This is a genomic window from Adhaeribacter terreus (genome assembly GCF_042657365.1).
Taxonomy (GTDB): domain Bacteria; phylum Bacteroidota; class Bacteroidia; order Cytophagales; family Hymenobacteraceae; genus Adhaeribacter_A; species Adhaeribacter_A terreus.
The window spans coordinates 288,358-519,043 of record NZ_JBHSKT010000002.1; the positions used below are offsets into that span (position 1 = coordinate 288,358).

The 230,686-nt window shown below is 44.9% G+C and carries 199 protein-coding genes, 2 tRNA genes, 2 pseudogenes and 2 riboswitches; of the genes and pseudogenes, 105 read left to right on the plus strand and 98 right to left on the minus strand.

The annotated features are described in order from the left end of the window. Window positions 1-343 precede the first annotated feature (343 nt). From ACFPIB_RS04165 to ACFPIB_RS04185, 5 genes are all read left to right on the plus strand, one after another. The gene (locus tag ACFPIB_RS04165) at window positions 344-1,570 is read left to right on the plus strand and encodes an ATP-binding protein (RefSeq protein ID WP_378016173.1); all 1,227 of its coding nucleotides are present in this window, start codon (window positions 344-346) and stop codon (window positions 1,568-1,570) included. Window positions 1,571-1,573: 3 nt separating this feature from the next. Continuing rightward, window positions 1,574-2,635: a response regulator gene (locus ACFPIB_RS04170; RefSeq protein WP_378016174.1), complete on the plus strand. Its 1,062-nt coding sequence runs from the start codon at window positions 1,574-1,576 to the stop codon at window positions 2,633-2,635. A gap of 573 nt (window positions 2,636-3,208) precedes the next feature. Further along, window positions 3,209-4,801, plus strand: a complete 1,593-nt coding sequence (locus ACFPIB_RS04175) for a serine hydrolase (RefSeq protein ID WP_378016175.1) — start codon at window positions 3,209-3,211, stop codon at window positions 4,799-4,801. Window positions 4,802-5,308: 507 nt separating this feature from the next. Further along, window positions 5,309-6,571 carry a glutamyl-tRNA reductase gene (gene hemA, locus ACFPIB_RS04180; RefSeq protein WP_378016176.1) on the plus strand — a complete coding sequence of 421 codons (1,263 nt, stop codon included), beginning with the start codon at window positions 5,309-5,311 and terminating at the stop codon, window positions 6,569-6,571. A gap of 111 nt (window positions 6,572-6,682) precedes the next feature. Continuing rightward, window positions 6,683-7,417: a Mut7-C RNAse domain-containing protein gene (locus ACFPIB_RS04185; protein ID WP_378016177.1), complete on the plus strand. Its 735-nt coding sequence runs from the start codon at window positions 6,683-6,685 to the stop codon at window positions 7,415-7,417. A 129-nt stretch (window positions 7,418-7,546) separates the two neighbouring features. Here ACFPIB_RS04185 and ACFPIB_RS04190 read toward each other — a convergent pair whose 3' ends face one another. Together ACFPIB_RS04190 and ACFPIB_RS04195 are read right to left on the minus strand one after the other, a co-directional pair. Next, window positions 7,547-8,200: an OmpH/Skp family outer membrane protein gene (locus ACFPIB_RS04190; protein WP_378016178.1), complete on the minus strand. Its 654-nt coding sequence runs from the start codon at window positions 8,198-8,200 to the stop codon at window positions 7,547-7,549. A 241-nt stretch (window positions 8,201-8,441) separates the two neighbouring features. Beyond that, window positions 8,442-9,167 (minus strand): hypothetical protein, encoded by a 726-nt coding sequence (locus tag ACFPIB_RS04195; protein ID WP_378016179.1) that lies wholly within the window; start codon window positions 9,165-9,167, stop codon window positions 8,442-8,444. A 229-nt stretch (window positions 9,168-9,396) separates the two neighbouring features. Between ACFPIB_RS04195 and ACFPIB_RS04200 the strand changes: the two genes are divergently transcribed. The 5 genes from ACFPIB_RS04200 to ACFPIB_RS04220 all read left to right on the plus strand — a co-directional run bounded on the left by ACFPIB_RS04200 (window position 9,397) and on the right by ACFPIB_RS04220 (window position 14,152). Then, complete coding sequence (locus tag ACFPIB_RS04200; protein WP_378016180.1) at window positions 9,397-9,774, plus strand: DUF1801 domain-containing protein; 378 nt, start codon at window positions 9,397-9,399, stop codon at window positions 9,772-9,774. After that, entirely contained in the window at window positions 9,771-10,448 is a 678-nt protein-coding gene (locus tag ACFPIB_RS04205; protein ID WP_378016181.1) for a response regulator transcription factor, read from the plus strand. The genes ACFPIB_RS04200 and ACFPIB_RS04205 overlap by 4 nt, the downstream gene beginning before the upstream one ends. Continuing rightward, window positions 10,449-11,825 (plus strand): HAMP domain-containing sensor histidine kinase, encoded by a 1,377-nt coding sequence (locus ACFPIB_RS04210; protein WP_378016182.1) that lies wholly within the window; start codon window positions 10,449-10,451, stop codon window positions 11,823-11,825. It abuts the gene before it with no gap. A gap of 104 nt (window positions 11,826-11,929) precedes the next feature. Further along, complete coding sequence (locus tag ACFPIB_RS04215; protein ID WP_378016183.1) at window positions 11,930-13,492, plus strand: SulP family inorganic anion transporter; 1,563 nt, start codon at window positions 11,930-11,932, stop codon at window positions 13,490-13,492. 18 nt (window positions 13,493-13,510) lie between these two features. Further along, entirely contained in the window at window positions 13,511-14,152 is a 642-nt protein-coding gene (locus ACFPIB_RS04220; RefSeq protein ID WP_378016184.1) for a carbonic anhydrase, read from the plus strand. Between the two features lie 137 nt (window positions 14,153-14,289). On the opposite strand, the gene ACFPIB_RS04225 is transcribed toward ACFPIB_RS04220, so the two are convergent. Continuing rightward, window positions 14,290-15,153: a hypothetical protein gene (locus ACFPIB_RS04225; protein WP_378016185.1), complete on the minus strand. Its 864-nt coding sequence runs from the start codon at window positions 15,151-15,153 to the stop codon at window positions 14,290-14,292. 473 nt (window positions 15,154-15,626) lie between these two features. Here ACFPIB_RS04225 and ACFPIB_RS04230 point away from each other — a divergent pair, with 473 nt between their 5' ends. The 9 genes and pseudogenes from ACFPIB_RS04230 (at window position 15,627) to ACFPIB_RS04270 (ending at window position 24,529) form a co-directional block, all read left to right on the plus strand. Continuing rightward, entirely contained in the window at window positions 15,627-16,094 is a 468-nt protein-coding gene (locus ACFPIB_RS04230) for a hypothetical protein (RefSeq protein WP_378016186.1), read from the plus strand. 177 nt (window positions 16,095-16,271) lie between these two features. Beyond that, on the plus strand, window positions 16,272-18,737 hold the full coding sequence (locus ACFPIB_RS04235) for a type IA DNA topoisomerase (RefSeq protein WP_378016187.1): 2,466 nt from the start codon (window positions 16,272-16,274) through the stop codon (window positions 18,735-18,737). A gap of 158 nt (window positions 18,738-18,895) precedes the next feature. After that, a complete protein-coding gene (locus tag ACFPIB_RS04240) occupies window positions 18,896-19,294 on the plus strand; it encodes a nuclease A inhibitor family protein (protein WP_378016188.1) in 399 nt (132 codons plus the stop codon). A 277-nt stretch (window positions 19,295-19,571) separates the two neighbouring features. Further along, window positions 19,572-20,390, plus strand: a complete 819-nt coding sequence (locus ACFPIB_RS04245) for a metallophosphoesterase family protein (protein WP_378016189.1) — start codon at window positions 19,572-19,574, stop codon at window positions 20,388-20,390. A 13-nt stretch (window positions 20,391-20,403) separates the two neighbouring features. Continuing rightward, window positions 20,404-21,012 (plus strand): hypothetical protein, encoded by a 609-nt coding sequence (locus ACFPIB_RS04250; RefSeq protein WP_378016190.1) that lies wholly within the window; start codon window positions 20,404-20,406, stop codon window positions 21,010-21,012. 36 nt (window positions 21,013-21,048) lie between these two features. Then, on the plus strand, window positions 21,049-21,411 hold the full coding sequence (locus ACFPIB_RS04255) for a hypothetical protein (RefSeq protein ID WP_378016191.1): 363 nt from the start codon (window positions 21,049-21,051) through the stop codon (window positions 21,409-21,411). 105 nt (window positions 21,412-21,516) lie between these two features. Further along, window positions 21,517-21,719: pseudogene (locus ACFPIB_RS04260) on the plus strand (DUF2905 domain-containing protein). A gap of 172 nt (window positions 21,720-21,891) precedes the next feature. Next, window positions 21,892-23,664, plus strand: a complete 1,773-nt coding sequence (locus tag ACFPIB_RS04265; RefSeq protein ID WP_378016192.1) for a DUF885 domain-containing protein — start codon at window positions 21,892-21,894, stop codon at window positions 23,662-23,664. Between the two features lie 100 nt (window positions 23,665-23,764). Continuing rightward, window positions 23,765-24,529 carry a YdcF family protein gene (locus ACFPIB_RS04270; RefSeq protein ID WP_378016193.1) on the plus strand — a complete coding sequence of 255 codons (765 nt, stop codon included), beginning with the start codon at window positions 23,765-23,767 and terminating at the stop codon, window positions 24,527-24,529. A 62-nt stretch (window positions 24,530-24,591) separates the two neighbouring features. Here ACFPIB_RS04270 and ACFPIB_RS04275 read toward each other — a convergent pair whose 3' ends face one another. Further along, window positions 24,592-25,956, minus strand: a complete 1,365-nt coding sequence (locus tag ACFPIB_RS04275; RefSeq protein WP_378016194.1) for an NAD-dependent succinate-semialdehyde dehydrogenase — start codon at window positions 25,954-25,956, stop codon at window positions 24,592-24,594. A gap of 271 nt (window positions 25,957-26,227) precedes the next feature. Here ACFPIB_RS04275 and ACFPIB_RS04280 point away from each other — a divergent pair, with 271 nt between their 5' ends. The 5 genes from ACFPIB_RS04280 (at window position 26,228) to ACFPIB_RS04300 (ending at window position 29,561) form a co-directional block, all read left to right on the plus strand. Next, window positions 26,228-26,563: an arsenosugar biosynthesis-associated peroxidase-like protein gene (locus tag ACFPIB_RS04280; protein ID WP_378016195.1), complete on the plus strand. Its 336-nt coding sequence runs from the start codon at window positions 26,228-26,230 to the stop codon at window positions 26,561-26,563. After that, window positions 26,563-27,618, plus strand: coding sequence for an arsenosugar biosynthesis radical SAM (seleno)protein ArsS (gene arsS, locus ACFPIB_RS04285; protein WP_378016196.1), 1,056 nt, complete (start codon window positions 26,563-26,565; stop codon window positions 27,616-27,618). The genes ACFPIB_RS04280 and arsS overlap by 1 nt, the downstream gene beginning before the upstream one ends. A gap of 45 nt (window positions 27,619-27,663) precedes the next feature. Next, window positions 27,664-28,278, plus strand: a complete 615-nt coding sequence (locus tag ACFPIB_RS04290; protein WP_378016197.1) for a TIGR04282 family arsenosugar biosynthesis glycosyltransferase — start codon at window positions 27,664-27,666, stop codon at window positions 28,276-28,278. Continuing rightward, entirely contained in the window at window positions 28,278-28,802 is a 525-nt protein-coding gene (locus ACFPIB_RS04295) for a GNAT family N-acetyltransferase (RefSeq protein ID WP_378016198.1), read from the plus strand. The genes ACFPIB_RS04290 and ACFPIB_RS04295 overlap by 1 nt, the downstream gene beginning before the upstream one ends. A 63-nt stretch (window positions 28,803-28,865) precedes the next feature. Then, the gene (locus ACFPIB_RS04300) at window positions 28,866-29,561 is read left to right on the plus strand and encodes a DUF2461 domain-containing protein (RefSeq protein WP_378016199.1); all 696 of its coding nucleotides are present in this window, start codon (window positions 28,866-28,868) and stop codon (window positions 29,559-29,561) included. Between the two features lie 28 nt (window positions 29,562-29,589). Here ACFPIB_RS04300 and ACFPIB_RS04305 read toward each other — a convergent pair whose 3' ends face one another. The 3 genes from ACFPIB_RS04305 to ACFPIB_RS04315 all read right to left on the minus strand — a co-directional run bounded on the left by ACFPIB_RS04305 (window position 29,590) and on the right by ACFPIB_RS04315 (window position 33,164). Further along, the gene (locus ACFPIB_RS04305) at window positions 29,590-30,936 is read right to left on the minus strand and encodes an MptA/MptB family glycosyltransferase (RefSeq protein WP_378016200.1); all 1,347 of its coding nucleotides are present in this window, start codon (window positions 30,934-30,936) and stop codon (window positions 29,590-29,592) included. After that, on the minus strand, window positions 30,933-32,405 hold the full coding sequence (locus ACFPIB_RS04310) for a cellulose synthase family protein (protein WP_378016201.1): 1,473 nt from the start codon (window positions 32,403-32,405) through the stop codon (window positions 30,933-30,935). The genes ACFPIB_RS04305 and ACFPIB_RS04310 overlap by 4 nt, the downstream gene beginning before the upstream one ends. Before the next feature lie 66 nt (window positions 32,406-32,471). Further along, complete coding sequence (locus ACFPIB_RS04315) at window positions 32,472-33,164, minus strand: glycosyltransferase family 2 protein (protein WP_378016202.1); 693 nt, start codon at window positions 33,162-33,164, stop codon at window positions 32,472-32,474. Between the two features lie 126 nt (window positions 33,165-33,290). Between ACFPIB_RS04315 and ACFPIB_RS04320 the strand changes: the two genes are divergently transcribed. Continuing rightward, window positions 33,291-33,755 carry a peroxiredoxin gene (locus ACFPIB_RS04320; protein ID WP_378016203.1) on the plus strand — a complete coding sequence of 155 codons (465 nt, stop codon included), beginning with the start codon at window positions 33,291-33,293 and terminating at the stop codon, window positions 33,753-33,755. Window positions 33,756-33,937: 182 nt separating this feature from the next. After that, on the plus strand, window positions 33,938-34,951 hold the full coding sequence (locus ACFPIB_RS04325; protein ID WP_378016204.1) for an alpha/beta fold hydrolase: 1,014 nt from the start codon (window positions 33,938-33,940) through the stop codon (window positions 34,949-34,951). A 46-nt stretch (window positions 34,952-34,997) separates the two neighbouring features. On the opposite strand, the gene ACFPIB_RS04330 is transcribed toward ACFPIB_RS04325, so the two are convergent. The 4 genes from ACFPIB_RS04330 to ACFPIB_RS04345 all read right to left on the minus strand — a co-directional run bounded on the left by ACFPIB_RS04330 (window position 34,998) and on the right by ACFPIB_RS04345 (window position 38,416). Next, a complete protein-coding gene (locus ACFPIB_RS04330; protein WP_378016205.1) occupies window positions 34,998-36,374 on the minus strand; it encodes a 4Fe-4S binding protein in 1,377 nt (458 codons plus the stop codon). After that, entirely contained in the window at window positions 36,331-36,555 is a 225-nt protein-coding gene (locus tag ACFPIB_RS04335) for a hypothetical protein (RefSeq protein WP_378016206.1), read from the minus strand. Before ACFPIB_RS04335 ends, ACFPIB_RS04330 begins: the two co-directional genes overlap by 44 nt. Before the next feature lie 26 nt (window positions 36,556-36,581). Beyond that, window positions 36,582-37,895, minus strand: a complete 1,314-nt coding sequence (locus ACFPIB_RS04340; RefSeq protein WP_378016207.1) for an NAD(P)/FAD-dependent oxidoreductase — start codon at window positions 37,893-37,895, stop codon at window positions 36,582-36,584. A gap of 137 nt (window positions 37,896-38,032) precedes the next feature. Beyond that, the gene (locus ACFPIB_RS04345; protein ID WP_378016208.1) at window positions 38,033-38,416 is read right to left on the minus strand and encodes a hypothetical protein; all 384 of its coding nucleotides are present in this window, start codon (window positions 38,414-38,416) and stop codon (window positions 38,033-38,035) included. Window positions 38,417-38,711: 295 nt separating this feature from the next. Between ACFPIB_RS04345 and ACFPIB_RS04350 the strand changes: the two genes are divergently transcribed. Beyond that, a complete protein-coding gene (locus ACFPIB_RS04350; RefSeq protein ID WP_378016209.1) occupies window positions 38,712-39,026 on the plus strand; it encodes a hypothetical protein in 315 nt (104 codons plus the stop codon). A gap of 56 nt (window positions 39,027-39,082) precedes the next feature. Here ACFPIB_RS04350 and ACFPIB_RS04355 read toward each other — a convergent pair whose 3' ends face one another. Together ACFPIB_RS04355 and ACFPIB_RS04360 are read right to left on the minus strand one after the other, a co-directional pair. Continuing rightward, a complete protein-coding gene (locus tag ACFPIB_RS04355; protein ID WP_378016210.1) occupies window positions 39,083-39,454 on the minus strand; it encodes a hypothetical protein in 372 nt (123 codons plus the stop codon). Between the two features lie 330 nt (window positions 39,455-39,784). Beyond that, entirely contained in the window at window positions 39,785-40,150 is a 366-nt protein-coding gene (locus tag ACFPIB_RS04360; RefSeq protein ID WP_378016211.1) for a hypothetical protein, read from the minus strand. Window positions 40,151-40,646: 496 nt separating this feature from the next. Here ACFPIB_RS04360 and ACFPIB_RS04365 point away from each other — a divergent pair, with 496 nt between their 5' ends. Then, on the plus strand, window positions 40,647-41,666 hold the full coding sequence (locus ACFPIB_RS04365; protein ID WP_378016212.1) for an SDR family NAD(P)-dependent oxidoreductase: 1,020 nt from the start codon (window positions 40,647-40,649) through the stop codon (window positions 41,664-41,666). A 112-nt stretch (window positions 41,667-41,778) separates the two neighbouring features. On the opposite strand, the gene ACFPIB_RS04370 is transcribed toward ACFPIB_RS04365, so the two are convergent. The 4 genes from ACFPIB_RS04370 to ACFPIB_RS04385 all read right to left on the minus strand — a co-directional run bounded on the left by ACFPIB_RS04370 (window position 41,779) and on the right by ACFPIB_RS04385 (window position 50,343). Next, the gene (locus ACFPIB_RS04370) at window positions 41,779-42,504 is read right to left on the minus strand and encodes a TonB family protein (protein ID WP_378016213.1); all 726 of its coding nucleotides are present in this window, start codon (window positions 42,502-42,504) and stop codon (window positions 41,779-41,781) included. Between the two features lie 100 nt (window positions 42,505-42,604). Further along, window positions 42,605-45,139 (minus strand): ATP-dependent helicase HrpB, encoded by a 2,535-nt coding sequence (gene hrpB / locus ACFPIB_RS04375; RefSeq protein ID WP_378016214.1) that lies wholly within the window; start codon window positions 45,137-45,139, stop codon window positions 42,605-42,607. Between the two features lie 477 nt (window positions 45,140-45,616). Further along, the gene (locus tag ACFPIB_RS04380) at window positions 45,617-48,424 is read right to left on the minus strand and encodes an Ig-like domain-containing protein (protein WP_378016215.1); all 2,808 of its coding nucleotides are present in this window, start codon (window positions 48,422-48,424) and stop codon (window positions 45,617-45,619) included. Between the two features lie 461 nt (window positions 48,425-48,885). Then, window positions 48,886-50,343, minus strand: a complete 1,458-nt coding sequence (locus ACFPIB_RS04385; RefSeq protein ID WP_378016216.1) for an aminoacyl-histidine dipeptidase — start codon at window positions 50,341-50,343, stop codon at window positions 48,886-48,888. A 399-nt stretch (window positions 50,344-50,742) separates the two neighbouring features. Between ACFPIB_RS04385 and ACFPIB_RS04390 the strand changes: the two genes are divergently transcribed. Further along, entirely contained in the window at window positions 50,743-51,642 is a 900-nt protein-coding gene (locus tag ACFPIB_RS04390; protein ID WP_378016217.1) for a hypothetical protein, read from the plus strand. A 12-nt stretch (window positions 51,643-51,654) separates the two neighbouring features. After that, the gene (arsC, locus tag ACFPIB_RS04395) at window positions 51,655-51,996 is read left to right on the plus strand and encodes an arsenate reductase (glutaredoxin) (protein WP_378016218.1); all 342 of its coding nucleotides are present in this window, start codon (window positions 51,655-51,657) and stop codon (window positions 51,994-51,996) included. On the opposite strand, the gene ACFPIB_RS04400 is transcribed toward arsC, so the two are convergent. The 4 genes from ACFPIB_RS04400 to ACFPIB_RS04415 form a co-directional block, all read right to left on the minus strand. After that, entirely contained in the window at window positions 51,956-52,171 is a 216-nt protein-coding gene (locus tag ACFPIB_RS04400; RefSeq protein ID WP_378016219.1) for a hypothetical protein, read from the minus strand. The genes arsC and ACFPIB_RS04400 overlap by 41 nt on opposite strands. Before the next feature lie 293 nt (window positions 52,172-52,464). Further along, window positions 52,465-53,547: a 2Fe-2S iron-sulfur cluster-binding protein gene (locus ACFPIB_RS04405; RefSeq protein ID WP_378016220.1), complete on the minus strand. Its 1,083-nt coding sequence runs from the start codon at window positions 53,545-53,547 to the stop codon at window positions 52,465-52,467. Between the two features lie 47 nt (window positions 53,548-53,594). Continuing rightward, window positions 53,595-54,026 carry an SRPBCC family protein gene (locus tag ACFPIB_RS04410; protein WP_378016221.1) on the minus strand — a complete coding sequence of 144 codons (432 nt, stop codon included), beginning with the start codon at window positions 54,024-54,026 and terminating at the stop codon, window positions 53,595-53,597. 130 nt (window positions 54,027-54,156) lie between these two features. Beyond that, window positions 54,157-54,522 (minus strand): winged helix-turn-helix transcriptional regulator, encoded by a 366-nt coding sequence (locus ACFPIB_RS04415; RefSeq protein WP_378016222.1) that lies wholly within the window; start codon window positions 54,520-54,522, stop codon window positions 54,157-54,159. Between the two features lie 115 nt (window positions 54,523-54,637). Between ACFPIB_RS04415 and ACFPIB_RS04420 the strand changes: the two genes are divergently transcribed. From ACFPIB_RS04420 to ACFPIB_RS04435, 4 genes are all read left to right on the plus strand, one after another. After that, window positions 54,638-55,270, plus strand: a complete 633-nt coding sequence (locus ACFPIB_RS04420; protein ID WP_378016223.1) for a nitroreductase family protein — start codon at window positions 54,638-54,640, stop codon at window positions 55,268-55,270. A gap of 171 nt (window positions 55,271-55,441) precedes the next feature. Continuing rightward, the gene (locus ACFPIB_RS04425) at window positions 55,442-56,389 is read left to right on the plus strand and encodes an aldo/keto reductase (protein ID WP_378016224.1); all 948 of its coding nucleotides are present in this window, start codon (window positions 55,442-55,444) and stop codon (window positions 56,387-56,389) included. A gap of 95 nt (window positions 56,390-56,484) precedes the next feature. Next, entirely contained in the window at window positions 56,485-57,339 is an 855-nt protein-coding gene (locus ACFPIB_RS04430; protein WP_378016225.1) for a pirin family protein, read from the plus strand. 169 nt (window positions 57,340-57,508) lie between these two features. Continuing rightward, window positions 57,509-58,525 (plus strand): LLM class flavin-dependent oxidoreductase, encoded by a 1,017-nt coding sequence (locus tag ACFPIB_RS04435; RefSeq protein WP_378016226.1) that lies wholly within the window; start codon window positions 57,509-57,511, stop codon window positions 58,523-58,525. A 250-nt stretch (window positions 58,526-58,775) separates the two neighbouring features. Here the strand turns inward: ACFPIB_RS04435 and ACFPIB_RS04440 are convergent, their stop codons facing one another. The 6 genes from ACFPIB_RS04440 to ACFPIB_RS04465 form a co-directional block, all read right to left on the minus strand. Next, window positions 58,776-60,923, minus strand: coding sequence for an FUSC family membrane protein (locus tag ACFPIB_RS04440; RefSeq protein ID WP_378016227.1), 2,148 nt, complete (start codon window positions 60,921-60,923; stop codon window positions 58,776-58,778). Between the two features lie 72 nt (window positions 60,924-60,995). Next, complete coding sequence (locus ACFPIB_RS04445) at window positions 60,996-62,117, minus strand: mechanosensitive ion channel family protein (RefSeq protein ID WP_378016228.1); 1,122 nt, start codon at window positions 62,115-62,117, stop codon at window positions 60,996-60,998. A gap of 220 nt (window positions 62,118-62,337) precedes the next feature. After that, window positions 62,338-62,895 (minus strand): GNAT family N-acetyltransferase, encoded by a 558-nt coding sequence (locus ACFPIB_RS04450; protein WP_378016229.1) that lies wholly within the window; start codon window positions 62,893-62,895, stop codon window positions 62,338-62,340. A gap of 15 nt (window positions 62,896-62,910) precedes the next feature. Continuing rightward, complete coding sequence (locus tag ACFPIB_RS04455) at window positions 62,911-63,387, minus strand: GNAT family N-acetyltransferase (RefSeq protein WP_378016230.1); 477 nt, start codon at window positions 63,385-63,387, stop codon at window positions 62,911-62,913. 38 nt (window positions 63,388-63,425) lie between these two features. After that, window positions 63,426-64,262 (minus strand): GNAT family N-acetyltransferase, encoded by an 837-nt coding sequence (locus ACFPIB_RS04460; protein ID WP_378016231.1) that lies wholly within the window; start codon window positions 64,260-64,262, stop codon window positions 63,426-63,428. Window positions 64,263-64,340: 78 nt separating this feature from the next. Next, window positions 64,341-65,261 carry an NAD-dependent epimerase/dehydratase family protein gene (locus ACFPIB_RS04465; protein ID WP_378016232.1) on the minus strand — a complete coding sequence of 307 codons (921 nt, stop codon included), beginning with the start codon at window positions 65,259-65,261 and terminating at the stop codon, window positions 64,341-64,343. 333 nt (window positions 65,262-65,594) lie between these two features. Between ACFPIB_RS04465 and ACFPIB_RS04470 the strand changes: the two genes are divergently transcribed. Continuing rightward, complete coding sequence (locus tag ACFPIB_RS04470) at window positions 65,595-67,106, plus strand: DUF5723 family protein (RefSeq protein WP_378016233.1); 1,512 nt, start codon at window positions 65,595-65,597, stop codon at window positions 67,104-67,106. A gap of 254 nt (window positions 67,107-67,360) precedes the next feature. On the opposite strand, the gene ACFPIB_RS04475 is transcribed toward ACFPIB_RS04470, so the two are convergent. The 3 genes from ACFPIB_RS04475 to ACFPIB_RS04485 all read right to left on the minus strand — a co-directional run bounded on the left by ACFPIB_RS04475 (window position 67,361) and on the right by ACFPIB_RS04485 (window position 70,447). After that, window positions 67,361-68,491 carry an NAD(P)/FAD-dependent oxidoreductase gene (locus ACFPIB_RS04475; protein WP_378016234.1) on the minus strand — a complete coding sequence of 377 codons (1,131 nt, stop codon included), beginning with the start codon at window positions 68,489-68,491 and terminating at the stop codon, window positions 67,361-67,363. 124 nt (window positions 68,492-68,615) lie between these two features. Further along, the gene (locus ACFPIB_RS04480) at window positions 68,616-69,824 is read right to left on the minus strand and encodes a Bcr/CflA family multidrug efflux MFS transporter (RefSeq protein WP_378016235.1); all 1,209 of its coding nucleotides are present in this window, start codon (window positions 69,822-69,824) and stop codon (window positions 68,616-68,618) included. Between the two features lie 38 nt (window positions 69,825-69,862). After that, the gene (locus ACFPIB_RS04485) at window positions 69,863-70,447 is read right to left on the minus strand and encodes a nitroreductase family protein (protein WP_378016236.1); all 585 of its coding nucleotides are present in this window, start codon (window positions 70,445-70,447) and stop codon (window positions 69,863-69,865) included. 408 nt (window positions 70,448-70,855) lie between these two features. Here ACFPIB_RS04485 and ACFPIB_RS04490 point away from each other — a divergent pair, with 408 nt between their 5' ends. Continuing rightward, the gene (locus tag ACFPIB_RS04490) at window positions 70,856-71,926 is read left to right on the plus strand and encodes a fatty acid desaturase family protein (RefSeq protein WP_378016237.1); all 1,071 of its coding nucleotides are present in this window, start codon (window positions 70,856-70,858) and stop codon (window positions 71,924-71,926) included. A gap of 159 nt (window positions 71,927-72,085) precedes the next feature. Further along, window positions 72,086-72,844: a DUF3108 domain-containing protein gene (locus ACFPIB_RS04495; protein ID WP_378016238.1), complete on the plus strand. Its 759-nt coding sequence runs from the start codon at window positions 72,086-72,088 to the stop codon at window positions 72,842-72,844. A gap of 221 nt (window positions 72,845-73,065) precedes the next feature. Here the strand turns inward: ACFPIB_RS04495 and ACFPIB_RS04500 are convergent, their stop codons facing one another. Further along, window positions 73,066-73,299 (minus strand): hypothetical protein, encoded by a 234-nt coding sequence (locus tag ACFPIB_RS04500; protein ID WP_378016239.1) that lies wholly within the window; start codon window positions 73,297-73,299, stop codon window positions 73,066-73,068. A gap of 192 nt (window positions 73,300-73,491) precedes the next feature. Beyond that, window positions 73,492-73,947 carry a hypothetical protein gene (locus tag ACFPIB_RS04505; protein ID WP_378016240.1) on the minus strand — a complete coding sequence of 152 codons (456 nt, stop codon included), beginning with the start codon at window positions 73,945-73,947 and terminating at the stop codon, window positions 73,492-73,494. Window positions 73,948-74,016: 69 nt separating this feature from the next. Here ACFPIB_RS04505 and ACFPIB_RS04510 point away from each other — a divergent pair, with 69 nt between their 5' ends. From ACFPIB_RS04510 to ACFPIB_RS04520, 3 genes are all read left to right on the plus strand, one after another. Next, a complete protein-coding gene (locus ACFPIB_RS04510) occupies window positions 74,017-76,509 on the plus strand; it encodes a PIG-L family deacetylase (RefSeq protein ID WP_378016241.1) in 2,493 nt (830 codons plus the stop codon). A 129-nt stretch (window positions 76,510-76,638) separates the two neighbouring features. Further along, on the plus strand, window positions 76,639-76,773 hold the full coding sequence (locus tag ACFPIB_RS04515; RefSeq protein WP_378016242.1) for a hypothetical protein: 135 nt from the start codon (window positions 76,639-76,641) through the stop codon (window positions 76,771-76,773). Then, window positions 76,770-78,479 (plus strand): sodium:solute symporter family protein, encoded by a 1,710-nt coding sequence (locus ACFPIB_RS04520; RefSeq protein ID WP_378016243.1) that lies wholly within the window; start codon window positions 76,770-76,772, stop codon window positions 78,477-78,479. Before ACFPIB_RS04515 ends, ACFPIB_RS04520 begins: the two co-directional genes overlap by 4 nt. 643 nt (window positions 78,480-79,122) lie before the next feature. Here ACFPIB_RS04520 and ACFPIB_RS04525 read toward each other — a convergent pair. After that, entirely contained in the window at window positions 79,123-79,989 is an 867-nt protein-coding gene (locus ACFPIB_RS04525) for a DUF2911 domain-containing protein (RefSeq protein ID WP_378016244.1), read from the minus strand. Between the two features lie 193 nt (window positions 79,990-80,182). Between ACFPIB_RS04525 and glgX the strand changes: the two genes are divergently transcribed. Then, window positions 80,183-82,363, plus strand: a complete 2,181-nt coding sequence (gene glgX / locus ACFPIB_RS04530; protein WP_378016245.1) for a glycogen debranching protein GlgX — start codon at window positions 80,183-80,185, stop codon at window positions 82,361-82,363. Between the two features lie 108 nt (window positions 82,364-82,471). On the opposite strand, the gene ACFPIB_RS04535 is transcribed toward glgX, so the two are convergent. After that, complete coding sequence (locus ACFPIB_RS04535) at window positions 82,472-82,663, minus strand: cold-shock protein (protein ID WP_378016246.1); 192 nt, start codon at window positions 82,661-82,663, stop codon at window positions 82,472-82,474. Between the two features lie 142 nt (window positions 82,664-82,805). On the opposite strand from ACFPIB_RS04535, the gene ACFPIB_RS04540 reads away from it, so the two are divergent. Next, a complete protein-coding gene (locus ACFPIB_RS04540; protein WP_378016247.1) occupies window positions 82,806-82,949 on the plus strand; it encodes a hypothetical protein in 144 nt (47 codons plus the stop codon). A gap of 228 nt (window positions 82,950-83,177) precedes the next feature. Then, window positions 83,178-84,056, plus strand: coding sequence for an MBL fold metallo-hydrolase (locus ACFPIB_RS04545; RefSeq protein ID WP_378016248.1), 879 nt, complete (start codon window positions 83,178-83,180; stop codon window positions 84,054-84,056). 478 nt (window positions 84,057-84,534) lie between these two features. Here ACFPIB_RS04545 and ACFPIB_RS04550 read toward each other — a convergent pair whose 3' ends face one another. Then, entirely contained in the window at window positions 84,535-85,764 is a 1,230-nt protein-coding gene (locus ACFPIB_RS04550) for an epoxide hydrolase family protein (protein ID WP_378016249.1), read from the minus strand. Between the two features lie 676 nt (window positions 85,765-86,440). On the opposite strand from ACFPIB_RS04550, the gene ACFPIB_RS04555 reads away from it, so the two are divergent. The 5 genes from ACFPIB_RS04555 to ACFPIB_RS04575 all read left to right on the plus strand — a co-directional run bounded on the left by ACFPIB_RS04555 (window position 86,441) and on the right by ACFPIB_RS04575 (window position 90,187). Next, a complete protein-coding gene (locus ACFPIB_RS04555) occupies window positions 86,441-87,205 on the plus strand; it encodes an SDR family oxidoreductase (protein ID WP_378016250.1) in 765 nt (254 codons plus the stop codon). A 245-nt stretch (window positions 87,206-87,450) separates the two neighbouring features. After that, window positions 87,451-87,693: a DUF2798 domain-containing protein gene (locus ACFPIB_RS04560; RefSeq protein ID WP_465251494.1), complete on the plus strand. Its 243-nt coding sequence runs from the start codon at window positions 87,451-87,453 to the stop codon at window positions 87,691-87,693. Beyond that, on the plus strand, window positions 87,674-88,144 hold the full coding sequence (locus tag ACFPIB_RS04565) for a cupin domain-containing protein (RefSeq protein WP_378016252.1): 471 nt from the start codon (window positions 87,674-87,676) through the stop codon (window positions 88,142-88,144). Before ACFPIB_RS04560 ends, ACFPIB_RS04565 begins: the two co-directional genes overlap by 20 nt. A 153-nt stretch (window positions 88,145-88,297) precedes the next feature. Further along, window positions 88,298-89,269: a bifunctional methionine sulfoxide reductase B/A protein gene (locus tag ACFPIB_RS04570; protein ID WP_378016253.1), complete on the plus strand. Its 972-nt coding sequence runs from the start codon at window positions 88,298-88,300 to the stop codon at window positions 89,267-89,269. A gap of 147 nt (window positions 89,270-89,416) precedes the next feature. Next, entirely contained in the window at window positions 89,417-90,187 is a 771-nt protein-coding gene (locus tag ACFPIB_RS04575; RefSeq protein WP_378016254.1) for a ZIP family metal transporter, read from the plus strand. Window positions 90,188-90,457: 270 nt separating this feature from the next. Here the strand turns inward: ACFPIB_RS04575 and ACFPIB_RS04580 are convergent. Beyond that, a tRNA-Glu gene (locus tag ACFPIB_RS04580) sits at window positions 90,458-90,532 on the minus strand. A 203-nt stretch (window positions 90,533-90,735) separates the two neighbouring features. Between ACFPIB_RS04580 and gap the strand changes: the two genes are divergently transcribed. From gap to ACFPIB_RS04600, 4 genes are all read left to right on the plus strand, one after another. Beyond that, window positions 90,736-91,731 (plus strand): type I glyceraldehyde-3-phosphate dehydrogenase, encoded by a 996-nt coding sequence (gene gap / locus ACFPIB_RS04585; RefSeq protein ID WP_378016255.1) that lies wholly within the window; start codon window positions 90,736-90,738, stop codon window positions 91,729-91,731. A gap of 920 nt (window positions 91,732-92,651) precedes the next feature. After that, complete coding sequence (locus tag ACFPIB_RS04590; RefSeq protein ID WP_378016256.1) at window positions 92,652-93,494, plus strand: universal stress protein; 843 nt, start codon at window positions 92,652-92,654, stop codon at window positions 93,492-93,494. A 238-nt stretch (window positions 93,495-93,732) separates the two neighbouring features. Then, window positions 93,733-94,611 (plus strand): diacylglycerol/lipid kinase family protein, encoded by an 879-nt coding sequence (locus ACFPIB_RS04595; protein WP_378016257.1) that lies wholly within the window; start codon window positions 93,733-93,735, stop codon window positions 94,609-94,611. 2 nt (window positions 94,612-94,613) lie between these two features. Then, entirely contained in the window at window positions 94,614-94,961 is a 348-nt protein-coding gene (locus ACFPIB_RS04600) for a translation initiation factor (protein ID WP_378016258.1), read from the plus strand. 68 nt (window positions 94,962-95,029) lie between these two features. Here the strand turns inward: ACFPIB_RS04600 and ACFPIB_RS04605 are convergent, their stop codons facing one another. The 3 genes from ACFPIB_RS04605 to kdsB all read right to left on the minus strand — a co-directional run bounded on the left by ACFPIB_RS04605 (window position 95,030) and on the right by kdsB (window position 97,167). Then, window positions 95,030-95,860, minus strand: coding sequence for a copper resistance protein NlpE N-terminal domain-containing protein (locus ACFPIB_RS04605; RefSeq protein ID WP_378016259.1), 831 nt, complete (start codon window positions 95,858-95,860; stop codon window positions 95,030-95,032). Window positions 95,861-96,014: 154 nt separating this feature from the next. After that, complete coding sequence (locus ACFPIB_RS04610; protein WP_378016260.1) at window positions 96,015-96,293, minus strand: hypothetical protein; 279 nt, start codon at window positions 96,291-96,293, stop codon at window positions 96,015-96,017. Window positions 96,294-96,432: 139 nt separating this feature from the next. Then, a complete protein-coding gene (kdsB, locus tag ACFPIB_RS04615) occupies window positions 96,433-97,167 on the minus strand; it encodes a 3-deoxy-manno-octulosonate cytidylyltransferase (RefSeq protein ID WP_378016261.1) in 735 nt (244 codons plus the stop codon). Window positions 97,168-97,333: 166 nt separating this feature from the next. On the opposite strand from kdsB, the gene ACFPIB_RS04620 reads away from it, so the two are divergent. The 3 genes from ACFPIB_RS04620 to ACFPIB_RS04630 all read left to right on the plus strand — a co-directional run bounded on the left by ACFPIB_RS04620 (window position 97,334) and on the right by ACFPIB_RS04630 (window position 100,007). Next, window positions 97,334-98,137, plus strand: coding sequence for a DUF4905 domain-containing protein (locus ACFPIB_RS04620; RefSeq protein WP_378016262.1), 804 nt, complete (start codon window positions 97,334-97,336; stop codon window positions 98,135-98,137). Between the two features lie 16 nt (window positions 98,138-98,153). Continuing rightward, complete coding sequence (locus ACFPIB_RS04625) at window positions 98,154-99,113, plus strand: LysM peptidoglycan-binding domain-containing protein (RefSeq protein ID WP_378016263.1); 960 nt, start codon at window positions 98,154-98,156, stop codon at window positions 99,111-99,113. Between the two features lie 102 nt (window positions 99,114-99,215). Then, window positions 99,216-100,007 carry a TIGR02757 family protein gene (locus ACFPIB_RS04630; protein WP_378016264.1) on the plus strand — a complete coding sequence of 264 codons (792 nt, stop codon included), beginning with the start codon at window positions 99,216-99,218 and terminating at the stop codon, window positions 100,005-100,007. Between the two features lie 122 nt (window positions 100,008-100,129). On the opposite strand, the gene ACFPIB_RS04635 is transcribed toward ACFPIB_RS04630, so the two are convergent. Beyond that, complete coding sequence (locus ACFPIB_RS04635; RefSeq protein WP_378016265.1) at window positions 100,130-100,576, minus strand: NanQ anomerase/TabA/YiaL family protein; 447 nt, start codon at window positions 100,574-100,576, stop codon at window positions 100,130-100,132. A gap of 167 nt (window positions 100,577-100,743) precedes the next feature. On the opposite strand from ACFPIB_RS04635, the gene ACFPIB_RS04640 reads away from it, so the two are divergent. Beyond that, window positions 100,744-103,140, plus strand: coding sequence for an endonuclease MutS2 (locus ACFPIB_RS04640; protein ID WP_378016266.1), 2,397 nt, complete (start codon window positions 100,744-100,746; stop codon window positions 103,138-103,140). A gap of 155 nt (window positions 103,141-103,295) precedes the next feature. On the opposite strand, the gene ACFPIB_RS04645 is transcribed toward ACFPIB_RS04640, so the two are convergent. The 8 genes from ACFPIB_RS04645 to ACFPIB_RS04680 all read right to left on the minus strand — a co-directional run bounded on the left by ACFPIB_RS04645 (window position 103,296) and on the right by ACFPIB_RS04680 (window position 111,570). Next, window positions 103,296-105,581 carry a phospholipase D-like domain-containing protein gene (locus tag ACFPIB_RS04645; RefSeq protein ID WP_378016267.1) on the minus strand — a complete coding sequence of 762 codons (2,286 nt, stop codon included), beginning with the start codon at window positions 105,579-105,581 and terminating at the stop codon, window positions 103,296-103,298. Window positions 105,582-105,861: 280 nt separating this feature from the next. Beyond that, entirely contained in the window at window positions 105,862-106,878 is a 1,017-nt protein-coding gene (gene murB, locus ACFPIB_RS04650; protein WP_378016268.1) for a UDP-N-acetylmuramate dehydrogenase, read from the minus strand. Between the two features lie 208 nt (window positions 106,879-107,086). After that, entirely contained in the window at window positions 107,087-108,292 is a 1,206-nt protein-coding gene (locus ACFPIB_RS04655; protein WP_378016269.1) for a BaiN/RdsA family NAD(P)/FAD-dependent oxidoreductase, read from the minus strand. Between the two features lie 136 nt (window positions 108,293-108,428). Continuing rightward, entirely contained in the window at window positions 108,429-108,950 is a 522-nt protein-coding gene (locus ACFPIB_RS04660; protein ID WP_378016270.1) for an SRPBCC family protein, read from the minus strand. Next, on the minus strand, window positions 108,940-109,266 hold the full coding sequence (locus tag ACFPIB_RS04665) for an ArsR/SmtB family transcription factor (protein ID WP_378016271.1): 327 nt from the start codon (window positions 109,264-109,266) through the stop codon (window positions 108,940-108,942). Before ACFPIB_RS04665 ends, ACFPIB_RS04660 begins: the two co-directional genes overlap by 11 nt. 123 nt (window positions 109,267-109,389) lie before the next feature. Continuing rightward, window positions 109,390-109,776: a hypothetical protein gene (locus ACFPIB_RS04670; RefSeq protein ID WP_378016272.1), complete on the minus strand. Its 387-nt coding sequence runs from the start codon at window positions 109,774-109,776 to the stop codon at window positions 109,390-109,392. A gap of 56 nt (window positions 109,777-109,832) precedes the next feature. Further along, window positions 109,833-110,213 carry a DUF2750 domain-containing protein gene (locus tag ACFPIB_RS04675; RefSeq protein ID WP_378016273.1) on the minus strand — a complete coding sequence of 127 codons (381 nt, stop codon included), beginning with the start codon at window positions 110,211-110,213 and terminating at the stop codon, window positions 109,833-109,835. A gap of 1 nt (window position 110,214) precedes the next feature. Beyond that, window positions 110,215-111,570 (minus strand): sugar MFS transporter, encoded by a 1,356-nt coding sequence (locus ACFPIB_RS04680; RefSeq protein ID WP_378016274.1) that lies wholly within the window; start codon window positions 111,568-111,570, stop codon window positions 110,215-110,217. Between the two features lie 648 nt (window positions 111,571-112,218). Between ACFPIB_RS04680 and ACFPIB_RS04685 the strand changes: the two genes are divergently transcribed. Beyond that, window positions 112,219-113,391, plus strand: coding sequence for a THUMP domain-containing class I SAM-dependent RNA methyltransferase (locus ACFPIB_RS04685; protein ID WP_378016275.1), 1,173 nt, complete (start codon window positions 112,219-112,221; stop codon window positions 113,389-113,391). Window positions 113,392-113,453: 62 nt separating this feature from the next. Here ACFPIB_RS04685 and ACFPIB_RS04690 read toward each other — a convergent pair whose 3' ends face one another. Next, entirely contained in the window at window positions 113,454-113,687 is a 234-nt protein-coding gene (locus ACFPIB_RS04690) for a transcriptional regulator (protein WP_378016276.1), read from the minus strand. Window positions 113,688-113,884: 197 nt separating this feature from the next. On the opposite strand from ACFPIB_RS04690, the gene ACFPIB_RS04695 reads away from it, so the two are divergent. Both ACFPIB_RS04695 and ACFPIB_RS04700 read left to right on the plus strand, forming a co-directional pair. Then, window positions 113,885-114,097, plus strand: a complete 213-nt coding sequence (locus tag ACFPIB_RS04695; protein WP_378016277.1) for a helix-turn-helix domain-containing protein — start codon at window positions 113,885-113,887, stop codon at window positions 114,095-114,097. Window positions 114,098-114,102: 5 nt separating this feature from the next. Continuing rightward, window positions 114,103-114,744 carry a ScaI family restriction endonuclease gene (locus tag ACFPIB_RS04700; RefSeq protein WP_378016278.1) on the plus strand — a complete coding sequence of 214 codons (642 nt, stop codon included), beginning with the start codon at window positions 114,103-114,105 and terminating at the stop codon, window positions 114,742-114,744. Here the strand turns inward: ACFPIB_RS04700 and ACFPIB_RS04705 are convergent. After that, window positions 114,731-115,588, minus strand: a complete 858-nt coding sequence (locus ACFPIB_RS04705; RefSeq protein ID WP_378016279.1) for a DNA-methyltransferase — start codon at window positions 115,586-115,588, stop codon at window positions 114,731-114,733. The genes ACFPIB_RS04700 and ACFPIB_RS04705 overlap by 14 nt on opposite strands. A 440-nt stretch (window positions 115,589-116,028) precedes the next feature. Between ACFPIB_RS04705 and ACFPIB_RS04710 the strand changes: the two genes are divergently transcribed. Then, on the plus strand, window positions 116,029-116,775 hold the full coding sequence (locus tag ACFPIB_RS04710; protein ID WP_378016280.1) for a 3D domain-containing protein: 747 nt from the start codon (window positions 116,029-116,031) through the stop codon (window positions 116,773-116,775). A gap of 357 nt (window positions 116,776-117,132) precedes the next feature. Here the strand turns inward: ACFPIB_RS04710 and ACFPIB_RS04715 are convergent, their stop codons facing one another. The 7 genes from ACFPIB_RS04715 to pbpC form a co-directional block, all read right to left on the minus strand. Further along, complete coding sequence (locus tag ACFPIB_RS04715; protein WP_378016281.1) at window positions 117,133-117,411, minus strand: hypothetical protein; 279 nt, start codon at window positions 117,409-117,411, stop codon at window positions 117,133-117,135. An 11-nt stretch (window positions 117,412-117,422) separates the two neighbouring features. Then, the gene (locus tag ACFPIB_RS04720; protein ID WP_378016282.1) at window positions 117,423-117,713 is read right to left on the minus strand and encodes a hypothetical protein; all 291 of its coding nucleotides are present in this window, start codon (window positions 117,711-117,713) and stop codon (window positions 117,423-117,425) included. Between the two features lie 110 nt (window positions 117,714-117,823). Then, the gene (locus ACFPIB_RS04725; protein ID WP_378016283.1) at window positions 117,824-118,069 is read right to left on the minus strand and encodes a hypothetical protein; all 246 of its coding nucleotides are present in this window, start codon (window positions 118,067-118,069) and stop codon (window positions 117,824-117,826) included. Window positions 118,070-118,129: 60 nt separating this feature from the next. Then, window positions 118,130-118,453 carry a potassium transporter KefB gene (locus tag ACFPIB_RS04730; protein WP_378016284.1) on the minus strand — a complete coding sequence of 108 codons (324 nt, stop codon included), beginning with the start codon at window positions 118,451-118,453 and terminating at the stop codon, window positions 118,130-118,132. Between the two features lie 109 nt (window positions 118,454-118,562). Beyond that, entirely contained in the window at window positions 118,563-118,871 is a 309-nt protein-coding gene (locus ACFPIB_RS04735) for a winged helix-turn-helix domain-containing protein (protein ID WP_378016285.1), read from the minus strand. Between the two features lie 3 nt (window positions 118,872-118,874). Further along, a complete protein-coding gene (locus ACFPIB_RS04740; protein ID WP_378016286.1) occupies window positions 118,875-119,501 on the minus strand; it encodes a hypothetical protein in 627 nt (208 codons plus the stop codon). An 805-nt stretch (window positions 119,502-120,306) separates the two neighbouring features. After that, a complete protein-coding gene (gene pbpC / locus ACFPIB_RS04745; RefSeq protein ID WP_378016287.1) occupies window positions 120,307-122,655 on the minus strand; it encodes a penicillin-binding protein 1C in 2,349 nt (782 codons plus the stop codon). A 223-nt stretch (window positions 122,656-122,878) separates the two neighbouring features. On the opposite strand from pbpC, the gene ACFPIB_RS04750 reads away from it, so the two are divergent. Both ACFPIB_RS04750 and ACFPIB_RS04755 read left to right on the plus strand, forming a co-directional pair. Beyond that, on the plus strand, window positions 122,879-123,346 hold the full coding sequence (locus ACFPIB_RS04750) for a LexA family protein (protein WP_378016288.1): 468 nt from the start codon (window positions 122,879-122,881) through the stop codon (window positions 123,344-123,346). Between the two features lie 2 nt (window positions 123,347-123,348). After that, the gene (locus ACFPIB_RS04755) at window positions 123,349-124,620 is read left to right on the plus strand and encodes a Y-family DNA polymerase (protein WP_378016289.1); all 1,272 of its coding nucleotides are present in this window, start codon (window positions 123,349-123,351) and stop codon (window positions 124,618-124,620) included. Between the two features lie 79 nt (window positions 124,621-124,699). Here ACFPIB_RS04755 and ACFPIB_RS04760 read toward each other — a convergent pair whose 3' ends face one another. From ACFPIB_RS04760 to ACFPIB_RS04795, 8 genes are all read right to left on the minus strand, one after another. Continuing rightward, window positions 124,700-125,086 carry an endonuclease domain-containing protein gene (locus ACFPIB_RS04760; RefSeq protein ID WP_378016290.1) on the minus strand — a complete coding sequence of 129 codons (387 nt, stop codon included), beginning with the start codon at window positions 125,084-125,086 and terminating at the stop codon, window positions 124,700-124,702. Between the two features lie 163 nt (window positions 125,087-125,249). Then, the gene (locus ACFPIB_RS04765) at window positions 125,250-126,107 is read right to left on the minus strand and encodes a hypothetical protein (RefSeq protein ID WP_378016291.1); all 858 of its coding nucleotides are present in this window, start codon (window positions 126,105-126,107) and stop codon (window positions 125,250-125,252) included. A 19-nt stretch (window positions 126,108-126,126) separates the two neighbouring features. Then, on the minus strand, window positions 126,127-131,589 hold the full coding sequence (locus tag ACFPIB_RS04770; RefSeq protein WP_378016292.1) for an alpha-2-macroglobulin family protein: 5,463 nt from the start codon (window positions 131,587-131,589) through the stop codon (window positions 126,127-126,129). A gap of 161 nt (window positions 131,590-131,750) precedes the next feature. After that, window positions 131,751-132,845, minus strand: a complete 1,095-nt coding sequence (locus ACFPIB_RS04775; RefSeq protein ID WP_378016293.1) for an AI-2E family transporter — start codon at window positions 132,843-132,845, stop codon at window positions 131,751-131,753. Window positions 132,846-132,955: 110 nt separating this feature from the next. Further along, window positions 132,956-133,822 (minus strand): DUF4349 domain-containing protein, encoded by an 867-nt coding sequence (locus ACFPIB_RS04780; RefSeq protein WP_378016294.1) that lies wholly within the window; start codon window positions 133,820-133,822, stop codon window positions 132,956-132,958. Between the two features lie 448 nt (window positions 133,823-134,270). Then, entirely contained in the window at window positions 134,271-135,692 is a 1,422-nt protein-coding gene (locus tag ACFPIB_RS04785) for a Glu/Leu/Phe/Val family dehydrogenase (protein WP_378016295.1), read from the minus strand. 558 nt (window positions 135,693-136,250) lie between these two features. Next, window positions 136,251-137,558 carry a UDP-N-acetylglucosamine 1-carboxyvinyltransferase gene (gene murA, locus ACFPIB_RS04790; RefSeq protein ID WP_378016296.1) on the minus strand — a complete coding sequence of 436 codons (1,308 nt, stop codon included), beginning with the start codon at window positions 137,556-137,558 and terminating at the stop codon, window positions 136,251-136,253. Beyond that, the gene (locus tag ACFPIB_RS04795; RefSeq protein WP_378016297.1) at window positions 137,559-138,218 is read right to left on the minus strand and encodes a DUF4290 domain-containing protein; all 660 of its coding nucleotides are present in this window, start codon (window positions 138,216-138,218) and stop codon (window positions 137,559-137,561) included. Between the two features lie 463 nt (window positions 138,219-138,681). Between ACFPIB_RS04795 and ACFPIB_RS04800 the strand changes: the two genes are divergently transcribed. Then, window positions 138,682-139,392, plus strand: a complete 711-nt coding sequence (locus ACFPIB_RS04800) for an endonuclease III domain-containing protein (RefSeq protein ID WP_378016298.1) — start codon at window positions 138,682-138,684, stop codon at window positions 139,390-139,392. Window positions 139,393-139,481: 89 nt separating this feature from the next. Here ACFPIB_RS04800 and ACFPIB_RS04805 read toward each other — a convergent pair whose 3' ends face one another. The 4 genes from ACFPIB_RS04805 to ACFPIB_RS04820 form a co-directional block, all read right to left on the minus strand. Further along, a complete protein-coding gene (locus tag ACFPIB_RS04805; RefSeq protein WP_378016299.1) occupies window positions 139,482-139,880 on the minus strand; it encodes a type II toxin-antitoxin system VapC family toxin in 399 nt (132 codons plus the stop codon). Continuing rightward, a complete protein-coding gene (locus ACFPIB_RS04810; protein ID WP_378016300.1) occupies window positions 139,877-140,116 on the minus strand; it encodes a hypothetical protein in 240 nt (79 codons plus the stop codon). The genes ACFPIB_RS04805 and ACFPIB_RS04810 overlap by 4 nt, the downstream gene beginning before the upstream one ends. A gap of 37 nt (window positions 140,117-140,153) precedes the next feature. Continuing rightward, window positions 140,154-140,711 (minus strand): hypothetical protein, encoded by a 558-nt coding sequence (locus ACFPIB_RS04815; protein ID WP_378016301.1) that lies wholly within the window; start codon window positions 140,709-140,711, stop codon window positions 140,154-140,156. Window positions 140,712-140,794: 83 nt separating this feature from the next. Beyond that, window positions 140,795-143,026, minus strand: coding sequence for an ATP-dependent helicase (locus ACFPIB_RS04820; protein WP_378016302.1), 2,232 nt, complete (start codon window positions 143,024-143,026; stop codon window positions 140,795-140,797). Window positions 143,027-143,570: 544 nt separating this feature from the next. Here ACFPIB_RS04820 and ACFPIB_RS04825 point away from each other — a divergent pair. From ACFPIB_RS04825 to ACFPIB_RS04840, 4 genes are all read left to right on the plus strand, one after another. Then, entirely contained in the window at window positions 143,571-143,888 is a 318-nt protein-coding gene (locus tag ACFPIB_RS04825) for a hypothetical protein (protein ID WP_378016303.1), read from the plus strand. Window positions 143,889-143,892: 4 nt separating this feature from the next. Next, window positions 143,893-147,897 carry a T9SS type A sorting domain-containing protein gene (locus ACFPIB_RS04830; protein ID WP_378016304.1) on the plus strand — a complete coding sequence of 1,335 codons (4,005 nt, stop codon included), beginning with the start codon at window positions 143,893-143,895 and terminating at the stop codon, window positions 147,895-147,897. A 300-nt stretch (window positions 147,898-148,197) separates the two neighbouring features. Continuing rightward, window positions 148,198-148,860 (plus strand): carboxypeptidase-like regulatory domain-containing protein, encoded by a 663-nt coding sequence (locus ACFPIB_RS04835; protein WP_378016305.1) that lies wholly within the window; start codon window positions 148,198-148,200, stop codon window positions 148,858-148,860. A 133-nt stretch (window positions 148,861-148,993) separates the two neighbouring features. Then, a complete protein-coding gene (locus tag ACFPIB_RS04840; protein ID WP_378016306.1) occupies window positions 148,994-151,525 on the plus strand; it encodes a hybrid sensor histidine kinase/response regulator in 2,532 nt (843 codons plus the stop codon). Between the two features lie 23 nt (window positions 151,526-151,548). On the opposite strand, the gene ACFPIB_RS04845 is transcribed toward ACFPIB_RS04840, so the two are convergent. From ACFPIB_RS04845 to ACFPIB_RS04855, 3 genes are all read right to left on the minus strand, one after another. After that, entirely contained in the window at window positions 151,549-151,725 is a 177-nt protein-coding gene (locus tag ACFPIB_RS04845; RefSeq protein ID WP_378016307.1) for a hypothetical protein, read from the minus strand. 342 nt (window positions 151,726-152,067) lie between these two features. Then, window positions 152,068-153,399 (minus strand): sigma-54-dependent transcriptional regulator, encoded by a 1,332-nt coding sequence (locus ACFPIB_RS04850; protein WP_378016308.1) that lies wholly within the window; start codon window positions 153,397-153,399, stop codon window positions 152,068-152,070. A 110-nt stretch (window positions 153,400-153,509) separates the two neighbouring features. Next, window positions 153,510-153,830, minus strand: coding sequence for a hypothetical protein (locus tag ACFPIB_RS04855; RefSeq protein ID WP_378016309.1), 321 nt, complete (start codon window positions 153,828-153,830; stop codon window positions 153,510-153,512). 368 nt (window positions 153,831-154,198) lie between these two features. On the opposite strand from ACFPIB_RS04855, the gene ACFPIB_RS04860 reads away from it, so the two are divergent. Next, window positions 154,199-154,780, plus strand: a complete 582-nt coding sequence (locus ACFPIB_RS04860; protein ID WP_378016310.1) for a DUF3109 family protein — start codon at window positions 154,199-154,201, stop codon at window positions 154,778-154,780. Between the two features lie 60 nt (window positions 154,781-154,840). Here ACFPIB_RS04860 and ACFPIB_RS04865 read toward each other — a convergent pair whose 3' ends face one another. The 10 genes from ACFPIB_RS04865 to ACFPIB_RS04910 all read right to left on the minus strand — a co-directional run bounded on the left by ACFPIB_RS04865 (window position 154,841) and on the right by ACFPIB_RS04910 (window position 164,667). Beyond that, window positions 154,841-156,280 carry a hypothetical protein gene (locus ACFPIB_RS04865; protein ID WP_378016311.1) on the minus strand — a complete coding sequence of 480 codons (1,440 nt, stop codon included), beginning with the start codon at window positions 156,278-156,280 and terminating at the stop codon, window positions 154,841-154,843. Window positions 156,281-156,412: 132 nt separating this feature from the next. Next, the gene (gene accC, locus ACFPIB_RS04870) at window positions 156,413-157,762 is read right to left on the minus strand and encodes an acetyl-CoA carboxylase biotin carboxylase subunit (protein ID WP_378016312.1); all 1,350 of its coding nucleotides are present in this window, start codon (window positions 157,760-157,762) and stop codon (window positions 156,413-156,415) included. A 121-nt stretch (window positions 157,763-157,883) separates the two neighbouring features. Then, on the minus strand, window positions 157,884-158,372 hold the full coding sequence (accB, locus tag ACFPIB_RS04875) for an acetyl-CoA carboxylase biotin carboxyl carrier protein (protein WP_378016393.1): 489 nt from the start codon (window positions 158,370-158,372) through the stop codon (window positions 157,884-157,886). 16 nt (window positions 158,373-158,388) lie between these two features. Then, window positions 158,389-158,952: an elongation factor P gene (gene efp, locus ACFPIB_RS04880; protein WP_378016313.1), complete on the minus strand. Its 564-nt coding sequence runs from the start codon at window positions 158,950-158,952 to the stop codon at window positions 158,389-158,391. Between the two features lie 144 nt (window positions 158,953-159,096). Further along, complete coding sequence (locus ACFPIB_RS04885) at window positions 159,097-160,095, minus strand: beta-ketoacyl-ACP synthase III (RefSeq protein ID WP_378016314.1); 999 nt, start codon at window positions 160,093-160,095, stop codon at window positions 159,097-159,099. A 35-nt stretch (window positions 160,096-160,130) separates the two neighbouring features. Next, the gene (gene plsX / locus ACFPIB_RS04890; protein ID WP_378016315.1) at window positions 160,131-161,072 is read right to left on the minus strand and encodes a phosphate acyltransferase PlsX; all 942 of its coding nucleotides are present in this window, start codon (window positions 161,070-161,072) and stop codon (window positions 160,131-160,133) included. Window positions 161,073-161,138: 66 nt separating this feature from the next. Continuing rightward, window positions 161,139-161,333 (minus strand): 50S ribosomal protein L32, encoded by a 195-nt coding sequence (gene rpmF, locus ACFPIB_RS04895; RefSeq protein ID WP_200505314.1) that lies wholly within the window; start codon window positions 161,331-161,333, stop codon window positions 161,139-161,141. A gap of 41 nt (window positions 161,334-161,374) precedes the next feature. Next, window positions 161,375-161,917: a YceD family protein gene (locus tag ACFPIB_RS04900; protein WP_378016316.1), complete on the minus strand. Its 543-nt coding sequence runs from the start codon at window positions 161,915-161,917 to the stop codon at window positions 161,375-161,377. A gap of 69 nt (window positions 161,918-161,986) precedes the next feature. Further along, window positions 161,987-163,009 (minus strand): 4-hydroxythreonine-4-phosphate dehydrogenase PdxA, encoded by a 1,023-nt coding sequence (gene pdxA, locus ACFPIB_RS04905; RefSeq protein WP_378016317.1) that lies wholly within the window; start codon window positions 163,007-163,009, stop codon window positions 161,987-161,989. 215 nt (window positions 163,010-163,224) lie between these two features. Beyond that, window positions 163,225-164,667 carry a leucyl aminopeptidase family protein gene (locus ACFPIB_RS04910; protein WP_378016318.1) on the minus strand — a complete coding sequence of 481 codons (1,443 nt, stop codon included), beginning with the start codon at window positions 164,665-164,667 and terminating at the stop codon, window positions 163,225-163,227. A gap of 404 nt (window positions 164,668-165,071) precedes the next feature. Between ACFPIB_RS04910 and rsmA the strand changes: the two genes are divergently transcribed. From rsmA to ACFPIB_RS04945, 7 genes are all read left to right on the plus strand, one after another. Then, the gene (gene rsmA, locus ACFPIB_RS04915; protein ID WP_378016319.1) at window positions 165,072-165,869 is read left to right on the plus strand and encodes a 16S rRNA (adenine(1518)-N(6)/adenine(1519)-N(6))-dimethyltransferase RsmA; all 798 of its coding nucleotides are present in this window, start codon (window positions 165,072-165,074) and stop codon (window positions 165,867-165,869) included. 176 nt (window positions 165,870-166,045) lie between these two features. Next, window positions 166,046-166,999, plus strand: a complete 954-nt coding sequence (locus tag ACFPIB_RS04920) for an NAD(P)-dependent oxidoreductase (RefSeq protein ID WP_378016320.1) — start codon at window positions 166,046-166,048, stop codon at window positions 166,997-166,999. 106 nt (window positions 167,000-167,105) lie between these two features. Next, complete coding sequence (locus ACFPIB_RS04925; RefSeq protein WP_378016321.1) at window positions 167,106-170,822, plus strand: TonB-dependent receptor; 3,717 nt, start codon at window positions 167,106-167,108, stop codon at window positions 170,820-170,822. 50 nt (window positions 170,823-170,872) lie between these two features. Further along, window positions 170,873-175,036: a T9SS type A sorting domain-containing protein gene (locus ACFPIB_RS04930; protein WP_378016322.1), complete on the plus strand. Its 4,164-nt coding sequence runs from the start codon at window positions 170,873-170,875 to the stop codon at window positions 175,034-175,036. A 40-nt stretch (window positions 175,037-175,076) separates the two neighbouring features. Continuing rightward, complete coding sequence (locus tag ACFPIB_RS04935; RefSeq protein ID WP_378016323.1) at window positions 175,077-176,111, plus strand: PorV/PorQ family protein; 1,035 nt, start codon at window positions 175,077-175,079, stop codon at window positions 176,109-176,111. An 89-nt stretch (window positions 176,112-176,200) separates the two neighbouring features. Next, entirely contained in the window at window positions 176,201-176,674 is a 474-nt protein-coding gene (greA, locus tag ACFPIB_RS04940) for a transcription elongation factor GreA (protein WP_200505323.1), read from the plus strand. A gap of 18 nt (window positions 176,675-176,692) precedes the next feature. Then, window positions 176,693-177,085, plus strand: coding sequence for an HIT family protein (locus ACFPIB_RS04945; protein ID WP_378016324.1), 393 nt, complete (start codon window positions 176,693-176,695; stop codon window positions 177,083-177,085). A gap of 124 nt (window positions 177,086-177,209) precedes the next feature. On the opposite strand, the gene ruvC is transcribed toward ACFPIB_RS04945, so the two are convergent. Then, window positions 177,210-177,785: a crossover junction endodeoxyribonuclease RuvC gene (gene ruvC, locus ACFPIB_RS04950; RefSeq protein ID WP_378016325.1), complete on the minus strand. Its 576-nt coding sequence runs from the start codon at window positions 177,783-177,785 to the stop codon at window positions 177,210-177,212. Between the two features lie 26 nt (window positions 177,786-177,811). Between ruvC and ACFPIB_RS04955 the strand changes: the two genes are divergently transcribed. Genes ACFPIB_RS04955 through ACFPIB_RS04980 form a run of 6 tightly spaced genes read left to right on the plus strand, consistent with a single transcriptional unit; the run spans window position 177,812 to window position 183,044 of the window. Beyond that, a complete protein-coding gene (locus ACFPIB_RS04955) occupies window positions 177,812-178,780 on the plus strand; it encodes a lysylphosphatidylglycerol synthase domain-containing protein (protein ID WP_378016326.1) in 969 nt (322 codons plus the stop codon). Further along, window positions 178,777-179,922: a glycosyltransferase family 2 protein gene (locus ACFPIB_RS04960; RefSeq protein WP_378016327.1), complete on the plus strand. Its 1,146-nt coding sequence runs from the start codon at window positions 178,777-178,779 to the stop codon at window positions 179,920-179,922. Before ACFPIB_RS04955 ends, ACFPIB_RS04960 begins: the two co-directional genes overlap by 4 nt. Next, complete coding sequence (locus ACFPIB_RS04965; RefSeq protein WP_378016328.1) at window positions 179,903-180,160, plus strand: hypothetical protein; 258 nt, start codon at window positions 179,903-179,905, stop codon at window positions 180,158-180,160. Before ACFPIB_RS04960 ends, ACFPIB_RS04965 begins: the two co-directional genes overlap by 20 nt. Further along, window positions 180,161-181,345, plus strand: a complete 1,185-nt coding sequence (locus tag ACFPIB_RS04970) for an ABC transporter permease (RefSeq protein WP_378016329.1) — start codon at window positions 180,161-180,163, stop codon at window positions 181,343-181,345. Next, window positions 181,338-182,561, plus strand: coding sequence for a SpoIIE family protein phosphatase (locus ACFPIB_RS04975; protein WP_378016330.1), 1,224 nt, complete (start codon window positions 181,338-181,340; stop codon window positions 182,559-182,561). The genes ACFPIB_RS04970 and ACFPIB_RS04975 overlap by 8 nt, the downstream gene beginning before the upstream one ends. A gap of 51 nt (window positions 182,562-182,612) precedes the next feature. After that, window positions 182,613-183,044, plus strand: a complete 432-nt coding sequence (locus ACFPIB_RS04980) for an energy transducer TonB (RefSeq protein ID WP_378016331.1) — start codon at window positions 182,613-182,615, stop codon at window positions 183,042-183,044. Between the two features lie 71 nt (window positions 183,045-183,115). On the opposite strand, the gene ACFPIB_RS04985 is transcribed toward ACFPIB_RS04980, so the two are convergent. Then, window positions 183,116-184,582, minus strand: coding sequence for an O-antigen ligase family protein (locus tag ACFPIB_RS04985; RefSeq protein WP_378016332.1), 1,467 nt, complete (start codon window positions 184,580-184,582; stop codon window positions 183,116-183,118). Next, window positions 184,582-185,694, minus strand: a complete 1,113-nt coding sequence (locus tag ACFPIB_RS04990; RefSeq protein WP_378016333.1) for a GumC domain-containing protein — start codon at window positions 185,692-185,694, stop codon at window positions 184,582-184,584. Before ACFPIB_RS04990 ends, ACFPIB_RS04985 begins: the two co-directional genes overlap by 1 nt. Window positions 185,695-185,848: 154 nt before the next feature. Between ACFPIB_RS04990 and ACFPIB_RS04995 the strand changes: the two genes are divergently transcribed. The 7 genes from ACFPIB_RS04995 to ACFPIB_RS05025 all read left to right on the plus strand — a co-directional run bounded on the left by ACFPIB_RS04995 (window position 185,849) and on the right by ACFPIB_RS05025 (window position 192,258). Further along, a complete protein-coding gene (locus ACFPIB_RS04995; RefSeq protein WP_378016394.1) occupies window positions 185,849-187,252 on the plus strand; it encodes an oligosaccharide flippase family protein in 1,404 nt (467 codons plus the stop codon). A 12-nt stretch (window positions 187,253-187,264) separates the two neighbouring features. Beyond that, entirely contained in the window at window positions 187,265-188,407 is a 1,143-nt protein-coding gene (locus tag ACFPIB_RS05000) for a glycosyltransferase family 4 protein (protein ID WP_378016334.1), read from the plus strand. Beyond that, window positions 188,407-189,036 (plus strand): polysaccharide deacetylase family protein, encoded by a 630-nt coding sequence (locus ACFPIB_RS05005; protein ID WP_378016335.1) that lies wholly within the window; start codon window positions 188,407-188,409, stop codon window positions 189,034-189,036. The genes ACFPIB_RS05000 and ACFPIB_RS05005 overlap by 1 nt, the downstream gene beginning before the upstream one ends. Next, entirely contained in the window at window positions 189,033-190,133 is a 1,101-nt protein-coding gene (locus ACFPIB_RS05010) for a glycosyltransferase (RefSeq protein WP_378016336.1), read from the plus strand. The genes ACFPIB_RS05005 and ACFPIB_RS05010 overlap by 4 nt, the downstream gene beginning before the upstream one ends. A gap of 117 nt (window positions 190,134-190,250) precedes the next feature. Continuing rightward, window positions 190,251-191,024: a TatD family hydrolase gene (locus ACFPIB_RS05015; protein ID WP_378016337.1), complete on the plus strand. Its 774-nt coding sequence runs from the start codon at window positions 190,251-190,253 to the stop codon at window positions 191,022-191,024. Next, window positions 191,024-192,094: an asparaginase gene (locus ACFPIB_RS05020; RefSeq protein WP_378016395.1), complete on the plus strand. Its 1,071-nt coding sequence runs from the start codon at window positions 191,024-191,026 to the stop codon at window positions 192,092-192,094. Before ACFPIB_RS05015 ends, ACFPIB_RS05020 begins: the two co-directional genes overlap by 1 nt. Before the next feature lie 76 nt (window positions 192,095-192,170). Next, window positions 192,171-192,258, plus strand: a tRNA-Ser gene (locus ACFPIB_RS05025). A 158-nt stretch (window positions 192,259-192,416) separates the two neighbouring features. On the opposite strand, the gene ACFPIB_RS05030 is transcribed toward ACFPIB_RS05025, so the two are convergent. Further along, complete coding sequence (locus ACFPIB_RS05030; protein ID WP_378016338.1) at window positions 192,417-192,896, minus strand: phospholipase D-like domain-containing protein; 480 nt, start codon at window positions 192,894-192,896, stop codon at window positions 192,417-192,419. Window positions 192,897-192,898: 2 nt separating this feature from the next. Then, complete coding sequence (locus tag ACFPIB_RS05035; RefSeq protein ID WP_378016339.1) at window positions 192,899-193,690, minus strand: XRE family transcriptional regulator; 792 nt, start codon at window positions 193,688-193,690, stop codon at window positions 192,899-192,901. A 394-nt stretch (window positions 193,691-194,084) separates the two neighbouring features. Between ACFPIB_RS05035 and ACFPIB_RS05040 the strand changes: the two genes are divergently transcribed. The 10 genes and pseudogenes from ACFPIB_RS05040 to ACFPIB_RS05085 form a co-directional block, all read left to right on the plus strand. Then, window positions 194,085-194,519, plus strand: a complete 435-nt coding sequence (locus ACFPIB_RS05040) for a type III secretion system chaperone family protein (RefSeq protein ID WP_378016340.1) — start codon at window positions 194,085-194,087, stop codon at window positions 194,517-194,519. Further along, a complete protein-coding gene (locus ACFPIB_RS05045; RefSeq protein WP_378016341.1) occupies window positions 194,494-195,210 on the plus strand; it encodes a PspA/IM30 family protein in 717 nt (238 codons plus the stop codon). The genes ACFPIB_RS05040 and ACFPIB_RS05045 overlap by 26 nt, the downstream gene beginning before the upstream one ends. 205 nt (window positions 195,211-195,415) lie before the next feature. After that, window positions 195,416-195,844, plus strand: a complete 429-nt coding sequence (locus tag ACFPIB_RS05050; protein ID WP_378016342.1) for an endonuclease domain-containing protein — start codon at window positions 195,416-195,418, stop codon at window positions 195,842-195,844. Between the two features lie 98 nt (window positions 195,845-195,942). Beyond that, the gene (locus ACFPIB_RS05055) at window positions 195,943-196,587 is read left to right on the plus strand and encodes a hypothetical protein (protein ID WP_378016343.1); all 645 of its coding nucleotides are present in this window, start codon (window positions 195,943-195,945) and stop codon (window positions 196,585-196,587) included. Between the two features lie 3 nt (window positions 196,588-196,590). Then, window positions 196,591-198,762, plus strand: coding sequence for a flotillin family protein (locus ACFPIB_RS05060; RefSeq protein ID WP_378016344.1), 2,172 nt, complete (start codon window positions 196,591-196,593; stop codon window positions 198,760-198,762). A gap of 268 nt (window positions 198,763-199,030) precedes the next feature. Then, a complete protein-coding gene (locus ACFPIB_RS05065; RefSeq protein ID WP_378016345.1) occupies window positions 199,031-199,456 on the plus strand; it encodes a hypothetical protein in 426 nt (141 codons plus the stop codon). A gap of 59 nt (window positions 199,457-199,515) precedes the next feature. Then, window positions 199,516-204,459, plus strand: coding sequence for a DNA repair ATPase (locus ACFPIB_RS05070; RefSeq protein ID WP_378016346.1), 4,944 nt, complete (start codon window positions 199,516-199,518; stop codon window positions 204,457-204,459). Window positions 204,460-204,713: 254 nt separating this feature from the next. Next, window positions 204,714-205,238, plus strand: a complete 525-nt coding sequence (locus ACFPIB_RS05075; RefSeq protein ID WP_378016347.1) for a TlpA family protein disulfide reductase — start codon at window positions 204,714-204,716, stop codon at window positions 205,236-205,238. An 8-nt stretch (window positions 205,239-205,246) separates the two neighbouring features. After that, window positions 205,247-205,876 (plus strand): thioredoxin family protein, encoded by a 630-nt coding sequence (locus ACFPIB_RS05080; protein ID WP_378016348.1) that lies wholly within the window; start codon window positions 205,247-205,249, stop codon window positions 205,874-205,876. Between the two features lie 116 nt (window positions 205,877-205,992). After that, window positions 205,993-206,265 (plus strand): annotated as a pseudogene (locus ACFPIB_RS05085) (hypothetical protein); the annotation flags it as partial. Here the strand turns inward: ACFPIB_RS05085 and ACFPIB_RS05090 are convergent. The 4 genes from ACFPIB_RS05090 to metH form a co-directional block, all read right to left on the minus strand. Beyond that, window positions 206,208-206,681, minus strand: coding sequence for a PD-(D/E)XK nuclease family protein (locus tag ACFPIB_RS05090; protein ID WP_378016396.1), 474 nt, complete (start codon window positions 206,679-206,681; stop codon window positions 206,208-206,210). The pseudogene ACFPIB_RS05085 and the gene ACFPIB_RS05090 overlap by 58 nt on opposite strands. 28 nt (window positions 206,682-206,709) lie before the next feature. After that, window positions 206,710-206,895 (minus strand): type I restriction endonuclease subunit M, encoded by a 186-nt coding sequence (locus ACFPIB_RS05095; RefSeq protein ID WP_378016349.1) that lies wholly within the window; start codon window positions 206,893-206,895, stop codon window positions 206,710-206,712. Between the two features lie 181 nt (window positions 206,896-207,076). After that, complete coding sequence (metF, locus tag ACFPIB_RS05100; RefSeq protein ID WP_378016350.1) at window positions 207,077-208,030, minus strand: methylenetetrahydrofolate reductase [NAD(P)H]; 954 nt, start codon at window positions 208,028-208,030, stop codon at window positions 207,077-207,079. A 283-nt stretch (window positions 208,031-208,313) separates the two neighbouring features. Beyond that, entirely contained in the window at window positions 208,314-212,015 is a 3,702-nt protein-coding gene (metH, locus tag ACFPIB_RS05105; protein ID WP_378016351.1) for a methionine synthase, read from the minus strand. A gap of 66 nt (window positions 212,016-212,081) precedes the next feature. After that, window positions 212,082-212,188: riboswitch (SAM riboswitch) on the minus strand. Between the two features lie 325 nt (window positions 212,189-212,513). Then, a riboswitch (SAM riboswitch) is annotated at window positions 212,514-212,620 on the plus strand. A gap of 140 nt (window positions 212,621-212,760) precedes the next feature. Between metH and ACFPIB_RS05110 the strand changes: the two genes are divergently transcribed. The 3 genes from ACFPIB_RS05110 to ACFPIB_RS05120 all read left to right on the plus strand — a co-directional run bounded on the left by ACFPIB_RS05110 (window position 212,761) and on the right by ACFPIB_RS05120 (window position 216,137). Continuing rightward, window positions 212,761-213,945 (plus strand): trans-sulfuration enzyme family protein, encoded by a 1,185-nt coding sequence (locus ACFPIB_RS05110; protein WP_378016352.1) that lies wholly within the window; start codon window positions 212,761-212,763, stop codon window positions 213,943-213,945. Between the two features lie 7 nt (window positions 213,946-213,952). After that, entirely contained in the window at window positions 213,953-215,218 is a 1,266-nt protein-coding gene (locus ACFPIB_RS05115; RefSeq protein ID WP_378016353.1) for a homoserine dehydrogenase, read from the plus strand. 568 nt (window positions 215,219-215,786) lie between these two features. Beyond that, window positions 215,787-216,137, plus strand: coding sequence for a hypothetical protein (locus tag ACFPIB_RS05120; protein WP_378016354.1), 351 nt, complete (start codon window positions 215,787-215,789; stop codon window positions 216,135-216,137). 320 nt (window positions 216,138-216,457) lie between these two features. Here the strand turns inward: ACFPIB_RS05120 and ACFPIB_RS05125 are convergent, their stop codons facing one another. From ACFPIB_RS05125 to ACFPIB_RS05135, 3 genes are all read right to left on the minus strand, one after another. Further along, on the minus strand, window positions 216,458-217,093 hold the full coding sequence (locus ACFPIB_RS05125; RefSeq protein ID WP_378016355.1) for a TlpA family protein disulfide reductase: 636 nt from the start codon (window positions 217,091-217,093) through the stop codon (window positions 216,458-216,460). A 70-nt stretch (window positions 217,094-217,163) separates the two neighbouring features. Continuing rightward, window positions 217,164-218,126 (minus strand): sterol desaturase family protein, encoded by a 963-nt coding sequence (locus tag ACFPIB_RS05130; protein ID WP_378016356.1) that lies wholly within the window; start codon window positions 218,124-218,126, stop codon window positions 217,164-217,166. A gap of 42 nt (window positions 218,127-218,168) precedes the next feature. Continuing rightward, window positions 218,169-218,609 (minus strand): rhodanese-like domain-containing protein, encoded by a 441-nt coding sequence (locus tag ACFPIB_RS05135; protein ID WP_378016357.1) that lies wholly within the window; start codon window positions 218,607-218,609, stop codon window positions 218,169-218,171. 434 nt (window positions 218,610-219,043) lie between these two features. On the opposite strand from ACFPIB_RS05135, the gene ACFPIB_RS05140 reads away from it, so the two are divergent. Further along, window positions 219,044-219,526, plus strand: a complete 483-nt coding sequence (locus ACFPIB_RS05140) for a YqhA family protein (RefSeq protein ID WP_378016358.1) — start codon at window positions 219,044-219,046, stop codon at window positions 219,524-219,526. A gap of 213 nt (window positions 219,527-219,739) precedes the next feature. Here the strand turns inward: ACFPIB_RS05140 and ACFPIB_RS05145 are convergent, their stop codons facing one another. Beyond that, window positions 219,740-220,540 carry a sulfite exporter TauE/SafE family protein gene (locus ACFPIB_RS05145; protein ID WP_378016359.1) on the minus strand — a complete coding sequence of 267 codons (801 nt, stop codon included), beginning with the start codon at window positions 220,538-220,540 and terminating at the stop codon, window positions 219,740-219,742. Between the two features lie 412 nt (window positions 220,541-220,952). Here ACFPIB_RS05145 and ppsA point away from each other — a divergent pair, with 412 nt between their 5' ends. Further along, window positions 220,953-223,394 (plus strand): phosphoenolpyruvate synthase, encoded by a 2,442-nt coding sequence (gene ppsA / locus ACFPIB_RS05150; protein WP_378016360.1) that lies wholly within the window; start codon window positions 220,953-220,955, stop codon window positions 223,392-223,394. Between the two features lie 98 nt (window positions 223,395-223,492). On the opposite strand, the gene ACFPIB_RS05155 is transcribed toward ppsA, so the two are convergent. Both ACFPIB_RS05155 and mgtA read right to left on the minus strand, forming a co-directional pair. Further along, entirely contained in the window at window positions 223,493-225,337 is a 1,845-nt protein-coding gene (locus ACFPIB_RS05155) for an ABC transporter ATP-binding protein (RefSeq protein WP_378016361.1), read from the minus strand. A gap of 235 nt (window positions 225,338-225,572) precedes the next feature. Further along, complete coding sequence (gene mgtA / locus ACFPIB_RS05160; RefSeq protein WP_378016362.1) at window positions 225,573-228,077, minus strand: magnesium-translocating P-type ATPase; 2,505 nt, start codon at window positions 228,075-228,077, stop codon at window positions 225,573-225,575. 274 nt (window positions 228,078-228,351) lie between these two features. On the opposite strand from mgtA, the gene ACFPIB_RS05165 reads away from it, so the two are divergent. After that, window positions 228,352-229,161, plus strand: a complete 810-nt coding sequence (locus ACFPIB_RS05165) for a zinc-binding alcohol dehydrogenase family protein (protein WP_378016363.1) — start codon at window positions 228,352-228,354, stop codon at window positions 229,159-229,161. Window positions 229,162-229,221: 60 nt separating this feature from the next. Next, window positions 229,222-229,359, plus strand: coding sequence for a hypothetical protein (locus ACFPIB_RS05170; protein WP_378016364.1), 138 nt, complete (start codon window positions 229,222-229,224; stop codon window positions 229,357-229,359). Between the two features lie 91 nt (window positions 229,360-229,450). Here ACFPIB_RS05170 and ACFPIB_RS05175 read toward each other — a convergent pair whose 3' ends face one another. Next, entirely contained in the window at window positions 229,451-230,590 is a 1,140-nt protein-coding gene (locus tag ACFPIB_RS05175; RefSeq protein ID WP_378016365.1) for a CapA family protein, read from the minus strand. Window positions 230,591-230,686: the final 96 nt, after the last annotated feature.

Here is a 230,686-nt window from a genome sequence, read left to right on the forward strand (position 1 = left end):
GAAAACGCTAGCGGTTTGGGCGGAAAAAGTCAACCGCCCCCGAACCCCTCCTTGAAAAGGAGGGGAGTTTTTGGTCTCTGCTTCTTTTTGACTTATTGAACCTGAAAGCATATCGTTTTCTATTCGCACTCAAATTAAATAAAGCAATGCAGCAGCTCCCCTCCTAACAAAGGAGGGGCAGGGGTGGTTGATACAATAGCCGATCAAAAGTCCTCCCCTGTTTTTAGGGGAGGATTTAGGTGGGGTAAAAACGCTAAACCTTCAGTCTCAGAAACTCGACACCAAAACAAAAAAACTATTCCCGTCTGCTTTAGCTGACGAATTTCCAGAAAATAAAACGCGAATGTCCGATAAAATAAAGATCCTGCTGATCGACGACGACGAAGATGATTTCATCATTACCCGCGAGATCATCGACGATATTCCGGCGCGCAATTACCGCCTGGACTGGACACCTTCTTTTACCGAAGCGCTGGAACTGATCGCGCAGAAAAAACACGACATTTACCTGGTAGATTACCGCCTCGGCGCGCACGATGGGCTGGAGCTGATCACCAAAGCATTGGAAATGGGTTGCACCGCGCCGCTCATTTTACTTACCGGGCAAAGCGACCGTGAAACGGATGAAAAAGCGATGCGTTTGGGAGCTTCAGATTATTTGGTAAAAGGTGCGATCAGCCCGAATGAATTGGAGCGGTCTATCCGGTACAGCATTGAGCACGGCAAAACATTGCAGGAAATTCAGACGCTGAATACCGAGCTGGAAGAACGCGTAGAAAAACGCACAAACCAGCTGGCCGAAGCCATTAAAAAGCTCGAAAAAACGAACCGCAGTTTGCAGGAAGCGCAGCTCGAAATCCGGAAAGCGTTGCAGAAAGAAAAGGAACTGAACGAACTGAAAAGCCGCTTTGTAACCATCGCTTCGCATGAATTTCGCACGCCCCTGGCAACGGTACTTTCTTCGGCCAGTTTGATAGGCAAATACAAGAATACTGAAGACGACGACAAGCGCCAGAAACACGTAGACAGGATCAAATCGGCGGTGAGCAATTTAACCAGCATTCTGAACGATTTTCTGAGCATCAGTCGCATTGAGGAAGGCAAGATCTACAATGTGCCGTGCAGCTTTAACCTGGAAGTTTTTTGCCTCGAAATTACTGAGGAATTGCAGGGTTTCGTGAAAGACGGGCAGCAAATCCAGTATCAGCATTTCGGGGCGCAGAAAACCGTGAATCTGGACAAGCAATTGCTGAAAAATATTCTATTGAATCTGCTTTCCAACGCCAGTAAATATTCAGCCGAGGGCAAGCTTATTTATTTCACCACCGAAACCAAAAACGGCGCGCTCACCATTACGGTAAAAGACGAAGGCATTGGCATTCCGGAAGCCGATAAAGTGCATTTGTTCGATCCGTTTTTCCGGGCGCAGAACGTAACCAATATTCAGGGCACCGGCCTCGGGCTGAACATTGTAAAAAAATATGTCGATATTATGGGCGGAACCTTGGGCTACGAAAGCGAACTTGACCACGGAACCACCTTTATTGTAAATTTTCCCGCACAAACCTAACCTATGAAAAAGATCCTCCTGATAGAAGACAGCCAGGAAATCCGCGAAAATATTGCCGAAATCCTGACGCTGGCCAATTACGAAGTTGCCGAAGCTGAGAACGGAAAAGTGGGCGTAGAGAAAGCCAAAAAAGAGCACCCCGACCTGATCATCTGCGACATTATGATGCCGCAACTGGATGGTTACGGCGTTCTGCACATGCTCAGCAAAGATCCGCAAACATCCAGCATTCCGTTCATTTTCCTCACCGCCAAATCCGAGAAAGACGATTTCCGGAAAGGCATGAACCTGGGCGCGGACGATTATCTGGTAAAGCCTTTCGACGATCTGGAATTGCTGGATGCGGTGGAAATGCGTTTAAAAAAGAACGAGATTCTGAAAGCCGAATTCCAGAAAAATGCCGAAGGTCTGAACACGTTCATTGAAGAAGCGCGCGGACTGGAAGAACTAAACAAACATCTCACCACCGACCGCAAACTGACCGTTTTCAAAAAGAAACAACTTCTTTTTTCGGAAGGAAATTACCCGAATGCGGTTTATTTTCTAAACAAAGGCAAGATCAAAACTTTTAAAACCAACGAAGACGGCCGCGAACTGATAACGGACCTCTACAAAGACGGCGATTTTATTGGTTATTTAGATTTGCTGGAAGACAAAACCTACCGCGAATCTGCCATGGCGCTGGAAGATTCCGAAGTGATCATTATTCAAAAAGACGACTTCAACGCCCTGCTGCACAACAACCGCGACGTAGCCAATAAATTCATTAAAATATTAAGCGGAAACCTCGCCGACCGGGAAGAACGCTTGCTGAAACTGGCTTATAATTCCGTGCGCAAACGCGTATCTGAAGCCCTGCTTTTAGTGGTAAAACAATTTCAGGAACAGCACGGAAAAGCCACCGAGATCACCATTTCGCGCGAGAATTTAGCCAGCATTGTAGGGGCTTCCAAAGAAGCAGTAATTCGCACGCTTTCTGATTTTAAAGATGAAAAACTCATTGATCTGAAAGGCGGGAAAATTACGATACTAAACTTGGAGAAACTGCAGAAAATGCGGAATTAAGTTGTGAGTTTTTCAGGCTGAAACGATAGCGTTTTTAGCTGGAAAAATCAGTGGAACTTAGTTTTGAAATGGAAGCGCCGTAGCACAAGGTTTAAACCCTGCGCTACGGTTTTTTTAATATTCTTAAACGCTCTTCCGGATTTGTAATCCGGAAGTTCTGAGTTTTCGGATTTGCAATACGACTTTTTCGCAGAAAAAGCCTATTGTTTTTCGATTTAAGTATTTCATTTTTAGCGGCAGTGTAAGGCGGATTGCAAATCCAAAAGAGCAGTTTGTTTTTTTGCGTCATCCCGAACGAAGTTGAGGGAACTATCGCATACCGAACCTGTAGAGTTTTCGGCTTATACCTCTAGCGTTCCACCCCACCTAAATCCTCCCCTAAGAGCAGGGGGGGATTTTTTCTTTACTTCGTAGTTAACTTTTCTGCTGCAAGCCAACTAGGTCTTTCACTCGCGTTCAGGATGACAGAATTTTTAGATTTCACCCCATCAAACACAATAAAATCCCCGATTCCGAGTAGCTATTCCTGAAACCAATCCTTAACTTCGGGAAAATTTTAGTAAATACTTTTATATGAATAAGTTGAAAATAAAGCAGTTGGCGGTTGCTTTTCTGTTCGTGGCTAGTAGCAGCTCGCTGAAAGTGCAGGCGCAGATGTCGGCCAAAAAGATTGACCAATTGGTAGAAAATACCATGAAAACGTTTGATGTGCCGGGCATTGCAGTTTCGGTGGTGAAAGATGGTAAAGTGGTTTATGCCAAAGGGCACGGCGTGCGGTCATTGAACTCGAAGCAGCCCGTCGATGAAAATACGTTGTTTGCAATTGCCTCGAATTCCAAAGCGTTTCTCACGGCTTCCATTGCCATGCTGGTGGACGAAAAGAAAATGAAATGGGACGATAAAGTAACTGATTATATTCCTGAATTCCGGATGTATAATCCGTATGTGACTGAAGAATTTACTGTGCGCGATCTGGTTACGCACCGCAGCGGTCTGGGCCTGGGTGCCGGCGATCTGATGGCATTTCCGGATTCGAATTCCTTTACCATGCCCGAAATTATTCACAACCTGCGCTACTTAAAGCCGGTTTCCGCGTTCCGCACTAAATACGATTACGACAACCTGCTTTACATGGTAGCCGGCGAAGTTGTGGCCAAAGTGAGTGGTCAGCCGTGGGAGGTTTTCGTGGAAGAACGCATCATGAAACCGCTGCAAATGAACGCCAGCGCGGCCACGCATAAACGCCTGAAAGACAAAAGCAACGTGATCGATCCGCACGCGCCGGTAAACGGAAAAGTGCAGGTGGTAGATCGTTTCAACAGCCAGATCGGGCCGGCGGCCTGGGGCTTGTATTCAAACCTTACCGATATGAATAAGTGGGTTTTGATGCAGCTAAATGAAGGCAATTATGGCGAAGGCGGCAAGAACTGCTTGTTTTCTGAAGCTTCACAAAACGAAATGTGGAGCCCGCAGACCTTGCTGCCGCTGAGTTCTTATAACCCGTACAACAGTCATTTCCGAGCGTATGGTTTGGGCTGGTTTGTAACCGATGTGAAGGGAACCAAAGAAGTTTCGCACACAGGTGGTATGCCGGGCATAGTTACGCAGGTAACGCTGCTGCCAGAAAAAGAACTGGCCATTATTGTGCTTACCAACCAACAGTCGGGCTCGGCGTTTACGGCCATTACGAACCAGATCAAAGACAGCTACTTGGGCATTAAAAACACCGACCGGGTTAAAGAATACAACGACCGTCGTCTGGCTGGCGAAGCACATGCGGCTAAAATTGTAGCCAAAGTGGAGAACGATGTGAAAGAAGCGCTGGCGAAAAAATTGGGAACCTTGGAAACGGCGGCCATTTTAGGAACTTTTAAAGACAACTGGTTTGGCGAAGTGGAGATATTCGAAAAGGATGGCAAAACCTGGTTCAGATCGGCCCGTTCGCCGAAGTTGATTGGAGAAATGCTGCCTTACAAAGCTAACACCTACATCGTAAAATGGCGCGACCGCAGCCAGGATGCCGATGCCTTCGTAATGTTCAGCCTGGATCAGGATGGCAAAGCGACAAGCATGAAAATGAAACCGATTTCCCCGCTTACCGATTTCAGTTTCGATTTTCAGGATCTGGACCTGCACCGGATTGAGCCGGCTAAGAAAGCATCTTAAAAACGCTAGGGGTTTGGGCCTCGAAAGTCATTTATTTGAATTTCTTGTAGAGACGCAATACTTTGCGTCTCTTTTTTTTTAGCCATGTCGCAAGTTTAGGCGCAGCCGTAACTTATGACTGCATTGAATAGCCAGTTTATAATTGGCGGAAGCATTGCGACTTTTTTTGCTGCAAAACCTATCGTTTCAGGATAAAACTTTGTAAAGCATAATGGTTTTCAATTGCGACTTTTTTGCATTAAAAGCATAGCGTTTTCATAGCTGGCTTAATTTTTTGCCTTGCAGGCAAGGTCAGTTACAAACTGACCAAAAGAGAATCCATAAGTTGCGCTGTGCTAAACTTGCGGAATGAAACATGCTGAGAAACAAAGTTTTGCGTTTTTGCTTTTTTGCTTCAAAACCCTATCGTTTTCACCACCACAGTGATAACAATCTGACCGGAAACTGACTTTTGTCATCTTTTTGCGGCGGTATTCTTCGGAAATTTGTAGTGTATTTTAAAGCACTATGAAAGACCAGTTTAAAGCAATTACCTTATCGTATAAAAACGCACCAATCGCCATTCGCGAAGCCGTGGCTTTGAATGAGGGCGGGTGCCGGAATTTGCTGCAGAAAATAAAGGAATTTACCGGTTTGCAGGATGCTATGGTGCTTTCTACCTGCAACCGCACCGAGGTTTATTATGCCGCCGAGAAGGATCTTTCCCTCGAAATTATCAAGCTGATAGCCATTGAAAAAGGCTTTATTGCTACTAAAAATATTCAGCCATTTTTCCGGGTTTTAAATAATTCCGAAGAGGCTTACAAGCATTTATTTCACGTTGCGCTGGGTTTGGAAAGCCAGGTTACCGGCGATGTACAGATCCTGAACCAAGTGAAAAATGCTTACCGCTGGACTTGCGAAGAAAACATGGCTGGTCCGGTTTTGCACCGACTTTTGCATACCATTTTTGCGACGAACAAACGCGTGGTAAACGAAACGGCTTTCCACGATGGGGCGGCTTCGGTTTCGTATGCGGCCATGGAACTGGTGGAAGAACTTACGCGCCAACTCGAAAATCCACGCATTCTCATGATCGGGGTAGGAGAGATCGGAGCGGATGTTTGCCGGCATTTCAAGAAATCGAAACTTAACAATATTTTTATTACGAACCGTACTGCTTATAAAGCCGAAGCGCTGGCCGAAGAATGTCTGGCTACTGCCGTTCCTTACCAAAACCTGTGGCAGGAAATTGAAAAAGCTGACGTGGTAATTTCTTCGGTACCCGGCGATGCGCTATTTGTAAGCAAAGCCGAGATCGAGAAAATGGGCCAGCCGGTTTACAAATTTTTCATCGATCTGAGCATGCCGCGCAGCATCGATCCGGCGCTGGAAACCATGCCCGGGGTATTTGTTTACAACATCGATGGCATCCGCAACAAAGCTACCGAAGCGCTGGAACGCCGCATGGCCGCCATTCCGGAAGTGAAAAACCTGGTGTTCGAAGCCATTGCCGAATTTCAGGCCTGGACCCAGGAAATGGCTATTTCACCGGCCATTCAGCAGTTCAAGCAGAAACTGGAAGACATCCGGAACCAGGAACTGGCGCGTTTCATGAAAAAAATGAACGAGCAGGAAAAGGAACTGGTAGAAATCGTAACGAAAAACATGCTGCAGAAAATCTTAAAAGCACCGGTGTTGGAACTGAAAGCCGCTTGTCTGCGCGGTGAATCGGAAACGCTGCTGGAAAGTCTTAGCGCGTTATTCAATCTGGAAAAAGAAACAGCATAACCTAACTTAAAAAGTAATAGTTTGGTAAAAAGCTTCAGGCGTTTCGGCTGAAGCTTTTTTGTTTTTAGGAGTTTTTAAGCCGAAAACCATACCGTTTTTTTATCTGATTTTATGACTTTCACAGCTACGTTTCTTTTTCACGATTCCCTGAACGATTTTCTACGGAAATTCCAGAAACAGCAGCGTTTGGAATATAAATTCGAAGGAAAACCAAGCGTGAAAGATGCCATAGAAGCGCAGGGCGTGCCTCATCCGGAAATTGCGCAGATACTGGTGGATGGCGAGCCAGTTTCCTTTCAATATCTTCTAAAACCAAACGATTTTGTGGAAGTTTTTCCGGCTACCAAAAATCAGATTCCGGAAGCCAAATTGCTGCAACCCAAGCTTCCGGAAACGATAAGATTTGTGCTGGATGTGCATTTGGGAAAATTGGCCAAAGCGCTGCGCATGCTAGGTTTCGATACGGTTTACCGGAACGATCTGGATGATAAAACCATTGCCGAACTGGCGCAAAACGAAAACCGCATTGTACTTACCCGCGACGTGAATCTGCTGAAAATGAAAGCGATAAATTGGGGTTACTGGCTGCGGTCGCAATTTCTGGAAGAGCAATTAGCGGAAGTAATTCAGTATTTTAAGCTACAAAATAAGTTTGCGCCGTTTACGCGTTGCCTGGAATGTAACGGCCTGATCCACGAAGTTCGGAAAGAAGATGTTCTGGGAGTGCTGCCGCCCAATACCCGAAAGTACTTTAGCGAATTTTACCAGTGTGAAAGCTGCCGGAAAGTTTACTGGAAAGGTTCACATTATGAGCGGATGCAGCAGTTTATCGATAATTTTCAGTGAACATCAGAATCTTGAATAGAGCTTTGATCGGGAATGAAAACGCTATGGTTTTGGCACTAAAAAGTCAGATGCTGATAAATAAAAAAGCCTGCGAATGTTCTTCTCAGGCTTTTTCTTTAGGTTTTGAAATTACTTTAAACCTAATTTCTTTTTAACTAGTGGCGTAACGTCATGGCTTTCTTTAGAATAAATAAAGGCGCCGGAATTGGTGTCGAAAATGTAGTCGTAACCGTTTTCTTTGCCCACAGCTTTAACTGCTTTTTCGGCTTTATCCAGAATTGGTTTGAAGAGCGAAGCGCGTTTTTCGGCCACTTTCTGCTGACCGGCCATTTGTGATTCCTGCATTTTCAGTTCCAGCTCCTGAATTGCCTGAATCTTGGTTTGTTTCACCACATCGGCCATGCTTCTTTCCTGGGCCTGGAATTCGGTAACTTTTTTCTGATAATCAGATTGCATCCCACCTAGGTCTTTTTCCAGCGTTTTTACGTAGGCTTTCAGGCTGGCTTCCGCGCGTTTGGTTTCCGGCATAATTTCGATCAGGTCGGCGCTGTTTATATAACCGAATTTCTGACCCGAAGTAGCTTCCGGAGCAGGAGCAGTTTCGGTGGTGGTTACGGTGGTATCGGTTTCAATAAGCGCAGTAGTATCGGCGGTAATTACAGTCGGTTTTTCCGGTTCTTCAGTTTTGGCCGGCGTTTTCTCTACTGTTTTTGGTTTGTTGTCGCATGCCGAAAAAAGGCCAACGGCGAAAGGAAACGCGGCTAATAAAATAAGCTTCTTCATAATGCGGAAGGGTTTTTGATTTTTCCAGTTACAAAGAAGCTATATTTCAACGCGAAATCCTATTGGTTTTTTTGGGTTTCCGGCACAATTACTTTTTCAACTCCAAACCCTACCGTTTTTGCGCACGAAAGAAACAGATCTCAGAACCAAGCAGTTTTTAAGGTAAAAAGCATACCGTTTCGCCACAGAAAAATGAATTTCTAATGTCCTGAAAATCCTTAAATCCTGAAAATCCTGATCCTTAGTTCTGCGCGTTCAGGTTACTTACATATTTCAGTAAAATGCGTTTAGCCACCGGTAGCAGCGATTGTTCGAACGGGCAGGGCACTTTGGCAATAACCGCAAAAGTAGCCGGGTTAGGCAGCAGTTTATCTTTTTTAACCAGTTCCAGTTTCAGGTTTTCATATGTATCGGTCAGGCGGCGGTGTTTGCTTTCCAGAAAATCTAAATGCAGGCCGCGGTATTTTTCAAAGGAATTCTGAAAAACGGAAAGCTGGTAACGGTAAAGCCGCGTTTCTTTCTGCGGAAAAGTTTCCAGGAAAAGATAGCCGGCATCGTGGTAAATAGGCGTAATGCCAACCGGCGAAATTTCCAGGTTGTTCTCTATAAATTCATAGATCTCTTTTCCTTCCGAAAGGGCATTGGTGAACCGAGGCGCGGCAAATTCCATAATCTCTTCTATCTGTTGCATGGTTTCGTCGTCCTGCACAATTTTCTCGTACATCAGCTCCAGTTTTTCAAAATCGGCGCGGGTTATGCGTTGCGGAAATTGTTCGTAAACCAGTTTTTTATGTTCGCGCACCTGTTGCAGGTTGTGGTAATGCAAAATAAGATCGGAGAAAGCCGGGTAAAGCCGCTGGCCATCAAATTCCCTTTTTACGTTGGTCAGGTAATCGAGCAATAAATATTTTTTGTACTCAAAATCGATCAGGCCGTTAGTAAGCCAGTTTTCGGGTAAATTTTTCATAATAAAGGAAGTTCAACAGTTTTAAGTATTAAAACCCTACCGTTTGCAAGTAGTTTCGGGGTTTTTTACGGGAAATGCCCTTTAAAAAGATTCAATCGGGTTAACAATACGGCTGTTTAAAGAACGCTGCCGGAAACCCAAACGGTATGCTTTTCGGCACAAAAACTAAATGCGTTTCGGAAAGCCGCAGCTTTGTGTATTTTTACAAACCAAATTAAAGTCCGATCGCATGACCACTATAGAAGAATATATTGACGCCCAGCCCGAAAATTTGCAGCCGATCCTACACGAATTGCGCCAGCTGATTTTAATAACGGCTCCGGAATTTCAGGAAAGTCTGAAGTGGGGCATGCCGAATTATGGCTTGAAAAAGAACATTTGCTACCTCGCGGCCCAGAAAGATAAATACGTGAATTTCGGTTTCCACGAAGCCAATTTGCTGCACGATGCAGAAAACCTGCTGGAAGGAACCGGTGCCAAAATGCGCCATATTAAAGTTTATTCTTTAGCCGATATTAAAACCGAAGCTTTTCAAAACCTGATTCTGCAATCGCTTGAACAAGGCAAGGCGAAACCCGTTAAGAAAGCTCAGAAAACTGTTTCATGAAGATCCTGCTGGTAGAAGATGAGCCCAAAGTGGCCGCCTTTATTAAAAAAGGGCTGGAAGAACAAGCGTATGAAGTTGACCAGGCGTTCGATGGTTTATTCGGGAAAAAGCTGGCTTTGCAAAACGAGTACGACCTGATCATTCTGGACGTAATTCTGCCGCACGCCAGCGGGCTGGAAGTTTGCCGCGAGATCCGGAAACACAATACCAGCGTTTCTATTATGATGCTCACCGCGCTTGGCGCCACCGACGATAAAATTCTGGGCCTCGATTCCGGCGCCGACGATTATTTAGTAAAACCGTTCGAATTTAAAGAGCTTCTGGCTAGGATCAGAGCGTTAACCCGCCGCGCAACCGATGCCCCAACCGGCGAAGTGCTGAAAATGGCGGATCTGGAAATGGACCTTGCCAAGAAAACCGTTACCCGGGCCGGCCAACCCATAAACCTGACTGCCCGCGAATTTGCACTTTTGCATTACTTAATGCGCAACCGCGAACGTGTGGTTTCAAGAGTAGATATTATTGAGCAGGTCTGGGAAACTTCTTTCGATACCGGCAGCAATGTAATAGATGTGTACATCAATTTCCTGCGAAAAAAGATCGATAAAGATTATTCGCCCAAACTTATTCATACGTTGGTGGGCATGGGTTATGTAATGAAAGAGAACGAATAAATGAGCATCCGCAATAAATTAACCCTTCGCTTTGCCGGTATTTTTGCCCTTTTGCTGATCCTTTTTTCGCTCACGGTCTATTATTTTACTTCCGATTACCGGCAGCGCGAATTTTTTGACAGCACCCGCGAACGGGCGTTAGTTGCCGCCCATTTAATGCTCGAAGCCGATGAAGTTTCGGAAGCCCGGCACGAACAGGACCTGCGCTTGTTTTACCGCACTCTGCCCGAAGAAATTGTGCGCATTTATACCGAAGACGGCAAACTTTTTTTCGATGAAGGAAAAGGCGATTTACTCATTACTCCGGAATTCATTGAAAAAGTTAAACGCGAGAAACAGGTTGAAGAAGAACAGGATAACCGGCAGGTAGTTGGTATTTATTATCCCGATAATCAGGGAAATTTTATTGTTGTAGCTTCTGATATAGACCGTTTTAGTTTACGAAAGCTCCGCAATCTGAAAAACATCATGATCGTGGGTTTTTTTGCATCTATGCTGGTTGTGTTGGTCGCGGGTTGGTTCTTTTCCAAATCGGTATTGCAGCCCATTACCAAAATTGTTTCGGAAGTAGAGAAGATCAGTGCCCTGGATCTGCATTTACGCCTTACGGGCGCCGAAGGCCACGATGAACTTTCGCAACTGGCCAATACCTTCAATAAAATGCTCGACCGCCTGGAAACTTCATTCGAAATGCAAAGCACCTTTGTTTCCAGCGCTTCGCATGAATTACGCACCCCCCTCACGGCCATGATTGGTGAACTGGAAGTAGCATTAATGCAGAAACGCGAACCGGAAGAATACCAGCGCGTACTGGCCAGTACCTTAGACGATGCCCGGATGCTGGCCCGCCTTTCTAACGGTTTGCTGCAGATTGCCCAGGCCAGTACCGATGTTTCTACCATAAAATTAAAACCGCTGCGCTTCGATGAATTGATACTTTCTGCCCAACAGGAAGCCAAGAAACGCCAGCCGGAAATTAAATTTGAAGTAAATTTTGAAGCCTATCCCGAAGATGAAGAAGCTCTGATTCTGAACGGAAATGAATCGTTGTTAATGGTTGCTTTTCTGAACGTATTTGAGAATGCCGGCAAATTTTCCCGGAAAGGTCAAACGGTTTCTGCTTCTATTGGCATTGCAAAAAAAGGATTCACGGTTTTGGTTAAAGACCGAGGCATTGGCATTCAGCCAAACGACCTGGTAAATGTTTTTGTGCCTTTTTTCCGGGCGCAGAACGTACGCGATATTTCCGGCCATGGTATCGGGTTGCCGCTGGCCGAACGGATTATTAAACTACACCAGGGTACCATTCAGGTTAACTCTAAAATAGGGGAGGGAACGGAAGTTTTTGTTTATTTACCGGCCCGCCGCACATTTTAATCTCATTTTAATTTCGTTTTAACGCCAGCTTAATTCCGCCCTTTTAAGTTTGCATTGTGATTGAGGGAAATGTTCTCTTTTAAACAATTTAGCAAATTTAAATTATGGGTTCACGCCTGGCAAAATACAGAAGTTCATTTAAAAAAGATCTGCCGGCTGGTTTAGTGGTTTTCCTGGTGGCATTGCCGCTTTGCCTCGGAATAGCACTGGCCTCCGGTGCTCCTGCTTTCTCCGGCATTATTACCGGTATAATAGGGGGCTTAATCGTCGCTCTGCTTAGTGGTTCGGCGCTTAGTGTAAGTGGTCCGGCCGCGGGTCTTACCATTATTGTGCTGAATGGTATTACTACTTTAGGCAGTTTCGAAGCATTTTTACTGGCCGTTGTATTGGCTGGCGTTTTTCAGATCATTCTGGGGTTTGCCAAAGCCGGTATCATTGGTCTGTTCTTTCCATCTTCGGTGATCCGGGGTATGTTGGCCGCCATTGGTTTAACGCTTATTCTGAAACAGATCCCCCATTTCCTGGGTGCCGATAAAGATTTTTTCGGCGATATGAATTTCTTACAGGCCGATGGTGAAACCACTTTTACCGAACTATTTAATGCCTTTGGTAATATTCAGTTAGGTTCTCTGATCATCGGGGTTATTTCGCTGGCTATTATCATTATCTGGGATAGTGCCAGACTGAAGCGTTATACTTTTTTCCGGTTGGTGCCGTCGGCGTTAATTGCGGTTATTGTGGCAATTGTGTTAGGTTCATTCTTTGCCAATACCCCAATCTTGAGCATCAGCCCGGAGCATCTGGTTAATTTGCCGCAAATTCAGTCGGTAAATGATCTGATGCGCGAACTTACGTTTCCGGATTTCAGCCAGTTCACCAATATTAACCTGTACATTGTAGCCATTACAATTGCTATAGTTGCCAGCCTCGAAACCCTGCTAAGCGTAGAAGCGGTAGATAAACTGGATCCGCACAAACGGGTAAGCCCTACCAACCGCGAACTAAAAGCCCAGGGCGTAGGTAATATTCTGAGTGGTTTGCTGGGTGGTTTGCCCATGACGGCGGTAATTGTAAGAAGCTCTGCCAATGTAAATGCCGGTGGCCAAACCCGGGTTTCGGCTATGGTGCATAGTGTTTTTCTGTTGCTAAGTATTCTTTTTCTTGCAAATATTTTAAATCAGATACCTTTGTCGGCGCTGGCGGCAGTATTGCTGGTTGTAGGTTTTAAACTGACCAAGCCTGCACTTTATAAAGGCCAGTTCCGTTTAGGCAAAGAACAGTTCATTCCTTTCTTTGTAACCATTATTGCGATCTTGTTCTCCGATCTGCTGAAAGGCATTGGTATAGGAATGGTTATCGCGGTGTTTTATATTCTGCGGGCTAATTACCGTTCACCTTATTTCTTTAAAAAAGAAACCTATGCCGAAAGAGAAGTTATCCGCCTTAAACTGAGCGAGCACGTTTCGTTCCTGAATAAAGCCAGCATTGTACTTACCCTCGATCAGATACCGGCTAACAGTCATGTAATTATAGATGGTACGACTTCGGAAATAATAGACCACGATGTATTGGAAGCGATCCAGGAATTCAGAACCAAGGCCTACGAGAAAAATATTAAACTAGAGTTGCTCAACGTACCGGAAGTAGCAGTAGTAGCAGCTCACTAAAATTAAAATTTATAGAATATGTCATTAGATAAGCTTTTAGAAAGAAACCGCCAGTGGGTTGCGGAAAAAACTGCTGAAAACCCGACTTTTTTCGAACAATTCGCCGATGGTCAGAGCCCAAATTATCTGTTCATTGGTTGCTCCGACAGCCGCGTTTCAGCTAACGTGATCTGCAATACCGGTCCGGGTGAAATGTTTGTGCACCGTAATATTGCTAACCTGGTTGTGCATACCGATATCAATTTGCTTTCGGTGTTGCAGTATGCGGTAGAAGTATTAAAGGTGAAGCATGTAATTGTTTGCGGGCATTATGGTTGCGGCGGCGTGGCTGCAGCTATGAGCGATAAACAATTTGGTTTGATCGATAACTGGCTCACCAATATTAAAGACGTGATCCGTTTGCACGAAAGCGAATTTACCTACATCAAAGACGATGAGCAGCGCTTCAAACGAATGGTGGAACTGAACGTGATCGAGCAGGTTCACAACTTAGCTAAAACTTCTATCATTCAGAATGCCATGCGTACTAATAATCCGCCGCAATTGCACGGCCTGGTTTACGATATCCGGGAAGGTTTGCTGCGCGATCTGAAAGTTGATATCGGCGATTTCAAGCGTTTTAGTCACATTTACAATTCCAGCCCGGCTGTAGAAAAATAACGGCTCTCCTGATTCTTGCCGCAATATCCTGCCGTAATAGGGTGATGATTAAAAAAACGGTAGGTTTATAAGCAAAAAAAGTCCCGAAACATTTCGGGACTTTTTTTTATGCTAAGTAATTATGTTTTCAGCGGTTCCTACCACTCATAATCATCGCGGCGGGGAGAACCATATTGTCCTGGCCGGTTTCCGGAAGACTGATTGCCGGAATTACCATAGCGGCTGCGCTGCTGATAGCGTCTTTCTTCATCGCTGTCGTCTCCAACCCAACGGTCCCAGGCATTACTGATGCGGTTACCGATGTGTCCGAAAAAGCCTTCGTCTTCGTCGCGGTTGCGGCGGTATTCACCGCGGTTTTCGTAGCGGTTGCCATACGAAGAATTATCGTAGTTTTCTGAATAGCGATTCGCATTAGCATTGCCGTGGCTATAAGTCGGGTAGTGTTCCGGATGGTTCATCCAGTTTTGACGCACTCTGTTGTCTTCGTCGCCAGACCAACGATCCCAGGCATTGTTAATTTTATCGCCCCAGCGTTCTATGCGGTCTTCTGCGCGGTCTGCCCAGTTCTCCATACGGTTACCGGCACGATCTGCCCAGTTTTCGGTACGATCCTGCCACGAGCGGTTTTCGCCGCGGTACATATTTGAAGGGGAATTATAGGAATCGCGGTTGCCGTATTGTTCTCTTGAACTTTGCTGGCTCCAGCTTCCACCCTGGTTTTGCGGACGGATCTGGCTGTAACGGTTACTTTCGTAGCTGCCTGAATTCTGATTAGAAGGCTGCTGCGATTGGCTCCGGGATGAATAACCGCTGCCATAGAAACCTGGCTCGGTAGAAAAATTATGATCTGAAGCATCTGTGTCGCGGCTTGAACGGCCATAAACGCTACGACCGCCGCGCGCATTACTTTCGTTACTTCCGTAATCGCTTCTTCTTGAACTTTCATCGCCTGAACGATACGTATTGAACGCATCGTAACCAATATTCTCGTGTCTTCTCATTTTGTGATGATTTTTAAAGTGAATGATAAATTGGCTGCCTGATGTTGAAAAAAGCAGTGAGAAGTTTTACGGCTCTACCAGACTTTAAGTTTAAGATTTTAACCCTTACCCTTTTATTTTCAGCAAATTATTAAACTGCTTAAATAATATTTATAAATATTAAACAGATACGCTTAAACGTGAAACTTGTGAGTGATCAATAAAAGAAAGTATTAAACGGTCAGATTCCGGAATGAAATTGTAGCGATTTTGGTTAAGAATAGCTGAAACCTGGGTTTTATGATTTTCTAATGAAGAACCAGGTTATATTTCGCTGATAAAGATCCGGGATTTCAGACAGGTTATTTAGCCAGAAAAATGTTGAAAGGGTTTCGAAAAATTCAACATTTTACGTGAGTAGCCCCAGAAATGTTGTAAAAAGGCCATTTTTGTTGGCAAAAACCTAAACTTACTTCATATAATACTAAACTATTTTGCAAAAGAAGTATGTTATAAGGGTGCAATTAGCAATTAAACATTCATCACAAGAAATTATGAAATTTTCAAGCATAGCGATCTCATTTGCAATTTTAACTTTAACAGGTTGTAAAAATATATTTGATAAGGAAGAAGTTGCAGTTGATGGATCAACACCATTTACTAAAGTAGCTGCACCGGCAGCTGAAAACGTTTATAATGCATCAGAACCGTTTAAATTACAGGGTAATTTCTCGGATAAAGATAATATTAAAGAATTAGACGTTAACTTGGTTCGTCTGGATGGTAAAACCGGTAGCGAAAGCGTGGTATCATTCCAGCGTAAGCCAGATGTTCACTTTTATCAGTTAGATACCTTGTTGGCTCCGAATACGTTAGCTCCAGGTAACTATCAGCTGAGCTTCCGTTCAGTCGACGGTCGTAAGAACGAAGGTACTACAGCAATTAAATTCTCGGTAAATTAATTCCGATTGGAATTCACAACATATAATTAGTAAAAAGCGGCCTGCGTAAAGCGGGTCGCTTTTTTTGCTTTAAACCCTACCGTTTTTATTGCGGTTTTCAGGCTTTAGGGAAAAGGAAATGCCAGCTGAAAAGCGTATATTTGTTAGTTTTTTGAGGTATAATTTAAAAGGTTCGAGTTGAAAGTCTGCATTGCCGAAAAGCCTAGTGTGGCCCGCGAAATTGCTACGGTTTTGGGCGCCAAAACTAAAATGAATGGCTATTTTGAAGGAAATGGCTACCAGGTAACCTGGACGTTCGGGCACTTTTGCCAGCTCCGCGAACCGGAAGATTACCGGCCGGAATGGAAACGCTGGACATTGACAGAATTGCCGATGGTTCCGGAACGTTTCGGGATAAAGCTTATTAATAATTCTGGCGTTGCGCAGCAATTTGGTGTAATTAAGAAGCTGCTCGAAACGGCTACGGAAGTAATAAACTGCGGTGATGCCGGGCAGGAAGGGGAAGTAATTCAGCGCTGGGTTTTAACCGAAGCCAAATTTAACAAGCCTTTCAAACGACTCTGGATCTCGTCGTTAACCGAAGAAGCGATCCGCCAGGGGTTTGCCAAACTGAAAGATGGCAGCGAATTCGATCTGTTGTACCAGGCCGGGAAAAGCCGCGCCATTGGCGACTGGCTGCTAGGTATTAATGCAACGCGTTTATTCACAATTAAATACGGCCAGAACCGGCAATTGCTTTCTTTGGGGCGGGTGCAAACACCAACTCTGGCCATGATCGTGAACCGCTGGCACGAGATCCGGAATTTTAAACCGGAACCTTTCTGGGAACTTAAAACCCGCTACCGCGATACGAATTTTAGCTATGTGAAAGGCAAATTTCAGCAGGAAGAAAAGGCGCTGGTGATTCTGGAAGCTATAAAAACGGCTGAACTGGTGATCACGAATGTGGAAATTAAAAAAGGCATTGAAAGCCCGCCGCGTTTATTCGACCTTACTTCTTTGCAGATCGAGTGCAACAACAAATTCGGGCTTTCGGCTGATGAAACGCTGAAAACCGTGCAGAGCCTTTATGAGAAAAAAGCTGTAACCTATCCACGCGTTGATACCACGTACCTGCCGGATGATATGTACCCGAAAATTCCCGGAGTTTTAGGAGGTTTGCCGGGGCAATATCAGCAACTGGCGGCGCCGCTTTTGGCAAATAAGATCCGGAAATCGACGAAAGTTTTCAATAATAATAAAGTTACCGACCACCACGCTATTATTCCTACCGGCGATGGCGCTCCCAATTTATATGGCGCGGAAGGCAACGTTTACGATGTGATCACCAAACGTTTTTTGGCCGCTTTTTATCCTGATTGCCAGGTAAGTAACACGACCGTTGAAGCCGAAGTGGCCACGCATCCGTTCCGGGTGAAAGGCAAGCAGATTCTGGAGCCGGGCTGGCGTGTGGTTTACGATAAAGAAGATCCGAAAAAAGAAGCAACTTCAGAAAAAGAAGGGGAAGAAGAACTGGCAATTTTGCCGGCCTTTACACAAGGCGAAAGCGGTGCGCACGAACCGTGGCTCGATAGAAAAATGACCAGTCCGCCGAAAGATTTTACCGAAGCTACTTTGCTGCGCGCCATGGAAACGGCGGGTAAACAAGTGGAAGACGATGAACTGAAAGAAGCGCTGAAAGAAAACGGGATTGGCCGCCCTTCTACGCGCGCTGCCATTATCGAAACGCTTTACAAACGGCAGTACATTAAAAAAGACAAAAAGAAAATTATTCCCACGCAGGTTGGCATCGATCTGATAGGCGTAATTCAAAACCCCACGCTTACTTCGGTGGAACTTACCGGGCAATGGGAGAAAAAGCTGCGGCAGATAGAAAGTGGTGCTTTTAAGCCTGAAGAATTTATGGCTGAATTGCAGCAACTGGTTTTTGAGGTGGCAAGTGAAGTGAAATATGACAACCGCAACCTGAAAATTGAAGCGCCGGCCGAAACATCTGCCAAGCCTGCTGCAAAAGCCCAGCCCGCCACTAAAAACGCTACGGAAAAGGCCGAAAAAACTGCCAAACCGAAAGCGGAAAAAGCAGAAAAACCTTCTAACGGCGAATTAGGAACCTGCCTAGCTTGTAAAACCGGTAAAATTCTGAAAGGGAAATCGGCGTTCGGTTGTTCGCGTTGGAAGGAAGGCTGTACGTTCAGAATTCCGATGGAATGGCACGAAAAAACGCTGACGGAAAAGCAGGTGATTGCCCTTTTAAAGAACAAAAAACCGGTGCTGAAAGGTTTGCTGGCGCAGAATAACGAAAAATTTGATGCCGCCTTATTTCTGGACGAAAAATTCGAATTGCAGTTCGAGAAAGTAGCTGCCGGGCCAAAAGCAGACCCGTTTGAAAAATGCCCGGCCTGTAAACAAGGCAAGGTTCTAAAAGGAAATGCCGCTTATGGTTGCAGCCGGTTCCGGGATGGATGTACGTTACGGTTGCCGTTTGAACTGGCCGGAAAAACGCTGAGTGAAAAGCAAATTACGGAGCTGCTTCTAAAAGGGAAAACGGCTAAAATAAAAGGCTTTACATCGCCAAAAACCGGCAATAAATTCGATGCGCAACTGGTGCTGAACGAAGAAGGGAAAGTTACTTTTTTGTTCTGAAATCCTAGCGTTTTACCGGTATAAAACCGCAATTCAAAACCTTGAAGGTGTTTTTACTTTTGAGGTTTTTTTGTTACAAAACGCTATCTTTCCAGAGACAAAAACTGTTTATAGATTTTACGTAAGCAGTATTTCAGCTTGATTAAACCGCTATTGATATGGAAAACACGCTTGATAAATTAAAAAAGGCTTCGGAAGATTTGATGTTCCTGAGCGAATCAGATTATCCCTTCGAAACGGTATCGTTTCCGGCCGAAAAACTCAGAAATCTGGAAGAAGAAAACCTGAAGCAGGCGCTCAATTTACCGGCGGAAACCACAATTGAGAAGCAGGATCTTACGTATTTCTTGCGCAACCAAACCCGTGATCTGCCGGAATATTCGGATGAAGAAAAAGCGCTCGCGCAGCGTTTTCAGGAACTGGAAAAGGTATTGATGCAGGAACTGCAAAATGTAACAGTTTTTCGGGTTGGCCAAACCCAGGTAGATGCTTATATATTAGGAAAAATGGTTGATGGCAACATTGGTGGGCTTAAAACAAGGCTGATAGAAACCTGATATTTTCATTGCAAATTTTTTAAAACCCGGACTGAATAAGCCCGGGTTTTTGCGTTTAAAATGGTACCGTTTTTTTTAATATTTTCTGGAATCAAGGTTTAAAGAATTATGTGAAACGTTGAAACATTTTAGTGAATATCTTCCTGTTTTTGAACCTTGGTTAATAAATAAATTGCTGAAAATTAGGGTGTAATAATATTGTTTTAGTCGGTCTGTAACTACATGGAAGGAGTACCGGTATAGTGAATATCATAGAATTCCTATTATGCTAAAAGCAATGTATTTTTCTTGTTTCCGTAGGCTGGCTGTTATGGTTTGCCTGCCTTTATTAATTGGTTTTTCCGCTTGCAACAAATTTGAATACAGCCCTAACGAAGTACGGCTGGATGAGGAGGAAAAAGATCTGACCCGCAAAAATCTCGATAAAATTCAGGCATTGGGCCTCGACAAAAAAAGCACTTTCCGGTTTGCAGTTATTTCCGATACGCAGCGTTTTTACGATGAGCTTGAAGATGCAGTAAAAGCACTGAACCAACGCAACGATCTCGATTTTGTGATCATTAACGGCGATATCAGCGATTTTGGTGAGATAAAAGAATACCGTTGGGTAAATGACCGGATGCAAAAACTAAAAACCCCGTACCTGACCGTGATCGGGAACCACGATTGTCAGGGCAACGGCAAGAAAATATACCAGGCTATGTACGGCGTTTATAATTATACCATGAATATTGGCCGCAACCGCTTTGTATTCATTAACACTAACTCTCTTGAATTTGACGAACCGGTGCCTGATCTTAATTTTTTCCGTAGTGCTTTACAAGATACCGCCAATTTTGACCAGGCATTTGTTCTCGCGCATATTGCTCCGGATGATCCTGATTTTGACCGTAATCTGGAAAAAGAATTTACCCGTATTTCCGGGGAGCATAAAGTAAAAGTTTCAATTCATGGCCACCGGCACCTTTACGAAGCACCCGCTAAAAACTATGGCGATGGCGTAGATTACCTGATCGTGGGTAGCGTGCAAAAGCGTGGTTACGAAGAAGTTACTGTAACAGGCAGCCAGGTAGATCTGAAACGAATTTTATTTTAAGCTTAAATTCCGAATGAAAAATATTATTAAATACTGCTTGTTGCTTTGCATTTTATGCGGTTCATTTAACCTTCTGGCTCAGGATTCGCATACTTCCGATACTGACCGCAGATGGTATATTCCGGATCACGCAGTTGCTCAGTTTGCCGGTAATATCGGTTTGGTTTCTGTGGGGGTTGGGTATAGTTATCTGAACGACAAAGTGCAGACCGATATTCTTTACGGCTTTGTACCTGCATTTGAGTCGAAGACCAGCATTCATATAGTAACTGCCAAAAATGCATATCATCCGTTTGCCATTGATTTAGCCAATGATTATGTTTTTGAACCGCTCCGGATCGGTGCCGGAGTAAGTTATTCGGCGGGGCCGCAGTTTTTTACCAGATTACCTAAACGTTACCCAAACAGGTATTACTGGTGGGCTTCCAGTTTACGTTTAACGCCATTTTTAGGAATGAGCATCAGTAAAAAGGTAGGGCACGAGGCCACGATTGTTAAACGCGTACAGCTTTACGCTGAGCTGGGATCTACCGACCTGGATATTGTAAGTAAATTTGATAATGAAACAATTCCTGTCTGGGATATTCTGAATCTGGCAATTGGTACCAAAATCGTATTTTAATCGTATGGAGGAATTAACAATTTAAACCTGAAAAAGATGGAAATACATCACTTACAATGGTCTCTAATTTTTTTCGGTTTAGCCGCGAGCATTGGCTTGTACATGTTTAGCAGGGTGCTCCAGGGCAAGCCCCGCCAGAACGGCGCCATGCTGATACATGGCTTATTTGCCGCTGTTGCCATTGGTATTTTATTCTATTTCAGTGCGCAGGAGGTTAATTCGGAAATACCGTATGCCAGCATTTTCTTTTTCATTATTGCCATATTCGGCGGAGCATTTATGGCCATGTGGGATAAGATCATGAACCGTAAAATGCCGCGTTATTTTCCCCTGATGCACGCCGGAGCAGCTGTAACCGGCATTATTCTGCTCATAATATTTATGGTGCAGCACAGCTAAAAACCGATATTAATTTCGAAAAGGCGGTTCTGTTATTTAAAAATTTCCTGATTAAATTCGTGTAATTCATTTAAAGAACTGACGTAAATGCCTGGTCTCGGAAAAATGTTGGTGCTGGCCGGAATCGGTTTGGCGGTGCTTGGTCTTATTATCTGGCTGCTCGGCGATAAACTGCATTGGTTTGGGAATCTGCCCGCGATGTGCGCTACGAAAGCAAAAAAGTACGTGTTTATTTCCCGTGGGTAACCATGTTACTGCTCAGTATTTTGTTCAGCGTAATTATGTGGCTGGTGCGCCGCTTTTTCTGATTTAATATTCTTTGAAAACGGTAGGGTTTTAGGCTGAAAAAGTCTGAAAAACGCTATTGTTTTAGTGGTAAAAACTACCTGAAATTTCCGGCCGGAAAACGAATTTGCTTGCCAGTATTTTACCGCTTATCTTCCAAAATTCATTCGTGCCGTTTAGCCAAACCCGTTTACTATGAAAACCCGGTTTTTGAATTTCCTGCTCTGCCTGCTTGTTTTTGGCAGCTTGTTCTCTTGTACTTCAGAAACAAAAAAAGAAGAAAAAATTGAAGAAACGCCCGATCATAAATTCGACCAATATAAGAAGAACTGGGTAGAAAAACTCTGGCGCATGAACCCCGAATGGGCCAGTTCCATGGGCTATCATAAATACGACAGTGTACTGGCAATACCAACTCCAAAACGCCGCTCCGGTGTGGTAAGAACGTATAAAACCCGGCTTGCTGAAATGGCAAAAATGGATATGAAAGCGCTTTCGGTGCATAACCAGACCGATTTCCGGATGATGGAAAATTTTATGCAATACGCCATCTGGCAAGACAGCGTATTACGTCCGCACGAATGGGATCCTTCAGTTTACAACATCGGGAATGGCGTGGCAGAAATTCTGAATGGTCGTTACGATAGCCTTACCACGCGCTTGCGGGCCATTTCGCTTAAACTCGATAAAGCCCCGCTGTATTACGAAACTGCCATTGCCAACCTGAAAAACCCAACCGTAGAGCATACACAGCTGGCTATTTTGCAGAATAAAGGCGCGGCCGGGATTTTTGGAAAAACGATGCTTGATTCGGTTGAAATTTCTGGATTAAAACCTGCCGAAAAAGACCTGCTCCGCCAAAGGATTGCCACTGCAAAAATGGCCGTAAATGGCTATGCCCGTTACCTCGAAAATTCTTTATTACCCAAGCTGAAGAAAAGTAAAAACACCCGCAGTTTCCGGATCGGCAAAGAAATGTTCGCACAGAAGTTCAGGTACGAAATTCAGGCCGGCAATACTTCGGAAGAAATTTACCAGAAAGCCCTGGCGCGGAAAAAAATGCTGCACAGCCAGATGGTGAAATTAAGCCGCCAGCTTTGGCCGAAATACTTTATCGAACCTGCGCCGCAGGATAGCCTGGAAATGGTAGGGGAAATGATCTCAAAACTCTCAGAAAAACACGTTAGCCGCGATGAATTTGTGAATTCTGTGCGGAACCAAATCCCTGAACTCGTAAAGTTTGTGAACGCAAAGAAATTGCTGACCCAAGACCCGAGCCGGCCTTTGGTAGTGCGTGAAACGCCACTTTATATGCGCGGCGGTGGGGCAGGGGCTTCCGTTTCGGCTCCCGGACCTTACGATCAGAAAGCCGATACCTATTACAACGTTACGCCTTTGAACGATTATTCTGATAAAGAAGCCGAAAGTTACCTGCGGGAATACAACAATTATACGCTGCAGATCCTGAATATTCACGAAGCCATTCCCGGCCACTACACGCAATTGGTTTACAGCAATAAAGCACCTTCCATAATAAAAGCTATTTTAGGGAACGGCGCTATGGTGGAAGGCTGGGCTGTTTACGCTGAAATTATGATGCTGGAAAACGGGTATCAAAACAGTCCGGAAATGTGGCTGATGTATTACAAATGGAACCTGCGCGTAACCCTGAATGCGATCTTGGATTACCGCGTGCACGTTTCCGGAATTTCTGAAAAAGAAGCGATGCACATGTTGCAGAAAGAAGGTTTTCAGGAAGAAGCTGAAGCCAAAGGCAAATGGACGCGGGCCAAACTCAGCCAGGTGCAGTTAAGCAGCTATTTTACCGGTTTTACCGAAATTTATGATCTGCGCGAAGAACTGAAAAAGAAACAAGGCAAGTCATTCGATCTGAAGAAATTTCACGAGCAGTTCCTGAGCTATGGCAGTGCCCCGGTAAAATATATTCGGGAACTGATGTTGCAGTAATTTAGCGGTAGAAATATATTATGACTTTTTGCTGCCAAAACCATAGCGTTTTCGCAGCCCGACGGGAATTATTACCTTCGCAGGTCAAGAATCTTAACGCATGTTTTTCTACCTTTCCAAGCTGCTCGATTTTTTGCTGCTGCCTATTGTCTGGATATTTATTTTGCTGCTATTGGGGCTTATTCTAAAGAACCCGCTGCACCGCAAACGTTTCCTGATCGCTGCAATCGGTCTTTTACTGTTTTTATCGAATCCATTTCTGATAAACGAAGCTTTGCTGGCCTGGGAAAAACCGCCCGTACCTATTAAAGAACTCTCGGTTTATGATGCAGGCATTGTGCTTACAGGCATCACCTCCGGCGATAGATCACCGCACGACCGGGTTTATTTCAACAAAGGCGCCGACCGGATCATGCATGCGTTACAACTTTACCGGGAAGGTAAGATCCGGAAAATTATTATTAGCGGTGGTTCCGGAGCTATTTTAGAACGATACGCCACCGAAGCCGATGAACTCCGCAAAGTGCTGCAAATGGCCAATGTACCGGAAAGCGATATTCTGGTAGAGAACCGCAGCCGCAATACCCGCGAAAATGCGCTTTACACCAAAGAATTGCTCATTAAAAATCCGGAGCTGAAAACAACTTTACTCATTACTTCTGCTTTTCACATGCGCCGCTCCGAAGGTTGCTTCCGGAAAGCTGGTTTGAAGCCCGATATTTTTCCGGCCGATTTTTACACTATAGACCGCAGTTTTACTCCCGACGATCTTTTGCTTCCGCAGGAATATTGCCTGCATTACTGGTCAGTTTTGGTGCACGAAATGGTAGGGTTTTGCATGTATAAAGTGCTTGGTTATATTTAAGATCTTTCCAATAAAAAAGTCCCGCTTTAAAACGGGACTTTTTCTTTTACTGAATATTTAGCTTAAGCGAGCCAGATCGTTTTCTGGTTCACAAATTCCCGGATTCCGATATAAGAAAGCTCGCGGCCGTAGCCCGATTTTTTTATTCCGCCGAAAGGCATTTCCGGGTGCGAAGCTACGAGTGCATTGATAAAAACTGCGCCCGATTCCATTTGCCGCGCCAGTTTCTGGCCTTTTAAATGGTCTTGGGTCCAGATAGAACCGCCCAAACCAAACCGCGAATTATTGGCTAAAAGTATTGCTTCTTCTTCGTCGTTAACGGTAATAATTGCAGCTACCGGTCCAAATAATTCTTCATCGAAAGCAGGCATGCCGGGTTTTACATTATTGAGGATCATCGGCTGAAAAAATGCGGTTTCTTTATCTTTATGCCCGCCATCCAAAACAATTTTAGCCCCCGCATCTACTGATCTTTTTACCTGATCTGCCAGGGTTTCCGCCAGGTCTTTCCGAGCTAGCGGGCCGTATTGTGTATCTTCAGAAGTCAGTTCGCCGGTTTTCAGGGCTTCCATTTTCGTTTTCATTTTCTGCACAAATTCCTCTGCAACCGTTTTCTCAACAATAAAGCGTTTGGCTGCAATACAACTTTGGCCCGTATTAATCATCCGCGATCTTACTGCTGTTTCGGCGGCCAGTTCCAGGTTGGCATCTTGCAGCACAATAAAAGCATCGGAGCCACCTAATTCCAGCACCGTTTTTTTGATCTCTTTGCCGGCTACACTGGCCACGTGCGCACCCGCGCCTTCGCTGCCGGTCAGCGTTACAGCTTTCACCCGGTCATCTTTAATGAGTGTATCTACGGCGTCAGATTCTACCAGCACCGTCTGGAAAACTCCTTTTGGGAAACCGGCTTTCAGGAAAATCTCCTCTATGGCTAACGCGCATTGCGGAACGTTGGAAGCATGTTTCAGAATACCCACATTGCCGGCCATAATTGCGGGCGCCGCAAACCGGAAAACCTGCCAGAACGGGAAATTCCAGGGCATTACCGCCAGCACAATTCCAAGGGGTTCGTAAGCAATGTAACTGCGCGTGGCACCGGTTTTTATTTGTTTGTCGGCCAAAAAAGTTTCGGCATGGGCGGCGTAATATTCGCAAACCGTAGCGCATTTTTTTACTTCCGCCAGGGCTTCCTGAATGGGTTTGCCCATTTCCATGGTAATGATCTGCGCATATTTTTCAGTGTTGCCGCTTAATTCGCCCTCGCAGAAACGCATGAGTTCGGCGCGGTGCGTAAAGTTCGTTTTCCGCCAGTTTTGATATGCTTTTTCGCCTTGTTTTAGCATATTTTCTATATCGGCGGCTCCATGTGGTTCAAACGTTCTTTCAATTTTGCCGGTAGCAGGGTTTAAAGATTGTATTGCCATAGTTTTATTTCCAGTTTTAGAATGAATGCTTGGATCAGGGTATGATCAGATGAGTTTTTAAGCTTCAAACCATACCGTTTTTAAGCTAAATATAATTGCTTCAGCTTTTATTCAATTCTCTAATTTACGAATTTTCAGTTTTTGCACTTCCTGATTTTCAATATTCTCTAATGCACGCATTCAATAAATCAATAATTATAAAAGGAGTACCGTTTCGGGCACAAAAAGTTTATGCTTATATTTAAGACGTACTTCAATCTGATGCACAAGCATGGAAAACAACTATTATAACCCCGCCGACTTGCCGAAATTTGGCAGCATTACCGATCTGCAACCGGAAATGGGCAAGAAATTCTTCAGCTATTACGGCGAAGTTTTTAAGGAAGGTGCGCTTACGGAACGGGAAAAATCGTTGATCGCGCTGGCAGTAGCGCACGCGGTACAGTGCCCTTATTGCATCGACGCCTATACAACAGATTCGCTTGAAAAAGGTGCCGACGAAAACCAGATGATGGAAGCGATTCACGTAGCGGCAGCTATAAAAGGCGGCGCAACCTTGGTGCACGGTGTGCAGATGATGAATAAATTGAAAGAAGTGAGCATGTAATGCAACAAAAATCGCTTCAAGCCCAGGCCTTACCGTTGGCTACGCCCGAATTTCAGCTGGCTGTATTAAATCAACGCGCGGTTTCCGGGAAAGAATTTGCCATGTTCAGTGAAAGACTGGCGCAACACGAACTTTTTCCGCTGAAACCAACCGGTATAAAAATTTTCCAGGTGAACGTGGGCAAAATGTGCAACCAGGTTTGCCGTCATTGTCACGTAGATGCCGGTCCGGATCGCAAGGAGATCATGACTCGCGAAACGATGCTGGAGTGCCTGGCAATTCTGGCAACTACCGATATCGAAACCGTAGATATTACAGGTGGCGCGCCCGAAATGAATTCGAATTTTCGCTGGTTTGTGGAAGAAATTTCGAAGCTCGGCAAGAAAATTATGGTGCGTTGTAACCTCACCATTTTGCGGGCCAATCCGAAATATTACGACCTACCGGAATTCTACAAAGCGCATCAGGCACAGGTGGTTTCATCGTTGCCCTATTTTGCAGCTTCGCGCACAGATGCGCAGCGCGGCGACGGCGTTTTCGAGAAGTCGATTGAGGCTTTGCAAATGCTGAATGCAGTGGGTTACGGACAGGAAAATTCTGGTTTGCAACTCGATCTGGTTTATAATCCGGCGGGCGCTTTTTTACCGGGCAGCCAGCGTGGTCTGGAAAATGAATTCAAGCGTCGTTTAAAATCCGGTTACAATATAGATTTTAATAACCTGTTTGCGATCACCAATTTACCTATTAGTCGTTTTCTGGATTATCTGTTGGAAAGCCGGAATTACGAAGTTTATATGGAAAAACTGGTAAATGCTTTTAACCCGGCTGCCGCCGCAAATGTGATGTGCAGAAATACGATTTCGGTGGGATGGGATGGCTTTTTGTATGACTGCGATTTTAACCAAATGCTCGACTTAAAAGTTGCGGCCAGAAATTCGCAGCACATCAGTAATTTCGATCAGGAAAACCTGAACGCCCGCAACATTGTGCTGAACCAACATTGCTACGGCTGCACGGCCGGCGCGGGCTCGAGTTGCGGTGGCGAAACGGTATAGAAAAGTCCTGTAAAAGTGAGGTCAGAACAAAAATAAAATACAGAAATGCAGGCAAAAAAAGCATTGATCATATTTATCCGGAATCCGGAATTAGGCAAAGTGAAAACGCGGCTGGCAGCAACTGTTGGTGATGAAAATGCACTGCTGATTTACGAAGAATTACTGCGTTACACCATGCAGATCACGGAAAATTTACCGGTGCGAAAAATGCTTTTTTACGCCGATAAAATTGCGGAAAATGATTGCTGGCCTACTACTGCATTCGATAAGTTTTTGCAACAACCCGGTGACCTAGGCATGCGAATGCAGGCAGCTTTTGAAAAGGCTTATGCTGAAGGTGCTTCCCAAATTATGATCATCGGAAGTGATTGCTATGAACTTTCGGAAGCACTTGTGAACAAGGCGTTTACTAAACTGGAAACGCACGATGCCGTAATAGGGCCGGCGGCGGATGGCGGCTATTATTTGCTGGGTTTTTCACGCCCAAACCATAGCGTTTTTCAGAATAAGAACTGGAGCACTGATTCTGTTTTTCAGACTACGATACAAGATCTGGAACGGGAAAATTTCAGCTACTTTGTTTTGCCGGTTTTAAACGACGTGGACGAAGAAAAAGATCTGGGCGAACTGCGGAAGTTATTGCTTTTAAAATCGAACTGATGGGGAAATTTATTTTAGAAACCGACCGGCTTTTGCTGCGCGAGATCGGCCCGGAAGACGCCCGGAAAATGTATGAACTGAACCTTGACCCGGAGGTAATAAAATATACCGGCGATCCGCCTTTTGAAAGCGAACTGGCGGCCGAAAATTTCATTCGAAATTATCCGGATTACAGCAAAAATGGCTATGGTCGCTGGCTGGTTGTTCGCAAAACCGATGATGAAATTTTGGGCTGGTGCGGCCTGAAATTTTTGCCCGAAACGCAGGAAACCGACGTGGGCTACCGGTTCTTTAAGAAATTCTGGGGAATGGGTTATGCCACCGAAGCTGCGGAAGCCTGCCTGGAATATGGTTTCAAAAACCTGGGTTTACAAACAATAGTAGCCCGCGCAATGCACGAAAATCCGGCTTCGATACAGGTGATGAAAAAGATAGGGATGGCGTACTGGAAAGAAACCGATTGCGCGCATGAACCTGCGGTTTGTTACAAAATTACGAAAGCTGAATTTGCCGGGAAGAAGTAAAATTTCAAGAACTTTAACGGTGCGAAATCGTGTTTAATTCCTGTTAGAACGCAACGATATATAATGAAAAAAAAATTAACGCAAGCTACGCTTGATTTTATAAAAGACCTTCAAAAAAATAACCAGCGCGATTGGTTTCAGGAGAATAAAGCCCGTTACGAAGCCGCCAAAGACGATTTCCTGGAATTTGTGCAGCATTTGATAGAGGGTGCTTCGGAATTTGAGCCGGCTTTAAAAGACCAGCAAGCCAAAGATACCATGTTCCGGATTTACCGCGATGTGCGTTTTTCTAACGACAAGCGACCTTACAAAGATCATCTCTGCGCGTACATGGCCGAAGGCGGGCGCAAAACCATTAATCCGGGCTATTACCTGCACATCAATCCGAATAACCAATCGTTTCTGGCTTGCGGGCTCTGGATGCCTCCTGCAGCTGAATTAAAAGCTGTTCGCCAGGAAATTGATTATAACCTGGATGAGTTCAAAAATATTATTGAAACGCCGGATTTTAAAAATAAATTTGGAGAAATTCAGGGTGAAAAACTGAAAACTAACCCCAAAGGGTACGATGCTGAAAATCCGGCAATTGATTTATTGCGCCACAAAAGCTGGAATGCCAGCTACCAGATCCCGGACGAATTATTGCTCAGCGATAAACTCTATGATACAGTTCTGGACCTGATGAAAACCGTAAAGCCCATGCTCGATTTCCTGATTAGGCCGCTACATGATCTGGCCATAACGGAGAAAGAAAAATAAAAATCAAAACCGGTAAAGCTTGTAAACTTTACCGGTTTTTTTGTGCTGCAAACTCTGGGTTTTTCAGGCCAAAAGCATAGCGTTTTTCGAGTAAAATTGCCGTAAACAAGCCACCGTATTCAAACATTAACAGCCATGGATTTTCAGTGTACGCTTTGGTTTGATAGGCAGAATAGGAGAGAATTGCCAGGGCCGACCAAACGATAGCATAGCGCGAATTGGCGAGTACGGAAAGGGCCACGAGCGTAGTAATATACCACGGATGCACAATAGTTGCCAGCAGAAAATGCACCGTTAAGGCAAGTAAAAACAGCTTCGGAAGTTCAGTAAATACAGGTTTGTTTTCGCGGAAAGCCAGACCAATAACGGTGCAGAAAGTAATGAAAGAAAGCAGCGGGCCGAGGTTTGCAATCTGGTTATATCCGTAAAAATACCAGCCTATTTCGCGAAGCAAATAATACACGCTCGCATTAAATTCGAACTTCTGAAAATAAAGGTTCAGGCTGTTGGAAAAGTGTGCAATAAGCTCGGAATTTACAAACGGCAGGAATAAAAGTACGCAGGTGAAACCCGTAATTGCGCAGAAAATAATCCACTGTTTCAGGCCTAAGCGTTTAAATAAAAAAGGCAAAATAATAAGCGGCAAAAGTTTGGAACAGACCGCCAACGCCAATGAAATAGCAGAAAAATGGTAGCGTTTCTGATCGTAAAAGTAAAAGGCCAGCAACGAAAAAAAGATCATCAGCGCTTCGAAGTGCAGGTTGCCGGTCAGTTCCATAATTACGAGCGGATTCAATGCATACCACAATACTTTCTTTGCTTCCAGCTCTACCGTTTTCAGTAGCTTTAAAAGCAACCAGACCGAACCCGCTTCTGCCAGTAAAATGAAGCCGCGCATGAGCATAATTCCGAGTAAATTGTTTCCCGGATCTATGATAGTAGGCAGCGCAAAAATGAACTGGCAAACCGGGGGATAAACGGAAAAATAATGCGGTGAATTCAGTCCGTTAAAAAGTATTTCGTCCAGGCCGGGAATTTGCCGGAAACTACCGGCAGCGTAAAAATCGGGAAGGTGCAGAAACGGATTTTCACCAGCTGCAATTAAGCGACCATCCCAAAGAAAACGGAAATAATCGTCGGAAAGTGCTGGAACGGAAAAAAGCAGAAGCAACCGGAAAAGGAAGGCAAATGTTAAACCTGTTTTCAGCGAAATTTCACTGCGTAAAGTATAAAAATAGATGCCAAAAAGTAAACCGAATAAACCGGTTAAAACCAGAAAATTTTCGCGCGGAACTGTGTAGCCCAATGCCAGATAAGCCAGCGCAGAAACCAGCAATGACAGCAATGAAAGTGGTTTTTGAACGGGATTTTTCATTTGGCCAAACTATGTTTCAGGCTGTAGAAAAACACCAGACTGTAACCCAGCGCAAGCATGAAATGGAAGTACAACAGCCGGAAATCCTGCAGTTTAAATGCCGCAAAAATGGCAAACCAGAAAAACAACGCGAGTAAACCTTCCGCTATGTTTATGCCGGAAATTCCGGAGAGCGAATAAGCTGTTTTTTGCCAGCTATTTTGTTCATTCGTCAGGTTAAATTTGGGCGTGCGGATGAAAGGCGTTTTGCGGCCCAAGTAACCTTCTGTAACAGCTATGGCGTTATAAAAAGCCAGCCCCATAGAAAAGGTTAGAAACAGGAAGAACTGAGGCAAAAAATTCCACCATTTTGCCTGCATATTTGTTGCGAGATAAGCCAGCCAATAAAAAAATGCCAGCACCAAGAAACCGCTCAGAAATACCGCCGATAACCTGAAGAAATCTTCGGAAAACGGTATGGAATTGCCGGCAAAAAGTAACGCCACACTAATTAACGAAGCCAGAAAAATGCACAGATAAACGCTGCTATTCAGTAAATGGAACCAGGCATGCAGTTTGGTTTCGCGGCCGGTTTTGGTTTTCCAAAGCAGGTTCCGGTGTTTTTTGGCAGTCTCGGCGGCACCTTTGGTCCAGCGGTATTGCTGTTGTTTCAGGGCGGGCATGGAAGCAGGTAATTCGGCCGGAACAACTACGTTTTGTAAATATCTGAATTGCCAGCCTTTTAATTGCGCCCGGTAACTCAGGTCCAGGTCTTCGGTGAGGGTATCGGCTTCCCAGCCACCGGCGGCTTCTATGCAGGTTTCGCGCCACACGCCGGCCGTGCCATTAAAATTAATGAAGTGTTTGCCGAAATTTCGTCCGCTTTGTTCTACCGTAAAATGTGCGTTCAACCCGAAAGCCTGGAGTCTGGTAAGCATGGAATTATGCTCGTTCAAATGGCCCCAACGGGTTTGTACTACGCCAATTTCCGGTGAAGTAAAGGCCGGTATGGTCTGGCGAAGAAAATCGGGCTCAGGAACAAAATCAGCATCGAAAACAGCAATGAATTCGCCGGTAGCTTGTTGTAAACCATATTGCAAAGCGCCCGCTTTAAAACCGGTTCTGGCCGGCCGGCGAACGTGTTCAATATTGATTCCCTGTTCTTTAAAAGCCGCGACTTTTTGGGCAATAATTCCTACCGTTTCATCGGTAGAATCGTCGAGAACCTGGATCTGTAGTTTTTCGTTTGGGTAATTGAATTTGCAAACCGCTTCCAGAAGGCGTTCTACCACGTAGCGTTCGTTGTAAATGGGTAATTGTACCGTTACGTCAGGCCAGGTTTCAGGAATTGGAAAAACGGGTTTGGCTTGCTTCTGCGATTTTCGGAACAGGAAAGTGAGATGCAGTTGCATGAGGCTGTAGCAGAAAATGAACAGCAAACAGGCAAAATATACCCCCAACAAAAACACCTGAAAAACTTGCAAAGCCATGAAACAAATATCGGAAGAATGGGGCAGATTAGGGGCAAAAAACGCTATGGTTTAGAGCGGAAAAACTCAGCGGTAGCGGAAAAGTGTGTACAGGATTTTGTAACCGGCCAGCACGGCACCTTTTATAGTTCCGGAAATTTTAGATTTGCCAATGCGGCGGCGATACGGAACAGCAACTTCGGTGCAGCGGAAGCGGTTTTTAGCGGCTTTCAGTTGCATTTCTACCGTCCAGCCATACGTTTTGTCCTGCATGTTCAGCTTTTCCAGGCAATCGTAACGAATAGCACGGAAGGGGCCAAGATCGGTGAATTTTACTTTATAGAAACGTTTCAGGAGCCTGGTTGCCAGCCAGTTGCCGAATATTTGCGGAATGGTCATGGAGCCTCTTTCCGATTCACCTAGCGTGCGGGAGCCAATCACCAGATCAGCATCGTTGTTCAGGATCGGGTAAAGGAGTTCAGGCATTCTTTCCGGGTAATCGGAATAATCGCCATCCAGGAAAACCACGATATTGGGTTTTTGTTCCGAAGTTTTTTTGCGGAGATACGCCAAACCTGCTAAACAGGCATTTCCGTACCCTTTTTCCGGCTGAAACAATACTGTGGCACCGTTGGTTTTTGCAATACTGGCTGTTTCGTCCGAAGAATTATTATCGACCACAATAATTTCCGTAACCAGCCCGCCAGGAATATCTTTCAGCACGTGGCCGATAGAGCTGGCTTCGTTGTATGCGGGAATGATAACGGCGATCCTGGGCATTTAATGATGTTTCTGTTAAACAAATATGCTATTTTTTTTTAATATATTCGGCCGGAAAGCAAACCAAATTTGCCCGGAACAGTTTAGCTTTGATAAAAAACTGTACTCTTTCAGACTTAAAAACTTATGTTGCAACCCGGAGAAAAAGCCCCCGATTTTAAATTATTGACCACTACCGGCGAACTGTTTCAGCTTTCTGATAAGCTGCGCGAAAACAATGTAGTGCTTTATTTTTACCCCAAAGACGAAACCCGGGGCTGTACTGCGCAAGCCTGTTCGTTCCGCGATCAATACGAAATTTTTAAGGAACAAGGTGCGGAAGTAGTAGGCATCAGTTCCGATAATATGGCTTCTCATCAGGAGTTTACGAACAAACATCAGCTTCCGTTCATTCTGCTCAGCGATAACGATGGGCAGGTTCGCAAACAATACAAAGTGCCGCGCACGCTCGGCCTTATTCCCGGTCGTGTAACTTACGTGATAGATCAGCAGGGCGTGATCCGTTATGCTTTCAATTCGCTTATGAAACCGCTGGAACACGTAAACGGTGCGCTGAACTGTATAAAAGAATTGCAGCAGAAACAAGCTTAGTTTTCTGCTCATAAGGTTATAAGCTAGTTTTTAAGGTTTGCTTTTATAAGCCCGGATATCTGTATCAAAACGGTTTCCGGGCTTTTGCTTTCGTAGTAAATTCTCTGCGAATAGAAAAGTATTGCAGGCAACTATTTGAAAACTAATAAAGTAAATGCTGGTAGCTTTATCATAACCGAACCATGCAGCTACGTATATTTCTTCTTTTATTTTTTGCCGGAAGCCTATTCTCAACCGGTGCATTTGCGCAGATCAAGCACAATATAAACCCGAGTTACGACGCCGAACTGAGCAATTACACGTATCCTTTTCCGGTGAAGTTCATGCCGCTTCAGCAGGAAAACCAGCACCTGAAAATGGCTTATATGGATGTGGCGCCAGCCGGAACGAATTCTCTACCGCATGTAATTTTGCTGTTGCATGGCAAGAACTTTTTCGGAGATTACTGGAAACAAACCATTCAGTTTTTAACCGAAAAAGGGTACCGGGTTATTGTTCCGGACCAGATCGGTTTCGGAAAGTCGAGTAAGGCCGATCTGCATTACAGTTTTCACCAGTTAGCCGCGAATACTAAAAAACTGCTCGATACTTTAGAGATAAAAAAGGTAGTGGTGGTGGGGCATTCTATGGGTGGCATGCTGGCAACCCGTTTTGCGTTAATGTATCCGGAAGCAACCGAAAAACTGATCCTGGAAAACCCGATCGGGCTGGAAGATTACCGGCGCGGCGTACCTTTTCAAAGTGTGGATGTGGCGTATCAAAATGAATTGAAAAATTCGGAAAACGCTATCCGGAATTACCATAAAACTTATTACCCAACCTGGAAACCGGAATTTGACGAGTGGGTGCGGGTTCCGGCGGCGCAAATTCCCCATCCCGATTTTCCGAAGGTTGCCCGTGCTTCTGCCTTAACGTACCAGATGATCTACCAGCAGCCCGTTTCGTATGAATTTCCGGATATAAAAGTACCGACTTTGCTCATAATTGGCCAGGAAGACCGCACCATTGTTGGCAAGGGCCTGATAAAAGATCCGAAGAAATTAAAGCAAATGGGGCAATACCCGCAGTTAGGTAAGAAAGTGGCAAAAGCAATTCCCAAAGCCAGCCTGGTTGAATTAAAAGGTATCGGTCATATCCCACATTTGCAGGCACCTGATCAGTTTCATGAGGCGTTGCTGAAATTTCTGAAGGATTGATTTTTGGAATGGGAAATGATAGAAAACGGATCAGAAATATTATTCTTTAATCTAAGATCCGCAGGTTTTCGGCGTGAAAAAAAGGGGTAGGAGCATAGCGGTTTTTCGGGCTTTTATTTTCCAGTTTTAAAACGCCCCGCGGGCAAACGGTAGCACACATGCCGCACCCCACGCAAGCCGCCCGGATTATTGGTTTTCCTTTCTGCGCGTATTGTTTCACATCGATTCCCATTTCGCAATAAGTGGAACAGTTGCCGCAGGAAATGCACTGACCGCCGTTGGTAGTAATGCGGAAGCGCGAAAAATGCTTTTGCAGTAAGCCTAAATAAGCGGCCATGGGGCAACCAAAACGGCACCAAACCCTGGAACCAAAAATGGGATAAAATCCTACGCCAATTACGCCAGAAAAAATAATGCCAATAAAGAAACCGTACGAACTTGCAAATCCGGCGGAAAGCGAACCCAATAAACTGCCTTGCAGGTAAGAATTAAGCCAGAGCAAAGCGGTAGTTACGATCACAAAGCCCAGGATCGGGTATAGGATAGCTACTTCCAGTTGCCAGGCCTTGCGGCTTTTATCGGATAAATGGCGGAACGGATCGCCGGCGGTTTCGGCCAGCGCGCCGCAGCCGCAAACCCAACTGCAATACCAGCGTTTTCCCCAGAAATAGGTAAACACCGGAGTGGCCAGAAAAGATAGTATAACGCTCCAGAAAACCATGAAAACCGGTAACCCGCCAGGCTGCGCCAGTAAATTATGAACTGTATCGGGGAAAAGATATTCGAATTTGAGCGGCCAGAAATAAGAGAAATAAAATTCGGGCTGGTTGAAAAGCACTAAAATATGCGGGAGCAGAAAGGCAAAAACCAGTTGAATGAAAATATTGACTGCTGTACGAAGTAAATGGTACTTGCTATGCCGGTACTTCAGCAGCGCGCGGATGCCCATGATGATTACGGCCAGCGTATAAAAAGCCCCGTACAAAAACCATTGATCCGCATTTTTGTTCCGCATCATCTGGCTCAGGCCATCGAATTCCCGGATCAGAAATTCCAGTTTCTCCGGAAACCAGTAAAGTATGAAGTAAAATCCGGTTAAGATCACGCCTAAAAGCCAAGCTGAAATCCCCCGGATTGTCAGGTTTCGAAACCAGGTATCGTGTTGCAGATTTGCTGAATTCGTTTTTCTGAAACGCTGAAAAATAAGCCAGAAACTGCTGCAGATGAATAAAAGAATGCCTGTTTCAGTTAAAAACGGTATCCTTTCCGGGGTAAAAACTCCATAACCAAGTAAACCCAAACTTAATAAGATGAGTAACGTTGCCGGCCGGGCATTCGGTTTGGCTAATTGGGTTTTTGGTCCGGAAAACATACCGTTTTTAATGATGGTGATGATGATCGTTGTGGGGTTTGGCGTAAACATTCCGGAATAAACCAAAAATGTAAAGCGCGAGCCAGCAAACATAAAGCCATTCAAAATTCGGAATATCCCTTTTTACCAGCATTAAAACCAGTTGCGCTAAAGCCGTCATGATAAGGCCGGTAACGGCAATTACCTGGAATGTGTGCATGTGGCGCGGGCTGTAAATTTTTTTCAGGTCCATAAGTTTCTTTTCCGGCAAAGCAGTTTTTACAACCAGCGCAATTTCTTTTTGAGTGCGGTCAATTCTATTTCCGGGTTTTGGGTTTTAAAGGCCAGCAAGATATCGTTTTCGTTGCGCCGCTGAAACTCCGGATCAAAATTCGCTTCTTTTAAATGTTGCAGCACATACATTAAAGGACGTTTTTCTCCGATCCATTTTTCGCAAACTTCCTGTCGCAATCTTATTCCCAACGCTATAAACCCGGTTATGCTTTTTACTTCATCGTTTACGTAATTCAAGCGCAAACTGGCGTTGCCTGCTTCATTTTGCCAGTAAAAGCTGTTTTCGTTTTGGTCGGAATCAGGAACTACATTGCCATACGTTTGTAATTCCAGGTCGAAGAATTTAGCGGAATTGTACGGAATGCCGCGTTCGTAAGGAATTTTTTTTCCGCAGATATTATGCGCTGCAATTTCGCCCTGCATCCGGCCGGTGTACCAGAGTTGTTCAATTCGTGCGTTGGCAAAACTTAATTCCGCGCAATCGCCGGCGGCGAAAACATCCGGCTGACTGGTTTCCAGAAACGGATTCACTAAAATGCCTTTGTTCGTTTCAATGCCAAAGGTCTTTGCCAGATCTGTATTCGGAATTACGCCGGTGGCAATGCCTGCAAAGCTGCAAAGTATGCGTTCATCCTGATCGGTAATGGCTGCACCAACATTTCCGTTTTCATCGCTTTCCAAATGCTTTAAAGTAGTTTTCAACCGAATTTCGATACCGTTTTCAGCTAAGCGGTTCTCGATCAGTTTTGCTTCCTGCGGTGGTAAATTCTTCCCCCAGTAATGATTGTCGCGGACCAGCATGGTAACTTTTATATTGCTTGCGTGCAGCATTTCGGCCAGTTCTACGCCAACCAGACCACCACCTACAATTACGGCAGCGGTGCAATTTTTAGTAGCTGTTTCAATGTTTTGCAGATCCTGTAAGTGGTAAAAACCGTGTACGCCTTTTAAATGCTGACCGGGCCAGTTCTGAAAGTTAGTTTTGGAGCCGGTTGCCAGCAAAAGTTTATCGTAGCTTATTTTTTCACCGGAAGCCAGCAAGGCAGTTTTTTGCCTGAAATTGATAGCGTTTACCCAGTCGTGTTTTAAAGAAATGTTGTTTTCGTGCCAGAACCAGTCTTCGTAAGGTTTAATATCGGCGTACCGCATCTGCCCTAAATATAAATACATAAGAGCGGTACGGGCATAAAAATGCGGATTCTCGCCGGAGACGATCGTGATCTGGAAACCGGAAAGTTTACGAATTGTGAGTGCTGCCGTAACGCCGGCAATGCCGTTGCCGATAATTAAAATGTGCATGCAGATGCTGAAAACTAAACACGGTGAAGTTACTGAAAATTAGTTTCCGGCGAGGTTTAATGTAAAAAATAAACGCCCTGAAGCTTTACAGAACTTCAGGGCGTTTTGGGTAAAATATATATATATGAAGGAAGGATTTACTCTTTCGTTTGGGCTACCGTATTATTTTTCATAGTCAGTCCGGCATACGTATAAGGTTGTTCTTTACGGTATTCTACGAAAGCACTGTATTGTTTGGTATTCAGGGTGTTAAACATGTTTGCTGCATATTGCTCTTCTATCTGGTCTAAGCGCAGATCAAGATAGCGGTTGTCTTGTTCACGCAATTGAGCGAGGGCTGCAATTTTTTCAAGACGTTCAAGGTTTAATTTTTTGAGTTTCAGGTATTCGCCTTCGTTCAGGTTTAAGCGGCTTGCCATATCCCGGGTTTCTTTTTCAGCCTGAACTTGCAGGTTTTGGGCCATAAGCGGTGTAAGGGAAACGAGGGAAAAACTGAGGAATAATGTAAGCAATGTTTTCATAGCCAGATGTTTTAAGCGTTAGATTTGTTTATCGGAACTGAGGTTTTTTACGCCTGAACCTAGCTCTTGTTCCTTTAAATAAAGCCGTTTTAAGCCATTTTAACTCGTTTTGGAGGTGTTGTTGGCAGAGTGCTATACTCAAGTAAATTAAGTGCAATCTTGTTGAGCCGCTCTTGAAATTGTGGGTGAAGAAACGCTTAAACAATAGAGCAGAATGCCAGCGCACGCATTAACTTATAAGCATAACGGCCAACCTGCAAATGCGTATAAAGGACTTTACTTTAGAAAAAACCGTATGAAAAACGAAGAAAAATCTCCAGGGCACGAAAACAGAACGAACAGATCGGATATGGCTTTTAAACGCGACCAGGCTAACGGAAACATTGGCGATCCTTCTTCTAAACGCAACATCGGTTTGGGAGGCGAAACGCAACGCGATAATCAGAAAGATGAGCTTGAAAACCTTTGTATTGCCGGAGACGAAGTGAGTGGTTACGGCGCTAACAATCATACCGATATCGGCGAAAATGCTGCTGGTCCGGGTTTTGAAGCCGAAGGCAGTGAATTTAGCAATGACAATCCGGTAAGAGACGAAGACGAGATTAAATAAAAAACAGAAAAGCCCCGTTTTAACGGGGCTTTTCTGTTTCCTTTCTGCAATCTGAATTATTTCAATTCTTCGGCGGAAAACGCGGTATAATTTTGCTTATTCTCTTTATAGGCAATATAAGCTTCCATTTGTTTCGGGCTTAAGAAAGCGCGCAGCTGATTTTCATAATCCGCCTGCAATTCGCTGATCTTCATTTCCCGCAAAGTAGCATCATTCAGGTATTGAGAATTGATCTCCGATGCTTTTACCATGTTGTCATGGTTGAGTGTTTTTAGTTTGATGTAATCCATTTCATTCAGACCCAAATTGGCCGACATGCTGCGGGTTACGGTTGCAACCCGGGCATCCAGATTACCACCAGCCTGTGCAAAACTGATTCCGGTTGTACACAAAAGGATAAACGCCAGAAATATGGTTAGATTTTTCATAATAGGAAGTTTTTTTAAGGTGTGTAGTTGAGATCGAAGGTAAAATAACAATTTTTATAATTAATTGTATTTAATTGGCTTAACGACACAAGTTAAAAGAAGTTTCATGTTTTTCCAAAATATTAATAAAAATATTAAATTTTGAAATTTATTAATGAAAATAACAATATTTACTGGAATAGTAACAACATAGATTTATATTGTACAATAAGTTCAAAATATGTTAAAATTGAATTATTCAAGTTTTGTTGCAGAAGCAGTTGTGAAGAATTTCCTTTATGCAATAATAAAAAAGGCGGGAGACTGAGTTTTTACTGCACAAACGGATTTTTATTCGCTGATAGCAATAATGGTCAGGTTCGTTTTAAAGCTGTTATATAGGGCTGCGTAGGTTTCGAACTGTTTGGCCGTTAAAAGATTCTGAATGCGATGCGTATAAGCCGATTCTTCTTCCATGATCTTTTTATTCATCATGTCGCGGTCGTTGCTATACATGTCTTTTATCTGAGCTACCCGAATAAGTTTTTCGGTAGTATATTTTTTAACCTGAATATATTCCATCTCATTCAGTTCAACCTGATTGGCCATGCGACGAGCAATATCGGAGGCTTGGCTGTTAATTTCGGATAGATCGTTAGAAGCGCTGGCGGTTAAAACTGCAAAAGCAAAGAAGGCGGAAGTAATAAGTTTTTTCATATCGGAAGTTTTTTAAAGATGCAAAAGCGAATATTGGATAGTTTTTAAATTTAGATATTTTGTTTTGTAGCTTTAACGCACCAAAATGCCCTTCCGTTGTTGTAAATAAGCTTTTAAATATAATTATTTTGTTTTAGTGCTTGCATTTAATCAGGTTTGTATTGCAAGCTAACTCAGGGTGATGGTGATTTTTGCGATTTGAGCAGAATTTATAATATAGATTTTGTGCTATTTTCAGAGGCATGCCGAGCTAGGTTTTCATTTTCGCTTCTATATTAATTGAATGCTCACTATGGTTTCTTCAGAGTTTACTTTGGAACAATTAAATACCAATAAACCAACCTGAAACCAATGTGGAAGCAGTTTTCAGGTTAAAAAGCATACCGTTTTGAGCAATAAATAACAGTGTTATTGTGTGATATTGGCTTAAACCCTGAGGAAGGCTTACTTCGTAAACGGTAATTCCGTAATGCTGCGGGCTTTAAGTTTAATATATATGAAGAAACAATACCGTTCTTTATTTTGGCTGGGAGCCAGTGCCGGAGCCTTGTTTGCGCTTCGGGCAGTTTCAAAAAGAATAAACGCCTATTCCTTTCAGGGCAAAGTGGTGGTAATTACCGGAGGTTCGCGGGGCTTGGGTTTAGCCATAGCCCGGATCTTAGCCGAACAAGGTGCCCGCCTTGCCATCTGCGCGCGTACCGAACACCAGCTCAAAACTGCAGAAGAAGAATTAACAGCGTTGGGTGCGGAAGTGTTGGCTGTTCCCTGCGATCTGACAAACCGGCAACAAGCAGAAGCCTTTATGCAAAAAGTAAAAACGCATTACGGCCAGGTAGATGTGCTGATAAATAATGCCGGTATCATTCAGGCCGGACCGCTGGAAGCCATGACGGTGCAGGATTTCGAAAATGCTATGAATACGCATTTCTGGGCGCCTTTATTTACCATGCTCAGCGTTATTCCGGAAATGAAAGTCCGAGGCGAAGGCCGCATCGTAAATATTGCATCGGTTGGAGGAAAGGTGAGTGTGCCTCACATTGTACCTTACAGCGCCAGCAAATTTGCGTTGGTTGGTTTATCAACCGGTTTCCGGCATGAACTTAAGAAAGACGGCATTAAAATTATTACTATCAATCCGGGTTTAACGCGCTCGGGCAGCAATGTAAATATTTCGGTGAAAGGGCAGGCGGAAAAGGAATATGCCTGGTTTACGGCCATGGGGAATAGTTTACTCACTTCTTCCAGTGTAGAAAATACAGCCCGCCAGATCGTGGAAGCTTGCCGCTACGGCGAAGCGGAGGTGCTGACTAATTTACCCGCCCGCGTGCTGGCCCTTGCCAACGATATTTTTCCGGAACTTACCTCCGATATTTTAAGCCTTTCCAGCCAATATATTTTGCCCGGTCCTACCACTGATAAAACAGAGAAAACTGGCCTGGAAAGCGATTCGGAGTTGGTGCCGAAACATTTAAGAACCCGTGCCACCAAAGCTGCGCTCGATAATAACGAATTCTGATCTGCGACTTTTTGAGCGTGAAACCCTACCATTTTACAAATAAAAAGCCCAGTTAAGCTAACCGGGCTTTTTTATAAGATATTTTCTTCTAACAGCTTTTGCTTAAGATCAATTAATTAAAGCGGATCGGTAAGGTGAACAGCACTTTTACGGCTACTCCCTCTTGCTTGCCGGGTTCCCAGCGAGGCATTTGCTTTACGATCTTCAGAACTTCATTGTCTAAGCGTTTATTTACACTTTTAATGATTTTGGCATCGGAAACGCTGCCATCCCTTTCAACCATAAACTTGACAACCGTACGCCCGGAGGCTTTTTTCATGATATACGCTTCTTTTTTAGCCAGCTTTTTTAAGTTGGTTTTCAGATATGTAAAAAACTCCTGGTTCCCGCCCGGAAAAACCGGCGGCGTTTCAAAAGCATAATAAGTGGTGTCTTTGCCGGTTTTGGTAAAGCATTTGCCGGAAATCAGTTTGCCTCTTTTATAAAGGTCTTCTCTGCGTACTTTGCCGTTTTTAAAGTACGTTCTGAAGCTACCATTCAATTTCCCGGATTTGTAATTGGCTTCTAGGCGGCGTTTACCAGTTGCTTCATTCCACTCATTCCAGATGCCATTCCTGGTATTGTTTCTCGGGTTTAAAGCTTCTTCAGAAATGAGCCGGCCACTCCGGAGAAACATTTGTTTGATAACCTGATCTTCGTTTACGGGTTTGGTTACCAGATAATACCGGGCTGTTAAAGAATCGGCAGTGGGGTTAAGCTTTTTGTCGAGGTAAGTGCGTTTTTGAGCATGAGCGGTAAAAAGAATGCAGGAAAGTATAAGAAGCAGGAAGTATTTCATTGAGTTGTAAAATCCTTTGCTCCATTCATAAACTATGCCGTTTTTGTTTTTGCAAAATTCCTAAAACGCTATGTTTTTAGCGTTAAAAAGTGACGGATGCTTATTTGGGTTTTCGTTTTACGCCCCGCACCGGTTCTGCTTTTAGCGGATCTTCGGGCCAGTGGTGCTTGGGGTAGCGGCCACGCAGATCTTTCCTGACTTCGAAATAACCGCTGTTCCAGAAGCTGCGCAGATCCTTGGTAACCTGTACGGGCCGGTGCGCCGGCGAAAGCAAATGCATGAGCAACGGCACTTTTCCACCGCCAATTTTGGGTGTTTCCAGCATCCCGAAAACTTCCTGCAACCGAACTGCTAAAACTGGCGCTTCAGGTTTGGTATAATCCAGTGGAATTCGGGAGCCCGTCGGAACTTCAAAATGGGAGGGAGCGAGGCGGTCCATTTCGGTGCGTTGTTCCCAGCTCAGGTCTGCCAGCAGCAATTCTTTAAAATCTAAGCGGGAGATATCATTCCAGCTGCGTAAACCCACCAGATGCGGTAACAGCCAGTTTTCCAATTCAGCTGTTAAATAAGCATCTGAAACGTCGGACCATTTCTGCGGATCGAGTTGATGTAAAAAAGTCAATCGCAGCCGGGTTTTTGCGGCTTCCTCGTTCCAGGGCAACCGCGAAATTCCTTTTTCCCGGATCGCTTCCAGCAACACTTCGGCTATTTTATCGGCATCGGGTTTGGCTAACGCGCTTTCTTCCAGGATCAACGCGCCGAGTTTAGTGATTTGCCGGGCTACAATTCGTTCCGTATTCGCATCCCATTTTATTTCCTGTACTTTTTCGGTTTGGGAAGCAAAATGCTCTAACAATTCTGCTTTGCTTAAAGGCGCAGCCAGCAACACACGCGGATTATTGCCAGTTTCCAGATGCGCGATGCCGTAAAATTCTGCTTCGGAAAAAAGTTCGGTGGCCAGTTTAGCTCTTTGCCCGGTAATCAAACGCACCATGCCCGAGTTTTCGCGCTGTGCAATGCGTTCCGGATAAGCCAAAGCAGTTAACAAACCAGCAGCATCGGGATGAAGCTGTTGCTGCTTTTCTCCGAGCCGCTGTTTCAGTTGGCTGGCTTGTTCCCGGATTCTGCGCAGGGCATTTTCATCGGTTTGAAAACCGGGCGTGTGCGGCCTTTTACCGGAAAGGAACTCGAGCCGCAAATGCAGGTCCGGATTGGGCTCGGTTCGTTCGGCAGAAACTGGTTTCAGGATGTCGCGTTCAGCGAGTAAAGAAGCTAATGCGCAGGCTGTGGCGCCGAAATTCAATTCATGTCCGCGCATTACCAAATGACCTAATCTTGGATTTAGCCCAAGTTTTGCCAGCGCACGTCCATGATTGGTTGGCTGGCCATTTTCCGAAACAGCATCGAGGCGGAAAAGCAAGTCGCGGGCCTGCGCCAAAGCAGCCGCCGGCGGTACATCGAGCCATTTCAACGAACTGATATCTTTCACACCCCAAACCGAAAGTTCCAACGCCAGATTACTCAGATCGGCTTCACAAATTTCCGGGGAAAGGTGCGCCGGAAGTTGCAACTGATCAGCCGCCGACCACAAGCGGTAGCAAATACCCGGACCCAAACGACCGGCCCGCCCTCTGCGCTGATCGGCGGCTGCCTGCGAAACCGGAACTGTTACTAAAGTAGTTAAGCCGGTACGTGGCATGAATTTCGGAACGCGGGCAAAACCACCATCAATTACCATGCGCACGCCTTCTATGGTTAAACTGGTTTCGGCAATGCTTGTGGCTAAAACTACTTTTCTCTTTCCGGCTGGTGCAGGTTTTATAGCGGCTTGTTGTTGCTGTAAGGTCAGTTCGCCGTGCAATAAATGCAGATCGGTGTTTTCCGGCAGGTTGTTTTGCAGCATTTCCGCAACGCGCCGCATTTCACCTAAGCCTGGCAGGAAAACCAGAATATCACCTTCGGCATGTTCTTTTAAGGCTTTGCGAATGGTTTTCGGAACGAGTTCGGTCAGGCGTTTGGCAGGTTGATTTCCGGCAGCGGCAATTTCAGCGGGAAGCAGGTATTGCGTTTCGATGGGGAATTGCCGGCCCTGGCTGGTGATTACGGGCGCTTCGAGCCAATCACCGATAAAAGTGACATCCAAGGTAGCACTCATCAGCACCAAACGCAGGTCTGAGCGAAGTACGTTTTGGGCATCCAAAGCCAGCGCCAAACCCAGATCAGCCTGTAAACTTCGCTCGTGAAATTCATCGAAAAGAATGGCCGAAACATTTTCCAAAGTCGGGTCATCCTGCAACATGCGCGTCAAAATGCCTTCGGTAACCACTTCAATTTTAGTTTGTTCCGATACGGCTTTTTCCATGCGCACGCGGTAGCCCACGGTCTGGCCGGGTTTCTCGCCCAGCAGATCGGCCATGCGTTGCGCGGCAGCTTTGGCAGCTAAACGGCGCGGCTCGAGCATAATAATTTTGCCGGTGCCCAACCAGGAACTTTGCAGCAAAGCCAGCGGCACAAGCGTGGTTTTACCGGCACCGGGCGGCGCTTCCAGCACTAAACGCGGGTGGTTTTCCAGGCTTTTCAGCAGTTCGGGCAGGACGTTTTTTACAGGCAATTCGGGCAGCGCATCGAAATTCATAAGGCAAAGATACGTAGGAGGGAGGTGGCATTTCGGGTTTTTTGGTCGAAAAGGATAGCGTTTTTAGGTGGAAAGTAGGTGGCTTCGGTTTAGGCTGCGGAATTTGTAAAGAAGGTTATTGTTTTTCATAGCACACAAGTCAACCACCCCCGGCCCCTCCTGTCCAGGCGGGGAGCTTGTTCGTAGCCAGATTGTACTTCTAAAAGTCTTTCATAACCTTTGATTTTCATAAATTGTAAATTGGTAAAACGCTATACTAAAAGCCTCTAAAACTCAAAAGTAGCAGCAAAGCAAAGCTCCCCGCCTGGACAGGAGGGGTTGGGGGTGGTTGATTTCAGGGTAGCAGCATTTATTTGTAGCTCAGTCGGTTGCTATTTTTACCAAAGCCACATTTCCCCTAACAAAAAAGCCGCAACCCTCAGGCTGCGGCTTTTGCAAAAACGCTATCGTTTCGGGCTGAAAAAGTAAGTTTAAAGTTTACTCCACCACAATTTTCTTCACTACAACCTGCTTCTCGGTTTGCACTTGTACCAGGTAAATGCCTTTGGCAACTTTGCTTAGATCAAACTGCACTTTTTCTTCGGTTTTGGCTACCGTTTTGTGCAATATTTGCTGACTTAAAGCATTGAAGATGGTTACTTCGGCCGACTGGGCGGTTGAAAGTTCTAAAGTCAGGAAGCCGGAAGTTGGGTTTGGATAGAGGCTAAAGCTGTTTTGCAGTTCTTCTTTCAGGCCGGAAACAGTATAGATGTAATCTGCTGAGAAAAGGGAAGCGCAGTTAGCGGCATCTTTCACGCGAACGGCGTAGGTTCCGGAAGTGGTTACTTTCAGTTTCTGCGTGGTAGTTGGTAAAACGGTATTGTTGTATTTCCATTCGTAGCTGCTGCCGGTGGTGGAAGCAATTAGCGTATCGGCGGAGTGCAGGGAAATAACCGGCTGAACGGGTGGCGTTGGAATAACTACCAGTTTATAATCGAAAGTAAGGCAACCGTTCTGGGTTACCGAATACATTAAGTTTTGTGTTCCTGCTAAAGCTGTAGTTGGCGTGAACAAGCCCGTTGCATTTACGCCCGGGCCTGACCAGGTTCCGCCAGCCGGACTAAAACCAGTCAGTTGGAATGGGGCGGCATCAGCGCAAACAGTATCGTTTTGGCCGGCATTAATAACCGGTACCGGAGTTACAATAATTGTTTGCGTTGTCGAATCAGTGCAGCCGTTTTGGGTAACAGTATAAGTTAAGGTATGCGTGCCAACTGTAGTGCTGGGAGGTGTGAATAAGCCCGAAACTGATACACCCGGGCCGGCCCAGGTGCCACCTGATGGGTTTCCGGTTAACTGTACCGGCGGCGCTCCTTCGCAAAGGGTTTGAGCGGGACCAGTAGTAACGGTTAAATTAGTGATGGTAGCCGTTACCGGGGTGCGCGGACTTTCGCAGCCGGCATTATTGGTTAAAGCTACGTAGTACGTGGCGCTGGCCGTTAAGCTTGGCGTAGTGAAAGTATCGGTAGTGTTGGTTTGCAATACATTTCCGGCAGTGGCAGCATCGTACCAAATGTAATTGCCGCCGGCTGGTGCGCCGGAAGCCGATAAAGTAACGGTGCCGGTGCCGCAGCTGTTACCAGGCGTAACCGTTGGAGCCGATGGAACAGCCTGAACCGTGAAAGAGCCGGTTAAATTATTGGTACAAGTGCCGGAAATGATGCTTACCAAAGAATAAACCGTACCTACGGCTGCATTGGTTGCCAGAGAGAAGGTATTGGTAGTGCCGGTAGCAGTTTGGGTAACGCCGTTTACAGTATAAGTTAAAGTCCAGGAAGGCGTGCCGGTAGTAACTGGCTGAATGCCGGTAACATTAATGTTAACATTGGTGCCGGATGTGCCGCAAGTTGGTGTTAATGTAGCTGTCAGGTCCGCACAGGTTGGGTTTAGTTTTACTACCCAATAATCATAACTTCCTTGAGATGCTTGAGTTTTGGTACCGTTTGCGTTTGAATTGGAATAACCGCCTACTGCTAAGCCATTATCAATTGTTCGAATAAGAGTATTAAGATTCTCATTTACACTTGCTCCCAAAGTTTTATCCCACACTTTGTTTCCTAAAGCATCGACTTTAACCAGCCAATAATCATATTCTAATGTGCTTCCGAAATTTGCTTGTGTTTTATCCCCTGAAATACCAGATTGGGCACTTCCGCCTATAACAAATCCTCCATCAACAGTAAGCTCAACGGAGTTACCATAATCGTGATACAAACCTCCAAATGTTCTGTCCCAAATTTTGCTTCCTAATGCATCAGTTTTAATAACCCAATAATCAGCACCACCTTTTGATGCCTGGCTTTTATCTCCACTTATCCCTGAGTTTGACCAACCATTCACAACATAGCCACCATCGGGTGACTGTTGAATTCCGAACGGTCTGTCATCTGAACTTCCTCCAAAAGTTTTATCCCATTGCTTATTACCTAATGCATCGATTTTAACTATCCAATAATCTGAATTGCCCCCGCGATGTGCTTCGCTTTTATGTCCTCCTATAGGAGAATCAGATATTCCTGTTAAAATATATCCGCCATCAGTAGTTTGAACTATATCATACAGGTCATCACCAGCAGTTCCACCGAAAGTTTTATCCCAAATCTTATTTCCAGTTGCATCAATTTTAACGATCCAAAAATCACTTACTCCAGATAGTGGGGAACTTTTATCACCTGAAATAGATGAAGTTGAAGTCCCAGCCAAAATATACCCTCCGTCAGAAGAATTAATTATGTTTACTAATTGGTCTCCATTACTTCCTCCAAAAGTTTTATCCCATTGTTTATTACCTAAAGCATCAATCTTTACAATCCAAAAATCTTCGGAACCTGTAGAGCTTTTGTTCGGCTGACTTTTATCCCCGGTTTGACCAGATGATGACCACCCTCCTAAAATATAGCCTCCGTCAGCAGTCTGTAAAACAGATTGTAGCAGATCAATATTATCACCGCCAAAGGTTTTATCCCATTGCTTTACTCCGTTGGCATCTGTTTTTACAATCCAATAGTCATGAGTAGTATTTGGACCTCTATTCACTTGTGACTTGTCGCCCGTAATTCCTGATTTTGACCAGCCCCCCAGAATATAACCGCCATCAGAAGTTGGCTTCATATCATATAATCTATCATCTAAACTTCCGCCAAAAGTTTTATCCCAGGCAATAGTCGGGGCAGTCTGAGCTAGCAAGGTTGTTTCGGTGACAAAAAAAGAAGCAGCAAGAAATGCGAGTCGTATCATTTTTTTCATAAGGTTTCAGGAAAGGCATTATTGGTTAAGTGTGTGCAAGTTAAGAAAGATCTGTAAAATAACATAGCCTTAAAAATGTTAGTGGTAATATTGTACATATCTAAGTTTGCTGGCATAAGGGTAGGTTCGGAGATCCTTTATAGTGCCTTTATACTTCCTTGCTACTGCCGATATCCTGCGCTGCTTCTGAGTTATTGTACAAAATTAAGAATTCGGCCTTCCGGTTTTTCTCATTTTTCCTCCGCGAATGGATATCCTGAATGGTTTGAATTTTACAGTCCCCCTTTGGAGGGGGTAGGGGGAGGATTTTTGTTTATTGAAATTCTTTATTTACCAGATAATTCTTCTGTCCTCCCCCTACCCCCTCCAAAGGGGACTTTTCACCATAAAGGCAACAAAAAAGCCGCAACCCTTAGGCTGCGGCTTTTGCAAAAACGCTATCGTTTCGGGCTTAAAAAGGCTTAAGCCGGAATGCGTTTCAGGGTTTCCAGCAGGAAATTCCAGTATTTCTGCACCGAGCTGATCTGCACTTTTTCGTCGGGAGAGTGGGCGCCGGTAATGTTGGGGCCGAAGGAGATCATTTCCATTTCCGGGTAGTTGCCGCCCACAATGCCGCATTCCAGACCGGCGTGGCAGGCGTTTACGTGCGGCTCTTCTTTATACATTTCGCGGTAAAGTTCGCTCATCAGTTTCACAATAGAAGAACCCGGACGCGGCGTCCAGCCCGGATAAGATCCTTTGAAATCTACTTTGGCACCGGCCAGTTCGAATGCACTTTGAATAGCTTGCGCCAGGTCCATTTTCTCGGAATCTACGGAGCTGCGGGTAAGGCATTGCAACGAATACGTACCATCTTTCACTAGCACGCGGGCCAGGTTGTTAGACGTTTGCACCAGGCCGGCAATGTTGGAATCCATGCGGTAAATGCCGTTGGCGCAAGCGTAAATGGCGCGCAATAATTTGCTCTGAAAATCTAAAGGAAGTACCTGGGCCGGCGCTTCGGTTTCTTCCAGCGTTACAGCAAGGTTGGGATCGGTGGTGGCATATTCGTTTTTCAGGATTTCCGCCATTTCTACAATAAATTCGTGGAAATCGGCGGCCATATTTTCCGGAACCGAAAGCAGGGCAAAAGATTCGCGCGGAATGGCATTTCTGAGACTGCCGCCGTCTATAGCGCCAATGCGCAAACCAAATTCCTCCGAACCTTCAAATAACAGGCGGTTCATGAGTTTATTGGCGTTGCCGCGTCCCAAATGAATATCCATACCAGAATGTCCGCCGGTTAAACCTTTTACGCTGAGCTTGTAGCCTTTCGCGTTGCCGGAAACGGCTTCGGATTGGTAAGAACCGATAGCGGTAATATCCACACCGCCGGCGCATCCAATGGTTAATTCGCGATCGTCTTCGGTATCCAGGTTCAGCATGATGTCAGCTTTCAATAAACCGCCTTTCAAACCCAATGCGCCGGTCATGCCGGTTTCTTCGTCAATCGTAAAAAGCGCTTCAATGGCCGGATGCTCAATATCTTTCGATTCCAGAATAGCCATGATCGAAGCTACACCAATGCCGTTATCAGCTCCCAGCGTGGTGCCTTTGGCGCGTACAAAATCGCCTTCCACGAACATGTCAATGCCCTGGGAGTTGAAATCGAAATCGGTATCGGCGTTTTTCTGGTGCACCATATCCAGGTGGCTTTGCAGCAGCACGGTTTTACGGTTTTCCATGCCCGGCGTGGCCGGTTTTTTAATGATCACGTTTCCGATTTCGTCTTTGATCGTTTCCAAACCCAGTTTCTTTCCGAAATCTAGCATGAACTGGATCACACGTTCTTCTTTTTTGCTTGGGCGTGGCACGGCGTTTAGATCGGCGAAGTTGCGCCACATGGCTTGCGGCTCGAGGTTTTTTATTTCTGTACTCATAGTTTTATTTTTTTTTCTAGTAATCAGTGATTAATGCATATTGATTAGTTCTCAGTTATTCAATAAAATGCTGTCATGTTGAGTGCTAGCGAAACAACTTATCGGCGTTTAGTAAGACCGTTGTTCCTGGCTTTTCTGCTGCCCGCCGGCGAGGTCCTTCGCTAACGCTTAGGATGACATCAACGAATTACTATTCATTAATCAAGGCTAAAGGTAAGGAGCTTGGCAGATTAATGGAAATACCGAAGCAAATAAGTGGTTATAAGTTTAATTTTGAAGCGCAAAATAGTTTTCAGCCCGAAACTGATAGCGTTTTGGCAAACAACGCTTTTCAAAATTAAACCTATCTTTGCTTTGGCGTAAGCGGTTTTGGTTTGCGCTTTTTTTACCTGAAACGCTATGTACTTTCTGCCAAAATACCGCCGGGGAATTAAGAACAAATACCGCAAAGGCATGCCGGTTTTCGAAATGCTGACCAAAGACCTGGGTTATGCATTTACCGAATCTGTCAATTTTCTGAAGAACGGTTTTAAGGAAAAGACGATCATAGCGTTTCCGCATTACCCGAGCCGGGGCGCCACGCTTTATAAAATTGCCAAACACCTGAATTACAACCTCACCAACCGGCTCGATGCAAATGCTGAAGCAGCTGTTTATTGGGAATATGCAACGCACCGGCAGGAATTCGGGCCGCTGGAAGAACTGGCTAACCAACAGAAAGTAGTAAATCTATACAGCCGCGACATCAGTAAATTGTACGTAGATGAAGCTTTTACCAGCGTTTTTGGCTACGGTACGCGCATCGACCCAACTACTTTTCAGGGAAAATATGTGCAAAAGAACGATACCAATGCGCTGCACGATGGCAAAGTTTTAACGCAGCCGCTGAAACAAGCAGAGCCGGGATTTATTTACCAGATCCTGATCAATAACCAGCACAACGAAACGCAGGTAGAAGATATCAGAGTGCCGGTGGTAAAAGAAGTGGTGCCGTTCGTTTACCTGAAATACCGCGATATAAGCGAACGTTTCAAAAATACGACCGTGAAAACGGTAGTCATTTCGACTGAAAAAGTGTTTAGCCAGGAGGAAATTGCGAAGATCAATGCCTTTTGCCGGAAAGTGAACCTGGAATTTGGCGAGCTGGATGTTTTAAGAAACAAAGACGACGGCAAAATTTACATTGTAGATGTGAACAATACGCCGCAGGGCCCGCCGGCCAATACCAGCAAACCGGACCAGGAATACGCCATTTCGGTGCTGGCCGAACAATTTAAAAAAGCCTTTTTACAAGCTTAAAATTTACAGAATATGATCAAGATCTACCACAATAACATGTGCAGCAAAAGTCGTTGTTCGCTCGATCTTTTAAAGGAAAGCGGGCAGCCTTACGAACTGGTGGAATACCTGAAAAATGCACCTATGGAAACGGAACTGAAGGAAATTCTGCAGAAACTGAACCTGAAACCGGAACAATTGCTGCGCAAAGGGGAGGAGTTGTTTAAAGAAAAATTTGCCGGCAAAACCTATTCCGACGAAGAATGGATCAGGATCATGGCCGAAAACCCGGTGCTTATTGAGCGCCCCATCGTGATAAACGGCGACAAAGCGGTTATCGGACGGCCACCTGAGCGTATTCTTTCGATATTGTAAGCGTTTTGGCTACAGTGTGTCCGGTTAAAAACGCATTTTTAGCTTTGGGTTTGCTTATTTGCTGATGTTGCACAAAGGCCATAATGCCGGCCAGGCAAAGTGCCAGCACAAACATCAGTAAATGAGAAGCCGGCGGAATCGGGAGTATGAGCTGGGTTTTAGAAGCGTTTAGCATAGCGTTTTTTTTAGCGTTTACGGGAAGCAGGGGTTCCTGAGTTTCAGTTAGTATTCTAATTTAACCAAACTTTAACAAACCCGCTGAACCTCAGTTGTGAACGGCCGGAAATTCTACGTAAGTTGCTGCACTTTGAAAGGGAAATGATCTTAATATCCGGTGAAAGTTCAAAAATTGCCTGCCTTTCAGATTTTAAAGCATCGCATTTTTATTGCACTGAATTTTATGCTATAGGAAAATACCCGGAAGTAAAACCTGTTAATGACTTTTGAGGCCGAAATTCATACCGTTTTTTATAAAGTGAGGGCAGGCAACGCTATTTCTAAAGTTACATTGCCACCAACAGGATAAGCAGTACAGGTAAGCGTTAACCCGTTGGCAACTTCTTTTTCGGTCAGCACTTCGTTGTAGCTCATCCAGGTTTTTCCGCTGGTGCAGCGCGCGGCGCAACTGCCGCATTTTCCGGCTTCACAACTGTAAGGCATGGTGAGGCCGGCTTTTTTTGCTGCCTGCAAGATCGTATCCGGAAAGCGGCTTTGGAACGTGAATTCCTGGTGATTGAGCTTTAAGGTTACCAGGTGCGGAGTGGTATCGGGCGGCGTTATTTTTAGTTGTACTTTCTGGGTGCTGAAATTTTCTTTCCGGATATTTTCGAGTTTCACGCCGGCCATATGCAGCCCGTAGGTACACATGCGCATGTAATTTTCGGGGCCGCAAACGTACGCTAAAATTTCTGAAGGCGGAGCTTTGGCCAATACTTTTACGAAGGTTTCCAGCAGCCCTTTATAAAGTCTTGCTTTGGTCAGATCGGCGGCATCGCTGAACAGGAATTCTACTTTAAACCGTTGCGGAAACTGATCGGCAAGCTGAATTAGTTCTTCCCGGAAAATGGCGTGATCGTGGGTTTTGTTGCTGTAAATTAATACCACCGGCAGTTTTGGGTGAGAAAACAATACCGTTTTTATCAGCGAAAAGATGGGCGTAATGCCGCTTCCGGCCGCCAGGAAAAATAATTGTTTGTACAGCGCTAAGTTTTCGGGAAGGGTAAAAAAGCCGGCGGCGCCCGTGGTTATCAACTTATCGCCAACTTTGGCGTGGTCTATTAAATAGCGCGAAAAAATGCCGTTCTCCATCCGTTTCACCCCAATTGCCAAAGGTTCGTTCAAAACCGGTGACGCTACTATGGAATACGAACGGCGGACTTCCGGTTGGTGATGCGGTAAAAGAAAAGTTAAATATTGTCCGGACTGGTAAGCAATTTCCCTGGCCTCCGCACCTTCAAAGTAAAACGTTTTTACATTGGGCGCTTCGTCTTTTATACCCGTAATAGTGAGCGTTTTAAAAAGATCGGTGTGCGGCGGCGCGGAAGCATTCATGGGTTAAAGCCGTTTGGTTTCAGCTTTGCATACGCATTTTCCGTTTTTTAGCTTTCGGCAAAAGCCTTGAACTGCTCCAGGTATTTCTGGCTCTGTTTCTTAAAAGCGCCCGGCATAAGCCAACCCATCAGCTTCATAAAACCGCTGAACCGGAATTCATTTTCTGCAACCCATTTGGTTTTGTTCGGGCCCAGCGGAATAAACTTATTGGAAACGATGTTGTAAACCCCTTTGGCTTCGTAGGTTCCATCGAAAGCGTGTGGCAGATCGCGTTTCAGAATGGTTTCGATCATTTCAATTTCCCGGTTCCCCATTTTGTATTTCAGCCGCGATTTTGCTCCAACCTGTCCCGGAGTACCGCTTATATGTTCAAAGCTCTGCAAACCCGGCTGCCAATGTTTCAGGTTTTCCGGATCATCAAAAAGCTCGATCACGCGATTCAAAGGGAGGTTCAGTTCAATTTCGTTGGTGTATTTCATTTCTGAAAGAGTTTTGCGGTTTATTTTAGCTACTGTAAGAACCGAAAAATAAGGCGGATTGCCAATACTTTTTTTGCCTGTTTCCCTACCATTTTTTGTGGCCTGAACCGAATTTCAGGAAAAGAAAAATTTAAGCCGCCGACGTTTTTTCTTCGTTGTGCAGCATGCGCTCCCGGTGTTTCAGGCCCCAGTCGCGCAACGCAAAAATTACCGGGTTCAGGCTGTGCCCGTATTCGGTAACCGCATATTCTACGCTTACCGGTGTGGTATCATAAACTGTGCGTTTCACCAAACCATTCACTTCCAGGTCTTTCAATTCTTTCGAAAGCATTTTTGCGGTAATTCCCGGCACATCACGATGCAATTCTTTAAATCTACGTTTATGAATGCATAAAGCGCTGATGATCGGGATCTTCCATTTGCCGCTGATAATATCGAGAGCGTCGCGGATGGGTAAAATATGATTGATGCAGAGGTCGCTTTTGTGGTTTTTCATGGCAATGGTTTACTAAAGGTAACCGGTATACTTTGGTATAGTGGTTACTAATGTATACCAAATATAGGTAATTTTGCGCTACTAAAAAACAATTTTTAATCCGACTCTCACCATTATGAATATTATAGAAAGCCTGAACTGGCGTTACGCTACCAAACGCATGACGGGCGCAAGCGTGCCGCCGGAAAAAATAGATACCATTCTGGAAGCCATTCGTTTATCTGCTTCTTCTATGGGTTTGCAGCCTTATACCGTTTTGGTTGTAAGTTCTGAAAAACTGAAGCAAGAGTTATTCGAAAAAGCAATTAAGCAACCACAGATAAAAGAAGCTTCGCATGTGTTGATCTTTGCGGCCTGGGCTAAAATAACAGAAGCGCAGATTTCCGAATACATAAACCATGTAGCCGAAGAACGCGGCGTAGATCCGGAAACGCTGGCTGGTTTTAAAAACAATATTGTGAACCTGGTGAATAACCGCACCGACGAAGTGAATTTTAACTGGGCTGCGCGGCAGGCTTACATTGCTTTGGGTACCGGTTTAATTGCCGCTGCCGCTGAAGAAGTAGATGCAACGCCCATGGAAGGTTTTAACCCGCAGGATGTTGATGCCGTTTTAGGCTTAGCGGAAATGAATCTGCGCACCGTGGTTGCAATGCCTTTGGGTTACCGCGACGAAGCCAACGATTTTCTGGCCACTGCTAAAAAGGTACGCCGCGAAAAAGAAAAACTGTTTATTCAATTCGATTAAGACGATTACGTAATTAGAGAAAAAGTCCCCCTTTGGAGGGGGTAGGGGGAGGATTTTCCATTATCTGGTAATTAAAAAAAAAGAAATGTGTGATCCTCCCCCTACCCCCTCCAAAGGGGGACCAAAAAAGACCGAAACTACGAACTACGAAAATTCAAACCTACGATAACTATGGAGAGAAGAAAACTAGGAAATACCGGACTTGAAATTGCGCCTTTGGTTTTTGGCGGAAACGTTTTCGGCTGGACAATTGATGAACCGACTTCTTTCGAAATTTTAGATGCCTTTACCAATGCGGGTTTTAACTGCATCGATACGGCTGATGTATATTCGAACTGGAAACCAGGAAATAAGGGCGGCGAATCGGAAACGGTCATTGGAAACTGGCTGAAAAAACGCGGCAACCGGGAGCAGGTAATTATTGCTACCAAAGTTGGCGCCGATATGGGCAGCGGTAAAAACCTGAAAAAGCAATACATTTTAAAAGCAGCCGAGGCTTCGCTGAAACGTTTGCAAACCGATTACATAGATCTGTACCAATCGCATTACGACGACCCGGAAACGCCTCTTGATGAAACCCTGGAAGCTTACGAAACCCTGATAAAAGCCGGAAAAGTACGCGCCATCGGGGCATCTAATTTTACAGCGGAGCGCCTGGAAGCAGCTTTGAAAACAAGCGAAGAAAAGAACCTGCCACGTTACCAGACTTTGCAACCAGAGTATAATCTTTACGCCCGCGAAGGATTTGAAAAAGCCTTGGAAACTGTCTGCCTGAAAAATAACCTTGGCGTAATTCCCTATTTTTCACTGGCCAGCGGTTTTCTTACCGGCAAATACCGCTCCGAGGCCGATCTGGGTAAAAGCCAGCGGGGCGGAGGAATTCAGAAATACCTGAACGAACGCGGTTTCCGGATCCTGAAAGCGTTGGATGAAGTTGCTGCGGAATTGAACGCTACACCGGCGCAGGTTGCTTTGAGCTGGCTTATGCACCGCCCGGCTGTAACCGCACCCATTGCCAGCGCAACGAACCGGAACCAGTTGAACGAACTTATAAAAGCGGCTGAACTGAAACTAAATAAAGCAGCCATGGAAAAACTTGATCTGGCCAGTGTATATTAATTTCCGGGAAAATAAAAGCTGGCATAATTTTCCCGGGTTTTCTGCCCGATAATCCTAGCGTTTTGCAGTGCGCAAATCTTTAAAAACTTCAGGTAATGAGAAAAATTAAAAAGATCCATAAAGCTATTTCAGCTCCAATTGCCGATTTAACAACTTTTCGCGCTTTACCCACCGGTTCGGTAGATCACATCGATCCTTTTTTGTTTCTGAACCACCACGGCCCGCAACAATATGAGCCGGAAAACCGGGGTTTACCATTTGGCCCGCATCCGCACCGGGGTTTCGAAACGCTGACGTTTATTCTGCAAGGCGACATTGTGCATAAAGATTCCGGCGGCGGCAAAGACACCATTCAGGCCGGCGGGGTACAATGGATGACGGCGGGCCGGGGCGTGATTCATACCGAAATTTCTTCGGATGAATTCAAGGAAAAAGGCGGCATGGAAGAAGTGATCCAGATCTGGCTAAACCTGCCTGCTAAACTAAAAATGACGCAGCCTGCTTACACCGGTTTGCAAAAAGATAAAATTCCGGAAGTTCCGGCCGATAATGGCAATGTGTTGATCTACCCGGTTTCGGGAAATTGGGGAAATAAGCAAGGCCCGATAAAATCGTTGACCGGGATAGAAATGGCGCGCATGCTGCTGAAAAAAGATGCGCATTACACCTTAAGAATTCCGACGGAAAGAAACATTTTATTTTATGTGGTAAACGGCGAAGTGCGGGTAAACGGCAGCCCGGCGGCTACGCATAGCCTGGTGGAGTTCAGCAACGAAGGCGAAGAAATTCAGCTTGTTGCCATGCAGAATTCTGAACTGATAATAGGCCACGGCGAGCCTTATAACGAGCCAATTGTAGCCCATGGGCCTTTCGTGATGAACTCTGAAAAAGAAATTATGGAAGCTATGCGCGATTACCAGATGGGGAAAATGGGCGTCTGGACGGAATGATTGTATATGGCTTAATGGTTAATTGCTAAATGGTTAAATTGTTGAAAATCAAAAAAAATATATGAAAATATGACCGTAGATTTTAACATTTTAACCGTTAGATATCAACCATTTAAGCCATTAGCAGATCAAACAATTTAACCATTAAACAATTTAACCATTTAAGAGAATGTCCGGAATAAAACTCAGCGTATTAGATCAGTCGCCGGTGCGCAAAGGGGGAACGGCAGCGCAAGCTTTGCTGGAGACTACGGAACTGGCAAAATTCACCGAGAAATTGGGTTATACGCGTTTCTGGGTTTCGGAACACCATAACACCGCCAGCTTAGCCGGATCTTCGCCAGAGGTTTTAATTGCGCATTTAGCCAACCAGACCAACCGCATTAAATTGGGTTCCGGCGGCGTAATGCTGCCAAACCACAGTGCGCTGAAAGTGGCCGAAAATTTCCGTTTGCTCGAAACGCTTTTTCCAGGCCGCATTGATCTGGGCATGGGCCGCGCGCCAGGCACCGATCGTTACACCGCTTCGTTGCTGAACCCGAGCAATACTTTCAACGAAAATGATTTTACGCAGCAACTGGTAGATCTTACGCATTACCTGAACGATGGCATTACCGGCCCGAATCTTACCAAAATAAAAGCTGCGCCGCTGGCTCAAACCGTTCCTGAACTCTGGCTGCTTAGTTCCAGCGGACAAAGCGGCGTTTTTGCAGCGCATTTTGGAATGGGCTTTTCGTTTGCGCATTTTATAAACCCCAACGGCGGTGCGAAAATGATGAAACTCTACCGCGAGCACTTTCAGCCTTCGGAACATTTAAAAGAGCCAAAAGCCAACGTAGCCATTTTTGTAATGGTAGCCGATACCGAAGAAAAAGCGCAGCAATTGCAGGCCGTAATGGATGTGCAGATGCTGAAAATAGAAAAAGGTGTGCGGGAAGGAATTTTGCCTTATGAAGAAATCAAGGATCAGCAGTTTACCGAAGAAGAAAAGGAGCGCATCGATTACAACCGCAAGCGCATGATTTCGGGTACGCCTGCACAGGTAAAACCACGGCTCGAAAAGCTGGCGCAGGAATACGGCATAGACGAAATAATTGCCGTAACCATCACCCACGATTTTGCCGACCGCCTGCGTTCTTATGAATTACTGGCCGAAATGTTTGAATTGCAGCCGCAAGAAGTTTAAAAACGGTATCGTTTCAGTCAGAAAAAGTCATGCACGAAGCATATTGCGAAGGGAGACTCTTGTAGTCGCCCTTTTACATTTTTGTATTCGTTCAGAAGTTGGAAATGCTATGGTTTGAAGCTGATAAAGTCAGTGTTATTTGCCGCAGATAAGTTCATTCGCTAAGGTTCAGGATCACAAATTTACTCACTAATCATTATTCACTAATCATTATCAAAACGCTATGCTTTTCAGGTTAAAAACCCAACGATCAGCTTAAAATTGAATCTGATATTTTCCGGATATCGGCACTGACTTTCTGAATAAAGTCGAGTTGGGATTTAAGCAAATGCTCATCGAAATCGGCGGGCATGGTGGTAGTCAGTTCAGAGTCGTCGGCTGGTTTGGAAGGTTGATTGGTAATGACACTGGCATCCATTTTTTTAGCCGTTTCAGTTAGCATCGCGCAGGAACGTTTTACGGGTTTTACGTATTCCGGCGGGTAAACTTGCGCCGGGCGATTTAGCAAACCTGATGCAGCCGTAGCAATGAATGAAGACAGGATATGGTTCAGTACCACAAATTTATGCACTTCCTTGCTTTTTATCTGCTTTCGTTTAGGTTCCGACATCATGCGCTGAAACGCTGCCGATAAGTTAGCCGAATGCACATACACATTTTTCCGGGCCAGTTTATAATCTTCAATTTTTACTTTTTTACCAGCCAGAATATCCGATAGTTTCTGCAGGTAATTTACGTTCGCGGTCAGCATTTCGCGCAGGAATTTCTTGAGTTGTTCAGATTCCCAGCTTGGAAATAAAAAGTAACTCGCCGAAAACGCAATGGCCGCACCAATAAGCGTATCGATGATTCGTTCCTGGGCAATATTCAGGTTACCATCGCCCAGAAAATTAAATAATATCAGCACGAAAGGCGTCATGAAAATTACGCTTACTACGTAATTCCGGCGCTGAAAACTATACGTACCTACCATGCAAAAAAGTAGGAATAGAAATTGTACGGTCCGGTTTGGGAAAAAAACCAGGATCAAAATACCAATTGCTGAACCCGCAATCGTACCAATTATCCTTTCGTAATTCCGTTGTTTGGTCAGGCTGAAAGCCGGTTTCAGAATTACGATAATGGTGAGCAAAACCCAGTAACTGTGGTGGCCATATGGCGCTATTTTCGTTACGATATAACCGAACAAACACACCAAGGCTACGCGGACCGAATGTTTGAAAATGGCAGAGTTAAAGTTCAGATTGTTGCGGATCAGTTTCAGGTCGTATTCCTGCTGCGATACAAAACGGGAATATTCAAGCGGACCGGTTTTCTTCTCCAGATCGGAGGGGGTAGCATTAAAATATTGCTGCATATCGTGCAGGCGGTGCGTTAAATTCCGGAGATTTACCAGAATCTTTTTCAGGGCCAGGTTACTCGTTTCTTTTTCGTCTTCGCCTACTTTATCTATGTGCAGTTTAAGCTGTTCCATTTGCGGATTCAGGTTGGATGGCAGGCGCAAACGGATGTTCGATTCAAAAGCAAAAGCAATATCGTCGAGCTGATCGGCGATCTGTAAAATGAGGCGGGCAATTTCGCTCAGCACGCCGGTTTTTCCGAACTTTTCGCGCAGCGCGGCATAATCGTAATGCGTGGCCATGATCTGCTCGTAAAGGTCCACCAGGTCTACAAACGTAAGCAACAGAATGCGGCCCGGGGTTGTAGAAGCTTTTATGTACTGGCGGCTTTTAAAAAGCACTTCGCGCACGGCATCCTGCTTTTCGCTTACCACAATTTGCTGGGCTACAATTTTGCGGTAATCTTCGTCAAGGTTGGTATATGCGCGGTAAAATTCGGCTTTGTAACGCAGAAAACGAGCCACCTCATGAATACATTCGCCTAAGGTTTGCTGGGCCTGACGGTAAGGTAATATCTGAAAAAAGAATAAGCTCATAAGCATGTACCAGACGCCACCGGCAGTAATTAAGGCGCTGTAACCCAATACTTCCAACGGTTTTAAGGCATTGTCCATGGTCAGGATCATAACCACCAGGCCGGCTGTTCCGAGCGCGGCTGCCCGGGGGCCGTAAACCATCAGCATCGAAAATCCGAAACAGAAAAGCATAATTTCAGCGCCGAGCAAATAAGGGTTTAAGCGCACGAAACCGGTAATGAGCGCTACCAGGAAAATGGTAGCATTACAAAGCAGCATGGCATTGCGCTTATGCACCACCGGCCCCGGAGAATCGGTGATGCTTACGCACAGTGCACCGAGCGATAAAATAAGACCAAGTTCTAAACGACCGAACTGTACAAAAATAAGCGAAGGTAATAATACCCCCAACGTAATGCGAAGTCCATCGGAAAAATACTGGCTGAATAAAAAGTATTGAATTTCCCGGGCCTGTTTTTTCATAGATTTATTAATTGCGAAGCGGCGAGCATGGCAGCAAACCTGCTGCAAAGTTAAAAACTCTGCAACCGGAATTTAGTTAGGCTGAATGATGGGATTTGCTTTTTTTTCTTCGTTCTGCTCCGGAATTGCCGTTACCGGTTCCATAAATAAGGTGCGGGTTGGGTAAGCAAAATCGATCTTACGGCGGCTGAATTCTTCAAAAAGATCCAGAAAAATTTCCTGCCTGATGTTGAGGTGTTTTACCATATCGGCATTTTCTACGTAATAGATCGTTTCAAAATCGAGGCTGGAATCATTATAAGCCACAAAATGCGACCGGTCAAAAGTAGTATCTTCCTGCTTGTTGATAAGGTTTTTCATAATGGCCGGGATCTGGCGCAGGTTTTGGGGGCTGGTCTGGTACGTAACGCCAATGGTAAAACTTACGCGGCGGCGGTGCAAACGCTTGTAATTATGAATGCGCGAATTGGTCAGGTCGGAGTTAGCCACAATCAGCTGTTCGCCGGAAAGGCTGGTAATACGGGTGGTTTTTATGCCAATATAATCTACGGTTCCGTTCTTTTCATCTATGGTAATAAAATCGCCGGTTTCAAAAGGGCGGTCGAAGAAAATAACGAAGTAATTGAAAAGGTCGCCCAGAATGTTCTGAGCCGCTAACGCAATAGCAATACCACCAATTCCCAATCCGGTTATTACTGTGGTTACATCAAAACCCATGTTGTCGAACAGGAAAATAAGCCCGATCGCCCAGATAAAGAAATTGATAATGAGCATGATACCACCTAATTGTTTCACTTTCTCTTCGCCGCGTTCTTGGTGGCGCACGTAATTTTGAAGCAGTGCCAGAATTACCGTACTGATCACCCTGATCAATATAAAAGTAAAAGCTACGGTAAAACCGATCTTGAGAAAGTTTTCAGTTTTCTGCGGAAAAGAAAGGTAGTGAAAGCCGAAAAACACCACAATCAGATACAGGAATGGAATACCGAAACGCTCCAGGCTGTTGGCAATAAAATCATCGAAGCGGTTGGTGGTTTTTTCGGCCCAGGTGCGAATGCGGGTAACAAATTTGCGTTTCAGCAATTTAACCAGCGAAATACCTAAAAAGATAATGCCGAATGCAATAATATAATCGAGAACGGTATTGTGGTAAAACGTGTAATTGAAAAATTCCTTATCGAAAAATTCTTTCATGTTTAGGGGTTTGGTACAGACAATGCTTAAACCATACGAACGTTTCGGGCTCGAAGGTTATTTTCTGAATTTACAAAAACCAAAGTCCGAAACCAAAGATCTTTCAAAACGCTATACTTTTCAGCTCAAAAACTCAGTGCGTTTTCGCTGCAATTTTACCGGCCTTAACCAAACTTCTGCTAGAAAAAACGGTATGGTTTCAAGGTAAAAAACTCCTTATTTAGCGCGCATCCGGATCGATGAGGGAGAAAATTACAGAATCCAGAAATTCGCCCTGAAAATAATAATCGCCCCGGAAATAAGCTTCCTGCACAAAGCCATGTTTTTCGAGCAGTTTCCTGGAAGCATCGTTTTTGGGGTTAATATTCGCTTCTATACTATGCAGTTTCAGGGTTTGGAAACCGTAATCTAAAACCACTTTCATCGCTTCACTCATCAGGCCTTTATTCCAGTAATCAGGGTGCAGGCTGTAGCCAATTTCGGCGCGGTGGTTGGCTTTAATGAACCGCCATAAACCAATTGTACCAATCAGCTTTTCCGAACCTTTCAGGCAGATTCCCCAGTTTATGCCTTCGTTTTCGAGCACCGCTTTCCGGGTATTCGCAATATATTCCAGCGCCTCATCTTCCGACTTTAGTTTCTCCCGATCCAGAAATCGCATAATGGTGTCGTCGGAACGGAAAAACAGGATTTCAGGGGCGTCGGTTTCCCGGACTTCGCGCAAGATCAGCCTTTCGGTTTCCAGATTGGTAAACGGATTTAATTCTATATCAAGCATGGCCTAAATGTAAGATTACCTGTGAATTATAAATTTTTTATAGATCGTTAGATCCGAAACTGTTTCCTGAAAACCGGTATGCTGCAATACTTTTATGGAAGCCGGATTATTTTCTTTGGTATAGGCAATTATCTGGTCAAGGTTTAAGCTGGTAAATCCATAATTTATAATGGCAGTAACAGCTTCGCGCATAAATCCCTGTTTTTCAAAGTCCGGATTCATTGCATAACCAATTTCGCCGGTCTTGTTGGGGAAACCGCGGTAAAAGCCGGCCGCTCCAATCAGTTTTTTGCTGCTTTTCAGCTCCATTCCCCAATGTAAAGCGTTTCCGGCCGCAATTTCTGCTGCAATTCGGGTTAGCTTTTCTGTAATACCTTCTCGGGTAGTAATGGGTTTTCCGTCGAAATATGAAAATGGCAGAAGATCGTCCAGATCCTGCGAAACAATTGGTCGTAACGTTAAGCGCTCCGTTTCAAGAATGGGTACCTGCATGGGTTTTTACTCAGTAATTATAAAGTTCTGTCTCCTGGTTAATTCAAAAGCATCCGCATTTCAAACTGCGAAATGTAATTTACCATGCCGGCGGTTTCAAACAAAGCCAACGTTTCTACTGCATTTGCATCTACGTTGTTTAACCGAAGGGAAGGGTGCGTTTTGGCAACTTCCCGCAGCAAATTAAGTCCATAAATTTCTGGCGCCGAACGATCAAAACCAAACTGACCAATGTAACCGGTGGCCGGATTCAGAAACAAATAAGCTTTCAGGTTTTGGTTCTCGAAAAGTTGCCAATACTGGTAAGCAGGGCCGGCGGCTTTTATTCCTTCGTTCATATTATCCCAGGCAAACGTGTAAGCCTGCAACGGCGCAATTGCTTCGAAATCTATTGCCGTGCTGGTCTTTATTTCGAAAGGACTTGGAGTTGAAGCCGGTTGAAGTTCGCCTTTAAAACAATGCAAGGTGCGGTCAATTTCAAAACCTATGTTTCGGTAAGCTTTTATTGCTTTTTCATTCTGCGTGATCACTTCCAGGGTGCATTGCGAAATGCCGGCCCCTTTAAAAACAGGCAACGCATAAGCATAAAGTTTAGCAACCAGCTTCTGACCACGAAAAGCCGGAATTACGCCAGTGCCAGCATTATAAGCCGTTTTGTGCCCGTGCAGGTTACCCACGCCGGTAATAATAAAAGCTACCAGTTTATTGTTTTCAAACGCCCCGAAAGATAAGCTGAAATCTACGCGGCTTGCGCGCCAGCGGCTTTGCATGGCTTCTTCGGTTGCGGAAATGGGCACAAAATAATCGGAAAAAGCTTCGTTGAAACAGGTTACAATTTCGGACGTCGGGGTATTTTCAAGGGTTTTAATTTCCATTTGAGGTATGGCAGCAGTTAGTTTTTTAGTGACTTTTCCTACCGTTTTTCCGGTTTGCTTTTAAGTGGCGTTCCGGATTTAGTTTTCCATCATTTTAATTAATTGCTGTACACTTTCCTGCGGCGAAGTTGCTTTAAAGTTAAAACGTTTTTCAAACTTGCTGCTGTCAAAAACATAATCGCGGTCGTATTGGTAAAGCATTTCTTTCGATTCTTTTACCACTGGCATAAACAATCCCAGCAGGCTGGTCATCCAGCGGGGCAACACCATCATTTTGGCTTCCGTGTTCAGGGTTTTTGCAAAAATGGCAGCCCATTGGTTTATTGTGAGCGCGGGGCTGCTGGTAGGTAAATGCCAAACCTGGTTAAAAGCTTCCGGAGTGTTGCCTAGTAAAGCGGTAGCTTTGGCCGCATCGGGCGTGAAAATGAAAGAATGTACTTTATTGGCATCGAGGAACCAGTTCGCTTTTTTACCTTGCTTCAGATTTTTGTACACCATTTCGGTAAGCATGCTGTTTTTCGGGCCAATAAAATCTGGGGCGCGGGCTATTAAAGCGGTCAGGTTTCCTGAGCGGGTTTCTTCCAGCAGCATTTCAGCAATTTGGGCGCGGATCTTTCCTTTTTCGCTAACGGGTTTTACGGGCGTTTCTTCGGTCATGTGGCCCAGGTGAGCAGCGTCGTACATATACATATTATCGAAGAAAACGAGTTTGGCTCCGTGTTTTTTGCAGGCTGCAATTACATTTTGCATCAGGGCTGGCCAGTTTTTCTGCCACACGTTAAGCTTGTATTCAAAACCTACTACCAAATACACAATTTCGGAACCGGCCACGGCTTTTTCTACTTCTTCGGCTTTGGTCAGGTCGGCAGGAAAAAGCTGATCTGTGACATTTGCTTTTTGGGGGTTGCGGCTTACCAATCTGATGTCAGTCGTATATTGTTTCAGGGCTCTTGCCAGTTCAGTTCCGATTGCGCCGCCGGCATCTAAAATTGTTTGCATAGTGAAAGAGGAAAATTGAATTGATGTTGCAAATATAGGGCATTTGAAATGTTTAAACGTGAAGGCTGTTTTCAGAGTATTTCCGAAAGTGGAGATTTAAGAGGTTAACAAAGTTTTTGGTCGCTGAATGATACCATTTTTCAGGTCGAAAATTTCTGTGTAATCGGTTGAACTTTATGGCCTGAGATTGGTTGAGTAGCTATGTTAAAAAATGTGCCGCAGAATACCCGGAAGTAGGTATGCGGATAATTGATTGAATGTTAGTAACTTTGTGCGTTTGAAAATCAGCCGGACCTGCCATCCGGCACCATAAGCCAACCCAAACTTCCTTAAATGCAAAAATATTTACCGCTATCTTTAGTGTTTGCCGCTTTGTTTGCTTTTGAAAGTAAAGCCCAGCAAATGCTCGGCCTGAGTGCAAGCAATTATTCGGGTATAAACCGGATGCACGTAAGCCCGGCTTCCATTGCCGATTCCCGTTCCAAATTTTCGCTGTTCATTTCGAGCATCGATGTGAATGTTTCCAATAATTATGTGGGCTACTACGGGAATGAATCTATTTATAAGGTGATAAAAGAAGACCTGGATGTGCAGGAAAGCAACCTGCAGGTTATTCAGAACGATCGCCCTAAATTGCTTACGGCTTCAATAGATTACCGCGGACCTTCTTTTATGGTTATGCTCAGCCCGAAACACAGCGTGGCGTTGAGCACCCGCGTGCGCGGCGGCCTGAATTTTAATAATGTTTCGGAACCGATCGCAGAAATTTTGCGGGCCGGTGCTCCCAACGAAGCCATGCTCGATAGAGTGTACGACAACAATCAGTTCAGCATGAACGCCAACGTGAACGCTGAAATTGGTGTTACGTATGCCCGGGTTCTGTTTAATAAAGGTTCACAATTTCTGAAAGCGGGCGCCACGCTTAAAAAAGTAACCGGGGTTTATTCCGCGCACTTTATTAATAAGAATATGAACTTCATAATATCTACCCGCGATTATCCCGCTCCCTCTACCGACGAATATCACAACGTAGAGATCCAGGACATGGAAGCGCAGTTTGGTTACATGAGTGAAGATTTTATGGATGGCGTTTCGTTTTCGAAAGCAATGAGCTGGATTGCAGCCAGCGACGCGCCCGGAAATGGCTGGGGTGCTGATCTGGGTTTTACCTACGAATTCCGTCCGGATGTTGAGCAATATAATTATATCGTAGACGGCAAAACGTACCTGAACGACCGCAAAAATAAATACAAATTGCGGGTGAGTGCCAGTTTGTTAGATATTGGGGGCGTAAAATACAGCCATATCGATAATATCCGGAGCTATACTATAAACGCGAAAAATGAAAATGTGAACCTGGATGCTTTTGAAAATGCCGAAGATCCGGATGATTATGCACAGGTAATAAATCAGGAATTAAGCGATGAGGCTTTTGATATCAGAACGGAATTTACTTCCGGCCTGCCAACCGCACTTCACCTGGACGTGGATTACCAGCTAGCCAATAAAGTTTACGTGAATGGTACTGTTTTTCATAACCTGAGAGATAAATATGCCATTTCGATGCGCCAGAATTCGTTGGTAGCTGTAACGCCGCGTTTCGAAACCAAGATCGTGGAAGTAGCATTGCCTGTTTCGCTTTACAACAATTACCAAATCTTTGGTATGGGCGCTATGGTGCGATTGGGTGGCTTTTTTGTAGGTTCCGATAATATTGGTGGTTTATTCAATATTGGCCGTCCGTATGGCGCCAACGTGTATGCGGGTTTATCGGTATTGAATTTATCGCGGGGGAAAGTGAAACCGGCAAAAGTGAAAAAAGTGAAACCGGTGAAGCAATCCTAAGCTTTCTTTCAAGTTTTTAAATATAAAAAAGCAGCGCAGAATGTACTTTGCGCTGCTTTTCTATATTAAACTAATACCGTTTTTCTGAGATGCATGAGCTTTGTTTGTCTCTTTTGGAGGGGGTAGGAGGAGGACAGAAGAATTATCAGATAAATTAAAAATCAGATAATCAAAAAATCCTCCCCCAACCCCCTCCAAAGGGAGAATTTCTCTTAAAAGTATAAAAAGCTGAAACAGCTCGTGAAATCAGAAGGTTATTCTAGCAACAAATCCGCAATTTCGTCGCCGGCGGTGCTGGAAAGAGATACGCCAATGCCGTTGCAGGCAAAACCAGCAACAAGTCGGTCAGAGATTTTGCGTATTACGGGTTGTTTGTCTTCGGTAAAGCCCATGATGCCGGACCACTTTTGTTCGATCTCAAATTTCTGGTTTGGTAAGATCACTTCCGCCAGCAGCTTGTCGAGTTCTTTTAATATCGTTTCGTTGTAGGCAATTTCAGTGGTTGCTTCCTGTTCAAATGCCAGATTCCGGCCGCCGCCAAAAAGTATGCGCTGGCCTACATTCCGGAAATAGAAATAACCTTCGTCGAAATGGAAAGCGCCTTTAAATTTGAGATCGGGAATAGGTTTGGTGATGATGACCTGGCCACGACCGGGCTTTACACAAACATCCGGAAGTAAGCGCTGACTGAAGGCATTGGTGCAAACCGCTACTTTTTCGGCCTGAAACGCTACCGTTTTCCGTACCGGATCGTGCACGTAAACGCATACCCCAGAACCAGTTTCTTTTAAGTCAATTACTTCGGCGCCGGTCCTTATTTCCACGCCTTTTTCTTGGGCGAGTTGCAGCAACGCTTTCATCATTTTACCGGTGTGCACATGGCCTTCGTAAGGGTTGTGAATTACGGTTTTTACTTTTTCGGGGTTAAACCCTAGCGTTTTTACAAGCTCAGGACGGTTGGTGTATGTGCCTTCCGGAAAAAGCGGTTTCAGGACTTCGTTTACTTTTCCGATACTTTCTAAGGCCGGCAGTTCTTTTTCAGAAAGCAGTTCGAAGCCGCCGGTGTGCTGGTAATCCATCACGGAATCGGGGAGTCGTTCGCGCAAACGGGCCAGGCCGCGCCAGCGCTTTTCGGTGAGGGCTAATACTGTTTCCGGCGGGGTGTGCTGGAGATCGGAGAGGAGCTCGGTAAGAGAGCCGAAAGAAGCAAATCCGGCGTTGCGGGTACTGGCACCGGAAGGAAATAAACCGCGTTCCAAAAGTAAAGCGGATCTTTCCGGGGCTTTTTCTTTCAGAGAGATAGCCGTAGATAACCCGACAATACCGCTGCCGATGATGATAACGTCGTAGTGAAGGAAGGATTCGGTTTCCCAGAAAGAGAGCATGGTGCTGATAGTTTAGTTTTCAGGAATGAGTGCGAAGCTATGTATAATATTGGAAATTAAGGTTAGTCTGAAAATTGAAAGCTGTTTTCCCAACTGACTTTTTCAGCCTCAAACCCTACCGTTTTTATGCTTCATTAATTTTAATCTTGCGGTGAACCAGCAAACCAAAAAACAGGAACGCTAACAAACTGCAAGTGAAAATAACGGCGGCCATGGGAATAGCGGTTTTATTGGCAAATACGCTCACGGCTACGGCTGCCAGGGCTCCACAACTAAACTGCAACGTACCTACCAAAGCGGAGGCACTTCCGGCGTGGGCGGCATGTTTTTCCAGAGCGCCTGCCGTAGCGTTGGGCATGGCCAGACCTACGGTGCTGAGCGTGAAGAAAAGCGGCACTACAATGCCATAAATTCCGAACCAGCCGGTATAAGCCATCAGCAATAAAGTGCCGGCCGCCATGAGGTACAGAAAAGTAACTTTGCGCAGGATCTGGCTGAAAGAATAATGCAATAAAAGTTTATGATTTAGCTGGGAAGCGCCAATGATTCCTACCGCGTTCAGGCCGAACAGCATGCTGTACTGGCGCCCGGAAAGATGAAAGATCTGCGTGAAAATATAAGCTGAACCCGTAATGTAAGCAAACATACCCGACTGAATACAGCCTGCCGTAAGCGAGTAACCAACAAATTGCTGGTCGCGGAGCAACTGGCCATAGGTACGGAAAGAATTGCGCAAAGCCAGCGGGTTGCGTTTTTCCGGAGTCAGGGTTTCGGGAAGAAAGAAGACCACATAAAGCAACGTAAGGAGCCCGATAAGCGCCAGCAAAGCGAAAATATATTCCCACCGGAAAGCATCGAGCACCAAGCTGCCAACTGAAGGTGCCAGAATAGGAGCAACGCCCATAATGAGCATAAGCGTAGAAAATACTTTAGCCGATTGGTTGCCGTGATATTTGTCCCGGACAATGGCGCGGGTAATTACCATACCGGTACAGCCGCCAATTGCCTGCAGAAAACGCAGCACTACCATGCTTTCCACCGAATTCGTGAACATGCAACCAATAGAAGCCAGTGAATAAACCGCCAGGCCGGCTATCAGATTCGGGCGGCGGCCAAGCTGGTCAGCAAGTGGTCCGTATATCAATTGGCCTAAAGCAATGCCCACGTTAAAGGAAGCCAGCGTGTACTGAACCGAAGCTACGGGAACGCCAAACTCAGCGGCAATAGCCGGAAAGGCGGGCAAATACATATCAATACTCATCGGCCCGAAGGCAGTTAGTAAGCCCAGCACCAAGATCAGGGCTGTATTGCCGGTAATTTTTTGTGAAACCATTTTTTGTTCAAAATTTTAAAATCTGCGCTTTACCCAATTCACTGCCAATCTATTTTCTCATCCAGCGGCGTTTTGCGTTTGCCTTCGGGTGTTGGTTTATCGGTGTAGCCCAGATACAAAATTCCTAAAACCAGGTCGTCTTCGCGCAGGTTTAAATATGTTTTCATAGGTAACTGGTAGGCCATGCCGCCGGAACCCCAGTAACTGGCTATGCCTAAAGCGGTAGCGCCAAGCAGCAGATTTTGCACCGCGCAGCTGGTTGCCGCAATTTCTTCGAGTACCGGAATCTTTGGGTTGTCGCCGCGCCGCATCATGGCAATAATGATTTGGGAAGCGTGGTTGCCCATGTGCAGGAGTTTATCGTATTTGGCTTCCTGAAAATTTTCCGGGTCAGAGTTGTCTTTGTAAAGCTCTGCGTGATCGAGGCAGAATTGCTGCACTTTCTCGCCGGCAAAAACTTTGAAACGCCAGGGCTCGGTATAAGCATGCGTTGGCGCCCAGTCAGCAAGCTCAAGCAGTTGGGTTATTTGTTCGTCAGGTATTTTGCGGCCGTTAAACTGGTTGGGTTTTATGGTGCGGCGGGTTTTTATGATCTGGCTAAGCGTGCTGAAGGAATTGTTCATGTTGTAAAGGTAAAACTATTCTGTTTTTCAGATTTTGCCGGCTTCGGGGTTTCATATTTTTTATCAGAACGGGTTGGCTTTCCGGGAGTTTTCAGAACCGCCGGACCTGATTTAAGTTGCTGAAAAAACAGTTTTCTTACCAGACTTTATCTGGCTTGAAGCTTCCGGAAAGGCAAAATTTAAGTTGCCGGCAAATTAGTGAACAGGTTTCAGAAAATAGTGAAAGGAACGATAATTAAAGTAAAGCCGTTCAGAAGGCAGAAACATGATATTGATCATTTTTCTTTCTAATCTGCATTTCTCCGGGTTTGCCGTTACGAAAAATATTTTTAAAAGTATTACCTTTACCAAATCTGCTGCCGGATAATTTCGTATACGCTGCAGGTATTCATAATTTAACTTTATTGCATGGCAGCACCAAGATTTAAAGCCCCTAACAACGATTTTTTCTCGGAATTAAAAAACCGGATCAACGACCACTTTGAGCAAAAAGGGATAAATCCTACGGGAAATTCCAAACTTTTTACCAAAGCTATTATTCTGGTTGTGAGTATGGTAGCCTTGTATGTGCACCTGGTTTTTCTTACGCCGCCGGTTTGGCTGGCCGTTCTGGAATGCATTGCTTTAGGCGTAGTAGGGGCTTCTATTGGTTTTAATATTATGCACGACGGTGCGCACGGCAGTTTCTCAGACCGCAAGTGGCTGAACAACCTGGCGGGCCTTTCGCTGAATATGCTGGGTGGAAATGTGTTTATGTGGAATACTAAACACAACGTAATTCACCACACTTATACCAACGTAGATGGCGTGGACGATGACCTGGATGCGCGTCCTTTCCTGCGCCTCTGCGAATCGCAGAAAAAATATAAACTGCACCGTTTCCAGCATTTTTATTTCTGGGCTATTTACGCATTTTTATACTTATATTGGATCGGCTACAGCGATTTTCATAAGTACTTTACCGGCAAGATCGGCGATTTTAAAATTGCGAAGATCAAGCGTTCCGAGCACATTTCTTTCTGGGGTTTTAAACTCGCTTTTGTAGCTATATTTGTGGCGGTGCCTATTTTTATGGTGGGTTTTGTAAGCTGGCTCGTTGGTTTCCTGATCTTTACTATGAGCACTGGTTTGGTAATGAGTGTGGTTTTCCAGCTGGCGCATACCGTTGGCGAAACGCACTTCCCGCTTCCGGAAGAAAAAACGAATAAAATAGAAGAAGCCTGGGCTATTCACCAGTTAAAAACTACGGCTAATTTCGCTACCAATAATAAAATTGTTTCCTGGTTTTCCGGTGGTTTGAACTTCCAGATCGAGCACCATTTATTCCCGAAGATCTCGCACGTGCATTACCCGGAGATCAGCAAGATTATTAAAAAAGCCTGCCAGGATTATGGCGTAGAATACATCGAATTCCCGAAACTGCGATCTGCCATTTATTCGCACATTATGCACCTGCGCAACCTGGCTTTGGCCAGCTAATTCGTAGTTTCAATTTAAAATATAAAAAGTCCGGTTCTGAAAAGAGCCGGACTTTTTTGTGTAAAAAGCATAGCGTTTTTTTGAGAATTTTCTGTTACAGGAATCTGGTTTTAGTTGCCGGAACATTACCTTTGCGCGCAAAAAAATCTTCTAGCAACTATGAAAAAAATCTTGAGCCTGGCAGTTTCGCTTTTTTTAGCGGGCCAGGCACTGGCCGAAACCGATACCATTCGGGTGGCTAACCAGCAATTACAAACCCGATATTTGAAGCCAGTTTCGAGACAATACCTGGTTTACCGGCAACGCACGCCAGGAAGTTCTAAAAAGCAACTTTCCGTTTGGGAACGCAACGTGGACGTGAAAAATAACCAGGTACAGATCTCTCAGAAATGGTTTGGCGCCGATACCATTACCCGGCAACTTTTTTCGGTTTGCGATTCGAAAGATCTTCGGCCGGTTTACCATTATGTGAAGAATTTCCGGAACGAGGTGGAAGCGTATACTTTTAATGGGAGACAAACCATTGGTACCGACAGCGTTTCTAAAAACCTTAAAAAGGATTTTAGAAACGAATGGAAAGAGCCGGCTTTTAACTGGGAACTCGACATGGAAACATTTGCTTTATTGCCCCTGAAAAAGGATAAAAAATTTGTGATCCCGTTTTACCATCCTGGCAGCAGCACCGGCCCGGCGTATTATTTATATGAAGTTGCCGGGGAGGAAAAGATCAGGATCGGCAATGAAAAACTTCACGATTGCTGGCTGCTAAAAATTAACTATTCCGATGAGAATTACGCCACTTTCTGGATAGATAAAAAGGAAAAAGAAGTGCTGAAAATGGAAGAATTCTTTAATGGCTGGTACCGCTACAAGATCAAATTACCTGCTGTAGATCTGGGCTCCCAAAAGAAAGTGTGATGTATTTATAATCGGGCGGTTTTACCTAACTGTATCTATATGCAAAAAGTCCGGCTCACTTCAGGGCCGGACTTTTTGGCGTTAAAAGCATAGCGTTTCAATAGCATAATTGCTGCTAAATTTCTTTGCGGGTAAAAGTAACAGGCAAGCCTATATTAATCCACGACATCTTTGGTTTTGTTAACGCCTTTTTTTACGCCTTTTCCTACCGTTTTGCCAGCTTATTTGGTGCCTTTTACCGCGCCTTCGCCCGCTTTTTCAGCGCCATGTCCTACAGTTTTTCCGCCTTCCTTCACGGCTTCGCCACCTTCTTTTGCGGCATGGCCGGTTTTGTGGGCGCCTTTTTTAACAGTCGATTTTGTTTTGCTCTGGCCTGGTTCGGTTTGAGCCGCAGCTACGCCAATGGAGAAAATGCCTGCCAATAAAATTGCGAGTAACGTTCTGATCTTTCTCATGATATTCCGGTTTCAATAATTTGGATGGATGATTTTAAAACGTTTACTGCTTTTGTTAGTTGCTTTTTTTAACTAGTCAGAATTGATAAAATGAAGAATTTTTCTTTCTGATAAGCTGAAGTTTACAATTTAAAAGCATGAGTTTTTCAGGCCAAAACCATAGCGTTTTTATGAACCTGCAATTTTAAGTGTTTAATGAAAATTCCGGAATCTGCGTTTGGTGAATTCGTAACCGATAATGGCCGGCACGTAAAAAGTAACGTCGGCGAGCAGCTTTGCCAGCAGAATTCCCCACGATAAATTTCCGATCAGAAGTGGCAGATAATACATCAGGACTGGGCGGATCAGGAAACTGTCGAACACTTCGGCAAGACCGAATTCGATGAATAAAGCCCGCAGATTTCTGATGAAGGTTTTGAAGGTGTAACCCTTACTGTTTTGCCGCACAGCTTTATAAGTCTGCCAAACATCTAGGATTAAAATGTAGCCGAAGTAAAACAAATTGCCTGCCCACGTTGCCGCCAGTGCAGTTTTAATGCCGCTTTGCGTGTATTTGAAAGTAAGTGAAGCCGCTAAAAGCGTAGCCACAACCGATAAAATTTCGGCGGGCAAATACCGTTTCAGCCATTCTTTTACTTTGTGCTTCATGCATTGTTTAAACGGAAATTCTAAAGAATATTAACTAATTTAGCCCGGTATTAATCGTTTTTTATTCCAATGTCGCTGCTCCGATCTGCCTGTAAACAACTTATTCTCTTAATTTTCTTTTTCACACTTTTTCAGCCAGCCGAAGCGCAGGCGCCTAAAAAACCAGATGCTGCCGAAATTCTTCAGGGCCTGAAAAAACTTAATGTGTTGGGCAGTGCTTTGTACGTAGCCGCACATCCTGACGATGAAAATACGGCTTTAATTGCCTGGCTCGCCAACGAGAAACTGGTGAATACTGGTTATCTTTCTTTAACGCGCGGCGATGGCGGGCAGAATTTGATTGGTCCGGAAATCCGCGAGCGGTTGGGAATTATCCGGACGCAGGAATTATTACAGGCACGGCGCACCGATGGCGGGCAGCAGTTCTTTACCCGCGCCAACGATTTCGGTTTTTCGAAAGATTACCAGGAAACGCTTACGCTCTGGGACAAGGAACAGGTGCTGGCCGATATGGTCTGGACGATCCGCAAATTTAAGCCGGACGTAATGATCACGCGTTTTTCTACCGAGCCCGGCGGCACGCACGGCCATCATACTACTTCGGCAATTTTGGCTTCTGAAGCTTTTGATGCCGCTGCCGACCCGAAACGTTTTCCGGAGCAATTAAAGTACGTTTCTGTTTGGCAACCGAAAAGAATTCTCTGGAACACATCGTCGTTTTTTTACAAAGACAAGAACTTCGACCCGACCGGCAAACTGCAAATTGAAACCAGCACGTACAACCCGGTTTTAGGAAGAGCTTATACCGAAATTTCTGCTACCAGCCGCAGCATGCATAAAAGTCAGGGCTTCGGGAGCGGACCCAATTACGGCAAAGTAACCGACTATTTAGAACACATGAAAGGCAGCCGCGCGCAAAAAGATCTTTTCGAAGGAATTGACCTTAGCTGGAACCGCGTTTCCGGTGGAAAAACGGTAGGGAAAATGGCTCAAAAACTCGTAACACAGTTCGAGCACAACAATCCGGCGGCCAGCATTCCGGCTTTATTAAGCTTGAAAACGGCCATCGAAAAACTTCCGGAAAACCCTTATAAAGCAGCGAAACTTGCTGAAATTCAGGAACTGGTGAAAGCCTGCGTCGGACTTTTTATTGAAGCTACTGCTACTCATTTTGCTGCAACGCCCGGTGAAAAAATCGAAATAAATACGACGGCTGTAAATCGCAGCAACGCGTCGGTAAGTCTGGAACAGGTTCATATTTTGCCGCTTCGCCAGCAGATCTCCGTAAAACAGCCTTTAACCAAAGAATTATACACATCTAAAACAACAGTAAATCTTCCGGTCGATTTTCCAATTTCTCAACCGTATTGGCTGCAACAACCGGGCACCGAAGGCATGTTTGCCGTAGCGGATCAACAACTAATCGGTTTACCGGAAAACCCGGCTCCGTTAAATGTTACTTTTTCGGTGAAAATCAATAGCGTTTTATTCGATTATACCGTGCCGGTGGTTTATAAACGAGTTGATCCGGTGGCTGGAGAAATTTACCGTCCGTTTGCCGTTACGCCGCCGGTTTTTGTAAGCCTTTCGGAAAACGTTTACATGTTTACGAGTGAGAAACCGCGCGAAATACAAGTGCGTGTAAAGGCCGGAAAAGAAAACTGTGCGGGAACGGTGGCTTTGCAGGTTCCGGCAGGCTGGCGCACCGAACCGGCTTCCGCTAATTTTAGCATGAAACTAAAAGACGAAGAGCAATTAGTTTCCTTTAACGTATTTCCGGGGCCGGGCCAAACCGATGCGAAATTACGCGCGGCGGCAACTATTGATGGTAAAACCTACGATAAAAGCCTGGTTACTATTCAGTACGAACATATTCCTACGCAGGTACTTTTTCCGGAAGCAACAGCCCGGGCCGTCAAAATAGACTTGCAGCGTATAGGTCAGCAGATCGGTTACATTGCAGGCCCTGGCGATGAAGTTCCGGTAAGTTTGCGCCAGATCGGGTATAGCGTTACGCCTTTGCAAAATGAAGAACTCAATGCCACCAATCTGCGCCAGTTCGATGCTGTAGTGGTAGGAGTAAGGGCTTTCAATACTAATGATTACCTGAAGTTTGCGCAGCCGGTGCTCATGGAATACGTGAAAAACGGGGGTACTCTGGTTGTGCAATACAATACGAATCACGCGCTGGTTACCGAGAACCTAGGGCCATATCCGTTCAAACTTTCCCGCGACCGGGTTACGGTAGAAAATGCCGAAGTCCGGATGCTGAAGCCTGAACACGCAGTCCTGAACTTCCCGAATAAAATTACTGCTAACGATTTTACCGGCTGGGTGCAGGAACGCGGTTTGTATTTTCCGAACGAATGGGATAAAAACTACGAAGCAATTTTATCGGCCAACGACCCCGGCGAACCAGCCAGAGATGGCGGTTTATTGGTAACGAAATACGGCAAAGGGCATTATGTTTATACTGGTTATTCCTTTTTCCGCCAATTACCGGCCGGCGTTCCGGGCGCTTACCGCTTGTTCACCAATTTAATTTCACTGGGGAAGAAATAAATACATAAAAATCCTCCCCCCTTCGAAGGAGTAATTTCTGGATTCGCATTATCTGATAAAGTCCTCCTTTGGAGGGGGGAAGGGGGAGGAAAAACGCTATCCTTTTCAGCCAAAAAACTAAAAAACGCTATGGAAACAACTGAAAAAATTGATACCGGCAAACCGCCTTTCTTTAAAACCTGGAGCGGCATGTATTGGCTGGTATTGGGCTTTTTAGCCTTCCAGATTATTCTTTATTACGCCATAACCCGCTATTTCTTATGAGTTATATCGATTGGCTGGTTTTAGTTTTTACGCTGGCGTTCATTGTAATTTATGGCATCTGGAAAACGCGCGGCAGCCGTAATATTGAAGGTTTCCTGAAAGGCGATAATTCCGATGCCTGGTGGCGGATCTGTCTTTCTATCATGGCTACGCAGGCCAGCGCTATCACGTTCCTTTCTACTCCGGGACAAGCTTATGAAGATGGCATGCGGTTTTTGCAATTCTATTTCGGGTTGCCTCTGGCTATGGTCATCATTTCTGTTACGTTCATCCCGATCTTCTATAAGCTGAAAGTTTATACCGCCTACGAATTCCTGGAAAGCCGTTTCGATCTCAAAACCCGTTCCCTGGCCGCTTTTCTTTTCCTGGTGCAGCGCGGTTTATCTACGGGGATCAGCATTTATGCGCCGGCAATTATTTTGTCGTCTATCATGGGCTGGAACATCAACCTTACCATCATGTTTATTGGCACGGTTGTAATTATTTATACCGTTTCCGGCGGCACCAAAGCGGTAAGCGTTACGCAGACCCAGCAAATGGCCGTGATGATGGGTGGGATGATACTGGCCGGCATTATGATCGTGTATATGCTGCCGCAGGATGTTTCGTTTACCGATGCGGTGCAGGTTGCCGGACACATGGGGAAAATGAATCTGGTAAATTTCAGTTTCGACTGGAACGACCGGTATAATGTGTGGAGCGGCGTTACGGCAGGTTTGTTTCTGTTTATGTCTTATTTCGGTACCGATCAGAGCCAGGTCGGGCGTTATTTATCCGGAACTTCTATTGCCGAAAGCCGCATTGGTGTTCTTTTTAACGGCCTTTTAAAGATCCCGATGCAGGTTTTGATCCTGTTTATCGGGGTGTTGGTTTTTGTATTTTACCAGTTTGTGCAGCCACCGGTTTTCTTTAATCAGGTTGAGAAAGCAAAACTCGAAAACTCCGTTTATGCCGGAAATCTGAAAACACTGGAAAAAGAACACGACCAGGTTTTTCAGGAAAAATCGGCTGGCATAAAAGTGCTGCTGCAAGGCATTCACCAGGAAGATGAAACCACCATTGTGGCTGCGCGTGAAAATCTGAACGCTATTAAAGAAAAGGAAAAAAATGTTCGTAGCAGGGTGGTTTCTTTATTGGAAAAAGCTGACCCGGCTGCCGAAGCAAAAGACACGGATTACGTTTTTATTTCCTTTGTAATGAAGTACATGCCGGTTGGCTTGGTTGGTTTGCTGGTGGCTGTTGTCCTCAGCGCATCCATGTCTTCTTCGGCGTCGGCTTTTAATGCGCTGGCATCCACAACCTTAGTAGATATTTATAAACGAACGTTTAACCGCATCGCTTCCGAAACGCATTACCTGAATATGTCGCGGGTTTTCACCATATTTTGGGGTTTGCTGGCAGTTTTCTTCGCTACACTGGCTTCCCGGATGGAGAACTTAATTCAGGCAGTAAACATTCTGGGGTCTATTTTTTACGGCACTATTCTGGGTATTTTTGTGGTAGCGTTTTACTTTAAATACATCAAAGCGCAGGCTGTTTTCTGGGCCGCGCTTTTAACGCAAACGCTCGTAATTCTTATTTACTGGAAATCGGAGATTGGTTTTCTCTGGCTCAACCCGATCGGTTGTTTACTGGTTATTTTCTTCGGGTTGATTTTTCAGTTTTTGTTTGGGAAGAAAGAAGGTTTGAAATCAGTCGCAAATTGATTGAATTGGAGTTCTCTAACTTTGAGTTTTTCAGCCTGAAAGCATAGCGTTTTTTGTGGTTACTAAAACGCTATGCTTTTAGCTCAAAAAAGTACCAGATAGAAATACTACCGTTTTTTTCTGCTATCCTGAGCGCGAGCGAAGGACCTCGTTGGCGGGCAGCAGTTTTTTACCTAAAAGTGCTAGCGTTTTTGAAACACCTTTTCTGCTAGACATCTGGCTTTTAACTTTCATCGGCAATTTTCTCCCTCAAGCCGGGCGGGCTTCGTTTCTGCGCTCGCGGCTGCACCCTTTCCTTTGCTTACGCAATTTTGCTAAAGCAAAAGTCGGAAAGTGCGGAGGCCGCTCTCACAGAAACTGGTATCATTCCCCTTCGTAGCGGGCTTTTTATCTTTTGTAGCGTTTCAACAGACGCTGCGCTGGCGGAATGTGTGAAATTATAGTTTAGGAAATCACAAGAATCACAACAATCACAACAATCAAATAAATCATAGTTCAGACCAATTTTATTGCCGTATGCTTTTGCTGTCGGTCCGTATTGCGATTTTGAATTCTGATGATCTTTATATTCTGCGAATCCTGAATAAAAAAAGCCCTTCCCTGATTCAGAGAAAGGCTTGGAGAAGTTATCTGGCAGGAAAAACTATTTCAGTTTCTTCCACTCAGCAATTTTTTCATCATTCATGCGCACGTAATCGTCGTTGTTGGCGGCTTTAGCCAGTTCCTTCGATTTTTCAGCAGTTTTGATAGCAGCTTTGTATTCTTTGTTTTTGGCTTCGATCTTGGCCTGTGTGTGCAGGTTCCAGAATTTCGGATCCTTTTCGTTTGCTTTCTTGATCCATTCCTGCGCCAGTTTCGTGTCTTTATTATTTTCGAAATAATAAACCGCCGCTGAAGCATAAGTTGCCGGTGTAGCTTCTTTGCCGTTGATCACTTTTTCCTGGATCTGGGCCATTACTTTACTTTCCACTTCAGTAGTAATTTTAAACTTCACCGAAGTTTTATCCCAAAGCATTTCCAGGTTAGCGGTAGCCGGAGTAAGGTCAGCAAAGTTGATCGTAAACGTTTCTGTTTTATCGTTTGCTTTGGTTGGTTTCACTTTAAAACGGGCTACGTCTTCCGCTTCTTTATAATCAGCAACGTTGCCGCCTAATTTCGTGTTTTTATTCAGCACCACGGTCCATTCGTGTTCCGTTGGAATGGTATAAAGCGCGTATTCGCCCGCCGGAACTTTGGTACCTTCAATAGTTACTTCGTCGGCAAAAGTAATAAGAGTAGCGTTATTTGCACCGGTTCTCCAGCCTTTGCCGTAACCTACCACTTCGCCAAAAATTTTGCGGCCTTTGGTGCTCGGGCGCGAATATTTTACGGTAATATCGGTCAGGCCTACCCGTTGTGTAACAGTGCCAAGCGGGCTTGGAGCCGGCATTGAGATCTGGGCGTTAACCTGCGAAGTACAAAATACGGTAGCAGCGAAAGCAACTACTAAACCGGTTTTTAAATTTTTCATAGCACTAAATAAATTTATGGAATTAGAATTCGGTTGTGAAAATACTAAAATAAGCTGAATTATAAAGTATTAGGTATTTCCGGCGTTTTTAATTCCGAAAATCGGGTTTTGCGCCGTTACTAAATTTTAGCAATGCCGTACTATACCCGGGATTTTAAAAAAACATTCCGATCCCTTCAACCGCAACGAATATATGAGATCAGAACCAGAAATTTATCCGGGGGCACCATACCCGCTCGGCGCCACCTGGGATGGTAAAGGTGTGAATTTCGCGCTTTATTCCGGCAATGCCACCGCAGTAGAATTGTGCCTTTTTAACTCCGATACAGATTCGCACGAAACCTATAAAATTAAACTCAAAGAACGCACCCACCAGATCTGGCACGGCTATATTCCCGACCTGAAACCAGGTCAGGTTTATGGATACCGCGTGCATGGCCCTTTCGAACCTGAAAATGGTCACCGGTTTAACCCGCATAAATTACTGCTCGATCCGTATGCCAAAGCAATTACCGGCACCATGAAATGGCACGATTCGCTGTTTGCGTATGAAGTAGGCCATGAAAATGAAGACCTCAGTTTCAGCGATTCCGACAGTGCGCCGTTTGTACCGAAAGCGGTGGTAATAGACAGTAACTTCGATTGGGAAGGCGATGAACCACTTAAAATCCCGTATCACCGGTCCATTATTTATGAAACCCATGTGAAAGGCTTTACGCAGCTGTGCCCCGATATTCCGGAAGAAATCCGGGGAAGTTATGCCGCGATAGGGCACCCGGTTACCATAAAATATCAGCAGGAACTGGGTATAACGGCCATAGAATTAATGCCGGTGCATCATTTTATTACCGACCGTTTTTTAGCCGAAAAGAATCTTACCAATTACTGGGGCTACAACACTTTAGGCTTTTTCGCGCCCGATGTGCGTTACAGCAGTTCCGGAAATTGCGGAGAGCAGGTAGTAGAATTTAAAAACATGGTAAAAGCGCTGCACAAAGCCGGAATTGAAGTAATTCTGGATGTAGTGTATAACCATACCGGCGAAGGCAACCAGATGGGGCCAACCGTTACGTTTCGGGGAATTGATAATGCGGCCTATTACCGGCTGAAAGAAGACGACAAGCGCTATTATATGGACTATACCGGCACGGGCAATACGCTGAACGCTAATTTGCCAAATGTATTGCAGCTGATTATGGATAGCCTGCGCTATTGGATCCTGGAAATGCACGTAGATGGGTTCCGGTTCGATCTGGCGGCTACGCTTGCCCGCGAATTGCATGAGGTAAATCGCTTAAGTTCATTTTTCGATATCATTCACCAGGATCCGGTTATTTCGCAGGTTAAACTAATTGCTGAACCCTGGGACATTGGCGAGGGTGGTTATCAGGTTGGTAATTTCCCGCCGGGCTGGAGTGAATGGAACGGCAAGTACCGCGATTGCATTCGTGATTACTGGCGTGGCGCTGATAGCATGCTGGCTGAATTTGCGCACCGTTTTACTGGTTCATCCGATCTGTATCAGGACGATGCCCGCAAACCTACTGCCAGTATAAATTTTGTAACAGCTCACGACGGTTTTACCTTAAACGATCTGGTTTCTTACAACGAAAAGCACAACGACGCTAACGGCGAAGACAACAACGACGGCGAAAGCCACAACCGATCCTGGAACTGCGGCGCAGAAGGCCCGACGGATGATCCGGGAATAAACGCTTTTCGCCAGAAACAGAAACGTAATTTCCTCACTACGCTGTTCTTGTCGCAGGGCGTGCCTATGCTCGTAGCCGGCGATGAAATGAGCCGTACGCAGCAAGGAAATAATAACGCTTATTGCCAGGATAATGAGATTTCGTGGCTTAACTGGCAGGATGCTGATAAAGAATTGCAGGAATTTACCCGCAAGTTGATAGAGCTGCGCCTTAATCATCCTGTTTTTTGTCGCCGCAAATGGTTCCAGGGCTTGCCTATAAAAGGAGTTGGGTTGGAAGATATTGCCTGGTTTCAGCCGGAAGGGGTGGAAATGACCGAGGAACACTGGAATCTGGATTATGCCAAAGCTATGGGCGTTTATCTCAATGGCTATGGTTTGCGTTCCAGCGGCTCCAAAGGCAAAAGAATTGTTGACGATAGTTTTTACCTCATTTTCAATGCCCACCACGAGTCGCTGAGCTTTAAGTTGCCTTCGGAAAAATACGGTCAGGAATGGATCAAAATTCTAGATACCCGCCAAAGTAAAATAGAAGAAACTGAAACCTTTGGGCCGGAAAGCCTGGTAGAAGCAGAAGGGCATTCTGTAATTGTATTGAGGCAACCGGTTCAGGAGAAAACACCGCTGAAACCGCTTCCCGGAAGGTCAGCGGTTAAAAAATAATGCTCAGATCAGTTTTCAGAAATCCACAACTTGAATTTTTTAAGCCATAAAAAAAAGCCTTACCATTACTGGTAAGGCTTTTGTGATTTTTCGCTCTATATCTGAAGATTAAGCGCGTTTTACGTTAATAGCGTTTAATCCTTTTCTTCCTTCCTGAAGCTCAAAAGTTACTTTGTCATTCTCTCTAACTTCGTCAACTAAGCCAGATACGTGTACAAAGTATTCGGTGTTTGAATTGTCGTCTTTAATAAAGCCAAAACCTTTTGAGTCATTAAAGAATTTTACTGTTCCAATATTCATATTATAAATTTTTATACCAGCATTACAGATACTGGCCAACAAAGGTTCAAAATAATTTTCAATGTTGTATTCATATTTTCAAATTTAATTGTAAAACTGCGGTTAAAGCCTGTAAACGGTATCATTTTGAAGTTAAAAACTCGTGAAAAAAATAGCCAGGCTTTGGGCTGAAGATGCGTTCCGTTTGTTAGCAAAAGATTTTTGGCTGTTGCAGAAAAGCATTTCCGGCAGTTTGGCTATAATTCAAGCAAAGGAAATCATGGGTGTTATTTGCCTGAAACGGTAGTTTTTTAAAGATCAGGCTACAAACAGTTAAAATGTTAAGCTTCGGAATTTTTAAAGGCTTAGTTTTTGTTGTCTGAAAGCTACCGTTTCCGTTTCAAAATAAAGAAACAAGGTTGATTCTAATTTGAAAACACTTTGAAGCTTTGCTGGTTTTTCCGTCAAAAACGGTAGCGTTTTCCGGCCCAAAACCCGAAATTAGGCCGGAGTTTTGTTTCTTTGTGATCTGAATATGCAATTATTTATTACTTCTTTAAATTCCGGCAGCAACGGTAACTGCTATTATATTGGCAACGAAACCGAAGCGGTACTGGTAGATGCCGGTATTTCCTGCCGGGAAACGGAGCGCCGCATGGAGCGTTTGGGTTTGAGCATGGAGAAAGTAAAAGCAATTTTTATTTCGCACGAACATTCCGATCATATCCGCGGCCTCGATGTACTTTCGCGCAAATACCAGCTACCCGTTTATATTACGCCCAAAACGCTACACTATTCGCGCTTAAATCTGCCTACTGAACTGGTGCAGCATTTTACCGCCTACGAATCTGTACAGGTTGGTGCGCTTACGATCACCGGTTTCCCAAAATTTCACGATGCCTCCGACCCGCACAGTTTTGTGATTGGTAACGGCCATACCAACGTTGGGGTTTTTACCGATATTGGTTCGATTTGTGCGCACGTAGAAAAGCAATTTAAGCAATGCCACGCTATTTTTCTGGAAGCGAATTACGATGATGAGATGCTGGCCAATGGCTATTATCCGGCACACCTGAAAAAACGAATCAGTGGCAAACGCGGACATTTATCTAACCAGCAGGCGCTCGATCTTTTTAACTTACACAAACCAGGTTTTATGCGCCTGGTGCTGCTTTCCCACTTATCCCGCGACAATAACGACCCACAACTGGTGCAGGAATTATTTACCCGCCAAGCCGCCGGAACGGAAATTGTGGTTGCTTCCCGTTACAACGAAACGCCGGTTTACGTGGTAAGCGCTATTCCCGGCGATGACTTGCCAGAAACGGTATCTTTTCCGGTTGAAAAAGTAAAGCCTAAGCGAAACAGCAAAACCAAACAATCAAACCCGATGCAACTCGCACTGGATTTTTAGGCGGGAAGATATCTTGCAAAACGAGCTTAAAAGTTTGTAGCAGGCAACTAACCTGATGGCACAGATTTTCTGAATACAATAAAAAAAACGCGCAGGCAAAACCGGCGCGTTTTTTAGTGTAATTGGTTTTCTAAGTTCGGTTAAACGGGAAATAGCTTATTGCAGTTTTTCTGCAAGAGTTTTAAGCTAATAGGAAATTAGAAACACTTAAAAGCAAAAAAGCCGCTTCATTTATCTGAAGCGGCTTTAAGTAGACCAAAGGAGTGGAATATCGAACTTTATCCACAAGGATCTAAAAGAGATTGTGAAATTTTTCTAGTTAGTAAATTTTGAATTTTTCTCATTTCCTGATTTAGAAAAGTTAATAACTAAAAATAATATTAGTACTCATATCTCATGTAAAAAAGGTTTGCTTGACCCCGAGAGAAAGGAAACCAGATGTGCGACCCGCGCCATACGTGGCAACTGATCGGTCTAATTACCGCAATGATTTGAACGCTTTGCGGAGCTCAGAAGTAAAGAGCGTTGGCTCTTCCCAAGAAGCAAAATGGCCTCCCTTGTCAACCTCGTTAAAGTAGGCAAGATCGGGGTAAACCGCCCTAACCCAACTAAGTGGTGAAGCCCAGATCTCGCCGGGGAACGTCGTAAAGCCAACGGGAACCAAGACCGGCGGAGGAGCTTGACCGGACGCAAGTGCTGTGGCAAGAGCTCGTCCGTCCTCCCAATATGAACGGGCGGTGGACGGTCCGGTGCCGGTCAGCCAATAAAGGGTGATGTTATCAAGGATCTGGTCTCGTGTTAAATTGCCCGTCGGTTTTCCATCCACGAAGGCACGGGCGATCTTATAGTAGCTATCCGTGTCATGGTCGAGCATCCAGGCTGCCAGTCCAAGTGGTGAATCCATTAGTGAGTAGCCAATTGTCTGCGGACGCGTTGCCATCTCAAGAAAGTAACCAAAGCCGTTTTGCTTGAATGTGGCGAGGGCCTCGGCCGCTGTCTTTTCCTGTTCTGAATCCTTGGGCAGCTGATCACCAACTGCGAGTACTGCTGTAAGCAGGTTTAAGTGGATACCGACCAAACCGTGGACTCTTTGGCGGCCCATAAGGTCAGTTACAAGTGCACCAACGTCGCCGCCTTGGGCAACGTAGCGATCATAGCCAAGACGTCTCATAAGCTCCGCCCAAGCTAGGGCAGTGCGCCCGGCGTCCCAGCCTAGTTCGGCCGGCTCTCCAGAGAACCCGTAGCCGGGCAATGATGGCAGCACCAGGTGAAATGCCTCGTCCGGAGTGCCACCGTGCGCGGTTGGATCAGTCAAAGGTCCAACAGTGTCAAGAAGCTCGATAACTGAACCTGGCCAGCCATGCGACATGATTAATGGCAATGCATTCTCATGTTTCGATCTGATGTGGATGAAATGAATTTCGACGCCATCAATTTGGGTTGTGAACTGTGGAAGCGCGTTAAGTTTAGCCTCGCACTTACGCCAGTCGTACTCTTTCGTCCAGTAGTTAGCAAGCGCTTGCATTGTAGCCAGTTGCACTCCTTGCGATCGGTCGGCGACAAGTTCTTTAGAAGGCATGCGCGTTGCTTCGATGCGGCGGCGAAGGTCGGAAAGCTCTGCATCGGAAATATTTACTTGGAATGGACGAATGGTCTCCTTTTCGGCAGATTGCCCGGTATTTTGCAGTTTGGCAGTTGTTTGTGTCATGGAATTCTATTTCGTTTAGGTTGATTTTGGGCAATGTAGAAAGCGGGGTTTTCCAATAATTTGGTCCAGCAGAGTAATCTACAGGTTAAATTCTAACAGTTAGATTCTTTATCTGTTATTTAAATAATCAGCAACAATAGTTGCTGATTATGGCAATAGATAAACTGGAGTTGAATTGGTATTTATACTTGCGTATTTAAACCAGGAAGATTTATTGTTGTTTAATAAGTAAATATCTTTATCCGCAGACTTAAGGTAAAGAAATGTGAATGATCAAAACATTAAAGGGATTGATAATAATTGAAGGGTAAAAAACGAAGCTAATTGATGGTAATAATCGGTTAGATTTAAATTAATACTTGTTTAAAAGCTTTTTTTAACTAATTGATATTTTCCCTTTCGAGTTTTCAAGACAGGTAAGTTAAGCACCCTACTTTGCGGTTTTAATAAGGGAATCCCCTAATAATTTGTAATGGTTTTAGGAGTAATTCTAAGAAATTTGAAATCGTGTAGCGACCTTGAATTATAATACCCAAATAACTTAATGATTTTCAACAAACTTTTCAAAATGGTTAACTAGGCATAAATACATGTGTGTTGATATTAATACCTAGTTAAGTTTTGACTTTGAGTCCGTAATCTTCGTTTTTAAATATTACATTTTAAAATTCAACTTATGAAGATTGTCGTTATTGGGGGCACTGGTTTTATCGGATCTAAAGTAGTCAATCAACTTCGTGAATACCAGCATCAAGTTATTGCGGCCTCGCCTAGCAATGGAATTAATACTCTTACTGGTGAAGGATTAGCTGAGGCGATTAAAGATGCGGACATTGTAATTGACCTTTCTAATGCTCCATCATATGAGGAAAAGGCGGTTATGGATTTTTTTCAGACTTCTGGCCGGAATTTATTGAATGCTGAAATTAATGCAGGAGTAAAACACCATGTTGCCCTTTCTATAGTTGGGGTTGATAAAATGGAAAATGTCGGGTATATGCTTGGCAAGAAGGCTCAAGAAGATATAATCAAAAAATCTGGAGTGCCTTATACCATTATAAGAAGCACCCAGTTCCTTGATTTCCTGGCAGGAATCGCGGATCAGGCTACTATAGGAAATGAGGTTCATCTTTCAAATGTAAAAATCCAACCAATTGCGGCAGTTGATGTTGTAAGGTTTATAACCAAACACTCGCTTGATATTCCTAAAAATGGTACAATAGAAATAGCTGGGCCGGAACGTTTCGAAATGTTCGAAATCGTTTCCAGGTACTTGAAGGATGTAAATGATCCACGCAAGGTAATTCCAGATGGTAAACCAATTTACTTTGGTGGAGAAATTCCGCTTAATGCCCTGGTTCCAGCCGGACAGGCAGAGTTGGGAACTATAGACTTTGAACAATGGAGGAGGCTGCAATTAGCTACTACAACTCCTAAATAAGTATTCTTTTGTTTTTTTTACGTGGTTGAACGTCTAAAGCATGCTAAATTAAGATAGTTGTAAACATTCATCCAGTTTACACAAAATGATCTCACCATGATGACCTTTAACTTGGTTTCGCATGTACGGAAATTAATGTGACTCCTAGTTTAGACTTCCAATTTTCATATTACAATTAAAAGTTTTTTCATTGGGCTGCATCATCCTAACCATTTTTATAAACTAATACTGTATGTACTTTTTTTATGAAATTGGAGGTTAAAAAATTAATTGTATTTGGAGTAATCATGAGCCTCCTTACTTCAGCCTATGGTACTTTTCTGGTTACTTTAATGAAACAAGACTTTTTAAGTGATTATTTTTTTGTCAATTGGTTAAGCCTGATTCCTAAAACTTACCTCTTGGTACTTCCATTCACTTTGATTACTGGACCAATGATAAGAGCATTGGTAGAAAGAATGTTCAGGAATGAAAAAATCAAAAACTAAAGGGCTCACCGCTGTGTCGAAATTCTTAATTATGAAAAGAATGATAAAATACAAAAGCTTTATATACAAAACTGTAACACTTGCAAGTTTGGCGGTTCTAAACATTACTTGTCCAGCACTAGCGCAACAGATGGGAGTTAAGCGTACGGAACTTCAACGTCACAATCTCAGCATTCCTGGACGCGAAGTAATTCAATCGCGGATTGATTTTGCCCCAGGAGAGGAATTCGGCAATCACTCGCATCCAGGTGAAGAAATTGTTTATATGATTGAGGGTTCTTTAGAGTACAAGGTCGAAGGTAGGTTGGCTGTAACACTTAAAGCAGGAGACGTTTTGTTTATTCCTGCTGGCGTAATTCATTCGGCGAAGAATGTAGGCTCTAGCAATGGGGCAGAACTCGCTACTTATGTTGTTGAAAAAGGGAAGCCACTTATCGTCCAGACTAAGTAAATGGTTAATTCTAAGTTTCAGGTTACTAAAGAATGAATTTCATTTATATGGTTCCAGAGATTAATAAATTAAAAAAACAACTGCCGTAAATACAGATACACATGGAAATAAGGTTGTAAAGCCGCAATAAACGAAAGTTTAAAATATATACTTATGCTTAAATGGAATGATGTAATCAGATATGCCAGCCAAGGCAACCCTAAGCCTGACAGGAGAGTTGAAAAATCAGAGGAAGAATGGGAAAGAATTCTTTCTCCGGAAGAATTTCGAATTACCCGCCAGAAAGGAACAGAGCGAGCCTACAGTTCTGAATTGTGCAACCTTTTTGAACCAGGTAAATACGCATGTATTTGTTGTGATACCTTATTATTTGACAGTTTAGAGAAATTTCAAAGTGGAACTGGCTGGCCTTCCTTTACACAACCTATTAAGGAAAATGCGGTAGCTTATCATAAGGATGTTAGCTATGGTATGTACAGAATAGAGGCTAACTGCAACACCTGTGATGCTCACTTAGGGCATGTATTTCAAGACGGCCCTATGCCTAGTGGTTTACGTTATTGCATTAATGCTGTATCATTAAAAAAAGTAAAAGATGATTCGCTCAAGGCTACTTTTGGAGGAGGTTGTTTCTGGTGTACTGAAGCTATATTCCAGGAATTGAAAGGTGTAATAAAAGTAGAAAGTGGTTACAGCGGAGGAAAGGTAGAACACCCTACCTACCGGGAAGTAACTACTGGAACAACCGGCCATGCTGAAGTAATTGATGTAACTTACAACCCTTCAGAAATAACCTTTGAAGACTTATTAAAAATCCATCTATCAACCCATAATCCCACTACTCCGAACAGGCAAGGCGCTGATAGAGGATCCCAATACAGAAGTGTGATTTTTTACAGAACAGAAGAGGAAAAAGAAATTGCCTTAAAAGTCATATCTGAATTGCAACCTTCTTTCGATGATATGATTGTTACCGAAGTGGCAATGTTTGAGCATTTTTACAAAGCAGAAGACTATCATCAAAACTATTATAAATCTAATCCCAACGGAGGATATTGTCAGGGTGTGATCAATCCAAAACTTGAAAAATTCAGAAAACTGTATAAAGAGAAACTTGTAAAATAATTAGTGATAGGTAATATAATAAACAAGGAAAGATTCAAGTAGTTGTAAGACTGTATGGTCTAAAGCTAAATCTTATTTTTAAATGACAGTCACTGAGCTATTGGTTGATTCTCCTCCAGGTCCAGCGTGTTACCTTTTTAATAACCTATGCATTTATCAATCATTGAAGTTCTTTTTTTTGCCTTTGCTTCTGTTCTGGGTATAATAATAGGCACTACTATTGGCATCTATAAAAGATTTACCCATAAGACCATTTCAAAAACAATGGCTTTTGCAGCCGGACTGTTAATTGCAGCAGCAACGATAGAATTAGCCGTTGATGCTGCTGAAAAGGTAAACCAATTTTATTTTGGTATTTTCTCACTAATGATAGGTGCGATTGGATTTAGTTTTGGTAATGCATTATTAAGTAATAAAGGTGCAAAGGATAGAAAGCGATGCGGGGAATGTGTTGCCCAACCTTCAGAAAAGGACATTCCAGGTAGTGGTTTGGCCATTACTTTAGGCACAGGTATGGATGCAGTTCCAGAAGCTATTGTACTTGGACTTACCTTGTTTACGCATGGTGTGAATACCCCCCTGATCCTAGCCATAGCATTAGGAAATCTACCAGAAGCAATTTCTGGTTCTGTAGGTATGTTGGCTGCCGGTAGAGCAAAAAAATGGGTTATCAAAGTTTGGGGAGGCGTAACCCTTGGGACAATCTTACTTACCGTACTTGGTTTTTTATTTGCCGGGCAGCTTTCAGAAAATATGGTCTCTAATTTACAATTATTTGGTGCAGGGGCCTTAATTGCTATGGTTTCTGAAACCCTAATACCAGAGGCTTTTCATGGTACCCCTAAATACTCAGGTACAATTGTTACTTTGGGCTTCGCATTGCTTTTAATAATTAAAATTTTAACAAGAGATTCATAAACTAGATTGCTTTTATGAGAGTCTTTCCAAACATTAAGCTGGTATTTCAATATGAAAATTAAAAACCCAATAACCCTAATTGGTGGCTATACAAAGGAATATACTGAGTGCCCGCTTGACTAAACCAACACTAAGATTTATTAACTTAAAAGCATAGGTTAGAGTTGTAAACTGTTCTTTAATACGATATGGATTGTAAGGTCTAAACAAAGGGGAATTATCGAACCAAAAAAGGCCGCTCCATTTAATGTGTAGCGGCCTTTTTTACAATGGTAGTCCATAGGGGAATCGAACCCCTGTTACCAGAATGAAAATCTGGTGTCCTAACCCCTAGACGAATGGACCATTTTAGGGAAAACGAACGCCCTTGTTCGTTTTGGTGGTGCAAATATAGAAGGCTGATTTTTCACTGCAAAACATTTTTAATAATTTTTTTTGAGGTTTTTATAACAGCTTCATTTAGAGAAAGAAAAATAATATTGGGTTTTCACAAAACAGAAGCGTAACTTCGCGGCGTCATTCATTCACAGACTTATATATAAGCTCTTATGTCAAAAATTAAAGTTGCTATTAACGGTTTTGGCCGCATTGGCCGTTTAACTTTTAAAGCGCTGCAACAGCGCGAAAACGTGGAAGTGGTTGCTATTAACGACCTTACTGACCCGAAAACGCTGGCCCACCTGTTAAAATACGACTCAGTACACGGCCGTTTCCCTGGCGATGTGAAAGCCGAAGAAGGTGGTATTAATGTAAACGGCAAAAGCATTAAAATTTATGCCGAGCGCGAACCGAAAAACTTACCTTGGGGTACTTTAGGCGTAGACGTAGTTTTAGAATCTACCGGTCGTTTCGTAGACGAAAAAGGCGCTGGCGGTCACTTAGAGGCTGGTGCACGTAAAGTTGTAATTTCTGCTCCGGCAAAAGGCAACATCCCTACTGTAGTATTAGGTGTTAACGACGATACTATTACCGGTTCTGAAACCATCATGTCGAACGCAAGCTGCACTACCAACTGCTTAGCGCCAATGGCGAAAGTATTGGACGATATGTTCGGAATCGAAAAAGGTTATATTACTACTGTTCACGCTTACACCGCTGACCAGAATCTGCAGGATGCTCCGCACTCTGACCTACGTCGTGCGCGTGCTGCTGCTTATTCTATCGTGCCAACTTCAACCGGCGCAGCCAAAGCAGTTGGTTTAGTATTGCCACACCTGAACGGTAAATTAGACGGCGTAGCAATGCGCGTGCCTATTCCGGATGGTTCTATGACTGACTTAACTGTGGTTCTGAAAAAAGAAGCTACTAAAGAGCAGATCAACGCGGCTATGAAAGCAGCTGCTGAAGGCCCGATGAAAGGTATTCTGGAATATACTGAAGACGAGATCGTTTCTATCGACATCGTTGGCAACACACACTCTTGTATCTTCGACGCTGGTTTAACTTCAGCTAACGGTACTTTAGTGAAAGTTGTAGGCTGGTACGATAACGAAGCTGGTTACTCTAACCGCGCTGCTGACCTGATCGTACGTATCGGTAAGTAATTTATGATTGCAAAACGCTATGTTTTTAGCGTTAGAAAGTAAAAAAAGCCACGCTGCAAAGCGGGGCTTTTTGTTTATAGGTATTTACGGAATTCAGGTTTGAACACGATATTTGGGATGGGCAGGATTTTATTTCTGAATAGGCTGCATTCTTTAAAGCAAGCGGCAGAGCTAGTCAACCACCCCCAATCCCTCCTTGAAAAGGAGGGGAGCTTTTCTCTACTACACTTTCACAATTCCGCCAGCGCAGCGTCACACGAAAATCACGTTTGCTAGAAAGCTCAACTAAAAGAAAGCAAACTACGAAGGGAAACGATACCAGTTTCTGTGAGAGCGGCCTCCAAGCTTACCGGTTCCGTCAGGAAAGCCGCAATGCGGCTAAGTAAGGTTGCAGCCGCGAACGCAGAAACGAAGCCCGCCCGGCTTGAGGGTGAAGATTGCCGATGAAAGTTAAAAGTAAGATGATTAGCAAAAAGGTGTTTCAAAAAACGCTAGAACTTTTGTTAAAAAAACTGCTAGCCGCCGATGAGGTCCTTCAGAGCTACGCTCGCAATCTTCGCGCTCCCGCGCTCAATTGTGCTCAGGATGACAGGAAAAAAAGGTATCCTTTCAGGCTTCAAAACTGCTGCATTCTAATATACCCATTCAAGTTTCTGGAGACAAAAATAGTAGCAAAAAACGCATTCTATAAACAATACCCTTCAGAATAAAAATAAGAATCCTTCCTGTTATTAAACATATAGAACATACAAAATTCAAAACAATCTCCATTTTAAAATCAAAATAAAATAACCGCCAAAAACCAACATCTCACCAAAAACTAAAGCAAATCACTTTTTTTATATGAAAATTGGTCTATATTTGCTTTTGGTATTAATACCAGCCATCATCATTCTTAAGAAGTAAAAATTACCTTTTCTATGAAAAAGATCTTAGTACCTACCGATTTCTCCGCTGAAGCGCACCGTGCTTTTGACATCGCCACCGAACTGGCTCACCTTTCCGGCGCTGAGGTGAAATTGCTCAATGTAATTGAAGTGAACGGCACCCCGAACTTTTCTGCAACCGGCGATACCATGGTGGGCGGAATCGATCAGGTGTATATGGTGAAATTGCTGGAAGCTACCCGTGCCCAGATGCAGCGCATGCTGGCTACCAACCGTTTCCCGGACGTGAAAATTAGCCACGAAGTGGACGTAGATGATATTTTCCATAACATCCGTAAAACCGTTACCGACGAAAACATTGACCTGATCGTGATGGGTACGAAAGGTGCCGATGGCTTGAACGAAGTGCTGATCGGTTCGAATACCGAGAAAGTGGTTCGCCAGGCGCATTGCCCGGTACTGACCGTAAAAGGCACCACCGATGTTTTCAACGTACGCAACATTGTTTTTCCTTCCAATTTCCGCGAAGAAAGCCCGTATGTGGTAGATGTGCTGCGTTATTTCCAGAATTTATTCAATGCCCAGATCCATTTGGTTTACATCAACACGCCAACTACGTTCGGTACTTCCCGCGAAAGCAAAAACCGCATGCAGGATTTCGTAAACCGTTTCGGCCTGCAGAACTACACGCTTAACATTCATAACGATGCGGTGGAAGAAGATGGTATTCTGAATTTTGCGCACGAAGTGGATGCTGATCTGATCATTATGGCAACGCACGGCCGTACAGGTTTCTCGCATTTATTAAGCGGGAGCATTGCAGAAGACATGGTAAACCACTCGAATCTGCCCATCCTGACCTGTCACATTAAATAATTCAGAAGTTTAGCGTTCTGAAAATTTGAAGATGATTTTCAGAGCACAGAATTCATTAAATCCTCAGTAGTGAAATAAAGATCGCTGCTGAGGATTTTTTTATGCGGCAGTTTTCAGGCGAAAAAGCATAGCGTTTTGGCTGCCTGTTCACGCAATAATTCACGCATGCTATCATTTAATCATTGAAAAACGCGTAATTTCGTAACCGTAATTTCGTAATCTATCTGAAGTTTGCCCGATGCAGGAAAGTGATAAAATACTATTTATTCTGAACCCGAAATCCGGCCGGCAAAGTGCTGTGGATGTTGCTGCGCTCATTCCGCAATATCTGCCGCAAAGCCGTTACGAAATTGTACTCACTGAATTTGCCGGTCATGCAACTGAACTGGCGCGCCACGGAGCTAAAGAAGGTTTCAGAGTAGTGGCAGCGGTTGGCGGCGACGGTACGGTAAATGAAGTTGCACGCGGATTACTGGGTACACAGGCCGCTTTGGCAATTATTCCGAAAGGTTCCGGCAATGGTCTGGCCCGTCATTTAAAGATTCCGATGCAGGTTTCGCAGGCTTTGAAAGACCTGAGCACGAACAAATTTTCCCGCATCGATTCCTGCACCATAAATGAGCATCCTTTTTTCTGCACGGCCGGCCTGGGTTTCGATGGATACATCAGCGGAGTTTTTGCGAATAATTCCCGGCGCGGTTTGCGGAGTTACGTAGAACTGGTGCTGAAAGAATTTCTGAAGTTCAAGCCCGGAAAAGCAGCCATAAAACTGAACCAGGAAAATTTTGAAACGCCTTGTTTTGTCCTGACTTTTGCCAACGCGTCGCAATACGGCAATAACGCCTACATTGCACCCATGGCCGATATCCGCGACGGTTTGCTTGACATTTGCCTGATCCCCGACCTTTCTATGAGAAAAGCGCTGGCGGTTAGTTACGGCTTACTGACCAAAACCATTGCCACTACCGGCCACGCCGATTTTTTTACCAGTCCGGAAATTACTGTGAAAACCGAAAAGCCGATGCCTTTTCACGCCGACGGCGAATATGTAGGCGAAGCGAGCGAATTTCACGTAGAAATAAAACCCTTAAGTTTAGAAGTTTTAACGCCGCAATAAGTATGGCCAAGCAATCCAGAAAAGACCGCGAAGGCGTGGTTTATTCCACCAATTCCGATTTTAATTACGAATACAGCCAAGAAGAAGCAGCCGAAACGCTGCCGCCCCAACAGCAAAATCTGAAAGTGCAGCTCGATAAAAAAGCGCGCGCCGGTAAAAAAGTAACGCTGGTTTCCGGTTTTGTAGGCCAGGAAGAAGACCTGAATGCTTTAGGCAAACTCCTTAAGAATAAATGCGGCGTGGGCGGCTCGGTTAAAGACGGCGAAATTGTAATTCAGGGCGATTTTCGGGATAAGATCCTGCAGATTTTAATCGACAATAAGTACAAAGCGAAGAAAGTAGGAGGGTAGCGTATTGTTGCTGAAAGAAAGATCCAGGAGGTGGTAAATCATTGCAAATTCCAGGATATTTTTTAAGATCAACGCAGATAAACGGCCACAAACCTTGCCAAAGGTGCTGTTCCGGCCTGGGTCAATGATAAAGTATCGTTCTGAAACAGGTAATGATCGGCGATGCCAAACATTTTCAAAAATTCGCTTTCGTAAGGCACATCCTGGCAGGCCATTCTGGTTGCAGCCAAAGGGGAGAATTTTATGCTGATTCCGGCGCTGATTTCATAAGAACCCATAAACGAATTGCAGCCGCTGTGCCCGTTTACACGGTTATTTTCGGTTTTGAGAATGAAATGGGGTTCGCGCGGCTGCGTGCTTGAAACCATAACCGGTTTGCCGTTCAGTTCTATCAGTTTCCAGTATTTTTCGGTTATCGAATTATCTGCACTTTCCGGGTGCAGTTCTGTTTCGCCTTTTTTTAAGATGTATTTTTCGGCCAGCGCACCGGTTACTTTTTGCCCGGCTGCATCCAGTTTCCAGAGCCTGTTTTCGCCAACCAGGTATTGGTTGGTTTCCTGCTGCTGAAGTTTGCCTGATAAAGTAATTTTGTTTCCGTTGCTGTTCCACTGAAAAGTGCCTTTCTCGCGGTAAACTTCTTTGCTTTTCCCAAGATAGGTCATCGCCATTTCGTAGGTCTGGTCCTGTTTTAAGGTTAGTTCCGTTTTAATGCCTTCGCAATCTCCGCAGGGTAACATGGCCCGGTAAGTGCCCGGCCAGTCTACAGAAGTTTTGCTGTTGTCGGGGGTAGCAGTTGCTGGTATATTGGTTGCAGTTGCAGATGAATCAGGGCTTTTAGTAGAGCTACAAGCAGTTAAATATCCGGCAACGATCAGGGAAAGGAACAGGCATTTTTTCATGGCAAGCATTTTAAACAAAACTAATTTGAAATCCGAAAGTTTGGTAGATGGGTTAGATTTTTAATTCGATTTCACCCAATTTTCAGGCCAGAGTGCGGGTAGATTTTGGTGGATAATAAGTATAAGGCGAAGAAGGTCGGGGGTAAAATAGGAACTATTGCTTTACCAGCAAATATGCTGTTAAGATAAATAAACAGACAGCAATTAAATTAGCCCAGAAGATTCGTTTGTACTTCTTTTTTAGCTTTTTATCTTGCTCATCCATGATAACAGATAAGAAATTAGGATAATCATTAAAATGACTTAAACCGCCGATAAAATGTGCTTTATATCCTTTTTCCTGGAGAATGCTTTTCATCCAACCCCAAAAAATCAGAGCAACAGCCGTAATCATAAACATGAATAAAATCAGGAGCGCTTTTTCTTTTTCCACTACTTTAAATTGAATTAGTTTAAGAAACGCTTAATACATTTCCGCTATTCACGATTATTTATTCTTCAGTTGTTAGTGTTTTTGTCAGTTGTTGTTGTTTTCACCAACAACTGATAAATAATTATTAAATTCTAATCATCTACAAAAACCGTAACGCCTTCTCCAGATCTTCCGGCGTGTCAATGCCTAAATTCTCTATTTCTGTAACTGCCGTTCTGATCTTAAAACCGTTTTCGAGCCAGCGTAATTGTTCCAGGCTTTCAGCTTTTTCCAGTTTGCCTATAGGCAGTTGCGTGATCTGTTCCAGAATATCGGTGCGGTAGCCGTAAATGCCGATGTGTTTGTAAAAGGTATGGTGCAAAAGCCAGTCGTGCGGTGGCACGTTGCGCAAAAACGGTATGGTTTGGCGGCTAAAAAGTAAAGCCTGACCGTAAATATCGGTTACTACTTTCGGCAGATTTGGGTTTTGCAGTTCTTCCGTGGTGTGAATTTTCTTGATGAGCGTAGCCAGCTGCACGGAGTTATCCTGCAAAAGATCGGCCAGCAAATTGATCTGTTCCGGCTGAATAAAAGGTTCGTCGCCCTGGATATTGATCACGAACTGAAATTCCTCGTCGTTTTTCCGGTAAGCCTCAAAGCAACGGTCGGTGCCGCTTTCGTGCTTTTCGGAAGTCATTACTACATTCCCGCCAAAACTTTGTACGTGTTCCAGAATACGGACATCATCAGTAGCCACCAACACTTTCTGCAGCCTGGCTTTTTGCGCTTGCTCGTAAACCCGCTGGATCATGCTTTTGCCGCCAATTTCTACCAGTGGTTTGCCCGGAAAACGGGTAGAAGCATAGCGTGCCGGAATAATGCCTAAAATACTCATGATAATTTCTTTTCAGTTTGCACAAACTTACCAAATTTCAGGCGGCTTTCCTTTTCGGATAAATTTCCTTTTTTAATGCCAAATTTACTTCTGTATTTACATTTTAAACCGGCCATTTTCTGCGCTTTAACCCTTAACTTTACTTCAGTTTTTACAAAAGGTATTCGTGCTGCAACGCCATTTTTTTTATGCTTTTGAAGGCCCGGTCTGGAAAATTTGCCTGGACCAGGAAACGCAGAACCTGGCGCTCGAGATCCGGCAGAAAGAGGCTTTGCAAACCGCATTCTGGGTAATAGATACCAAAACCGGAAACCTGCTTTTAAAGGATCATAAACCCGCAGAACGGTGGTGGACAGGATTGGAAAATGCAGTTGGCGGAAATTTGCTGTTGCATGGCTACAGTTCGAACCGCGAAACCGGCAAACACCTGGGCATAACCGCCGTTTCGGAAGAAACCGGTGAAACGCAATGGCACAAACCGGAACTTACTTATACAGGCCAGAATTCAGAAACAACGGTATTGGTTGAAAACGGCTTGGGGCAAATAAAGGAAGTGGTGCTTGAAACCGGAGTGGAAAATGATTTTTTTCAGGACCAAGGACACGCGAAAAAGCAAGTACAGGCGTTCGAAGAAAAGCGCAGCCAAGCCATGCAATTTCCGGTTCCGTATTTGCCAACAGATGCACATTACGGGTTGCTGCAGCAGTTCCTGAAACAGAAAACCGGAAAACGGGCCGAAGAGCAGATCGAATACCTGGAAACTGGCAGCCACATAGTGTTTAGTTTTTATGCCCGAAACCATAGCGTTTTGGCAAACTATTTGGTAGTATGCTCATCCGCCGGCGAGGTTTTGTTAGAAATTTGCCTTGAACCCGAAGTTGCTGGGATTGGCTTGGATACTTTTTTTATCTTTGCAGCTAAATTGTTTTTTATTCAGGAGAAAAACAGCCTTGCCTGTTACCTGCTTTAAACATTGAGAATTTATTATGTACCGAATTATTTTTTGCCTGGGATTAAGTTTGCTTACAATTTCTTCGCCATTGCTAACCCAAGCCGGCGCCGGAAAAATGGTGCAGACCGATCCGAAATACATTACCCATAAAGTTGTAGCCGGCGAAACACTTTATTCGCTCTCGCGCAAATACGGCATAAGCGTTTCCGAAATTACGAAACTGAACCCCGAAGTTAAAGCTGGTTTAAAAGTTGGCCAGACGCTGCGTTTTCCGGATAAAAATACCAGCGCTGCAGCTCCGGTAACTACTTCAAAGCCGGTTACGCCCGCAGCTAAACCCGTAGAAAAACCAGTTGTTGAAACGCCGGCAAAACCAAGTCCGGCCGCAGAATTACCTGAAACTTCGGGCCGTAAAATTTATAAAGTAGGGCCTAAACAAACGCTTTATTCAGTAGCTATAAAGCACGGCGTAACCATGGCCGAAATCCGGAAATGGAACAACCTGAAGGAAGATAAACTTACTGTAGGGCAGGAACTTATTGTGAGCGCCCCTGTTGTTGCTACGGCTTCTAAGCCTGCCGAATCGCCGAAGGTAACGGTGGTGAAAGAAGACGTAAAAACGAAGCCGGATAAAGTTAAAACCGAAATTAAAACGGAAACTGCAGTAACGGTTATAGATGAAAAAGACGAAGATGATACTGAAAATTCCAGTGTAGAAGCGGCCGGAAAAATTACGGAAACAGGTTTGGCAGAAGTAATTACGACTGCCGGCGACAATAACAAATATCTGGCTTTGCACAAAACTGCGCCCATTGGCACCATTCTGCAGGTTAAAAATATCATGAACGGCCAGAACGTTTACGTGCGCGTAATCGGCAAACTTCCGGAAACCGGTTCGAACGAAAGAATTATTGTGCGCATTTCTAAAAAAGCCTACCAGCGTTTAGCCGCCATCGATAATCGTTTCCGGGTGGAAGTTTCGTATATGCCGTAAAGTAATTAATAATTAATAATTAATAATTAAATGGGAAGCGCTTTGTAAGAAACAGGGCGCTTCTTTTTTTAGTTTTTTCTCTAAAACCCTACCGTTTTTCGCATGGAAAATTTCTTAACTCCGCAATTGCAAAACGTAAAAGCGCTGCTCGAAGACCGTTACTTAAAGTTCGATGATCCGGCTTTTATTCTAAACGATCCGATCAGTATTCCGCACGATTTTACTCTGAAGCAAGACATTGAGATCAGCGGTTTTTTTGCGTCTATTTTAGCTTGGGGCCAGCGCAAGACCATCATCAATAAATGCCGTGAACTCCTGCAACGTTTCGATAACCAACCATACGATTTCATTAAAAATCACTCTGAAAATGATCTGAAAAATCTGCTCGGTTTCAAACACCGCACCTTCAACGACACTGATCTGCTTTACCTGGCGTATTTCCTGCAGCAACATTACCAGAAACACGAAAGCCTGGAAACGGCTTTTACCGGTGAAAACTCAGATGCAAATCAGACGCAGCGCGAACGCTTAATTTATTTTTATAATTACGTTTTCAGTCTGGAGGAAGCGCCGCACCGCACTCGCAAACATATTTCCTCACCGGCCAAAAATTCAGCCTGCAAACGAATAAACATGTACCTGCGCTGGATGGTGCGCAAAGACGATAAAGGCGTGGATTTCGGGCTCTGGGAAACCATGCAACCGGCTGACTTAATTTGTCCCTGCGACGTGCACGTAGATCGCGTAGCCCGCAAATTAAACCTCATCACCCGCAAACAAACCGACTGGCAAACCGCCGAAGAACTCACCGCCGCCCTCCGTTTATTCGATCCGGCAGATCCGGTTAAATACGATTTCGCTTTGTTTGGGTTAGGGATTGAAGAGAAGTTTTAAAACGTAGGGGCACTCCTTGTGGGTGCCCTTTTCTACGTTATGTGGATTCCTTCGCTACATTATTCGGTCATCTCGACGCAAGGAGAGATGACCGAATAACGATATGCTTTCAGGTAGAAAAACTAAACGGCAATCTTCACCACCACCTTCTTCACCTTCTCCAAAGTTGTCATCGGCGCATGCGCATCCGTCGGGAAGAAAACGGTGAAATAACCGGCCGGGACATCGAACCACGATTCAGCAGCATCGGTAAATAAACCGTAATCTTTTTCGGTATCAAATTCTGTGTGCACCTGTTCGCAATGCAAAAGCGGTTTCCAGCCCATGTGATCGGTGCCGGCAACAATGAATTGAATATCAATGTATTTGCGGTGTACTTCCAGTTTGGCTTCGGCTTTTGCAACCCCGTTGGCATCCGAAACTAAGGCAAAAAGTTCGTCGCCTTCCAGTTCGTATTTTCCGGGTTCAACGGTTTCAAAATTTTGGGTGCGTAGGTAGGTAAATGCTTTTTCGAAATGTTTGTGTAAATGCTGGTAGTTTGTGGAATTATTTAAAATATCGAGGATCATAAAACGGTAGGGTTTTGGGGTAAAAAAGTGTAAAACAACAGCGTAAATTAACTAAAAAGCAGCCAAACAAAACTAAACTAATTCGTTTAAAAAACTGTTGAAAAAAGGTTTTCCGCATTATAAATCCTGAAAACTGTATTTTTACCAAAAATCTAAACAACACAAACTTGCTATATCCTCAGAATTTTGAGCAGAAAATTGGCTTCCAGCAGATCCGGGAACTCCTGGAAAGTTACTGCCTGAGTCCGCTGGGACTGTATTTCGTGCGTCGCATGAGTTTCCTTGATCGCTTCGATCTGGTGCAAAGACTCCTGCTGCAAACCGACGAATATTTTCGCCTCATGAACGCCGGCGCCGATTTTCCGGTGCAATATTATTTCGATGTGAACCTGCATTTGCAGCGTGCTGCCATCCAGAACACGTTTCTCGATCCGCAGGCATTCTACGAAATAAAAATGTCGCTGAAAACCATCCGGGCTTCGCTTACTTTTTTTGCCGATCCGGAAGTGGAAACCTTGTATCCGAACCTGAAAGCTTTGGGAGCCAATGTTTTAGTGGAACGTGCCTTGATTGCTGCTATTGAAAAAGTGATCGACGATAACGGGCAGGTGAAAGACGATGCCACGCCCGAACTTGCCCGCCTGAAACGCGACTTAATTGCGCAGCAGGTGGTGCTCCGGAAACAAATTCAGGGCATTCTGAAACACGCTAAGAGCCAAGGCTGGGTAAACGCTGATGCCGAACCGACCATTCGGGGCGGCCGTTTGGTTATTCCTATTATTGCCGAACACAAACGCAAGCTCAAGGGCCTGATCCACGACGAATCTACGACCGGACAAACGGTTTACCTGGAGCCGGAGCCGGTTTTTGAAGTGAACAACGATATCAAAGACCTGGAAAATGCATACCAACGTGAGCTGATCCGCATTTTAACGTTGCTTACCGATTACCTGCGACCGCACATTCCGGATCTGAAAAAAGCGTATCAGTATTTAGGCTTGCTCGATTTTATCCGGGCCAAAGCAGTTTTGGCTCGCGAGTTGAATGCCACTTTGCCAAAGCTACACAAGCAGCCGCTTATTAAATGGAAACAAGCGAAGCATCCGCTGCTGTTTTTAAGCCATAAAGCGCAGCAGCGCGACGTTGTTCCGTTGAATTTAGAACTGACCCATGGGCACCGCATTCTGCTTATTTCCGGGCCGAATGCAGGCGGTAAATCGGTAGCTTTAAAAACGGCCGGCCTGGTGCAATACATGCTGCAATGCGGTTTGCTTATTCCGGTAGGCGAAGGTTCGGAGGCGGGTATGTTCGAGGATATTTTCCTGGACATTGGCGATGAGCAAAGTATTGAAAATGACCTGAGTACATATTCTTCGCACCTGCAAAACATGAAGCAATTTGTGAATTTTGCCGGCAAGAAAAGCCTGGTTCTGATCGACGAATTCGGGACCGGAACGGAGCCCATTTTAGGTGGCGCCATTGCCGAAGCGGTGCTGGAAAAACTAAATAACCAGAAAGTTTACGGCGTAATTACCACGCACTACACCAACCTGAAAAACTTCGCCGAGAAAAACCAGGGCATTGTGAACGGCGCGATGCGGTACGACCACAAGCAACTGCAACCGCTTTACCAGCTCGAAGCCGGAAAACCGGGCAGTTCTTTCGCCATCGAAATTGCGCGTAAAATAGGCCTTCCGAAAGAAATTGTAGAGAAAGCCACCACGTTGGTCGGTAAAGATAAAATTCGCTACGACCGTTTGCTGGAGCAGCTTGAAACCGAGAAAAATGCGCTGGAAAAACACAACGCCGAACTCGAAAAGCAACAACGCAAACTCGACAAAGCGGTGAAAGAATATTCGGCGCTGAAAGACCACCTGGAAGAAAGCAAAACCGAGATCATCCGCGAAGCGAAAGGCAAAGCAAAACTGCTTTTAAAGGAAACGAACCAGCAGATAGAATCGACTATTTCGCAGATCAAAAACAGCCAGGCCGACAAGGAGAAAACCAGGGAAGCACGTCAACAACTTCAGGAATTTACCGAGAAAAAGGTAGCGCCGGAAGTGAAAAAAGTAAGTCGTTTAGCCGATAATCGTCCGCTGCAACCCGGCGATAAAGTTACGCTCATTGGGCAGGATTCTTACGGCGAACTGGTAGGCATTAAAGGCAAAACCGCTGAAGTTTTATTTGGCGGCATGAAAACCATTGTAAAGCTGAATAACCTGGAACGCGCCGCCGCTGGTGCTGCCAAAATGAAACCGGAGAAGGAAACTGCTTCTGGTTCTGGTCGTTCCAATATGAACATGACCAGCCGCATGGCCGATTTCAGCCCGACCTTAGACGTGCGGGGCGAGCGCGCCGAAGATGCCTTAACCAAAGTAATGGCTTTTACCGACGATGCGATCATGCTTGGCATTCCGGAGATCAAGATCATTCATGGACGTGGAACGGGCATTCTAAAGCAAATGATCCGCGATTATCTCCGTTCACAACGCGAAGTAGCCAGCGTAGCCGATGAACACATTGAGCGCGGCGGCGATGGTGTTTCGGTGGTAGTTTTAAAGTAAAAAATGGTGGCGTTTTGGTATTGAAAAGTCAAAAAAACGCTATGCTTTTCGCTTCAAAAAGTCAATAAAAAAGGCGCTTCGGAAATTTCCAGAGCGCCTTTTTTTACTGCCGTTGTTGGTGTTTTCACCAACAACTAATTTCCATAATCCAGCAATTAGTAGATCACCACTTTGCTGATTTGAGTGCTTTTTTCGCTACGCAGTTGCAGGTTGTACATGCCTTTAGGCAGGTTGTCGGTTTCAATATTAATATCCTGCGCGCCGTTTACTTTTTGGCTCATTTCATATACCGTGTTACCGGTTACATCGGTCAGGGTAATGTTCACCTGGCTGATATTTTTTTCGGTTACGGAAACGTGGAAACGGCCGGCATTCGGGTTTGGATAAACTTTAACGGTTTTCACTTCTGCTTTCAGATCATCTTTCAGGCCTAAAAGGAAGAAGTTGAAAGCGGTTACCCCGGCATTCTGACCATTGAAACGCGATGCAAATTCCTGGTAAAACTGGTTCGCTAGTTCCCATTTATGAATGATGAGCGTGTTTTCGTCATTCTCGGTATCAGCGCCGCCGCTCCAGTTGTGTGAACCAACCAGTAATTGCGGATCGGAATTTTTAGCCCCAACGTCAGCGATCATATATTTGTGGTGCATGATGCCGAAGTTGTTATCGATGAGCAAGCGGTTTCCTAAAACGCCTTTCATAATAGCGTACGGAGTAGAAGAAGCAACCGAGGAAGTATCGTTCATCAAAACTTCGGTAAAGTTCGTCATGTTCGGGTTCGCCACAATAAGGTTTTTAATGGCATTGGCCAGGTCGGTACGGGTGATGAGCATGGTAGCAATGTGTAGGTCGTTGTCGGCAGTATTTATGGTTTCAATGATGCGCGCATTCACGTTGTCAGTTGGGCTGAAATAGAGTTGCACAGGAACGCCGCCAATGTTGAAGTGGTGGGGTGTATTGTCGGTTTTTGCCGGTCCGAAAACGCCGCCGTTCAGCGTACCATTGCCAAACATTTCATCGAATTCCATTTTGTAAACTTTCGCTAAACTCTGGTCTTGAATTACGATCACAGAGTTCGGGTCGGTCATCACCTGATTATCTGTGTAGTTCGTAGAGCCGGTCCACACAATTGGTTTGTTCGGGTTGCTGGAATTGGCATCGATCACTACGAATTTATTGTGCATAATGCCGCGGGCAGTTGTTCTTTTTACCACCGGAATACCTGATGCTAAAGTGTTTAGCGCCGTGTTGGCATTGCCCGTTTCAGAAATTACACGTACAATTACGCCCCGGTTCTTTGCATTATTTAGCGCAGTGGTCAGGTTCGAAAGATTCGCATTATCGAAGCTGTACATGGTGAAATCGATGGTCTGCTGCGCACGGTTAATATAGGCGATCAGCGTATCATCAATAGCATTGGTCAGGGTTGTGGCAGTGTTGTTTGCCGGGCCGTAAGCATTATTCACCGGGCGGTTAAAATACGCTTTCATGGTTCCGGAAGAGTTCGAAGCCGTGATCATCGGAACGATGTTAGATACTGATGAACCAGTTGCATTGGTAGCCGTAACCTGCACGTAATAAACCGTGGCCGGCTGTAAACCGCTCAGCGCAATAGAGTGCAGAGTGGTGCTGGTCGTGTTGTTGGCAGTCTGATTCAGAGCCGTTGGCGAAGTACCGTATTCAACTTTAGAAGTACCGGAATTTTGCGTTTTGAATGTAACGGTAAAACCGGTTTGGGTAATGTTTATTGGTTTCGTTGCTTCAACCAGGTTAGGCGTATTGCCAAGATCGAAATCGGAATATAAACGCGGCAATAACTGATAACCACCACTTCCGCTCGGCGCAAACTGGCTCATGATACCCGTTAAACCGAACGTGGTAGTAGGGGCAGGTTTACCAACAATACCGGTAGCGCCGGTAGAGTAGGTGCTGGTGCGTACCAAAGTGTTGTTGTTATTGTTCAGGCGGTAATTGGTATTGCCGGCAAACGTTGTAACTGCACCACCAGCAGCCGAAGTAATGGTGGAATTTCCAGTAATGGTTACCAGGCGGCCTTCGTATTGTTCAGCAAATGCGTTAACGGAATTGGCAGCAGTAAAAACCACCGGCGCCGGAATGGTTTTATTGCGGGCAATAATATTTACCGAAGTTACCGGGTCAATTTCAAGCAAGCCATTGTAATCTTTCAGCGTACCGATAACTTCCACGCTGTCGCCGGGCACAACATTCCCCATCATAGTAGAAGAATATGCTGCAATACCTGCCACATTATCCTGCAAATAACGGATCGGTCCCAGTTCAGAACCGTTGGTTACAATGCCGCGCACCGTTACTGTGCTATTCACAGCCTGCGTACGCGCCGCAGCAATAGAAGATTGTGCCTGACTTTCCGAAACGAAACCGAAAGCTGCGAGCACTACCAGAGATAAAAGTTTTTTCATAGAAAAGATTTCAGTGATGATTTATTTTTCAGGTTAGTGGAATTTTCTATATTTGACTTAACTTATCCGTAATCAGGGCTTTATATAAAAAAAGCTTGCAAAGTTAGCAAAATTTCAGCAGCGCAGATATTGCTCTCGGTTACGAAATTGTAGCTCCTGTTTTCAGCAGTTTTTAAGCGAAAATAAATAGCGTTTTTCGTGCTGAATTTTAAAAGAAAAACCTCACAAGTTTCTGAAATTGTGAGGTTTTAAATGCTATGGTTTGAAGCCGAAAAACTGCTTAATGAATATTAACTTCCGGCGAAAGCTCGATCCCAAATTTTTCTTTCACCGAAGCAATAATATCATGCGCTAGTTGCTTGATCTTGTTGCCTTCCGCGCCGCCGTAATTTACCAGCACCAGCGCCTGATTTTTGTGCACACCATAATTTTCGATCTGCTTGCCTTTCCAACCTAATTGCTCGATTAACCAGCCGGCCGGCACTTTAATTTTCGTTTCCGAAACCACGTAACCTGGCATATCAGGGTGCACTTTTTTCAAGTTTTCATATACCGTTTTATCAACTTCCGGATTTTTAAAAAAACTGCCCGCATTGCCAATAGCCTTCGGATCTGGTAACTTACTTCTGCGAATGGCACAAACCGCTTCGCTGATGGCTTTGATATTCAGGTCGGTGATTTCCATGGCGGCCAGCGTTTTCTGAATATCGCCGTAGGAAGTGTTGAATTCCGGTTTTTTGCGCAGCTTAAGCGTAACTGAAACAATGATGTATTTGCCTTTGCCTGCTTTTTTGAAATAACTTTCGCGGTAACCAAAATCGCAGGCGGCTTTATCAAACGTTTCCAGTTCGCCGGTTTCTACGTTCACCGCTTCCAGGCTTTCAAACACATCTTTCAGCTCCACGCCGTACGCACCAATGTTCTGTAAAGGCGCCGCGCCCACTGTACCGGGAATCAAGCTCAAATTCTCTACGCCGGCCAAACCATGCTCAATGCAGAACAGCACCATTTCATGCCAAACCTCGCCGCTTCCCGCTTTCACAAATGCAAAATCGTCGTTCTGATCAATTACCGAAATGCCTTTGATGTTGTTTTTCAGCACCGCACCGCCAAAATCCTGCGTAAACAAAACATTGCTGCCGCCACCCAGAATCAGCTTTTCTGCGTTCGCAATTTCCGGGTGCTGCAGCAATTGCTGCAATTCTGCCACATTTTCGAACGTTGCAAAATAGCGGGTTTTAACCTCGATGCCGAACGTGTTATAAGGTTTCAGCGAAAAATTTTCCTGTAAAAGCATGGATTCTGATTTGCCGCAAAAATACGAAAACCAATCCGGTTTTCAGGCGAATTGGTTTTTGGTAGTGAATTTAAACTATTACATCTGTTATCCTGAGCGTTAGCGAAGGACCTTGTTAACTAATAGCAGAAATGTTTATTAAAAGCTCTATAATATATTCCGTAAAATCAGCCTAATTGTAGCGCAGGGTTTAAACCCTGAGCTACAGTTAATGCGAAAAATTTAGCTTCTTCAAAATAGCCTGCGCCGCAAAATAAGCCGTAGAAAAACAGCCCTGCAGTAGAAAACCACCGGTAGGAGCGTCCCAATCCAGCATTTCGCCCACCACTGCAATATGCGGAAATTTCTTTAAGGTAAAATCATGATTTACTTCTTCCAGCGCAATGCCACCCACCGTAGAAATAGCTTCCTCAATTGGCCTTAACGACGAAACCGGAACTTCCAGATTTTTCATTTTCTGGATAAATTTTTCCGGATCGAGGTAATCTTCTTTGGCAGTGAAAAGTTTAATGAGGGCTAATTGCGCTTTGCTAAGGTTGAATAATTGCTCGTAATTTTTCGGCTGAATTTGTTTGCCCTGCACTTTTTGGAGCAATTGTCCTACCGTATTTTGGGGCTTGAAGTCCAAGGTTAAAAATGCTTCTTTCCCGGCATTTAGTGCTTCCCGAATTTTCGGCACCACCGGATAAATAGCATTTCCTTCCAAACCATATTCCGTAATCAAAGCTTCCCCTTTCAGACTGAAATCGCCCACGGAAACCTGTAAATTCTTCAGCGGCTCACCAGCAAACTTTTCCTTAAAATCTACAGGCCAGTTAACATTTACCCCGCAATTTGAACTTTGAAACGGTATGGTTTTGACGCCTAAAAGTCGGAATACTTCCAGCCAGTTTCCGGAAGATCCCGTAACCGGCCAGGAAGCGCCGCCCAACGCAAAGATGTAATGATCAGCTTCAACGGTAATTTCTTTTTCCTTGAATTTAATTACCGGCTTGTTTTCAAAATTGAAGCGGATAAATTCATGCTGAAAATGGAATTGGACGCCTTGCGCCTTTAACCGATCTTTGATCTTTTGCAGCACCTCGATCGGTTTAATGCCTTTTTCCGGGAAAACCCTACCGCTGGAACCTACAAAAGTCGGAATTCCTAATCCGGCCAGCCAATTTCTGGAAGCTTCAGAATTGAAAGCCTTTAATGCTGGTTGCAGAAATTCCTGTGCCGTGTATTTACTGTAAAGGGCTTCGCCTTCCGCACTGTTTGTCAGGTTGAAACCACCGTTGCCAGCCACTAAAAACTTCCGGCCCAATGCTTTCCCTTTTTCGTAAATGCGTACTTCGCAATGCGGGCTTAATATATCCGCTGCCATTAACCCTGCTGCGCCGCCACCCATAATTGCAATCGTTTTTTCAGGCATTTCTAATCAGCAGGTTTTAACAGGGAAAAGAATTAAAATATAGATTATTCCGGTGCATTATTAGTAGCAAAGGTAATTAAAAGGCTAACGAACTGGTACGAACGTTAGCCTTCCTGTTTGCAATTTGAAAGTGAATTTATCTGGTAGCGGCCGCTTTTTCTTTTAATGAAGGTAGGAGCTCGTCCAGCCCTTCCATAGCCATGGTCAAGCCTTCTTTGAAGCCCATTTCTATGGTTGCTTCCAGTTGCGCAAGGTCGTCATAAGTAATAAAGAATTCTACCAGCGTATTTTCGCCTTTGTCGGTAAACGTTACGTCCCATTTCGATTGCGGCATGTCTTTGTTCACGTTCGCATCAGCATCAGCAAAAGCATCCAGCCCGGTAAATTGTTTTTGCGGTTCAATGGTTTCGTAGTTTGCCAAAGCCCAGTGTTCTTCGCCTTCCGGACCAACCATGGCGTAATGCCAGAAACCTCCTTCCCGGAAATCCATGGTTTTGGTGCGGGCTTTCCAGGGTTTAGGCGCCCACCACTGGTCCAGGATCTCGGGTTTGGTATAAGCGTCCCAAACCAACGGACGTTCGGCCGCAAATTCCCTTTCTACTTTGATCTGGTTGTTTTCTTTGTCGACGGTGAAATTCATGTGGAGGTTACTTTTCATTTTGCTTTTTATTTAAGTTGAACAATACCTGATCCAGCTGATCGAAACGGTTTTCCCAGAGCTTTTTAAATTGCTCCAGCCATTTATCGATCTCTTTCATTTTAGCTGCTTCTAAGTGATAATAAATTTCCCGCCCCACTTTCTCCTGCTTCACCAATTCGCATTCTACCAGCACGTTAATGTGCTTCGAAACCGCCTGCCGGCTCGTGTCGAAATGCTCGGCCAGCGCATTGGGCGTCATGGCCTGTGCCGCGATCAACACTAAAATGGCCCTTCGGGTAGGGTCGGCTATGGCCTGAAATACATCACGCTTCATGGTATGGAATACTGAATATGCAACTATATGGTTGCGAATATACGCGCAACTTTTTGGTTGCGCAAGGTTTATTTGAAAAATATTGAAAAGGTAGAAGGTAACCGGGTTAAAAGTTTCCAAATCTTAAAGAGAAATTGAAACTGGCTCCGATACAGAATTAATAGTTATGAATTTGCAATTGAAGTTTATTACTTCATTTTCAATTTCTGTAATTTCAAAATTTATATCCTCCCAGCCATCTTTTGAAATATCAGTAATATTAAATCCTGAAATTTGATAGAAATAATTCCTATCAAAGTTGAGCTTTAAATTTGAAACGCTGTCAAAAATGATTTTTACCTCATAAAACTGTTTTGAAGTATCCGGCCAAGCTGACGCACCGCGTTCCTGGTATAAAAATGTAATTATTAATTCACCTTCCTGAAGTTCTAATCGTTTTATAAAAGCCAGATTGTATGGTTTCCATTCTTTAGAAATTTTCTCGGTTAGGTCTAAGTTTTCTATTTCCATGACGATCACATAATTATAGAATATTGTTTACCAATTCAATGACGAAATTTATTATTCTATTCATATTGCCTCATTTCAAAAAGCAAGTGGTTCTTCATTTCAATTGCAGAAACGTGAACCGTATGGAGGTCAAGGTTTGGAAAACCGGCAATTAAAACACTATCCTTTGCTAAATCGTCAAGCCAATCCATAAATTCAGAAAGCTTATATTCTACAATATGACAACTACTCCAGTCATCAGTTAGAAACAAACTGGCAAATTCTTTTTCGGGCCAAACCGGAAGAACATTCCCATCTTCTGAACCGAGCATTACGTAATTTTCCTCTTCATCCGCTATGAGGTAAATTGTTTCAAAATCTGCTACTCTGCGGAGTAAGTATCCATACCGTTCTGAGGAATCGAGAGCAAAAATGTTGTCGATTTTATGCTGATTCATTTTACCCTCGCTGCTTATACCCACTCCAACCATAATACAGTAAATACAAATAGCAAAGCGCCGGAACCAAATAAGCGAACTGGATCTGCGAAGCATCGGAAACCAATCCCATCAGCGGCGGAATTAAGGCGCCGCCCACAATAGCCATGATAAGGTAAGAAGAGCCCTGTTTGGTGTAAATGCCCAGACCTTTAATAGCCAGCGGGAAAATGATCGGCCACATTACCGAGTTGCAAACACCCACCAGCACCATCAGCCACAAAGCGGTTTCGCCGGTTAAAGCCACCGAAGCAATTACCAGCAGCGTAGCCACGGCACAAACAATGCGCAGCGCTTTGGCATCGTTAATCTTGGTCAGCCACGGAATTCCGAAGAACCGCCCGATCATAGAACCGCCCCAGTAGCAAGCCACGAATTTCGAACCGATCTGCTCCGTAAAACCGCCTAAACTGGACGTATCGCCGAGGGAGAAAAGCCAGCTGGTAAAGCTGCTCAGGTTTGTAATGTGCAGATCCTGGCCGTAGCGGATAATAAAAGAACCTACGCCCACTTCCGCACCCACGTACACAAAGATCGCCCCGATGCCCAGTACCAGGTGGCGGAATTGTAGCGCACTGGTTTTGCTTGTAGCTGCTTCCACCGGCGTATGTTCATCCTGCAAACTTTCAATGTTCGGCATTTTGGTGCGCCAGGCAACAAAGCTCAGCAACAGCAACACGCCGCCAATAATGGCATAAGGCAAAATAACCAAAGCCGCTTCCGCGTTCAGAAAAGATTCCTTCTGCGCCACCGGCATGGCTGCCAATTGTTCCGCCGAATAATCCACGCCCTTCAAAAGCAGCATCCCGCCAATCAGCGGACTTAAGGTACCGGCCAGGGAATTGAAAGCACCCATCAAACTCAATCGGCTGGCCGCTTTATGCGCTGGCCCCAGCACCGAAACGTACGGATTGGCCGCCACCTGCAACAACGTTACCCCCGAAGCCAGAACCGCCAAAGCCAGCAAAAAGAACGGATACTGCCGCGTAAGCGCCGCCGGTAAAAACAGGAAAGCCCCCACCGCACAAATTCCCAGACCGAGCACTATGCCGTTTTTATACCCAACCCGGTTCAGGATATTGCCCGCCGGAATCGACATCAGGAAATAAGCTCCGAAAAACGCAAACTGCACCAGGCTCGACTGAAAATCGGTCAGTTCGCAGGCCCGTTTCAGGTGCGGGATCAGGATGTCGTTCATATTCGTAACGAAGCCGAACGTAAAGAAAAGCGTGATAACAATGATCAGTGGTCCGGTATAATTCCGGGTTACCTGCTGGTTTGCAGATGCTTGATTAGGTGAAGAAACAGGTGCTGCCATAAAAAGGAAAATGGTATGAGTTTAGCCTTTAAAAGTAACATTAAATTGCGAATTGTCGGAATTTGGATTCGTCAGATTTTAGGTTTTTTGGATTGGCTTGGTAGGAGTGAGTTTTTAGGGCTAATGGCATAGCGTTTTTGAGAAGAAGTCTCCCCTTTGGAGGGAGTAAGGGAAGACCATATTATTGAAGACGTATTGCGATGATTCTCCCTTTGGGGGAGTTTACATTATATGAAAAATCAGCAAATATAAACACCCCACCGGCTCCCCTCAAGGGGAGAGTATCGGATAACGTGAAATAACCACCCCCGCACCCCTCTTAGAAAAGGAGGGGAGTTTTTACCTGCAGTATTTGTAGGGATAGGGCTTGACCTGTCCGCACGCATTCCTGTTCAATGTTCCAGATCGCGCATTCTTAATCATGCATTCCCAATCAAAAATCCTGGCAATCTTTCTAATCCATGCAATCGTGTTCAAATAATTGATCACAATAATCCGACGCAATATCGTGCGGACAGGTCAAGCCCTGTCCCTACAAAATCCATCATTCCAAAATCCCAAACCTTCCAATCCAAAAATCCCAAAATCTGACGAATCCAAATTCAGACAATTTTTCGCAACTTTACAATCCCAAAAACAAACCACTATATGAAACCAACCGCCGGAAAAACCTTTCAACTAACTGCCACCACCCAATTCGGGCTGGAAGAAATTCTGGCGGAAGAACTTTACCAGTTAGGTGCTAAAAATATTGAAGTAGGCAGCCGCGCGGTGCGTTTTATGGGCGACAACAAACTGATGTACGAAGCCAATTTGTGGTGCCGCACGGCGGTTCGTATCCTGAAACCCTTCGCCAATTTCCCGGCCCGCGACGAACGCGACCTCTACAAACAAATTCAGAAAATTGACTGGACCGAATACCTGGACGTGGACAGCACCTTTGCCATCAGTTCGGTGGTAAACCAAAGCACCTTCGAGCATTCGCTGTTCGTTTCGCAGCTCACCAAAGACGCCATTGCCGACCAGTTCCGCGATAAATTCGGCAAACGCCCTTCCGTAGACCTCGAAAACCCGGACGTGCGCATTAACCTGCATATGCTCGAAAACCGCGTGAACCTGTCGCTCGATTCCTCAGGCGATTCGCTGCACAAACGCGGTTACCGACTGCAAACCAACGTAGCGCCGCTAAACGAAATCCTGGCGGCCGGCATCATCCTGCTTACCGGCTGGGACAGAAAAACGCCTTTATACGACCCCATGTGCGGTTCCGGCACCCTCTTAACCGAAGCTGCGATGATCGCCCACAACGTAGCGCCCGGTTTGTACCGCCGCGATTTCGGTTTCACACACTGGAAAGATTTCGACGAAGAACTTTTCAAGCAGGTAATTAAAGACGCCCGCGCCCAGGAAGACTCCGACAACGACGTGTTAATTGCCGGCTCCGACATCGACCGCGATTACGTGGAAGCCGCCCGCAACAACATTTCCAGCGCCGAACTCGACGATTACATTCGGGTAAAAACTGCCGATTTTAAAGAAACCCAGAAGCCCGCCGAAAAAGGGATCCTGATCGTGAACCCGCCTTACAACGAACGCCTGGTAAACGAAAACATCAACAACCTCTACAAAATGATCGGCGACACCCTCAAAACCAATTACCAGGATTGGGACGCCTACGTGTTCACCGGAAACTTGGAAGCCGCCAAAAACATCGGCCTCAAAACCTCCCGCCGCATCCCGCTTTTCAACGGTTCCATCGATAGCCGTTTGCTGAAGTATGAGTTGTATAGGGGAAGTAAAAAGGAGAAAGGGGAGAGGTAAGGTTAAGTGTAGAAATTAAAAGTACAATATTCCAACTTAAAAAGTTGTATTGACAAAAAATACTAAAGCTCTTTAAGTTTCACTAATGCATCTAAATGGTCCTGAAAGGCTTTTCGCCCCAGATTCGTAGCTGCAAATCTGGTATTAGGTTTTCTACCTACAAACCGTTTTTCTACCAATAAATAACCTGCTTTTTCAAGATTAATGCAGTGAGTAGATAAGCTACCATATGAAAGTTGAAGTGTTTCTTTAAGAAAATTGAATTCTACCAAATCGTTATTTACAAGCAACGCCATAATACTTAATCGGGTATGATTTTCAAAAGTATTGTTTAGGTTATTTATGTTTTTTTTTCATTAGTAATCCTTACAAAATAGTCATTAGCTGGATTCAAAATTAAAGTAAAAGAAAATTTTATTTCCTATCAATTGCTAACTATAGTATGTTGTTAGTTTTGCATACTAAAGATAGCTTTGAATATCTTCTAATGCCAATGAAAACAAAAACAATTTTAGAAAAATTTGGTGATAATGTTCGTGAAATTAGAAAATCTAAGGGTTTTTCACAGGAACAACTTTCATTCAAAGCAGACTTGCATAGAACATATATAGGGATGATTGAAAGAGCAGAAAAAAATATTACTCTCTCAAATATAGAAAAAATTGCAAAGGCATTAGAAGTTGAAATATCAGAACTTCTAAAATAACTTCAATGTCAAATTCACCTTACTTAGGAAAGCCTATTGCAGAATGGAGTGCAATAACAGATCATCTTATTGCACTACACCCTCTTTCACCTGATGAAATAGTAGAAACGGTTTTAGGATCTTGGGATGATATATTTAATTCCAAAATTGGATCGTTTTATATAGGAAAAGAAATTACTCCGGGACCTCAGATAATGAGTTTTTTATTACACGAACTTGTTGCTCATTATTTAACTTTAAAACATCCTGGTATATATAAAGTAGGCACTTTAAAGAATGAAAAGGATATTCATTGTATTACAAATTGCGACCTTTCTGTTGAAATTAAAGCCTCATCTAGCCCTAATAAAATTGCTGCAAATAGAAGTTACGCACAACCTGAAACTGCAAAGGATAAAAAAAATAAAAATGGTTATTATATAGCAATTAATTTTGAAAAGTTTAGCGATAAAAAGGAAAAGCCCGAAATTTTATTAATTAGGTTTGGTTATCTTGAACATTCTGACTGGATCCCTCAAAAATCTGAAAGCGGACAACAGGCTTCCTTACCTCCAGATGTTTATTTACATAAACTTAAAGTTATCTATCAAAAACCTAAGATTGTTAAAGTAAAAGCTGCTAGAATAAAAGCTACTAAAATAAAGTAGGCGTTAATTCTTTAATTCTTTCAGTTTTAAGAATTGTTTCAAGTCTATTGGCTATTGTGTGGCAATAATCCTCTCTTATTTCAAATCCTAATGAGAGTCGATTATTGCTCATACAAACTTCCGCAGTTGTACCTGAACCCATAAATGGATCCAAAATAATATCATTTGGATTTGTAAAACCTAAAACCATTCTAGTTATTAAATCAACTGGGAATTGGGCAGGATGTTTAGTTCTTTCTTCTGAAGATCTATTCGTTCCAGATGTAACTTTAGCTATTTGCCAAACATCAGATGGGTTTTTACCTAATGTATTACATCTCAATTTGCCATTTTTCTTTTGGTTTGGATATTTAACATCAGGATCTCGAATTGAATCAAGGTTGAAAGTATAATTGTCTTGGTTTTTTATATACCAAAGAATCTTTTCATTTCTTGGTGATAAATAATGTTTTGCGGCGACACCTGCTCCATAGTTCCAAATAATTTCTTGATGGAGATAGAACTTAATTTTATCCCAAACTAAGTAAGTAATAGGAACAGCTCTTCCCTTTCCTGGTACTTCCAAATAACCAACATTTAGTAAGTAGCTGCCATTTGATTTAGTAATATCAAAAATAAGATTACTAATCTCGGAAAGCCATTCAATAAACGAATTAATGGGCATTATTTTTTCATACTCTTTTCCAATATTGTAAGGTGGACTGGTTATCGTTGCATCAATATTTACACCAGCATTTTTTAGAATTTTAATGCCTTCCAAACAATCCATATTATAAATTAAAGTAGAATCATTACTATAGAATGGATCTCCTAAAATGCTCTTTAATTTATCTAACTTCTCCATTTTGCGCTAACTTTAGTATGCAAAAATAAATCTTATTTTTAATCTGTCAAAGTGCTTTTAAATTTTTTATAATAAATCTTTTTTATTATAAAATCATTAAAACACTATCTTTCAAGGTCAAAAACTCCTCTATAAATTAAAGAATGCCCTCCACAAATTACCTCCACATCACCTACCACCAAAATTACCCAAACCGCCCAACCATCATCTTCCTGCACGCTTCCTTAGGCTGCACCCAGCTCAGGCGAAACATCACGGAAAAGCTCGGCCACCTCACCCAATGCAATGTGCTGGATGAAGCACAAATTACAAAAAAACGCTATGCTTTCAGCCTAAAAAAGTCAGGGTTCGGGAAATTAAAAAACTTTCCGAACCAAATTAAAGCAGCGCGGTATCATAGGGAAGAGAACACGATTCCCCGAAACTGAAACCGCGAAACTATGCCCTCCCGCTTCCTGATCCTGATCGTTTTGGTGCTGGTGCAGGCAAAGGCCTTTCCGCAAACCTCGCCGGGCGCATTTGATCTGGCGCCTCCGGCAAACCCCTCTGCGCTCCGGAAACTGAACCTGTGGGCCACTTATTATTTCGTGCATCAGTTTAAATCGGGCGGCAACATTCCCATTGTGTACCGCAACGGCAAACCCTCGGGCCTCTACGCCGATGCCTGCGATTTCTGCGAAGCCTCCCTGCAAGGCTCCGCCTACGTAACCGATGCGGAAGGCAACGTAAGCGTGGTGAAATTCGCCAAAACCGGGAAGCGCACCTTCGTAAACTGCCGCACCTGCACCAAATTTTCCGACAGCAACGCCGCCGCCAGCTGGGGCAAAGCCCTCTGGATCAAATCCACGGGTTTCAGCGGCGGCCTGAACCGGTACAAATTAATTCCCTTCCGCTCCGTAGCCGTAGATCGCAAAGTCATTCCCTACGGCACCGTGCTCTACATTCCCCAATTCCAAGGCCAACCCATCGCGCTCCCCAACGGCCAAACTCTAACCCACGACGGCTATTTCTTCGCCGCCGACCGCGGCGGCCTGGTAAAAAAGAACCAGATCGACCTCTTCACCGGCACTCATTCCACCAATCCTTTCCCCGAAATCATCCGCTCCGACAACAACCAAACCTTCGAAGCTTACATTGTAAAAGATAAAGCCATCATCAACGCTCTGAAAGCAGCGCACCGGAAGTGAGTTAAGTGTTAAGTGTTAAGAGTTATGAGTTATAAGTTATAAGTTGCAGGAAAAACGATATGGTTTTAAAGCAAAAAACTCAGTGGAAATGGGATACCAGCTATAGTTGATTATATCAAAAGTAGGTATTGCGAAAAGTCCCCCTTTGGAGGGGGTAGGGGGAGGATTTTTACATTATCTGATACTCTCCCCTTGAGGGGAGCCGGAGGTGTTTGCTCGGAATGTAGATATATCCGCAGATGTAAACACCCCTCTAACTCCCCTCAAGGGGAGAATCTTCGCAATACGAATCTTCAAAAATGTAATCCTCCCCCTACCCTTCTCCAAAGGGGGACTTTTCTTCGGAATATTACCAATTCAATTCATCAACAAATCATCCATCATATCCCCCAGATCACTCACCCCCAACGTAAACCAAACCACCACAAAACCCAGTAAAACCTTCGCCCAAAGCGGAATCGGCTTTCCGAAACTCTTTATAAAAAAAGCATCGGCCGGAGGAAAGTAAAGCAAAGAAAGCAGCAGGAAAACCAGGCCCGGAACCGGATGTACCAGTAGCAAATTCAGCGCGCCGATGGTAAAAACCACCAGCCCGATCACCCAACTGATCAAAGGCGAAACATCGATGTCTTTCATAACTTTGCCGATCAACTACCCGCGAAAGGCGTTCCGAAAATTCCTACTGCCAGCTCCGCCCAGATCAGGAAAAGCAAGGCCAAAATTACTACAATAAGAATGAACCGGTTTTCCGGTTTCCTGATCTTTCTGATCACCAGTTCAACCATCAGTCCGGTGCCGGTAAGCAGAACTCCCATCACCACGAAATCGAGGATATTCCAATTTACTTCATTAGTAAACTGCATGGCTACCAGTGGAATAGCCAAAATAAATGCTACCGTAAGCAAAATACCGAATAATCTTTTGTTTTGCGCAATCATAATTTTTTCGTTTTAAAATTGGTTTTTCAATTCATTTATAATTTGAGCGATAATTAACCGTTCTGAAAATCAAAATCCAGCTTCCAATTTATCTGGCTGAATGGTTTAATTTAAGCAACTGCCCAAGCCCAGATTAACAGCAAAAACAATCCGATACAACCCAGTAAGGCAAATTGGTAAGTTTTATTGGTAACTTTTCTTAGCACCAGTTCACTCGTTAAAACAGCGACGGTCAGCACTACGCCGGCAAAAATGAAATCGAGGCTGGTCCAGGGAAATTTTGCAATTACCGGGATCAGTAAAATGAGGGCCACCAAAAGCAGGTTGCCGATAAGTCTGAAGTTATGCGTGATCATAATTTTTTCGGTTAGGGGTTTATTTATGAGGTTAAAAATGAATGCTGTATAACTAAAAATTTAATCCCACCAGGTGCCGGCCAAACCAAACACAGAACCCAGCCAGAAGATGACAAAGAAGCCAACTATACTCAGGATATATGCTACCGCCGTTTTCCAGCCACCTCGGTACCGCAAAAAATCTAGGACGTAAAAAAGCGCCCCACCAATCGCCCCGGCAATAGGTACCACCACCAGCGGTCGAATCATCCAGAAACGCTGCCATTCCGGTTTTGGCATCTGCGTAAACCAACCTGCCGGAATCAAAAAGATCAGGATCAGCGTAAGCGCAAACCCGGCCCCAATCAACATCAGTTTCCCCAACGAAACCGGATGGATAGGCATGGGTGTTAAGTTATTGTTAGTTGTCATGATGATTACTTTTTGATAGTTATATATCTATTCCAATTTTTTGAAAGAACTTTGAAATACAAAGTTTAAGTTAAAAAAAATATCAGTTGTCTTTTCGGTTACTCAAAATAAGTTGTTCCAACGCATCTAGGTGGCTTTTAAAGGCTTCGCGGCCCAGATCGGTAGCGTGGTAAGTGGTGTTCGGTTTCCGGCCTACAAATTGTTTTTCCACGCGCAGGTATTGTGCTTCTTCCAGCGCGCGCAAATGACTGGCCAGATTTCCGTCCGTTAGTTGCAGCGTATCTTTCAGGGTATTGAAATCTACCCGTTCATCCACCATCAGCACCGACATAATTCCCAACCGGGCCCGGCTTTCAAAGGCTTTGTTAATATTTTCAAGGTAGCTTTTCACGGTTTACTTGCGTTCGTATTTGAAATACACCAGGATGCCGTACACAATGTGCAGTACGCCAAAACCTAAGGTCCAGGCTAATAAACCATGATCCACAAAAAAGCTGGCCAGTAAACCTAGTAAAATTTCAAAGCAACCCAAATACCGGATATCGCTGAGGGTATATTTGCTGGCATTCAATAAAGCGCAACCATAAAAAATAAGCATTACCGGTGCTACCAGAAATTGCAATTCATGATAGAACAGAGCGCCGCAAAAAATGCCACCCGCAGCCAGCGGAATAAACAAATTAACCAGCATGCGTTCCGTTTTGCTATCCCAAACCCGGTGGCTGTTTTTCTTCGCGTTCCGGGCCGTAAAATATGTAGCCGAACAAAAAGCCAATACAAAAACGACCGCCGCCACCGAAAGCATAAAGAAAATAGCTTCCCGCGATAAGTTGCGGCCAGCATTCAAGCCGTAATTAATATCATGGGAAACCAGGTACCATTTAACCACCGCCGCACCAAGCAGCGCCGAAACCCCGGCTGCCACCCCCGAAAGTCCGCTGAGCGAAATAAACCGGGAAGAACGATCCATAATGTTGCGAATCTCGTGCAGGGTTGCTAACTGGTCTTGCTGCTGGTTCATGTTAAAAAGTGCTTTGAGTTTCAAAGTTAATAATACGGTTTATAATGACAAGTGTTTTAGCTCAAAATATTTTTGATCTGATTCTGCCGTAGCAATCTGAAAACGCTATGGTTTTGGAGTAGAAAAGTTAGGTTTATGGCCAGACTTTTTTGTGTTAAAAGCATACCGTTTTTGACGCCATTTAAATCTTCAACAAAAGCAGGGGAGGACTTTTCTTCGCAGGTGTAATCTGTCAGCTGAAGCAGACGGCAATGAAATTGGTCTGAACTGTGATTTATTGATTCTTGTGAATCTTGTGATTTCCTAAACTAGGATTTCACGTATTTCGCCAGCGCAGCGTTTCCTGAAACCACGTTAGCTCGGAAGCTAAACTAAAAAGAAGCTGACTACGAAGGGAAATGATACCAGTTTCTGTGTGCGCGGCCTCCGCACTTTCCGGTTTCGTTAGAAAAGCCGCTTGCGGCTAGGAAAGGGTGAGACGCGAACGCAGAAACGCTGCCCGCCCGGCTTGAGGGAAAAAGTTTAATTAATAATTAAAAATTATGAATTAAGAATTAAAGTTGGCTATGAAAACGGTACCCTTTTTAGTTGAAAAACTACTTACCGCCGATGAGGTCCTTCACTATCGTTCAGGATGACACCGAAAAAACGGTATATTTTACAGCCTAAAAACTCAATAGCAAAGAAACTGCCATCCCGAAGAGATCTCTCCTCACGTCGAGATGACGCAGATAAAAACGGTATAACTTTTAGCTCAAAAACTGCTTAACGCATACAAGCATTTTGGAATAACAAAAAGGTGAATTCAATTCAAATACTTCACCTGCACAAAACAATCCGAACTTCTTCCCTTATCATCCGCACAGGAAATCTTGATCTGCCCCGGTTCCGGAACGAAGAACACCTTTTCGTGCACACTGGCTTCTTTGTAAAATTGATCGTTCACGTACCAGTATACCTTTTTCACTTCCTTATCGGCCTGCGCGCTCAGCAAGAGTTGCTGCTCTTCGTCCCGCTCCACCAGATATTCCGAACCATCGGCCGGCGATGAAATGAACGGCGCATTTTCCGCAAAAACGCGGGAACAGGTCGGATTATGCGCCGGAAGTTTTTGGTAAGGAATGCGTTCCCGTTCGTAAAAAGCCACCAGTTCACGTGGTTCGTTCGGGTAGAATTTTTTGATATATCCGTTCGAAGGCAGACAATCGCGGCAGTACGAAAATTGCTCATCCGCGGAAACAAACATTCTCCTTAAATGGCTGCATTTCGGGGTTTGCGTGATGCCAGGAAGGAAGTAATCCATCTGCTCATTCTGGCAGAATTCCTCCGGCGGCAAACCGCTTTCGGTGCATACAGAACGGAACGCTAAAGTTGAAGGAGGCGTGTACCAATCGTTGGCAGAATTGTAATCCAGGGCGTTGAACAGATCGAAAAGCAGTGGCGTACCGATGTCGGTGCCGGTAAGGGCTGGCGCACCAACGCCGTTAAAATTCCCTACCCAAACTGCGATAGTATAGTGCTTATTGTAGCCTATGCTCCAGGCGTCGCGGCGGCCGTAGGAAGTACCGGTTTTCCAGGCGATCTTCGGCAAATGCATGCTGCTGGCATACGTGTTAGGCAGATCCGGTCGGGTAAGTTGCGCCAGAATTTCGGTAGTTAAATAAGCCGCCGACGGTGAAAATAACGCTATGCTTTTGGCCGCAGAATCTGCTTTGGTCCATTGCAGCGGCACGTATTTTCCTTCATTGGCAAAGGTGCTGAAGAGGTTGCCTAGTTCTTCCAGCTTCACTCCGCAACCACCCAAAACCGCCGATAAACCCAGTTTCCGTTCGTCTTTTTTTACCTGCTCAAAACCAGCCTGCTTCAGTTGCTGCACAAAAATATTCACGCCCAGCTGCTCCAGGATCTTCACCGCCGGCACGTTCAGCGAATAAGCCAGCGCTTTTTCTACCGTAATGTTGCCGTTGAATTTCTTGTCGAAGTTTTCGGGCTGGTAGCCGCCAAAATCGGTTGGCACATCGGTCAAGGTCATCTTTGGCGTAATCAAACCTCTGTCGAAAGCCAGCGCATATAAAAACGGTTTCAGCGTACTGCCCGGCGACCGCACCGCCCTTATGCCATCAACCTGCCCGTAATTTTCTGCATTTTCAAAGTCTGCCGAACCAACGTAAGAAACCACTTTGCGTGTCCGGTTATCGATCACCAAAACCGCCGCATTTGTAATACCCAAACTATGCAGTCGCTGCACATAATTGTTGGTGAGCACTTCGGTTTTGGTTTGCTTTTGCCGGTCTAAATGGGTGCGGATTATGGGCTGCCGCGGAAATTGCCGGAGCAAACGGTAGGAAAAATGCGGCGCAAACTTCGGCGCAGCGTGGCGTCTAGCAACCAACGGTTCCTGCAGCGCATCTTCAATTTCCTTTGCCGGAAACAAGCCTTCCTGCCGGAAATATTCCAACCAGCGGTTCCGTTCTTTTAAAATGGCGTCGTTGTTCTTGCCTAAAACCAGCGAAGTCGGGCGGTTGGGGATGATGGCCAAGGTAACGGTTTGGGCTAGACTGAGATAGTTGGGCGGTTGCTGAAAATAAAGCAGCGCTGCCGATTTAACGCCTTCGATGTTGCTGCCGTATGGCGCCAGATTCAGGTAAAACTGCAAAATTTCGGCCTTGCTGAAATACCATTCCAGCTGAAGCGCCCGGAAAATCTCCACCAGTTTGTTGCCATAAGTCCGTTCCTTGGGTTCCAGCAAACGCGCTACCTGCATCGTAATGGTACTGGCTCCGGAGGTCTTTTTGCCCCGCACCACGTTGTTGAACAAAGCCCGCAAAATAGCCGCTGGATTTACGCCCGGGTGCCGGTAAAAATATTTGTCTTCCTTGTAAACAATGGCTTTTTGCAATGTTGGCGTAATTTCATCCAGTTCCGTTTTCATCCGCCATTTCTGGTTATGGTTCAAGAAGGCGTGTAGTACCGTGCCATCCGCAGCGGTAACCAAAGGCGAATAATTCAGGTTGACTTTTAAGGGAAAGAAGAAGTTAAGTGAAAACGCTAGGGAAATGAAGCAAAAAACCGGCGCTAAAAACCAACGGGCAACCGCGCGGAGGTAGTGGTTGCGAAGGAAGGTTTTGAAATTAGTTTTTGGAGGAAGAAGCATAGCATTTTTTAGGGCAAATTATAAGTCGTACTTTTTACAATGTTGAAGTATAACCGCCTTTTATAAAAGTACGAAAGATTTAAATATTATTTGTAACACATTCTAAAGTAGCGACTTATATGTGAATTACTATTTTAATTAGTTTTTAAAGCTAAAATATTTAGCAATTATATATACTTTTCGCATATTTGTAGCGTAAGAACGCTCTGAACCTACTACAACTATGGAAAACGATATCATAAATTTAGCAAAACTGGTAAGCGCCGGCTTTGAAGTTATAGAAACGAATGGCATTGAAGAAATTGATATTCCTTTTTATTCCACGCCAATTTCGGCGGGTTTTCCTTCGCCGGCTGAAGATTATTTAGAAGATAAAATCAACCTGCAGCAGCTTTTAATTGCGCATCCTTCCGCTACCTATTTTCTGCGCGTACGCGGCGATTCGATGCGCGACGCCAATCTGCACGAAGGCGATATTCTGGTAGTTGACCGGTCGTTGAAACCAAGAATTAACCAGATCATCATCGGTTTGCTGGACAATGAATTTACCGTAAAGCGACTCATCAAAAAGCAAAATCAGTATTACCTGCAGCCCGAAAACCCAGCTTACCCACTTATCCCTTTACCCGAAGAAAATTCCCGTTTTCAAACCTGGGGCGTGGTAACGTGGTGTATTCATAAAGTACGGTAAGTATGACGACTTTATTTGCCCTGGTAGATTGCAATAATTTTTATGCCAGCTGCGAACGCGTTTTTCAGCCAAAGCTAAATGGACAACCCATTGTAGTGCTGAGCAACAACGATGGCTGCGTAATTGCCAGCTCCAATGAAGCCAAGGAATTATTAGGTGGCAGCAATATGGGCAAGGCTGCTTTTGAAATAGAAGCCTTGCTGAAGCAGCATAACGTAAAGGTTTTTAGCAGCAATTACACGCTTTACGGCGACATCAGTAACCGGGTAATGAGCATCCTTTCCACGTTTTCGCCAAACATAGAAGTATATTCCATCGATGAAGCTTTTCTGGATCTGGGTAATTTTTATGAGGTAAATCTTCAGAAGTACAGCCGCCAAATTAAAGATACAGTGTTGCAATATACCAGTATCCCGATTTCAGTAGGTGTAGCATCGACAAAAACGTTAGCAAAATTAGCGAACAAGTTATCCAAAAAATCTAAAAAGGCTGATGGCGTATTGGTTTTAACGGACCCGAAACACATTGAAGCGGCGCTTAAAAGCACGGCAATTAGCAGCATCTGGGGCATTGGGCGACAATACGCAAAAAAGCTGTCGGTTCATGGTATGGAAACGGCTTGGGATCTGTGCCAGGCGCCGGATTCGTTTATCAAAAAACATTTAACGGTGGTTGGTTTCCGGACGGTAAAAGAATTGCGTGGCGAACCCTGCCTGGATCTGGAAATAACTTCCGATCCGAAAAAACACATCTGCACATCCCGTTCCTTCAGCTATAAGGTAACCACTTTGACTGATCTTCAGGAGGCAACCGCCAACTACGTAGCCCGCTGTGCTGCCAAGCTTCGGAAACAGAAATCCTGCGCTGCCTGCGTTACAGTTTTTGTAATGAAGAAGCGTTATCCGCAACCCGAGTATATGTATTTCAGTCAGACTGTTGCGCTGCCGGTAGCCACTAATAGTACGCCGGAACTTTTAAAATACGTGCGCAAAGCCGTTGAACAATTATACGTGCCGGGCTATAAATATAGAAAAAGCGGCGTGATCGTTTCCGGGTTGTGTCCCGATAACCAGGTGCAGGCAAGTTTACTAGACACCGTTGACCGGGAAAAACATGCCAAAGCCATGCAGGCCCTGGATAAAGTAAACAAGCGTTTCGGGAAAGATATGGTGCTGAGCGCCGCGCAGGGAACCGTTCGCCCCTGGAAAATGAAAAGTGAAATGCTATCGAAATGCTATACTACTGACCTGAAAAATCTGCTGGAGGTGTGGTGAGTTTTTTAGCTAAAAAGCATAGCGTTTTGCAAAACATTGCGTCAAGTCCCCCTTTGGAGGGGGCAAGGGGGAGGACACATCATTGCGACAAATTTTCCTGCCATTCAAAAATCCAAGCCTCCAGAGTCCGCCTAACATTCTCAATATCCTGCATCACTTCCCGGTCCGGAAAGCGCAACGTTGTAAAACCCAAAGCTTGCAGTTCCTCATCCCGTTTCGCATCTTCCTCCGTTTTGAAATTGTGCGAATATCCATCTACTTCAACAATTAGCATTAATTCCTTGCAAAGAAAATCGGCAATGTATTTCCCAACCGACCGCTGCCTTCTGAAACCGTAACCCAGCATCCTTTTACCCGATAATAATTCGCACCATAACCGAATTTCCGCCTTGGTAGAATCGTTGCGCAGATTTCGGGCCAGTGGCTTCAGGTTTTTGTTGTAGAAATTATTTTCCGGCTCAGTCATAAAATTACAGCAGAAAGTTTATTCAAGGTGGTCCCCCTTTGGAGGGGGTTAGGGGGAGGATTTTTACATCTTCCGATAATTTGATCCAATATGCGTGGTCCTCCCCCTAACCCTCTCCAAAGGGGGACTTAATTCCTACCTTTGTTCAAGCTATTTAGTTAATTTAATTCTTTTTGCCTTGTTCATAAAAATAACCTAATAATTTAAGCGTTTCTGAATTAATCCTATCATTAATTTTTCTAGCAGCTTTAAAATTCATATTTAAATGATTTATTGAAATGGAAATAATCGCAGCTATTAATTCTCCCATTAAATAAGCAGATTTATCTAATTGGCTTAAATCTTTGTAATAGGCTCTTAATTGATGAAGGCTAATAAATTCTGAATGAGCATAACTAGATTGTAAATGCCAAATATCCTTATAGGTTTCCTCCTTAATATCAATCGTTTGAAGTAAATCAGTTAGTGTTCCTTCTTTGGCACATCCGTTTAAATAGTTTTTTTGAGCTTTTGAATTAAGAGATTTGAAAAAAATATTATGTTCAAGTTTCTGCCTTAATGTTTCTAAATCTGCATTTTCATTTGATAATATCTTCCTGGAATCTTCATCAAAAGGTTTTAAATCTTGTTGCCTTCTTCTTAATCCATCGATAGTATAAATTATGAATCTGAATTCCTTCCGAATATCATCTACATTATCAAAATGTAAATAATAAATAATTAAATAGTTTTCAATAATCGCTCTTGTGAGAATGTAAATTGAGCTTATGTCAAATACTTGAACAGATTTGTCTCCATATGATATTGGGGTTCTATCTAGTAATTTAATTACACTTGAAATTTTAAAAGATAGTTTTACAAAAAGCCCTTCTAAATGTCTTTGCCAAAATAATACCTGAGTTCCTTGAGTGTGGAGATTATCAACTTGAGCAATTAGAATATTATTGAATTGCTCAAGAACAAGCCTCAACTTTTCAACGGGGTAATTTTGTCTGGTAATTAATAATTCAATTAAAGTCATCTTCTAAATTTTATAATCCCTACCTAACCCCCACAACTCCGCTTCCCCAGTAAGAATGATACTCCGCATTATACATAGCATCCGCACTCACCGGGCCCATTTTGTACTGCCCTTTGCTCACGGCTCTAACTAAATAATAAAAGTTTTTCGGGCTGCTGGTGGCGGTGGTGAAGAGGTTTATCCGGTCGTCGCGGATGTCGAAATAATCGGGGGTGGCGGCGTCTTTTACCCAGGCCATTTCGGGTACGGCGCCGATGCGCGGGTTTTCTATCTCGAAGCCTGCCGGCAGGATGTCGGTGATGGCTACGTTCTCTACGGAGGTGCTGAAATCGGAGGCCTGGAGGGTTAGTTTTACCACAATCAGGTCGTTCAGATTAAAGGTGTTGCCGGTGATTTCGCGGCCGTTGCGGTCGTAGAAATGCTTGCGCACTTTCAGGTAATTGTCTTCCTCTTTGTAAGTGCCCGTCGGACTGATACCTTCCTGCTCCCAGAAATAATACAAACTGCCGCTGCCGCTGGTTATAATGCTCAGGTTCTGGTTCGTGAGGTTCTGCGTGAGCACCAATTCGTCGCCCTTAAAGCTGCCAATTTGTTTGCCGTTGGCGGTTACCGTGGCGGTGATGTTCTGGTTTGCGTTCGCTTTGGAAAGCTTGCCCAGGGCCAGCAAAGCAAAGGCGCGTTCCTGCGTGTTGAGCCAGCGTTCCGACTTCAGTTGCTGCGATAAATGCCGGGCCATTTCGCCAACGGCCGGGTGGTTGGGCTGGGCAGTGAGCAAGGCGTTCAGGGCGAGGGCTTCGTCGCGGATGGCGGAGTAAAAGCTGCCCCAGAGTTCGCGTTTCGAGTTTTCGCCGGAAAAGCTTTTCGGAAGCAAGGCCAGGAAATTGCGGTTGTTGCCGTACATCGCGAAGGTGCTGGCCAGCAAATATTTGCTGTCGATGGCGAGCAGACCGGGGTTGGCTTTGTAGTAATTCATTGCCGTTACATCGTATTTATTTACTAAACCTAGCAGGTAAAGCGAATAGAAAATTTCCTTTTTGGCAATGGTTTTGGTGTGCTCCGCACCCTTTTCGTCGAGGTAAGCATAGCGTTCGGTTTCGCGGGTTTTGAGCTTCATTTGCAGGTACTCAAACATTTTGTTCAGCATTTTGCTGTTCACCTGAAAACCGGCTTTCTGGGCTTCCAGCAGGAAATGCGCCGCGTAAGCCGTGCTCCACCAACTTTCCATATCGGTGCCCGGCCAGTAAGCCATTCCGCCGTTGTAAAGCTGCATTGTTTCCAGTTTCCGGATGGCTTCCTGCACGTTGTAATCGGGGTTGAAGCGGGTAGCTTTTTTGTCTTGTTTTAAACTTTTGGCCAAGTCGGCGTAATAAATTTGCGGGAAAGCGGCCGAAATGGTTTGCTCCACGCAGCCGTACGGGTACTGAATTAGGTAGCGTAAATCGCCGGCAAACTGCACCATCGGCGACTTACTCACAATGAGGCGCGCCGAAATGGAACCCGGCATAAAATCGGTTTTAAAGCTGATGTCCTGACTTTTTCCGGCCGCAACCATACCGTTTCCGGATACCTTTTGCAGCGAAGCCGGCGGCCTTACGGAAATGTCGGTTTTCTCCCGGAAAGTTTCGTTCAGCGCGTTCACCGTAACCAGCACCGAACCGTTGCCGATGCTGTTTTTCGAATACACCTTAAACGTAACCTGCTTTTCGGAATTCGGCTTTATCTGCACCGTTTGCGTCGTATTTCCGGAAGCCAGCAACGGACCGGAAAGCTGCAATTTGGCCGTAGCCGAAGTTGGTTTAGACGTGGTATTGCTCAAGGTAACCGGCACCGAAACGGTATCGCCAGGGCTTAAAAACCGCGGCAGCGCCGTAGAAATCACCACCGGGTCGGCCACTTTTATGAATTTTTCCGAAGCCCCGAACGCGTTGTTTTTGTAAGCCACCGCCATTACGCGCAAAGCTCCCGAAAACTGTGGAATGGGTACTTTGTAACTGATTTCGCCGTTGGCATTAGCCGTGAGTTTTCCGCTCCAGAACGTTACCAGTTTCACGCGTTTGCTGGTGAGCGGGTTCACGCGCTTGCTCAAATCGTAGCCGTCGCCACCGGAGCTGGAACGCTTGCCGCTCAGTTCGGGAAACAGGAAAGGATAAAGGTCGAAAGGGTTAACTTCCAGGGCGCGTTTCTGATAGAAAAATTTGAACGGGTCGGGCGTTTCGTAGTTCTTTAATTGCAGAATTCCTTCGTCAACCACGGCCAACGTAACTTCCGCATTCGGCGCCGTTTTTACGTTTATGGTTTGCGTTTTCTGGCTGCGGCTTTGCACCGGCGCCGAAATATTTACCGCCAGTTTCGTGCTGCTTTTCGCTACCATTAAGGGCTTGAAACCGCGCGCCACCGTGAGCGGTAAATTGCTGTTGGCCGTCATCTGCCGAATGGCCGTGGCCGTAATGTACACGTTCGGCAGGAAGGCATCCTTGATTTCCAGGTTCAGGCTGGCCGATTTTTTATCGGTTGGCAGATAGTAGTGTTCGTACACTTTATTGCGCTCCACCGTTACCAGAATTTTCCCCGCAAACGGACTTTTAAACAGGATATTCGCTTTTTCGCCAACCTGGTATTCCGCTTTGTCGAATTCGATGGTTACTTCGCCTTCGTTATTTACTTCAAAGGAATTGCTTTGCGTATCGCCGTAGCCGTAAGCGTAAAATTGCTGGCTCACGTAGGTTTCCGCGCCTGGCCTTCTAACCCGAATTTCGTATTCCCCGGAGTTCAGCGGATTGAAATTAAACGTGGTGCCGTTGCCGGAAATCGCAATGTCGCGCGACGTAACCACCTGTTCCCGCATCTGCGAATTGTAACCGTAACGTCCGCCGCTGCGGCCCTGCACCACCGTTTCCCAGACTTTTCTAATAATCTGCACATTGGCCGTAGCGCTTTGCAACGGTTTTCCGGCTTTGTTCAAGGTAATAATTTGCAATGGTAAAATCTGCCGCGTACCCACCCAGCGTTCGAAATTCTTAATCCCGAAGAAAGCGGTTTGCGTGGGTACTTCGAAGGTTTTCATCCGGTTCACCGGCCTGCCGGTTTCGTCGAAAACGGTGGCGAAAACTTTGCCTTCCAGCACACCCAAATCTTTGTACTCGGGCACTTTGTAGCTCTGGCTGGCAAAACCTTCTTCGTTCGTTTCGCCGGTTTTTAGTTCGTTCTGAAAACTGACGTTGTTGGCGCCTTGCAGTTCGAAATAATAATCGCTATACTTTTGAGGCGAAAAAGTCTTGCGTTTTAAACTGAAATCGAATTCGTATTTGCGGTTGGCCGCCGGCGGACCGAACAGGTTGGTAGCCGTAACGGAAGCGGTTATTTCTTCGCCCGGTTTGGTTTCCGGTTTCTGCAGTTTCAGGTCAACTTTAATGCGGTCCGGAATAAATTCTTCTACAGAAATCTTCTTAGAGTTCAGCAGCACATCGTTACCAGAATAAACTTCCAGGGTGTATTGTCCGGTCATTGAAGCGGGCGGCAAATAAAAATCAGATTGGAAAGCGCCCTGGGAATTTAAGGTCTGGCGGTAGGCTTTGTATTCGCGGCCGGTGGGTAGTAGTAGTTTGATTTTTACCGGAATGTTTGATAGCGTTTTCCAGTCCTGCGTGCGTAAAATGGTGTTCACGTGCACCGTGTCGCCGGGGCGGTAAATGTCGCGGTCGCCGTAAATGAAGGCGTCGTATTGCGCCGGGTTGCTGCGCAAACCACCCACCTCAAACCGCGACGTTTCTACGCGGTTACTTTCCAGGATAATAAAGTTGAAATCCTGCCCTTTTTGCGCCGAAACCATACCAATTTTGAAGTGCTTGTTCAGCGGCGAACCGGTGAATTTTGCCACGCCATTTTTATCCGTCGTAACCGATTGCACCACCTGGTTATTCGTGCTGATGAAGTTCACTTTTATGCCCGGCAGCGCCACCGTAGATTTAATGGAATTCGCAAAAACCAGCACTTCTTCCGGACCCTGCCGCGCAATTAACCCGATATCCGAAACCGAAATAATTTTGGAAGCCTGCAAATATTGCCGTTCCGTATCCTGGATCTGCACCACGTAAATGCCCTTGAATTCGGAATTGAAATCGAGGTCGGCAAGGCTTAAATTCAGCAGCGTTTGGTTACCGTTTTTCTGCAGGTTTTTGGTTTCGTAGGTACGGCTTGAAACCACGTCGCCGAAATCTGAAGTGTTGTAATAGTTGTAGGACCGGTCCACGTATTCGCCGTCTTCATTTACCTGGTAATCTTCTTCGCTTTCGTAATCGTAGCCGTATTCTTCGCCGGTGCGCATAAACGCGTGCACGTTATTGGCATACACCCGCGCAATGGTCACTTTCACCTTCGGAACATCTACCAAATTCACGGCTAAATTCCGGTTTCCGGCCGCGCCTAAATAAAACGCTTTGGTATTCGCAAAACTCACCGACGGCTGCAATTCGCCAAACGAAACGTACTGCGAATGCTCTTTGCCCAGCGGAATTCCGAACATACTTTTCAGCTCTTTGGAGATAACAATCTGGTAATTTTCGCCGCTCCGGAATTTGCCGCGCACCTCAAAACCATTGTCGTGGGCTTCTGTTTTTAAACCGGGAACGGTAGGGGAAATGCTGATAAAACTCGCCAGCTTTTCGGCTTGCACCGGCTGGTTCATAAACACGTTCATCACGCCTTCGCCTTCCACAAATGAACCCGTAATTTCTGCCACCTGGAACACCCCTTTCGGCGGAATTTCACTTTGCAGCGTTAAGTTTTCTGGCGTTTTCCAGTTCCCACCCACCGGCTGCAAACCTTTATCGATCACAATTTTCAGCGGTACAATTCCATCTTGATTTTCCGATAGCGAAGGAATGGTAAAGCCCACCGTCTGGTCAATTTCTGAAGTTGCTAGTTCCGCTTTTACTTCTTTGCCATCCACGAAAATATGCGCCAGCCGGCCCACATCCGTCGGTTTTACCGGGTAGTTGAAATTCACGTTTACCCTAATGTCCACTGTATTTGCCTGCCTTGGCGACATCGTCCAGTAAACCTGCGTGCCGGTTAGCGAAAGCAGGGGCGTGTGGAATAAAATGCTGTCTTCGGTGTTGAGTTTCGGTTTTTCTTTGCTCAGGCTGGCCAGCGCCGGTTGCAGCCTGGCAACGTATTGCGTGCTGGGTGCAAAGGGCTCGTAAGGGGAGAAGGTCAGCTCCCGGGAATTGCTCCAGCGGAACTTGCCTTTTACTGCCGGTTTAAAACTAATGTAAGCCGTAGAATCCCAACGGTTCAAAAGCGAATCGCCGACCACATCTTTGTTGAAGCGAAAGGTTAAATTCTGGTGCTGGGCAATTTCTTCGTCGAAGTTGCGGCTTTCCACTTCCAGGGTGTTGGAAAGTTTGGAGCAGCTGGCTAAAAGGAGGAAAAACGCTAAGAAAAAGGGGGTAAAAAGTCGGGCAGGGAGCTGGCGGGAGAACATAGAAACGATTGGTTTTTAGGTCGTTTCTAAGGTACGGAATTTTGGGTATATAGGGAGGTGCGAATGTTAAGTTTTAATTTAAATTTGAGGGTAATAATGGCTTGATAAGTTCCCTCGGCTTCGCTCGCAATGAATAGATAATTATTGAATAACTTTCTTTTCTACGCCGTCACATCAACTCCCGGATCTTTCCCCATCAAATACCCATACGGCCGAAGCTTTTTCACATGATCAAAAATTACTTTCACAATACCCAGGTACGGAATGAAAAGGATCATGCCGGGAATACCCCAGATGAAGCCTCCGAAAAGCAGGCCCATGAGCGTGATCATCGGGTTTAGGCGGATGCTGGCGCCGGTGATGTTGGGCGTGAGCACGTAGCTTTCGATCATTTGCAGAAAAATAAAAAATCCAATTAAGGCCAGCGGGTAAAAAAGTGAATCTTTGGTTAACAGGGCGAATAAAATAGGAATAAGGCTGCCTAAAATAGAGCCGATGTATGGTAGCAAATTCAGGATGCCGGCCATTAACCCGAAAAAGAGTGCGTGTTCGATTCCGATGAGGTAAATACCCAGCGCGTTAGCGGCGGAAAGGATCAGGATTACCAGAAACAAACCGGAAACATACGAATTGGCCACGTTTGTGATCTTGCTGATGATGATGCTTGGGTCGCGGATTGGGGCTCCGATTATGGGATGGGTTGACGCGTGAATTCTTGACGTTACGGCCAGGAAAACGAAATTTTTCAGCTTTTGGCGGTAGAGTAAAAAGAAGAACGCATACACCATGGTCAGGATGAAACTGGCCAGAACGGTGCCGGTTACCCGCACAAAACCCGCGATATAGGTGCTCAGGGAAGCTAGGTAATCTTTTACTTCGCTTTTCAGGAATTCGTGTTGCTTTTGCGGCGAAACGTTGATCTTGGAAGCTAGGAAATTATGCAGTTGGTTCAGCTTGGCAGTCATGGTTTCGCTGATCTGCGGGAGGTCGTTGAGCAGGCTGGTGAGCTGGTTTATGAGTAAAATAATGACCACGATCAAAACGACCAATATCGTTAAAATGCAAACCAAGCCAGCTACTAAACGCGATAATCCCCACTTTTCCAGTTTCCGGCTTACAGGCACGAGCATCATGGCAAACAAGCCGCCGATGGCAATAGGAATGAGGAACGGCGCGGCCAGTTTCATGAGTCCGAAAAACAGCAGAAAAGCCAGCAAGATCTGGTTGAAGCGCTGCAGGTTGGTAAGTTTGGCCATGGCAGTTTTTAGCGTGAAATTGCTATCGTTTTACTTCCAGAAGCGGTTTTGGTTGTGGAATTGTACTTGTAAGCTCATTAGCGCAGAGTTTAAACCCTGCGCTAATGGTTTTATTTTACCGGCGGATGTTTCCGGATGAATTTCTTCAGGATAAAAATGACCAGCGCCAGAATGATCAGGAACGGCCAGATGTAGAGCAAACCAACTACGAACGAAAGCAGCAGATCCCAGCCGTTGCGCAGCGCGTTCAGGATTCGGATCATGAAGTTATGGTCACCGGATTGACGGGCGCTGTTTTCGTAGATCTGTAGGTTTATGGTACTGTAAGCAACTTGTCGGTTAATGTAATTGATGCGGGCTTGGGTGGCTTCAATTTCTTCGCGGATCTGCCGCAGCTGGTTTTCCACTTCCACAATATCTTTTACGGTTTTGGCTTGTTTCAGCAGGTCCAGGTAGCGTTCTTCCACGGCTTTTTTGGCTTTTATGCGGGCGGAAATATCTACAAACTCAGTGGTTACATCTTCGGAAGAAATGTTTTTGTAGTCGAGGTAAATGCTGAGTTCGGTTAATTTTTCCAGCAGCGCATCGAGGTTTTTAGAAGGAACCCGAATAATGAAATTGTTTTCCAGGCTGTTATCTACCCGCGCTTCGTTGCTGGAAACCAGGAAAGCGCCGTGACTTTTGAGCAGGTTTTGGATAGCGTTTTCGCTCTTTTTATAATCGGCCACCTGAAAACGCAAGTTCGCATTCCGGATATTTTTCTGCTCGAATTGCGGTTCGGCTTGGGAAACATCCGCCTGACTTTGCGCTTCTTCCATCGCAGGAGCGGCTGCCGGTGGCGGCGTGAACATAACTTCCTGACTGCCGGCGCTTTGGTCGGGTTCCTGCTGCCGGTTGCAACTCAGCAAAACGGCCAGCAAAAAAACGTTAAGCAACGAACCAATGACTTTTGAGGGCAAAAAGGATAGCGTTTTCATAGCCGGATATTTTTGAACTTAATACGGAGAATGCCTGAAAAGTAACCTTCAAATTTAGCTGCAAGATTTATTACGTCATCCCGAGCAACGCCGAGGGAACTAACTGGTACTCCTATGGAATTCGGGCGAAGCGAAGAATTCCTTCATTTTGAGATTAGTGGTCGTGCGGGTTCTGTATGCGTAAGTTCCTTCGGCTTCGCTCAGGATGACCAGAAAAATGGGGACCAGATAAATTGAAAAACGCTATACCTTTTAGTTGAAAACTCAGGAATGTGGCTTGATAAGTTCCCTCGACGTTGCTCGGGATGACGCAATAATTTAGTATAAACGCTGTCCGGGAAAATCCCGAAAACGCTACTTAAAATTCCGGAAAACAAAACTCCGCAACCAGCAAATGGCAGCGGAGTTTTGGAGGTAAAAACCGTATCGTTTTGGAGGTAAAAACCCATCAAGGGAAAATTCCTAGCGATTGGTAGCTAATGGCAATTTTTTCGGTGGCGCTGTAAAAAGCGGCGGTGCGCAGGTCGCGGATTCCGGGTTTACGGCGCATAATTTCGCGCATTTCGTGGTAGGCCAGAATCATGGTGTCTTCCAGGCCGGAGCGCACCAGCGTAATTTCGTCGGCGCCGCTGATTATTAAGTTGCGTTCTTTTTCGCCGATGGATTTTCCGGTGGTATCTTCGATCAGGTTTACAATGCGTTTCAGGCTGGCTTCTTCCGCACGACGGCCCATTCTTCCGAACCGCACATTCGATAAATTTTTGAGCCATTCGAAGTACGAAACCGTTACGCCGCCGGCATTCAAATACAGATCGGGCAGCATGAAAATGCCTTTTTGCAGCAGAATTTGTTCGGCATCCTGGGTAACCGGTCCGTTGGCGCCTTCGGCTACAATTTTTGCTTTTACGTGCGGAGCATTCGTTATATCTATCTGATTTTCAAGGGCGGCCGGCAGTAGAATATCGCATTCCCAGGTGAGCAGATCTTTGGAATTTTCTACGTTTTGCGCGCCGGGATAATTCAAAATGGAACCACTTTCCTGCCGGTGTTCGAAAACGGCTTCCACATCCAGGCCATCTTTGTTGAAAATACCGCCTTCGCGCTCGGCAATGCCGGTAATTAAAACGCCGTCTTTCTGGCAGAAATGCGCCGCGTGGTAACCTACGTTGCCCAAACCCTGCACGATCATGCGCTTGCCGCGAAGGCCGGGGTCTATAGCCAGTTGCTTCAGAATCTCGGTATCGTGAAGGGCTTCGCGCAGGCCGTAATAAATGCCTAAACCGGTCGCTTCGGTTCTTCCTCTAATGCCGCCCTGACCAACCGGTTTGCCGGTTACGCAGCCCATCGCACTGGTTTCGCCGTATTTAAAAACGTGATACGTATCTGCGATCCAGGCCATTTCGCGGGCGCCGGTTCCGTAATCGGGCGCCGGCACATCCATTCCCGGACCGATCAGGTTTTTCTGAATAAGCTCCGAAGCATAGCGGCGGGTAACTTTTTCGAGTACTTCTACGGGCGTGGTTCTGGGGTTGATTTTCACGCCGCCTTTCGCCCCGCCAAAAGGCACATCTACTAGCGCGCATTTAAAGGTCATGAGCGTAGCCAGCGCCACCACTTCGTCTTCATCAACGTGTGTACTAAATCGGATGCCGCCTTTAGTAGGCAGTTTATGGTGACTGTGCTGCGCCCGGATGCCTTCGTAAACGGTAACCTTGCCTTCATGCTCTACCGGAAAATTAACTTTGTAAAGGCTGTTGCAAACCTTGATCTGGGCCAGAATGCCGGGTTTTACATCGGTGTGCTGCGCCGCCTGGTCGAAATACCGGTGCACGCTGTTCAGAAATTGTTTGCCTTCTGTTTCTTGAGCCATACGTTTGGGGAAGGTTTGGTTGGAAAATCCTTATTGAACGTACTTCCGGAAATTGAGTTATTTATTCTGCTTTTTCGATGAGTTTTTGGCGGAAAGGGGATAGCGTTTTGGAGAGTTTTGGGTTAAAAACCGTATCTTTTTTGGCGGAAAAAGTGCTGGTTTTGTTTGAAAACGGTAGGGTTAGGGGCTTGAAAAATGATAGGGGTTTCGAGGTGAAGCGTGCTTGTGTTTGTTGAAAATGGTAGGAGTTTGGGCCTGAAAACGATAGGGATTTTGGTTGAAAAAGTGTCGGTTAGTTAAACCTCCCAGGTTTTGGAAACCTGGGAGGTTTGAGGATGCTACTTGATTTAACACCTCTGTTTCGGTCTGTGCGCCACAGACCGAGGTGAATGATTGTGAGGATTTTATTTGTATTTGTCAGAAGGTAATAGAAACTGAAAACAAATGAAATAAACCGAATAAATGAAAACAACTGCAAATGAAAAAAGACGCAAAGTATTGCGTCTCTACAATTGTTAAAAATTCCCTCCCCTGAATTAGGGGAGGGTTAGGGTGGGGTCAAATACGCGTAATCTGCGCACCCAAAGCGTTCAACCGTTTATCAATATGCTGGTAACCTCTATCAATCTGCTCCACATTATCAATTACACTTTTGCCATCCGCAGAAAGCGCCGCAATTAGCAACGCAACACCAGCGCGAATATCCGGAGAAGTCATTCTAATACCGCGTAGGTTTACTTGTTTGTTGTGGCCGATAACCGTAGCGCGGTGCGGATCGCAGAGAATGATCTGCGCGCCCATGTCAATCAGTTTATCTACGAAGAACAGGCGGCTTTCGAACATTTTCTGGTGGATCAGAACCGTTCCTTTGGCTTGCGTGGCGACTACTAAAGCAATGCTTAATAAATCCGGAGTAAAGCCAGGCCAGATCTGGTCGGCGATGGTTAAAATGCTGCCGTCGATGTAAGTTTCGATGGTGTAGTTTTCCTGGGCGGGAATGAAAATATCGTCGCCGCGGAACTCCATTTTAATGCCGAGCTGGCGGAACGTATCCGGAATAATGCCGAGTTCGTGGATCTGGCAATCTTTGATGGTAATTTCCGAGCCCGTCATGGCAGCCATCCCAATAAACGACCCGACTTCGATCATATCCGGAAGCAGTTTGTGCGTGGTACCGCCCAGTTTATCTACGCCTTCAATGTTGAGTAAATTCGAGCCGATGCCGGAAATTTTGGCGCCCATGCGGTTCAGCATTTTGCAAAGCTGTTGCACGTAAGGTTCGCAGGCGGCGTTATAAATGGTAGTTAACCCTTCGGCCATTACCGCGCCCATTATAATGTTGGCGGTGCCGGTTACCGAAGCTTCGTCCAGCAGCATATACGTACCTTTCAGGCGGCCATCGGAATTGATGTGGAAGAACTCGTCGTTGGAATCGTACTGAAATTTGGCGCCCAGTTTTTCGAGGCCAATGAAGTGCGTATCCATCCGGCGACGGCCAATTTTATCGCCGCCCGGTTTCGGTAAATTGCACTTCCCGTAGCGCGTTAAAAGCGGCCCCATGATCATCACCGAACCCCGGATGGCGCGGCCCAGCTTCACAAATTCTTTGCTGCCGAGGTAATCGAGGTTTACGTTTTTGGCCTGGAAGGTGTAGGTTTCGTCGTCGTCGCGGGTTACGGATACGCCCATTTCACTCAGTAACTGAATGAGCTTCTGCACGTCCACAATGTCCGGAATATTGGTAATGGTAACGGGTTCTTCGGTTAAAAGTACGGCGCAGATCACCTGCAAGGCTTCGTTTTTCGCGCCCTGCGGGGTTATTTCGCCGCTCAGTTTTCGTCCCCCGATTACTTCAAAAGATGCCATTTAATTTTTGTGTTTCTGGTGGTGTTTCTGGTGTCCGCCGTGTTTTTTATGCTTGTGCTGCTGTTGCTCTTTCTGCTGGTAATTTTTTTGCTGCTGCACGCCCGGGCTCAGATCGAATAAGGTGCTGGCTTCGCCGCCCGGCAACTCAATGTTCAGTTTTCCCTGGCTCAACGCGCGCATTTCGGCAAGAATTACTTCATCAGAAACGGTGTCTTTGTTGTAAGCCTTGTAGAGCGATTTCATCAGTTTGCCCAGTGAAATAATGGCCGCACGGCGTTCGTCTTCGTTCTCTATTTCGCTTACTTTCTGCACCAGCGCTTCCACGTTTTTACCGTAATGTTTGAACTTTGGCACTTGGGTAGGAATTTCCACGCGCTGCGGTTTGTCGTTCAGGTATTCCATTGCGCTCAGCTCGAAAGGCGCATCCACATCCAATTGCCCGTCGGACATTACAAAAAGGTGGTTCCAGAGTTTCTGCTGGGCATCCTGCACGCTGCCGATGCTGGGGTTTAGCCGCGCCATCAGGTTTACGAGCAGTTGTGCTGCCCGCGAACGATGACTCCGGTCTTCTATAGTAAGGATGTATTTTACAAGGTTGTGCACGTTTATTCCGTATTCGCGCAGCAATAATTCTTGCTTAAAAGTTGAACTGGCTACCATTTTAGGGATTTTAGAAGCTCAAAGTTAGAAAAATTTACGAGAGCAGGTTATACGTACTTCCGTTCAGGCAAAAAGTTTTGGTTTTTGACTTTTTTGAGTGGGAGGGATAGCATTTTACCCCACCTAATTCCTCCCCTGATTCAGGGGAGGACTTTTGACGCAATATGCGTTCCGTCAGCTAAAGCAGACGGCAATGAATTTTTCTGGCACAAGTGACGCCTTTGGCTTAACACTTACGCCAGTGCTGGTGCTACTAAATTTTTATTAAATGCGAATAGGAAACGCTATGCTTTGAAGCTCCAAAAGTCAAAAAGAAGCAGGAACCAAAAGCTCCCCTCCTTTTCAAGGAGGGGTTCGGGGGTGGTTACTTCACTTTATCTGATCAAAAGTCCTGCCCTGTTTTTAGGGGAGGATTTAGGTGGGGTAAAATCCAACTCCACCTGTTAATTCCGTACAAGCCTTTATGGCTGAAAATTCAGAACAATTACAGCGGAAAGCGTTGCTGGCGCACGATCACTTTTGTGGTGAGTATAGCTGTCCGGTGAAATATTTCCATACGCTTGATCCGATCAGTGAACTGGTGAGTTCTTTGCTTTCTCACCGCACTAAAAACGCCGATAGCAGCCGGGCTTTCCGGAATTTGCGGCAGCAGTTTCCTACCTGGGAAGCGGTGTTGGAAGCGCCGTTGGCGGAAGTACAAAAGGCAATTTCGGCGGCTACCTGGCCTGAGCAAAAAGGGCCGCGCTTGCAGGCTGTATTGAAAGAAGTTTTAGTCCGAAACAACGGCTCTTTTGAGCTGAATTTTCTGAAGGAATTGCCGGTATTAGAAGCGCGGGCCTGGCTGGAGCAACTCCCCGGCGTAGGACCCAAAACCAGTGCGGCGGTGCTATTATTCAGTAATTTGCGGATGCCCGCTATGCCCGTCGATAGTCATCATCACCGGGTGGCGCAGCGGCTTGGATTACTTCCGGAAAATATTGGCCCTGGCCCGGCGCACGCCATTTTACAAGCCTTACTGCCCGCCGATTGGGATGCCCAGCAGGTTTACGACCACCACGAAGTTTTTATGTTTCACGGGCAGTGGTGCTGTTTTTTCCAAAACCCTGATTGCCACAGGTGCGTGGTGCTGGATATTTGCCCGTTTGGTCAGCAGCGGATAGGGAAAGTAACGTAAGGCTTTGCTTAATGCTTGTGAAAGTTGGGTTTGACTTTTTGAGGTGAAAGAGATAGTATTTTGGGCTGAAAATTTAAATTCAGAAGACTCTATTCTGCCCAATTTTCGATTTCGATATCCTTCAACCGTCCAATATGTTTAGTATTATTGGTAACTACCGTAAGGCCATTTGCCAAAGCTGTTGCTCCAATCGAAAGGTCAAAATCATCAACTATAATTCCCTTCTTTCTTAAGCGGGCTTTTTCTTTGGCGTAAATTTCTAAAGAACTGAAAATCGGAATAATTGAAAACTTAGAAATGAAGTCGCTGATGTCCTTTCTATTCTGTTCTTTCCGTTCACTATTTTCAGCGCCAAATTTTAATTCGGCAACCGTAATTTCGGAAATGAAGCAGTTTTCAATGCCGATTTCTGCAATTTTCTTATCCAAGCCAAAACGGCCTTTGAGATAATATATGCAAATGTTGGTGTCTAAAAGATACTTTTTCAAAGTTCTTCGATCTGACGGTTGAAAGTGCGGGATTGTCTTATTTCTTCTATAATAGTTTCCGCCGATTTTTCAGAAGTAAAAGCGCCGAACAGTTCCTGAATTGACTTTTCTTTCGTTTTCGGCTTGGTTTTCAGCGATTGCGAAAGCCGGGAAATTAATTCCAGTTTACTATCCGGACTTAAATTATTTAATAGCCCTAAATAGCTGTCTAAGATGTTTATGTTAGTTGCTTTCATAATAATCTAAATAACGGAAAATTGCTGCAAGAAGATATTATTTCACTCCAAAATTAGGATTCAATATAGGTAGCATTTCAGCTTCAAATTGCTTTAAGTAAATTTCTCTACGCTTCCTGTATTCTTTGGTGTCTTCATTAGTTAAGTCAATCCATTTTACTTTCTCATCTTTTTGTTCATAGACATTAAATAATGAGAAACCACAATGATTATATTTAGGCTTACTAAAACCACAGTTAAAAAGTCCTATCTCATATATAAGTTTATTATTTTGAGATTTAATAAACCAAGAATATAACCCATAATAGTTTTTATGAGGAAATAGTGGATACAATTTATTTCCTGAAAAAACGCGGGCAATTTCAGTTTTAGAATCAAACTTGTTTCTGAATTTTTTATTTACAAAGCTACTATCGAGCATTAAATCCGGATAAGTTTTGGCAAACTTGTTCATGGATTGGATAAAAGCTGTTGTATCCTGCCCGTAGTATTGATAATAATTACCACCAACAGTTCTATAGGCTGAAGTTGTATAACAGGATTGAAGTAAAATTATTAGAGGAAAGCATAAGAAAATCAGAATTAAATTTTTCATAGTCTACGCGAGATTTATAAGAAGAAACATAGAAAGCCTTAAATTAAAAGAGGAATAGCTATTAACTATTCCCCTTTTTGTTGTTAACTATGTATCCGCAGCTTAGCAAAGCTTAGCAATAGCGTTTTTTCGCCGGCTTCTTCGAAATTGATGATGGCTTTGGTGCTATTGCCTTGCGTGTCCATTTTGGCTACCGTTCCGAAACCGAATTTCGGGTGCTCTACGCGCATGCCTTCGGCTAAATTGGATGTATCAGAAGCTACAAAATCGGCAGGCGGGGTGTAGTTGGTGGCTTTGCGGATAGGCGCGGCAGTAGTGGCTACCAACGGACTTTTCCGCTTCAGCACTTTCTCGAAAGCACCCTGGCCGTCGGAGAATTTGAAGTTCAGGAATGCGGGTTCTATTTCATCCAGGAAACGGCTTTTTTCGCAGGCGCGCAGGTTGCCCCACTGGTAGCGGCTGGTGGCGTAGGAGAGGGTCAGTTTCTTTTCGGCGCGGGTAATGGCTACGTAAAACAAACGACGTTCTTCTTCCAGGTCGGCTCGGCTCTGGATCATCATCTGGCTCGGGAACAGGTTTTCTTCCATGCCCACAATGTACACGTTCCGGAACTCCAGACCTTTGGAAGAGTGGATCGTCATCATGGTTACGTATTCGCCGTCGTCGTCTTTTTTGGTGTCGGCGTCGGTAATCAGGGCAATATCCTGCAGGAACGCGGCCAGGCTTTTATCTTCTTTCTCCGGGTCGTCCACGTATTCCTTGATACCGTTCAGCAATTCCTGAATGTTCTCGTAGCGCGCCAGGCCTTCAATAGATTTATCGGCGTACAGATCTTCAATAACCCCGGAAGCTTTGGCAATGTGCTTGGCTACTTCGAAGGCATCGTTTTGTTCAGCCAGCACGGCAAAACTCTTAATCTTGGTCGCAAAATCGTCGATGGCACCGGCCGAGCGGCCAAAACCGAAGGAGTGAATGTTGCTGGTTACTTCCCAGATTGAGTGGTTCGATTCGTTGGCGCTTACAATAATTTTTTCAATTGTCGTATCACCGATGCCGCGTTTCGGGTAGTTAATTACGCGGCGCAGCGCCTGTTCGTCGTTCGGGTTTACCGTGAGGCGCAGGTAGGCAATCAAGTCCTTGATCTCTTTGCGCTGGTAGAACGAAAGGCCGCCCACAATTTTGTATTTGATGTTCATTTTCCGCAGCGCTTCCTCCATGGCCCGGCTCTGGGCGTTGGTGCGGTACAGAATTGCGAAATCGTTGTAGCTCAGGTGGTTGTTCATCTTCTCTTCGAAAATGGAATGCGCCACCAGTTTGCCTTCCTCATTGTCGGAATTGGCTTTAATTACTTCAATTAAGTTGCCTTCTTCGTTATCGGAGAAAACGGATTTACGCAGCTGTTCTTTGTTGTTTTTGATAACTGAATTGGCGGCCTTCACAATGTTCTGGGTAGAACGGTAGTTTTGCTCCAGTTTTACCACTTCCAGTTCCGGATAATCGCGCTCGAAGTTCAGGATGTTGGAAATATCGGCGCCGCGGAAAGCGTAAATACTTTGCGCATCGTCGCCCACCACGCAGATGTTGCGGTCTTTGGCGGCCAGCTTACGGGTAATTAAATATTGGCTGTAGTTGGTATCCTGGTACTCATCCACCATCACGTATTTGAACATGTGCTGGTATTTGTTCAGCACGTCCACGTGGTCGCGGAAAAGGACGTTAGTATTAAAAAGCAGATCGTCAAAATCCATCGCGCCCGACTTTTTCAGCCGGTCCTGATAGTGTTGGTAGATTTCCCCAATTTTCGGACGCATCGCCGCATCGTCGTCGGCCTGAATATTTTTGTCTTTGCGGTATTGCGCAACGGAGATCAGTTTGTTTTTCGCCGCCGAAATTCTGCCCAAAACCAACCCTGGCTTATAAAGTTTATCGTCCAGGTTCATTTCTTTGCAGATATTCTTGATGAGCGTTTTGCTGTCGTCGGTATCGTAAATGGTGAAGCTGCTCGGGTAACCAATTTTCGGGGCTTCTGCGCGCAGAATTTTGGCAAAAACCGAGTGGAACGTGCCCATCCAGATGTTGCGGGCTTCTTTGCCCACCACTTTCTCGATGCGGTGCCGCATTTCTTTGGCCGCTTTGTTGGTAAACGTTAAGGTTAATATGTTGAACGCATCTACGCCTTTTTCGAGCAGGTACGCAATGCGGTACGTTAAAACGCGGGTTTTTCCGGAGCCGGCTCCGGCTATGATCATCAGCGGGCCTTCGGTGTGCATTACTGCGCGGCGCTGCGGTTCATTTAGTAAATTAAGGTAATCCATCGCGGCAAAAATCTTTCTGTAAAATCCCTGCAAGTTACGAAAACCCCTCCTAAATCTTTTAGCAATTTAGCAATTCGTGGTTTGGGTTTTTAGATTGGCCTTGCAGGCTGACTTTTATGAACGATTTCCCTACCGTTTTCATTCCGCGAACGATGTTAAAAAGTTTTAAAATCGAGTGTTGTCTAAGTGTGTTTCTGGCGGATGTTTTGTTCACCATTTTTTAATTACCCTTTACTAAAAAACAGAGCGCATTTCTTTTAAAAGCGCTTGCTATTCTATTTAAAGTTCTTGTTTTACTCTTTCATTTTTCCGGCCTAAAATGGTATCGTTTTTAGCCTGAAAAGTCTGGTATTTAATATATGGATCTGCTTGTGAAAGCTTAATTGTACGATAATAAAATTTATATACAATTTTAAATATGAATTCATTGATCAAAGGAAACGGCTTAGATTTACTCAAGTCCTCAAATGCGTTGATCCTTTAAAAGAACACTAATTAATCTATTGTGAAATAACATTATTCCGCTAAACCAAATCCCAATTTTATGTTAAAAACAAATCTTATAGTGTTTGCAATCTGGCTTGCAGGAGCTGCGTGCAATTGTGCATTTGCACAGCAGCGCAAAAGTGAAATTCCAGATAAAGTAAAGCCTCTCACTTTCGAAATTCTGGTTGATCAGTACAATTTTCCAGTTAAAATGAATACCGGTAACCCTGAAAGAGACCAGCAGGTGTATGCCGCAGCAAAGCAGAATTGGGTGGCAGCTAACAAGGAATTATACCGCCGGTATAACAGCCAGGGTATAAAAGTAAGCCCGGAAAAGAGAAGAAAAGCACAACCAGTTTTAAGTCCTTCAAAATAAACTTATGAAAAATAAATACTTTAGAATGATTTTTACTGCTTTTTTAGCAGTATGGTCGGGCCTGGCAATGGCGCAGGATTGTTTAACAGGTGGGTGTACTACAACAAGCTCCCAATATCCTTCCACCACGCAAACTACGAGTTCTTCTGTTTTCACGGCTATTGCCACAGATATGTTTGCCGGAGAACATGCAGTCTGCAACGTAACAGCCGGAGTAACTTATCAGTGGTCTTTATGCGCGACTGATGGCGGGGCTACCGGCTATGATGCCGAATTGACCCTCTTAAACAATAGTACCAATGCAGTTCTTTGCTACAGCGATGACTTTTGTGGTTTAGATCCAAAAATCGGCTGGACTGCTACTTTTACCGGTACTGTTAAAATAAGAGTAACGGAAGCAAGCTGCACCCCTAATACCATTGGAACAACATTGGTTTGGAGAGCAGTAGCTACCGGTACAGATGCAGGAGTTGGGGAAGTTTATACGCTAGGTACACTTTCCACTACGCATTCCAGTCCGCATGTGGTTTCTGCCGTTATCGTAAATAATGGCTCTACCGTATTAACCAATTTGCCGGTAACGCTCAATGTTACGGGTGCAAATACTTTCACCAATACCGTAGCCATTCCATCGCTGGCAGTGGGCGCTACTGTTGTGGTTCCTTTTGCGGGTTATTCAAGCGCTAACATTGGTAATAATACCGTAAGCGTAAGCGTTCCGACCGATGGCAACAATGCCAACAATACCAGAACAGTTTCACAAGTAGTAACCACAGCCAGCCAGTCTTATGCTTATGGTACAACTATCGTGGGCGGAATTGGTTTAAATTCCGGAACCGGCGAAGTTGCCATGAAATTTAAGGCAGCCCCTGGCGCAACTTTACAGCAGGTAAAACCAACCTTCAATAGTACAGGAAAAGCATACCGGGTACGTGTCTTTAATGCCACTGGTGCAGGAAGTACACCAGGAACCTTGCTTTATACTTCTCCTATCCAGACTTCTGCGCAAGGTGTAAATACTGTCACTATCAGCCCTGCTTTAGCAGTACCAACTACTTTCTTTGTGAGCATTGAACAGGTTACTGCCGGCGATAATATGGGATTAGCCTATCAGGATGAACTTCCGCTTCGCCCGCAAACTTTTTATGTAAATACTACAATCGCAACTCCAGCATGGAGTGATCTTTCACCAGCGCTAACTTTCCGTACCATGGTTGAAACAGTGCTTTCTGGTGGCACAACGAGTTCAGATGCAGGAGTTGGGGAAGTTTATACGCTAGGTACGCTTTCCACTACGCATTCCAGTCCGCATGTAGTTTCTGCCGTTATCGTAAATAATGGCTCTACCGTATTAACCAATTTGCCGGTAACGCTCAACGTTACGGGTGCAAATACTTTCACCAATACCGTAACCATTCCATCGCTGGCAGTGGGCGCTACTGTTGTGGTTCCTTTTGCGGGTTATTCAAGCGCTAACATTGGTAATAATACCGTAAGTGTAAGCGTTCCGACCGATGGCAACAATGCCAACAATACCAGAACAGTTTCACAAGTAGTAACCACAGCCAGCCAGTCTTATGCCTATGGCACAACTATTACTTCTGGCGCAGGATTTAATGCCGGAACCGGTGAAGTTGCCGTGAAATTCAAAGCCGCCGCTGGCGCAAACTTGCAGCAGGTAAAACCAACATTTAATGCGGCCGGCAAAGCGTTCCGGGTTCGTGTCTTCAATGCCACCGGTGCAGGAAACACTCCGGGAGCTTTGCTTTATACTTCCACTATCCAGACTTCTGTTCAGGGTGTAAATACCGTTAATATCAACCCAGCTGTAGCGGTGCCTACCACTTTCTTTGTGAGCATTGAGCAGGTTACCGCTGCCGATAATATGTCGATAGCATACCAGGATGAAACTCCGCTTCGTCCGGAAGTATTTTATTCTAATGGTAATATCGCTGCGCCAGTGTGGGCTGATCTGGCTCAGTTTGTTGGTTTCCGTATTATGCTGGAAACTGTTCTTTCGGGTTGTCAGCCAGCGTCACAGCCAACAGCAATTACCGGCCCGGCTGCTATTTGCGGAACTGCCCCTGTAACGTATAGTGTGGCTACAGTAACTGGCGCTACAAACTATAACTGGTCTCTTCCAACGGGTTGGGTATTTGTTTCAGGCCAGGGAACGAATAGCATTTCTGTTACGCCTGGTCCAGCCGGCGGAACAGTTTCCGTTTCGGCAAGCAATAACTGTGGTACCAGCGCAGATCAAACGTTAGCAGTATCGATCAATCCGGGTGCTCCGGTACAGCCAGGTGCAATAACCGGTAATGCAGTCGCTTGTTCTGGTTTAGCCCAAACATATTCGGTAGCGCCAGTTACGGGTGCATCTACTTATACCTGGACGTTACCGGCCGGTTGGTCTGGTACATCTACTACAAACAGTATTTCGGTTACTGCCGGTTCTGGCGGAGGAACAATTAGCGTTGTAGCTTCAAACGGTTGCGGAAGCAGTTCTGCCCAAACTTTAGCAGTAACTACCAGCACTATTCCGGCTACACCTGGCGCAATAACCGGTAATACCAGCGTTTGCGTAAACTCTACTAATACCTATTCTGTTCCGGCCGTAACCGGCGCTAACAGCTATACCTGGACCTTGCCTTCGGGCTGGAGCGGAACTTCTTCTTCTAATTCTATTAACGTAACTGCCGGTACAGCTAGCGGTACTATTTCGGTGGTGGCTACAAATGCCTGCGGTAATAGCTCAGCTGCTACGCTTGCAATAAGCCTGAATTCAACTCCGGCTCAGCCAGGTTCTATTACCGGACCTACCAATTTATGCCAGGGTTCGGCTGGAACTTATAGTGTTGTTGCAGTGCCGGGTGCTACCAGCTATAACTGGACTTTACCTTCCGGTTGGAGCGGAACTTCCAATACAAATAGTATTTCAGCTACAGCAGGCAGTGCTGGTGGCAATATTACAGTATCGGCCACAAACAGCTGCGGTACCAGCACCGTTCAGACTTTAGCAGTTACAGCTACTGCAGGTTTACCGGCCCAGCCTGGTGCTATTACCGGTAGTGCGGTTGTTTGCTCCGGCGTTAATGTAACGTATTCAGTTCCGGCGGTAACGGGCGCTACTTCTTATACCTGGACGCTGCCGGGCGGCTGGTCTGGTACTTCCACTACCAATTCTATAAATGTGGTTGCCGGTACTGCTTCGGGCACTGTAAGTGTAATTGCAACAAACGGCTGCGGTACAAGTCCTGCTCAATCTTTAGCGGTTTCTGTATCAGCAATTGTTCAGCCAGGTACCATTACCGGAAGTTCAGCAGTATGTCAGGGTAATACGGCTACTTATTCAGTTGCTGCGGTTGCAGGAGCTACAAGCTATACCTGGACTTTACCGGCCGGTTGGTCAGGAACTTCTACCTCTAATTCTATTACTGTTACAGTTGGTACCACTGGTGGCACACTTTATGTAACGGCTACTGACGGTAATTGCACCAGTCCTGCGCAAAGCCTGAGCTTAAGTGTAAATGCATTGCCAGTAGTGCCAACAATTTCTACTGCGGGTGGTGTTTTAGCATCAAGTTCGGCAAATGGTAACCAATGGTTGCTGAACGGTACTCCAATTACTAACGCTACGGGTCAGTTTTACACTCCAACACAAAACGGCTTCTATACAGTTACTGTAACCAATGCCAATGGTTGTTCTTCTACTTCTGCGCCGTATTCTTACTCTACCGTAGGTATTGCCGATGCGTTTGCCAATGGTATTCAGCTGAAAGTTTATCCGAACCCGGCTACCGATATGGTAATAATTGAAGCCAATACGAACCAGGAAATGCAGGTTGAAGTTTGCAACATTATTGGTAAAGTAATATTGAAAACGGTTGCTCCATCTGCTAATGGTAAAGTTGATTATAAACTGAATACTACCTCACTTAGCCAGGGCGTATATTTGATTAACATTAAAAGTAAGTCTGGAAGCACAACCAGCCGTTTGGTTATTCAATAAACTTTAGCCTTTTATAATTAAAACGGCGCCTCAAAAGGGCGTCGTTTTTTTTGTTTACAGCGGTTGGAAATATTTTTAATTCAGAAGTTCCGGATCCAAAAAATGGGTGAAAAACTTTTTAACGATTGGATGTTTAATAGAAGCTAAAGAATTCCTGTAAAAGAGCTGCCGGAAGAAACAAATGTGTAACAGCTAAGGGAATAGCAGAAAGAATTTGTCTGATAATCTGGTTGGGTTTATTTTTGAACTCGTTTAATAACACCCCAATAACAGTACCTTTGTAAACTTAAGATTCTGAAAATGAAAAAATACTGGTTTGGGCTGATCTGTTTATTCTTACTTGCAGGTTGCAAAGAAGTATCTGAAATAACCGACGTTAAAGTTACCGGTCAGGTTATAGATATAACCACCAAGGCGCCACTTAATAATGTAATTGTAAGTCTTTATGAAGACAATGATGGCCCTTTTATGGGCATGCATTTGCTTCAGACTTCTACTACTGATAATTCCGGGAAATTCAGTTTTAATTTTTCTTACAAGGAAGGGCCTTACCGAGTTTACGTGCAACGCGAAAACTATATGTACCAACGCTTGGAACAGGACAAGATTTTCAACCAGCAGCATATTTTCGATTTCCAGAATATAGAAGCATTGAAAAATGAGCAGCACATGGTTTTTGAAATGGACCCACTGGCATTTCTTTCACTAAAGTTAACCAAAGTGGTACCAGCTCAACCTGATGATCAGATAAAACTGGAAGTTGGAAAAAGATTAACCAATGAGGCCATAAGTACCTACAATTTTACCGGTTTAGCAAACATCGATTTGGATATAGGAAGTATTCCTGCCAACCGATTCATTCCAATTAGAATTGAAGTACAGGAGAATGGCAACCGGCGCACAGTTGAAGATTCTGTTTATCTTAAAGCATTCGAACGGAAAACCTTCAACATGGATTTCTAAGGCTGTACTTTCAGTTGACTGGTTTTGATTACTTTAAGACCCGGTTGAATTTTTTTGGTTAAATTTAACTTCTTTTTAAACCTGGTTTTTTCTGAAAGCCTGGCGGAAAGCTTGTTCCACGAAACTGAAATAGATGGCGGATTACCCGGAAAAGTCGTTTTTGCAATCCATTCACGGAAAGGTGATCGCTGCTTTTTTAATAGGTGTGGCGGCGGTGGCTTTGAGCTGGGTGGTGATGCAGGTCGGGTTCCGGGAAATGCTGCAGACGGTGAATAAGCTTTCGGCACCCAACGAAAAACTGCGGATCGTTAATAATCTTTCCTATCAGATCATTCAGCTGGAGCAGTTGCAGCGTGCCAATGTGATCCGGAACCCGGAAAAACCCGGCAACGCATATCATTCTGAAACGGCAAATTTCATCGCCTCGCTCGATACGTTACGACAGCTTAGTCTGGGAAATAAACTGCAGGTGCAACGCATCGATTCTATGGAGCTGATCCTGTTGCAGCATAAAGAACTGGCCGATCAGTATTTTGGTTTGCGCGCCGATTGGAGCAAAAACCTTGCGCTTTCTAAACGGGTGGCGTACCTTTCCGATATTATTGCGAACGTAAAACCCGTGGCTGATAGCAGCGTGGTTACTACCAGCAAAAAAATTACCACCACCACCATTATTCCCAGCGAAACCGACAGCCTGGTGCTGGAAGAACCAAAGCAATCTTTCTTCAGCCGTTTGTTCGGGAGCAAAAAAACGGTGGCCAAACCGCGCCAGCTTTTAAAGCAGATTCAGGAAGAACTCAACGTGCAGATCGATACGCTTTCGGTGGCCCGGCAGGATAGTTCTATTTATGAGGTAGAAAAAGTGATGCGCCGCATTGAAAAAGATTATCTGCAGCGCCGCGCCCACATCCTGGACCGCGAACTGGCCCTGATAAAAAGCAGCAGTCGTTTGCACACCCAAATGCTGAATCTGTTGCACGCCATCGAAGCCGAAGAATTGAGTTTCGGGCGCATCCGGAACAAAAATGCTTCGGAAGTGGTAACTGCCAGTCTGGAACGCATGAACCTGATTACGGTCGGGTTTTTCCTGGGCGCCGCTTTGCTGGTTTTCCTTATTTTCCTCGATATTTCGCGCCGCGACAAATACCGCAAAGCTCTGCAACTGGCCAAAGAAGAAGCCGAAAATCTGGGGCAGGTAAAGCAACGTTTTTTGGCCAATATGAGCCACGAATTACGTACGCCACTGCAATCTATTATCGGGTTTGCAGATCAGATTCTGGAGCAGGAAAAACCGCAGAAAGAAGCCGTTAAAGCCATTCACCAATCGTCGGAACATTTGCTGCAGATCGTGAACGAAGTGTTGGATTACAGCCGCATTGTTTCCGGGAAATTCACGTTTGAAGAAAAACCGTTCGAGCTGAAAAAACTGGCCACTGAAGTGATCACCACGCTGCAACTGCAAGCCCAAAAGAAAAACCTGCAACTGCAATTTATGTTTGAGAATAGCGCCGCGCAGCATGTGGTTGGCGATCCGTTCCGCATGCGGCAGGTGCTTTACAATTTGCTCGGAAACGCCATTAAATTCACGCCCGAAGGTTTTGTGAAACTCACGGTAAAATGTCTGGGCAAAGGCGAAAAACCATTCTTTTCATTTTTAGTGCAAGATTCGGGAATTGGTATTTCGGAAAAAGACCAGCAGCGCATTTTCAATCAATTCGAGCAGGCTTCGGCGGTTTCGCCGGAAAATTACAGCGGCACGGGTTTGGGTTTGAGCATTGTAAAAGCGCTTGTAGAAAGCCAGGGTGGTTATTTAACGGTAAAAAGTAAACCCGGCCAAGGTTCGGTTTTTGAAGTGCAATTGCCATTTGTAACGTCCGGAATTTCGGAAACTGAAATGAAAACTGTGCCGGAAAAAACGCTACAGGATTTTGCCGGAAAAGTGCTGGTTGTAGACGATGATGCTTTTATTCTGGAACTTTGCGCCACCATTCTGAACAAAAACGGCATTAAAAATTTCTGCTACAATTCGTCGCAAAAGTTACTACAGCAGGAATTACCGGAAGAGCTGCGTTTTGTGTTTCTGGACATTAGAATGCCGGAGATCAGCGGGTTGGAATTATGTAAAATTCTGCGTGAAAAACTGGGCCCGGAAGTGAAGATATTTGCTTTAACCGCACAGGCGCTGCCCGAAGAAAAAGCGACCATTCTTATGCACGGTTTCGATGGCATTCTGCGCAAACCTTTCCGCGAAAAAGAACTGCTGCAGCTGTTAAAACGCTATGCTTTTAGCCCTAAAAAGTCGGAGAAAACGGTAGAAAAGAACTTTGCTGCTTTGCGCCAAATGACCGGAAACGATGAAGCAATTTTTCAGAAGATCCTGGCACAATTCATTTCCGAAACAACCTCCGATCTGGAATTGCTGGAACTTGCGCTTTTAAAAGATGAAACCGGCGAAAATGCTGCCGAGATCGTTCACCGCTTAACCGCGCGCACCGGCCAGATGGGCGATCTGCAACTCTCAAAAAAGCTCCGGAAATTAGAAAATAAACTCCGCAGCGAAATTGCTTTTGAAAACCTGAAACCGGAAATCAAGTCTGTTTCGGAAGCAATAAACCAGATGATCCTGCTAGCCGAAGCGGAAAAAACGGTAGGGGAAACGGCTTAAAAACCCGTATTCAGCTTTCAAAATCATTGCAAAAGCCATTGTTCAGCTTCAGCGCGGGTTTTGAAATTCTGAAAAGAAATATGTAACTGCGCATGATTTTGTAATTTAGTAGCTTGATTTTCACGGAGTTTGTCAGCGGTTTTGATGCGGGCAACTTTCTGCAGGCGGGTTTTGCCTATCTCGCTGATAAAATAAAGCATGATCTCAGTATGATCCTGTTCGCTAACGGCAACAACGGTTTAGTTGAATCGATCAACAGTTTTTTTACGTCGTAATTCCGGATGTTCTCGATTAGTTTTTTCAGCGCAGCTTTAACCTCCGGTAAAGAAACCGAATGAAAATCAGGCCATTTTACGAATAGAATATCTGTAGATGGTTCGTAATTTAAACTAATTAAGCCATTCTGGAATAGAATCATACAATCTTGTTTAGTTGTTGAATTATTAATTTAAGCCTTCCCTTTTTCGTTAAGGATTTAAACCTGTCTTCTTTAAAATAGTTATTACAATCAGTTTAAACGGCCTTTTGTACTTGTGCTGTTTTTAAGGATCAATACCGTATTTCTGCATTTTCAAATAAAGCGTTTTCCGGTCTATGTTCAACAGGCGGGCAGCTTTGCTTTTGTTGAATTTCGCTTCCTGCAGGGTTTTGTTTATCAGCTCTTTTTCGGTGAATTCCTGGGCTGCTTTCAGATCCGGACCGCTGGGTTTGGTGGTTTGCAGTTCCTGTTCCATATCGGCGGGCAAAGCGGTTTTTTCCAGGGTTTCGCTGGGGCTTAAAAGTACGGCGCGTTTTATCACGTTCTTCAGTTCGCGTAAATTTCCCGGCCAGTCGTAATGTAGCAGCAAAGCAGCTGCTTCCGGACTTACGTTTTTCACGTTGCGGTCCAGCTCTGCATTGGCTTGTGCTATGAAAAACTGTACAAATTCCTGCAGATCTTCGCCACGCTCGCGCAGGGCTGGCACTTTTATGCTGAATTCGTTGAGCCGGTGAAAAAGATCTTCCCGAAACGTGCCGTTCTTCACACTTTGTTGCAGGTTGTCGTTGGTAGCTGTAATGAGCCGGAAATCTACATTTATGGTTTTGGTGCTGCCCACCGGCTGAATAACGCGTTCCTGCAAAGCGCGCAAAAGTTTCACCTGAATTTCGTAGCTCAGGTTGCCCACTTCATCCAGGAAAACGGTGCCGCCGCTGGCAGTTTCGAACAATCCTTTTTTATCTTGCAAAGCACCGGTAAAAGCGCCTTTCACGTGCCCGAAAAGTTCGCTGGCCGCCAGTTCGCCGGAAAGCGCGCCGCAGTCTATGGCCACAAACGGTGCATCGGACCGCTGACTTAAAGCATGAATGGTGCGCGCTACATTTTCCTTTCCCGTACCGCTTTCGCCCTGAATAATTACCGACATTTCGGTTGGGGCTACGAGTTCTATGTACCGGTGCAATTGCTCCGAAACCGGGCTGTAGCCTTTAATGAAAGCAGGTTTTTCAGCAGTTTTTGCTTCCGAAACCGTATCGTTTTTTTTCTGCAAAGCCTGCCGCACTACCAGCAAAAGTTCATCGGGAATTACGGGTTTGGTAATGTAATCGAAGGCGCCGCTACGCATGGCCTGCACGGCGGTTCGCACATCGCGGAAACTGGTCATGATGATCACCGGAAGCTTGGGGTTTTGCAGGCGTACTTTTTCGAGCAGTTCCTGACCGGTACCATCGGGGAGGCGGTAATCGAGCAGCAGCAGGTTAAATTTGGTGAGCGACAGGGCTTTTTCCGCATCTTTGAGCTGGTGGCAAACTTCTACCGCAAAGCCCTGCTTTTGCAGAAAACTTTCCAGGATCAGGGAAAAAGTCAGGTCGTCTTCAACCAGTAAAATTCTAATCATGCTGCCAGTTTTGGGTGTCCGGAAAAGTAAAAATACAAAAAGCCGGCATAAATACCGGCTTTTTGATGTGAGAGCATAAGTGAATTTTATAGCTTTCGGAAAGGCAATTATTACATTTTGTTACCTTCTTTGTCGAATTTCAGGGTAGTTTTTTCTTCGCCTTTTACCGCTTCGATCTCATAATATTCTTTTTCAGCTTTAACAACATAAGCAGTTGCTACTTTCCAGTCTTTAAAAGCGTCGGTTGCCAATGTAGTTTTAACTGTAGCCGGAAGTTCTTCGGCCGTAATCTTGGTTTTATTTTCGGTAGCAGCTGGAGCCACTGTTTGCGCAGGAGCGGCAGTTTTTGCAGGTGCTTTAGTACCCTGGGCGTTAGTAGCAACCGAGGCGAACATTACAAATGCGAGTGCTGAGAAAAATACTTTTTTCATGGTAGTAATTTTTTATATATGATTGAATGTTTTGTCGGTAGGGCTTTTGCGAAGGCTGTGCCATAAATTTTGATTGCTTTGTAACTAAAAGAAAACCAATTTGTTAGTGTGTTTTGTTGTGCTTGCATTAAAAATGCAGGTTGTAGAAAAATTCTACAAATTGGGGCGTGAATTCGGGGAAACTGGGGAATTGTTGCCTGTGTCTGTAAGCCTCTTTTGACTTTTTGAGCCGAAAACCCTACCGTTTTTCAGAACTTCTGAAGTAGATTTGTTTTTCTTTCTGTTGTTCAGCGAATTGATGAAAAGCTATTTCGCGAAGGTGCAAACTATTTTCTCCGTAACTTTGTCTTTTAGAAAATTCCTGAATTATGATTGTTTTGCAGAATACCGTTATCAGTGATGACGTTCGCGATAAATTTTTTGTTTGTAACCTCGAGAAATGCAAAGGCGCCTGCTGCGTGGAAGGCGATCTGGGCGCGCCCTTAGAAGAAGCCGAATTGCAGATCCTGCAGGATAATTACGAACAAATTAAGCCGTATTTAAGCCGGAAAGGTCGTGAAGCCATTGAAGAGCAAGGACTTTACATTAAAGATTGGGAAGGTGATTTTTCTACCCCAACCATTAAAAACCGCGAGTGTGCTTATGCCATTTACGACGAAAGTCTAACCCTGAAATGTGGCATCGAGCAAGCTTATCTGGATGGTAAAATTTCCTGGAAAAAACCGATCAGCTGCCACTTATATCCGATCCGGATCACGAAGTACGATGGTTTCGAAGCGCTGAACTATGATAAATGGGGCATTTGCAGCGCCGCCTGCAGCTTCGGCGAAGAATTAGGGGTTCCGGTGTACAAATTCCTGAAAGAGCCGCTGGTGCGCAAATACGGCGAAAACTGGTACAACGAACTGGATGCTCTGGTTGAAGAAGAAGCGAAAGCTAAAACGGTATAGTTTTCAGGCAAAAAGTAAAAAAAGTAGCGCAGGGTTTAAACCCTGCGCTACTTTTTTTTATTATTTTTCTGTCGGAATTTCGGCTTTAGCCGGAAGTATTTCTGAAGGAAGTTCTACATGCCACATGCCCACTTCTTTTCTCGTGCCTCGGAAAATCAATAATTTATTGCCCAAAACCCCGAAAACATCTTCATTCGTGTTTTTATCTAAAGAAGTAAGCGTGGAGATCTGGTGGTTTTGCGTATTTACGATCTTAACTTCTTCCGGCGTTTTTATGATCACGGAAAAAGGATTGGAAAAGTGACCCCGGTATCGAAAAATTCCCTGACCAAAGGCTAAAGTTGCTAACCGGTAAGGAGGGATCCAGTTCGGAAAAGTATAACTGGTAACTGGAAGCCGATAATTGTTAAAAGTTTCAAGTTTTCCTTCCGGTGAAAGCGTTAAATGAAGCAGATCCTGCGTCCGGACAGTAGAAAAGCCCATATTTACGTACCCAAAAGTAACAATACCCAGAGCTATGCGTGGAAGCAAATGGGCCATGTACGAAGTGCTTTTGAAGCTTTCGCCTACTAAATGCCAGCTACCATCTGGCGTATATTGCAGTTTTTCCCACAATACTTTTTGTTTCTGTAAGGCTAACATGCTGCCGGCGTTAGTTCCGGTTGCGTCTGCCAGACGCTGACCGGTTGGGCTGATGCGGGTAAAGAACATCTGGCCAGGTTTGTTCGGTGAAGTCCTCATTTTATTGAACCAGCGGCCATTTATAGCAATTTCCTGATCCGGGCCAAAGCCAATTGCCCCGATCTCGCGTCTGTCTGTGGGTTGATTTAATTTGCTTTGGCCAATAATATTTCCAGTTGTTCCTGCGAGGCAGTAAATCGTTTGAATAACTTTTCCGGTGCCTGGTTTGGTAGCCGCAATTGCCCAGATATGCGCATTGTTTACCAACAACTGCAAAAACTGAGCGCCTTTTTCCGGCGATATTTTCTGTTCCCAAAGCACATTTTGCCCTAAATCGATCTTCTGAATTACATACCCTTTCGGTGATTTAGTAGCATACACCAAGAGAAAAGTGCTGTCGTTATCTGCTTTACTAAGAGTAATTAGTTTAGGTTTTCCATAACCGCGGTAGCTACTTTTCTTGCTGATTATTTCCCCTTCCTTTCCCAGAATAATGGTGCGAACGGAATCATAACCCACCCGCTGAAATAAGTGGGCCGAATAATGACCGTTTCCTGTGGAAGCTAAAGCAACGTTCCGGCGATGAAGTTTCAGGACCGAGGAAGTTGTAGCCAGCGAGCTATCCATTCGGGAATAGTAGAATATGGATTGATTATCTTCTAAACCGCGCTGCCGGTAAAGCATACCAGCGTGTTTATCTGAGTTCTGATTTAAACTGAAACGGCCGTTAAATAAAATATCGTCGTAGCCCGCCTCCTGCGAGAATCCGGTGAACCCAACAAACAGAGAGGGGAGAAGAAATAATAATCTTTTGAGCATTACTTATAGCGAATTGAAATGCAAAACTATTAAATTCCTTTGTTATTTAATTTGTCCGGCTAATTTTTTCTTAAAACGAAAAACCCCGACCAATTTGATCGGGGTTTTTCTATGTTAAAACGATACCGTTTTTTAGCCTTTAAGCTGGTTAAAATTCCAGTTGTCGAGGTAGCTTGTAGTAAAATTACCTGATTTAAAGTTTTCGTCATCCATCATTGCCAGGTGGAAAGGAATGGTGGTTTTTACGCCTTCAACTACAAATTCGCTTAAAGCACGCTTCATTTTTACGATCGCTTCTTCGCGGGTTTGTGCCACTGAAATAAGCTTTGCGATCATAGAATCGTAGTTTGGCGGAATGGTGTAACCTGCGTAAACATGCGTATCTACCCGTATGCCGTGCCCACCAGGAATATGCAGCGTGGTGATTTTGCCCGGGCTTGGACGGAAACCATTGGCTGGATCTTCGGCATTAATGCGGCATTCAATAGCGCACATTTCCGGGAAATAATTTTTACCTGAAATCGGAATACCAGCTGCCACTTTTATCTGTTCTTTGATAAGGTCGTAGTTGATAACCTCTTCCGTAACCGGGTGTTCAACCTGAATACGGGTGTTCATTTCCATGAAGTAGAAATCCTTGTTTTTATCAACCAGGAATTCGATGGTACCTACGCCTTCGTAACCAATGGATTTTGCACCGGCAACAGCCGCTTTACCCATCGCTTCACGCAGTTTCTCGTCAATGAACGGCGAAGGAGATTCTTCGATCAGTTTCTGGTGACGGCGCTGAATAGAGCAATCGCGTTCCGATAAGTGGCAGGCCCGACCGTCCTGGTCGCCAACCAGCTGAATTTCGATGTGACGTGGCTCTTCTACGAATTTCTCCAGGTACAAACCATCGTTGCCAAAAGCAGCTTTCGATTCGGTTTTGGCATCGTTCCAGGCTTTCTGAAATTCATCGTCGTTGCGCACAATACGCATACCACGGCCACCACCACCGGCAGTAGCTTTCAGAATAACCGGGTACTTTACTTTATTCGCCAGTTTAATGCCTTGTTCAACCGAATCTAAAAGCCCTTCGGAACCCGGAATAGTAGGCACGCCGGCTTTTTTCATGGTCGCCTTAGCCGAAGCTTTATCGCCCATGGAATTTATCATGGCCGGAGAAGCACCAATGAATTTGATACCGTTTTCGTGGCAAATACGGCTGAATTCGGCATTCTCAGAAAGGAAACCATAACCCGGATGGATCGCATCGGCGTTGGTGATCTCAGCTGCGGCAATCAGGTTCGGGATGTTCAGGTAAGATTGGGAGCTAGGCGCAGGACCGATACAAACCGCTTCGTCCGCAAAGCGAACGTGCAGGCTTTCTTTATCGGCAGTAGAGTAAACCGCTACCGTTTTAATGCCCATTTCCTTGCATGTCCGGATGATGCGTAACGCAATTTCACCCCGGTTAGCAATAAGTATTTTTTTAAACACAGTTTTCTTAATTAGAAATTAGGAATTAGAAATTAGAAATTAAAGTAAAACGATAGGGTTCTCAGGTTAAAAACTCTTCCATTTCTAATTTCTAATTTCTAATTTTTAATTCATTTCAAAATTAGCTCGGATCGATCATGAACAATGCCTGGTCGTATTCAACCGGAGAAGCATTGTCTACCATTACTTTCACGATACGTCCTGAAACTTCTGCTTCAATTTCGTTGAAAAGTTTCATCGCTTCGATGATGCAGATTACCTGACCTTTTTTCACCTCGTCGCCAACGTTTACAAAAGGAGCAGCTTCCGGGCTGGAAGAACGGTAGAAAGTACCGATCATTGGAGCCTTAATTGCCTGGTAGTTACCACCTTCAGCAGCAGGAGCCGGGGCCGCAGCCTGAGCCGCGGGAGCCTGAGAGGCAGCCGGAGTTGAAACTGGAGCAGGGGCAGCAACTGGAGCATGAGCAGCAGCCGGAGCAGCTACATAGCTTACCTTCTGGCTAGCATCACGGGTGATGTTGATCTTAAACTCTTCGGTTTCAATGTTTACTTTATTCAAACCTGATTTAGCAATAAAGTCAATCAGGTCCTGTAATTCTTTCGCTTTCATGGGCTGTTTCTTTTCGTTATTTAACTCTTTCGGCATAGCTGTATGTCCGGGTGTCAACTTTAATTTTTTCGTCCTGCTCTATGAACAAAGGTACGTTAATGGTAGCGCCGGTTTCCACAATTGCTTTCTTAGAAGCGTTAGTAGCCGTATCGCCTTTAATGCCTGGCTCGGTGTAAGTTACTACTAATTCCACAAACGGAGGGATCTCGCAGGTTAACGGTTGCTCGGTTTCGGCGTGGAAAAGGATGGTTACTTCCTGACCGTCTTTCAGAAGATCGGCAAACGGTACCATTTTCTCGTCTAAAACTACTTGTTCAAAGGTATTATTGTCCATGAACGTGTAGCCCATATCGTCTTTGTAAAGGAACTGGTGCGGACGTTGCTCTACGCGCGCTGTCGTAACTTTTACGCCGGCGTTAAAGGTATTGTCGATTACTTTACCGGTTTTGATGTTACGCAGTTTGGTGCGAACGAAAGCCGGGCCTTTGCCAGGTTTAACGTGCTGGAATTCAGTAATTACGTACAATTCGCCGTTGTATTCCAGGCATAATCCGTTTTTAAAATCAGCTGTAGTTGCCATTGGGTTTTAATTAAAAATCAGGCTTTTGGACCTGATTCGTAAGTTTTTTACTAAAAATGGTATCGTTTCAGACTAAAAAAGTCAATCCGGAAAACCGGCTTCAAAGATAGTCGATTTTCCGGATTTATAGATTTTCAAGCTAAATTATTTCGGGTCATAAGCCCATTTTACGTAAAGCGCACCCCACGTAAAGCCACCGCCAAATGCCGAGATAATTAAATTATCGCCTTTGTGCAGCTGGTTTTCATAATCCCACAAACAAAGCGGAATGGTACCGCTCGTAGTATTGCCGTATTTCTGAATATTCAACATTACTTTCTCCGGACCAACGTTCATGCGCTGCGCCGTAGCGTCTATAATGCGCTTATTGGCCTGGTGCGGTACTAACCAGGCTACATCGTCAGCGGTCAGGTTGTTGCGTTCCATAATTTCCGCGGAAACATCAGCCATTCCTTTTACTGCAAATTTGAATACGGTAGTGCCTTCCTGGTAAACGAAATGTTCTTTAGCAAGCACAGTTTCCATAGTTGCCGGTTTGCGGCTACCGCCAGCTTTCTGATGCAGATATGCAGCTCCGGAGCCATCGGCTTTCAGAATAGAATCCAGTACGCCATAACCTTCAGTATTTGGTTCCAGCATTACTGCGCCGGCGCCATCACCAAAAATAATGCAGGTTGCGCGGTCGGTATAGTCAATAATGGAAGACATTTTATCGCCGCCTACAATTACCACTTTCTTGTATTTGCCGGTTTCAATAAACTGGGCGCCGGTTGCCAACGCAAAGATAAAACCCGAACAAGCCGCCTGAATATCGTAACCGAACGCATTTTTAGCGCCAATTTCTTCCGTAATTAAGTTAGCCGTTGCCGGGAAAACCATATCCGGCGTGGTGGTCGCGCAGATCAGCAGGTCAATTTCTTCGGCGGTGGTGTTGGTTTTTTTTAGCAGATCGTTTACGGCTTTTACCGCCATAAAGGATGTGCCTAAACCTTCGCCTTTCAGAATGTGGCGCTCTTTTATACCGGTGCGTGAGGTGATCCATTCGTCGTTGGTATCTACCATCGTTTCCAGTTCCTTGTTCGTTAAAATGTAGTCAGGAACGTAACCGCTAACGCCGGTAATGGCAGCCGTAATTTTTGTCATAGTTTTAAAACGGGTACTATGTAAAAAAAGCGCCGTTAAGCGCTGTGAGTTTTTTTGAATTTTTCAGAAACGTCGGAACTGGCCATCTGGTATGCTTGTTTCAGCATATTGCAAATTGCGCCCGGCGAAGATGCTCCGTGGCCGATAATGGCATTGCCGTTTATTCCCAGAATAGGAGTGCCGCCAACTGCTTCATAATCAAGCCGGTCAATAAAAGAGTCGGAGATGTTTTTCTCTTTCAGAATGTCGTAGAAAGACTCGGCCATTTTCAGAATCACGTTACCGGTGTAACCGTCACAAACGATCACATCGGCTTTGTCGTTGAAAAGGTCGCGGCCTTCAATGTTGCCAATAAAATTAATATTGGTGTTAGCTTTCAGAAGCTGGTGCGCAGCCTGGGTGGCCATGTTTCCTTTGCCTTCTTCTTCGCCTAAGCTCATTAAGCCTACTTTCGGGTTGTCAATTTTCAGAACTTCTTCCGCATAGATTGAGCCGATCTCGCCAAATTGTTCGAGCACTTCTGGTTTGCAGTCGGCATTGGCGCCAACATCTACAATTACACCAATGCCGCCGTTCAATTTAGGGGCAAAGCTGGCAATGCAGGGGCGCATAAAACCTTCTACTGCTTTCACGCTGAAAAGCGCTCCAACCAGCATGGCTCCGGTGTTTCCGGCACTGGCAAAAGCGTCAATTTCCTTCGCTTTAAGCATAGCATAGCCTTTGGCAATGCTGGAATCAGGTTTATGGGTGAGCGCCTTCGTAGGATGCTCACCCATTTCAATTACCTGCGTAGTATGAATAATAGAGATCCTGGAAGAAGAGAATCCGTTTTTTTGCAGTTCGGCCTGAATCTGAGATTCATCACCAATCAGCACGATTTCAGCTTTTCCGGCCAGCGCTTCCGCTGCCAGTATGGCTCCTTCTACCGTAGCACCAGGGGCGAAATCGCCTCCCATTGCATCCAGGGCTATCTTCATGTATGTAGCTTGTGGGTTATTTACACATTCAGTTTAAAACAGCAAGGCTATTTAGCAAAGCTGAAATTAGGCAACGGAAGTATAATTCTCGATCACCATTTTGCCGTGACGGTACAGGTTACCTTCGCTCACGTAAGCATGGTGAAATAAATGGATTTCTCCGGTTGTAGCGCAAGTAACAACTGCTTTTGGAGTCAGTTTGTCATGAGTTCTTCTTTTGTCGCGACGGGTTTTGGAGATTTTTCGTTTAGGATGTGCCATCTTACTTAAAAACTATTTATTTACTTATTTGGAATTTATTACTATTTAATCTTTTTCAAAGCTGCAAAACGCGGGTCAGCCGGTTCGTCATCATCATCGTCCGAATCGTTATCCGGCTCGGTAGAAGAAGTGTAGATCAGGATATCATCATCCGAATCGTCTTCATCTATTTCCTGCTGGAATTCGGGCTTCAGTTTCTTCATTGGAATTTGCAAACCAATAAAATCGAACAAATGCTGGGCAATATTGAATTTCTGCGCGCCGTGCTTTATCTGCAGAATGTTCTCATCCAGTTCCGCTTCTTCGTCGCCGTAGCGCACGCGCAGAACCTGCGTAGTGTCTATCGGGTAATCGAATTCGTCCAGGCTCCGGTCGCAGGTTAAGCGCACGGTACCGGTAATATGAAACGTGAAATTGAGCAATAATTCCGACTTATCAAGCGTAACGTGAGCTTTTAAATTGCCACCGTTCACCAGGTTCTGGTCGAATTGGGCAAAGAAAGCATCGTTCAGCTCGAAATCATATTCGTGCTGCTTATTGCTTAGTTTGTCAAGACCGATGTCGAATGTATGCAGGGCTTTCACTGTTCAGGATTTATCGCAAGCTGCAAAATTAGCAACTTATTTCCGATATTAAAAATATATTAAACCTTTTTAATTGCGCGGATTGGCATTGAAACGGCGTTTCCGGATAATATCTACGGCCAGTAAAAGGGCTTCACGGAAAGAGCTTTCCTGCGCAACATTCTGACCGGCAATATTGTAGGCCGTGCCGTGGTCTGGAGAAGTTCTTACAACCGGTAAACCTGCCGTAAAATTTACGCCATTTTCAAAGGCCAACGTTTTGAACGGAATTAAGCCCTGATCGTGGTACATCGATAAAACAGCATCGAAATGTTTGTAGCTCGCCGTGCCAAAAAAGCCGTCGGCCGGGAAAGGACCGAAGATCAGATTGCCTTTTTCCTTCATTTGCTGAATGGCCGGAGCGATGATTTCGCCTTCTTCGTTGCCCAGTAAACCATTTTCGCCGGCGTGTGGGTTCAGGCCTAACACCGCAATTTTAGGCTTCTGAATATGAAAATCGTGCTTCAGGCTTTCCAGTAAAATGGTGAGTTTCTGAATTAAAAGTTCGGTGGTTAATTTACCAGGAACGTCTTTTAAAGGCACGTGACCAGTAACCGTTGCCACGCGCAGATCGCCGCCAACCAGGAACATTAAACTGTTCGGTGCTTCGAAATAATGCGTCAGAAATTCAGTATGGCCGGGAAACTGGAAGTTCTCCGATTGAATGTTGTCTTTGTCGATCGGGGCGGTTACAATGCCATCTATTTTGCCGTTTTTCAGGTCTTCGGCGGCGCGTTGCAACGATTTTAATGCACTTTGTCCGGATTCGGTAGTTGGTTTGCCTACGGTTAGCTCCAGGTCTTCTTCCCAGCAATTGATTACGTTTACTTTTTTAGCGTCAGAGCCTACCGTTTCGGAAATAACCTGCAAATGGAAATTCTCCAGTGCCAGTTGTTTCTTAACTTTGTTCAGTAGTTGTATGTTACCGTAAATTATTGGGGTACAGAAGTTTAGAATACGGTGATCGGCCAGGGTCTTCAGAATTACTTCCGGACCAATGCCGTTGAAATCGCCAAGCGAAATGCCTAACCGCGGTTTTATTTTATGTTCCATTTAAATGAAATCAGTTTTTGAAGGCAAAAGCATACCGTTTTTTTAAGACGAAAGTATCAGGCTTTATTTCTGATGAATGGAAGAATTTACTTCTAAAGTCTGAAACAGTTTGCTGCCACGAGTTTTTCGCCCGAAAACCATAGCGTTTCAGAGCAGTTTTCGGGAAATATCAGATCTCACAGATTTATAAAACCTGTGAGGTCTTCAGCCATAATTTAAGCTTTTTTGCTTTTTACTTTGGCTGCCAGGAAATCGTAGATCAGGCGCACGGCCGAACCGGTGGCGTGCTTGCCGCGGTAAGAATCTGGTGCCGTTAAGAAAGCAGTTCCGGCGATATCCAGGTGGATCCAAGGATAACTGGTGAAATGCTCCAGGAATTTACCAGCGGAAATATGACCGGCTTCGGCCATGCCAATGTTCTTAATATCCGCAATATCTGATTCTATGTGCTTACCGTATTCATCCCAAAGCGGGAATTCGATCATGCGTTCGTAGGTATGTTCGCCGGCAATTTTCAGTTGGGTTTTTACCTCCTCGCTAGCGGTTCCCATCATGGCCATGGCTTCTTTGCCAATAGCACGAACTGCGGCACCCGTCAGGGTTGCAAAATCAATTACCAGTTCCGGATCGTATTTGCTGGCAAAACTTAACGCATCAGCCAGAATTAAACGGCCTTCGGCATCGGTATTCAGCACTTCCACGGTTTTGCCGCTATGCATCGTAATTACATCGCCAGGCGCGTAAGCCCGGCCACCCGGGCGGTTATCGGTAGCCGGAACCAGTGCAATAATATGCAGCGGTAATTTGGTTTTAGCAACGGCATACATAATACCAGCCACTGCACCAGCACCCGCCATGTCCGATTTCATCAGGTCCATGGAGTTTGGCGTTGGTTTTAAGCTTAAGCCACCTGTATCGTAAACTACGCCTTTGCCCACCAGGATAATTGGTTTTTTATTCTGCGCGTTTTCGGGTTTCCACTCCATAATAGTGAACGTAGGGGGGTCGATGCTGCCTTGGTTCACGCTTAATAAACCGCCCATTTTCAGGCTTTGGATCTGCGTCATTTCCAAAACTTCGGTCTGGAAACCAGCATCTTCGCCAATTTTTACAAACTCTTCGGCTAAGTTTTCGGCGCTCTGGAAATTGTGTGGTTCGTTTACCAAGTCGCGGGTCAGGAAAACACCGTTCAGGACGTGGTTCAGGTTAGAAACTTCGGCTTCGGTATATTCTTCGCCGGTAATTAAAATGCTTTCTAAAACCGATGGTGTTGACTTCGATTTGTATTTCAGGAATTCGTAATTGCTCAGGAAAATACCAACTGCCACAAAACGCGCCGCATTGGAAGCGGTAAGGTCAGAAATGGCAATGTTTTTTACTTTATCGGTTTTCAATACTTTCTGCAAGCCGTGGCCGGCCAAACGAAGCTCTTCCTGGTAACCCGCCATCGTTTTCTTTTCAGGCACCACTACAATGTAAATTTTGTAAGTATAGCGGTTAATGAAGATCATTTTGCCTTTGGAATCGAGCTGACTTTGCGCGAAATTTTTCTCTGCATCGCTCAGGTTCGGCACCAGACCAAGATCGGCAGGCTGAATAATGTAAACTACGTCGGTGTTTTCCGCTACGGAAGCGTTATATTTTAATTGCGTTGGCATCGTGGTAAAACGGTTAAGTTCGGCGCGCAATATAGCAAATTGCTTTTTCAGACATAAGCCTTTAGTCGCAAGTCTTTAGTTTTTTTTCGCATTTCCAGACCAAAATTGTTGCGATCCGAAGGTCTTCAGGAGTTTGCTGGAACCTGAAGCCGCGAGATTTTTCTGAGTTTTATGATTAACGTGCCACGCGCATGCGCTCATGGGACTTTTTGTGCCCGAAACGATAGCACTTTTGAATTAAAAGCCTGGCCAGTTTCTGAATTTAATAATAATAAATATCTTGGTTTGAAAATTATGTTTAGTAGGATGTTTTGTCCTGAAATTCGCCGGTAAAATATTCTCGTAAAAAAGGCGTAATTTTGTAGCAGTTAAAATGAGTTTTCAGCCTTAAAACGATACCGTTTTTGGATAAAAAAGTAAGCCCCAAGAAACACCTAGGTCAGCATTTTCTTACCGACCTGAACATTGCCCGGAAAATTGTTGACCAGCTCACGCTTCCTGACGGAATAAAAAATGTGCTGGAAGTAGGACCGGGCATGGGCGTGCTCACGCAATATTTATTAGAACACCAGGAATATAAAACCACGGTAATTGATATTGATAAAGAGTCGGTTGCTTACTTGCAACATCATTTTCCGGCGCTCGAAGACCGCATTTTATCGGCCGATTTTCTGAAGCTCGATTTTGAAAAATATTTCCCGGGCAAATTTTCCATCATCGGCAATTTCCCTTACAATATTTCCAGCCAGATCTTTTTCAAGGTTCTAAAGCATAAAAACCAGGTGCTGGAGGTAGTGGGTATGTTGCAGAAAGAAGTGGCTGAACGCATTGCTGCGCCTCCGGGCTCTAAAACCTACGGCATTTTAAGCGTGCTTTTGCAGGCTTATTACAATATCACGTATAATTTCACGGTTCACGAAAACGTATTCAATCCGCCGCCAAAAGTAAAATCTGCGGTAATTAGTTTGGTGCGGAACGAAGTGAAAGAGCTTCCGTGCTCCGAAAGTTTATTTTTTGAAGTAGTAAAGCAAAGTTTTTCTACCCGCCGCAAAACATTAAGAAATTGCCTGAAGACCTATAATTTACCGCCTGAAACAAGCGCTATGCCCGTTTTTGATAAAAGAGCAGAGCAACTTTCGGTGGACGATTTCATAGAATTGACAAAAATTATAGAAAATTTTAAATCCCAAGCAGCGAATTAAGCATTTGCCTTGTCATATATCTGAAGGCCGGAAAACGGTAGGGTTTTGGTACCAAAAACTGTAGCGTTTTCCAAATCTTTCATCTACACTATATATAATAGAGTAGATTCTTAACCAAACAAATTTTCATCTGCCGGAAAAAGCTTTCGAGCCTAACCCGACGCGCTTGCCGAAACATGAAACCGAATTGCCTCATTGTCGACCTGATGCACCCCAGTATAATCGATTTGCTGGAAGAAGCCGGTTTCACTGTTTCATATCGCCCGGAAATTAAACCCGACGAGGTAAAAGCAGCGCTGAAAGGATTCCGGGTGTTGATGGTCCGTAGTAAGCTACACATTACGGAAGAACTTCTTTCGGAAGCCGATGAACTGCAGATCATAGCACGCGCCGGCGCCGGCGTAGACAACATAGATGAAGCCGCGCTCATTCGGCGCAACATTCAGTTGGTAAATGCACCCGAAGGCAATCGCGACGCGGTAGGGGAGTTTACCGTGGGTTTGTTGCTCGCACTGTTCCGGAACATTGTGAAAGCCGACAAGGAAGTAAGAGAACATATTTGGCACCGTGAGGAGAATCGCGGGGAAGAGATCTTTGGTAAGACAATCGGTATAATTGGCTACGGCAACATGGGGAAAGCGTTCGCGCGTTGTTTGTTGGGGTTCAACTGCCGGGTAATTGCCAACGATACCTTCAACGATGCAATTTTTGATGAAAATGCGGAGCGGGTTTCCCTCTCCGAAATTTTTGAGCAGGCCGATGTAGTGAGTTTTCATATTCCCTACACGCCCGAAAATTACCATTTTGCTAACGCTGCATTCTTCAGGAGTTTTAGAAAAAAGGTATGGGTATTAAGCACGGCAAGAGGCGAAATAATGGATTATACGGCATTAGTGGCTGGTTTACAGGCCGGGCGTTTGAAAGGCGCAGCCTTAGACGTGCTTGAGAATGAAAAACTTGGCACGTTGAACGCCCGGCAACAGGTAAATTTTGAATTCCTGGCCCAGGCCCCCAACGTAATTCTTACCCCGCATATTGCCGGATGGACGCACCAATCCTATCAGAAAATCAATGAAGTTTTGGTACAAAAGATTAAAGCTATTCATTATCAGAAAGATGGCCTACGCTGATCAAGAAAAAAAGGTTTAAGATTTTGCTAGTTATTTTTTTAAGATGTACCTTTAATGCTTTGAATTATACCCACTACCAATAATTTCATTCTTTTTTTAACCCAGTATGATGCGAAAACTTTTACTACTGTTCGCTTTCTTAGGTTTCACGTATGGGGCGGCACTCGCCCAAACGGGTAAACTGGCCGGAAAGCTGATTGACAAAACAACCCGCGAGCCGATTCCTTTCGGTAACGTTGTTGTGAAGCTGAATGGTGCGCAGAAAGGCTATGGCCAGACTGATATCAACGGTTTTTATTCTATTTCTCCGCTTACGCCGGGTGCTTACACCGTTGAGGTACCAAACGTTGGTTACATTACCAGAGTTATCAGCGGGGTAGAGGTAACGGTAGATAAAACTACCAGCCTTAACATTGAGCTTTCTCAAAACGTGCAGCAACTGAACGAAGTTGAGATCACTGCTTACGAAGTTCCGATTATCGGTCCTGAAAAAGTTGGTCAGACCCTGACCAAAGAGCAGATCATGAAAGTTTCTACCCGCGAAGTAACCACGCTCGTACAAACTGCTTCCAACGTAGGTTCAACCGATGATGGCAAAGCTGTAAGTATCAAAGGGCAGCGTCCTTCAGGTACTGCTTACTATGTGAATGGTGTAAAGCAGTTAGTAGCACCAAACCTGCCAACCAGTGCCATTGCCCAGATGACGGTAATTTCTGGAGGTGTGCCTGCTCAATACGGTGACCAGACCGGTGGTGTTGTAAACATTACAACAACTGCCCCATCCAGCAAATTTATGGGTGGAATTGAAGCTGAAACTTCTGCTCCATTTGACAAATACCATAACAACCTGGTTAACTTTAACCTGACCGGTCCGCTTATTCAGAAGAAAAGCGTAGATACTACAGATTTTACAAGCAACCGTACTATCCTGGGGTTCTTCCTGGCAGGTCAGTATCAGGGTTCCCGCGACGATAACCCATCTGCTCAAGGTGTCTATACATTAAAAGATGATGTTAAAGCCCGCCTGGAAGATAAACCATTAGTAGCCGATCCGCAGGGTGGCTATACTTACACGGCTCAAACTTTAACGCTGAACGACTTTGAAAAAGGTAAACTGCGTCCGAATGTAAAGAACAACATCATTTCGGTTAACACTTCCCTGGAATTCCAGCCGAAAGATAATATGATGTTCAGCTTCGGTGGTAATATCAACCACTCACAGCGTGATCTGTATCAATTAGGATATTCTGTTTTCAATTCAGACAACAACCCGGAGCAACGCCTCGATAACTGGATGGCTTATGCCCGTTTTACGCAGAACTTTAAAGATGCTGTTGGTGACTCTTCTGCTAATCCGCTTAAAAATGCTTATTATCAGATCCAGGTCGACTACTCTAAATATGACCGCACAATTCAAAACAAGCGTCTGAAAGATAATATCTGGCGTTATGGATACTTGGGTAAATTCGATCAGACTGTTGAAGCGTTCTATTCACCAGGCACGGTTCGTGTAAAAAGTAATCCGAACGATCCGAACGATACTACTACTACTGTTTACCGCGATGCAATGATTGATCGTGGCGATATCAGCACTGGTGTAACTTTCTCAAGAGATGAAAACTCTAATCCGATTACTGCGAATTATACCAAGCAGATAATTGATGACCGTTTCGAAGCGGGTAACGAAATTTCGAACCTGATCGAACTTCAGATCCTGGGTGGTTTGCTGAATGGTCAGAACCCGTTCCCGGTTTATTCTATGTATTCAAACGTTGGTACAATGTACTCAACGTATCAATTACTGAACAACGACCAGTTCCGTTTATCGGCTCTGGGTTCTGCTGAGTGGGGTAAACATACTTTTAAACTTGGTTTTGAATTCGAACAGCGCGTAGAAACGAACTATGGCGTAAATGCAAGCGGCCTGTGGAACTGGAGCCGTGGTTTATTAAGCACCGATATGAACGGTCTTGATAAAGATAATTACATTGTTTCTACCCGCGACGTTGACGGCATTGAGCAGACCTTCATTGATTTTGCTTATAAGCCAAATGCTACTCAGAGCACTTTCTCTCAAAATCTGCGCAAGAAATTAGGTCTTGCTGCAAACCAACCTATTAATATAGATGCAGTAAGCCCGGAAGATCTTTCAACAAGCATGTTCTCTGCCGATGAACTGATTACGCCAGGTTTAGTAAGCTACCAGGGTTATACTTACGATGGTAAACGTTCTACCAAGAAAGTTGCCTTCAACGATTATTTCTCCGATGTAGCTAACCGTCCGCAGGATGCTGTTCGTCCTATTTATACCGCAGCTTTCATCGAAGATAAATTCCAGATCGAAGACCTGACTTTACGTGCAGGTGTTCGTGTTGACCGTTTCGATGCAAACCAGAAAGTATTAAAAGACCCTTATACATTAGTTGAAACGCTTAAAGCCGGAAATGTACGTGACCTGCGTTTTGCAGATAACTATGCTATTCCGTCTAACATCGGCGACGACTATGTAGTTTATGTAAACAAAAACTCTGCTGATTTCCAGCAGAACCAGACATCTGCCTCTAACTTTGGTGTGGTAGGTTACCGCAAAGGCGATGTATTTTATGATGTGAACGGAACCCCAACCGATAACCTAGCAGAAATTCAGAAGAATGGTACTTTCCCACTGTTCGATCCTGCATTGCAAGGTACAGTAGGCTCTGAATATTTACCAGACCGTCGTTTATCAGTTAGAGCATTTAAAGATTATGAGCCGCAGTTCGTTATTATGCCGCGTATCTCATTCTCTTTCCCGATCTCGGAAGATGCTCTTTTCTTTGCCCATTACGACATTACTTCCCAGCGTCCGGAACGTAACGGTACCCTGCCAAGCGATTATTACTTCCTGCTTGGTTCAATTAACGCCCGGAACGAAATTAACAACCCGGATCTGAAACCACAGAAGAAAATTGACTACGAAGTTGGTTTTGAGCAGCGTTTAACCCGCTCTTCCGGCTTAACAATTTCAGCTTTCTACTCTGAGAACCGCGATCAGATCTCTTTCCGGAAATACACCGGTGCTTTCCCGCAGGATTATATTACTTTCAGCAACCTCGATTTTGGTGTTGTGAAAGGTATGACACTGGAGTATGACCTGAGAAGAACCAAAAATGTTTCGATGAATGCCAGCTATACCCTGCAGTTTGCAAAAGGTACAGGTTCAAGCGCAACATCAGGTTACAACCTGGTAAGCCAGGGCCAGCCAAACCTGCGTACGCCGATTCCATTAGATTTCGATCAGCGTCATAACTTTAAAGTGAACTTCGACTTCCGTTTCAGAGATAACGAAGGCCCGGTATTGTTCGACAACAAAATCTTCCAGAATGCCGGTATCAACTTTAACCTGAATGCTGCATCAGGAACTCCATATTCGCGTCAGGCCAATATCACCAACTTTATCAACGCCATTGGTCGTCCGGTACTGGAAGGTAGCCTGAACGGATCTAACCTGCCTGCTAACTTCCGGGTAGGTCTGCGTCTGGATAAAGACTTTAATATTAAAGGAAGCGAAGACGGAAAATCTTTTGTAAAATCTCTGAACGTTTATTTCCGGGTGCAGAACCTGTTTAACACTATGAATGTGTTGAATGTGTACCGTTACACTGGTTCTGCATCTGATGATGGTTATCTGGATACATACCGCGAGAAATTTGGTAGCGAAGCAAATCAGTCTCTGATGGATCTTTACACGATTCGCTTACTGAATGGTGATAATAATACAAGTAACCCATCTAACTATTCATTACCACGCCGTGCCCAGATCGGCTGTGTGATTTCATTCTAATACTGTAATTTTTATATCTGAGATATATGCGTAATAAACAACTATCTGGAATGCTGCTGGCACTAGGCCTAAGCTGCGCGCTGAATGTTTCGGCGCGTGAGCGGGTTGATGTTCCGGCAAATGCCGGAGGCCAGAAAAACGGCGGAAGAAATAATAAAATTGCGGCGGCCTGCCTTACCAGCTCGTCAACTTCCTCGCTGGATATAAATAACGTTCGCGCCATGGTTCTGAATGGTGGCGATATGTGGTGGAACCTTTCAGATCCGCGATATGAAGTACCTAAAGTAGATGATCCGAACTTACCGAAGAGACACTCTCTTTTTGCCGGTGCTGTATGGATCGGGGGTAGAGATGCTCAGAATAACCTTTATCTGGCAGCTCAGACGTACCGCCAGGGTGCTCCTGCAGATGCGGGATACTGGCCGGGTCCACTGGATAATACCGGTAATATTGACCAGGCAGATTGCGCTACCTGGAATTATCATGCTAAAATTGATAAAGCCGTAGTAGATAAATTCCGCGAGGATTTTGGCAAGGGATTATATAATGACAGAAATCCGGACCTGTTGCCAAAAGCGATCAGAGACTGGCCTGCAAAGAAGAATCCGCATATTACTAATACGGATATGAATCATGAGCTGGCTCCGTTTGTTGATAAAGGCGGTCCGGCTGATGAATATAATCCTTTGGATGGTGACTATCCTGATTTCCGGGGTGACCAGGGTATCTGGTGGGTAATGAACGATGCGGGTAACGTAAAAGAGCCGCTATCGAGCACTATTGGTTTGGAGTTACAGGTTTTGGCGTTTGCTTTCCAGACGAACAACCTGATCAACAATATGACCTTCTATAAGCAGAAGCTGATCAATAAAGGCCCTAACACCCTGGAAAATACTTACCTTGGCCAGTGGGTTGACCCGGATCTTGGTTTCTATAACGACGATTTTGTAGGCTGTGATGTTGGCCGTGGTTTAGGTATCTGCTATAACGGCGATAACGATGACGAAGGTGCAAACGGTTACGGCCTGAATCCACCTGCTATTGGTGTTGACTTCTTCCAGGGACCAACCGCGGATCCAGGCGATGGTATTGATAACGACCGTGATGGCACAATTGATGAGCCTAACGAGAAGATCATCATGTCGAGCTTTATCTATTACAACAACGACAGCAACCCGACAAACGGTAACCCAAGCAGAGCTTCTGACTTTTACAATTATCTGCAGGCGATCTGGAGAGATGGTAAACAAATTACTTTTGGCGGCGATGGTACAAACCAATCTGCCAAGCCATATAAGTTTATGTTCTCTGACGATACCGACCCTAAAGGATACGGCTTCAGCAACCCTCCAGGAAGCGAGCAACCTGCATTTAACTGGTCTGAAACTAAAACGCAGGCTTCCGGCCAAAGCTCTAATACCCCTGCTGACCGTCGTTTCCTGCAATCTGCCGGACCGTTTACTTTGGATCAAGGAGCAGTTAACGAACTTACCATTGGTGTTGTTTGGGCGCGTGCTAATTCAGGTGGTGCCAAAGGCTCTTTAGGTCTCCTGAAAAATGCTGATGACATTGCACAAAGCCTTTTCGATAACGACTTTAAATTACCACAAGGCCCGAATGCTCCTGAACTTGCCATTTCAGAGTTAGATCAGCAGTTAGTGCTTACCCTGATTCCGCAGAAGTTCCTTACTTCTAACGACGATCAGGTTACAACGGAAACTTATTTTGAGAAGAACCAGACCTTAGAAGCAAACGGCGCTAAAGATCCTTTCTATCGTTTTGAAGGTTATAAAGTTTACCAGCTAAAAGATCCTACTGTAACTTCTTCTGAACTGAATAACCCTGACCGTGCCCGTTTAGTAGCCCAGGCTGACCTGAAAAACGGCGTTACTGAAATCGTTAACCGTGAGTTTGATGCTGACATTAACGACTTTAAGAGTGTACTAAAGGTACGTGGTGCAGATAACGGTTTATTCCACACCATCAACGTAACTACAGACCAGTTCGCTACCGGTAACGACAGAATCGTGAACTTCAAGTCTTACCATTTCATGGTTGTTGCTTATGCTTACAATGGTGACTCTGTTAACGTAAATGATAAATATCTGGAAGGACGCGTTACGAGCTCTGGTACCGGTATTCCTCACAAGCCACAGGTTGAAAATGGTGGTACTTTGTTAACCGCTGCTTATGGTACTGCTGCTGGTATTACCCGTATTTTTGGTGTAGGTAATGGCGGTAATGTACTTGAAATTATGCCTGAAGATGAGCAGGACATTGTACGGAACAACAGCAAGCAGAGAATAACTTACCAGGGTGGTCATGCGCCATTCACGGTTAAAGTTTACGATCCTAAGAAAGTTGTAGGCGGTGACTTTACCGTTAAAATGTCGAGCAGACTGGTATACGCTAAATCTTCTGCATCAGGCAAACTGAACCTGAACGATACAATTCTGGCAACCGGTAACTTTACCCGTCCGGATGCTTATGACGCTACTAATTTCCCGAATACATTATCTTATCCACAGGTTCCGGGCCGCGCTATTGTGCGGAGAATTGTAAGTGTAGAACCTCTTTTAGGTGGTACAACTGCTGGCGATTCCCTGGTTACGCTGGATATTGAAATGCTGAATGACCACCTGAACGGACGATTTACAGTGCAGATCGATGAGAACAAACTTACCGGTACAGCGCCAAATCAGACTGTGGTATTCTTCGGTTATAAAACTGAGACCAGACCATTCCGCTCTTTGAATTCTAATTTTACTGCTGTTGCATCTGAATATGTACAGAATGACTTATGGAAAATTACGAAACCAGGCGGGGAAACGCTTTTCGCTGACAAGCCGGTGAGTATTTTCAATGAGCAACTGGTACCTGAATTCGGTATTGCACTTGAATTTAAGCATGCAACTGACCCAGGTTACCTTGTTAATGCAAATTCACTGAATGGATTCCAGGGAGCTTCTTTAACGTTTGCTTCTGCTCCAAGATGGCTGGAAGGCGTTTCGAATGGTAGCACGGCAGAGAACCCGACTTTCCAGCCTTGGTTAGTAGCTAAAAAGACTACTACAGTTCCTTCAGAAGTTGATGGTATTGATCCGAACTATGTGTATATGAACGTGTTGAATGGAACCTGGGCACCATATGGCGTTACTGCTATTCTTCCTGGTCCTGCATATAACGCGGCAAGTGCAACTAACCGGAAAATCTCTGATCTTCAGAATGTGGATGTTGTATTTACAAGCGATAAATCTAAATGGACGCGGGTAGTTGTGTTGCAAGGTAATTCCGGTGCAAGCTCTGCATTTGAACTGACCAAGAGAGGTAGCACAGCTCAGTCTGTAGACGTGAATGGTAATCCGGATGCTAATGCTCCAAGCCCGACCGGTATGGGTTGGTTCCCTGGTTATGCGATTGACCTGGACCGTGGTGTTCGTCTGAACATGATGTTCTCGGAATTTGCTACGCAGGATGGTAAAGGCAGTGACCTGATCTGGGATCCTACTTCAGATATTGATGGCGGCAGAAACTTTATTTACGTTATGACAACCCGTTATGATGAAGGTGCACAGCTTGCCAGAGATTTCGACCAGATCATTGCACGTTACCCTAACCAGGCTGCGCAATTCCAGTCGGCTACGCAGAGCGCTATTTTTACCAATGCAATGTGGGTTGGCTATCCGCGCTTAGCGAAGGGTGCTACTAAACTGGCCAGCGATGCCCGCGTTAAGCTTCGTGTGAATCGTTACTTTACATCTTATACAACTGATGAGCAGTATAATGTAACCAGCGATAATAAACCGACTACCTATAAACGTAACTTTAACCCTGAATATAACTTCTCTACCAATAGCCTGGTGCCACAAGTGGAACAAACCAGCATTGCGAAAAGTGGTCTTGACCTGATCCGTGTAGTACCTAACCCTTACTATGCTTACTCACAATACGAGCAGCGCCAGCTGGACAATATTGTGAAGATCACCAACCTGCCGCGCAAATGTAAGATCACGATCTATACAGTAAACGGTACTCTGGTTAGAAGTTACAACAAAGATGATTCTAAGACTTTCTTAGACTGGAACCTGAAAAATGATAACAACTTACCGATCGCTTCGGGTGTGTATATCATTCATGTGGATGCTGGCAACATTGGCAGCAAAGTGGTGAAATGGTTCGGTATAATGAGACCGATAGATCTAGAGTCGTTTTAATTAATTGCGGAGAATAGAAATGAAAAAATCAGTTATATGTATGGTTTTTGCATCATTACTGGCGGGCACAGCGCTCGCCGGTAATGACCAAAAAAGAGGCCAGGTAGGTGCTACGGAATTGCAGATCAATCCGTGGGCCCGCAGCTCGGGTATGGCCAGCTCCAATACTGCCCGCATTCGGGGAGTAGAGTCTATGAACCAGAATATTGGTGGCTTATCCAGCATTGAAGGTACCGAAATAATGTTTACCAGCACTAAATGGTTAACCGGCACCGATATTAATATCAATGCTTTGGGTATTGGTCAGCAGCTTGGTGAAAATGGCGGCGTTTTAGGTCTTTCTTTAATGTCGATGGACATGGGGAACTTTAAGCAGACTACCGAAAATGCTCCTGACCAGGATATTAATTTCAATGTTTCGGTTATTAACCTGGGCTTAGGTTATTCTAAAAAGTTTTCCAACAGCATTCAGGGTGGTATCACGGTTCGGGTAATTAACGAATCTATTCCGGATGCAAGTGCTACTGGTATTGCTTTTGATGGTGGGGTGCAATATGTAACTTCACTTGGTAAAGGCGAATTGGCTAAAGATAACCTGCACATTGGTGTAAGCTTACGTAACGTTGGCCCGGAAATGACTTTCTCAGGCGACGGCCTTGCTTACCGTGGTATTGTTCAGAATGGTACAGTTGTTCAGGCTTTGGAACAGCGTTCTTCTTCTTTCGAACTTCCAGCTTTGCTGAACATTGGCTTAGCGTATGATTTCAACATGAATGAAGAAAGCCGCCTTACACTAGCCGGTAACTTTGTATCGAACACAGCCAGTAACGACCAGTTCCAGGTTGGTGCAGAATATGCGTTTACCGAGAAGTTTATGGTGCGTGCCGGTTTCGATTACCAGAAAGGTATTTTCGGCGACAGCCGTAATTTTGCGCACAATGGCCCGACTGCCGGTGCTACTGTAGAGTTGCCTTTTGGTGCTGATTTAGACAAGAAATTTGCTTTGGATTATTCTTACCGTTCATCTAACCCATGGAGCGGAACACACAGTGTAGGAATAAAAGTAGGCTTATAGTTTAAAAATTTTACTACCTTTACAAAAGAACGGTTAGCGCAGGCATAACCGTTCTTTTGTTTTTAAACCCGATTAAAAAAGATAAAGTAATGGCAAACGTTTCTTATTACACCCCGGAAGGACTGCAGAAACTAAAAGATGAACTGGCGGAACTGAAAGTAAAAGGCCGGTCTGACATAGCGAAGCAACTTGCTGAAGCTCGTGATAAAGGTGATTTAAGTGAAAATGCCGAATACGATGCTGCTAAAGATGCGCAGGGCCACCTGGAACTTAAGATTGCAAAACTGGAAGAAGTGATCGGTAATGCCCGGTTGATAGATGATTCGAACCTGGACCTGAGCAAAGCTCTGATCCTCTCTAAAGTAAAGATCAAGAACCTGAACAATAATATGGTGCTGGATTATACTTTGGTTTCGGAAGAGGAAGCGAACCTGGCAACCGGCCGTATTTCGGTGAAATCGCCGATCGGGAAAGGCTTGCTGGGAAAAGAAGTAGGGGATGTGGCGGAAATAACGGTTCCGGCGGGTAAGCTTCGTTTTGAGATCCTGGAAATTTCGCGTTAATACTTTTTATATTAGTTTATGGCTTCTATCTTTTCGAAAATTGTGGACGGTACAATTCCTGCTTATAAAGTGGCGGAAGATGATCGTTTTCTGGCTTTCCTGGATATAAATCCGCTGATGGAAGGCCATACGCTCGTGATACCAAAACAGGAAACCGACTATTTGTTTGATCTGGATGCTGATCTGTATGCCGATCTTCAGAAGTTTGCTTATAAAGTAGCGCAGGCTATAAAACCAGCCATGAACTGTAAAAGAGTTGGGGTTTGTGTGATCGGGTTTGAAGTACCGCACGCGCATATTCACCTTATTCCAATAAACCAGATGCACGACATGAATTTCAGCAACCCGAAATTAAAGTTAAAGCCGGAGGAATTTGAAGCAATTGCCGAAAAGATCCGAAAGGAACTTTAGCTTTTGAAGCACTTTTTCAAGTCAAAACCCTAGCGTTTTATACCGGAATTCCAGTTAAAAACGCTAGGGTTTTGGGCTTTAAAAGTAAAAGGTATTCTTCGCTTCTGGAATATTTCCTGTACGGTTACTTGGTGGAAATGCGGTTGGGATTATCGGTAAGGAAACTTTTCCAGGATTTGGCGCCGGCCTGGCTGTTATTACCGCGTTGGTAATGATGGCAAAGGGCAACGGCTAAAGCATCGGTGGCATCAAATAACTTCGGCATTTCGGCTATTTTAAAGATTTGCAGTAACATTTGAGCTACTTGTTCTTTGGAAGCATTTCCGTTGCCGGTTATAGATTGCTTTACTTTTTTGGGAGCATATTCTACGTACGGAATATCGCGGGATAAAGCAGCGGCAATAGCAACACCCTGTGCGCGACCAAGTTTCAGCATCGATTGCACGTTAGTACCGTAGAAAGGCGCTTCAATTGCCATTTCATCTGGTAAATATTCGGTGATGAGTTCCTGGGTGCGGTCGAAGATCTTTTTTAGTTTTACGGCGTGGTTGGTAATGTTCTTTAAATTGATGACATCGTGTTTAAGGACCTGCATTTTAGAGCCTTTCACCACGAGCAGAGCATAGCCCATAATATTGGTACCAGGATCTATACCCAAAATAATTTTTTCTGAAGGAACAAGGGGGAGCGTTTTAATCATAAGGTTTGCAAAATTACAAACAAAATTTGACTGTAGTTTTAAAAAGTAGCGGCTGGCTGGCACTTAAACTCCTGGTTTTTGGGCTTACAAGCTTTTATTTATACCGCGCCGTGCAAGGCCGCACCGATTGGTTCGCGCTTTTTCAGGAACATGATAATTCCCGGTTGCGGTTACTGGTTTTTATGGCAGCGGCGCTTATTCCGGTAAACTGGGGTCTGGAAGCCTGGAAATGGTGGTTCCTGGCCCGTAAGATCGAAACGGTTTCTTTTTTAAGAGCGTTCCGTTCGGTGATGGTAGGTTTAACGCTTGGTTTTATAACGCCGAATCGGGTGGGAGATTATGCCGGCCGTATCCTGGAAATGCGGAGCCGCCGCAGAATTCATGCGATCGGGGCTATTTTTTTAGGCCGGTTTGCGCAGCTTGTGGTTACCGTAATGGCAGGTAGCTTAGGCGGTTTTTATCTTTTCTGGCATTTTTACTGGCCTGAATTTCCCTGGGCGAAAGTGAGCATTGGTTTGTTTTTGCTGGCCGGTAATGCATTTTGCTTTTTGTTTTTTTTCCGGGCAACCTTAATTCTGGCCATGATGGCTTCTTTTCCGCCGGCGCGCCGCTTTTTACCTTATTTGCGGGTGCTGGCGCGGTATAATTTTTCAGAACTTGGTTATACGCTTTTGCTGGCCGCTGCGAGGTATGCCGTTTTTGGTTTACAGTTTGGTTTGTTGCTCAGTGCGTTTGGCATACAGCTTTCGTTGTTGCAATATGTGAGCGGTATTAGCAGTACTTTTCTTTTAAAATCTATTGTGCCGAGTTTCAGTGCCCTGACCGATATTGGGATGCGCGAAGTTTCGGCGATGCATTTTTTTAGTTTATTTGATGAACCGGAACTGAACGTGTTGAGCGCAAGCCTTAGTTTGTGGTTCCTGAACATTGTAGTGCCGAGTGCTTTAGGGCTGATCTTCGTTGCGCGTTTGAAATTTAAGAAAGTATCGGAATGATCGCGTTGCTGACTTCTTTGGTGCTGGGGTATAGCGTTTTTATAGTAGCTGCTATAATTGGCTGGCTGCGTTTACCATCGCCGGAATTGCCAGAAAGTTACAAGCCTCAAATCAAAATTTCGGTGTTAATTGCCGTGCGGAATGAAGCTGAAAATATTGGGCTTCTGCTGCAGGATCTGGCGGCGCAGAACTATCCGAAAGACCTACTTGAAGTTTTGATTATTGATGATCATTCTAAAGACAGAACGGCTGAAATTGTGAAGCATTTTATAGCCGGAACGGATCTGAGTTTACGGTTGCTGCGGCTGGAAAACGGTAGGGGAAAAGGCAAAAAAAGTGCTATTGCTTTCGGGCTGGAACAAGCGAATGGTGAACTGATCGTGCAAACGGATGGTGACTGCCGGCTGCAACCCGACTGGCTGAAATTGCTGGAATATGTGTATGTTTCGGAAGGGGCTAAATTTATTAGCGGGCCGGTTTGTTTAACGGCCCAGAATTCCCTTTTTCAGAAAATGCAGGTGGTGGAATTTGCTTCTTTAATTGGCAGCGGTGCGGCTTCTATGGGCTTGGGCAAGCCTAATATGTGCAACGGCGCAAACCTGGCTTATGAAAAAGCGGCATTTTATGCGGTAAATGGTTTTGCCGGCAACGAGAAAATTCCTTCCGGCGACGATGAATTCCTGATGCATAAAATTCAGGCTGCTTTTCCGGGGAAAGTTAAATTTCTGAAAGCGAAGGGCGGTACGGTTTTTACGGCTGCCTGCGAAACGTTACCGCAATTTTTAGCGCAACGCATTCGCTGGGCGAGTAAATGGAAACATTACAAAAACCCGGCAGCACAATTACTGGCTTTGCTGGTTTTCGGGGTGAATCTTATTTTGCCGGTAGCGCTAATTTTCTGGTTAACAGGCTATTTAGCGGGTAATATTTTCTGGCCGGCTTTTTTGCTGAAAACAACTGTCGATTTTGTATTTTTAGGGCTGGTTTTGCAGTTTCTAGGCCGAACCGAGTATTTTATTTACATCTTTCCTTTACAGCTGGTTTATATGCCCTACGTGGTGTTAACTGCTCTGGCCGGGTTGGCCGGAACGTACCGCTGGAAAGGCCGAACACTGAAAAACAATGACGGAAACGGAAGCTGATATTCTGGACGAATTATATTTTGTAACTTCTTTTAAAGCGCTTGACCAAACCCTGAACCTGGATGCAGAAACTCTTTGTGAAAATCTGAAGGCGTTGGTAGAACAAGGCTATGTAAAATGCTTTTTTCCGGATCCGGATACCGAAATAGATTTGGTGCCGGAAACGTTTGCAGCCAATTGTACATCGTATTTTTTTCTGGCTACCAAAGCTGGTTTGCTGGCGCATAATTCCCGATAAATGGCTACCACATCGCAGGTAATGCAGACCCAGGTTTTTCATTCGCCCGGTTATTATATCCGGCAAAGATTGTTGCAGAACGGGCCGGCTATGCTGGGCTTAACCTTAGTTTTGATCGCATTTTTCATAGCGTTTTCGGGCTATTTATTGCTGCCAGATTCTACTACGAATGCGAACGATGGCATTGTGGCGCTGCAAAAGAAACCGGCTGGTTTTACGGTTAAAATTCTGCGCGTTCCGAAAGCTGAAAAGCCGGAAGAAGTGAACAATTTTGAAAAGTGGTTATTCGGAGCACCGGTTGCTTTCGAAAGTATTCCGATAGACAATTATAAAATTGAACGCGACTTTTTAGTGGCAAAACCCTACCGTTCCGGCGCCGGACTGGATACTGCCGAAATGCGTTTCCCTTTGCAAAAACTATTACCGGCTTCAACAGTTCTGCATAAAAAGGGAAGTTTAACGCAGCAAATTGAAGATACTGCTATTGAAACCCGAACGTACTGGCTGGGAACCGATAAAGCGGGCCGCGATGTGCTGAGTCGGTTGTTGCTTGGTACCCGAATTTCGTTGGGAATCGGGTTTCTGGCGGTTTTAATTTCGGTAACTATTGGTTTGCTGGCCGGCGCTTTGGCTGGTTACGCCGGTGGCTGGGTAGATAAGGCCATTATGTTTGTGATGACGGTGGTTTGGAGCGTGCCGGGCATTATGCTGGTAATAGCCATTAGTCTGGCGCTGGGCAGTAAAAGTGTCTGGGTTTCGTTTGTGGCGGTGGGCTTAACCATGTGGGTAGATGTGGCCCGGGTGGTGCGCGGCCAGGTTTTAAGTTTGAAAGAAAAGACGTATATTGAAGCAGCAAAAGTTGCGGGTTTACCCGAAATACGCATTATTTTAAAGCATTTGCTGCCCAATTTATTAGGGCCGCTTATTGTAACAGCTACCGCTAATTTTGCTTCGGCAATTTTAATGGAAGCCGGTTTGAGTTTTCTGGGTCTGGGAGTACAGCCGCCGGCGCCTTCGTGGGGCATGATGGTAAATGAAGGCTTTCAATTAATTGGCTCCCGGAACAGTTTGTTTTTAGTTATCTTGCCCAGCTTATGTATAAGCTTGCTGGTGCTGGCTTTTAATTTGCTCGGAAACGGGCTACGCGACGCATATGACCCTAAAATTATCGTTACCAATGCCTGAGACCGTGGAAAGGAATATACAGCAGGAGCTAAATCTGAAGGAATTGGAACTGGCAGCGTTGCTTGAAATTACGCAGGCAATTAACAGCAACCTTCCGGAAAAAGCGCTTTATAAAATTTACCATTTCACGTTACTGGCCCAGTTAAAAATTAACCGGCTCACGCTTTTTGTGCAGGACGAAGCCTGGGAATGCAAGGTTTGTTTTGGCACTGCCACCGATTTTGTGAAACAGAACTTTCCGGAAGAGATCCGGAACCTGCGCGAAATTACCAAACTCAATAACCTGAACCTGGATAAACGCTGGCGCGATTTCGACGTGGCTATTCCGGTAATTCAGGATGGGAAAGTGCTGGCTTTTGTGCTGATCGGGAATATTCATCCGTATTATTCCAACCTTGGGGCTTTATCGTTTATTCAGACGCTGAGTAATATTCTGATCGTGGCAATGGAAAACCGGAAAATGACCCGGCAACGATTGGCCCAGGAAGCTATGCGCAACGAAATTCGTATTGCGCGAGAAGTGCAAGCTATGCTGTTTCCGAAGAGTTTGCCGAATGATAAAGACGTAGCGATACATGCTAGTTACATTCCTCACTCTACCATAGGCGGCGATTATTACGATTACATTAAAATTGACGACGATCAGTTCCTGGTTTGCGTGGCCGACGTATCTGGTAAAGGCGTGCCGGCTTCGTTGCTGATGAGTAATTTTCAGGCCGGTTTGCGTACCATTCTGCGCCAGACCTCCGATCTGGAAACGGTAGTTTCAGAGCTGAATTACCTGATATACCGGAACGCGATCGCGGAGAAATTCATTACCAGTTTCTTTGCAATCTATAACCGGAAAACCAGCGAACTGCACTACGTGAATGCCGGCCACAACGCACCCGTTTTACTGTACGAAAACAATACCTGCCATTTACTGAACGAAGGTTGTACGATGCTGGGTATTTTTGAAGAATTGCCGTTCATGTCGGTAACCAAGGTGCTGATCCCGCAAAAATCGATGTTGCTTTGCTATACCGATGGTTTAACGGAAGTTTTCAACAAGGATGAAGATGAATACGGGCTGGAAAATACCATTAAATTCCTGCAACATTCCCGTTACATGAACCTGCAGGTGCTGCACCGCGAATTGCTGGAAGATATCCGAATCTATAACGATGCCGCCGGTTTTGATGATGATATCACGCTGTTAAGCTGCCGTTTTAAGTAAATCAATTCCGACTTTTTGAGGCTGAAACCCTACCGTTTTTTGTTGAGTTTTATGAAGAAACGTTATATCTGCGTTGCAATGCTGGCCGTTTGCAGCAACTTTGCCTGCACCCGTAAAAGTACGCCGGCAGCTGCTGTAAATAGTAAAACTGAGGTTCCGGCAAACGATCAGGTTTTTGTAATGGTAGAAGAAATGCCGCGTTTTCCGGGTGGCGAAAGTGAACTGATAAACTTTATAAACAAGCACCTGATCTATCCGCAGGAAGCCCGGGATAACGGAGAGGAAGGCAGGGTAATCGTGCAGTTCGTAGTAACGAAAGAAGGTAGAATAACCAATCCTGAAGTTGTGCGGAGCGTTTCGCAAAGTATTGATAAGGAGGCGCTTCGTATTATTAGTAAAATGCCTTTATGGCAACCAGGCAGGCAAAATGGGCGACCGGTAGATACCCGTTATACCTTGCCTTTCATGTTTCAATTACAGTAAAAACAAGCAGTTTTTAAGCACAAAAGCATAGCGTTTTGAAACGGAGATTCGCTTTTAACTAGAAGCTAAAACTAATTCAACGCTTCCGTTTGCTTTTTCTCCCTTGTCCAGATATCGAGTTTTATCAGGAAGGCAATGGAAATGAAGTAGAACGAACCGATCTTATCTACTTCCAGCAGTTCGTTGAGGGTAAGGTGAAAAATGATAATGATGAGGCAAAGCGCTGTGCCAACTATTACGGCCCGCGTTTCCGGATCTTTGGTGCGATGATAAAGCGTTTGCGGTAAGATCAGCATATAACCGATCAGAGCCAAAAAAAGCAGCAAACCGATAATGCCCTGCTCGGCGAGTTGCAGTAAAAAGTAATTGTGTACGGTAGATTTTTCAGGATTATCGCTTACGTAAGTCCGGAAGCGTTTAACGGTGTAGCGTTTATATTCCGGGTAAAATGTGCTTGGGCCGGTACCGGTAAATGGTTTTTCGGCTACCATGTGCATGGCGGCAACCCAGCGGTAAACGCGTTCCATTCCCGAAACATCTTCGAGCTTGTACGTAGCCTGTAAGTGTTTGCCGAAATTATCGCGGTTGAAAACCGTTTTCTCGAATTTAGGGGCGTAATTCAGATAATTTTCATTGTTCAGGAAGAAATAGAAGGCAAATGCGGCTCCCAGATAAGCAACGATTACCATAAGTTTGGTAAGCTTAAACCGGATGGCCAGAAAATAAAATCCGGCAATAGGCAGCGAAAGCCAGGAAGCACGCGTGTAAGAAAAGCCTACACCAGCCACCATAATAAGCAGGCTACAGATCAGAAAAAACTTCACCCAACCTTTCCGGCCTTTCAATAAAGTGAATACATAGGGAATGAAAAACGCGACGACCGTGGCATAAATCACGTGGTTCATGAAGAACGGCGTAACCGACCGGTGCACTGCGTGAAAAGCAAACCCTTTGAGGGCGTGTTTGAAAAGCGAAAAAAGGATCAGACCGATAAGCGGAACCAGGAAGAACCACAAAATGCGTTTAATGTCTTTTACATCGCGGATTATGGAGCCAGTAAGCAGCAAAAACGGCACGATGTACCAAACCTTGGCCAGCAGATATTTTATAGATTTGGTTTGATCTACGGAAAAAGGCATAACCAAAAGCGCCCACAAATAAGTAGCCCCGATGAGCACCACGAGCGGGTGCGACAGAAAACGTTTGTCAGGTTTAAAACCAATGAGCAACGAAGCCATGAAACAACCCGTGAGCAGAAGCATGAGCGGCTCGGCCGGAAGATCCATGCGCAGCCCACCAAACGGAATAAAGAACTCCATAGAGAACGGCAGGCTGAATATGAGCAGGTAGTAAAGCGCGCGGTAATTAGTTAAAAGCAAAAGCAATAGTAAAATTCCGGCCGGAATACCCAGCCAAACCGACGTGTTTTTATAAACACCCCAGCAAACGGAACCAACTATTAAGCTGCCAAAACCCCAGAAAATAAGCTGTTCAGTAACTTTTTCGGGAAGCGGCAGGTGTGCTTTTACGAACTTCATTATTCAAAACGATACTTTTCGCGCTTAAATAATTCGTAAAGCGAAACGAAAATTACCGATAACAGGAATGTTACAATGGTTGAACCCGCCACGATGAGCCAACGGATCGGTTTGATTTTGCGGTTTGCGGCTTCGGCTTTCTGTACTACGTTAATAGTTGAGATCTTGCCGTTCAGTGCAATTTTAGCGTTGTCGTAGTTAGCTTTGGCTTTTATGTAGCGCGAAAGCATATTCGATTGAATGGAATCAAGATCTCTGGTAGCTTTCAGGCCGGCCGCATATTTATCTAAATTATAAACGGAACCGGAGCTGGTAAGGGTAGTAAGCGCTTTTTCCAGACCATTTATTTTAGCTTTCAGGGCCGTAGTGCTACCGCCGGTTTGCTGCATCACTTCCAGTTCGCCTTTGGCTTGGGCCAGTTCGGTCTGGGTTTCGATCACGCTTTTGCTTAAGTGATAACCTTCGTCGGCCAGGCCGTAAATGCCGTAATTTTTACGCACTTCGTTCAGGCTGTCGCGCAGGTTAAGGTAGGCTTTGGAATAATAATTATACTGGTCTTTGTAAATTTCCATTACCCGTTTGCGGTTCTCGAGCGGAAGTTCCTGGTTCAGCACATCGATGCGGGCGGCAATGTCGTTGGCAATGGCGGCGGCTTTGTATTTATCGTGGCTGATGAAGCTGATCTCCAAAGCGTCGCGGTCGTTGGGGCGTACATCGAGGTTGGTGTACCACATGTTCATGGCGCCAAATTTATTGATGTCGCTTTCCATGTCCTGATACCCGTAGTCGAGGTAAAGTTTATACTTGTAGATCATGAAATAAGCCAGCTGCTCGGAAGTGGCTATGGTCGTTAAGCGGTCCAGTTCTACGGAAGAGCCGGTTACTTCAATTTTATCGCCCTGCAGAATGCGGTCCGGATCTACGCTCAGGATATTGGCCGGGTAAATAATGGTTGTAGACTGGTATTCGTTGGTAAGCAGCAGGGAAACGCCGGCGCTGCCCAGCATGGCAAGAATGCTAAGCACCAGGATAGGATATTTCCAACGATTCAGAACAGGCACCAATCCGAGGAGATTTTTCGGACGTTCAGACATAGTTTGCGTAACGCTCATGGTAAAGAATATTCATTCAAAATTAGCCAAAAAACTCAAACTATCCTAAAACAAAGGAGCCCGAAAGTTGGGAATATTTGCTGCAGGTTGCCTATTTATTGCGTTACTTTGCAGGCGCTAAACCCTACCGTTTATTAAAAAGCTACTCGGAAATATAAGTTTTATTCTACTGCTGAACCTGCTGGTGAAACCCATTGGCATTGTGGTAGAAAACCTGGTGCAGGACCGGATCGGTCACGAGGCTTTTGGTTTGTTCAGTGCTTTGTTTTCGCTGGCAACCATAGGGGCCGTACTTTCCGATCTGGGAATAAGCCAGCTGGCTACCAAGAAAATTGCCGCCGATAAAAGCTATTTTGAAGCCTATTTTCCTACCGTTTTTCCCATTAAGATTCTGCTGGCGCTGTTGTTTCCGCTTCTAATGCTGGCGCTTGGGTTTATTTTAGGTTACGACGCACACACACTTTATCTGCTGTTTTTCATAGCATTTACCTTCGGAATTTCACAATTCATTTTGTTTTTCCGGGCAACGCTGCAGGGCAACCAGAATTTTAACGTGGATGCCGTAGGTTCTGTGGCCGATAAATTCCTGCTGGTGTTTTTTGTGCTCGCCCTTTTACCCGTGGGGCTTACGCTGGAGAATTTTGTGTATGCGCGCGCGCTGGCAACCGGGCTGGCTTTTGTGGCGCTTTATTTCCTGATCACGAAATTATACGGCCGGCTGCGCATAAAACTAAACCGCGTGCATTTAAAAGAATTGCTGCGCGACAGTTTGCCGTTTGCCCTTATTACGCTGGTTTATGGCATTAACGAACGCGTGGATATTGTAATGCTGGAACGGCTTTCTTCGGCCAAAGAAGCAGGTCTATACGCCGGACCGTACCGCTGGGTAGATGCCGTAATGATGTATCTCTGGACCATTCTGCCCATATTTTTCGCCAAATTCGCCTTGACCATACAGGATAAAAAAGAGCAGGAAAAACTGTTGCATTTCGGGCAGGTAGTGGTGAGTTTGCCCATTATTTTTATCTGCGTTTTTTCATTTTTCTACGGCGAGCTTTTCTTTTTTCAGTTCAGCAACAGCACACCGGCCGAAATTGCGGCCATGGTACGCAACCTGCAGATCTTATTTCTGAACGTTTTGGTGCATGGTTTTTTTGCCATTTACAGTACCCTTTTAACTTCGAGCAATTTTGAAAAACCGGTAAGCAAGCTGGTAGCGGCCAGTATTGTTATAAACCTGACGCTCAACGTTATTTTTATTCCGGAATATGGCTCGTTGGCAGCCGCCTGGAACACCCTTTTTTGTGCGGTTTTCGTATCTGTAGGGTACTTTATAATGGTTGGGCGCAAGGTGAAAATAAAACTACCTTATGCGTTGCTCTTAAAACTGGTTTTATTGACTGTTTTGCTTGGTGGGCTGTTTTTTGGGTTAAATTATCTCTCCGGTTTGTGGTGGCTGAATACAATATTGGCCGGCGCAGGGTTTTTAATTTTGGTTTTTATATTGCAGATTATTAGTTTAGCTCAAATACGGCAATTGCTAAACCGTAGACCTTAATCTCACCTGCTCTTGAAAATAGCTGTTAACACGCGTTTTTTACTTGCCGGCCGCCTCGAGGGCATCGGGAAGTTTACTTTTGAAACCCTCCGCCGGATGGTAGCCAACCACCCGGAACATGAATTTTACTTTTTTTTCGACCGGCCTTTCGATAAGCAATTTATTTTTGGGCCGAACGTAAAACCCATCGTACTTTCTCCGCCGGCGCGCCACCCGTTCCTTTTTTATATCTGGTTCGAATGGAGTGTTTCCCGCGCGCTAAAAAAAATTAAGCCCGATGTGTTTTTGTCTACCGACGGCCTGACTACGCTTTGCACCAAAGTTCCGCGCGTAACCGTAATGCACGACCTGGCTTTTGAGCATTATCCGCAGGATCTGGGTTTTATAGTACGGAAATATCTGCAGCACTATACGCCTAAATTTGCAAAAGCTTCGGAAAGGATCGTGGCCGTTTCAGAATTTACGAAACAAGACCTGGTGAAAACCTACGGCGTGCCTGCCAGGAAAATTGATGTAGTTTATAACGATGCCAGCGATAATTTTCAACCGGCTACGGAAGAAGAACAGAAGACAACGAAGCAGAAATTCAGCCACGGCAAACCGTTTTTCATATTTGTAGGAGCTTTGCATCCGCGAAAAAACCTGGTAAATCTGTATAAAGCTTTCGATAAATTTAAAAGGCAAAGCCGCTGCGAAGCCAAGCTTTTAATTGTGGGCCGTAAAGCCTGGAAAGCAGGGGAAATTTCAGATACCTTTAAGCAGCTTGAATTTCAGGAAGATGTGATCTGCACCGGCCGCGTAAGCGACGAAGATCTGCGTTTGCTTTATGGCTCGGCGCTGGCCAATGTTTACGTGCCTACGCTGGAAGGTTTTGGAATTCCGATCGTAGAAGCGCAGAAATGTGCGTGCCCGGTAATTACTTCGAACGTAAGTTCTATGCCCGAAGTAGCCGGCGATGCGGCTTTGTTGGTAGATCCGTTCAATATAAATGAAATTGCCGGCGCGATGCAGGATATCTGGAAAGATCATGGGCTGCGTATTTCGTTAGCTTATTTAGGCCGGAAAAATCTCCAGCGTTTTTCCTGGGATAAAAGTGCTGAAAAACTTAGCGAGTCGTTGAGTAAAGCCGTTCAATCTGCCTCTAAACCAAACTGATGCAGCTTTACCGCTTACCAGATTTCGTCCGTACGCTCTTACCGCAACTTGAATGGCGTAAAAATGCGCTGGAAAAGATCATTTACCTGACCTTCGACGATGGGCCAATTCCGGAAGTGACTGATTTTGTTTTGAACACCCTGGAAAAGTATAATGCGAAAGGTACTTTTTTCTGCGTTGGCGAAAACGTGCAGAAACACCCCGAAATTGCTAAGCGCGTTTTAGAACAAGGTCACCGTTTAGGCAACCATACTTTCAACCATTTAAAAGCCTGGAAAACCGCCACCAAACCGTATCTGGAAAACATAAAAAAGTGCGATGTTGTTTTAGAACCGTTTATTTCTGAAACAGAAAAACCGCTTTTCCGGCCACCCTACGGGCAAATTTCCCTGAGCAAGATCAAACACCTGCAGTCGCAATTCCGCATTATTATGTGGGATCTGCTTACCTGCGATTACGACCAGGCGTTGCAACCCGAAATTTGCCTGGCTAAAAGCCTGGAACTTACGCGCTCCGGCTCCATTGTGGTTTTTCACGATAGTCTGAAGGCCCGCCGGAACCTGGAGTTTGTGCTGCCGCGTTACCTCGAGTTTTTTCACCGCCAGGGCTACCGTTTTCAGGCATTATGATCATCGTTTCGGTACTGTATTTTGCAGTTTATTTCAGCGTTTTTGCCTTAGTGCTGAGCTTGTGGATCTTCCGGAAAAAGCAACCGGAAACGGTAGGGTTTTCTGCGGAAAAAGTGCCGGTTAGTATTTTAATTGCGGCCCGCAACGAAGAACACACCATAGAACGCTGCTTAACTGCCATTCAGAATCTGCATTATCCGCCGGAGTTGATCGAAGTTTTGATCGGCGACGATGCTTCTACCGATAATACTTTTCAGGTTATTTCTGGTTTTATTGCCAACAAACCGAATTTCAAACTCATTTCCATAACCGAAAACCTTGGAAAAGCCCGCGGCAAAGCCAACGTGCTGGCGCATTTAGCCCGCCAAGCAACTTCCAATTTCTTCTTTATTACTGATGCCGACGTGGCTGTACCTGAAAATTGGATAAACGCTATGCTTTCGGCCCGAAAAACTGATACCGGCATCGTTACCGGCATTACCACCATTTGCGGAAATGGATTACGGGAACGGATGCAGGCTTTGGATTGGCTCTATGCTTTAGGGTTGATCCAGGTGGTTTCTGATTTAAATTTGCCGGTTACGGCTATGGGCAACAACATGCTGGTTACCCGCGAAGCGTACGAAAAGACCGGCGGCTATGAGCATTTTCCGTTTTCGGTTACCGAGGATATTAAGTTGTTCAGAGAAGTTCTGAAACAAGGTTACGGATTTAAAAACCTGTTTTCTGAAGAAGTGCTCGCAGAAACTTTGCCGCCGGAAAACTTCAAGACTTTGCTGCACCAACGTAAACGCTGGATGCAAGGCACCATGCATTTGCCGCTTTACATGAAACTGGTGCTTATTTTATACGCCTCTTTTTATGTGGTTTTGGTACCATTTTTTTGGCTGGTTCCGGTGGGTGTCGCTTGCGCGGTGCTGTTGCTGAAATGGCTTTTTCAGAGTTGTTTTTTAGTGATCTGTCTGAAAAAACTCAACCGCAAAGCGACTTTAAAAGACCTGGTTTTTTTTGAAGGATATCAGCTTTTTATTTCGGCGGCCTTGCTTATTTTTTATTTCCTTCCGCTGAAAGTTATCTGGAAAGGCCGGAAATATTAACCAAATTTGCAGCCTGACTTTTTACATGAAAAACCCTAGTGTTTTCAGGGGTAAAAGTTAGATAAATATGTTAAATGGAATTGGCTTGTTAAAATCAGGAAGCCGCTTTTTGTAAAGATGAATTTAATAGATACCCACGCGCATATTTACGCCGCCGATTTTAAAACTGATCAGCGCGAAACCTTGCGTCGCGCGCAGGAGGAAGGTGTAACCAAGATACTGATGCCGAATATTGACCATACTTCCATAGATGCCATGCTCGAAACCGAAGCGCAAAATCCGGATTTATGCCTGGCTATGATGGGGCTGCATCCGTGTTCGGTAAAGAAAGATTTTCACCAGGAATTATACCGCATAGAAGACTGGCTGAACAAGCGCAAATTCATCGGAATAGGAGAGACCGGAATTGATCTTTATTGGGATAAAACCTTTCTGGCGCAGCAACAGGAAGCGCTTCAGGTTCAGGTAGATTGGGCAATTAAATTCAAGCTGCCCTTAATTCTACATACCCGCGATTCTTTCTCCGAAACCTACAAAATTATAGCCCGCAATCAGCACGAAAATCTGACCGGCATATTCCATTGTTTTTCCGGCACCGCCGAAGAAGCCCAAAAAGCCATCGATCTGAATTTTTACCTCGGCATTGGCGGCGTAGCTACTTTCAAAAACGGCGGCCTCGACAAAATTCTACCCGAAATTCCGCTGGAAAGATTGGTGCTGGAAACCGATTGTCCGTACCTGGCGCCCGTTCCGCACCGCGGCAAACGTAACGAACCCGCTTATGTAAAACTGGTGGCTGAAAAAGTGGCCCAGCTTAAAAATATTTCGGTTGACGAACTGGCGGAAATTACCACTGCTAACGCGCAGAAATTATTTGGCTTGCAAGCATGATGAATTATACTAAACTAGATGTGCACACGGCCGCGCCGCTGCATCCGGAGGCGTCCGTTTTGTTAATTTACACGGGCGGCACGCTGGGTATGGTTTACGATATTTCGGGCAAGCACCTCATTCCGTTCAACTTCGACCAGATCCTGAACCGCGTACCGGAACTGCAGCAGATAAACGTGTTGCTCACCGTTTTAACGCTCAACGAACCGATCGATTCCTCGAATATTTCCATTGAGCATTGGCTGGAACTGGCGCATATTATAGAGGAACACTACAATTTTTACGATGGCTTTGTGATCTTACATGGTACCGATACCATGTCTTACACGGCATCCGCACTGAGTTATTTGCTCGAAAATCTGGCCAAACCAGTAATCTTAACGGGCGCGCAGGTGCCTATAGGCAAAGTGCGTAACGATGCTCGTTTCAACCTGATCTCGGCGCTGGAAATTGCGGCCAAGGGTGGGGTAGAAGGTAGTACGCACGTGCCGGAAGTTGCCATTTATTTCGATAATGTTTTGCTGCGCGGCAATCGTACCAAGAAAGTAGAAAGCAGCCATTTCGATGCCTTTAAATCCGATAATTATCCGCCGCTGGCTGTAGCCGGTATTGAACTGGAATTTGAGCCACTTCATATTCTTCCCAATCCTGAAAAACCGCTGAAAGTCCACCGGAAACTCGATAACCGTGTTGCCATTCTCAAGCTTTTCCCCGGCATTTCAGAAATGGTTGTCCGCTGTTTGTTGAGTAACCGCAATCTGCGTGGCCTAGTGCTGGAAACTTACGGCTCTGGCAATGCTCCAACCGCTGATTGGTTCCTGAAATTATTGCGCGAAGCCATTGCCAACGGTTTGATCATACTGAATGTAAGCCAGTGCGATGAAGGTGATGTAAAGCAAGGCCTCTATGAAACAAGCCGCTACCTCGAAGAAATGGGTGTAATTGGCGGTGCCGATATAACTACCGAAGCGGCCATAACCAAATTGATGTTTGTATTGGGGCAAGATCTGACGGTGGAGGAAAGTAAAAAAATGTTGCGGGATAACCTGCGGGGCGAAATTTCTTTGTAATCAGAAAACGCTATACTTTTAAGCCTAAAAACTTGCAGCGCACAAAATTTATCCGTTTCTTTGCAGCCTATTAAACAGAGAGGTGTCCGAGTGGTTGAAGGAGCACGCCTGGAAAGTGTGTATACCTCAAAAGGGTATCGTGGGTTCGAATCCCATCCTCTCTGCTGAAATTAGAAAGTCCTGTAAGTTACTGCTTACAGGATTTTCTTGCTTTAAAACCATAGCGTTTTTGCTGGCTTATATTCATCATGAATTTGTAGGGAGTGAACTTTTCAAATCGCTAAATCCAACTTCGACTTTTCAGGGAAATTCAATCGTCGTTTCAATTACTCTCGAAAATAGTCATTTCCGGCCATAGACTATTGAATTCTACCAGAAAATCCTGAACCAATTCTTTGCTGTTGCTTACGATCACATTTTCATGGTTGTAGAGCGCGGCGCTGCGGGTCCAGTTGTAACTTCCGGTAATCAGTAATTCATTATCTATTAAGGCGAATTTGTGGTGCATGTGGTTGCGCGTGTTATCGGTGCGCACGGCAATTCCGGCTTGCGCCAGTTGCCGGATATCAGAGCCAAGATCGAAGAGTTTTTCGTTATCGGTCAGGATTCTGATGTTGATGTTTTTCCAGTGCGCTTTCAGAATTGCGTTCGTGATCTGGTCATCGGAAATGGTGAAGACGCAGATCTTGATGGAATTTTGCGCGTTTTCGATGGCAGAAATAATGGCTTGCTGACAATCGGTTCCGGGGCTGAAATACGCTTTGTTGATGGCTTTTTTTGAAGATTTGAATACGGAAAACATCTTTATTGCTCCAAGGCTTTTAGGCGGTTATTTAATTGCATTACGGTTTGCTCCAGCATATTTAGGCGGTCTTCGAGCTGCGTCGGCGCTTTTAAACGGGTACTGAAAACGCCGCGCACTTCCCATATCTCCAGAATTTCGGTAAACGGTATTTCGCTCAGTCCATAATCCGGATTATCGGCTTTAAGTTTTAATTTTCCTTCGGCCGTAACTTCCTGAAGTCTTCTTACCAAAAAGCTGCTTTGTAACACGAGAATATAAACCAAGCCTGGCATTAAAGCATCATAAGCAGACGGTTCGACCAATTCTGCCAGTAACAGATCGCCGTTAAAAATGCCGCACTCGCGGTATTGCATTTCGGAACCGGTGTGCTCAAAGGCCCGGCCAATGCTTTTAAACGTTACCGGAAAATGAACTACCGGTAGTTGCTCTAAGAACGTTTTTTCATTCCGGTGGAAAATATATTCCTGGATATTTTCGGCATTTACCAGCACGGTTTCGGGAGCGAGGCTGGTAAATGCTACTTTTATGAGCGACGGCGCATTTTTTAATTCCTGCTTGTAAAGGTCGAAGCCATAAAGCTCGTTTACGGTCAGTTCTTTGGTGAGCAGCAGGTCTATAGAAACGCCGAAATGCCGCGCGATCTGCACTACAGTTTCCATTTTGGGCTCGGAACGGCCTTCTTCATACGCTCCCACGCTGGGACGGGCTAGGTTGAAGAGCTGCGCGAAACCCGCCTGGCTCAAATTTTTGACCGTCCGGATCTTCTTGATATTTTTTCCAATAAAAGACATAAAAAATAAAACCTGCTAATATTTTGAGCGTATCTATTTTTTGTAGTATAATTGCAATGTAAATGTAGGAAATAAAAGGACAATACCTGAAGCATTCGCTACTTTTTTGAGCCACGGGCCCGGCTTAAAAAATTTGCAGCGCTTTTTTAGCTCTTTCCGCTAAAAAGTTAACATGAAATTACATTTTCTTTCTTATCTTAGGAAGCGAAAATGCTCATAGAACTGACTTCGCTCTTGCGATGATTTTCCCCTTGAGGGGAGTTAGAGGGGTGTAAATTGCAATCGTGATAACGCCCCCTCCGGCTCCCCTCAAGGGGAGAGAAAGAAGCAGCAACTTTATTTTGCCACCTCCCGGAATGGGAATTTGTGTTCCGAACCTTTAAAATTTTCAAGCATGAACAATCCTTACTTTGCCAAAGTGAAGGCTTATTTACAGGACCTGCACTTTCATATTTCGCATGAGAACCCGACTGATGGCGTTTTGGTGGTAGATAAACCCGAAGCTGGCATTCAGAACCTGGTAATTGGTTGCGCCGATCCGCTGCTTATTATGGAACAGCACATTCTGGATCTGCCGGTTTTAACAACAAAAGTTTTGCAAAGTCTGCTGCAGAAGAACCGCGATATTATTCACGGCGCTTTTGTGCTCGACGAAACCGGTCGCAAACTGATCTTCCGCGATACGCTGCAACTGGAAAAACTGGACCTCTGTGAAATCGAGGCTTCTTTTAATTCCCTGGCGTTGCTGCTGAGCGAGTATTCTGAACAATTAATTGAATTTTCAAAAATTAAAGTAAACAGCTATGAACATATTCCGTCGCATATTTAAAATAGGCCAGGCCGAAGCTCATTCCGCCATCGATCAGCTGGAAGACCCGATCAAAATGACCGAGCAGGGAATCCGCGATATGAAAGAAGACCTGGAAAAAAGCCTGCGCGCCCTGGCCGAAGTAAAAGCCATGGCCATCCGTTCGCGCAACGATGCCGAAGCTTATCGCGTCAAATCGGATGATTACGAGCACAAAGCTATTTTGCTGTTGCAGCGTGCGCATAAAGGCGATCTGGAAACTTCGGAAGCGGACCGTTTGGCCGGCGAAGCGTTGGTAAAAAAAGAAGAAAACCTGAAACTGGCCGAACAGGCAACCGCCGATAAAGAAAAGTTTGAAAGATCGGTGCAGCAGCTGGATCAGAACATTAAAACCCTGCGCAGCACTTTAAGCAAATGGGAAAACGAACTGAAAACCCTGAAAAGCCGTGTTATGGTAAGTAAAGCCACGCAAACCATTAACAAACAACTGGCCCAGATCGATTCTTCGGGCACAGTAGCCTTGCTGGAACGCATGAAAGAAAAAGTAGCCGTGGAAGAAGCTTTGGCCGAAAGCTACGGTGAAATTGCGAACGAAAGCCGCACCATCGATCAGGAAATTGAGAAAGCGCTGGAAAAAAGCCAGTCCCGTTCTACATCTGATAATGTTGCCGCTTTGAAAGCTAAGTTAGGTTTAACGGAAGCTTCGGAATAAACCGGATCTTTGACTTTTTCGGCTTGAAAGCATACCGTTTATGGTAGCGTGAAAACACCCCTCCGGCTCCCCTCGAGGGGAGAATCTTCGCGATGAGTAATCTAAAACTTATAATAATAATGTATTGAAGATTCACATTAGCCGATACTCTCCCCTTGAGGGGAGCCGGAGGGGTGTTTTCACGCTACCAAGTACATTTCAGATAATGAAGAATCCAATCATCCCATACCGGAAGGATCTGCGGGCCAAAGCCAGAGAATTGCGGAACAACAGCACGTTGTCGGAAATCCTGCTTTGGAACGAGATCAAGAACCGGCAAATGGATGGCGTGCAGTTTCACCGGCAAGTACCCATGCTTGATTTCATTGTTGACTTTTATTCGCATGAATTAAAAATCGCTATCGAAATTGATGGTAAAAGTCATGACGATAAAATGGAATATGATGACCTGCGTCAAAAGCAACTTGAGGCTTACGGTGTAATATTCATGCGTTTTGATGATATGGATGTGAAGCGGAATTTGCGGTGGGTGCTGGATGAAATTTGGGAACAGGTTCTGGTTCTGAAGAAGCATTTTTCCGATGAGCAGGCAAAACACCCCTCCAACTCCCCTCAAGGAGAGAGTTCGCAGTAATAACCCTAAGTTAAAGGAAAAAGTCTAGTGAACATTTAAGAAAAACAACTATAGAATTTATAATTCATCATTAAAAATTCATCATTACCCAACTGCCTATGACCGAACTTTTACAAGCTGCCGTGGCGCCGGCAAACATCATTCCTACCACCTTAATGGTGCTTATTATAATGTACTGGGTTTCGGTGATTATTGGCCTGCTGGATTTGCAAGCGTTCAATATTGAGATCGAAAAGGATTTTCACATTGATACCCACGTAGATGCGCACCATGAATTTTCGGTGGCCTGGCTCAACAATGTGCTGGCATTTTTCAACCTCGGAAGGATACCGTTTATGGTGTTCATGAGTTTCCTGGTGTTGCCGTTCTGGGTGCTGGCCATTCTTACCGTACATTACGCACCTTTTCTGCCGGCGGGCATCGCGTTTTTATTGCTTATTCCGAATTTATTCCTGAGCCTTTTTATTGCCAAAGCACTTACTACGCCTTTCGTGAAAATGTTTGCGGCGCTAGAAAAAGAACACGACAGCACGGTTACCATCATCGGGAAAGTTTGTACGGTTTTGTTGCCGGCAACTTCAACTGAAATGGGACAGGCTTCCGTGAAAACCGATGCGGCGCCGCTTATTCTGAACGTGAAAACCACTCGCGGTGCTACTTTGAAAAAAGGCGATACGGCGCTGGTAATCGATTATCTTCCTGAAAAACAGCTTTATTTAATAGAACCTTACGAAACAATTTAATCTATGATTGCACAATTATCCTGGACTATCGTTGGCATGCTGGCGGTAATACTTTTCGGCCTCATTGCCATCGTCGTAAAAATGTACCAGAAGGCCATTCAGGGCGAGGCGCTGGTACGAACCGGTTTCGGCGACGCCAAAGTTTCCTTTTCCGGCATCTTCGTAATACCCATCATCCACAAGCTGGAAGTAATGGACATTACCCTGAAAACCATCGTGATCTCGCGTACGGGTTCGGAAGGGTTGGTTTGTAAAGACAACATGCGCGCCGATATTAAAGTGAACTTCTTTTTGCGCGTAAACAAAACCCCGGAAGACGTCATGCAGGTGGCCCAAGCTATTGGCTGTAAACGTGCTTCAGACCAACACGCGCTGGAAGGTTTGTTCGATGCGAAATTCTCCGAAGCCTTGAAAACGGTTGGTAAGCATTTTGAATTTGTGGACCTGTACCAAAGCCGCGACGAATTTAAACGCCAAATTTTGCAAGCCATCGGCACCGATCTGAACGGCTATGTTTTAGACGACTGCGCAATAGATTATCTGGAGCAAACACCGCTTACCGCGCTAAACGAAAACAACATTCTGGATGCGGAAGGTATCAAGAAGATCATCGACCTCACGGCGCAGCAGAAAGTCCAGGCCAATTTAATTGAGCGCGAAAAGCAGAAAACCATTAAAAAGCAGGACGTTGAAGCGCAGGAAACCATTCTGGAACTGGAGCGCCAACTTGCCGAAAACGAAGAAAAGCAGAAGCGTGAAATTGCCAACATAAAATCGCGCGAAATGGCCGAAATGGAAAAAGTGCGTTACGAAGAACGCCTGAAAGCCGAAAAAGCCCGCATTGCCGCCGACGAAGAAATTAAAGTTGCCGAGCAGAATAAAGAACGTCAGATCCTGGTGGCTGAGAAAAGTAAACTGCGCACCGATGCCGTAGAAACCGAGCGCGTAGAGCAAGCCCGCATGCTGGAAGTAAATGAACGTGAGCGTATTGTGGCCTTGGCCCAGATAGAAAAAGACAAAGCCCTGGAAGAAGAACGCAAGAATATTCAGGCCATTATCCGCGAGCGTGTGGTGGTTGAAAAAGCTACGGTAGAAGAGGAAGAGCGTATCAAAGATACCAAAGCTTTTGCCGAAGCAGAACGTACCAAATCAGTGGCCATTAAAAACGCCGAAAAGGAAGCCGAAGAAGCGCTGGTGAAAGAAATTAAGAGTGCCGAAGCTGCCCGTCAGGCCGCCGAGTTCAGAGCCAAGCAATTGCTCATCGATTCGGAAGCGGAACAAGCTTCTGCGAACAACCGAGCCCAGGCCATAAAAATGATGGCCGAAGCGGAAGCTGCTCAAGCCGCTGCTATCGGTTTATCGGAAGCACGTGTGATGGAAGCCAAAGCCGAAGCACATCAGAAAGAAGGCGAAGCCGAAGCCGTAGTGATTGAAATGCAGGCCGTTGCAACTGCCAAAGCCACCAAAGTAAAAGCCGAAGCGCAAGCCGAAGCCGACGAAAAAGTAGGAATGGTAGCGGCTAAGATTACGAAAGAAAAAGGTATTGCTGAAGCTGTTGTGGTGGAGAATTTAGCTGCTGCTACCGAGAAAAAAGGTCTGGCCGAAGCCCGCGTAATCGGCGAGAAATTTACTGTAGATGCGCAAGGAATTGAGCAGAAAGCCGAAGCTATGAAAAAACTGGACGGCGTTGGCAAAGAGCACGAGGAATTCAAACTGCGTCTGGACAAAGACAAGTCTATTGAACTGGCGCAGATCAACATTCAGAAAGACATTGCCGCCGCGCAGGCCGAAGTTATTTCCGAAGCCCTGAAAGCTGCGAAGATCGATATTGTGGGTGGCGAAACGATGTTCTTCGACCAGATCGTAGGCTCGATTACCAAAGGCAAGCAGGTAGATCGTCTGGTTGGGAATTCCGAGGTTTTAGGGTCTGTAAAAGATACGTTCTTCCACGTAAATGGCAACGGAGAAGTAGATTTCAAAATGAACCTGCAGCGCTTCATCAACCAGTTCGGCATGAACTCCGAAGATGTTCGCAACCTCAGCGTTTCCGCCTTATTGCTGAAGATGATGACCAATGCCGATGATTCTACTAAAGCTGCTTTGAAACAATTAACTTCTACTGCAAACGCGATGGGAATTGCTGATAAAGCGGTACATAGTTTTGGTTTGAATTAGGATAGCGTTTTTGGTAACATGTAAACACCCCTCCGGCTCCCCTCAAGGGGAGAGTATCGACTAATGTAAATAACCACCCCCAACACCTCCTTGAAAAGGAGGGGAGCTGGAAAATGCTAAGTTCTTTTGTTTGCTTTTTTATAGCTGACTGCAGAAAACGGTATGCTTTTTCGCTCAAAAAGTCTGCTAAAAACAGTGAACCAAAAGCTCCCCTCCTTAACAAGGTGGGGTAGGGTGGTTGATTTTCAATTGCTTAAATATTTCTTAAATGTCCACTTTCCGCTATAGTATCTGCGATCCATTCTCTCCGGAAATTATTGAAAAAGGATCAATTGATAAGGCAGGCTTTTTAAAGGTTTTCCATGAATTTCCCTGGGAAGAAATGTTGCACCAAATGGAAGAAGCTGAAAACTCGGTTTCCGGGAAGGATATTCACTATTCGCCTTCTTTGGAAGTTGAGAACAGAAGCAATAAAAATGGACTGTCCATTTCAGTTGTAGATGGGAAAGATGAACCGGAATTTTACATCTTTTATAAACGGCCTGAAATTAGAAAATACCTCTTCGGATTCATTCAGAAAATGGATGAAAACTTTGTGTCGGATAGAACAAGCCAAACCAAAGCAGATGCGCTGGCTGCCATTAATGCGCTGTTTGACAATGATCTTGCCCTACTGAAAAGCCGTTGGGGTTAATTCCTCATTTCCGCTTTTACTTTGACTTTTTACCCTAAATACCCTATCGTTTTTACCTTATGAATACCAACTCAACTGCGGCAGAAACAACAACTTCCAACGTGCAACTGGAAAGCGGAACTTACGAAATTCTGCGGGGACGTTTGCAGGAGAACAGCCGGGAATTGCAGCAGCGCATGGAGCAACTGAACCAGGAACGGAAGCATGTTTTCGGGGCCATTGAAACGGCGCTGTTGGGTACTGAACGGATCACGACGGAAAACAACTGCATTCCCTGGGATATGGTGCCGGTTGGTTCTTCGTTTTTGTTTGGTTACAACGTGGTGATCGGGTTGAAAAGTGAGATCGAATTGGCGGACGTTTTCAGCGTGTATGGGTATGCGGACCGCACGTTTCATCCGAAGGGTTTGGAGCTGATAAACGATACCGTTTTTGCCGAAGATTTTAAGAAGCTTTACAAGTATTACAAAAATACTCAGTTCGTAAAATTCGCCATAACCGGTACCAATTTGTTCATGGTTTTCCGGATCGGGAAGGGGGTGAACGATATTAAAACGTTTAAGTGGGTTATTAACGGCGATTCTATAACTTACCTGGATAACCGCAGCGACCACGAGTTTGTTTACCCCACGCAGCATGATTTTTCCTGGAAACGGCCCACGCGGGAGGCACACCGGAAAGGCAAGTATCCGCACGTTTCCATTGAAGATAAAGTGTTCGTGGAAACCGTTGGCGGCGACCTGACCATTAAAATTGAAGACAATACCGAAAGCGGCCAGGGAATTTATTCCGAAGAAGTAGAAGATAAAGACCAGACCCTGGACGACTCCGAGATTTATTACGCCATTATCGGCAACATTATTATTCTGAAGATCCGGCCGTACCGCGAAAACAAGTACCGCTACATCGTTTACAATTCTAAAATGCACACGGCCCGGCGCATCGATGCGCTGGAAGAATGCTGCATTATGCTGCCCGATAACCAAGGCATTATTTACGCTTACGGCTACTACCTGCAGACCGGCGATTTCAAGCAGTTCGAGAACAACCTTCGGGACATGATCTTTGAAAAACGGATCGCATCTCCGAACGGGGAGGATTTCCTGTACGTGTTCTACAACAAGGAAGCCGGAACCTACCTGCTGCTGTCGTACAACCTGATCAGCCAGAAGATCGAAAATCCGATCGTTTGCCACGGGTACGCCATTTTCGAGAACGGCGAATTATGCTTTTTCCGGGCCGATAACGAACCGAAGAAAAACCACGCCATTCAGGTGTGGCAAACGCCTTACGTGAGTCCGGATTATACCTTGCCGGTTACGCAGGAATCGTATGTGTACAAGATCGGCAACAAAGATATTGTGCGGGCCATGGCCGAAAGTACCGAGCTGCTTACGCTGCTGAACAAAGACGATTCTTACAGCAATTTGTACCTCGACCTGATCAAACGTACCACCGATATTCTGGATGGTTATCACTGGCTTTCGAAGGAGGAAATTTTTAATCTGGCGCAACCGTTGGTCGCGATCCGGCAAACGGCTACGGCGGCGGTAGATGAATTTGAAAAGGTTGTCAGCATCCGAAAGAATACCGAAAAGCAAATAAACCTGGTACTCGACAAAGCGGAAGCGCTGGTGCAAAGCATTAAAATTCAGAAGGCGGCCGAGATCAATACGTTTGTGAAATACCTGGCGGAATTGCGTGCCTTGCGCGGCGAAGTAATTTCGCTGAAAGAATTGCGTTACGCGGACTTGGAAAAAGTGGCAACCTGCGAAAATAAGTTGGCGGAAACCACGCAGGAAGTTTCGAATAATTGCGTGATTTTCCTGCTGAAACAAGACGCGCTGCAGCCTTATGAAGTGAGAGTAAAAAACCTGGAAAACGGTATCGAATTGGCGCAAAAAGTCGTGGAGATCGATGCGACGGAGAAGGAAATAAATGCGGTATCGGCGGAACTGGAAATGTTGATCGAAGTGGTTAGCAACCTGAAGATCGAGGATGCCACTCAAACTACCAGCATTATCGATGCTATTTCAGCCATTTATTCCGGATTTAACCAAACCAAAGCGGCGCTGAAACGGAAGAAAAAAGCGCTGCTGAGCGTAGAAGGAAAAGCCGAATTCAGCGCGCAGCTAAAGCTTATCAGCCAGGGTGTGATCAATTTCCTGGACCTCTGCGATACGCCGCAAAAGTGCGAAGAATACCTGGCCCGTTTAATGGTGCAGCTGGAAGAACTGGAAGGTAAGTTTCCGGATTTCGAAGAATTTGTGGACCAGATCAGCGTGAAGCGGGAGGAAATTTACAACACCTTCGAAACCAAAAAAGTAAGCCTGCAGGAAGCCCGCAACAAACGCGCTAACAGCCTGCAGCAATCCGCCGACCGGATATTGAAAGTGGTGCAAAGTCGGGTAGCCAAACTTACCTCCGTAAACGAGATAAACGGCTATTTTGCATCGGATCTGATGATCGAAAAGGTGCGGAACATTACCGAAGAATTGCTGCAGTTGGGCGATCCGGTAAAAGCCGATACCATTCAGAGCCGCCTGAAAACGGTGCGGGAAGATGCAGTTCGGCAGTTGAAAGACCGGCAGGAATTATTCGTGAACGGCACCGATATTTTAAAGCTGGGCGACCATCATTTTACCGTAAACACGCAGCCGCTGGCGCTCAGCATTGTGAACAAGGAAGGCGAAATGTTCTTCCACCTCACCGGCACCAACTTCTTCGAAAAAATTACAGACCAGGAATTCTTAAGTTACCGTGAAGTTTGGGAACAGACTTTTGTGTCGGAAAATGATACCGTTTACCGCGGCGAATATCTGGCTTATAAAGTGCTGGAAGCAGCCAAAGCGAAGCTGGAAAAAAACGTTGCCGCCACCGACGATTTTTTGGATTTAACCATCGAAGAGCTGTACCGCTTGAGCTTGGCGGAGCTGACGGATTACGTGCAAAAGTTCATGGCAACGCGCTTCAACGAAGGTTACGTGAAAGGCGTGCACGACCATGACGCTGCACTTATTTTACAAGCTATGGTGCGCTTAACCAAAACCGCCGATCTGTTGCGTTTCGATGCAAATGCCCGGGCTTGTGCCGCTTTGTACTGGCAAGCCTTCGCGCCGGCAAACCGCAAAAATGATCTTAACCACCAGCTAAAAGGCGTAGGCGCAATTCTACAGGTTTTCCCGAACACGCACCAGTTCGATGCCATTAAAACGGACCTGGAAGAGGAACTGAAAACCTTCATTTCCGAAACCAGTTTATGCGAAGGTGTGGACACCACGGATGCTGCGGCTTACTTGTTTTATGAACTCACCCGCGGCGATCATTTCGTCATCGATCTGGAGGCTGCCACACTTTACAATGCTTTCCTGGATTTCCTGAGAAACAATAAAGTGCAGGCAACTTACGAGGCTTCGGTGAAAGCGCTGGAGCAAAATCCGGCTTTGCAGTTTGCGCTGGTTCAGAATTGGGTGAAGGCTTTTGCGGGGCAATCGGAGCAGGCAGATAAAGGCGATTATGTGGCCGAAGCGGCGGTGCTTTTATTCACGCATGCCTACCAGCCGGACCGGGTAATTTCGGTTTCGTTGCGGGAAAAACTTTCCGGCTTCCGGGGTTCGCATTCTTTAATTGAGGAGCAAAATTATCAGTTGCATTTCAATTCGTATATGAACCGGCTGCGGCATTACGAAGCTACGGTTGTGCCGGCTTTTAACCGTTTTTCGGAGCTGAAAAAGCAACTGACGCACCAGTTTGAAGAAGAGCTGCGCCTGAACGAATTCAAGCCGCGGGTACTGTCTTCTTTCGTAAGGAATAAATTGCTGGATCAGGTTTATTTGCCGTTGATCGGAGCGAACTTAGCCAAACAGATCGGCACGGCCGGCGAAAATAAACGCACCGACCTGATGGGAATGTTGCTCCTTATTTCGCCGCCAGGCTACGGTAAAACCACCATTATGGAATACCTGGCAAACCGTTTGGGCATTATTTTTATGAAGATCAACGGTCCTGCGTTGGGGCACCAGGTTACGGCTTTAGACCCAGCCGAAGCGCCGAATGCAGCCGCCCGCGAAGAGCTGGAAAAACTAAACCTGGCCTTCGAAATGGGCGACAACGTGATGATCTACCTGGATGATATTCAGCACTGTAACCCGGAGTTTTTGCAGAAATTCATTTCGCTTTGCGATGCTCAGAGGAAGATAGAAGGCGTTTACAAAGGCAAAAGTAAAACCTACGATTTCCGGGGTAAAAAAGTGTGCGTGGTGATGGCCGGAAACCCCTATACTGAAACCGGCGAAAAATTCCGCATCCCGGATATGCTGGCCAACCGCGCCGATATTTACAATCTCGGCGACATCATAGGTAATACGGAAGCAGCCTTCAAATTAAGTTACCTGGAAAATGCGCTGACCTCGAACAAAGTGCTGGCAAACCTGGCTTCTAAAAGTCAGCAGGATGTTTATGCGCTGGTTAAACTCACGGAAAGCGGAAGCCAGGAAGGTATTTCATTTGAAGGCAATCATTCGCCGGAAGAACTGAACGAATACACTTCGGTGCTGAAGAAATTGCTGCGCATCCGGGACATTATTTTGCGGGTAAATCTGGAATATATCCGTTCTGCGGCGCAGGCCGAAGAATACCGTACTGAACCGCCGTTCAAGTTACAAGGCTCTTACCGTAACATGAACAAGCTCACCGAAAAAGTAATGCCGATCATGAACGACGAAGAACTGCAAACCTTGATCTTGTCGCATTACGAAGGGGAGGCTCAAACATTAACGTCCGGCGCCGAAGCGAATATGCTGAAATTCAGAGAGCTAAACGGTATGCTTTCGGAGGTAGAAAGTCAGCGTTGGGATGCTATTAAGGCTACTTACGTAAAGAATCTGAAACGCAAAGGCTTTGGGGAGAATAACCAGGTAGGGCAGGTGCTGGAGCAGATGGAGCAAATTTCTGGTGGGTTGATGGGGATTAAGGATGTGTTGGGGCGGTTTAGCCAGCAGTAATTTTTGCGTCAAGGTTTAGAAATTGAAAGCCTGCAACAGCTCTGTTGCAGGCTTTTTTTAATCCTGTTTCAACAATTATATGTTCAGATTTTCGCTGTAATTTTTGATTTTGCCTAACTTGGTTTTTTCGTTGGAAAAGTTGAACCAAGAATTTTTTTTTCAGCGGATAACTACGTAGTGTATTCCTGCCGACTGTCGCCAATCAGCTTATTGCTTTCGAAATAATTTATTAATTTGGAGTTCGTTAAAGGAGCATGAAAAACGTAATTGGAGGCATGAAACAAAGCTGGTTAAAACTGTTTTTGCTGAGTTTAATTTTCCTTTCCGGAAGTCTTTTTGTCCGGGCGCAGGAGGTGAAGGTTATAAAATTTGCCGAATTGCAGGCTTTGCGAAACAATCCTTCGGATACTTTATTTGTGATGAATTTCTGGGCTACCTGGTGCAAGCCCTGTGTGAAAGAGTTGCCTTATTTTGAAGCTATCAATACAAAATATAAAGGCCAGCCGGTAAAAGTAATGCTGGTAAGCATGGATTCTAAAAAGGACTTGCAGACCAAAGTGCTGCCATTTGTAAAAAAGCGAAACCTGAGATCGGACCTGTACCTGCTCGACGAACCCGATGCCAATTCCTGGATCGATAAACTGGAACTGAAATGGTCGGGGGCGATTCCGGCAACTATTTTTTTCAATAACCAAAAGCAGCTTTACCGGTTTGAAGAAAAGGAATTTCATGAAGCCGAACTCTACGGCCTGGTCGATGAATTGAATGCTAAAAAATAAATGAACCTATGAAAAGATCACTTTCTTTAATTTATGTAGCCTGTCTGGCCGTAATTGGTTTGCTGGTTGCTGCCCGTCCTGCCGAAAACGAAGGCTACAGAGTGGGCGACACCGCCATTGATTTTAAGCTGAAAAACGTGGACGGCAAAATGGTATCGCTGGTGGATAATAAAAAAGCGAAGGGCTTTATTGTTACGTTCACCTGCAATACTTGTCCGTATTCGGTGGCTTATGAAGACCGCATTATTGCGCTGCAGAGAAAGTATGAACCGCAGGGGTACCCGGTAGTGGCCATCAACCCGAACGATGTAACCGTTTCTCCGAAAGACTCTTTTAAGGATATGCAGAAGCGGGCTAAAGAAAAGAAATTCAACTTTGCTTACCTGCAGGACGAAACCCAGGAAATTACCAAAGCTTACGGCGCTACCCGCACCCCGCATATGTACGTGCTGCAAAAACAACCCGATAATTCTTTGAAAGTAATGTACATCGGCGCCATAGATGATAATTCGCGGGAACCGGAGAACGTGCAGAAAAAGTACCTTGAAAATGCTCTGGATGAACTGATTGCCGGTAAGGAAATTTCGCAATCGGCAACCAAAGCCATTGGCTGCACCATTAAGTGGAAACAGAGTTAAGTTTTTCAAGTTATGCTAAAAAAGGGAAGCTCGTAAGCAAGCTTCCCTTTTTTATTTAAAAATGCTACCGTTTTCGGAAGTTGAGTGGGTAATACCGTTCACAAAACGAGTATTAGAAGCTGGTAGATAAGTTCTTTAACAATTGCCGCGGAAAAGGCTATCCGGATGCCATTACCAAAGAAGTCTGGCGGCAGGTAGAATCGTTTGCTGGTTATTCGTTTTCTAAAACGCATTCTTCCTCTTTTGCCGTGGAAAGCTACCAGAGTTTGTACCTGAAAGTGCATTTCCCGCTGGAATTTATGGTGGCCGTGATCAACAATTTCGGAGGCTTTTACCGTACTTGGGTATATGTAAACGAAGCCAGGAATGCCGCTTTAATACATAGCCCTATATCGTGCCACCTGAGTTGCTGAAAATTTATACCTGATGGGAATGACTTGAATTTATCTTCGCGTTTTGCAGTAAGGAAAACCAAAAGCTTAAAATCCGCACCTTTTTCGGCTAGTATTTTTGCATAAGAATCTAATTGTTCAATTCCCTCTGTTGATGCTATCTTGCTTTCAATAATCACGTGAGAGTGACCCAAATTAATCTCCAGGTCAGTTCGCCTTTTCTGGGCAGCATAAATACTTTGAGTTTCAACGGTAGCTGAACCTATATTTTTATTCACAAGCTTCAACAGATTCAAAAACCGCTCTCTGAAAACTTTATCCGAATCCAGGCAGAAGGCAAATATCTCAGTAAGATAGTCTTCTAAGGGCCTGTTACTTGCCTTTAGGTGAAGATTAAAAAGCTTATTAAAGATTGGTTTCTTTACTTTCTAAGTTATTCGCTTACTTCTCCAAAGCCGCCAAAACCGTTCTAAAACTCTCCAATCCAGCTCCCAGATTTTCGATAATGTCCTCTGCCAAAACATCCGGATCGGGGAGGTTATCCAAATCAGCGAGGGACTGGGCTTTGAGCCAGGTGATGTCGAGGCTGGTTTTGTCGCGGGCTATCTGTTCCGGATTCTGATTCATGCGTGGGAATTAGTAAGGCTTAAATATAGGGAATTCCTGATTAATTCCGTAACAATACAGTGGAGCAAGCTTTTTGACGGGTTTATTTCGTTTGCGCAAAAAGTAGTTTCATAACCATGAAACTGATTCAAATCGCCTGTTTTTTCCCATTAATAACTTCACTTTAAATATGTGATTCACCTTAAAAAAGCTGTTCCGCAATTTTCCGTACAGAGTCCGATTTTCCCATGGAGTAAAAATGCAGGCAAGGCACGCCCGCCAACATCAGTTCTTTACTTTGTTGCACCGCCCAGTTTATACCTAATTCTGCAGCTGCTTTATTGTCTTTACAGGCTTCCAAGGCACTGGCCAACTCGTCCGGAATTTCCAGATGAAACAGGCTGGGAAGTAAGGTTAGTTGCGATTTGGTCGTGATAGGTTTTAAGCCTGGTAAAATTGGCACATCAATCCCGATTTCGCGGCAATTCGCTACAAAATCGAAGTACTTCTTATTATCGAAGAACATTTGTGTTACAATGTATTTGGCACCCAGATCTACTTTCTTTTTAAGCCAGCGCAGATCCGCTCTGGCATTGGGCGCTTCGAAATGCTTTTCCGGATAACCAGCTACTCCCACACAGAAATCGGTATTGCAGCAATCTATCTGTTCTTCATCTAAATACCGGCCCTTGTTCATATCGTCAATCTGTTTCACCAGATCGCTGGCGTAATGATGACCGTCCGGTTCCGGTACAAACCGCGATTCGCTTTTCACACAATCGCCGCGCAACGCCAGTACATTATCGATGCCCAGGAAATGCATATCGATCAGCGCATTTTCTGTTTCTTCCTTAGAAAAACCGCCGCAAATCAAATGGGGCACGGTATCTACTTTGTAATGGTTCTGAATGGCCGCACAAATACCCACCGTTCCCGGGCGTTTCCGCGTGGAACGTTTCTCCAGCAAGCCGTTTTCGCGCTGCTTATAAACATATTCTTCGCGGTGGTAAGTTACGTCAATAAACGGCGGCTTGAATTCCATCAAAGGATCGATGTGATCGAAAAGCCCTTTAAGCGTCTGGCCTTTTAATGGCGGCAGGATCTCGAAGGAGAAAAGTGTGTCTTTGGCATTCTTAAAATGCTCGGTAACTTTCATTTATTTTCGTCTGTCGTTTTTTCGTTGTTCGTTATTCGATATTTAGCCCGGAGTTTTTGAGGTGTTTGGATAGGGTTTTTTCCTTATGCTTTCACTTTATTTGGTCATCTCGACGTCAGGAGAGATCTCATCTAGTTAGCAGAAGCCTTTATCTAGCTTTTCTACTTTATTCGGAAGATCTCTCCTGACGTCGAGATGACCAAATAACTTTCGTAGCGTAGGGTTTAAACCCTACGCTACGAAAGTTATAGAAAACACTTTTTACGATCCAAACCCTACCGTTTTACACCAGTATTTTCGCTGGTTTCGGGTCATAATTCAGGTTCGGCGATAACCAGCGTTCCAGTTCTTTCTTAGGCATGTTTTTGCGTTCGGCAATGTCGGCCACCTGATCTTCGCCAATTTTCCCCAAACCAAAATACCGGCTTTGCGGATGCGCGAAATACAAACCGCTCACCGATGCCGCCGGATACATTGCCAGGTTTTCGGTTAGCTTGATTCCGGTTTCTTCTTCCACATTTAGCAGGTTAAACAAAGTCATTTTCTCGGTATGATCCGGGCAGCCCGGGTAACCCGGCGCCGGCCGAATGCCCTGATATTTCTCCTTGATCAGTTCTTCGTTTTCCAGCTTTTCTTCCGGCGCGTAACCCCACAATTCTTTCCGTACTTTTTCGTGCAGGTGTTCGGCGAAAGCTTCAGCTAAACGGTCGGCCAAGGCCTTCAACATGATGGCGCGGTAATCGTCGTGGGCGGCTTCGTATTCGGCCAGAAGTTTTTCGATGCCAAATCCTACGCTTACCGCAAACCCGCCCACGTAATCCGTCAGGCCGGATTCTTCCGGGGCAATGAAATCGGAGAACGCTAAATTTGGAACGTTCGCGCCTTTTTTACCTTGCTGGCGCAGCGTGTGGAACCGGGTTAGTTCTTCGGTTTTAGCTTCGTCCTGATACACTACAATCGTATCGTCGGCTTGGGTATTGGCGGGGAAGAAACCAACTACCGCGCGGGCTTCCAGCAAATTGTTGGCTACAATTTCCTGCAGCATCTCCTGCGCATCGTTATAAAGTTTAGTGGCTTCGGTGCCGTATTCCGGGTCGGTTAAGATCTTCGGGAACTGGCGTTTTAATTCCCAGGCGTGGAAGAACGGTGTCCAGTCGATGTATGGCACCAGCTCGGCCAGCGGGTAATTCCGGAAAGTTTTGGTGCCTAACAGGTTTGGTTTCTGAATGTCTTCCGCTTTCCATTCAATCGGGAATTTATTAGCGCGGGCTTTTTCAATGCTTACATACTGACGGTCCTTTGTGCGGCTTAAATGTTCTTCGCGTAGCTCTGCATATTCGGCTTTAATTTCCTGAATGTAAGTTTCGCGGTTGCTGCCCAATAAGTTACTTACTACAGTTACGCTGCGCGAAGCATCGTGCACATGCACTACCGGTCCGCTGTACTGCGGCGCAATTTTCACGGCGGTATGTACGCGGGAAGTAGTAGCGCCGCCAATTAAAAGCGGAATATTCATACCACGGCGTTCCATTTCCTGAGCCACGTAAACCATTTCGTCCAACGAAGGCGTGATCAATCCGCTCAAACCTAAAACATCTACTTTTTGCGCTTCGGCTTCGGCCAGGATTTTATCCAGCGAAACCATTACGCCCAGGTCGATCACTTCGTAATTATTACAGGCCAAAACTACGCCTACAATGTTTTTGCCGATGTCGTGTACGTCGCCTTTAACCGTTGCCATTAAGATCTTTCCAGCAGCATTTCTACCGCTACCGGCTTTTTCTTTTTCCATGAACGGCAACAAATAGGCCACCGATTTTTTCATTACGCGCGCACTTTTTACTACCTGCGGCAGGAACATTTTACCAGCGCCAAACAAGTCGCCAACCACCTGCATACCGGCCATTAACGGACCTTCAATTACGTCCAGGGTTTTGGTGGCTTTCTGACGGGCTTCTTCGGTATCTTCGTCGATAAATTCTACAATTCCTTTTGCCAAAGCGTACTTTAAGCGTTCTTCTACCGGAGCCTGGCGCCAGGCATCGTCTTCTTTCTCGGCCGCTTTTCCTTTGCCTTTAATGGTTTCCGCGAAGGTTACCAATTTTTCGGTGGCATCAGGGTGGCGGTTGAAAATTACGTCTTCGATCAGGTCTCTTAGTTGCGGTTCAATCTCGTCGTAAGTGCCCAGCATACCGGCGTTCACGATGCCCATATCCATACCTGCTTTCACGGCGTGGTACAGGAAAATGGTGTGCATGGCTTCACGCACCGCATAGTTGCCTCGGAAAGAGAACGACAGGTTACTTACGCCGCCGCTCACCAAGGCATGCGGCAGGTTTTCTTTGATCCAGGTAATAACTTTCAGGAAATCGACGGCGTAGTTGTTATGTTCTTCAATGCCGGTGGCAATGGCCAGAATATTCGGGTCGAAAATGATGTCTTGCGGCGGGAAACCAACTTCATCTACCAGAATGCGGTAGCTGCGTTCGCAAATCTCTTTTCTGCGCTCCAGCGTATCGGCCTGACCTGTTTCATCAAAAGCCATAACCACCACGGCGGCGCCGTACTGACGCACTTTGCGGGCAACTTTTTTGAAACTTTCTTCGCCTTCTTTTAAGCTGATGGAGTTTACAATGGATTTGCCCTGCACGCATTTCAAACCGGCTTCTATCACGCTCCATTTCGAAGAATCGATCATGATCGGGCGTTTGGAAATATCGGGCTCGGAAGCGATGAGGTGCAGGAAATTGGTCATGGCCGCTTCGGAATTCAGCATGCCTTCGTCCATGTTCACGTCGATGATCTGCGCGCCGGCTTCCACTTGCTGACGGGCTACCGAAAGCGCTTCTTCAAACTGTTCGTTTAAAATCAGCTTTGCGAATTTCTTGGAGCCGGTTACGTTGGTGCGTTCGCCTACGTTCACGAATAAACTTTCCGGGAAAATAGTAAGTGGCTCCAAACCAGAGAAGCGTGGTAACGGCGCAATTTCAGGCAGTTTACGCGGCGGGTATTTATCAACCAATTCGGCCAGGCGTTTTACGTGCACCGGCGTAGTGCCGCAACAACCGCCCACTACGTTTACCAGGCCTTCCTTCAGGTATTCTTCCACAATTTCGGCCATCTGTTCCGCCGATTCGTCGTAGCCGCCGAAAGCGTTTGGTAAGCCGGCATTCGGATAAGCGCTGATGTAGGAAACGGAAATGCGGGATAATTCCTGGATGTGGGTTTTTAACTGACGGGCACCCAAAGCACAGTTAAAGCCAACGCTCAACACTGGTGCGTGCGAAATGGAATTCCAGAAAGCTTCTACGGTTTGTCCGGAAAGAGTACGGCCGCTGGCATCGGTAATGGTACCGGAAATCATGAGCGGAAGTTCCTTACCACCATCGTTTACAAATTGCTGAATGGCAAACAAAGCAGCCTTGCAGTTCAGGGTATCGAAAACGGTTTCAACCAGAAGCAGATCGCAGCCGCCTTCGGTTAAGCCTTTTACTTGTTCGTAATAAGCGGTAACTAATTCGTCGAAAGAAATGGCGCGGTAGCCCGGGCGGTTTACATCCGGGGAAAGGGAAGCGGTGCGGTTGGTCGGGCCAATGGCACCGGCTACGAAGCGCGGTTTGTTCGGAGTTTTTGCTTCGATTTCAATAGCGATTTCCTTAGCAATGCGGGCAGATTCGTAGTTCAGCTCATACACCAAGCTTTCCAGCGCGTAATCGGCCATGGCAATGGTGGTACCGCTGAAGGTATTGGTTTCAATGATATCGGCTCCGGCTTCTAAATATTCGCGGTGGATGTTCTGGATAATATCCGGGCGGGTGAGGGAAAGTAGATCGTTATTTCCCTTTAAATCTTTTGGATGAGCCTTGAAACGTTCGCCCCGGAAATCTGCTTCCGTAAGCTTGTAACGCTGGATCATGGTACCCATTGCGCCATCGAGCACAAGTACGCGTTCTTGCAGTAATTTATAGATTGGGTGATTTTTCATTGGTTTCTTTCTTCAGGCATAAAACAAAACCTATCAAGAAAGACAACCGCTATGGAGAGGCTGCAATCCTTATCTTCCCTTACCAGGTGTGGCAAGGAGGGAGGTAGCACCAAGTCGGAACAAGGTTGCTAAGACGTCATCGGGCCCAATCCCTCGGTCTTTCTTGATAAGTAGGGCAAATATAATTCTGAATCTTACAATTATCCAAATTTATTTTTCAAGTCTACTTTTTCGCCATGAAACGATAGCGTTTTATAACCCGATTTGCTGGAAGTTTTCCTCAGGAATTGTTTCGCCGGAAATTTTATCGAACCCGCTTTCCAAAGTAGTTCCAATCCGGCAGGAAAATTAAAACGGTATGGTTTGGGGCAGAAAAAGTATTTACCGATACCTTATTAATAGGTTTGCAAATGTTTGTTTATTAATAAGTTAAAAAAATATTTTTTAAAAATAATTTGGAAGTTCCGGAAATGTGCGCTTACCTTTGTCGCAGTAAAATTCTTATCCAGAAAGGTGGAGGGACAGGCCCTAAGATACCTTGGCAACCTAACTCTTGAGTAAAGGTGCTAACTCCTGCTCCGCAGCAATGCGGGGGAAGATAAGCAAGATCGAGCAAGTTGTTGTATTTAAAAAATACAAGCTCTTCTGTCTTATCAGAAGAGCTTTTTTTATGCCTTTCCGGTAAGCTTTCTGGATAAGTGGTTTTAAAAAATTATACCGTTCAACCATAAAAATTCAGAAAGAAATGAAAACCACAACTACCCTTTTACACAGCATTCCAGCCGATCCGTTAACCGGCGCCATCTCCGTTCCGATCTACCAGACTTCCACTTTCGTGCAGGAAGCACCCGGCGTAAACCAGGGCTTCGATTATGCTCGTAGCAACAATCCAACCCGCAAAGTGCTGGAAGATTTAGTGGCGGTTCTGGAAGACGGTAGTAACGCATACGCTTTCGCAAGTGGTTTAGCTGCCATCGATGCCGTAGTAAAGGTGCTCGAAGCCGGCGACGAAATTCTGGCCGTAGATGATATTTACGGCGGCGCTTTTCGGCAATTCACGCACATTTTCCAGAAATTCGGGATAAAAGTAACCTACGCCGATACCACTAAAGTTGAAAACGTTGTCGATGCGATCACGCCGAAAACCAGGCTGATCTGGCTCGAAAGTCCGACTAACCCAACGCTGAAAATTTCCGACATCCGTGAGATCGCCAAAATTGCCGAAGCCAATAATTGTTTGCTTTGCGTGGATAATACGTTTGCTTCGCCGGTAGGCCAGAACCCGATCAATTTAGGAGCAGATCTGGTGGTGCACAGCGCTACGAAATACCTGGGTGGCCACTCCGATCTGATCGCCGGAATTGTAGTTACCAAGACCCCGGAGTTAGGCGAAAAAATCAAATTCATTCAAAATGCGTGCGGCACTATTTTAAGCCCTTTCGATAGCTGGCTGACCATTCGGGGCATCGAAACCTTGCCACTGCGTTTCGAGCGTCACAGTAAATCTGCACAGCAAATTGCTGCGTTTCTGACAAACTGCGAACTAATCCGAAACGTGTATTATCCGGGTTTGATCGACCATGGAAATTACGAAATTGCAGTAAAGCAGCAGCGGCTTTTTGGTGGCGTAATTGCCTTCGATCTGAAAGTTGATTCGGCAGAATTAGCAACGGAAATCGTTTGTTCCACCAAGCTTTTTAAACTGGCAGAAAGTCTGGGAGGGGCGAAAAGTTTGCTGTGCCACCCGGCTACCATGACGCATAAATCCATTCCCAGAGAAAAGCGCTACAATACCGGCGTAACCGATAGTTTGATTCGTTTATCAGTTGGTTTGGAAGATGCCGAAGACCTGATCGAAGATTTGAAAACTGTTTTTAAAACGGTAGGGGAAAAGACGAAAAAACTCACACAAACATCCACTCAAAACTAAGTTAACCATGGCAAGAAAGAATTTAACGATCGGCCTTTTTGGCTTTGGCTGCGTGGGTTTTGGTTTGTATGAAGTGCTGCACAAAACGCCGGGGCTGAAAACCACCATCAAAAATATCTGCGTAAAGCATCCGGAAAAAGCCCGGCCAATTGCGGCCGCAAACTTTACTTTCGATAAAAACACTATCCTTTCGGACCCGGAAATTAATGTGGTGGTAGAACTGATAGACGATTCGGAGGTGGCTTTTGAAATTGTTTCCGAAGCTTTGAAAAACGGTAAAGCAGTGGTTTCGGCCAACAAAAAAATGATCGCGGAACACTTTCAGGAATTGCTGGATTTGCAGCGCGAATACCAGGTGCCTTTGCTGTACGAAGCGGCCTGCTGCGCTAGTATTCCCATCATCCGGAACCTGGAAGAATATTACGACACGGATCTTTTGCAAAGTATTGAAGGTATTGTAAATGGTTCTACCAATTACATTCTGACCAAAACGTTTGCGGAAAACCTGAGTTATGAAACAGCTTTGCGCGAAGCCCAGGAAAACGGTTACGCGGAATCTGATCCGAGTTTAGATACGCAGGGAATTGATGCGAAGTACAAACTGCTTTTGCTGCTGGCGCACGCCTTCGGGCAAATTGTAAAGCCGCAGGATATCTTCAACTTCGGAATAAACAAACTCAGAGACCTCGACCTGCAATTCGCTAAGGAAAAAGGCCTGAAGATCAAGTTGGTGGCGCAGGCTTTCAAAAACGAAAACCAAAGCATTAGCTGTTTTGTATTGCCCAAATTCGTAAAACCCGGCGACAAACTTTTTGACATAGATGATGTATTTAACGGCATAATTACCCAGAACAATTTCTCCGATACGCAATTTTTTGTAGGCAAAGGTGCTGGCGCATTTCCAACGGCTTCCGCTGTTCTATCCGATCTTTCAGCCTTGACTTACGATTACAGATACGAGTATAAAAAGCTGAATCAGGCAGAAATCTTAACGATCAATAATGAGCTGGTACTAAAGGTTTTTCTGAGCAGCCGGGAAACCAAAACGCAGGTGCTTTTCACGTATTTTCATAAAGTAGAAGAATCGTATCGGAGCCAGGAAACCGGCTATCTTGTTGGATATATTAGTCTGAAGAAACTACAGCAACTTATTCAATTGGTTCCAGATGCCTCCGTTATTTTAATAGAAGCAAAGCCTGGTTTGAAAGATCAGAATCTGGTAACTAAAGTTGAGCTAGAACCAGTTTATGTATCTGATTCCTTAATCGTTTGATAAGAATATATGTTCTTTTTTAACTTTTGTAAGTGAGTTTGATAATTACTTATATGCTCAAAAAAGCCTTCCATACTAAAATGGAAGGCTTTTTTGATGGCTAAGCAAATGCTATTACTGAATTTGAATAAACAGCAATAATTGAAATATATGAAGCAGCATTTCAATAATCTTTCTATTAATATCAGTGCGTCATATTCAACACTAAGTCAATAGTATCTATTCTATTTCTACATCTGGTAAAGTGCAATTGTAGAACTTTAGAGGTTCAGTTTTATTCTTGAGAAATAAATCAATCATATATTGCTTAGAAAGTTCAAACCATTTGGTGATAAGATAAACCTTCGCACATTGGTGAAATTTTTTTTTGTTTTTTTTTTCATGGTAAAAAAAGGCTTTAATTTATTTCTGAAGCAGTTTTTAATATTGATTTACTGCCTTCTTAATATATCACATCATAAAAAAAGCTGCAACACCTTCTAATAGGCACCCTTCTTGCATAAAGTGTATATGTAGGACATAAAGCTGATAATTTGATAACAATTTTACTAAAACCTGTTGCCTGTAAATGCTGATTAAATCTGCATTTATTACAAAATCAATTATTTACATTTTAATTTTTTCAATTATGTTCAGGTCATTAGTAATTTTAGCAATTTCAGCCGTTTTGATGTTAAGTGGTACTGCTTGTTCTTCAACCATGAGAACAGCCGAAGGTCATAAATATAAGCCATTAACAAAATTTAATTTCCGGTTCAATAATAACCAGGTAAGTTCTGCCTCGGTGTATAAACGTTATGTGGCGTATAATAAGCGTCAGGCGGCAAAGGGCAAAGTAAAACCGCAACAAATGGTTGCCAAAAAGAACGCTAAACCACAATCAACTACAGCTAAAAAAGGTTTGCTGGCGGTTCAATAATATAATTCCAATTAATTTAATACCGGATCTGATTTTAGATAGTTTCAGGCAATTGGCTTGAATCTGCTCTTCTATTCGGAGACAAAAATCTGGTGCTGGTGGTAGGGTTGAAGAAGGACTTTAGTATTAATAAAAACGCTATCTTTTTTGCATTAAAACTAACAGATAGCTCTTAAAACACAAAAAACGTACCGGCAAAGCCCGTACGCTTTTTGTGTAATTGATTTAATATTAAGGTTAAACGCAAAAATGAAGAAAATGGTTTTTTATGCTGATTCTTATAGCGTTTTTTACCAAAAGGGTTAACAACTTCTTCGAAATTATCTTGCTAAACTGTTTAGATAATCTTGTACTTTTTTTGTGTCGTAATCTGCCATACCATCGTGGCGGGTAGCAATTTTACCGTTCTTATCTAAAATAAAAGTGGTTGGAATTGTCTGTGTTTGAAACATTGCCGGAACGCTGCCGGCCGGCATATAAACCGGGAATGTATAGTCCTTCTTTGCAATGAATTTCTTCACTTTTGCAATACCTCCTTCGTCTACAGAAAGCATTACGAAAGCAATGTTTTTGTTCCCTTTCATTTTATCATACAAACCCTGAATTCCAGGCATTTCGGCTACGCAAGGCGGGCACCAGGTTGCCCAAATATTCAGAAAAATCACTTTGTTTTTCAGGGTACTAAATTTTATTACATTACCGTTCAGGTCCTGCAAAAGAAAGTCCTGAAATACAGATTCTGAAAATGGTTCGACTGTTGGTGCATTTACATTTATGGGTGCTGTATTTTCATTTTGCGGCTTTAACGTTGGTTGTATAATGCCGGTAGCCAACAAAGCCCGTTGCACCTGGCCGATGGCTTCGGTATGCAAACCGGTCAGGTATAGAAACCCGAAAATGATAAGCGTATAAACCCAGCCGGGTATGCTTTTTATAGAAAACTTATCTTTATGCATGCGTTGTCGTTTTAGAGCAGCCTTTTTAATAGTATAAGTGAAAGTGTTGTAATTGAAATTACGATACTTACTAAACACTGATAGCGCCATCTAATCCGGATTTTTCCTGATCGTTTAGATCTGTTTCTGCAGCGTGTAATTCCGGTTCGGTAACATTTTCGCCAGAGTTTTTCTCTTTAAAAGGATACCATTGTTGCTGTAAAAACGAGTTCGGATATTTTTCAACTTCATTAAAACCAAGCTCAATATCGCGGCCATCTTCCGGCATATAAGCAGTTGCGAACAAATAATCCCAGAGACTTAAGCTGATACCATAATTTGCTCCGTATTTGCGCGGCATGTGTTTGGCATGATGCCAGATGTGCATTTGCGGATTATTAAAAACGTATTTCAGAGGGCCCAAAGGCAACCTGAAATTGGAATGGTTAAAGTGGCCGATAGAAGTTGCAAAAATATGCACCAGGAAAAAATCCTGAATTCCGAAACCGATCATGGCCAGCGGAATATATTCCAAAACCCGGTAAACTATTGTTTCGCCCCAATGGAAGCGTAAGTGCGCGGCAAAACCCATTTGCTGAACCGAGTGGTGTACTTTGTGAATTTTCCAGAGAAACGGGGAGCGATGCAGCAAACGGTGAACATTCCATTGAATAAAATCGCGGACGATGAAAAGCGTAAGTAATTGCGCCCAAACCGGCCATGATTGCACCTTAAAAGCTACTAAATTCTGTATGCCGAAAAGCGCCAGGAAATCATTAAAAGCCTGAACCCCGATGTTGGAAATGGCATTGAAACCGATAAGGGAAAACAGGAAAAAGTTGAAGAACATGTAAAAACCGTCGAGCCAGAAATCCTGCCGGATGCGGGCCTGGTGCTGACGCCACGGAGCAACAATTTCGAGCAGCCAGAAAAACAGCGACAAACCAAGCAGCCAGTAGAAATAATTTCCCCAATGCGGGTTCAGAATTTCCCGCCACAGGTAGCCACCGTAATCGGAGAACGATGCAGTAAATATGTTCCAGTATTTTTCCATGGCTGAATAATTGGGTGGACTTCAAAATCTAAAACAGAGGCTTTAATTTTCTACGGGTAGGCCGGCGTTTTTCAGATCTTCAAAACCTTTGGTATCGTACACTTTTTTAAAACCCAGCTTCTGCATCAACGCTTTCGTTTCACCGCTGCGGCCGCCCATTGCGCAATATACCAGGTAAGGCTTTTCGCGGTCCAGATCCTGGATCCTGGTTTCAAAATCTGCATCGTATTTATTGAGCAACACGGCATTTTTCAGGTGACCGCCAGCATATTCTTCCGGCGTGCGCACATCTAAAATTACCAGGTCTTCTTCCTTTTCCAGCAAGGCTTTTGCCTCATCGGTATCAATAGTTTTTACGGCCTGAACCATACCATTTTCCGTCTGTTCTGTAGTTATCGAAGCGGCAGAAGTTGCCTTATTTGCTTCCTGGTTACAGGCCGAAAAGATCAAGGGAATGGCAAATATTAAGCAGATCGGTTTCATAATTTTATGCAGTTTTAGAGTTTAAAGCCCGAATTTAATGATTATTAACGAGTTGGTACAGCCTGAACATATAGTCGTGAAGAAGTGTTCCTGGGTGATTTTTGATCCGAACCAGTTTTAAGGCAGAAAAGGATAGCGTTTTGTAAAAGTTAAAATACTTGTGATAAGGTCCTGGTTTGAAGTTACCTGAGAATATTTCAATTCTTCTTAGCCTGCAATATGAAAAATGCGTAAAGTGCTGAAAGGAAGCTTTATAGATTGTTTTTAGTGTAATGCATGTTATCAGGCTTTTTGTTTGAAAGCATATTTGAACCGCTTTTTCCTTAAATATTGCTGGTAATGAAGTGTTTATGAAGTGTATTTGCAATAAGATACTTGTTTTTTGATACTGAGCCTGTTAGTGAAATGGAATTGAATATTTAACTTTTACAGAGATGAAAAATTTACTCCGCATCCGTTATGTATATATTATAGCGGTGGTTTTCACTTTATTAAATTCAATTTTCTTTCTGATTTCAGGCGTAATAGAATCCGTCCATGGGTTCGAGATATTTTTCAGAAAGCTCCGGAGCGGTGAGAAAATTTTAATTGGCGTTTATTTTATGGAATCGCTGGATAGGTTTCTTGTAGCCTTTGTATTTATGATCTTCAGTTTAGGTATCTGGAAACTATTTTATGTAAAAAACGATCAGGCTGTAGACCTGCCGGCCTGGCTCCAGATAAGTTCTTTAAAAGACCTGAAAATTCTGCTCTGGGAAACAATTATGGTAACGTTGGTGGTTTTTACAATTTCCATGATCGTGAATACAACTGCGGAAGAAGGTGTCAGTTTAGATAGTTTGGAGTGGAATGCATTGGTGCTTCCGGCCATCATTCTGACTTTGTCTGTTAGTTTGTATTTTATGCGGAAGGAGTAAATTCTGCCGGAATGAGTTTTTAGACCCCAAAGCATAGCGTTTTTCTTTCAGCTAAAATATAATGCAGCAATGGTACAATACAGTTGAAAAGCTATTAAGCAGTTTCGACTTTTTCCATGCTTTTGCCTACCGTTTTTGTAGCTCAATGCGGTAATTTATTTTGGAATGATCTGTAGTAAAGGAAGCTTGCCTTTGACTTTGGTAACGCAGCCGTTAATGGAGGAAAATTTCTTTCAGAATAATATAAACCCCCATCAGGAGCACAAACCAGCCGAAACCGGTTTTCAGTTTATCGGCATGAATGCGGTGGGAGAGTGCAGAACCTATAAAAATACCAACAACCGAAAGTCCTGAAAATACAACCAGAAAACTCCAGTCGATGTTGTAATTGAAAATATCGCCTACAAAACCAAACAGCGAATTGGCTGAAATAATTAGCAGGGAAGTACCCACGGCCATGCGCATATCGAGCTTGCTGAAAAGCACCAGCGCCGGAATAATTAAAAATCCGCCGCCAGCGCCTACCATGCCCGAAATTAAACCAACCGATACGCCCTGAATCAATAAAGCAGGTTTGTTTGGAATGTGATCTTCCTGCTCGGCTGTACTCACAATGTATTTTTGCTTTTTGATCATGCTCATAGAAGCAAAGATCATCAGCACTGCAAACAAGACCATAAGCAGCAAACCTTTGGTAATATTAAAGGAACCAATCGCAGCAATATGTTCGGGAATTGCCGGTACAATAAACCGGCGCGTGAGAAAAACGGTGAGCAGGGAAGGAACCCCGAAAAGGAAAGCGGTTCGGAAACTTACCAGTTCTTTCTGATAAAATTTATAACTGCCTACCAGACTAGTAGTTCCAACTACAAACAGCGAATAGGCCATAGAAATTACCGGGTTCAGACGCATCAGGTAAACCAGGATCGGTACGGTTAAAATGGAGCCGCCGCTACCGGTTAGGCCCAGCGTGAGTCCGATCAGCAAAGCAGCAAAGTATCCGAGAATTTCCATAAAATCTAAATAAACTTCCGTCCCAAAATTACCCGGCAGCAAAGCGGTTTTGGGTAACTATTAGCACGCTGGAATATTGAACTCAAAATTAGTTTTTCTAACTGAAAGGATAGCGTTTTTCTGCTGTTTTATAGTTTATTGTGTTGTTATTGTTTTTGCCAATTGGTTCTTGAACAACATTGTTCCTGAGGTAATTACTTTTTTGGGTGAAAACCATAGCGTTTTATTTTCGAAATATAACTTTCCATTGAATTTCGAAACGTGCTTTTCGGGTAAAGCACTTGAACTGTTTAGCGAAAAACAGGCTTTTCAACTTCTTAAAGCGTATAGAAAATGGCTGAATTATGCCCGGCTAACTGCTTCAGGTTTTTATGAAAAGCCGGATTTAACCATCATTTCAAGCCGCAAGACCATGCATTATATCAAGTTTTTGAATGAAATAGGGCTGAAAGATCTGGAAGTTGTTGGCGGAAAGAATGCGTCTTTGGGTGAAATGTTCAACCAGCTCGCGCCGGCCGGAATAAACGTGCCCGATGGTTTTGCAACCACTTCCCGCGCATACTGGGAATTTCTGGAGCAGAACGAGCTAAGTGAACCTCTAGCGCAGATTTTAGCAAAACTCGATCAGGTGAATTTCAGCAATTTGGCTACTGTGGGAAAACAGGCCCGCGAACTGCTTTTGAACTGTATTCTGCCCGATAATATCAGCGATGCGATTCGAAAAGGCTATGCTTATCTGCAGAAAAACTATGGTCCGGATTTTACGCTTGCCGTACGCAGCAGCGCCACCGCCGAAGATCTGCCAAATGCCAGTTTTGCGGGTCTGCAGGAATCTTTTCTGAACGTTCGGGGCATTGAAAATCTGCTGCAGGCTTGCCATTATTGTTACGTTTCACTGTTTACCGACCGGGCCATAAAATACCGTGTCGATAATGGTTTTGACCACATTAAAGTGGCGCTTTCCATTGGCGTGCAACTCATGGTGCGTTCCGATCTGGCAAGTTCCGGCGTTATTTTTACCCTCGATCCGGATACCGGTTTTGAAAATATCGTTTTGATATCGGGTTCCTGGGGCTTGGGAGAAAACGTGGTGCAAGGCCACGTAAATGCCGATGAATTTATGGTTTTCAAATCGATGCTTGGCATAGCGAAACAACCCATCATTTCTAGAAAACTGGGCAGCAAATCCAAAACCATGGTATATGCCGATGTGCAGGGAAATACGCTTTTTCATCCTGCCGAAGCTATTGTAAACCAAGTTACTTCTTCAGAAAAACGGGAACAATTCTGTCTTTCGGATGAAGAAGTAATGAAGCTGGCGGAATGGGCTTGCCTGATTGAAAAACACTATGGCCGGCCAATGGACCTGGAGTGGGCGAAAGACGGCAAAACAAACCAGCTTTTTATGGTGCAGGCGCGGCCGGAAACGGTGCAGAGCAAGCAAAAAAACAAAGTTGAATTTGTACAATACAAACTGCAGGATAAGGGGCAACTTTTATGCAAAGGTATAGGGCTGAGCAACAAGATCGTGAGCGGAACAGCCCGGATCTTACATGCGCCTTCGGAAATCAATAAACTGCAACAAGGTGAAGTGCTGGTAACGCATAAAACCGACCCCGACTGGGACCCGATCCTGAAAAAAGCCACGGCCATAATAACTGATCAGGGCGGAAGAACTAGCCATGCGGCTATTGTGGCCCGTGAAGTAGGAGCGGTTGCAGTGGTTGGCTGCGGAAATGCCACGCAAAGTATTCAGGATGGACAAATTGTAACGGTAAGTACTGCCGAAAGCGAAACCGGATCTGTGTATGATGGCAAGCTGCCCTGGACCGAAACCCGCACCGATCTGGAAACGGTAGTAAAACCGCGCACAAAAGTCATGCTTATTCTCGGCGATCCGGAACAGGCTTTCAAATATTCTTTTCTGCCGAACGATGGCGTAGGCCTGATGCGCATGGAATTTATTGTGGCTAATACCATCCGGATTCACCCCATGGCGCTGAAGCATTTTAATAAGCTGGAAAATGCAGAAGCCCGGAAACAGATAGAAGCATTAACGCACCATTTTCCGGATAAGGAAACGTATTTTGTGCAGCAACTTGCCGAAGCCACCGCCCAGATCGCGGCCGCATTTTACCCCAAAGATGTAATTGTGCGCATGAGCGATTTCAAAACAAACGAATACGCAAACCTGATTGGAGGAAAGCAATTTGAATTTACCGAAGCCAATCCGATGATCGGCTTTAGGGGTGCTTCGAGGTATTACAATCCGCTTTACCAGGATGGTTTTGAGCTGGAATGCCGGGCCATGAAAAAAGTGCGGGAAGAAATGGGCCTCAACAATATCAAACTCATGATACCGTTTTGCCGCACCGAAAAAGAAGCTCTGGAAGTAATAGCCCTGATGGAAAAATTCGGGCTGAAGCGCTGCGAAAACGGCCTGGAACTTTACATGATGGTGGAAATACCGAGCAACGCACTTTTAGCTGAAACATTTGCCAAACACTTCGACGGTTTTTCTATTGGCTCCAACGATCTTACGCAGCTAACTTTAGGCGCCGACCGCGATTCAGAATTGCTCTGCGATATTTTCAGTCCATTCGACCCGGCGGTGCAGCAACTCATCGTGATGACGCTGGAAAAAGCTAAAAAAACGCACACCAAAACCGGCCTTTGCGGACAAGCCCCTTCCGATTATCCGGAGTATGCAAGTTTTCTGGTGCAGCATGGCATAGACAGCGTTTCCTTTAACCCCGATGCGCTTATAAAAGGCATGAAGAATATGGTGAAAGCTGAAAAAGCACTGCATAATAAGCCGCCTTTTCCGGAGGAAGATCATAAAATATTGGGTTGAAAACGATATGGTTTTAAGCCTGAAAAGTAGGGGCCGGCGCATTGATCCACTTTTCAAACCTAAGCTTCTTTTAGTTAGAAGATACCATTAAATTAAGATCATTTATTCCCTTCCTCCTGAATCTGATAAAGTTCTGCGTAGAGCTTTCCGCGCTTTAGGAGTTCATCGTGTGTTCCTTCTTCGGCAATTACACCGTTGTTTATAACCAGAATTTTATTGGCTTTTACCAGGTTGCAGAGCCGGTGGGTGATGGTAATAACCGTGCGACCTTTCATTAAATTTTCCAGCGCATCCATTACGCTTTTTTCTACTTCGGTATCGAGGGAGGCGGTGGGTTCGTCCAGGATCAGGATGGGGGAGTTGCGCACAATGGCCCGGGCTATGCCAATGCGCTGGCGTTCGCCGCCGGAAAGCGTCATGCCTCTTTCGCCTACCAAAGTATCGTAACCCAGCGGCAGCCGGCAAATGAAGTCGTGGGCATTGGCTTTTCCGGCAGCTTCCGTGATTTCATCTTCCGTGGCTTCGGGCCGTCCGTAGGCAATGTTTTCGCGGATGGTGCCATAGAAAAGCACGGTTTCCTGCAGCACAAAACTGATCTGTATGCGCAGCCCTTCGAGTTTGTAATCTTTAATATCCTTGCCGTCTATCAGGATGCGACCGGCATCGGGTTCATAAAAGCGGGGAATAAGGCTGGCAATGGTGGTTTTTCCGCTTCCGGTAGGGCCGCAAATGCCAATATGCTGTCCGGCTTCTATGGAAAAACTGATATCTTTCAAAACCTGATTAGCTGGAACATAAGCAAAGGCTACGTTCTCGAAAACGATATTTCCTTTTAACTGACCGGGTTCGGTGGCGCCTGGTTTTTCCTTAATTACATTATCGGTTTCCAGGATCTGCTGAATTCTTTCCAGGGCTACCATTGCCTGCGCAATGTTGGTGGTCATTTTAGCCAGGTTCTTTACCGGGTTGAAAAATTTATTCAGGTAGGAAAGAAAAACCGTTAAAGCCCCTATGGTCATGGCGCCGCCGATTACCAGCCTTGCCCCGCGCCAGAGCACAAAAGCCGTGCAGGCAGAAACGGTTAAGGTTACAACCGGCGATATGATGGATTTTACTTTCCGGGCTTTTAATGCGGCCATAATGGTTTCGTAACTAATTCTTTTTAACCGGTCTTCTTCCAGGTCCTGCCTTCCGAAAGCGTTTATGGCACGCACCGATTCCAGGCCTTGCTGCAGAACCGCTACCATTACGGCCTGGTCTTTTCTTACTTCGTGGGTGGCTTTTTTTACGGCCGTTTTAAACCGGATCACGAACAATAGCAGGAACGGCGACACCCCGACCAGCATCAGCGTAAAATCCCAGTTCAGGTAAAACATCAGCCCGAGCATGCCCAAAATAGTAAGCGCATCGATGAGAATACTCAGCAGCGTTTCGGAAGCAAAATCCTGAATGGTAGATACATCGGAAGTAATGGTGCTGAGCAATTTGCCAACCTGGTGCGTATCGTAATAAGAAAGGGAAAGCCGGAGCAGGTGAAGGTACATTTTCCGGCGGAGATCGTTGGCTACGTATTGCGCCACACTTTCGGTAAAATAACTGTTTATATAACTGGCCAGTCCGCCTAAAATGGTAAACACGATCATGGCTATGGCTGCCGCTGCCGCCAGCCGCATTTTGTTTTCTTCCAGCGAAATTCCTTTAATCCAGGCCAGCCAGTCTGGAAGGCGATGGTCGCCGATCACGTTGTCTATAATTACTTTCAGAGGCCAGGGCGTTGCCAGGCTCATGGCTGTTTCGGCCAGCATGGCAGCAAAAATGATGAGGAGCCATTTGTAATATGGCTTTACCAAGCTTAATACCAATAAGGTCAGGTTCTGGACAGGCGGCAGCGCATCCATTTCAGGATCTGGTACATGGTGCCTGCATGGGGAGTTTTTGCGCATGAAACCCTATCGTTTTTTGTTTGGATTGCCCCTTTTGTGCGTGTTCAGTTGGGTAATTATTTGTTTATACGGATTAAAAATGGGCAGGAAATTTTTGTTTAATTCCGGCAATTTTGATAAATAAACCGAAGGCCAAGGCTTTACTTTTTTATGCCTAAATTATAGCGTTTTAAGAATGGGAAGCTTTTGGGGTTCGGCCGGTATTACCTGTAAATAGACAGCCACAAGGCTGAAATTACTTGAACCGCGATGCCCGGAAAAACCAGCGTTTTAGTAGTTCGGCGGTTATTGCGTAAAGCAGTACCATTCCAGTAATGGCCAGAGCTTCATAAACGTGCGCGATCGAAAGGCTGAGTAAAGGCCCCAGCGGCGAAACCGGTAACAAGACAGTGAAAGCCAACGCTAAAATTGCCGCTATTGAAAGCAGTTTCCCGGGCCGGCTTTGGAAGATCGGTTTTCGGGTTCGGATGATAAAAACAATTATGAGCTCAGTTATGACCGATTCCAGGAACCAGCCGGTCTGGAAAGCATTTTCCGGGAGTTTGAAATAATTATGCAGCGCGAAAAAGGTAGCAAAATCGAAGAAAGAACTGTGGAGGCCAAAAATCAGCATGAACCGCTGAATTAAGCTGATATTCCATTTCAGCGGCTTGCTTAATTGTTCCTGATCTACCCGGTCGTAGGCTACGGCCAGGTAAGGAAAATCGGTGATGAGGTTGGTAAGCAGAATTTGTTTAGGAAGCATGGGCAGAAACGGCAGCAGCAGCGAAGCGCCGGCCACGCTGAACATATTGCCGAAGGTAGCGCCGGTGGTGGCAAAAATATATTTCATAGAATTTGAAAAAGATTTTCTGCCTTCATGCACCCCATCGGCCAGCACGGCAAGGTCTTTTTCCAACAATACAAAATCGGCAGCTTCTTTGGCTACATCTACGGCATTGTTCGTGGAAATTCCGGTATCGGCGGCATGGATCGCGGCCACGTCGTTTATGCCATCTCCTAGATATGCCACCCGGAATTTAGACTTCTTCAAAGCCCGTACGATCTGCTCTTTCTGGTAAGGTTCAATTTCGGCAAAAACATCGGTCCGGACAGCTTTTACCACCAGTGCTTCCGGCGACATGCTGGTCAGTTCGGGGCCGCTTATGAGTTTTAAGGGTCTCATCCCTAGCGTTTTGGCGGCATGAATGGCTGCATAACGATTGTCGCCGGTAATGATCTTTACCTTTATGCCCATTTTCTCCAGCCGTTCTATGGAAGCAACTACGTTCTCTTTAAAGCGGTCCTGGAGGAGAATAAATCCTCTGAAAACCAGGTGTTGTTCATCTGCAACCGTGATATCGGCTTTAGGGGTAGTTTTGGTTGCAAGGCTCAGTACCCGAAGCCCTTCCTGGCTAAACGTTTCCAGTTTTTCCTGAAATAACCGGCGTTGCTTCTCTTCCAGCGGGTGCTGACTCCCGTTCTCGTGTTGGTAGAAGCTGCAAACTTCCAGTACATTCAGCAAGGCGCCTTTAGTGATGAGGAGATATTCCGCTTTGTGTTTAACTAAAATGGTAAGCCGTTTCCGGATAAAATCATACGGGATCTCATCAGTTTTTTCGTAACCGGCAGCATCTTGCGGCATGGCTTTAATTGCTTCATCAATCGGATTGGTAAAACCGTTCTGAAAAGTGGCATTCAGGAAAGCAAATAACTTTACTTCAGGGGAAGATCTTCCGGCCGTATTTACCATGTCAAAGACCTCAACCGAGCCTTCAGTAATGGTGCCGGTTTTATCGGTACAGAGCAAATTAACTTCGCCGAAATTAAAGATTGATGAAAGCCTTTTTACGATCACTTTCTTTTCCCGCATGCGCCGGGCGCCGGCCGACATGGCAAAGGTCATGATGGCGGGCAGCAGTTCGGGCGCCATACCGATGGCCAGGGCCAGAGAAAACATGAGTGAAGTGAAAAAGGGCTTGTGAAAATAAAGGTTCGTAACTAAAATAAAAGCCGACAGCAGCACCGTGATGCGAAGTAAAAAGTAACCAAAACTTTTCAGGCCGGTTTCGAAAGCGGTAGGGGAAAACTGGGTAAGACTGTGGGCCATTTTCCCGAAAATAGTATTGCCGCCGGTGTAAATGACCAGCGCCCGGGCGGTGCCGCTCACTATACTGGTTCCCTGCCACAGGCAATTGCTTTTCTTGCTTAGCGGCGTTTCTTCGGGAAGAATAGCGGCTGCTTTGGCAACCGGAAAAGTTTCTCCCGTAAGGGTGCTTTCGTTTACGTGCAGTTCGTTGCTTTCTATAATGCGGCAATCGGCCGGGATCAGGTCGCCGGCGTTAAGGTCTACCACATCGCCGGGCACTACTTCATGCGCCGCCACGGTTACCTGTTTTCCGGCCCTTATAACCAGGTGTTTTACTTCTATGATCTGTAGCAGTTTTTCTACCGCCCGGCCGGCATGAAGCTCCTGGAGAAAGCTCAGCAGACCGGTTATGAGCAGAATGCAAAAAACGATAAGCGCATCGGAAGTTTCACCCAGAAAGACCGAGAGGATCACAACGATTATGAGCAGCAGCATAAGCGGATTGCTGAACTGCCGGAGGAACATTTTAAACTCGCGCCGGAACCTGCTTTGGATATTGGCTCTGCTTTTTTGCGCGGCTATTCGCTGCCTGGCCATGGCGGCAGAAAGGCCTTCTGCACCGGAGTGGAGCTGTTCAAAAAGTTGCTCAATACTATCGGAAGTAAGATTCACGGCTACATAAATTTATTTATCCGGCACCTAGGGCAGGCTGTTACTTTAGAACAAACAGCGTTTCTTTTGGTTATTGGGTAATGGAATTAAATAACCTTTATTAACTACTGCTGTCATTCAGAAAGGAACTTGTACTTCTGTGCTTTCAGCCAATAAATTTCACCGAATATTTTTGGGATGCACCAATCCGAGAAGGACAGGTTGGGTTGTATAGCTTATGACCATATTACTTGATATTGTACTTTTTTATTGAAAATCTATATCGTTTCTGCCAATGGAATTACCGGAAAATATACGGGCTATGGTACTGGAAAAGCAGGGTCAGCCGCTAATTCTGAAAAAGGTTCCGGTGCCGGTGCCAACGGAGCGGCAGGTGCTTGTAAAAGTGCTGGCCTGCGGGGTTTGCCGCACCGATCTGCACGTGCTGGATGGCGAACTTACTGAGCCGAAACTCCCTTTAATTCCGGGGCATGAGATCATTGGAAAAGTGGTGCGAAAAGGTGCAGAAGTAAGCGGTTTGCAGGAAGGTGATTTTGTGGGCATTCCCTGGCTTGGTTATACCTGCGGCACCTGCAAATATTGCCTGAGGAACCAGGAGAATCTGTGCGAAAATGCCAAATTCACCGGTTATACCCTGGATGGCGGTTATGCCGAATATACCGTTGCCGATGCGCGATATTGCTTCCCGATCGAAGCTGCGTTTGCCAATGCTTCTTCAGCGCCCTGGCTTTGCGCCGGACTAATCGGGTACCGTTCTTTTAAAATGGCGGGAGAACTAACCAAAAATTTAGGGATCTATGGTTTTGGTGCTGCAGCGCATATCGTTATTCAGCTGGCGCTTTATCGGAAGAAAAATGTATTTGCTTTTACCCGCGACGGCGATATTGCTACTCAGAAATTTGCCCTGAACCTGGGCGCCACCTGGGCCGGAAATTCAACTGACACGCCGCCGCAGTTGCTCGATGCCGCCATCATTTTTGCACCGGTCGGCAGCCTGGTTCCCAAAGCTCTGAAAGACATAGACAAAGGCGGAACGGTGGTTTGCGGCGGCATTCATATGAGCGATATTCCGGGTTTTCCTTAAAAAGACCTTTGGGGCGAACGCACGATCCGTTCCGTTGCCAATTTAACCCGGCAGGATGGGTTGGAGTTTCTGGAACTGGCCCCGAAAATTCCGGTAAAAACCGAAACGCATTTATTCCCGCTTGCGCAGGCCAACGAAGCGTTGGAAGCACTCCGGAACGGCAAATTTCAGGGCGCGGCGGTGTTGGTAATGGAGTAGCTTTTAAGTTTTTTTTCAGAAAAACGATAGGGTTTTTGCCTTGAAAAGTGCTGGCCTTAGGTTTTATGCTGCAAAAGCCTTTGCCATTCACTTATTTCTGAACCGATAACGTGCCATCCTTTTCCAGCACAATCCGGGTTCCGAACCGGCTGCTTTCTTGTTGCAGCACTTTTGCCAGCCAGGCTGCATCTTCTTTCAAAGCTTTATGCAACCGGAAACTGCGCATTTGCATGGGCACCATTTTAAGCGATAAAAGTTTGCCGGTAGCCGGATCCAGGGTAGGGAAATACATCAGCGAAAGATCGCCGCGGAAATCGTCGTTCGATTTTATGCCTTCATAATCATTTATCAGGTCGCCGGCGCCGTACAAAATAAGCTTGCCTTTATAAATTTCCAGCGGCCGTGGGTGGTGCGATGAATGGCCGTGGATCAGGACTACACCTGCTTCTTCAATAAGCCGGTGCGCAAAATGCCGGTGGACCGGAGGAATATCGTAGCCCCAGTTGCTTCCCCAATGCACTGAAAAAACCACCACATCGCCGGGTTGTTTCACTTTCCGGACTTCCGCTTTGATTTGCTGCACCATGTTTTCGCTCAGGTCCGGCAGGAAATTAATACCGGATCGATTTGCGGTTGCTGTCCAGTCTGCCGGTACGCCGCTGCCCGGAGAGCCGTAGGCAAAAACCAGAACCCGGTTTTGTTTCACTTTCAGAACAACAGGTTTGGAAGCTTCCTGAATATTTTCTCCGGCGCCGGCAAAAGGCAGGCCTGCTTTCCGGAGGGTTTGCAGCGTTTCCAGCAAACCGGGGCGGCTCCAGTCTAACGTGTGGTTATTGGCCAGGCTGCAGAAATCAATGCCGGCTTGGGTAAGCACCGGAATATTGGCCGGATGCATGCGGTATTGCACCGGTTTCCCGGGCCAGGGTTCCGGATGAGTGGTAACGCTGGTTTCGAGGTTTATTAGTTTCATGTCCGGCTGCATTTTCTGCCACACCGCAAAGGCATCGCCCCACACATAATTGTAGGGTACCGGTTTGGGAATGGGGCCATTTACTTTTTCCGCCAGCTTTACGTACTCCCGCGCATCTTTTACATAATCCTCATAAAGCTTAGGGTCGACGGAATTTGGCAAAACCTGGTCAATGGCCCGGCCGGGCATTACATCGCCTGCTAAAAACAGGGTGATAGCAGAAGCAGGTTGCGAAGAAATACCCGAAGAATTTTGCTGCATAGAGTTTGAATGATTGCTTAAAGGCAACACCAGTAAAGAAAATAAAATTAACCCTGTCTTCCTTAAATTCATTTTAAAGCTCTGTTTTGCAGCGAT

Bases quoted from the DNA above. Each gene is read 5' to 3' on its own strand.
- ACFPIB_RS04165 (WP_378016173.1), top strand. From the start codon at position 344: ATGTCCGATAAAATAAAGATCCTGCTGATCGACGACGACGAAGATGAT.
- ACFPIB_RS04170 (WP_378016174.1), top strand. From the start codon at position 1,574: ATGAAAAAGATCCTCCTGATAGAAGACAGCCAGGAAATCCGCGAAAAT.
- ACFPIB_RS04175 (WP_378016175.1), top strand. From the start codon at position 3,209: ATGAATAAGTTGAAAATAAAGCAGTTGGCGGTTGCTTTTCTGTTCGTG.
- hemA (WP_378016176.1), top strand. From the start codon at position 5,309: ATGAAAGACCAGTTTAAAGCAATTACCTTATCGTATAAAAACGCACCA.
- ACFPIB_RS04185 (WP_378016177.1), top strand. From the start codon at position 6,683: ATGACTTTCACAGCTACGTTTCTTTTTCACGATTCCCTGAACGATTTT.
- ACFPIB_RS04190 (WP_378016178.1), bottom strand. From the start codon at position 8,200: ATGAAGAAGCTTATTTTATTAGCCGCGTTTCCTTTCGCCGTTGGCCTT.
- ACFPIB_RS04195 (WP_378016179.1), bottom strand. From the start codon at position 9,167: ATGAAAAATTTACCCGAAAACTGGCTTACTAACGGCCTGATCGATTTT.
- ACFPIB_RS04200 (WP_378016180.1), top strand. From the start codon at position 9,397: ATGACCACTATAGAAGAATATATTGACGCCCAGCCCGAAAATTTGCAG.
- ACFPIB_RS04205 (WP_378016181.1), top strand. From the start codon at position 9,771: ATGAAGATCCTGCTGGTAGAAGATGAGCCCAAAGTGGCCGCCTTTATT.
- ACFPIB_RS04210 (WP_378016182.1), top strand. From the start codon at position 10,449: ATGAGCATCCGCAATAAATTAACCCTTCGCTTTGCCGGTATTTTTGCC.
- ACFPIB_RS04215 (WP_378016183.1), top strand. From the start codon at position 11,930: ATGGGTTCACGCCTGGCAAAATACAGAAGTTCATTTAAAAAAGATCTG.
- ACFPIB_RS04220 (WP_378016184.1), top strand. From the start codon at position 13,511: ATGTCATTAGATAAGCTTTTAGAAAGAAACCGCCAGTGGGTTGCGGAA.
- ACFPIB_RS04225 (WP_378016185.1), bottom strand. From the start codon at position 15,153: ATGAGAAGACACGAGAATATTGGTTACGATGCGTTCAATACGTATCGT.
- ACFPIB_RS04240 (WP_378016188.1), top strand. From the start codon at position 18,896: ATGGAAAACACGCTTGATAAATTAAAAAAGGCTTCGGAAGATTTGATG.
- ACFPIB_RS04245 (WP_378016189.1), top strand. From the start codon at position 19,572: ATGTATTTTTCTTGTTTCCGTAGGCTGGCTGTTATGGTTTGCCTGCCT.
- ACFPIB_RS04250 (WP_378016190.1), top strand. From the start codon at position 20,404: ATGAAAAATATTATTAAATACTGCTTGTTGCTTTGCATTTTATGCGGT.
- ACFPIB_RS04255 (WP_378016191.1), top strand. From the start codon at position 21,049: ATGGAAATACATCACTTACAATGGTCTCTAATTTTTTTCGGTTTAGCC.
- ACFPIB_RS04265 (WP_378016192.1), top strand. From the start codon at position 21,892: ATGAAAACCCGGTTTTTGAATTTCCTGCTCTGCCTGCTTGTTTTTGGC.
- ACFPIB_RS04270 (WP_378016193.1), top strand. From the start codon at position 23,765: ATGTTTTTCTACCTTTCCAAGCTGCTCGATTTTTTGCTGCTGCCTATT.
- ACFPIB_RS04275 (WP_378016194.1), bottom strand. From the start codon at position 25,956: ATGGCAATACAATCTTTAAACCCTGCTACCGGCAAAATTGAAAGAACG.
- ACFPIB_RS04280 (WP_378016195.1), top strand. From the start codon at position 26,228: ATGGAAAACAACTATTATAACCCCGCCGACTTGCCGAAATTTGGCAGC.
- arsS (WP_378016196.1), top strand. From the start codon at position 26,563: ATGCAACAAAAATCGCTTCAAGCCCAGGCCTTACCGTTGGCTACGCCC.
- ACFPIB_RS04290 (WP_378016197.1), top strand. From the start codon at position 27,664: ATGCAGGCAAAAAAAGCATTGATCATATTTATCCGGAATCCGGAATTA.
- ACFPIB_RS04295 (WP_378016198.1), top strand. From the start codon at position 28,278: ATGGGGAAATTTATTTTAGAAACCGACCGGCTTTTGCTGCGCGAGATC.
- ACFPIB_RS04300 (WP_378016199.1), top strand. From the start codon at position 28,866: ATGAAAAAAAAATTAACGCAAGCTACGCTTGATTTTATAAAAGACCTT.
- ACFPIB_RS04305 (WP_378016200.1), bottom strand. From the start codon at position 30,936: ATGAAAAATCCCGTTCAAAAACCACTTTCATTGCTGTCATTGCTGGTT.
- ACFPIB_RS04310 (WP_378016201.1), bottom strand. From the start codon at position 32,405: ATGGCTTTGCAAGTTTTTCAGGTGTTTTTGTTGGGGGTATATTTTGCC.
- ACFPIB_RS04315 (WP_378016202.1), bottom strand. From the start codon at position 33,164: ATGCCCAGGATCGCCGTTATCATTCCCGCATACAACGAAGCCAGCTCT.
- ACFPIB_RS04320 (WP_378016203.1), top strand. From the start codon at position 33,291: ATGTTGCAACCCGGAGAAAAAGCCCCCGATTTTAAATTATTGACCACT.
- ACFPIB_RS04325 (WP_378016204.1), top strand. From the start codon at position 33,938: ATGCAGCTACGTATATTTCTTCTTTTATTTTTTGCCGGAAGCCTATTC.
- ACFPIB_RS04330 (WP_378016205.1), bottom strand. From the start codon at position 36,374: ATGTTTACGCCAAACCCCACAACGATCATCATCACCATCATTAAAAAC.
- ACFPIB_RS04335 (WP_378016206.1), bottom strand. From the start codon at position 36,555: ATGGACCTGAAAAAAATTTACAGCCCGCGCCACATGCACACATTCCAG.
- ACFPIB_RS04340 (WP_378016207.1), bottom strand. From the start codon at position 37,895: ATGCACATTTTAATTATCGGCAACGGCATTGCCGGCGTTACGGCAGCA.
- ACFPIB_RS04345 (WP_378016208.1), bottom strand. From the start codon at position 38,416: ATGAAAACATTGCTTACATTATTCCTCAGTTTTTCCCTCGTTTCCCTT.
- ACFPIB_RS04350 (WP_378016209.1), top strand. From the start codon at position 38,712: ATGAAAAACGAAGAAAAATCTCCAGGGCACGAAAACAGAACGAACAGA.
- ACFPIB_RS04355 (WP_378016210.1), bottom strand. From the start codon at position 39,454: ATGAAAAATCTAACCATATTTCTGGCGTTTATCCTTTTGTGTACAACC.
- ACFPIB_RS04360 (WP_378016211.1), bottom strand. From the start codon at position 40,150: ATGAAAAAACTTATTACTTCCGCCTTCTTTGCTTTTGCAGTTTTAACC.
- ACFPIB_RS04365 (WP_378016212.1), top strand. From the start codon at position 40,647: ATGAAGAAACAATACCGTTCTTTATTTTGGCTGGGAGCCAGTGCCGGA.
- ACFPIB_RS04370 (WP_378016213.1), bottom strand. From the start codon at position 42,504: ATGAAATACTTCCTGCTTCTTATACTTTCCTGCATTCTTTTTACCGCT.
- hrpB (WP_378016214.1), bottom strand. From the start codon at position 45,139: ATGAATTTCGATGCGCTGCCCGAATTGCCTGTAAAAAACGTCCTGCCC.
- ACFPIB_RS04380 (WP_378016215.1), bottom strand. From the start codon at position 48,424: ATGAAAAAAATGATACGACTCGCATTTCTTGCTGCTTCTTTTTTTGTC.
- ACFPIB_RS04385 (WP_378016216.1), bottom strand. From the start codon at position 50,343: ATGAGTACAGAAATAAAAAACCTCGAGCCGCAAGCCATGTGGCGCAAC.
- ACFPIB_RS04390 (WP_378016217.1), top strand. From the start codon at position 50,743: ATGTACTTTCTGCCAAAATACCGCCGGGGAATTAAGAACAAATACCGC.
- arsC (WP_378016218.1), top strand. From the start codon at position 51,655: ATGATCAAGATCTACCACAATAACATGTGCAGCAAAAGTCGTTGTTCG.
- ACFPIB_RS04400 (WP_378016219.1), bottom strand. From the start codon at position 52,171: ATGCTAAACGCTTCTAAAACCCAGCTCATACTCCCGATTCCGCCGGCT.
- ACFPIB_RS04405 (WP_378016220.1), bottom strand. From the start codon at position 53,547: ATGAATGCTTCCGCGCCGCCGCACACCGATCTTTTTAAAACGCTCACT.
- ACFPIB_RS04410 (WP_378016221.1), bottom strand. From the start codon at position 54,026: ATGAAATACACCAACGAAATTGAACTGAACCTCCCTTTGAATCGCGTG.
- ACFPIB_RS04415 (WP_378016222.1), bottom strand. From the start codon at position 54,522: ATGAAAAACCACAAAAGCGACCTCTGCATCAATCATATTTTACCCATC.
- ACFPIB_RS04420 (WP_378016223.1), top strand. From the start codon at position 54,638: ATGAATATTATAGAAAGCCTGAACTGGCGTTACGCTACCAAACGCATG.
- ACFPIB_RS04425 (WP_378016224.1), top strand. From the start codon at position 55,442: ATGGAGAGAAGAAAACTAGGAAATACCGGACTTGAAATTGCGCCTTTG.
- ACFPIB_RS04430 (WP_378016225.1), top strand. From the start codon at position 56,485: ATGAGAAAAATTAAAAAGATCCATAAAGCTATTTCAGCTCCAATTGCC.
- ACFPIB_RS04435 (WP_378016226.1), top strand. From the start codon at position 57,509: ATGTCCGGAATAAAACTCAGCGTATTAGATCAGTCGCCGGTGCGCAAA.
- ACFPIB_RS04440 (WP_378016227.1), bottom strand. From the start codon at position 60,923: ATGAAAAAACAGGCCCGGGAAATTCAATACTTTTTATTCAGCCAGTAT.
- ACFPIB_RS04445 (WP_378016228.1), bottom strand. From the start codon at position 62,117: ATGAAAGAATTTTTCGATAAGGAATTTTTCAATTACACGTTTTACCAC.
- ACFPIB_RS04450 (WP_378016229.1), bottom strand. From the start codon at position 62,895: ATGCTTGATATAGAATTAAATCCGTTTACCAATCTGGAAACCGAAAGG.
- ACFPIB_RS04455 (WP_378016230.1), bottom strand. From the start codon at position 63,387: ATGCAGGTACCCATTCTTGAAACGGAGCGCTTAACGTTACGACCAATT.
- ACFPIB_RS04460 (WP_378016231.1), bottom strand. From the start codon at position 64,262: ATGGAAATTAAAACCCTTGAAAATACCCCGACGTCCGAAATTGTAACC.
- ACFPIB_RS04465 (WP_378016232.1), bottom strand. From the start codon at position 65,261: ATGCAAACAATTTTAGATGCCGGCGGCGCAATCGGAACTGAACTGGCA.
- ACFPIB_RS04470 (WP_378016233.1), top strand. From the start codon at position 65,595: ATGCAAAAATATTTACCGCTATCTTTAGTGTTTGCCGCTTTGTTTGCT.
- ACFPIB_RS04475 (WP_378016234.1), bottom strand. From the start codon at position 68,491: ATGCTCTCTTTCTGGGAAACCGAATCCTTCCTTCACTACGACGTTATC.
- ACFPIB_RS04480 (WP_378016235.1), bottom strand. From the start codon at position 69,824: ATGGTTTCACAAAAAATTACCGGCAATACAGCCCTGATCTTGGTGCTG.
- ACFPIB_RS04485 (WP_378016236.1), bottom strand. From the start codon at position 70,447: ATGAACAATTCCTTCAGCACGCTTAGCCAGATCATAAAAACCCGCCGC.
- ACFPIB_RS04490 (WP_378016237.1), top strand. From the start codon at position 70,856: ATGGCAGCACCAAGATTTAAAGCCCCTAACAACGATTTTTTCTCGGAA.
- ACFPIB_RS04495 (WP_378016238.1), top strand. From the start codon at position 72,086: ATGAAAAAAATCTTGAGCCTGGCAGTTTCGCTTTTTTTAGCGGGCCAG.
- ACFPIB_RS04500 (WP_378016239.1), bottom strand. From the start codon at position 73,299: ATGAGAAAGATCAGAACGTTACTCGCAATTTTATTGGCAGGCATTTTC.
- ACFPIB_RS04505 (WP_378016240.1), bottom strand. From the start codon at position 73,947: ATGAAGCACAAAGTAAAAGAATGGCTGAAACGGTATTTGCCCGCCGAA.
- ACFPIB_RS04510 (WP_378016241.1), top strand. From the start codon at position 74,017: ATGTCGCTGCTCCGATCTGCCTGTAAACAACTTATTCTCTTAATTTTC.
- ACFPIB_RS04515 (WP_378016242.1), top strand. From the start codon at position 76,639: ATGGAAACAACTGAAAAAATTGATACCGGCAAACCGCCTTTCTTTAAA.
- ACFPIB_RS04520 (WP_378016243.1), top strand. From the start codon at position 76,770: ATGAGTTATATCGATTGGCTGGTTTTAGTTTTTACGCTGGCGTTCATT.
- ACFPIB_RS04525 (WP_378016244.1), bottom strand. From the start codon at position 79,989: ATGAAAAATTTAAAAACCGGTTTAGTAGTTGCTTTCGCTGCTACCGTA.
- glgX (WP_378016245.1), top strand. From the start codon at position 80,183: ATGAGATCAGAACCAGAAATTTATCCGGGGGCACCATACCCGCTCGGC.
- ACFPIB_RS04535 (WP_378016246.1), bottom strand. From the start codon at position 82,663: ATGAATATTGGAACAGTAAAATTCTTTAATGACTCAAAAGGTTTTGGC.
- ACFPIB_RS04545 (WP_378016248.1), top strand. From the start codon at position 83,178: ATGCAATTATTTATTACTTCTTTAAATTCCGGCAGCAACGGTAACTGC.
- ACFPIB_RS04550 (WP_378016249.1), bottom strand. From the start codon at position 85,764: ATGACACAAACAACTGCCAAACTGCAAAATACCGGGCAATCTGCCGAA.
- ACFPIB_RS04555 (WP_378016250.1), top strand. From the start codon at position 86,441: ATGAAGATTGTCGTTATTGGGGGCACTGGTTTTATCGGATCTAAAGTA.
- ACFPIB_RS04560 (WP_465251494.1), top strand. From the start codon at position 87,451: ATGAAATTGGAGGTTAAAAAATTAATTGTATTTGGAGTAATCATGAGC.
- ACFPIB_RS04565 (WP_378016252.1), top strand. From the start codon at position 87,674: ATGAAAAAATCAAAAACTAAAGGGCTCACCGCTGTGTCGAAATTCTTA.
- ACFPIB_RS04570 (WP_378016253.1), top strand. From the start codon at position 88,298: ATGCTTAAATGGAATGATGTAATCAGATATGCCAGCCAAGGCAACCCT.
- ACFPIB_RS04575 (WP_378016254.1), top strand. From the start codon at position 89,417: ATGCATTTATCAATCATTGAAGTTCTTTTTTTTGCCTTTGCTTCTGTT.
- gap (WP_378016255.1), top strand. From the start codon at position 90,736: ATGTCAAAAATTAAAGTTGCTATTAACGGTTTTGGCCGCATTGGCCGT.
- ACFPIB_RS04590 (WP_378016256.1), top strand. From the start codon at position 92,652: ATGAAAAAGATCTTAGTACCTACCGATTTCTCCGCTGAAGCGCACCGT.
- ACFPIB_RS04595 (WP_378016257.1), top strand. From the start codon at position 93,733: ATGCAGGAAAGTGATAAAATACTATTTATTCTGAACCCGAAATCCGGC.
- ACFPIB_RS04600 (WP_378016258.1), top strand. From the start codon at position 94,614: ATGGCCAAGCAATCCAGAAAAGACCGCGAAGGCGTGGTTTATTCCACC.
- ACFPIB_RS04605 (WP_378016259.1), bottom strand. From the start codon at position 95,860: ATGAAAAAATGCCTGTTCCTTTCCCTGATCGTTGCCGGATATTTAACT.
- kdsB (WP_378016261.1), bottom strand. From the start codon at position 97,167: ATGAGTATTTTAGGCATTATTCCGGCACGCTATGCTTCTACCCGTTTT.
- ACFPIB_RS04625 (WP_378016263.1), top strand. From the start codon at position 98,154: ATGTACCGAATTATTTTTTGCCTGGGATTAAGTTTGCTTACAATTTCT.
- ACFPIB_RS04630 (WP_378016264.1), top strand. From the start codon at position 99,216: ATGGAAAATTTCTTAACTCCGCAATTGCAAAACGTAAAAGCGCTGCTC.
- ACFPIB_RS04635 (WP_378016265.1), bottom strand. From the start codon at position 100,576: ATGATCCTCGATATTTTAAATAATTCCACAAACTACCAGCATTTACAC.
- ACFPIB_RS04645 (WP_378016267.1), bottom strand. From the start codon at position 105,581: ATGAAAAAACTTTTATCTCTGGTAGTGCTCGCAGCTTTCGGTTTCGTT.
- murB (WP_378016268.1), bottom strand. From the start codon at position 106,878: ATGCTTTTACAGGAAAATTTTTCGCTGAAACCTTATAACACGTTCGGC.
- ACFPIB_RS04655 (WP_378016269.1), bottom strand. From the start codon at position 108,292: ATGCCTGAAAAAACGATTGCAATTATGGGTGGCGGCGCAGCAGGGTTA.
- ACFPIB_RS04660 (WP_378016270.1), bottom strand. From the start codon at position 108,950: ATGAAAAGTAACCTCCACATGAATTTCACCGTCGACAAAGAAAACAAC.
- ACFPIB_RS04665 (WP_378016271.1), bottom strand. From the start codon at position 109,266: ATGAAGCGTGATGTATTTCAGGCCATAGCCGACCCTACCCGAAGGGCC.
- ACFPIB_RS04670 (WP_378016272.1), bottom strand. From the start codon at position 109,776: ATGGAAATAGAAAACTTAGACCTAACCGAGAAAATTTCTAAAGAATGG.
- ACFPIB_RS04675 (WP_378016273.1), bottom strand. From the start codon at position 110,213: ATGAATCAGCATAAAATCGACAACATTTTTGCTCTCGATTCCTCAGAA.
- ACFPIB_RS04680 (WP_378016274.1), bottom strand. From the start codon at position 111,570: ATGGCAGCACCTGTTTCTTCACCTAATCAAGCATCTGCAAACCAGCAG.
- ACFPIB_RS04685 (WP_378016275.1), top strand. From the start codon at position 112,219: ATGAAACCAACCGCCGGAAAAACCTTTCAACTAACTGCCACCACCCAA.
- ACFPIB_RS04690 (WP_378016276.1), bottom strand. From the start codon at position 113,687: ATGGCGTTGCTTGTAAATAACGATTTGGTAGAATTCAATTTTCTTAAA.
- ACFPIB_RS04695 (WP_378016277.1), top strand. From the start codon at position 113,885: ATGAAAACAAAAACAATTTTAGAAAAATTTGGTGATAATGTTCGTGAA.
- ACFPIB_RS04700 (WP_378016278.1), top strand. From the start codon at position 114,103: ATGTCAAATTCACCTTACTTAGGAAAGCCTATTGCAGAATGGAGTGCA.
- ACFPIB_RS04705 (WP_378016279.1), bottom strand. From the start codon at position 115,588: ATGGAGAAGTTAGATAAATTAAAGAGCATTTTAGGAGATCCATTCTAT.
- ACFPIB_RS04710 (WP_378016280.1), top strand. From the start codon at position 116,029: ATGCCCTCCCGCTTCCTGATCCTGATCGTTTTGGTGCTGGTGCAGGCA.
- ACFPIB_RS04715 (WP_378016281.1), bottom strand. From the start codon at position 117,411: ATGAAAGACATCGATGTTTCGCCTTTGATCAGTTGGGTGATCGGGCTG.
- ACFPIB_RS04720 (WP_378016282.1), bottom strand. From the start codon at position 117,713: ATGATTGCGCAAAACAAAAGATTATTCGGTATTTTGCTTACGGTAGCA.
- ACFPIB_RS04725 (WP_378016283.1), bottom strand. From the start codon at position 118,069: ATGATCACGCATAACTTCAGACTTATCGGCAACCTGCTTTTGGTGGCC.
- ACFPIB_RS04730 (WP_378016284.1), bottom strand. From the start codon at position 118,453: ATGCCTATCCATCCGGTTTCGTTGGGGAAACTGATGTTGATTGGGGCC.
- ACFPIB_RS04740 (WP_378016286.1), bottom strand. From the start codon at position 119,501: ATGAACCAGCAGCAAGACCAGTTAGCAACCCTGCACGAGATTCGCAAC.
- pbpC (WP_378016287.1), bottom strand. From the start codon at position 122,655: ATGCTTCTTCCTCCAAAAACTAATTTCAAAACCTTCCTTCGCAACCAC.
- ACFPIB_RS04750 (WP_378016288.1), top strand. From the start codon at position 122,879: ATGGAAAACGATATCATAAATTTAGCAAAACTGGTAAGCGCCGGCTTT.
- ACFPIB_RS04755 (WP_378016289.1), top strand. From the start codon at position 123,349: ATGACGACTTTATTTGCCCTGGTAGATTGCAATAATTTTTATGCCAGC.
- ACFPIB_RS04760 (WP_378016290.1), bottom strand. From the start codon at position 125,086: ATGACTGAGCCGGAAAATAATTTCTACAACAAAAACCTGAAGCCACTG.
- ACFPIB_RS04765 (WP_378016291.1), bottom strand. From the start codon at position 126,107: ATGACTTTAATTGAATTATTAATTACCAGACAAAATTACCCCGTTGAA.
- ACFPIB_RS04770 (WP_378016292.1), bottom strand. From the start codon at position 131,589: ATGTTCTCCCGCCAGCTCCCTGCCCGACTTTTTACCCCCTTTTTCTTA.
- ACFPIB_RS04775 (WP_378016293.1), bottom strand. From the start codon at position 132,845: ATGGCCAAACTTACCAACCTGCAGCGCTTCAACCAGATCTTGCTGGCT.
- ACFPIB_RS04780 (WP_378016294.1), bottom strand. From the start codon at position 133,822: ATGAAAACGCTATCCTTTTTGCCCTCAAAAGTCATTGGTTCGTTGCTT.
- ACFPIB_RS04785 (WP_378016295.1), bottom strand. From the start codon at position 135,692: ATGGCTCAAGAAACAGAAGGCAAACAATTTCTGAACAGCGTGCACCGG.
- murA (WP_378016296.1), bottom strand. From the start codon at position 137,558: ATGGCATCTTTTGAAGTAATCGGGGGACGAAAACTGAGCGGCGAAATA.
- ACFPIB_RS04795 (WP_378016297.1), bottom strand. From the start codon at position 138,218: ATGGTAGCCAGTTCAACTTTTAAGCAAGAATTATTGCTGCGCGAATAC.
- ACFPIB_RS04800 (WP_378016298.1), top strand. From the start codon at position 138,682: ATGGCTGAAAATTCAGAACAATTACAGCGGAAAGCGTTGCTGGCGCAC.
- ACFPIB_RS04810 (WP_378016300.1), bottom strand. From the start codon at position 140,116: ATGAAAGCAACTAACATAAACATCTTAGACAGCTATTTAGGGCTATTA.
- ACFPIB_RS04815 (WP_378016301.1), bottom strand. From the start codon at position 140,711: ATGAAAAATTTAATTCTGATTTTCTTATGCTTTCCTCTAATAATTTTA.
- ACFPIB_RS04820 (WP_378016302.1), bottom strand. From the start codon at position 143,026: ATGGATTACCTTAATTTACTAAATGAACCGCAGCGCCGCGCAGTAATG.
- ACFPIB_RS04825 (WP_378016303.1), top strand. From the start codon at position 143,571: ATGTTAAAAACAAATCTTATAGTGTTTGCAATCTGGCTTGCAGGAGCT.
- ACFPIB_RS04830 (WP_378016304.1), top strand. From the start codon at position 143,893: ATGAAAAATAAATACTTTAGAATGATTTTTACTGCTTTTTTAGCAGTA.
- ACFPIB_RS04835 (WP_378016305.1), top strand. From the start codon at position 148,198: ATGAAAAAATACTGGTTTGGGCTGATCTGTTTATTCTTACTTGCAGGT.
- ACFPIB_RS04840 (WP_378016306.1), top strand. From the start codon at position 148,994: ATGGCGGATTACCCGGAAAAGTCGTTTTTGCAATCCATTCACGGAAAG.
- ACFPIB_RS04845 (WP_378016307.1), bottom strand. From the start codon at position 151,725: ATGCTTTATTTTATCAGCGAGATAGGCAAAACCCGCCTGCAGAAAGTT.
- ACFPIB_RS04850 (WP_378016308.1), bottom strand. From the start codon at position 153,399: ATGATTAGAATTTTACTGGTTGAAGACGACCTGACTTTTTCCCTGATC.
- ACFPIB_RS04855 (WP_378016309.1), bottom strand. From the start codon at position 153,830: ATGAAAAAAGTATTTTTCTCAGCACTCGCATTTGTAATGTTCGCCTCG.
- ACFPIB_RS04860 (WP_378016310.1), top strand. From the start codon at position 154,199: ATGATTGTTTTGCAGAATACCGTTATCAGTGATGACGTTCGCGATAAA.
- ACFPIB_RS04865 (WP_378016311.1), bottom strand. From the start codon at position 156,280: ATGCTCAAAAGATTATTATTTCTTCTCCCCTCTCTGTTTGTTGGGTTC.
- accB (WP_378016393.1), bottom strand. From the start codon at position 158,372: ATGAAAGCGAAAGAATTACAGGACCTGATTGACTTTATTGCTAAATCA.
- efp (WP_378016313.1), bottom strand. From the start codon at position 158,952: ATGGCAACTACAGCTGATTTTAAAAACGGATTATGCCTGGAATACAAC.
- ACFPIB_RS04885 (WP_378016314.1), bottom strand. From the start codon at position 160,095: ATGACAAAAATTACGGCTGCCATTACCGGCGTTAGCGGTTACGTTCCT.
- plsX (WP_378016315.1), bottom strand. From the start codon at position 161,072: ATGAAGATAGCCCTGGATGCAATGGGAGGCGATTTCGCCCCTGGTGCT.
- rpmF (WP_200505314.1), bottom strand. From the start codon at position 161,333: ATGGCACATCCTAAACGAAAAATCTCCAAAACCCGTCGCGACAAAAGA.
- pdxA (WP_378016317.1), bottom strand. From the start codon at position 163,009: ATGGAACATAAAATAAAACCGCGGTTAGGCATTTCGCTTGGCGATTTC.
- ACFPIB_RS04910 (WP_378016318.1), bottom strand. From the start codon at position 164,667: ATGCCAACGCAATTAAAATATAACGCTTCCGTAGCGGAAAACACCGAC.
- ACFPIB_RS04920 (WP_378016320.1), top strand. From the start codon at position 166,046: ATGAAACCGAATTGCCTCATTGTCGACCTGATGCACCCCAGTATAATC.
- ACFPIB_RS04925 (WP_378016321.1), top strand. From the start codon at position 167,106: ATGATGCGAAAACTTTTACTACTGTTCGCTTTCTTAGGTTTCACGTAT.
- ACFPIB_RS04930 (WP_378016322.1), top strand. From the start codon at position 170,873: ATGCTGCTGGCACTAGGCCTAAGCTGCGCGCTGAATGTTTCGGCGCGT.
- ACFPIB_RS04935 (WP_378016323.1), top strand. From the start codon at position 175,077: ATGGTTTTTGCATCATTACTGGCGGGCACAGCGCTCGCCGGTAATGAC.
- greA (WP_200505323.1), top strand. From the start codon at position 176,201: ATGGCAAACGTTTCTTATTACACCCCGGAAGGACTGCAGAAACTAAAA.
- ACFPIB_RS04945 (WP_378016324.1), top strand. From the start codon at position 176,693: ATGGCTTCTATCTTTTCGAAAATTGTGGACGGTACAATTCCTGCTTAT.
- ruvC (WP_378016325.1), bottom strand. From the start codon at position 177,785: ATGATTAAAACGCTCCCCCTTGTTCCTTCAGAAAAAATTATTTTGGGT.
- ACFPIB_RS04960 (WP_378016327.1), top strand. From the start codon at position 178,777: ATGATCGCGTTGCTGACTTCTTTGGTGCTGGGGTATAGCGTTTTTATA.
- ACFPIB_RS04965 (WP_378016328.1), top strand. From the start codon at position 179,903: ATGACGGAAACGGAAGCTGATATTCTGGACGAATTATATTTTGTAACT.
- ACFPIB_RS04970 (WP_378016329.1), top strand. From the start codon at position 180,161: ATGGCTACCACATCGCAGGTAATGCAGACCCAGGTTTTTCATTCGCCC.
- ACFPIB_RS04975 (WP_378016330.1), top strand. From the start codon at position 181,338: ATGCCTGAGACCGTGGAAAGGAATATACAGCAGGAGCTAAATCTGAAG.
- ACFPIB_RS04980 (WP_378016331.1), top strand. From the start codon at position 182,613: ATGAAGAAACGTTATATCTGCGTTGCAATGCTGGCCGTTTGCAGCAAC.
- ACFPIB_RS04985 (WP_378016332.1), bottom strand. From the start codon at position 184,582: ATGAAGTTCGTAAAAGCACACCTGCCGCTTCCCGAAAAAGTTACTGAA.
- ACFPIB_RS04990 (WP_378016333.1), bottom strand. From the start codon at position 185,694: ATGAGCGTTACGCAAACTATGTCTGAACGTCCGAAAAATCTCCTCGGA.
- ACFPIB_RS05005 (WP_378016335.1), top strand. From the start codon at position 188,407: ATGCAGCTTTACCGCTTACCAGATTTCGTCCGTACGCTCTTACCGCAA.
- ACFPIB_RS05010 (WP_378016336.1), top strand. From the start codon at position 189,033: ATGATCATCGTTTCGGTACTGTATTTTGCAGTTTATTTCAGCGTTTTT.
- ACFPIB_RS05015 (WP_378016337.1), top strand. From the start codon at position 190,251: ATGAATTTAATAGATACCCACGCGCATATTTACGCCGCCGATTTTAAA.
- ACFPIB_RS05020 (WP_378016395.1), top strand. From the start codon at position 191,024: ATGAATTATACTAAACTAGATGTGCACACGGCCGCGCCGCTGCATCCG.
- ACFPIB_RS05030 (WP_378016338.1), bottom strand. From the start codon at position 192,896: ATGTTTTCCGTATTCAAATCTTCAAAAAAAGCCATCAACAAAGCGTAT.
- ACFPIB_RS05035 (WP_378016339.1), bottom strand. From the start codon at position 193,690: ATGTCTTTTATTGGAAAAAATATCAAGAAGATCCGGACGGTCAAAAAT.
- ACFPIB_RS05040 (WP_378016340.1), top strand. From the start codon at position 194,085: ATGAACAATCCTTACTTTGCCAAAGTGAAGGCTTATTTACAGGACCTG.
- ACFPIB_RS05045 (WP_378016341.1), top strand. From the start codon at position 194,494: ATGAACATATTCCGTCGCATATTTAAAATAGGCCAGGCCGAAGCTCAT.
- ACFPIB_RS05050 (WP_378016342.1), top strand. From the start codon at position 195,416: ATGAAGAATCCAATCATCCCATACCGGAAGGATCTGCGGGCCAAAGCC.
- ACFPIB_RS05055 (WP_378016343.1), top strand. From the start codon at position 195,943: ATGACCGAACTTTTACAAGCTGCCGTGGCGCCGGCAAACATCATTCCT.
- ACFPIB_RS05060 (WP_378016344.1), top strand. From the start codon at position 196,591: ATGATTGCACAATTATCCTGGACTATCGTTGGCATGCTGGCGGTAATA.
- ACFPIB_RS05065 (WP_378016345.1), top strand. From the start codon at position 199,031: ATGTCCACTTTCCGCTATAGTATCTGCGATCCATTCTCTCCGGAAATT.
- ACFPIB_RS05070 (WP_378016346.1), top strand. From the start codon at position 199,516: ATGAATACCAACTCAACTGCGGCAGAAACAACAACTTCCAACGTGCAA.
- ACFPIB_RS05075 (WP_378016347.1), top strand. From the start codon at position 204,714: ATGAAAAACGTAATTGGAGGCATGAAACAAAGCTGGTTAAAACTGTTT.
- ACFPIB_RS05080 (WP_378016348.1), top strand. From the start codon at position 205,247: ATGAAAAGATCACTTTCTTTAATTTATGTAGCCTGTCTGGCCGTAATT.
- ACFPIB_RS05095 (WP_378016349.1), bottom strand. From the start codon at position 206,895: ATGAATCAGAATCCGGAACAGATAGCCCGCGACAAAACCAGCCTCGAC.
- metF (WP_378016350.1), bottom strand. From the start codon at position 208,030: ATGAAAGTTACCGAGCATTTTAAGAATGCCAAAGACACACTTTTCTCC.
- metH (WP_378016351.1), bottom strand. From the start codon at position 212,015: ATGAAAAATCACCCAATCTATAAATTACTGCAAGAACGCGTACTTGTG.
- ACFPIB_RS05110 (WP_378016352.1), top strand. From the start codon at position 212,761: ATGAAAACCACAACTACCCTTTTACACAGCATTCCAGCCGATCCGTTA.
- ACFPIB_RS05115 (WP_378016353.1), top strand. From the start codon at position 213,953: ATGGCAAGAAAGAATTTAACGATCGGCCTTTTTGGCTTTGGCTGCGTG.
- ACFPIB_RS05120 (WP_378016354.1), top strand. From the start codon at position 215,787: ATGCTGATTAAATCTGCATTTATTACAAAATCAATTATTTACATTTTA.
- ACFPIB_RS05125 (WP_378016355.1), bottom strand. From the start codon at position 217,093: ATGCATAAAGATAAGTTTTCTATAAAAAGCATACCCGGCTGGGTTTAT.
- ACFPIB_RS05130 (WP_378016356.1), bottom strand. From the start codon at position 218,126: ATGGAAAAATACTGGAACATATTTACTGCATCGTTCTCCGATTACGGT.
- ACFPIB_RS05135 (WP_378016357.1), bottom strand. From the start codon at position 218,609: ATGAAACCGATCTGCTTAATATTTGCCATTCCCTTGATCTTTTCGGCC.
- ACFPIB_RS05140 (WP_378016358.1), top strand. From the start codon at position 219,044: ATGAAAAATTTACTCCGCATCCGTTATGTATATATTATAGCGGTGGTT.
- ACFPIB_RS05145 (WP_378016359.1), bottom strand. From the start codon at position 220,540: ATGGAAATTCTCGGATACTTTGCTGCTTTGCTGATCGGACTCACGCTG.
- ppsA (WP_378016360.1), top strand. From the start codon at position 220,953: ATGCATTATATCAAGTTTTTGAATGAAATAGGGCTGAAAGATCTGGAA.
- ACFPIB_RS05155 (WP_378016361.1), bottom strand. From the start codon at position 225,337: ATGCGCAAAAACTCCCCATGCAGGCACCATGTACCAGATCCTGAAATG.
- ACFPIB_RS05165 (WP_378016363.1), top strand. From the start codon at position 228,352: ATGGAATTACCGGAAAATATACGGGCTATGGTACTGGAAAAGCAGGGT.
- ACFPIB_RS05175 (WP_378016365.1), bottom strand. From the start codon at position 230,590: ATGCAGCAAAATTCTTCGGGTATTTCTTCGCAACCTGCTTCTGCTATC.